This window comes from Klebsiella sp. PL-2018, assembly GCF_019048985.1.
Lineage (GTDB): Bacteria > Pseudomonadota > Gammaproteobacteria > Enterobacterales > Enterobacteriaceae > Klebsiella > Klebsiella michiganensis.
On record NZ_CP077673.1, the window covers coordinates 3,157,566 to 3,388,251 of the forward strand.

The 230,686-nt window shown below is 56.0% G+C and carries 211 protein-coding genes, 11 pseudogenes and 1 other annotated feature (2 of these 223 only partly in view); of the genes and pseudogenes, 107 read left to right on the top strand and 115 right to left on the bottom strand.

What is annotated here, in order from left to right; genetic code table 11:
- The 4 genes in view from MKleb_RS14665 to MKleb_RS14680 are tightly spaced (at most 22 nt apart) and all read left to right on the top strand, a layout consistent with a single transcriptional unit that may run on beyond the window.
- A protein-coding gene (locus MKleb_RS14665; RefSeq protein WP_025107913.1) for an MFS transporter crosses the window boundary here: on the top strand, positions 1-52 show its 3' portion. 1,601 nt of this gene lie to the left of the window's left edge; only the last 52 of its 1,653 coding nucleotides appear in the window; its start codon lies off the left edge, out of view; it ends in the stop codon at positions 50-52.
- 22 nt (positions 53-74) lie between these two features.
- Positions 75-1,160: an HlyD family secretion protein gene (locus tag MKleb_RS14670; protein WP_025107914.1), complete on the top strand. Its 1,086-nt coding sequence runs from the start codon at positions 75-77 to the stop codon at positions 1,158-1,160.
- The gene (locus MKleb_RS14675) at positions 1,157-2,536 is read left to right on the top strand and encodes an efflux transporter outer membrane subunit (protein WP_025107915.1); all 1,380 of its coding nucleotides are present in this window, start codon (positions 1,157-1,159) and stop codon (positions 2,534-2,536) included. Before MKleb_RS14670 ends, MKleb_RS14675 begins: the two co-directional genes overlap by 4 nt.
- A 15-nt stretch (positions 2,537-2,551) precedes the next feature.
- Positions 2,552-3,211, top strand: a complete 660-nt coding sequence (locus MKleb_RS14680) for an O-methyltransferase (RefSeq protein WP_014229195.1) — start codon at positions 2,552-2,554, stop codon at positions 3,209-3,211.
- A gap of 48 nt (positions 3,212-3,259) precedes the next feature.
- Here MKleb_RS14680 and hrpA read toward each other — a convergent pair whose 3' ends face one another.
- Positions 3,260-7,162 carry an ATP-dependent RNA helicase HrpA gene (hrpA, locus tag MKleb_RS14685; RefSeq protein ID WP_025107916.1) on the bottom strand — a complete coding sequence of 1,301 codons (3,903 nt, stop codon included), beginning with the start codon at positions 7,160-7,162 and terminating at the stop codon, positions 3,260-3,262.
- Positions 7,163-7,366: 204 nt separating this feature from the next.
- Between hrpA and azoR the strand changes: the two genes are divergently transcribed.
- A complete protein-coding gene (gene azoR / locus MKleb_RS14690; RefSeq protein ID WP_014229193.1) occupies positions 7,367-7,972 on the top strand; it encodes an FMN-dependent NADH-azoreductase in 606 nt (201 codons plus the stop codon).
- A gap of 37 nt (positions 7,973-8,009) precedes the next feature.
- Here azoR and MKleb_RS14695 read toward each other — a convergent pair whose 3' ends face one another.
- The 14 genes from MKleb_RS14695 to paaA form a co-directional block, all read right to left on the bottom strand.
- Positions 8,010-8,420 (bottom strand): GFA family protein, encoded by a 411-nt coding sequence (locus tag MKleb_RS14695; protein WP_025107917.1) that lies wholly within the window; start codon positions 8,418-8,420, stop codon positions 8,010-8,012.
- 7 nt (positions 8,421-8,427) lie between these two features.
- Positions 8,428-9,024 carry a phenylacetic acid degradation protein PaaY gene (gene paaY, locus MKleb_RS14700; protein ID WP_014229191.1) on the bottom strand — a complete coding sequence of 199 codons (597 nt, stop codon included), beginning with the start codon at positions 9,022-9,024 and terminating at the stop codon, positions 8,428-8,430.
- 9 nt (positions 9,025-9,033) lie between these two features.
- On the bottom strand, positions 9,034-9,960 hold the full coding sequence (paaX, locus tag MKleb_RS14705; RefSeq protein ID WP_025107918.1) for a phenylacetic acid degradation operon negative regulatory protein PaaX: 927 nt from the start codon (positions 9,958-9,960) through the stop codon (positions 9,034-9,036).
- A 1,396-nt stretch (positions 9,961-11,356) separates the two neighbouring features.
- Positions 11,357-12,673 (bottom strand): phenylacetate--CoA ligase PaaK, encoded by a 1,317-nt coding sequence (paaK, locus tag MKleb_RS14710; RefSeq protein ID WP_004850513.1) that lies wholly within the window; start codon positions 12,671-12,673, stop codon positions 11,357-11,359.
- Between the two features lie 28 nt (positions 12,674-12,701).
- Positions 12,702-13,907: a 3-oxoadipyl-CoA thiolase gene (gene pcaF / locus MKleb_RS14715; protein ID WP_025107919.1), complete on the bottom strand. Its 1,206-nt coding sequence runs from the start codon at positions 13,905-13,907 to the stop codon at positions 12,702-12,704.
- The gene (gene paaI / locus MKleb_RS14720) at positions 13,907-14,329 is read right to left on the bottom strand and encodes a hydroxyphenylacetyl-CoA thioesterase PaaI (protein ID WP_025107920.1); all 423 of its coding nucleotides are present in this window, start codon (positions 14,327-14,329) and stop codon (positions 13,907-13,909) included. Before paaI ends, pcaF begins: the two co-directional genes overlap by 1 nt.
- Positions 14,319-15,740 (bottom strand): 3-hydroxyacyl-CoA dehydrogenase, encoded by a 1,422-nt coding sequence (locus MKleb_RS14725; protein WP_025107921.1) that lies wholly within the window; start codon positions 15,738-15,740, stop codon positions 14,319-14,321. Before MKleb_RS14725 ends, paaI begins: the two co-directional genes overlap by 11 nt.
- Before the next feature lie 3 nt (positions 15,741-15,743).
- Positions 15,744-16,532 (bottom strand): 2-(1,2-epoxy-1,2-dihydrophenyl)acetyl-CoA isomerase PaaG, encoded by a 789-nt coding sequence (gene paaG / locus MKleb_RS14730; protein ID WP_025107922.1) that lies wholly within the window; start codon positions 16,530-16,532, stop codon positions 15,744-15,746.
- A gap of 2 nt (positions 16,533-16,534) precedes the next feature.
- Positions 16,535-17,302 (bottom strand): 2,3-dehydroadipyl-CoA hydratase PaaF, encoded by a 768-nt coding sequence (gene paaF / locus MKleb_RS14735; protein WP_025107923.1) that lies wholly within the window; start codon positions 17,300-17,302, stop codon positions 16,535-16,537.
- Positions 17,299-18,369, bottom strand: coding sequence for a 1,2-phenylacetyl-CoA epoxidase subunit PaaE (gene paaE / locus MKleb_RS14740; protein WP_046877271.1), 1,071 nt, complete (start codon positions 18,367-18,369; stop codon positions 17,299-17,301). The genes paaF and paaE overlap by 4 nt, the downstream gene beginning before the upstream one ends.
- Before the next feature lie 7 nt (positions 18,370-18,376).
- A complete protein-coding gene (paaD, locus tag MKleb_RS14745; protein WP_014229182.1) occupies positions 18,377-18,874 on the bottom strand; it encodes a 1,2-phenylacetyl-CoA epoxidase subunit PaaD in 498 nt (165 codons plus the stop codon).
- A gap of 12 nt (positions 18,875-18,886) precedes the next feature.
- A complete protein-coding gene (paaC, locus tag MKleb_RS14750; protein WP_025107925.1) occupies positions 18,887-19,642 on the bottom strand; it encodes a 1,2-phenylacetyl-CoA epoxidase subunit PaaC in 756 nt (251 codons plus the stop codon).
- Positions 19,643-19,649: 7 nt separating this feature from the next.
- The gene (gene paaB / locus MKleb_RS14755) at positions 19,650-19,937 is read right to left on the bottom strand and encodes a 1,2-phenylacetyl-CoA epoxidase subunit PaaB (RefSeq protein ID WP_004850493.1); all 288 of its coding nucleotides are present in this window, start codon (positions 19,935-19,937) and stop codon (positions 19,650-19,652) included.
- An 11-nt stretch (positions 19,938-19,948) separates the two neighbouring features.
- Entirely contained in the window at positions 19,949-20,878 is a 930-nt protein-coding gene (gene paaA / locus MKleb_RS14760; RefSeq protein ID WP_025107926.1) for a 1,2-phenylacetyl-CoA epoxidase subunit PaaA, read from the bottom strand.
- Positions 20,879-21,164: 286 nt separating this feature from the next.
- Here paaA and paaZ point away from each other — a divergent pair, with 286 nt between their 5' ends.
- The 3 genes from paaZ (at position 21,165) to MKleb_RS14775 (ending at position 26,168) form a co-directional block, all read left to right on the top strand.
- Positions 21,165-23,210, top strand: a complete 2,046-nt coding sequence (gene paaZ / locus MKleb_RS14765; protein ID WP_025107927.1) for a phenylacetic acid degradation bifunctional protein PaaZ — start codon at positions 21,165-21,167, stop codon at positions 23,208-23,210.
- 190 nt (positions 23,211-23,400) lie between these two features.
- On the top strand, positions 23,401-25,659 hold the full coding sequence (gene tynA / locus MKleb_RS14770; protein WP_025107928.1) for a primary-amine oxidase: 2,259 nt from the start codon (positions 23,401-23,403) through the stop codon (positions 25,657-25,659).
- A gap of 176 nt (positions 25,660-25,835) precedes the next feature.
- A complete protein-coding gene (locus tag MKleb_RS14775; protein ID WP_025107929.1) occupies positions 25,836-26,168 on the top strand; it encodes a cupin domain-containing protein in 333 nt (110 codons plus the stop codon).
- A gap of 55 nt (positions 26,169-26,223) precedes the next feature.
- Here the strand turns inward: MKleb_RS14775 and gcvA are convergent, their stop codons facing one another.
- Positions 26,224-27,126: a transcriptional regulator GcvA gene (gcvA, locus tag MKleb_RS14780; RefSeq protein ID WP_224225651.1), complete on the bottom strand. Its 903-nt coding sequence runs from the start codon at positions 27,124-27,126 to the stop codon at positions 26,224-26,226.
- A 116-nt stretch (positions 27,127-27,242) separates the two neighbouring features.
- On the opposite strand from gcvA, the gene MKleb_RS14785 reads away from it, so the two are divergent.
- Together MKleb_RS14785 and MKleb_RS14790 are read left to right on the top strand one after the other, a co-directional pair.
- Positions 27,243-27,569, top strand: coding sequence for a gamma-glutamylcyclotransferase family protein (locus tag MKleb_RS14785; protein WP_025107931.1), 327 nt, complete (start codon positions 27,243-27,245; stop codon positions 27,567-27,569).
- Positions 27,570-27,885: 316 nt separating this feature from the next.
- A protein-coding gene (locus tag MKleb_RS14790; RefSeq protein ID WP_217075955.1) for an IS3 family transposase occupies positions 27,886-29,051 on the top strand; the annotation gives its coding sequence in 2 pieces (ribosomal slippage) (positions 27,886-28,141 and positions 28,141-29,051; 1,167 coding nt in all).
- On the opposite strand, the gene MKleb_RS14795 is transcribed toward MKleb_RS14790, so the two are convergent.
- On the bottom strand, positions 29,044-29,313 hold the full coding sequence (locus MKleb_RS14795; RefSeq protein ID WP_228740739.1) for a VOC family protein: 270 nt from the start codon (positions 29,311-29,313) through the stop codon (positions 29,044-29,046). The genes MKleb_RS14790 and MKleb_RS14795 overlap by 8 nt on opposite strands.
- A 170-nt stretch (positions 29,314-29,483) precedes the next feature.
- Positions 29,484-30,347, bottom strand: a complete 864-nt coding sequence (locus MKleb_RS14800) for an alpha/beta hydrolase family protein (protein ID WP_025107934.1) — start codon at positions 30,345-30,347, stop codon at positions 29,484-29,486.
- Between the two features lie 308 nt (positions 30,348-30,655).
- On the opposite strand from MKleb_RS14800, the gene MKleb_RS14805 reads away from it, so the two are divergent.
- Complete coding sequence (locus tag MKleb_RS14805; protein ID WP_071846104.1) at positions 30,656-30,883, top strand: DUF1272 domain-containing protein; 228 nt, start codon at positions 30,656-30,658, stop codon at positions 30,881-30,883.
- A gap of 47 nt (positions 30,884-30,930) precedes the next feature.
- Here MKleb_RS14805 and MKleb_RS14810 read toward each other — a convergent pair whose 3' ends face one another.
- Positions 30,931-31,806, bottom strand: coding sequence for a LysR family transcriptional regulator (locus tag MKleb_RS14810; protein ID WP_025107935.1), 876 nt, complete (start codon positions 31,804-31,806; stop codon positions 30,931-30,933).
- Positions 31,807-31,926: 120 nt separating this feature from the next.
- Between MKleb_RS14810 and gstA the strand changes: the two genes are divergently transcribed.
- Both gstA and MKleb_RS14820 read left to right on the top strand, forming a co-directional pair.
- On the top strand, positions 31,927-32,532 hold the full coding sequence (gstA, locus tag MKleb_RS14815) for a glutathione transferase GstA (protein WP_025107936.1): 606 nt from the start codon (positions 31,927-31,929) through the stop codon (positions 32,530-32,532).
- A gap of 227 nt (positions 32,533-32,759) precedes the next feature.
- Entirely contained in the window at positions 32,760-33,587 is an 828-nt protein-coding gene (locus MKleb_RS14820) for an aminoglycoside phosphotransferase family protein (RefSeq protein ID WP_025107937.1), read from the top strand.
- 114 nt (positions 33,588-33,701) lie between these two features.
- Here MKleb_RS14820 and MKleb_RS14825 read toward each other — a convergent pair whose 3' ends face one another.
- Positions 33,702-34,691, bottom strand: a complete 990-nt coding sequence (locus MKleb_RS14825) for an NAD-dependent epimerase/dehydratase family protein (RefSeq protein ID WP_025107938.1) — start codon at positions 34,689-34,691, stop codon at positions 33,702-33,704.
- A gap of 96 nt (positions 34,692-34,787) precedes the next feature.
- Here MKleb_RS14825 and MKleb_RS14830 point away from each other — a divergent pair.
- Positions 34,788-35,699, top strand: a pseudogene (locus MKleb_RS14830) (LysR family transcriptional regulator).
- Here MKleb_RS14830 and MKleb_RS14835 read toward each other — a convergent pair.
- Positions 35,664-35,849: a hypothetical protein gene (locus MKleb_RS14835; protein ID WP_176678764.1), complete on the bottom strand. Its 186-nt coding sequence runs from the start codon at positions 35,847-35,849 to the stop codon at positions 35,664-35,666. The pseudogene MKleb_RS14830 and the gene MKleb_RS14835 sit on opposite strands and share 36 nt — an antisense overlap.
- Before the next feature lie 137 nt (positions 35,850-35,986).
- A complete protein-coding gene (locus tag MKleb_RS14840; protein ID WP_014229171.1) occupies positions 35,987-36,439 on the bottom strand; it encodes a GNAT family N-acetyltransferase in 453 nt (150 codons plus the stop codon).
- A gap of 200 nt (positions 36,440-36,639) precedes the next feature.
- On the opposite strand from MKleb_RS14840, the pseudogene MKleb_RS14845 reads away from it, so the two are divergent.
- The 3 genes and pseudogenes from MKleb_RS14845 (at position 36,640) to gap (ending at position 39,154) form a co-directional block, all read left to right on the top strand.
- Positions 36,640-36,851: pseudogene (locus MKleb_RS14845) on the top strand (hypothetical protein).
- Positions 36,852-37,084: 233 nt separating this feature from the next.
- Positions 37,085-38,065: a GlxA family transcriptional regulator gene (locus tag MKleb_RS14850; protein WP_217075956.1), complete on the top strand. Its 981-nt coding sequence runs from the start codon at positions 37,085-37,087 to the stop codon at positions 38,063-38,065.
- Between the two features lie 78 nt (positions 38,066-38,143).
- Positions 38,144-39,154, top strand: a complete 1,011-nt coding sequence (gene gap, locus MKleb_RS14855; RefSeq protein WP_025107940.1) for a type I glyceraldehyde-3-phosphate dehydrogenase — start codon at positions 38,144-38,146, stop codon at positions 39,152-39,154.
- A 291-nt stretch (positions 39,155-39,445) separates the two neighbouring features.
- Here gap and MKleb_RS14860 read toward each other — a convergent pair whose 3' ends face one another.
- On the bottom strand, positions 39,446-40,417 hold the full coding sequence (locus MKleb_RS14860) for a hypothetical protein (RefSeq protein ID WP_014229168.1): 972 nt from the start codon (positions 40,415-40,417) through the stop codon (positions 39,446-39,448).
- Between the two features lie 621 nt (positions 40,418-41,038).
- Positions 41,039-41,806 (bottom strand): arylamine N-acetyltransferase family protein, encoded by a 768-nt coding sequence (locus MKleb_RS14865; protein WP_014229167.1) that lies wholly within the window; start codon positions 41,804-41,806, stop codon positions 41,039-41,041.
- A gap of 38 nt (positions 41,807-41,844) precedes the next feature.
- Here MKleb_RS14865 and MKleb_RS14870 point away from each other — a divergent pair, with 38 nt between their 5' ends.
- Positions 41,845-43,341: an aminotransferase-like domain-containing protein gene (locus MKleb_RS14870; RefSeq protein WP_025107941.1), complete on the top strand. Its 1,497-nt coding sequence runs from the start codon at positions 41,845-41,847 to the stop codon at positions 43,339-43,341.
- A gap of 69 nt (positions 43,342-43,410) precedes the next feature.
- On the opposite strand, the pseudogene MKleb_RS29920 reads toward MKleb_RS14870, so the two are convergent.
- From MKleb_RS29920 to MKleb_RS14885, 5 genes and pseudogenes are all read right to left on the bottom strand, one after another.
- Positions 43,411-43,566, bottom strand: a pseudogene (locus MKleb_RS29920) (RNA polymerase sigma factor); the annotation flags it as partial.
- A 22-nt stretch (positions 43,567-43,588) separates the two neighbouring features.
- Entirely contained in the window at positions 43,589-44,137 is a 549-nt protein-coding gene (locus MKleb_RS14875; protein ID WP_014838337.1) for a tetratricopeptide repeat protein, read from the bottom strand.
- A 111-nt stretch (positions 44,138-44,248) separates the two neighbouring features.
- A pseudogene (locus MKleb_RS29925) lies at positions 44,249-44,395 on the bottom strand (cytochrome b); the annotation flags it as partial.
- Between the two features lie 298 nt (positions 44,396-44,693).
- Positions 44,694-45,440, bottom strand: coding sequence for an SDR family NAD(P)-dependent oxidoreductase (locus MKleb_RS14880; RefSeq protein ID WP_025107943.1), 747 nt, complete (start codon positions 45,438-45,440; stop codon positions 44,694-44,696).
- A 70-nt stretch (positions 45,441-45,510) separates the two neighbouring features.
- Complete coding sequence (locus MKleb_RS14885; RefSeq protein WP_025107944.1) at positions 45,511-46,200, bottom strand: helix-turn-helix transcriptional regulator; 690 nt, start codon at positions 46,198-46,200, stop codon at positions 45,511-45,513.
- Positions 46,201-46,483: 283 nt separating this feature from the next.
- On the opposite strand from MKleb_RS14885, the gene MKleb_RS14890 reads away from it, so the two are divergent.
- Both MKleb_RS14890 and MKleb_RS14895 read left to right on the top strand, forming a co-directional pair.
- Entirely contained in the window at positions 46,484-47,104 is a 621-nt protein-coding gene (locus tag MKleb_RS14890) for a histidine phosphatase family protein (RefSeq protein ID WP_025107945.1), read from the top strand.
- Positions 47,105-47,352: 248 nt separating this feature from the next.
- Positions 47,353-47,832 (top strand): RrF2 family transcriptional regulator, encoded by a 480-nt coding sequence (locus MKleb_RS14895; protein ID WP_004121015.1) that lies wholly within the window; start codon positions 47,353-47,355, stop codon positions 47,830-47,832.
- Positions 47,833-47,895: 63 nt separating this feature from the next.
- Here the strand turns inward: MKleb_RS14895 and oqxB are convergent, their stop codons facing one another.
- Both oqxB and MKleb_RS14905 read right to left on the bottom strand, forming a co-directional pair.
- On the bottom strand, positions 47,896-51,048 hold the full coding sequence (gene oqxB / locus MKleb_RS14900; RefSeq protein WP_217075957.1) for a multidrug efflux RND transporter permease subunit OqxB: 3,153 nt from the start codon (positions 51,046-51,048) through the stop codon (positions 47,896-47,898).
- A 24-nt stretch (positions 51,049-51,072) separates the two neighbouring features.
- Positions 51,073-52,248 carry an efflux RND transporter periplasmic adaptor subunit gene (locus MKleb_RS14905; protein ID WP_025107947.1) on the bottom strand — a complete coding sequence of 392 codons (1,176 nt, stop codon included), beginning with the start codon at positions 52,246-52,248 and terminating at the stop codon, positions 51,073-51,075.
- A 335-nt stretch (positions 52,249-52,583) separates the two neighbouring features.
- Between MKleb_RS14905 and MKleb_RS14910 the strand changes: the two genes are divergently transcribed.
- Positions 52,584-52,958 carry a helix-turn-helix domain-containing protein gene (locus tag MKleb_RS14910; RefSeq protein ID WP_025107948.1) on the top strand — a complete coding sequence of 125 codons (375 nt, stop codon included), beginning with the start codon at positions 52,584-52,586 and terminating at the stop codon, positions 52,956-52,958.
- Between the two features lie 74 nt (positions 52,959-53,032).
- On the opposite strand, the gene MKleb_RS14915 is transcribed toward MKleb_RS14910, so the two are convergent.
- Positions 53,033-53,827 carry an AraC family transcriptional regulator gene (locus MKleb_RS14915; protein ID WP_217075958.1) on the bottom strand — a complete coding sequence of 265 codons (795 nt, stop codon included), beginning with the start codon at positions 53,825-53,827 and terminating at the stop codon, positions 53,033-53,035.
- Between the two features lie 77 nt (positions 53,828-53,904).
- Between MKleb_RS14915 and MKleb_RS14920 the strand changes: the two genes are divergently transcribed.
- The 6 genes from MKleb_RS14920 (at position 53,905) to MKleb_RS14945 (ending at position 60,081) form a co-directional block, all read left to right on the top strand.
- On the top strand, positions 53,905-55,944 hold the full coding sequence (locus MKleb_RS14920; RefSeq protein WP_025107950.1) for an FUSC family protein: 2,040 nt from the start codon (positions 53,905-53,907) through the stop codon (positions 55,942-55,944).
- On the top strand, positions 55,934-56,149 hold the full coding sequence (locus MKleb_RS14925) for a DUF1656 domain-containing protein (protein ID WP_014229155.1): 216 nt from the start codon (positions 55,934-55,936) through the stop codon (positions 56,147-56,149). The genes MKleb_RS14920 and MKleb_RS14925 overlap by 11 nt, the downstream gene beginning before the upstream one ends.
- On the top strand, positions 56,146-57,069 hold the full coding sequence (locus MKleb_RS14930) for an efflux RND transporter periplasmic adaptor subunit (RefSeq protein ID WP_025107951.1): 924 nt from the start codon (positions 56,146-56,148) through the stop codon (positions 57,067-57,069). Before MKleb_RS14925 ends, MKleb_RS14930 begins: the two co-directional genes overlap by 4 nt.
- Before the next feature lie 110 nt (positions 57,070-57,179).
- The gene (locus MKleb_RS14935) at positions 57,180-57,980 is read left to right on the top strand and encodes a hypothetical protein (RefSeq protein ID WP_025107952.1); all 801 of its coding nucleotides are present in this window, start codon (positions 57,180-57,182) and stop codon (positions 57,978-57,980) included.
- A gap of 373 nt (positions 57,981-58,353) precedes the next feature.
- A complete protein-coding gene (asd, locus tag MKleb_RS14940; protein WP_025107953.1) occupies positions 58,354-59,472 on the top strand; it encodes an aspartate-semialdehyde dehydrogenase in 1,119 nt (372 codons plus the stop codon).
- Positions 59,473-59,544: 72 nt separating this feature from the next.
- Positions 59,545-60,081 (top strand): dihydrofolate reductase family protein, encoded by a 537-nt coding sequence (locus MKleb_RS14945; RefSeq protein WP_009652973.1) that lies wholly within the window; start codon positions 59,545-59,547, stop codon positions 60,079-60,081.
- A gap of 347 nt (positions 60,082-60,428) precedes the next feature.
- Here MKleb_RS14945 and MKleb_RS14950 read toward each other — a convergent pair whose 3' ends face one another.
- On the bottom strand, positions 60,429-61,226 hold the full coding sequence (locus MKleb_RS14950) for a hypothetical protein (RefSeq protein ID WP_051586042.1): 798 nt from the start codon (positions 61,224-61,226) through the stop codon (positions 60,429-60,431).
- Between the two features lie 378 nt (positions 61,227-61,604).
- On the opposite strand from MKleb_RS14950, the pseudogene MKleb_RS29930 reads away from it, so the two are divergent.
- Positions 61,605-61,919 (top strand): annotated as a pseudogene (locus MKleb_RS29930) (DUF4158 domain-containing protein); the annotation flags it as partial.
- 109 nt (positions 61,920-62,028) lie between these two features.
- On the opposite strand, the gene MKleb_RS14955 reads toward MKleb_RS29930, so the two are convergent.
- The 6 genes from MKleb_RS14955 to MKleb_RS14980 all read right to left on the bottom strand — a co-directional run bounded on the left by MKleb_RS14955 (position 62,029) and on the right by MKleb_RS14980 (position 67,506).
- Positions 62,029-62,844, bottom strand: coding sequence for a phytanoyl-CoA dioxygenase family protein (locus MKleb_RS14955; RefSeq protein ID WP_025107955.1), 816 nt, complete (start codon positions 62,842-62,844; stop codon positions 62,029-62,031).
- A gap of 23 nt (positions 62,845-62,867) precedes the next feature.
- Positions 62,868-64,037 carry an acetylornithine deacetylase gene (gene argE / locus MKleb_RS14960; RefSeq protein ID WP_025107956.1) on the bottom strand — a complete coding sequence of 390 codons (1,170 nt, stop codon included), beginning with the start codon at positions 64,035-64,037 and terminating at the stop codon, positions 62,868-62,870.
- The gene (locus MKleb_RS14965) at positions 64,030-64,704 is read right to left on the bottom strand and encodes a DUF1028 domain-containing protein (RefSeq protein WP_014229145.1); all 675 of its coding nucleotides are present in this window, start codon (positions 64,702-64,704) and stop codon (positions 64,030-64,032) included. Before MKleb_RS14965 ends, argE begins: the two co-directional genes overlap by 8 nt.
- A complete protein-coding gene (locus tag MKleb_RS14970; protein ID WP_004139129.1) occupies positions 64,701-65,135 on the bottom strand; it encodes a RidA family protein in 435 nt (144 codons plus the stop codon). Before MKleb_RS14970 ends, MKleb_RS14965 begins: the two co-directional genes overlap by 4 nt.
- Before the next feature lie 23 nt (positions 65,136-65,158).
- The gene (locus MKleb_RS14975; RefSeq protein ID WP_025107957.1) at positions 65,159-66,418 is read right to left on the bottom strand and encodes a flavin-containing monooxygenase; all 1,260 of its coding nucleotides are present in this window, start codon (positions 66,416-66,418) and stop codon (positions 65,159-65,161) included.
- 170 nt (positions 66,419-66,588) lie between these two features.
- Positions 66,589-67,506, bottom strand: coding sequence for a LysR substrate-binding domain-containing protein (locus tag MKleb_RS14980; RefSeq protein ID WP_009653045.1), 918 nt, complete (start codon positions 67,504-67,506; stop codon positions 66,589-66,591).
- A 487-nt stretch (positions 67,507-67,993) separates the two neighbouring features.
- Here MKleb_RS14980 and MKleb_RS14985 point away from each other — a divergent pair, with 487 nt between their 5' ends.
- From MKleb_RS14985 to MKleb_RS15000, 4 genes are read left to right on the top strand one after another with little or no spacing between them, the layout of a single operon-like run.
- A complete protein-coding gene (locus tag MKleb_RS14985) occupies positions 67,994-69,514 on the top strand; it encodes an amino acid ABC transporter permease/ATP-binding protein (RefSeq protein WP_014229143.1) in 1,521 nt (506 codons plus the stop codon).
- 27 nt (positions 69,515-69,541) lie between these two features.
- Positions 69,542-70,414, top strand: a complete 873-nt coding sequence (locus MKleb_RS14990) for a phytanoyl-CoA dioxygenase family protein (RefSeq protein ID WP_217075959.1) — start codon at positions 69,542-69,544, stop codon at positions 70,412-70,414.
- A 23-nt stretch (positions 70,415-70,437) separates the two neighbouring features.
- Positions 70,438-71,268: a transporter substrate-binding domain-containing protein gene (locus tag MKleb_RS14995; protein WP_217075961.1), complete on the top strand. Its 831-nt coding sequence runs from the start codon at positions 70,438-70,440 to the stop codon at positions 71,266-71,268.
- Between the two features lie 4 nt (positions 71,269-71,272).
- Positions 71,273-72,004 (top strand): class II aldolase and adducin N-terminal domain-containing protein, encoded by a 732-nt coding sequence (locus MKleb_RS15000; protein WP_025107959.1) that lies wholly within the window; start codon positions 71,273-71,275, stop codon positions 72,002-72,004.
- Positions 72,005-72,160: 156 nt separating this feature from the next.
- On the opposite strand, the gene MKleb_RS15005 is transcribed toward MKleb_RS15000, so the two are convergent.
- Positions 72,161-73,660 carry an aldehyde dehydrogenase family protein gene (locus MKleb_RS15005; RefSeq protein ID WP_025107960.1) on the bottom strand — a complete coding sequence of 500 codons (1,500 nt, stop codon included), beginning with the start codon at positions 73,658-73,660 and terminating at the stop codon, positions 72,161-72,163.
- 235 nt (positions 73,661-73,895) lie between these two features.
- Here MKleb_RS15005 and feaR point away from each other — a divergent pair, with 235 nt between their 5' ends.
- A complete protein-coding gene (gene feaR / locus MKleb_RS15010) occupies positions 73,896-74,804 on the top strand; it encodes a transcriptional regulator FeaR (RefSeq protein WP_217075962.1) in 909 nt (302 codons plus the stop codon).
- Here feaR and MKleb_RS15015 read toward each other — a convergent pair whose 3' ends face one another.
- Genes MKleb_RS15015 through MKleb_RS15025 form a run of 3 tightly spaced genes read right to left on the bottom strand, consistent with a single transcriptional unit; the run spans position 74,805 to position 77,960 of the window.
- Positions 74,805-75,128: a YdbL family probable chaperone protein gene (locus MKleb_RS15015; RefSeq protein WP_014838317.1), complete on the bottom strand. Its 324-nt coding sequence runs from the start codon at positions 75,126-75,128 to the stop codon at positions 74,805-74,807.
- A 7-nt stretch (positions 75,129-75,135) separates the two neighbouring features.
- Positions 75,136-75,321 carry a YnbE family lipoprotein gene (locus tag MKleb_RS15020; protein WP_004121063.1) on the bottom strand — a complete coding sequence of 62 codons (186 nt, stop codon included), beginning with the start codon at positions 75,319-75,321 and terminating at the stop codon, positions 75,136-75,138.
- A complete protein-coding gene (locus MKleb_RS15025; protein ID WP_025107962.1) occupies positions 75,321-77,960 on the bottom strand; it encodes a YdbH family protein in 2,640 nt (879 codons plus the stop codon). Before MKleb_RS15025 ends, MKleb_RS15020 begins: the two co-directional genes overlap by 1 nt.
- Before the next feature lie 195 nt (positions 77,961-78,155).
- Here MKleb_RS15025 and MKleb_RS15030 point away from each other — a divergent pair, with 195 nt between their 5' ends.
- From MKleb_RS15030 to hslJ, 3 genes are all read left to right on the top strand, one after another.
- Positions 78,156-78,653 (top strand): DedA family protein, encoded by a 498-nt coding sequence (locus tag MKleb_RS15030; RefSeq protein ID WP_025107963.1) that lies wholly within the window; start codon positions 78,156-78,158, stop codon positions 78,651-78,653.
- Between the two features lie 149 nt (positions 78,654-78,802).
- Entirely contained in the window at positions 78,803-79,792 is a 990-nt protein-coding gene (locus tag MKleb_RS15035) for a 2-hydroxyacid dehydrogenase (protein WP_004112629.1), read from the top strand.
- A gap of 125 nt (positions 79,793-79,917) precedes the next feature.
- Positions 79,918-80,358 carry a heat shock protein HslJ gene (gene hslJ, locus MKleb_RS15040; protein WP_014229134.1) on the top strand — a complete coding sequence of 147 codons (441 nt, stop codon included), beginning with the start codon at positions 79,918-79,920 and terminating at the stop codon, positions 80,356-80,358.
- Here the strand turns inward: hslJ and MKleb_RS15045 are convergent.
- The 16 genes from MKleb_RS15045 to MKleb_RS15120 all read right to left on the bottom strand — a co-directional run bounded on the left by MKleb_RS15045 (position 80,355) and on the right by MKleb_RS15120 (position 99,882).
- Positions 80,355-80,627, bottom strand: a complete 273-nt coding sequence (locus MKleb_RS15045; RefSeq protein WP_004101621.1) for a putative hemolysin — start codon at positions 80,625-80,627, stop codon at positions 80,355-80,357. The two genes, hslJ and MKleb_RS15045, sit on opposite strands and share 4 nt — an antisense overlap.
- 283 nt (positions 80,628-80,910) lie before the next feature.
- Positions 80,911-91,230 carry a TipJ family phage tail tip protein gene (locus MKleb_RS15050; protein WP_217076758.1) on the bottom strand — a complete coding sequence of 3,440 codons (10,320 nt, stop codon included), beginning with the start codon at positions 91,228-91,230 and terminating at the stop codon, positions 80,911-80,913.
- A gap of 62 nt (positions 91,231-91,292) precedes the next feature.
- Complete coding sequence (locus MKleb_RS15055; RefSeq protein ID WP_004850357.1) at positions 91,293-91,907, bottom strand: tail assembly protein; 615 nt, start codon at positions 91,905-91,907, stop codon at positions 91,293-91,295.
- Between the two features lie 167 nt (positions 91,908-92,074).
- Entirely contained in the window at positions 92,075-92,809 is a 735-nt protein-coding gene (locus MKleb_RS15060; RefSeq protein ID WP_004850353.1) for a C40 family peptidase, read from the bottom strand.
- Between the two features lies 1 nt (position 92,810).
- Positions 92,811-93,563, bottom strand: a complete 753-nt coding sequence (locus MKleb_RS15065; protein WP_025107965.1) for a phage minor tail protein L — start codon at positions 93,561-93,563, stop codon at positions 92,811-92,813.
- A complete protein-coding gene (locus MKleb_RS15070; protein WP_025107966.1) occupies positions 93,560-93,907 on the bottom strand; it encodes a phage tail protein in 348 nt (115 codons plus the stop codon). Before MKleb_RS15070 ends, MKleb_RS15065 begins: the two co-directional genes overlap by 4 nt.
- A 22-nt stretch (positions 93,908-93,929) precedes the next feature.
- The gene (locus MKleb_RS15075) at positions 93,930-95,039 is read right to left on the bottom strand and encodes a phage tail tape measure protein (protein ID WP_025107967.1); all 1,110 of its coding nucleotides are present in this window, start codon (positions 95,037-95,039) and stop codon (positions 93,930-93,932) included.
- Positions 95,040-95,123: 84 nt separating this feature from the next.
- The gene (locus MKleb_RS15080; RefSeq protein WP_032749343.1) at positions 95,124-95,435 is read right to left on the bottom strand and encodes a DUF1799 domain-containing protein; all 312 of its coding nucleotides are present in this window, start codon (positions 95,433-95,435) and stop codon (positions 95,124-95,126) included.
- Positions 95,432-95,743 carry a phage tail assembly chaperone gene (locus MKleb_RS15085; RefSeq protein WP_004850345.1) on the bottom strand — a complete coding sequence of 104 codons (312 nt, stop codon included), beginning with the start codon at positions 95,741-95,743 and terminating at the stop codon, positions 95,432-95,434. The genes MKleb_RS15080 and MKleb_RS15085 overlap by 4 nt, the downstream gene beginning before the upstream one ends.
- 72 nt (positions 95,744-95,815) lie before the next feature.
- Positions 95,816-96,478: a phage tail protein gene (locus tag MKleb_RS15090; protein WP_014229127.1), complete on the bottom strand. Its 663-nt coding sequence runs from the start codon at positions 96,476-96,478 to the stop codon at positions 95,816-95,818.
- A gap of 119 nt (positions 96,479-96,597) precedes the next feature.
- The gene (locus MKleb_RS15095) at positions 96,598-97,017 is read right to left on the bottom strand and encodes a hypothetical protein (RefSeq protein ID WP_025107968.1); all 420 of its coding nucleotides are present in this window, start codon (positions 97,015-97,017) and stop codon (positions 96,598-96,600) included.
- Positions 97,018-97,072: 55 nt separating this feature from the next.
- On the bottom strand, positions 97,073-97,615 hold the full coding sequence (locus MKleb_RS15100) for a glycoside hydrolase family 108 protein (RefSeq protein ID WP_025107969.1): 543 nt from the start codon (positions 97,613-97,615) through the stop codon (positions 97,073-97,075).
- Positions 97,616-97,622: 7 nt separating this feature from the next.
- Complete coding sequence (locus MKleb_RS15105) at positions 97,623-97,895, bottom strand: phage holin family protein (RefSeq protein ID WP_032749344.1); 273 nt, start codon at positions 97,893-97,895, stop codon at positions 97,623-97,625.
- A complete protein-coding gene (locus tag MKleb_RS15110; RefSeq protein ID WP_025107970.1) occupies positions 97,885-98,277 on the bottom strand; it encodes a phage holin family protein in 393 nt (130 codons plus the stop codon). The genes MKleb_RS15105 and MKleb_RS15110 overlap by 11 nt, the downstream gene beginning before the upstream one ends.
- 76 nt (positions 98,278-98,353) lie before the next feature.
- Positions 98,354-98,716 carry a transcriptional antitermination N peptide gene (locus tag MKleb_RS15115; RefSeq protein WP_014229124.1) on the bottom strand — a complete coding sequence of 121 codons (363 nt, stop codon included), beginning with the start codon at positions 98,714-98,716 and terminating at the stop codon, positions 98,354-98,356.
- 464 nt (positions 98,717-99,180) lie between these two features.
- Positions 99,181-99,882: a S24 family peptidase gene (locus MKleb_RS15120; RefSeq protein WP_183129365.1), complete on the bottom strand. Its 702-nt coding sequence runs from the start codon at positions 99,880-99,882 to the stop codon at positions 99,181-99,183.
- A gap of 480 nt (positions 99,883-100,362) precedes the next feature.
- On the opposite strand from MKleb_RS15120, the gene nifJ reads away from it, so the two are divergent.
- The 5 genes from nifJ (at position 100,363) to MKleb_RS15145 (ending at position 106,716) form a co-directional block, all read left to right on the top strand.
- The gene (gene nifJ, locus MKleb_RS15125; RefSeq protein WP_025107972.1) at positions 100,363-103,890 is read left to right on the top strand and encodes a pyruvate:ferredoxin (flavodoxin) oxidoreductase; all 3,528 of its coding nucleotides are present in this window, start codon (positions 100,363-100,365) and stop codon (positions 103,888-103,890) included.
- A gap of 357 nt (positions 103,891-104,247) precedes the next feature.
- Positions 104,248-105,354, top strand: coding sequence for a porin OmpC (gene ompC / locus MKleb_RS15130; protein WP_025107973.1), 1,107 nt, complete (start codon positions 104,248-104,250; stop codon positions 105,352-105,354).
- A gap of 153 nt (positions 105,355-105,507) precedes the next feature.
- Positions 105,508-105,720: a KTSC domain-containing protein gene (locus MKleb_RS15135; protein WP_025107974.1), complete on the top strand. Its 213-nt coding sequence runs from the start codon at positions 105,508-105,510 to the stop codon at positions 105,718-105,720.
- An 82-nt stretch (positions 105,721-105,802) separates the two neighbouring features.
- Positions 105,803-106,237, top strand: a complete 435-nt coding sequence (gene uspF, locus MKleb_RS15140; RefSeq protein WP_217075964.1) for a universal stress protein UspF — start codon at positions 105,803-105,805, stop codon at positions 106,235-106,237.
- Between the two features lie 188 nt (positions 106,238-106,425).
- Positions 106,426-106,716 carry a Bor family protein gene (locus tag MKleb_RS15145; protein WP_014229121.1) on the top strand — a complete coding sequence of 97 codons (291 nt, stop codon included), beginning with the start codon at positions 106,426-106,428 and terminating at the stop codon, positions 106,714-106,716.
- 399 nt (positions 106,717-107,115) lie between these two features.
- On the opposite strand, the gene MKleb_RS15150 is transcribed toward MKleb_RS15145, so the two are convergent.
- Both MKleb_RS15150 and MKleb_RS15155 read right to left on the bottom strand, forming a co-directional pair.
- A complete protein-coding gene (locus MKleb_RS15150; RefSeq protein ID WP_025107976.1) occupies positions 107,116-108,054 on the bottom strand; it encodes an omptin family outer membrane protease in 939 nt (312 codons plus the stop codon).
- Positions 108,055-108,318: 264 nt separating this feature from the next.
- On the bottom strand, positions 108,319-108,663 hold the full coding sequence (locus MKleb_RS15155; protein WP_129896955.1) for a hypothetical protein: 345 nt from the start codon (positions 108,661-108,663) through the stop codon (positions 108,319-108,321).
- Positions 108,664-108,866: 203 nt separating this feature from the next.
- On the opposite strand from MKleb_RS15155, the gene ttcA reads away from it, so the two are divergent.
- Positions 108,867-109,802: a tRNA 2-thiocytidine(32) synthetase TtcA gene (gene ttcA, locus MKleb_RS15160; protein WP_217075965.1), complete on the top strand. Its 936-nt coding sequence runs from the start codon at positions 108,867-108,869 to the stop codon at positions 109,800-109,802.
- Between the two features lie 44 nt (positions 109,803-109,846).
- On the opposite strand, the gene dbpA is transcribed toward ttcA, so the two are convergent.
- The 4 genes and pseudogenes from dbpA to MKleb_RS15175 all read right to left on the bottom strand — a co-directional run bounded on the left by dbpA (position 109,847) and on the right by MKleb_RS15175 (position 113,649).
- Entirely contained in the window at positions 109,847-111,220 is a 1,374-nt protein-coding gene (gene dbpA, locus MKleb_RS15165) for an ATP-dependent RNA helicase DbpA (protein WP_217075966.1), read from the bottom strand.
- A gap of 40 nt (positions 111,221-111,260) precedes the next feature.
- Positions 111,261-111,425, bottom strand: a pseudogene (locus tag MKleb_RS30215) (hypothetical protein); the annotation flags it as partial.
- 277 nt (positions 111,426-111,702) lie between these two features.
- The gene (gene zntB, locus MKleb_RS15170) at positions 111,703-112,686 is read right to left on the bottom strand and encodes a zinc transporter ZntB (RefSeq protein ID WP_004850311.1); all 984 of its coding nucleotides are present in this window, start codon (positions 112,684-112,686) and stop codon (positions 111,703-111,705) included.
- Between the two features lie 342 nt (positions 112,687-113,028).
- Positions 113,029-113,649: a helix-turn-helix transcriptional regulator gene (locus MKleb_RS15175; protein WP_025107979.1), complete on the bottom strand. Its 621-nt coding sequence runs from the start codon at positions 113,647-113,649 to the stop codon at positions 113,029-113,031.
- A gap of 616 nt (positions 113,650-114,265) precedes the next feature.
- Here MKleb_RS15175 and MKleb_RS15180 point away from each other — a divergent pair.
- Complete coding sequence (locus tag MKleb_RS15180) at positions 114,266-115,009, top strand: DeoR/GlpR family DNA-binding transcription regulator (RefSeq protein ID WP_025107980.1); 744 nt, start codon at positions 114,266-114,268, stop codon at positions 115,007-115,009.
- Positions 115,002-116,093, top strand: coding sequence for an oxidoreductase (locus MKleb_RS15185; RefSeq protein ID WP_170873315.1), 1,092 nt, complete (start codon positions 115,002-115,004; stop codon positions 116,091-116,093). The genes MKleb_RS15180 and MKleb_RS15185 overlap by 8 nt, the downstream gene beginning before the upstream one ends.
- Before the next feature lie 72 nt (positions 116,094-116,165).
- On the opposite strand, the gene umuC is transcribed toward MKleb_RS15185, so the two are convergent.
- Complete coding sequence (gene umuC, locus MKleb_RS15190) at positions 116,166-117,431, bottom strand: translesion error-prone DNA polymerase V subunit UmuC (RefSeq protein ID WP_025107982.1); 1,266 nt, start codon at positions 117,429-117,431, stop codon at positions 116,166-116,168.
- A complete protein-coding gene (gene umuD / locus MKleb_RS15195) occupies positions 117,431-117,853 on the bottom strand; it encodes a translesion error-prone DNA polymerase V autoproteolytic subunit (RefSeq protein ID WP_025107983.1) in 423 nt (140 codons plus the stop codon). The genes umuC and umuD overlap by 1 nt, the downstream gene beginning before the upstream one ends.
- A 287-nt stretch (positions 117,854-118,140) precedes the next feature.
- On the opposite strand from umuD, the gene MKleb_RS15200 reads away from it, so the two are divergent.
- The 3 genes from MKleb_RS15200 (at position 118,141) to MKleb_RS15210 (ending at position 119,175) form a co-directional block, all read left to right on the top strand.
- On the top strand, positions 118,141-118,335 hold the full coding sequence (locus MKleb_RS15200) for a hypothetical protein (protein ID WP_014229113.1): 195 nt from the start codon (positions 118,141-118,143) through the stop codon (positions 118,333-118,335).
- 156 nt (positions 118,336-118,491) lie between these two features.
- Positions 118,492-118,683 (top strand): hypothetical protein, encoded by a 192-nt coding sequence (locus MKleb_RS15205; RefSeq protein WP_004850297.1) that lies wholly within the window; start codon positions 118,492-118,494, stop codon positions 118,681-118,683.
- A 177-nt stretch (positions 118,684-118,860) separates the two neighbouring features.
- Entirely contained in the window at positions 118,861-119,175 is a 315-nt protein-coding gene (locus tag MKleb_RS15210) for a PTS sugar transporter subunit IIB (protein WP_004850294.1), read from the top strand.
- A 54-nt stretch (positions 119,176-119,229) separates the two neighbouring features.
- On the opposite strand, the gene MKleb_RS15215 is transcribed toward MKleb_RS15210, so the two are convergent.
- The 4 genes from MKleb_RS15215 to MKleb_RS15230 all read right to left on the bottom strand — a co-directional run bounded on the left by MKleb_RS15215 (position 119,230) and on the right by MKleb_RS15230 (position 121,876).
- The gene (locus MKleb_RS15215; protein ID WP_014229112.1) at positions 119,230-119,793 is read right to left on the bottom strand and encodes a YagU family protein; all 564 of its coding nucleotides are present in this window, start codon (positions 119,791-119,793) and stop codon (positions 119,230-119,232) included.
- 196 nt (positions 119,794-119,989) lie between these two features.
- Positions 119,990-120,571: an outer membrane beta-barrel protein gene (locus tag MKleb_RS15220; protein WP_025107984.1), complete on the bottom strand. Its 582-nt coding sequence runs from the start codon at positions 120,569-120,571 to the stop codon at positions 119,990-119,992.
- Between the two features lie 125 nt (positions 120,572-120,696).
- Positions 120,697-121,326 carry a winged helix-turn-helix transcriptional regulator gene (locus tag MKleb_RS15225; protein ID WP_025107985.1) on the bottom strand — a complete coding sequence of 210 codons (630 nt, stop codon included), beginning with the start codon at positions 121,324-121,326 and terminating at the stop codon, positions 120,697-120,699.
- Between the two features lie 361 nt (positions 121,327-121,687).
- The gene (locus MKleb_RS15230) at positions 121,688-121,876 is read right to left on the bottom strand and encodes a cold shock small protein YmcF (RefSeq protein WP_071532263.1); all 189 of its coding nucleotides are present in this window, start codon (positions 121,874-121,876) and stop codon (positions 121,688-121,690) included.
- Between the two features lie 838 nt (positions 121,877-122,714).
- On the opposite strand from MKleb_RS15230, the gene MKleb_RS15235 reads away from it, so the two are divergent.
- The gene (locus MKleb_RS15235) at positions 122,715-123,740 is read left to right on the top strand and encodes an AraC family transcriptional regulator (protein WP_025107986.1); all 1,026 of its coding nucleotides are present in this window, start codon (positions 122,715-122,717) and stop codon (positions 123,738-123,740) included.
- Positions 123,741-123,934: 194 nt separating this feature from the next.
- Positions 123,935-124,765 (top strand): oxidoreductase, encoded by an 831-nt coding sequence (locus tag MKleb_RS15240; RefSeq protein ID WP_217075967.1) that lies wholly within the window; start codon positions 123,935-123,937, stop codon positions 124,763-124,765.
- A gap of 44 nt (positions 124,766-124,809) precedes the next feature.
- On the opposite strand, the gene MKleb_RS15245 is transcribed toward MKleb_RS15240, so the two are convergent.
- A complete protein-coding gene (locus tag MKleb_RS15245; RefSeq protein ID WP_217075968.1) occupies positions 124,810-125,790 on the bottom strand; it encodes an NAD(P)H-dependent flavin oxidoreductase in 981 nt (326 codons plus the stop codon).
- 158 nt (positions 125,791-125,948) lie between these two features.
- On the opposite strand from MKleb_RS15245, the gene MKleb_RS15250 reads away from it, so the two are divergent.
- Positions 125,949-126,845: a LysR family transcriptional regulator gene (locus MKleb_RS15250; RefSeq protein WP_033837165.1), complete on the top strand. Its 897-nt coding sequence runs from the start codon at positions 125,949-125,951 to the stop codon at positions 126,843-126,845.
- A 100-nt stretch (positions 126,846-126,945) separates the two neighbouring features.
- Here MKleb_RS15250 and MKleb_RS15255 read toward each other — a convergent pair whose 3' ends face one another.
- Positions 126,946-127,830, bottom strand: coding sequence for a LysR family transcriptional regulator (locus MKleb_RS15255; protein ID WP_014838299.1), 885 nt, complete (start codon positions 127,828-127,830; stop codon positions 126,946-126,948).
- 171 nt (positions 127,831-128,001) lie between these two features.
- Here MKleb_RS15255 and MKleb_RS15260 point away from each other — a divergent pair, with 171 nt between their 5' ends.
- The 11 genes from MKleb_RS15260 (at position 128,002) to MKleb_RS15310 (ending at position 137,838) form a co-directional block, all read left to right on the top strand.
- Positions 128,002-129,138, top strand: a complete 1,137-nt coding sequence (locus MKleb_RS15260) for an alpha/beta hydrolase (protein ID WP_014229103.1) — start codon at positions 128,002-128,004, stop codon at positions 129,136-129,138.
- Positions 129,139-129,281: 143 nt separating this feature from the next.
- Positions 129,282-130,469, top strand: a complete 1,188-nt coding sequence (locus tag MKleb_RS15265; RefSeq protein WP_162557312.1) for an MFS transporter — start codon at positions 129,282-129,284, stop codon at positions 130,467-130,469.
- A gap of 97 nt (positions 130,470-130,566) precedes the next feature.
- Positions 130,567-130,911 (top strand): DUF1294 domain-containing protein, encoded by a 345-nt coding sequence (locus MKleb_RS15270; RefSeq protein WP_025107991.1) that lies wholly within the window; start codon positions 130,567-130,569, stop codon positions 130,909-130,911.
- 101 nt (positions 130,912-131,012) lie between these two features.
- The gene (locus MKleb_RS15275; protein WP_014229100.1) at positions 131,013-131,741 is read left to right on the top strand and encodes a MerR family transcriptional regulator; all 729 of its coding nucleotides are present in this window, start codon (positions 131,013-131,015) and stop codon (positions 131,739-131,741) included.
- Between the two features lie 242 nt (positions 131,742-131,983).
- Positions 131,984-132,418 (top strand): nuclear transport factor 2 family protein, encoded by a 435-nt coding sequence (locus tag MKleb_RS15280; protein WP_025107992.1) that lies wholly within the window; start codon positions 131,984-131,986, stop codon positions 132,416-132,418.
- A complete protein-coding gene (locus MKleb_RS15285; protein ID WP_025107993.1) occupies positions 132,415-133,134 on the top strand; it encodes an SDR family NAD(P)-dependent oxidoreductase in 720 nt (239 codons plus the stop codon). Before MKleb_RS15280 ends, MKleb_RS15285 begins: the two co-directional genes overlap by 4 nt.
- Positions 133,131-134,390 (top strand): NAD(P)/FAD-dependent oxidoreductase, encoded by a 1,260-nt coding sequence (locus MKleb_RS15290; RefSeq protein ID WP_025107994.1) that lies wholly within the window; start codon positions 133,131-133,133, stop codon positions 134,388-134,390. The genes MKleb_RS15285 and MKleb_RS15290 overlap by 4 nt, the downstream gene beginning before the upstream one ends.
- A gap of 1 nt (position 134,391) precedes the next feature.
- On the top strand, positions 134,392-135,114 hold the full coding sequence (locus MKleb_RS15295) for a DUF1365 domain-containing protein (protein WP_047723943.1): 723 nt from the start codon (positions 134,392-134,394) through the stop codon (positions 135,112-135,114).
- Positions 135,111-136,334 (top strand): SAM-dependent methyltransferase, encoded by a 1,224-nt coding sequence (locus MKleb_RS15300; protein WP_102803593.1) that lies wholly within the window; start codon positions 135,111-135,113, stop codon positions 136,332-136,334. Before MKleb_RS15295 ends, MKleb_RS15300 begins: the two co-directional genes overlap by 4 nt.
- Positions 136,331-136,864 carry a DUF3833 domain-containing protein gene (locus tag MKleb_RS15305; RefSeq protein ID WP_102803594.1) on the top strand — a complete coding sequence of 178 codons (534 nt, stop codon included), beginning with the start codon at positions 136,331-136,333 and terminating at the stop codon, positions 136,862-136,864. The genes MKleb_RS15300 and MKleb_RS15305 overlap by 4 nt, the downstream gene beginning before the upstream one ends.
- A 14-nt stretch (positions 136,865-136,878) precedes the next feature.
- Positions 136,879-137,838: a YbgA family protein gene (locus MKleb_RS15310; protein ID WP_217075970.1), complete on the top strand. Its 960-nt coding sequence runs from the start codon at positions 136,879-136,881 to the stop codon at positions 137,836-137,838.
- 82 nt (positions 137,839-137,920) lie between these two features.
- Here the strand turns inward: MKleb_RS15310 and MKleb_RS15315 are convergent.
- A pseudogene (locus MKleb_RS15315) lies at positions 137,921-138,348 on the bottom strand (carbohydrate porin); the annotation flags it as partial.
- A 462-nt stretch (positions 138,349-138,810) separates the two neighbouring features.
- On the opposite strand from MKleb_RS15315, the pseudogene MKleb_RS15320 reads away from it, so the two are divergent.
- Positions 138,811-139,089 (top strand): annotated as a pseudogene (locus MKleb_RS15320) (MFS transporter); the annotation flags it as partial.
- Between the two features lie 16 nt (positions 139,090-139,105).
- On the opposite strand, the gene MKleb_RS15325 reads toward MKleb_RS15320, so the two are convergent.
- Together MKleb_RS15325 and MKleb_RS15330 are read right to left on the bottom strand one after the other, a co-directional pair.
- Positions 139,106-139,803 (bottom strand): IS1 family transposase gene (locus tag MKleb_RS15325; protein WP_223274117.1). Its coding sequence is split into 2 segments (ribosomal slippage): positions 139,106-139,554 and positions 139,554-139,803, totalling 699 coding nucleotides; the frame shifts between segments, so codons are not numbered across the junction.
- A 33-nt stretch (positions 139,804-139,836) separates the two neighbouring features.
- On the bottom strand, positions 139,837-140,577 hold the full coding sequence (locus MKleb_RS15330; RefSeq protein WP_228740743.1) for a serine O-acetyltransferase: 741 nt from the start codon (positions 140,575-140,577) through the stop codon (positions 139,837-139,839).
- A gap of 407 nt (positions 140,578-140,984) precedes the next feature.
- On the opposite strand from MKleb_RS15330, the gene MKleb_RS15335 reads away from it, so the two are divergent.
- From MKleb_RS15335 to MKleb_RS15355, 5 genes are all read left to right on the top strand, one after another.
- Positions 140,985-141,770: an HAD-IIB family hydrolase gene (locus MKleb_RS15335; protein WP_014229050.1), complete on the top strand. Its 786-nt coding sequence runs from the start codon at positions 140,985-140,987 to the stop codon at positions 141,768-141,770.
- 551 nt (positions 141,771-142,321) lie between these two features.
- Positions 142,322-143,017 carry an amino acid ABC transporter permease gene (locus tag MKleb_RS15340; protein WP_014229048.1) on the top strand — a complete coding sequence of 232 codons (696 nt, stop codon included), beginning with the start codon at positions 142,322-142,324 and terminating at the stop codon, positions 143,015-143,017.
- Positions 142,995-143,747, top strand: a complete 753-nt coding sequence (locus MKleb_RS15345) for an amino acid ABC transporter ATP-binding protein (protein ID WP_025107019.1) — start codon at positions 142,995-142,997, stop codon at positions 143,745-143,747. Before MKleb_RS15340 ends, MKleb_RS15345 begins: the two co-directional genes overlap by 23 nt.
- A gap of 39 nt (positions 143,748-143,786) precedes the next feature.
- Positions 143,787-144,557, top strand: coding sequence for an amino acid ABC transporter substrate-binding protein (locus MKleb_RS15350; RefSeq protein ID WP_014229046.1), 771 nt, complete (start codon positions 143,787-143,789; stop codon positions 144,555-144,557).
- Between the two features lie 163 nt (positions 144,558-144,720).
- Positions 144,721-145,266 (top strand): chorismate mutase, encoded by a 546-nt coding sequence (locus tag MKleb_RS15355; RefSeq protein WP_170873306.1) that lies wholly within the window; start codon positions 144,721-144,723, stop codon positions 145,264-145,266.
- A 151-nt stretch (positions 145,267-145,417) separates the two neighbouring features.
- Here the strand turns inward: MKleb_RS15355 and MKleb_RS15360 are convergent, their stop codons facing one another.
- On the bottom strand, positions 145,418-146,134 hold the full coding sequence (locus tag MKleb_RS15360) for a GntR family transcriptional regulator (RefSeq protein WP_217075973.1): 717 nt from the start codon (positions 146,132-146,134) through the stop codon (positions 145,418-145,420).
- A gap of 118 nt (positions 146,135-146,252) precedes the next feature.
- Between MKleb_RS15360 and MKleb_RS15365 the strand changes: the two genes are divergently transcribed.
- The 13 genes from MKleb_RS15365 to MKleb_RS15425 all read left to right on the top strand — a co-directional run bounded on the left by MKleb_RS15365 (position 146,253) and on the right by MKleb_RS15425 (position 161,115).
- On the top strand, positions 146,253-147,047 hold the full coding sequence (locus MKleb_RS15365; protein ID WP_025107016.1) for an ABC transporter ATP-binding protein: 795 nt from the start codon (positions 146,253-146,255) through the stop codon (positions 147,045-147,047).
- A 20-nt stretch (positions 147,048-147,067) separates the two neighbouring features.
- Positions 147,068-148,063, top strand: a complete 996-nt coding sequence (locus MKleb_RS15370) for an ABC transporter substrate-binding protein (protein ID WP_025107015.1) — start codon at positions 147,068-147,070, stop codon at positions 148,061-148,063.
- Entirely contained in the window at positions 148,060-148,806 is a 747-nt protein-coding gene (locus MKleb_RS15375) for an ABC transporter permease (protein WP_025107014.1), read from the top strand. Before MKleb_RS15370 ends, MKleb_RS15375 begins: the two co-directional genes overlap by 4 nt.
- Positions 148,807-148,819: 13 nt before the next feature.
- Positions 148,820-151,183: a CehA/McbA family metallohydrolase domain-containing protein gene (locus MKleb_RS15380; protein ID WP_025107013.1), complete on the top strand. Its 2,364-nt coding sequence runs from the start codon at positions 148,820-148,822 to the stop codon at positions 151,181-151,183.
- 154 nt (positions 151,184-151,337) lie between these two features.
- Positions 151,338-151,604, top strand: coding sequence for a hypothetical protein (locus MKleb_RS15385; protein WP_025107012.1), 267 nt, complete (start codon positions 151,338-151,340; stop codon positions 151,602-151,604).
- A gap of 555 nt (positions 151,605-152,159) precedes the next feature.
- Entirely contained in the window at positions 152,160-153,335 is a 1,176-nt protein-coding gene (locus tag MKleb_RS15390) for an acyl-CoA dehydrogenase family protein (protein WP_217075975.1), read from the top strand.
- Positions 153,332-154,717, top strand: coding sequence for an NtaA/DmoA family FMN-dependent monooxygenase (locus MKleb_RS15395; protein ID WP_025107010.1), 1,386 nt, complete (start codon positions 153,332-153,334; stop codon positions 154,715-154,717). The genes MKleb_RS15390 and MKleb_RS15395 overlap by 4 nt, the downstream gene beginning before the upstream one ends.
- Positions 154,718-154,743: 26 nt before the next feature.
- Positions 154,744-156,048 (top strand): extracellular solute-binding protein, encoded by a 1,305-nt coding sequence (locus MKleb_RS15400; RefSeq protein ID WP_025107009.1) that lies wholly within the window; start codon positions 154,744-154,746, stop codon positions 156,046-156,048.
- A complete protein-coding gene (locus MKleb_RS15405; RefSeq protein WP_025107008.1) occupies positions 156,045-156,929 on the top strand; it encodes a carbohydrate ABC transporter permease in 885 nt (294 codons plus the stop codon). The genes MKleb_RS15400 and MKleb_RS15405 overlap by 4 nt, the downstream gene beginning before the upstream one ends.
- The gene (locus MKleb_RS15410) at positions 156,884-157,771 is read left to right on the top strand and encodes a carbohydrate ABC transporter permease (protein WP_025107007.1); all 888 of its coding nucleotides are present in this window, start codon (positions 156,884-156,886) and stop codon (positions 157,769-157,771) included. The genes MKleb_RS15405 and MKleb_RS15410 overlap by 46 nt, the downstream gene beginning before the upstream one ends.
- Positions 157,772-157,791: 20 nt before the next feature.
- Complete coding sequence (locus tag MKleb_RS15415) at positions 157,792-158,868, top strand: aldo/keto reductase (protein WP_224226515.1); 1,077 nt, start codon at positions 157,792-157,794, stop codon at positions 158,866-158,868.
- Positions 158,869-158,881: 13 nt separating this feature from the next.
- Positions 158,882-160,012: an N-methyl-L-tryptophan oxidase gene (gene solA / locus MKleb_RS15420; protein ID WP_025107005.1), complete on the top strand. Its 1,131-nt coding sequence runs from the start codon at positions 158,882-158,884 to the stop codon at positions 160,010-160,012.
- Positions 160,013-160,023: 11 nt separating this feature from the next.
- Positions 160,024-161,115 carry an ABC transporter ATP-binding protein gene (locus MKleb_RS15425; protein ID WP_025107004.1) on the top strand — a complete coding sequence of 364 codons (1,092 nt, stop codon included), beginning with the start codon at positions 160,024-160,026 and terminating at the stop codon, positions 161,113-161,115.
- Between the two features lie 191 nt (positions 161,116-161,306).
- Here MKleb_RS15425 and MKleb_RS15430 read toward each other — a convergent pair whose 3' ends face one another.
- The 8 genes and pseudogenes from MKleb_RS15430 to MKleb_RS15465 all read right to left on the bottom strand — a co-directional run bounded on the left by MKleb_RS15430 (position 161,307) and on the right by MKleb_RS15465 (position 170,545).
- The gene (locus tag MKleb_RS15430) at positions 161,307-162,530 is read right to left on the bottom strand and encodes an acyl-CoA dehydrogenase family protein (protein WP_025107003.1); all 1,224 of its coding nucleotides are present in this window, start codon (positions 162,528-162,530) and stop codon (positions 161,307-161,309) included.
- Between the two features lie 10 nt (positions 162,531-162,540).
- The gene (locus MKleb_RS15435; protein ID WP_025107002.1) at positions 162,541-163,962 is read right to left on the bottom strand and encodes an MFS transporter; all 1,422 of its coding nucleotides are present in this window, start codon (positions 163,960-163,962) and stop codon (positions 162,541-162,543) included.
- A gap of 174 nt (positions 163,963-164,136) precedes the next feature.
- Positions 164,137-165,015: a MetQ/NlpA family ABC transporter substrate-binding protein gene (locus tag MKleb_RS15440; RefSeq protein WP_025107001.1), complete on the bottom strand. Its 879-nt coding sequence runs from the start codon at positions 165,013-165,015 to the stop codon at positions 164,137-164,139.
- Complete coding sequence (locus tag MKleb_RS15445) at positions 165,012-165,710, bottom strand: methionine ABC transporter permease (protein WP_025107000.1); 699 nt, start codon at positions 165,708-165,710, stop codon at positions 165,012-165,014. Before MKleb_RS15445 ends, MKleb_RS15440 begins: the two co-directional genes overlap by 4 nt.
- Positions 165,707-166,726: a methionine ABC transporter ATP-binding protein gene (locus tag MKleb_RS15450; RefSeq protein WP_025106999.1), complete on the bottom strand. Its 1,020-nt coding sequence runs from the start codon at positions 166,724-166,726 to the stop codon at positions 165,707-165,709. The genes MKleb_RS15445 and MKleb_RS15450 overlap by 4 nt, the downstream gene beginning before the upstream one ends.
- Positions 166,723-168,129, bottom strand: a complete 1,407-nt coding sequence (locus MKleb_RS15455) for an LLM class flavin-dependent oxidoreductase (RefSeq protein WP_217075976.1) — start codon at positions 168,127-168,129, stop codon at positions 166,723-166,725. Before MKleb_RS15455 ends, MKleb_RS15450 begins: the two co-directional genes overlap by 4 nt.
- A 143-nt stretch (positions 168,130-168,272) precedes the next feature.
- Positions 168,273-168,443: pseudogene (locus MKleb_RS29935) on the bottom strand (FAD-dependent oxidoreductase); the annotation flags it as partial.
- A 485-nt stretch (positions 168,444-168,928) separates the two neighbouring features.
- A complete protein-coding gene (locus tag MKleb_RS15465) occupies positions 168,929-170,545 on the bottom strand; it encodes a peptide ABC transporter substrate-binding protein (RefSeq protein ID WP_009653393.1) in 1,617 nt (538 codons plus the stop codon).
- A 189-nt stretch (positions 170,546-170,734) separates the two neighbouring features.
- On the opposite strand from MKleb_RS15465, the gene mpaA reads away from it, so the two are divergent.
- Entirely contained in the window at positions 170,735-171,448 is a 714-nt protein-coding gene (gene mpaA, locus MKleb_RS15470; RefSeq protein ID WP_025106996.1) for a murein tripeptide amidase MpaA, read from the top strand.
- Here the strand turns inward: mpaA and ycjG are convergent.
- A complete protein-coding gene (gene ycjG, locus MKleb_RS15475; protein ID WP_004850227.1) occupies positions 171,439-172,404 on the bottom strand; it encodes an L-Ala-D/L-Glu epimerase in 966 nt (321 codons plus the stop codon). The two genes, mpaA and ycjG, sit on opposite strands and share 10 nt — an antisense overlap.
- Positions 172,405-172,505: 101 nt before the next feature.
- Here ycjG and tpx point away from each other — a divergent pair, with 101 nt between their 5' ends.
- The gene (gene tpx / locus MKleb_RS15480; RefSeq protein ID WP_004850226.1) at positions 172,506-173,012 is read left to right on the top strand and encodes a thiol peroxidase; all 507 of its coding nucleotides are present in this window, start codon (positions 172,506-172,508) and stop codon (positions 173,010-173,012) included.
- A 45-nt stretch (positions 173,013-173,057) separates the two neighbouring features.
- Here tpx and MKleb_RS15485 read toward each other — a convergent pair whose 3' ends face one another.
- The 9 genes from MKleb_RS15485 to pspA form a co-directional block, all read right to left on the bottom strand.
- Positions 173,058-174,113, bottom strand: coding sequence for an AbrB family transcriptional regulator (locus MKleb_RS15485; protein ID WP_025106995.1), 1,056 nt, complete (start codon positions 174,111-174,113; stop codon positions 173,058-173,060).
- 116 nt (positions 174,114-174,229) lie between these two features.
- Positions 174,230-175,771, bottom strand: a complete 1,542-nt coding sequence (gene tyrR, locus MKleb_RS15490) for a transcriptional regulator TyrR (protein ID WP_217075977.1) — start codon at positions 175,769-175,771, stop codon at positions 174,230-174,232.
- Between the two features lie 285 nt (positions 175,772-176,056).
- Entirely contained in the window at positions 176,057-177,118 is a 1,062-nt protein-coding gene (locus MKleb_RS15495; protein ID WP_025106994.1) for a YcjF family protein, read from the bottom strand.
- Positions 177,115-178,512 carry a YcjX family GTP-binding protein gene (locus MKleb_RS15500; protein WP_014229029.1) on the bottom strand — a complete coding sequence of 466 codons (1,398 nt, stop codon included), beginning with the start codon at positions 178,510-178,512 and terminating at the stop codon, positions 177,115-177,117. Before MKleb_RS15500 ends, MKleb_RS15495 begins: the two co-directional genes overlap by 4 nt.
- Before the next feature lie 88 nt (positions 178,513-178,600).
- Positions 178,601-178,915, bottom strand: a complete 315-nt coding sequence (pspE, locus tag MKleb_RS15505; protein WP_014229028.1) for a thiosulfate sulfurtransferase PspE — start codon at positions 178,913-178,915, stop codon at positions 178,601-178,603.
- 33 nt (positions 178,916-178,948) lie between these two features.
- A complete protein-coding gene (gene pspD, locus MKleb_RS15510; protein ID WP_004101464.1) occupies positions 178,949-179,179 on the bottom strand; it encodes a phage shock protein PspD in 231 nt (76 codons plus the stop codon).
- 19 nt (positions 179,180-179,198) lie between these two features.
- Positions 179,199-179,558 carry an envelope stress response membrane protein PspC gene (pspC, locus tag MKleb_RS15515; protein WP_025106993.1) on the bottom strand — a complete coding sequence of 120 codons (360 nt, stop codon included), beginning with the start codon at positions 179,556-179,558 and terminating at the stop codon, positions 179,199-179,201.
- Positions 179,558-179,782 carry an envelope stress response membrane protein PspB gene (gene pspB, locus MKleb_RS15520; protein WP_004101459.1) on the bottom strand — a complete coding sequence of 75 codons (225 nt, stop codon included), beginning with the start codon at positions 179,780-179,782 and terminating at the stop codon, positions 179,558-179,560. The genes pspC and pspB overlap by 1 nt, the downstream gene beginning before the upstream one ends.
- 50 nt (positions 179,783-179,832) lie before the next feature.
- Positions 179,833-180,501, bottom strand: a complete 669-nt coding sequence (gene pspA / locus MKleb_RS15525) for a phage shock protein PspA (RefSeq protein ID WP_004121203.1) — start codon at positions 180,499-180,501, stop codon at positions 179,833-179,835.
- A 152-nt stretch (positions 180,502-180,653) separates the two neighbouring features.
- On the opposite strand from pspA, the gene pspF reads away from it, so the two are divergent.
- On the top strand, positions 180,654-181,643 hold the full coding sequence (pspF, locus tag MKleb_RS15530) for a phage shock protein operon transcriptional activator (protein ID WP_014838225.1): 990 nt from the start codon (positions 180,654-180,656) through the stop codon (positions 181,641-181,643).
- On the opposite strand, the gene MKleb_RS15535 is transcribed toward pspF, so the two are convergent.
- Together MKleb_RS15535 and MKleb_RS15540 are read right to left on the bottom strand one after the other, a co-directional pair.
- Positions 181,634-183,025 carry an MFS transporter gene (locus MKleb_RS15535; protein ID WP_004850201.1) on the bottom strand — a complete coding sequence of 464 codons (1,392 nt, stop codon included), beginning with the start codon at positions 183,023-183,025 and terminating at the stop codon, positions 181,634-181,636. The two genes, pspF and MKleb_RS15535, sit on opposite strands and share 10 nt — an antisense overlap.
- 25 nt (positions 183,026-183,050) lie before the next feature.
- Positions 183,051-184,220, bottom strand: coding sequence for a M20 aminoacylase family protein (locus MKleb_RS15540; RefSeq protein ID WP_025106992.1), 1,170 nt, complete (start codon positions 184,218-184,220; stop codon positions 183,051-183,053).
- 169 nt (positions 184,221-184,389) lie between these two features.
- Here MKleb_RS15540 and MKleb_RS15545 point away from each other — a divergent pair, with 169 nt between their 5' ends.
- The 13 genes from MKleb_RS15545 (at position 184,390) to osmB (ending at position 198,851) form a co-directional block, all read left to right on the top strand.
- Positions 184,390-186,696 carry a helix-turn-helix domain-containing protein gene (locus MKleb_RS15545; RefSeq protein ID WP_217075979.1) on the top strand — a complete coding sequence of 769 codons (2,307 nt, stop codon included), beginning with the start codon at positions 184,390-184,392 and terminating at the stop codon, positions 186,694-186,696.
- Between the two features lie 170 nt (positions 186,697-186,866).
- Positions 186,867-187,151 (top strand): hypothetical protein, encoded by a 285-nt coding sequence (locus MKleb_RS15550; protein WP_004850195.1) that lies wholly within the window; start codon positions 186,867-186,869, stop codon positions 187,149-187,151.
- Between the two features lie 358 nt (positions 187,152-187,509).
- Positions 187,510-189,153 carry an ABC transporter substrate-binding protein SapA gene (gene sapA, locus MKleb_RS15555; RefSeq protein WP_004850192.1) on the top strand — a complete coding sequence of 548 codons (1,644 nt, stop codon included), beginning with the start codon at positions 187,510-187,512 and terminating at the stop codon, positions 189,151-189,153.
- Positions 189,150-190,115, top strand: coding sequence for a putrescine export ABC transporter permease SapB (sapB, locus tag MKleb_RS15560; protein WP_004850191.1), 966 nt, complete (start codon positions 189,150-189,152; stop codon positions 190,113-190,115). Before sapA ends, sapB begins: the two co-directional genes overlap by 4 nt.
- Positions 190,102-190,992, top strand: a complete 891-nt coding sequence (gene sapC, locus MKleb_RS15565; RefSeq protein WP_004139490.1) for a putrescine export ABC transporter permease SapC — start codon at positions 190,102-190,104, stop codon at positions 190,990-190,992. The genes sapB and sapC overlap by 14 nt, the downstream gene beginning before the upstream one ends.
- Positions 190,992-191,984 carry a putrescine export ABC transporter ATP-binding protein SapD gene (gene sapD / locus MKleb_RS15570; protein ID WP_004850183.1) on the top strand — a complete coding sequence of 331 codons (993 nt, stop codon included), beginning with the start codon at positions 190,992-190,994 and terminating at the stop codon, positions 191,982-191,984. Before sapC ends, sapD begins: the two co-directional genes overlap by 1 nt.
- 1 nt (position 191,985) lies before the next feature.
- The gene (gene sapF / locus MKleb_RS15575; protein ID WP_004850180.1) at positions 191,986-192,795 is read left to right on the top strand and encodes a putrescine export ABC transporter ATP-binding protein SapF; all 810 of its coding nucleotides are present in this window, start codon (positions 191,986-191,988) and stop codon (positions 192,793-192,795) included.
- A 237-nt stretch (positions 192,796-193,032) separates the two neighbouring features.
- Entirely contained in the window at positions 193,033-193,821 is a 789-nt protein-coding gene (fabI, locus tag MKleb_RS15580; protein ID WP_004121225.1) for an enoyl-ACP reductase FabI, read from the top strand.
- A 182-nt stretch (positions 193,822-194,003) separates the two neighbouring features.
- The gene (locus MKleb_RS15585) at positions 194,004-195,161 is read left to right on the top strand and encodes a carboxymuconolactone decarboxylase family protein (protein WP_025106990.1); all 1,158 of its coding nucleotides are present in this window, start codon (positions 194,004-194,006) and stop codon (positions 195,159-195,161) included.
- Positions 195,162-195,242: 81 nt separating this feature from the next.
- The gene (locus tag MKleb_RS15590) at positions 195,243-197,177 is read left to right on the top strand and encodes an exoribonuclease II (protein WP_032749434.1); all 1,935 of its coding nucleotides are present in this window, start codon (positions 195,243-195,245) and stop codon (positions 197,175-197,177) included.
- Between the two features lie 176 nt (positions 197,178-197,353).
- A complete protein-coding gene (locus tag MKleb_RS15595; RefSeq protein WP_004121231.1) occupies positions 197,354-197,536 on the top strand; it encodes a YciZ family protein in 183 nt (60 codons plus the stop codon).
- Between the two features lie 70 nt (positions 197,537-197,606).
- Positions 197,607-198,356 (top strand): DNA-binding transcriptional regulator YciT, encoded by a 750-nt coding sequence (locus MKleb_RS15600; protein ID WP_014229018.1) that lies wholly within the window; start codon positions 197,607-197,609, stop codon positions 198,354-198,356.
- 276 nt (positions 198,357-198,632) lie between these two features.
- Complete coding sequence (gene osmB, locus MKleb_RS15605) at positions 198,633-198,851, top strand: osmotically-inducible lipoprotein OsmB (protein ID WP_004139496.1); 219 nt, start codon at positions 198,633-198,635, stop codon at positions 198,849-198,851.
- A 97-nt stretch (positions 198,852-198,948) separates the two neighbouring features.
- Here osmB and yciH read toward each other — a convergent pair whose 3' ends face one another.
- From yciH to pgpB, 5 genes are all read right to left on the bottom strand, one after another.
- On the bottom strand, positions 198,949-199,275 hold the full coding sequence (yciH, locus tag MKleb_RS15610; protein WP_014229017.1) for a stress response translation initiation inhibitor YciH: 327 nt from the start codon (positions 199,273-199,275) through the stop codon (positions 198,949-198,951).
- Positions 199,275-200,012 carry an orotidine-5'-phosphate decarboxylase gene (gene pyrF, locus MKleb_RS15615; RefSeq protein WP_217075981.1) on the bottom strand — a complete coding sequence of 246 codons (738 nt, stop codon included), beginning with the start codon at positions 200,010-200,012 and terminating at the stop codon, positions 199,275-199,277. Before pyrF ends, yciH begins: the two co-directional genes overlap by 1 nt.
- 192 nt (positions 200,013-200,204) lie before the next feature.
- A complete protein-coding gene (gene lapB, locus MKleb_RS15620; RefSeq protein ID WP_004850164.1) occupies positions 200,205-201,374 on the bottom strand; it encodes a lipopolysaccharide assembly protein LapB in 1,170 nt (389 codons plus the stop codon).
- A 6-nt stretch (positions 201,375-201,380) separates the two neighbouring features.
- Positions 201,381-201,689 carry a LapA family protein gene (locus MKleb_RS15625; RefSeq protein WP_217075983.1) on the bottom strand — a complete coding sequence of 103 codons (309 nt, stop codon included), beginning with the start codon at positions 201,687-201,689 and terminating at the stop codon, positions 201,381-201,383.
- A gap of 135 nt (positions 201,690-201,824) precedes the next feature.
- Positions 201,825-202,592, bottom strand: coding sequence for a phosphatidylglycerophosphatase B (gene pgpB, locus MKleb_RS15630; protein WP_025106988.1), 768 nt, complete (start codon positions 202,590-202,592; stop codon positions 201,825-201,827).
- Between the two features lie 162 nt (positions 202,593-202,754).
- On the opposite strand from pgpB, the gene ribA reads away from it, so the two are divergent.
- A complete protein-coding gene (gene ribA / locus MKleb_RS15635; protein WP_004121245.1) occupies positions 202,755-203,345 on the top strand; it encodes a GTP cyclohydrolase II in 591 nt (196 codons plus the stop codon).
- Between the two features lie 57 nt (positions 203,346-203,402).
- On the opposite strand, the gene acnA is transcribed toward ribA, so the two are convergent.
- From acnA to topA, 4 genes are all read right to left on the bottom strand, one after another.
- Positions 203,403-206,075: an aconitate hydratase AcnA gene (acnA, locus tag MKleb_RS15640; protein WP_217075985.1), complete on the bottom strand. Its 2,673-nt coding sequence runs from the start codon at positions 206,073-206,075 to the stop codon at positions 203,403-203,405.
- 395 nt (positions 206,076-206,470) lie between these two features.
- The gene (locus MKleb_RS15645) at positions 206,471-206,638 is read right to left on the bottom strand and encodes a YmiA family putative membrane protein (RefSeq protein ID WP_004121247.1); all 168 of its coding nucleotides are present in this window, start codon (positions 206,636-206,638) and stop codon (positions 206,471-206,473) included.
- A 245-nt stretch (positions 206,639-206,883) separates the two neighbouring features.
- On the bottom strand, positions 206,884-207,858 hold the full coding sequence (gene cysB, locus MKleb_RS15650) for an HTH-type transcriptional regulator CysB (RefSeq protein WP_004121248.1): 975 nt from the start codon (positions 207,856-207,858) through the stop codon (positions 206,884-206,886).
- Positions 207,859-208,189: 331 nt separating this feature from the next.
- A complete protein-coding gene (topA, locus tag MKleb_RS15655) occupies positions 208,190-210,787 on the bottom strand; it encodes a type I DNA topoisomerase (RefSeq protein WP_014229012.1) in 2,598 nt (865 codons plus the stop codon).
- 410 nt (positions 210,788-211,197) lie between these two features.
- Here topA and MKleb_RS15660 point away from each other — a divergent pair, with 410 nt between their 5' ends.
- Positions 211,198-211,449 carry a YciN family protein gene (locus MKleb_RS15660; RefSeq protein ID WP_004101388.1) on the top strand — a complete coding sequence of 84 codons (252 nt, stop codon included), beginning with the start codon at positions 211,198-211,200 and terminating at the stop codon, positions 211,447-211,449.
- A 55-nt stretch (positions 211,450-211,504) separates the two neighbouring features.
- Here the strand turns inward: MKleb_RS15660 and sohB are convergent, their stop codons facing one another.
- Complete coding sequence (gene sohB, locus MKleb_RS15665) at positions 211,505-212,551, bottom strand: protease SohB (protein ID WP_025106986.1); 1,047 nt, start codon at positions 212,549-212,551, stop codon at positions 211,505-211,507.
- A gap of 254 nt (positions 212,552-212,805) precedes the next feature.
- Between sohB and MKleb_RS15670 the strand changes: the two genes are divergently transcribed.
- Together MKleb_RS15670 and cobO are read left to right on the top strand one after the other, a co-directional pair.
- Complete coding sequence (locus MKleb_RS15670) at positions 212,806-213,567, top strand: YciK family oxidoreductase (RefSeq protein ID WP_014229011.1); 762 nt, start codon at positions 212,806-212,808, stop codon at positions 213,565-213,567.
- Positions 213,564-214,154, top strand: a complete 591-nt coding sequence (gene cobO, locus MKleb_RS15675) for a cob(I)yrinic acid a,c-diamide adenosyltransferase (RefSeq protein ID WP_004850148.1) — start codon at positions 213,564-213,566, stop codon at positions 214,152-214,154. Before MKleb_RS15670 ends, cobO begins: the two co-directional genes overlap by 4 nt.
- Here cobO and MKleb_RS15680 read toward each other — a convergent pair.
- The 6 genes from MKleb_RS15680 to rnm form a co-directional block, all read right to left on the bottom strand.
- Entirely contained in the window at positions 214,126-215,100 is a 975-nt protein-coding gene (locus tag MKleb_RS15680; protein WP_217075986.1) for a helix-turn-helix transcriptional regulator, read from the bottom strand. The two genes, cobO and MKleb_RS15680, sit on opposite strands and share 29 nt — an antisense overlap.
- Positions 215,101-215,113: 13 nt before the next feature.
- Positions 215,114-217,474 carry a beta-glucosidase family protein gene (locus MKleb_RS15685; RefSeq protein WP_025106984.1) on the bottom strand — a complete coding sequence of 787 codons (2,361 nt, stop codon included), beginning with the start codon at positions 217,472-217,474 and terminating at the stop codon, positions 215,114-215,116.
- A gap of 18 nt (positions 217,475-217,492) precedes the next feature.
- On the bottom strand, positions 217,493-218,857 hold the full coding sequence (locus MKleb_RS15690; RefSeq protein ID WP_217075987.1) for an MFS transporter: 1,365 nt from the start codon (positions 218,855-218,857) through the stop codon (positions 217,493-217,495).
- Between the two features lie 165 nt (positions 218,858-219,022).
- Positions 219,023-219,910: a 23S rRNA pseudouridine(2605) synthase RluB gene (rluB, locus tag MKleb_RS15695; protein WP_004121268.1), complete on the bottom strand. Its 888-nt coding sequence runs from the start codon at positions 219,908-219,910 to the stop codon at positions 219,023-219,025.
- A gap of 410 nt (positions 219,911-220,320) precedes the next feature.
- Complete coding sequence (locus tag MKleb_RS15700) at positions 220,321-220,941, bottom strand: L-threonylcarbamoyladenylate synthase (RefSeq protein ID WP_004850139.1); 621 nt, start codon at positions 220,939-220,941, stop codon at positions 220,321-220,323.
- 9 nt (positions 220,942-220,950) lie between these two features.
- Positions 220,951-221,820, bottom strand: a complete 870-nt coding sequence (gene rnm, locus MKleb_RS15705; protein ID WP_025106982.1) for an RNase RNM — start codon at positions 221,818-221,820, stop codon at positions 220,951-220,953.
- Positions 221,821-222,047: 227 nt separating this feature from the next.
- Positions 222,048-222,143: a sequence feature (Trp leader region), on the top strand.
- A 35-nt stretch (positions 222,144-222,178) separates the two neighbouring features.
- Between rnm and MKleb_RS15710 the strand changes: the two genes are divergently transcribed.
- Genes MKleb_RS15710 through trpA form a run of 5 tightly spaced genes read left to right on the top strand, consistent with a single transcriptional unit; the run spans position 222,179 to position 228,710 of the window.
- Positions 222,179-223,741, top strand: a complete 1,563-nt coding sequence (locus MKleb_RS15710; RefSeq protein WP_014838210.1) for an anthranilate synthase component 1 — start codon at positions 222,179-222,181, stop codon at positions 223,739-223,741.
- Complete coding sequence (trpD, locus tag MKleb_RS15715; protein ID WP_004850135.1) at positions 223,741-225,336, top strand: bifunctional anthranilate synthase glutamate amidotransferase component TrpG/anthranilate phosphoribosyltransferase TrpD; 1,596 nt, start codon at positions 223,741-223,743, stop codon at positions 225,334-225,336. The genes MKleb_RS15710 and trpD overlap by 1 nt, the downstream gene beginning before the upstream one ends.
- A gap of 3 nt (positions 225,337-225,339) precedes the next feature.
- Positions 225,340-226,698, top strand: a complete 1,359-nt coding sequence (gene trpCF / locus MKleb_RS15720; protein WP_025106981.1) for a bifunctional indole-3-glycerol-phosphate synthase TrpC/phosphoribosylanthranilate isomerase TrpF — start codon at positions 225,340-225,342, stop codon at positions 226,696-226,698.
- Positions 226,699-226,707: 9 nt separating this feature from the next.
- Positions 226,708-227,901 carry a tryptophan synthase subunit beta gene (gene trpB / locus MKleb_RS15725; RefSeq protein ID WP_004850131.1) on the top strand — a complete coding sequence of 398 codons (1,194 nt, stop codon included), beginning with the start codon at positions 226,708-226,710 and terminating at the stop codon, positions 227,899-227,901.
- On the top strand, positions 227,901-228,710 hold the full coding sequence (gene trpA, locus MKleb_RS15730) for a tryptophan synthase subunit alpha (protein ID WP_014229003.1): 810 nt from the start codon (positions 227,901-227,903) through the stop codon (positions 228,708-228,710). The genes trpB and trpA overlap by 1 nt, the downstream gene beginning before the upstream one ends.
- 31 nt (positions 228,711-228,741) lie before the next feature.
- On the opposite strand, the pseudogene MKleb_RS15735 reads toward trpA, so the two are convergent.
- Positions 228,742-228,969: pseudogene (locus MKleb_RS15735) on the bottom strand (MarR family winged helix-turn-helix transcriptional regulator); the annotation flags it as partial.
- Between MKleb_RS15735 and MKleb_RS15740 the strand changes: the two are divergent.
- Positions 228,936-229,103, top strand: a pseudogene (locus MKleb_RS15740) (zinc-binding alcohol dehydrogenase family protein); the annotation flags it as partial. The pseudogenes MKleb_RS15735 and MKleb_RS15740 sit on opposite strands and share 34 nt — an antisense overlap.
- 194 nt (positions 229,104-229,297) lie before the next feature.
- Here the strand turns inward: MKleb_RS15740 and MKleb_RS15745 are convergent.
- On the bottom strand, positions 229,298-230,197 hold the full coding sequence (locus tag MKleb_RS15745) for a LysR family transcriptional regulator (protein ID WP_217075988.1): 900 nt from the start codon (positions 230,195-230,197) through the stop codon (positions 229,298-229,300).
- A 121-nt stretch (positions 230,198-230,318) separates the two neighbouring features.
- Here MKleb_RS15745 and MKleb_RS15750 point away from each other — a divergent pair, with 121 nt between their 5' ends.
- On the top strand, positions 230,319-230,686 hold the 5' portion of the coding sequence (locus MKleb_RS15750) for an SDR family NAD(P)-dependent oxidoreductase (RefSeq protein WP_025106979.1). 337 nt of this gene lie beyond the right edge of the window; the window shows 368 of its 705 coding nt (coding positions 1-368); the start codon lies at positions 230,319-230,321; its stop codon lies beyond the right edge, outside the window.

Below are 230,686 nucleotides of genomic sequence, written 5' to 3' on the forward strand. Positions count from 1 at the left end.
ATTACGTATTACCGCTCGTATCGCGCTGAAGCGCGCGACGGGAAGCAAATAAAAATTTTCACTCTGGAGTTATTATGAGTCAGCAGGATGCGGCCAAACAGCAGGCCAATACCCGAAATAATATTCGCATCGTCTCTATTTTTACCGCCGCCGCCATTGGCATCGTTGGCGTACTGGTTATTCTCTACGCCTGGCAGCTGCCGCCGTTTACCCGAGAAAGCCAGTTTACCGATAACGCCTACGTTCGCGGGCAAACCACGTTTATCAGCCCACAGGTCAACGGCTATATCACCGAGGTTAAGGTCCAGGATTTTAATCAGGTGAAAGCCGGCGACGTGCTGTTTCAAATCGACGACCGCATCTATAAGCAGCGCGTCCATCAGGCGGAAGCTCAGCTGGCGATGAAAGAGGCGGCGCTGAAGAACAATCAGCAGCAGCGTAAAAGCGCCGAAGCGGTCATCACCCGTAACGAAGCGGCGCTGCAAAACGCCCGCGCGCAGAATCTGAAAACCCAGGCGGATTTAAAACGCGTTCAGGAGCTGACCGTCGACGGCTCGCTATCGATTCGCGAACGCGATTCCGCCCGCGCCAGCGCGGCGCAGGGCACCGCGGATATCGAGCAGGCCAAAGCAACGCTGGAGATGTCGCGTCAGGATTTGCAATCAACCATCGTTAATCGTGACTCGCTGCTCGCCGACGTCGCCAATGCGAAAGCCGCGCTGGAGCTGGCGCAGATAGACCTGCAAAACACCCGTATTATCGCGCCGACGGACGGTCAGCTTGGGCAAATCTCCGTTCGCCTTGGCGCATACGTGACCGCCGGGACGCATTTGACCTCGCTGGTGCCGCCGCAGCACTGGCTGATCGCTAACCTGAAAGAGACCCAGCTGGCCCAGGTGCGCGTCGGACAGCCGGTGACCTTTACCGTGGATGCGCTGAACAGCGAGAAATTCACCGGTACGGTGCAGAGCATCTCCCCGGCGACCGGCGTGGAGTTCAGCGCTATTTCGCCGGATAACGCCACCGGTAACTTTGTCAAAATCGCCCAGCGCATTCCGGTACGCATCGCCGTTGATGAGGGGCAGAAAAACGGCCAGCGCCTGCGGCCGGGCATGTCGGTGCAGGTCACCATCGATACCCGTGCGGAGGAGCAGCAATGATCCGTCCGCTCGCTCTCGCCGTTATGCTTGCGCTGGCCGGCTGCCAGTCCGCCGACGTTCAACGGGCCGCGCCCGGGCTGCAGATCCCCGCCGCCTGGCGGGCGGATGTCGGCCCCTCCAGCCCGGTTGAGGGCGTGTGGTGGCGCAACTTCCACGACAGTACGCTCAATCTCTACGTTGACCAGGCGCTGCGCTACAACAGCGACGTGCTGATAGCCCGCGAACGGGTCAACGAGTACCAGGCGCGGGCTTACGCCGCCGATAGCAGCCTGTTTCCCTCCCTTGACGCCGGATTGACCGGCACCCGCGCGCGGTCACAGTCGGCCGCTACCGGCCTGCCGGTCCACAGTACGGTGTATAAAGGCGCGCTAACCGCCAGCTACGATGTTGATCTCTGGGGAGTAAACCGCAGCGCCGCCAGCGCGGCGCAAGCCAGCCTGGAGGCGCAAAAGGCGGCTGCCGCAGCGGCGAATCTGACCGTCGCCTCTTCGGTAGCGGCCGGCTATATCACCCTGCTCTCGCTGGATGAACAGCTGCGGGTGACGCAGCAAACGTTAAAATCGCGCGAAGATGCCTTCAACCTGGCGAAGCGCCAGTTTGAGACGGGCTATACCTCACGCCTGGAGCTGATGCAGGCGGACTCCGAACTGCGCTCCACGCGCGCGCAAATTCCGCCGCTGCGCCACCAAATCGCCCAGCAGGAAAATGCGCTCAGCCTTCTGCTCGGCGCCAATCCGGACGCCGTTAAGCGCAACGCGTTCGCGCAGCTGTCGCCGCTATCGCTACCTTCCCAGCTGCCGTCAACCCTGCTCAACCGCCGACCGGATATCGTTCAGGCCCAGCGTCAGCTGGTGGCCGCCGACGCCACCCTGGCGTCATCGCAGGCGCAGCTGCTGCCGTCCATTAACCTTACCGCCACCGGCAGCCTGCAGGATCGCACCCTGCCCGACCTGCTGGATAATCCGCTACGCTTATGGAGCCTCGGCGGCAGCATTCTGGCGCCGCTGCTCAACCGCCAGGCGCTGAATGCCCAGGTGGACGTTTCGATGGCCCAGCGCAATCAGGCGCTGTTTAGCTATGAGAAAACGGTACGCGGCGCGTTTAAAGAGGTGAATGACAGTCTCGATGCCATCGGCCGCTACGGCGAGCAGCTGGCGGAGCTGCAGGCGCAGGAGAAGGTGGCCCAGGAGACGCTGCGCATCGCGCAAAACCGCTATCGCAACGGCTACTCCTCCTATCTGGACGTGCTGGACGCCCAGCGCACGCTGTTTTCCACCCAGCTCAGCGTGGTACAGGTGAAAAACAACCTGCTGCTGGCGCAAGTTGATTTGTACCGGTCGCTGGGAGGCGGCTGGTCTGATTCATCAGGGATGTAATACGGGAAACCTGACATGCAACAACAGTGGTCGGCAGTAGATAATTATCTCGTGACAGCGTTAATCCCCACCGATCCGCTACTCAGCCAGGTTCTGGAGAATAACCAGCGCGCCGGGCTTCCGGCTATTGACGTTGCCGCTAATCAGGGGCAGTTTCTGGCCCTGCTGGTGCGCATGACGGGCGCCAGACGCATCCTCGAGATTGGCACGCTCGGCGGCTACAGCACCATCTGGATGGCCCGAGAATTGCCCGCCGATGGCGAATTACTTACCCTGGAGGCCGACGCGCATCATGCCGCCGTCGCCCGCGAGAACCTGCGCCTGGCGGGCGTGGACGATCGCGTTGCGGTGCTGGAAGGCCCGGCGCTGGCCAGCCTCGAAACGCTGGGAGAGCGCCCGCCGTTCGATCTCATTTTTATCGATGCGGATAAGCCCAATAATCCCCACTATCTGCGCTGGGCGTTACGCTATTCCCGTCCGGGGACAGTGATTGTGGGCGATAACGTGGTGCGCGATGGCGAAGTGACGAATCCGGATAGCGCGGATGAGCGGGTGCAGGGCGTCAGAGCGTTTATCGACATGATGGGCAGCGACCCGCGACTGACGGTCACGGCCCTGCAAACCGTGGGCAGCAAAGGCTGGGATGGGTTCACCCTCGCGTGGGTGAACGCCTGACGCTATCCGCCTTCCCCGGCAGCCTGCGCCACCGGGGAAAGCTTCGGCCTAGGCCGTAATCTGCTCCATTGCCTGCAGTACCCGCTTGTCGGAAATCGGATACGGCGTGCCGAGCTGCTGGGCGAACAGGCTGACGCGCAGCTCTTCAATCATCCAGCGGATCTCCTGCACGTCGTCATCCTGACGGCGCTGAGGCGGCAGCTTATTCAGCCACTGCTGCCACGCCTGCTGGATGCTCTCCACTTTAAGCATCTGCGCGCGGTCGCGGTGCGGATCGATGGCCATTTTCTCCAGCCGTTTTTCAATCGCCTGCAGATAGCGCAGCGTGTCTCCAAGGCGGCGGAAGCCGTTACCGGTGACGAAACCGCGATACACCAGCCCGCTCATCTGCGATTTGATATCCGACAGCCCCAGCGCCATGGTCATATCCACGCGCCCTTTCAGGCGTTTGTTGACGTTAAAGACCGCGGTCAGGATCTGTTCGACCTGTTTGGCAATGTCCACAACCGTCTCGTTCAGCTCGGCGCGCACCTTTTCATGCAGCGCGGCAAAGCCCTCTTCGCTCCATACCGGGCCGCCCGCTTCGTCAATCAGCTTATCCACGCCGCAGGCGATGCAGTCATCGATCAGATCCAGCACTTTACCGTAGGGGTTGAAATAGAGCCCCAGCTTGGCTTTATTCGGCAGCTTTTCGTGCAGATACTTTATCGGCGACGGGATATTCAGCAGCAGCAGGCGGCGCAGGCCGCGCCACATCTCCTGCTGCTGCTCCAGCGGATTATCAAACAGCTTGATGGCCACGCTGTCGCGTTCGTCCACCAGCGCCGGCCAGGCCTTAACTTTGTAGTTGCCGCGCTTCTGCTCGTAGCTCTCCGGAAGCCGGCCAAAGCTCCAGATATGCAGCCCGCTCTGCTCGATACCGTCATCGGCGACCGCGGACAGCGTCTCCTGCACCTTACCTTTCAGCGCTTCTTTCAGATCCTGCAGCGAACGCCCTTCCTGCAGCTTCTTGTTTTTCTCGTCCACCACCCGGAAAGTGATTTTCAGGTGATCGGGCACCTGATCCCATTGCCAGGCCTCGCGGTCGATAGTCACGCCGGTCATCCGCCGCAGCTCGCGCTCCAGTGAATCCAGCAGCGGCAGCTCCAGCGGCGTCGCGCGACCGAGAAACGCTTCCGCGTAGTTTGGCGCCGGGACAAAATTGCGGCGCACCGGCTTCGGCAGCGATTTAATCAGGGCGATAACCAGCTCCCGGCGCAGCCCCGGGATCTGCCACTCAAACCCGGCCTCTTCCACCTGGTTGAGCAGCGGCAGCGGAATATGCACCGTCACGCCGTCGGCGTCGGCGCCCGGCTCGAACTGATAGGTCAGACGCAGCTTGAGGTTGCCCTGATGCCAGAAGTTCGGATAGTCGAGCTTGCTGACCTGCTCCGCGCCTTCCTTAATCAGCATGCTCTTTTCAAAGTTGAGCAGATCCGGCGTCTCGCGGCTGGCCTGCTTCCACCATTTATCAAAGTGGCGCGCGGAGATGACGTCATGGCTGATGCGCTGGTCGTAGAACTCAAACAGCGTTTCGTCATCGACGAGAATGTCGCGACGGCGCGATTTATGCTCCAGCTCTTCAATTTCGTTGCGCAGCTTCAGGTTTTCGCGGAAGAAAGCGTGGCGAGTCTGCCAGTCGCCCTCCACCAGCGCGTGACGAATAAACAGCTCGCGGCATAGCGCCGGGTCAATCTGGCTGTAGTTGACCTTGCGGGCAGCGACAATCGGCAGGCCGTAAACGGTCACCTTCTCCGTCGCCATCACCGCGCCCTGCCCGCGCTCCCAGTGGGGTTCGCTGTACGAGCGTTTGATCAGATGCTGCGCCACCGGCTCGACCCACTCCGGCTCAATGCGCGCGGCGATGCGCCCCCACAGGCGGCTGGTTTCCACCAGTTCGGCGACCATCGTCCATTTCGGCGGCTTTTTAAACAGCCCCGATCCGGGGAAGATGGAGAAGCGGGCGTTGCGCGCGCCGGTAAACTCCTGCTTGTCGGCGTCTTTCATACCGATGTGCGACAGCAGACCGGTCAGCAGCGCGGTGTGAATTTCGCGATACTCCGCCGGCTCGCTATTGACCGGCAGGCCGAGCTCTTTGACCACCTGACGCAGCTGGGTGTAGATATCCTGCCACTCGCGCACGCGCAGGTAGTTGAGAAAATCGACCCGGCACTGGCGGCGGAACTGGTTCGAGGAGAGCGCTTTTTGCTGCTCGCCCAGGTAGTTCCACAGGTTGACGAACGCCAGGAAGTCGGACTCTTTGTCGTGGAAGCGGCGGTGTTTCTCGTCGGACGCCTGCTGCTTGTCCATTGGCCGCTCGCGCGGATCCTGAATAGAGAGCGCCGAGGTGATAATCATCGCCTCGCGCACGCAGCCGTGTTTTTGCGCTTCCAGCACCATGCGCGCCAGACGCGGGTCCACCGGTAGCTGGCTCAGCTGGCGGCCCATCGGCGTCAGCTTATAGGCGGTCTGCTGTTCGTCAGTGGTAATCGCTCCCAGCTCTTCCAGCAGGCGCACGCCGTCCTGAATATTGCGTTTGTCCGGCGCTTCAACGAACGGGAACGCGGCAATATCGCCGAGCCCGAGCGCGGTCATTTGCAGAATAACCGACGCCAGGTTGGTGCGCAGAATCTCCGGGTCGGTAAACTCCGGACGCGACAGGAAGTCGTCTTCAGAATAAAGACGAATACAGATCCCTTCGGAGACGCGGCCGCAGCGGCCCTTGCGCTGGTTAGCCGACGCCTGGGAAACCGGCTCAATCGGCAGGCGCTGTACTTTGGTCCGGAAGCTGTAGCGGCTGATACGCGCGGTGCCTGGATCGATAACGTACTTGATGCCCGGCACGGTCAGCGAGGTTTCCGCGACGTTGGTGGCCAGCACTATCCGCCGCCCGCTGTGGGCCTGGAACACGCGATTCTGTTCGCTGTTGGACAGTCGCGCATACAGCGGCAGCACTTCGGTATGGCGCAGATTCAGCTTATTGAGCGCATCGGCGGTATCGCGAATTTCGCGCTCGCCGCTCATAAAAATGAGGATATCGCCGGGGCTTTCACGCCCGAGCTCATCAACGGCGTCGAAAATCGCCTGCAGCTGATCGCGCTCGGTGTCGTCGGCGTCTTCAACGATGGGTCGATAGCGCACTTCTACCGGGTAAGTGCGCCCGGACACTTCGATAATCGGGGCGTTGTTAAAGTGGCGCGAGAAGCGTTCCGGATCGATGGTCGCCGAGGTGATAATAATTTTCAGATCCGGGCGACGGGGCAGCAGTTCCCGCAAATAACCGAGCAGGAAGTCGATATTGAGGCTGCGTTCGTGCGCTTCATCGATAATGATGGTGTCATACTGCATCAGCAGCCGGTCCTGCTGGATTTCCGCCAGCAGAATACCGTCGGTCATCAGCTTAACCATGGTGTTATCGCTGACGTGGTCGCTAAAGCGGACTTTATAGCCGATGCAGCCGCCGGGCTCCGTTTGCAGCTCTTCGGCGATACGGTTGGCGACGGTACGCGCGGCCAGGCGACGCGGCTGCGTATGGCCAATTAAGCCTTTAACGCCGCGCCCCAGCTCCATACAAATTTTTGGCAGCTGGGTGGTTTTCCCCGACCCGGTTTCCCCCGCCACAATTACCACCTGGTGATCGCGAACGGCTTCGAGAATCTCCTGTTTTTTCTGGCTAACCGGCAGGTTTTCCGGATAAGCGATCGCCGGCCGCGCGGCTTCGCGCAGCAGGACTCTCCCTGCCGCCTGTTCAATTTCTTGCGCCATCTCCTGAAGAATGGCCTGTTGGGCATCAGGATTTTTAACCTTCTTCACGCCGTGCAGGCGACGGGCGAAGCGCGACTTATCGCGCAGCATCAGGCCATCAAGCCGTTCAAAGAGCGATGAGAAGGTCATTTTTTGTTGTTCTGTCATAGCGTTATCGGGCAGCGCACTGCCGGGAAAAATCTCTTTTGAAGTATTGCGTTAGAGTACCACATCCGCGCATTTCGTGCCTTGTTCAAAAAAACTGAATACAGAGTTCGATTTATTGCGCTTTCTCTGTGGCATGATTGTGAATAGAGTGTCAACAAGCACCAGGGCATCGGCCCGTCAATCACATTAAAAAAGGAAACACCCATGAGCAAAGTATTAGTTCTGAAATCCAGTATTCTGGCAGGGTACTCGCAATCTGGTCAGCTGTCCGACTATTTTGTTGAACAATGGCGTGAAAAGCACGCGGAAGACGTTATCACCGTGCGCGACCTGGCTGCAAACCCAATTCCGGTACTGGACGGCGAGCTGGTTGGCGCTCTGCGTCCGAGCGACGCGCCGCTGACGCCGCGTCAGCAGGAAGCGCTGGCGCTTTCTGACGAACTGATCGCTGAACTGCAGGCGAACGACGTGATTGTTATCGCGGCGCCGATGTACAACTTCAACATCCCGACCCAGCTGAAAAACTACTTCGACCTGGTGGCGCGCGCTGGCGTGACCTTCCGCTACACCGAGAAAGGGCCGGAAGGTCTGGTGAAAGGTAAACGTGCGGTTGTCGTCACCAGCCGCGGCGGTATCCATAAAGATACCCCGACCGATCTGGTGACCCCTTACCTCTCCACCTTCCTCGGCTTTATCGGCATTACCGATGTGAACTTCGTGTTTGCTGAAGGCATCGCCTACGGCCCGGAAGTCGCAGCGAAAGCGCAGTCTGATGCGAAAGCCGCTATCGACAGCGTTGTAGCCGCATAAGAGTTGACTCCTCCCGCTTCCCGGCGGGAGGAGAGTTTCACTTTTTCTCGTAGCGCAAATACCCCACCACGCCACCGCCGCCATCTTGCGGATGATTCACGCCGTCGTTGACCTCCACGCAGGGAAAATCGAAGGGCGACACGCCGTCAATGCAGGCCACATTCACGCCGTACTGCTGCGGGTTTGAACGCCGCTGATGAAAGGTGTAGATCCCGCATACCGAGCAGAAAAAGTGCACGGCTTGACCGGTATTAAAACGATACTCCGTGAGGTTATCCCGTCCGCGCACCACCTCTATTCCTGAAAGCGGCGCGGAGACCGCAACCGCCCCACGCATCCGGCAATATGAACAGTTACAGCGGCGAACGGTGTTGAAACCATCGCTAAGCTCAACGGTAAACGCCACCGCGCCGCAGTGGCACTGAGCGGATAATTTCTCTGCCATGATTTTCCCCTCAGGATGATGATTTCGGCCGCAAATTCTCGTCAAAGATCAGCCGCTTTCTGTCCGGCTCTGCTTCTTTGAGCGGTTCCACCTGATGCAGCGTCTGTTTGCAGCGCTCCACCAGCACCTGATACTCCCGCGTCCCCTGCTTCTTCCAGGCCAGCTCCTGTTCGCTTAATGTACGAATGGCTTTTGCCGGACTGCCGACAATCAGATGGTTGGCGGGCATTTCGGCGTTGGCTTTCACAAAGGCCGAAGCGCCGACGATGCTGTTTTCCCCAATCCTGGCCCCGTCAATAATCACCGCGCTCATCCCCACCAGCGCGTTGCGGCCGATGGTGCAGCCGTGCAGAATCGCGCCGTGGCCGATATGCCCCTCTTCTTCCACCACCGTATCCTGGCCGGGAAAGCCGTGCATCACGCAGTTATCCTGGATGTTAGCGCCATCTTTCACCACGATACGGCCAAAATCGCCGCGCAGGCTGGCGTTAGGGCCGACGTAGACCCCTTTGCCGAGGATCACGTCGCCAATCAGCACGGCGGTGGGATGAACATAGCTTTCGTCCGGTACAACCGGCGTCATACCGTCAATCTGATAAATGGGCATGGTGCCTCCTTATACGCCCGACAGCCCGCCGAAGCGCTGGAAATAGAGCGGCCCCGGCGCGGGAAGTTCCCCCACCGAGCTTTCGCCCTTCTCGCCGACAAACGCCAGCGCGCCGGGCGCAACGCGTTGATAAATATTGATGCACAGCTGGCGCGCGGTTTGTCCGGCCCAGTGCGCGGGGAGCAGTTCTTCGGGCAGCAGCGGATCTTTCAGCACCACCCGGCGATAGAAGTGAATCAGCAGGAGCTGAATTTGAAAGCAGCGTTCAGGCGTCAGCTCCGCGGGCTCGCAGTCGCGAAGCAGCGGCAGCAGCGGTCGAAACAGGGTGATAAACGCGTCATACATCGCGTTCTGCTCGGTGAGATGCCAACACTCTTCAACGCGATCGCGCAGCGCCGCCCGGGAGAGCGCCAGCGGGGAATGCGCTTCGAAGCAGATAACATTCTCCGCTACGCCCGCTTCGTGCAGCAGAGATTGCACGTCCGCCAGCTTCTGCGATGGCGAAGCCAGCAGGCTCGGCGCCAGCGCGCCAAATCCCTGCCACAGCAGCTGTTTTTTGACTTCCGCCAGAGTGCTCTTCTCCAGCCCTTCCGACAGCAGCAGCAGCCAGGTACCGTCCCACTCCGGGGCGCTGGCGCGATAGATTTTATGCTCCGCCCGGCGGGTCAGGCGCAGGCCTTTGTCGCTGAGGCGGTAGAAGCTGCGGCGGCCAATGCGCACCACATTGAGCCACTCTTCTTTATTCAGGCGGAACAGCGCGGTACGCACGAATCGTTCGCCGAATCCGAGCCCTTCCAGCAGCGCCGCCACGCTGCCGAGCCAGACCTCTCCGCCGCGCTGGAGCAAGGCGTCGCCGTATAAAGAAGCAATAAGCGAGGTCCCGCTAATGGGCATCGCGGCGACGGCCTGTTGAATAAAGGTGTCGAGTTTACTCATCTGATTCATTCTGTTGTGATTTTTGTCCTTTTTGAATCATAGCACAGGAAATCCCGGAGGCGGTGCTGGCGCACCTGTCCGGGCTACCGGCCCGCAGACGACGGTGAATACGTAGCCCGGCTAAGCGCAGCGCGAGCCGGGAAGAAGCAGAGCTGATACATCAGCCCCGGCACACTCCCCGGGTCGCGGCGTAAACGCCTTACCCGGGCTACCGACCCGCAGACGACGGTGAACACGTAGCCCGGCTAAGCGCAGCGCGAGCCGGGAAGAAGCTGAGCTGATACATCAACCCCGGCACACTCCCCGGGTCGCGGCGTAAACGCCTTACCCGGGCTACCGGACCGCAGACGACGGTGAATACGTAGCCCGGCTAAGCGCAGCGCGAGCCGGGAAGAGGCCGAGCTGATACATCAGCCCCGGCACACTCCCCGGGTCGCGGCGTAAACGCCTTACCCGGGCTACCGGCCCACAGAAGACGGTGAATTTGTAGCCCGGCTAAGCGCAGCGCGAGCCGGGAAGAAGCTGAGCTGATACATCAACCCCGGCACACTCCCCGGGTCGCGGCGTAAACGCCTTACCCGGGCTACCGGCCCGCAGACGACGGTGAATACGTAGCCCGGCTAAGCGCAGCGCGAGCCGGGAAGAGGCCGAGCTGATACATCAGCCCCGGCACACTCCCCGGGTCGCGGCGTAAACGCCTTACCCGGGCTACCGACCCGCAGACGACGGTGAACACGTAGCCCGGCTAAGCGCAGCGCGAGCCGGGAAGAGGCAGAGCTGATTCATCAACCCCGGCACACTCCCCGGGTCGCGGCGTAAACGCCTTACCCGGGCTACCGCCCCGCAGACGGCGGTGAATTCGTAGCCCGGCTAAGCGCAGCGCGAGCCGGGAACAGGCCGAGCTGATACATCAGCCCCGGCACATTCCCCGGGTCGCGGCGTAAACGCCTTACCCGGGCTACCGGCCCACAGAAGACGGTGAATTTGTAGCCCGGCTAAGCGCAGCGCGAGCCGGGAAGAAGCTGAGCTGATACATCAACCCCGGCACACTCCCCGGGTCGCGGCGTAAACGCCTTACCCGGGCTACCCGCCCGCAGACAACGGTGAATTCGTAGCCCGGCTAAGCGCAGCGCGAGCCGGGAAGAGGCCGAGCTGATACATCAGCCCCGGCACACTCCCCGGGTCGCGGCGTAAACGCCTTACCCGGGCTACCCGCCCGCAGACGACGGTGAATTCGTAGCCCGGCTAAGCGCAGCGCGAGCCGGGAAGAAGCTGAGCTGATATATCAGCCCCGGCACACTCTCCGGGTCGCGGCGTAAACGCCTTACCCGGGCTACGGGAGTTACGGCATCGGGTAGCCCGGACAGGTGCGCAGCACCGCCTCCGGGAGAATGCGTTATCCGTTAGCAGCCACCTTGCGCAGATCGAACACGCGGCAGGCCTTACCCTCGGAGCGCGGAATGCTGCCGCAGTTAACAATGCTGATATCGGTCGAAATCCCCACCATCGACTTGATCCGGTGGCGCAGCTGGTGGCAAATCTGACAGCGCTGCTCGTGGTTCAGCGCCAGACCGCTCTCTTTTAGCTCCACGCGCACCGAAAGTGAATCAAGATGGCCCCGGCGGTTGACTTCCAGCTGATAGTGCGGCGCCAGATGTTCGAACTTGAGGATCTCCTCTTCCAGCTGCGACGGGAAGACGTTCACGCCGCGGATAATCAGCATATCGTCGCTGCGCCCGCTGATGCGATCCATCCGGCGCATGGTGCGGGCGGTGCCCGGCAGCAGTCGCGTCAGGTCGCGGGTGCGGTAGCGGATCACCGGCAGCGCTTCTTTGGTCAGGGTGGTGAACAGCAGCTCGCCGTGTTCGCCGTCCGCCAGCGGCGTACCGGTGTCCGGATTCACCACTTCAGGGTAGAAGTGATCCTCCCAGATCGTCGGACCGTCGGCGGTTTCCAGACACTCCATCGCCACCCCCGGCCCCATCACCTCCGACAGGCCATAGATATCCAGCGCCGAAATCCCCAGACGACGCTCGATTTCCGCCCGCATCGCATGGGTCCACGGCTCCGCGCCGAACACGCCCACCCGCAGGGAGCAGCCGCTGGCGTCGCCGCCCATCTGGCGCTCCAGCTCTTCAATCAGGTTCAGACAGTAGGACGGCGTCACCATAATCATATCCGGCTTAAAATCGCGGATCAGCTGCGCCTGTTTTTCAGTCTGCCCGCCGGACATGGGAATGACCGTCGCGCCTAAACGTTCCGCACCGTAGTGGGCGCCCAGCCCGCCGGTAAACAGACCATAGCCGTAGGCGACATGAATTTTGTCTTTTGCCGTCCCGCCCGCCGCGCGCAGGGAGCGGGCGACAATATTGGCCCAGTTATCAATATCGTTTTGCGTATAGCCCACCACCGTCGGTTTGCCGGTGGTGCCCGAAGACGCGTGGATACGCACCACCTGCTCCATCGGCACCGCAAAGGTATCAAAGGGGTAGTTGTCGCGCAGATCCTGCTTGGTGGTGCAGGGAAACTTGCTCAGATCGCTCAGTTCGTGAAAATCGTCAGGATGAATGCCCGCCGCGTCAAATTTACGGCGATACATCGGCACGTTCTCATACGCATGCTTAAGGGTCCACTTCAGACGCTGGGTTTGCAGGGCCTGTAGCTCGTCGCGCGATGCGGTTTCAATCGGGTCTAATTGAGTTATCGTTGTCATTTTGTAGGGTACTCGCAGGTAGATTCGCTCACACTCGCTCAAGGATCATGGCAATGCCCTGACCCACGCCAATACACATCGTACACAGCGCATAGCGCCCGCCGCGGCGCTGCAGCTCCAGGCTGGCGCTTAATGCCAGCCGGGCGCCGCTCATTCCCAACGGATGGCCTAAGGCGATGGCGCCGCCGTTGGGGTTAACATGCGGGGCATCATCCGCCAGCCCCAGCTGTCTGAGCACGCCCAGCGCCTGGGCGGCGAAGGCTTCATTCAGCTCAATCAGATCCATATCGTTTATACTCAGCCCGGCGCGCTCCAGCGCTTTACGTACCGCCGGTACCGGTCCAAGCCCCATCAGCTTCGGCTCGACGCCCGCCGTCGCCATCGCCACAATACGCGCCCGGGGCGTCAGCCCCTGGACGATGGCCTGCTGCGAGCTGGCGATAATCAGCGCCGCGGCGCCGTCGTTGACGCCGGAGGCATTTCCCGCGGTCACTACGCCACCCTGACGGAACGGCGTTTTTAGCCGCGAAAGCTGTTCAATGGTGGTGTCCGCCCGCGGATGCTCGTCGTCGCGCACGACGTTTACCGCTCCTTTCCTGTCGACAACGTTTACCGGTACGATCTCCTGCGCCAGAATACCGTCGCGCTGGGCCTGAGCCGTCCGCTGCTGGCTGCGGAAAGCGAAAGCGTCCTGATCGGCGCGGCTGATATTTAACAATTCAGCTACATTCTCCGCCGTTTCCGGCATGCTGTCAGTGCCAAATCGCTGCTGCATGAGCGGGTTCACAAAACGCCAGCCGATGGTGGTATCAAACAGCTCGGCCTGGCGCTGCCAGGGGGCGCTGGCTTTGGCCATCACAAACGGTGCGCGCGACATGGACTCGACGCCGCCGGCGATCATCAGATCCGCCTCTCCGGCTTTGATGGCGCGTGCGGCGAAGCCGATAGCGTCGAGACCGGAGCCGCACAGACGGTTAATGGTGGTGCCGGGTACGGTGTGCGGATAGCCCGCCAGTAGCGTCGCCATATGGGCCACGTTGCGGTTGTCTTCGCCGGCCTGGTTGGCGCAGCCGAGAATCACATCATCAATCGATGCCGGATCGAACTTCGGGTTACGGCTCAGCAGTTCGCGCAGCGGGATGGCGGCGAGGTCGTCGGCGCGCACGCTGGCCAGCGCCCCGCCGTAGCGGCCAATCGGCGTGCGGATCCCGTCACAAATAAAGGCGTCGCGCATCAGACTTCTCCTGTGATTGTGCCGCCGATGCGGTGCGATTTACCGCGGAACAGAGCGACAACTTTTTGCTGTTGGTTAACAATTTCTATGTCATAGACCCCGGTCAGCTTGCCCTGATGCTTAACTCTCGCCGTCGCGGTCAGCAGCTCGCCGACAAAGGCCGGACGCAGAAAATCGATGCTCGCCGCCGACGCGACCGCCGCCAGCCCCTGGCTGTTGCAGGCGTAGGCGAATGCGGTATCGGCGAGCGAAAACAGCTGTCCGCCGTGGCAGGTATGGTGGCCGTTGAGCATGTTCGGGGTGATCGCCATGGTCATCTGCGCGTAGCCCTGGTCCATCTCGATAATTTCAATTCCCAGCGCTTTCGCACAGTTATCGTTCTCGTACATCGCGCGGGCGTTGTGCCAGGCTTCATTGCTCATGATGTCTCTCCATCAGCGCCTTCTGGCGCAGCAGGGAACAGGGGCGATAGCGCTCTTCGCCGTAGTGCTGCTGCAGGTTTTCCAGCAGCCGCAGCACCCGGCCCCAGCCAAGTGATTCACCCCACGCCAGCGGGCCGCGCGGGTAGTTGACGCCCAGACGCATGGCGGTATCGATATCCTCCGCGCTGGCGACGCCCTTCTGCAGCGCGTCCAGCGCTTCGTTAACCAGCATCGCCACCGTCCGCCACACCAGCAGGCCGGGATAGTCGGCGATCTGCAGCACCTTTTTGCCCTGCTGCTGAAAATAGAAAGTCGCTTTATCGATCGCCGCCTGAGAGGTGGTTTCCGCGCTGGCCAGCACCACCGTATCGCCTGCGCTATGGTCGTAGACCACCACCGGGCGGCCGTGCTGAAGGCTTAACGCCAGGGCGGTTTCACCGGTCGTTTCCAGCAGCAGCACCTCGTCCAGATCGGTGACAACGTCACGTTTTATGCGCTTTGCTGCGCGTTCTGCCGATACGGCGGCCAAGGCCAGCTCAGGCTGCGCTTCGCCAGGCCAGCAGTAGACCCCCTGCCCGCTCTTTTTACCCAGCCGTCCGGCCAGCGCCAGCTCCTGCTGCAGCAGCGACGGCAGATAGCGGCGGTCCTGCCAGAAGGCGTTAAATACCGAACAGGTCACCGCAAAGTTGACGTCCTGGCCAATCAGGTCGGTCAGCGCCAGCGGCCCCATGGGAAAACCGCCGCCGTCGCGCAAGGCGGCGTCAATCACCTCCGGCGCGGCGACCTGCTCCTCCAGCGCTCGCCACGCTTCGGCATAAAAAGGCCGCGCCACGCGGTTGACGATAAAGCCGGGCGTTGAGCGGCAGCGAACCGGCTGCTTTCCCCAGTCGCTGACCCGCTGGCAGAGCTGTGCGACGACTTCCGCCGAGGTGGCCAGGCCGCTGACCACTTCCACCAGCTTCATTACCGGGGCCGGGTTAAAGAAGTGCAGCCCGGCGACCCGCTCCGGGTGTTTTATTCCCGCGGCGATGGCGGTGATCGATATCGACGACGTGTTGCTGACCAGCAGCGCTGACGGGGAGCAGATTTCGGCCAGCTGTTTGAACAGCGCTTTTTTCACGTCCAGGCGCTCGGAGGCGGCTTCAATAACCAACTCCGCACGGGCTAAAGCGCTCAGATCCTCAGCCGGTGCCAGACGCGACAGCAGCGCCCCGGCCTTTTCCGCCGCCAGCTTGCCGCGGCTGACGCGGGAGGCCAGCCGCTGGCGAATCCCGTCGATGGCGCGAACCACCGCCTCAGGGGCGATGTCGTAAATCAGTACCGGATGCCCGGCGGCGGCGGCCACTTCGGCAATGCCGGCGCCCATGGTGCCGCTGCCTATCACCGCGACGGTAGGTAACGTTGTGCTCATCGGCTATTTCCCGCTGAAGTGAGGTGGACGCTTCGCCAGAAAAGCGCTGACGCCTTCGCGATAGTCCGCGCTGCGTCCGGCCAGGCGCTGGTAGTCGCGCTCCAGGTCAAGCTGCTGGTCCAGGGTCTGGGTTTCCGCCAGCCGCAGCGCGTTTTTAATCAGCCCGAGGCCATAGGTCGGCTGGGCGGCCAGGTGCCGGGCCAGCGCCAGGCTGGTGTCTTTCAGCTCGGCGTCATCCACCACCTGCCAGATCATCCCCCACTGCGCCGCCTGCTCCGCGCTCAGGCTATCGCCCAGCAGCGCCAGCCCCATCGCGCGCGCCCGCCCCGCCACGCGCGGCAGAAACCAGCTGCCGCCGCAGTCCGGCACCAGACCAAGCTTGCTGAACGCCATAACGAACTTCGCTGAACGCGCCGCCAGCACGATATCGCAGCCCATCGCCAGCGTAGCCCCCGCGCCCGCCGCGACGCCGTTCACCGCGCAAATCACCGGTTTCGGCAGCGCCGCCAGACGGCGCACCAGGGGGTTGTAGAAACGCTCAACCGAGAGCCCGAGATCCGGAGCCGGCCCGCTGGGGTCGACGTTACGGTCATTTAAATCCTGCCCGGCGCAAAAACCGCGCCCCGCGCCGGTCACCAGCAGGCAGCGTATGCTGTCGTCGCGTTCGGCCTGTTTCAGGCACGCCGCCAGCTGCTGGTGCATCAGGTCGTTAAAACTGTTCAGACGGTCCGGGCGATTAAGGGTAATCGTCATCACGCCCTGTTCCACTTCGCTGAGAATGAAAGCTTCCACGATTAGCGTCCTTTAAATTCCGCAGTACGTTTATGTAAAAAGGCGTCGATGCCTTCGCGGCGATCTTCGGTCGCGCTCAGCAAAGTAAACAGCTGGCGCTCCTGCTGAAGCCCGGCCTGCAGGCTCACCTCCTGCGACAGCCGCAAAGCCTGCTTAGCCGCGCGCAGCGCCAGCGGCGAGTGGCGAGCCACGGTTGCCGCCAGGCCGAGCGCGTATTCATCGGTGAGCGCTGGCGGATAAACCTCGCATACCAGCCCCGCCCGCTGCGCCTGATGGGCATCAATGCTTTCGCCGCTCAAGACCATCCGGCTGGCCAGCGCCTTACCGACGGAGCGGATCAGGCGCTGGGTCCCGCCCGCGCCCGGCATCATGCCGAGGGTGATTTCCGGCAGGCCGAAGCGGGCGTTATCGCCGGCGACAATCAGATCGCAGAGCAGCGCCAGCTCGCATCCGGCGCCGAGGGCATAGCCGTTAACCGAAGCGATCAGCGGTTTACTGAAGGCGTCGATACGCGCCCACAGCCGCGGGCGAATATCATCGAGCGTGGCGGGCAGATCTTTTTCCGCCATTTCGTTCAGGTCAGCCCCTGCGGCAAAGAAGCGTTCGTTACCGCTGATGACGCAGACGCCGACCGACGGGTCCAGCGCCGCCGCGTCGAGCACGTCGGCGATCTGCGTCAGCAGCGCGTTATTCAAAGCGTTGCGCGCCTGCGGGCGATTTAGCGTCAGCTGCAGTACGCGCGCGTGACGAGCAATGAACAGTTCGCTCATGCCATCCCCCGCGCGTCAAAGTCGACAACCACATCGTCGCTGGTGGGCAGCGCCTGACAGCTCAGCACGTAGCCCGCCGCCAGTTCGTCGGCTTCAAGGCTGTAGTTAGCGGCCATCGCCACCTCGCCGCGCAGCACTTTGCATTTACAGGTGGCGCAGACGCCCCCCTTGCAGGCAAACGGCAGGTCCGCCCCCTGGCGCAGCGCGGCGTCAAGAATGCTGTCATCCTCCGCGCTCAGGGCAATGATTCGGTCGCGGCCGTCCTGACGAATCGTGACCGCGCGGCCCTCCGCCTGGACGCCGGTAGCCCGCCTGGCGCGGCTGTCCGGGGTATTAAAACGTTCCAGATGAATCGCGTCCTCCGGTACGCCCAGCTCGCGCAGGGCGATCTCCGCTTCATCCATCATCGCCGCCGGGCCGCAGATAAAGGCGTGCTCGAAGCGGCTGAAGTCCAGCAGATGGGCGGCCAGTTCGCGCAGCTTGTCGCCGTTGATGCGCCCCTGCAGCAGATCGCTGTCCATCGACTCCTGGCTGAACAGGTGTACCACCTGCAGACGCTGCGGATAGCGGTCTTTCAGGTCGGCCAGCGCCTGACGGAACATCATGCTGTGGCTGCTGCGGTTGCCGTAAACCAGCGTGAAGCGGCTGTCGACTTCGGTGGCGAGGGTGGCGTCGATAATCGCCATCATCGGCGTAATGCCGGAGCCGGCGGCAATCGCCAGGTAGTCAGCGCAACGCCCGGCCTGCGGCTGGTAGCCGAAATGTCCCTGCGGCACCATCACGTCCAGCGCCATGCCTTGCTGAATGTCGCTCTGGGCATAGCGCGAGAAGCGCCCGCCGTCGATGGCCTTCACCGCCACGCTGATTTCACCCGGCGAGCGGCTGCGGCAAATGGAGTAGCAGCGCCTGAGCTCTTCCCCGCCAAGGCGCGCTTTCAGGGTCAGATGCTGGCCCGGACGGAAGGCGTATGCATTACGCAGCGCGTCGGGAATGGCAAAGGTGATGGTGACCGCATCGCGGGTTTCCGGCTCCACTTTCGCCACGGTAAGCGAATGAAATGTCGTCATCGCAACCTCAAATACATTTAAAGTAATCAAAGGGTTCCCGGCAGCTGTCGCAGCGATACAGCGCTTTGCAGGCCGTGGAACCGAATTCGCTAATCAGCGAGGTGTGGCGGCTGCCGCAGCGCGGGCAGACCACGTCCTCCGGCATGTGGGCATGGCAGGCATGGCCCTGCGGCGGACTGATGCCGTACTGGCGCAGGCGTTCACGCGCGTCCGGCCCCATCCAGTCGGTGGTCCACGGCGGGTCAAGCTGCAGCACGATATGCACCGGCGCGTAGCCGTTTTCCGTCATTGCCGCGCGGATTTCTCCCAGCAGATGTTCGGTGGCCGGGCAGCCCGAATAGGTTGGCGTGAAGCCAATCACCCAGCCATCGCCGCGGCGCTCCACGCTGCGCACCAGGCCGAGGTCGGTAATGGTCAGCACCGGCACTTCCGGATCGGCAATGGCGCCTAACAGATCCCAGACGGCGTGGACCTCCGGGGGCGCGATATCAACCAGACGTTGCATAATTCCCCCCTGCTACCACTGCTGGCCGGGATAGGCGCGCTGTAAATACTGCATCTCCGCCAGCAGCGGCCCGAGATGTTCGCTGTGCAGCCCCTGCTTACCGCCGCTGCGGAAAGCCGCTTCTTGCGGGATCTGCAAACCGGCGTCGATCAGCGCCGTGTGCACCGCGTTCTGCCATTCGGCCTGCAGTTCGCGCGGGTCGACGGCGATGCCCTGCGCACTCAGCTCAATTTCCAGCTCATCGGCCTGGAACAGCTCGCCGGTAAAGCGCCACAGGTTATCCACCGCGCTCTGCATTCTCTGGGCGGAAAGCGCCGTGCCGTTGCCCAGGCGCTCCAGCCAGCCGCGGCTAAAGCGCTGGTGGTAGCGCACCTCTTTCAGCGCCCTGGCGGCGATGGCGGCAAGCTGCGCATCGCGACTGCCGACCAGGCGGCTGAACAGCGCCACGTGCCAGACATCGATGAAAAACTGGCGAGCGAGGGTGTCGGCGAAGTTGCCGTTTGGCTGCTCCACCAGCAGTAAATTGCAAAACTGGCGCTCGTCGCGGCCAAAGGCCAGGGTATCTTCATCGCCGCTGCCGGTCAGTTCGGCGGCGTAGCTGAGGAAATGGCGCGCCTGCCCCAGCAGGTCGAGGCCGATATTGGCCAGCGCCAGATCGATCTCCAGCTCCGGCGCATGGCCGCACCACTCGCCCAGACGCTGGGCCAGCACCAGGCCGTTATCGCCGAGGCGCAGGGCATAAGCGGCAACGGGGTTATCGTTTTTCATCGTGGCCTCACATATGTTCCATGCCGTCGGGCACGGTGTAGAAGGTGGGATGACGATAGACTTTGCTCTCCGCCGGGTCGAAAAATGCGCCGCGCTCTTCGGGCTGCGAGGCGACGATTTCGCTGGCCTTCACCACCCAAATCGAACAGCCTTCGCTGCGGCGGGTATAGGCATCGCGGGCGTTTTCCAGCGCCATCTGGTCATCGGCGGCGTGCAGACTGCCGACGTGGCGGTGCGACAGTCCCTGTTTGCTGCGAACGAACACTTCATATAACGGCCAGTAGTTTTTGCTCATCTTCATTCTCCTTACGCGGCGTCGCGAGCCTGCTGTTTTTGCGCATGCGCCAGCGCGGCTTCCCGCACCCACGCGCCCTCTTCCCATGCCTTGCGTTTAGCGCCCAGGCGTTCGTGGTTGCAGATCCCGCGTCCGGCAATCACTTCGTTAAATTCGTGCCAGTCGATGGCGCCAAAGCGGTAGTGGCCGCTGGTTTCATCCAGCCGCAAATCCGGGTCGGGTACGGTCATGCCGAGGATTTCCACCTGCGGAATGGTGTTATCGACAAAGCGCTGGCGCAGTTCGTCGTTCGAGTGGAGCTTGATTTTCCACGCCATGCTGCGGGCGCTGTTTGGCGAGTTATCGTCACCCGGGCCGAACATCATCAGCGCCGGCCACCAGAAACGGTTGATGGCGTCCTGCAGCATCTGCCGCTGCGCGTCGCTGCCCTGCGCCAGCGCCATGCAGGCTTCAAACCCCTGGCGCTGGTGAAAGCTCTCCTCTTTGCAGATCTTGACCATTGCCCGGGCGTAGGGTCCGTAGGAGGTGCGACACAGCGCCACCTGATTGACGATGGCCGCGCCGTCCACCAGCCAGCCAATCACGCCGATATCCGCCCAGCTCAGGGTCGGGTAGTTAAAAATGGAGGAGTACTTCATCTTGCCGTCGAGCATCTTCTGATACAGGTCTTCGCGGGCGCAGCCGAGGGTTTCCGCCGCGCTGTAGAGGTACAGGCCATGCCCGGCTTCATCCTGCACTTTCGCCAGCAGAATCGCTTTGCGCCTAAGGGTCGGCGCGCGAGTGATCCAGTTGCCTTCCGGCAACATGCCGACGATTTCCGAGTGCGCGTGCTGACCAATCTGGCGGATCAGCGTTTTGCGGTAGGCTTCCGGCATCCAGTCCTGCGGTTCGATGGCCGTCTCCTGCGCGATGCGCTGGTCAAAGCGTTGTTCTTCTGTCACGTCATCACCTTTATGATTCCAATAAATTCGATTAAAAATAATTTTCGAATCACTTTGTTTTATAAAAGTTACATTCAGGTTAAATAAAACCACAAATTTTGTTTGTTCTTTTTGTGATAGCGACCGCAAAAGCTTTTGTAAAAACCCTTATTAACAGGGTATTAAGTGAATAACGCAGAACATCACCGATCACAATGTTAATAAATTATTAAATGTGAGCTTGATTTTTATGATTCACCAAAGAACTATTTATAGATATTTCACGTAACACATCTGGAGATAAACCATGCAGCAGTTAGCCAGCTACTTGTCCGGCGCGTGGCAGACCGGCCGGGGCCACGCGCGTACCATCCATCACGCCATCAGCGGCGAAGCGCTATGGGAAGTCACCAGCGCGGGTCTGGATATGGCGCAGGCGCGACGCTTCGCGATTGAGCGCGGCGGCAAAGCGCTGGGGGCGATGAGCTTTATTGAGCGCAGCGCGATGCTGAAGGCGCTCGCCAGATATTTGCTGGAGCAGAAGGCAGAGCTGTACGCGATCTCCGCCGAAACCGGCGCCACCCGCGCCGATAGCTGGGTAGATATCGAAGGGGGCATTGGCACCCTTTTCACCTACGCCGGTCTCGGCAGCCGCGAGCTGCCGGACGATATCCTGTGGCCGGAAGATGAGCCGATCCCGCTGTCAAAACAGGGAGGCTTCGCCGCCCGCCACGTGCTCACGTCAAAATCCGGCGTGGCGGTGCATATCAACGCCTTTAACTTCCCCTGCTGGGGCATGCTGGAAAAGCTGGCGCCCACCTGGCTTGCCGGTATGCCCGCCATCATCAAACCGGCTACCGCCACCGCGCAGCTGACGCAGGCGATGGTCAAAATGATTGTTGATAGTGGGCTGGTGCCGGAGGGGGCAATCAGCCTGATCTGCGGCGGCGCGGGCGATCTGCTCGACCATCTCGATAGCCAGGACGTTGTCACCTTTACCGGCTCGGCCCGTACCGGACAGCAGCTGCGGGTGCATCCCAACCTGGTCGCGAAGTCCATTCCCTTCACCATGGAAGCTGATTCGCTGAACTGCTGCGTACTCGGTGACGACGTCACGCCGGCGCAGCCGGAGTTCGCGCTATTTATTCGCGAAGTGGTACGAGAGATGACGGCGAAGGCCGGGCAAAAGTGCACCGCCATCCGGCGTATTATTGTGCCGCAGGAGCAGGTGAAAGCGGTGAGCGACGCGCTGATTGCGCGCCTGCAAAAAGTGGTGGTCGGCGACCCGGCGCAGGAAGGCGTGAAGATGGGCGCGCTGGTCAACCACGAACAGCGTCAGGACGTGCAGGATAACGTCAACCGTCTGGTGGGCGCTGGATGTGACGTGCTGCTGGGCGGCCAGGCCGATTTCAGCGCCGCCGGCGCCTTCTTCCCGCCAACGCTGCTGTACTGCCCGCAGCCGGACGAGACCCCGGCGGTACACGCTATTGAAGCGTTTGGTCCCGTCGCCACCCTGATGCCGTATCAGAACGTTGAGCACGCCATGACCCTGGCGCGGGCCGGCGAAGGTAGCCTGGCCGGAACCCTGGTGACCGCCAGCGGCGAACTGGCGCGGGCGTTTATTCTCGGCGCCGCCCGCGCCCACGGGCGTATTCAGATACTGAACGAAGAGTCTTCCGCAGAGTCCACCGGCCACGGCTCCCCGCTGCCGCAGCTGGTACACGGCGGCCCGGGGCGCGCCGGCGGCGGCGAAGAGCTGGGCGGCCTGCGGGCGGTGAAGCACTATATGCAGCGCACCGCGGTTCAGGGCAGCCCGACGATGCTCGCCGCCATTGGCCAGCAGTGGGTGCGCGGCGCGCAGGTGGTGGAAGACCGCATTCACCCGTTCCGTAAATATTTCGAGGAGATCCAGCCGGGCGACAGCCTGCTGACGCCGCGCCGCACCCTGACCGAGGCGGATATCGTCAACTTCGCCTGCCTGAGCGGCGATCACTTTTACGCTCATATGGATAAGATTGCCGCCGCGGAGTCGATTTTCGGCGAGCGCGTGGTGCACGGCTATTTCCTGATTTCCGCCGCTGCCGGGCTATTTGTTGACGCCGGGGTCGGCCCGGTGATCGCCAACTACGGAATGGAAAATCTGCGCTTTATCGAGCCGGTGAAGCCGGGCGATACCATCCAGGTACGCCTGACCTGCAAACGCAAAACGGTGAAACGTCAGCGCAGCGCGGAGGAGAAAGCGACCGGCGTCGTCGAGTGGGCGGTAGAGATTTTTAACCAGCACCAGCAGGCGGTCGCGCTCTACTCCATCCTGACCCTGGTGGCCCGCCAGCAGGGGGATTTTGCGGAGTAAATATTAGAAACTCGCCCATCTTTATCGCCATCTTCATGCCTCTGCGGAGGCATTTTTTGTAACTGGCAAAACTGACAAACAACCTGGCAAAAGCAGGCAAACGCCTCGGCGCTGACCGCTGTTAGGTTAACGATACACAAGCCGACATTCGCAGCGGCACTGCACAACACAACAATAAGGTGAGGTCTCAATGGCGATTCTTTCTCCCCGCAAAACGGCTCTGGCGTTGGCTGTCGCTCTGTTTTGCGCCTGGCAAAGCCCGGCGTTCGCCCACGGTGGCGAAGCCCATATGGTCCCGATGGACAAAACCCTTCAGGATTTTGGCGCGGACGTTCAGTGGGATGACTACGCGCAGATGTTTACCCTGATTAAAGACGGCGCTTACGTAAAGGTAAAACCGGGGGCGAAAACGGTCATCGTCAATGGTAAAACCCTGGAGCTGCAGGTGCCGGTAGTGATGAAAGACGGCAAAGCGTGGGTTTCTGACACTTTTATCAACGACGTGTTTCAGTCCGGTCTTGACCAGACCTTCCAGGTGGAAAAACGCCCGCATCCGCTGAACTCGCTGTCAGCGGCGGAAATCAGCGCAGCGGTCGCTATCGTTAAAGCCGCGGCGGATTTCAAACCCAATACCCGATTCACCGAGATCTCCCTGCGCGAGCCGGATAAAAAAGCGGTGTGGGATTTTGCCCTCAACGGTACGCCGGTCAACGCCCCGCGCGCTGCCGACGTGATCATGCTCGACGGCAAACACGTTATTGAGGCGGTGGTGGATTTACAGAATAAAAAAGTGCTTTCATGGACACCGATTAAAGACGCCCACGGCATGGTGCTGCTGGATGATTTCGCCAGCGTGCAGAACATCATCAACGCCAGCAGCGAATTTGCCGAAGTGTTAAAAAAGCACGGCATCGACGACCCGAGCAAGGTGATTACCACCCCGCTGACCGTCGGCTACTTCGACGGCAAAGATGGCCTCAAGCAGGACGCGCGGCTGCTGAAAGTGGTCAGCTATCTTGACGTTGGCGACGGTAACTACTGGGCGCATCCGATTGAAAACCTGGTAGCGGTGGTCGACCTTGAGCAGAAGAAGATCATCAAAATCGAAGAGGGGCCGACGATCCCGGTACCTATGGCGGCCCGCCCCTATGACGGGCGCGACCGCGTTGCGCCAAAGGTTAAACCGCTGGATATCATTGAGCCAGAGGGCAAAAACTACACCATTACCGGCGATATGATCCACTGGCAAAACTGGGATTTCCACCTGCGCATGAACTCCCGCGTTGGGCCGATTCTCTCCACCGTGACATATAACGATAACGGCAAGAAACGTCAGGTGATGTATGAAGGTTCGCTGGGCGGGATGATCGTCCCCTACGGCGACCCGGACGTGGGCTGGTACTTTAAGGCCTATCTCGATTCCGGCGACTACGGTATGGGCGCCCTGACCTCACCTATCGTCCGCGGTAAAGACGCGCCGTCTAACGCGGTCCTGCTGGATGAAACCATCGCCGACTATACCGGCACGCCCACGACCATCCCGCGCGCAATTGCCATCTTCGAACGCTACGCCGGGCCGGAGTATAAGCATCAGGAGATGGGCAAGCCGAACGTCAGTACCGAGCGTCGCGAGCTGGTGGTGCGCTGGATCAGCACCGTCGGCAACTACGACTATATTTTTGACTGGGTATTCCACGAAAACGGCACCATCGGCATTGATGCCGGGGCGACCGGCATCGAAGCGGTGAAAGGCGTGCAGGCGAAGACCATGCATGACCCGAGCGCCAAAGAGGACACCCGCTACGGCACGCTGATTGACCATAATATTGTCGGCACCACCCACCAGCATATTTATAACTTCCGCCTCGATCTAGACGTTGACGGCGAGAACAACACGCTGGTGGCCATGGACCCGGAAGTGAAGCCGAATACCGCCGGCGGTCCGCGTACCAGCACTATGCAGATCAATCAGTACACGATTGATAGCGAGCAGAAAGCGGCGCAGAAATTTGACCCGGGCACCATTCGTCTGCTGAGCAATACCACGAAAGAAAACCGGATGGGTAACCCGGTGTCGTATCAGATTATCCCCTACGCGGGCGGCACGCATCCGGTCGCCACCGGGGCAAAATTCGCGCCTGATGAGTGGATTTACCATCGTCTGAGCTTTATGGATAAGCAGCTGTGGGTCACCCGCTATCATCCCACCGAGCGCTTCCCGGAAGGCAAGTACCCTAACCGTTCGATTCACGACACCGGCCTCGGCCAGTACGCGAAAGATGACGAGTCGCTGGACAACCATGATGACGTGGTGTGGATCACCACCGGCACCACCCACGTGGCCCGCGCCGAGGAGTGGCCGATTATGCCGACCGAGTGGGCGCACGCGCTGCTGAAACCGTGGAACTTCTTTGACGAGACGCCGACGCTGGGCGAGAAGAAACAATAGGCACGTCACGGCCTCAGCGATGGGGCCGTTTTTATTTATCCGCGGTCAATGCACATGCAGCGGGCAGCAGGACCGGTATAGCCTGTTTTTCAACTTCTTTTGCCATATATGTTAGATGTCGGCGATTAACTTATATGGCATAAAAGCAGGCAACGAATATCAATGAGAATGGCTTTATGTCGCTTTACGATCTCAGAACCGAAGCGCAGGCATTGCCGGCGTCCTGGCGCTCCCGGATCTTAGGCCGCGTTGGGGCAACGAATCTCAAAGTCCTGCGCATAGATGCCCACTCTGTCGCTGAGGAGGTACATGAATATGACGAGGGATTACTGGTTATAGACGGACGTCTGGAACTGAGCGTGCAGGAGAAAAAAATTTCCGTCGCGCCCGGCCAGCTTTATATAGCCAAAGCGGGAATTCCTCATACGGTAGAAGCAGGCAGCTTTGGCACCCTGGTGATTATAGATTTACCAGACAGCGGTTTCAGCGGCGCATCCCCTGCTGATTAAGTGAAATGTGCGATAGACAGCGTTGTGCCAAAAGCGGATTTTTTTAGACAGCCATTCAATCTTTCAACGAGCTCAATTCTTCAGCGAGCCATTGTCTTAGAATGCTTATTTTAAAAGAGTCCTGATTATCTGAACGGTAGACTAAATCGTACCCCCGCTCAGCCTTAAGTTTGAACTGTGGAAACGGAACAACAAGCCTTCCAGCAGCGACATCATCTGCAATCAGAACGCTGCGTCCCAGAGCAACGCCTTCGCCACGTATAGCCGCCTCAGTCGCCATGCTGCCAAGAGTCCATAAGGGCCCCTGCTGGCAGCTAAAATTTTTTTCTCCGGCCATCTCAAACCATGCCTTCCAGTTCGCCTGCATTCTGTACTCATGCAGAAGAACGCAATTTAAAAGTCCCTTAATCTCTGTCAGACCATTATGTTTCTCAAGAAAATCTGGGCTACAGACAGGAGTGACTGTTTCATCGAACATACGTTCAGACGAAACATCTCGATAATTGCCAAGGCCGTAACGAATGGCAGCATCTACCTGACCATCATTAAGGTCCACATTAACGTCAGTAACATCCAGCTCAATTTCAAATTCAGGATATCTCTGCCTGAACCGACTTAAACGCGGTGCTAACCACTTACTGGCAAATGAAACCGTTGTACTTATACGTAAACTTTTTATCAGGTTTCTTCCTCGCAGACGCTCGGACTCCCGCATTAAATCACTCAAAAGACGGGTAACCAGTTGGTGAAATTCAGCCCCTTGCTCCGTCAGAATTATCTGCCGCGTCAGCCTGAAAAATAGCTTTAACCCCAGATGCTCTTCGAGCTTCCGGATTTGCCGGCTTATCGCGCCATGCGTAACGTGCAACTCCGCTGCCGCCAGCGTCATGCTTGAGAGGCGGGCTGTGGCTTCAAAAGCGCGCAGAGTTTGCAATGGGGGAAGGCGATCGAACATCATACGCGTGATAATAATTCACGCGTGTTGTGAGAACAAATGATTTGTCAGGCCAGAGTCCAAAAATCAAAATTAACAAAAAGAACATTATTATTTTCATAGCGATACCTGGAGGAATAATGGAAAGTTTATTTGTTTACGGGACACTCGGACCTGGCCGGCCTAATGCTCATATTCTTGAAAATATCGGGGGGACATGGCAGGAAGGCCACGTTGGGGGTTCTTTATTAGAGAAAGGCTGGGGTGCAGAGATGGGTTATCCGGGAATTGTACTGGATGACTCAGGTCATCGTGTACCGGGTTTTCTTTTCAAGTCAGAGAATTTACATAATTACTGGCACCTACTCGATGAGTTCGAAGGTTCTGAGTATGAACGGGTTCCTGTAGAGGTAACCACATCGAACGGTCAGACAGTGCAATCATATCTCTATATGCTCAAAGCATAAACTGTTAGCGGCTGGTCCTGGTTCAGGTCGAGATTTATAACTGTGTCTGTTAACAAATAAAGGTGACTGTCGGCCGGTTACAGGTAATCTGACGATGTCAGCAAGCCAGTTCATATATGGCTGATTGAACGACCAATGATGCTAAAACGCTCTACAGGTTCTAATACAGAGAATAAATCATCCTTGAATGCATCATGCACAAATCTTTAGCCCTATCTATGTCCGCTTCTCACTCATAGCGGACTGTAGTGGCACACTGAATTTGGCCACCTGAGTAGAGGTGATATGCTCACCTCAACATCTTACAGGTGAACCAATGAGCAAAATATTTACTGCTGAATTTAAAGCCGAAGCGGCAAAACTGGTCCTTGATCAGAACTACACTCACGGTGAAGCGGCTAAAGCGATGAACGTCAGCCTCTCCGCCATCAACCGCTGGGTTAAATCGTTACGTATGGAGCACCAGGGGAAAACGCCACCGGGGCTGCCTCTGACGCCTGAGCAGACGGAACTCAGGGAAATAAGAAAACAAATACAACGCCTTGAAATGGAAAATGAAATCCTAAAAAAGGCTACCGCGCTCTTGATGTCGGACTCCCTGAAAAGTTCACGATAATCGACAGTCTTAGGGCGCACTACCCGGTAGCGCCATTGTGCCGGCTGTTCGGTGTTCACCGAAGCAGTTATCGTTACATTCGTAAAAATGGCAGGGATTCTGACGCTGAGCGGGCCGTCAAACGGAGTCTCGTCAGTGAAGTCTGGAATGCCAGTGGTGGCTCTGCTGGCGCGAGAAGTATCGCCACGATGGTCAGCGGCCGGGGCGTCAGACTCGGGCGATGGCTTGCAGGTAAGCTGATGAAAGAGCTGGATATCGCCAGTTGTCAGGCCCCGGCGCATAAATACAAACGCGGCGGGAACGAACACGTTGAAATACCTAACCATCTCGACCGGCAGTTCGCGGTAACAGCGCCGGATCAGATCTGGTGCGGCGATGTGACCTATATCTGGACGGGAAAATGCTGGGCTTATCTGGCCGTCGTGCTGGATCTGTTCGCCCGTAAACCTGTGGGCTGGGCGATGTCGACGTCGCCGGACTCGGCCCTCACGGTCAAAGCGTTGCAGATGGCCTGGGAGCATCGGGGGAAGCCAACAGGAGTGATGTTCCACAGTGACCAGGGCAGTCACTATACCAGCCGCCAGTACCGGCAGGCTCTGTGGCGCTGTCGAATAAAGCAGAGCATGAGTCGACGCGGTAACTGCTGGGATAATGCCCCTATGGAACTGTTCTTCCGGAGCCTGAAGACCGAATGGGTGCCGACGAAGGGCTATAACAGCTTCAAAGAAGCTCAGAGCGCGATAATCCGCTACATCACGGGCTATTACAGTGCCATCCGGCCCCACTGGTATAACGGTGGGTTAACGCCAAATGAATCAGAGCGGCTGTTCCACGAACAGTCAGGTCGTGTGGCCAAAATTAGTTGACCACTACAAACCGCCTGACAAGGTCAGCGCTGTCTGCATGGAATGCGAACATTGTCCCGTTTCCCGCCGTTGCGGGATGCCGGTCAAAAGGAGGACAAATACAGAAGTTGAATACCTCATGTGGGTTATTTTCATCCCCCCACATTGCCCAGCTTTCTGTCCAGGCTGGCAGTCGTGAGTAGCCAAGAACTTTAAAAATAGCCTCATAAAAGTCCACGGAGCGCTGAAAGTCATTTGTACCTATAGTGATATAAGCCAGCATCTTAGTGCATCCTCTTCGCCCTTTTTTGAACAGACATGATATCTCTCTGAGTCGCGATGAACTATTTCCCCGGATGCGCCTGTTGCCGCTTTGAAACCTGAGCACCGACGGTTACGGCATAGCATGCCCTGTTAATCTCTTCGACTATAAGAGAAATAGCCGGAAAGACATTATCCCCGGGGTTGACACTGGCTTGCCAGCCAGCGACCTACTTCAGGCCATATTTTTTCCGCACATCGGGTACGGAAAAAGCCCATGTGGCCGATGACCGGAATACCATAATCCGCGTGCCGGATCTCGCGGCGTTCAATTTTTGCGTTTTCCACCGGCGCCATCAGGCGCGTAATCGCTGCAGAATTAGCCCAGGGATCGTCATCAAAACCGAGTACCAGAAGGGGTAACGTGACTTCGCTTGCCCGTCGGCGCGCATCCCAGGCGCGATCGTCATAAAAATAGTCGGGCATGGCACTCCAGCGCCCCCATTGCAGCATGACGGGCGCGGGTAAATCTTCCCCCAGCCCGAGGCGTCTGGCAGGCATATAGCCAAAGGTACGACACAGAACCGGCGCCAGAATACGTAATAAAAACCAGACTCTGAGCTTTTCCTGCGTTTGTTGAATTGTGCGGGTGACGCCAGCGTGCGAAGCAACAAGAACCGCCGCATGCAGCGACCGGGTGGCCGTTGAAAGCAGAATAGCGTGCCCGCCAACGCTGTGCCCTACCGCCATCAGCAGAAGATTGGGGAAACGCAGCTTTGCCCAGGCGGTAACGCAGCCGACATCCTGCTCGATCCAGTCAGACATTGAGACATGACAGTGTTGCAGCGTGCCTGACCTGGAATGACCTATCCCCCGATAGTCGTAGGTCAGAACATTGAATCCCATTGCGTAAAGGTACTCAGCGAAGTCCTTGTAAAACGCCTGTGATACCGCGGTGGCAGGATGGAGGATCACCAGCGCTTTAGCATCGTTTCTCTCCCATACTGTGGCAGCCAGAACATCCCCCTGCTTTACAGGGATTGTTATCAGGTTCATAAAAGATATCCGCCCACGTGGTCATACCAGTTAAATAATTTTAACTGTAGCCGCCACGGGCAAATCTGGCGATGTTTTTATTCCTCTATTAACGTCCTCTTCTCGCGCTGCACAGGCTCAGCGGTCTTTTCCCCCAACCACCAGCGCCAGAAGCGGTTGGTACTGATAAGCCACTCAATCTCTTGCTTTTTTTCGACCTGTCGATCATGCTCATCTCGTGCAGATTAAGCGCAGCGGTTCGAATACGGGACAGGCAGATGCCCCTCGCGCGCTCATGACGCCCCTTTATTTAATAGCAGGAGATCACCATGCTTGAACTTCGCCCTAATTGTGAATGCTGTGATAACGATCTGCCGCCAGAATCAACAAGCGCGTACATCTGTTCATTCGAATGCACCTTTTGCGTTGACTGCGTGACTCAGCGGCTGCAAGGCCGGTGCCCGAACTGTGGGGGAGAGCTGGTGCGCCGCCCAATACGCCCCGAATCAGCCCTCCTTCGGCATCCCGCCTCCAGCCTGCGCCGATATAAACAATAAGCCGGTTTGTCACTTATCGCTGACGATCCGGTTCGCCGCGTGCCCGCTCATCCTCGTTTACGTAGCGCGTTAAGTAGCGCCTGTGTTGCGCCGGAAGACGTTCCGGATGACGAACAGACCAGCCGAAACTCACGGTGTATGGCAGGCGTCACTGGCACCACGCACAGATTGCGCAACGCCTCTGGCAGGGCTGATTCAGGCACAATGGCGACTCCCATCCCTTCCGCGACCAGCTTACAGGCGCTAATCCAGTCGCGTACCGTCACGCGTATATCAACAAGTTGCAGACCCGCCTTTTCCATCAGGCTTTTACCATTAACGGCGCATCCGCCTGTCGCCAGAATAAAGGGCTGGTCTGCCAGCGCCTTTAGCGTTATGCCACACGTCCTGGCATGATGTGCCAGCCGATGAGTGGCTGGCAGTACCGCTACCCATGCATCCTGCCCTAATACAACGTCAGCACGGCCGGGTTCGGGATTCATGACTACCCCCAGCTCAACGGTATCTGCGGCCAGCCACTCCTCGACCTCCTCGTCCGAGCCTTCCAGGATGACGACGTCAATACCCGGATGCAGGCGCTTAAAGTCCCGCAGCAGTCCAGGCAACAAGGTGGACGTCACTGATGGAAAGCTGGCCAGGCGAATGCGCCCGCGATTTAAACCCCGTCTCTCATCGGCCAGTTCGCGGATGGCATTCAGCTGCGAAAGCATGTTTCTTGCGTGTTCAACAACCTGCCCGCCCAGCGCGGTCACGCCGATATATCGTCGCTCACGTATAAATACCGAAAATCCCAGTGAAGACTCTAGCTGGGCGATTGCCTGGCTGGCGCCGGACTGAGTCATTCCTATCTCCTCTGCGGCGCGCGAGATGTTGCCGGCATCCGCCACCGCCACCAGTAAGCGCCAATGTAAAAGGTTCATCATGATTATCAGTAGCTCAGCTAATAGTTATTTTCTTTATCATTAATTTTACAGCGCATTCCGCGTCAAATACAGTGAGCTCAGGACGTCCCCCGACCGCTTTTTACCTTTAACGGAGACAAAATGAAACTCTATTACGCCCCGGATACCTGTTCGTTATCGCCGCACATTGTGCTGCGCGAACTGCAACTTGAGTTTGAACTGGTTAGAGTCAACAACAGAAGCAAGATCACCGCTGATGGTCGCGACTTCCGCGCCATTAACCCTAAAGGTTATGTCGCGGCCCTTGAGCTCGATGATGGTCAGATACTCACTGAGGGCCCGGCCATCGTGCAGTACCTCGCCGATCTAAAACCAGAACACGGCCTGGCGCCGCGTGCGGACAGCTGGGCTCGGGTGCGTCTGCAGGAATGGCTTAACTTTATCACCAGTGAAATACACGCTGGCTCGGCACCGTTGTTCAATCCCGCGCTGCCCGAAGAGGTCAGAGCGATTTTTCGTGAGAAGCTGTTCCGACAGTTCGATTTCCTTCAGGCGACTCTCAACGAAAAAACCTATCTGACTGGCCCATCCTTCAGCGTGGCTGATGCCTACCTTTTCACTGTGCTGGGCTGGTGTAAATTCTTCTCAATCTCACTGGAGCGCTGGCCTGCGCTATTGGCGTACAGGGAAACGATCAATGCCCGTCCTGCGGTACAGGCCGCATTACTGGCCGAGGCGTCGCTTTAAGGTTGGTAATCGCTGATTGCGGGACACCGCTTTTGAGTATCTGCAAAATGGAAAGTCCGCTCCTCGTCCATGGCGGATTGCGCGTCCGATGGCCGTCTGCTGCGTGCCAGGAGCGGACATTGTCTTACCAGAAGACAGCATGCAGGAAAGCGCTTCACCTATGGGGTAAAATGCCTGAATGCATACCTGTTTACCACTTTGATTGTAAGGATTTCAAAGAAAGCTTTATGGATACGTTCAAGTTAAAACCCTGGCTAAGTCGCTGGAACCTCATTCCTGATGGCACTCCATTTATAACTCATACATCACAGTTGTATCCGGTCAAAACAGCAGCACATGGTATTAAAGCCATGCTAAAAGTTACGGATGACCTTGATGAACAAGCCGGTAATGCACTAATGGCATGGTGGGAAGGGAATGGTGCGGCACAGGTGATTGCACATGAAAATGAAGCAATTCTTCTCTCAAGAGCCACAGGTTCCTCCTCTTTATCAGCAATGTCCCGTGGAGATAAGGATGACGTAGCCTGTCATATTTTGTGTATGACTGCGAACCAAATTCATTCATGCGCAAAAAGACCGTTTCCCCAGCTTACGCCTTTACATGAATGGTTTAATCCTCTAAAACCAGCAGCCTTGAAATATGGCGGTATCCTGACACGTTGCGCAGAAATTTCAGAGGAATTGCTTTCTTCTCCTCGAGATGTGGTCGTATTGCATGGCGATTTACATCACGGAAATGTGCTTGATTTTGAAACATCTGGCTGGCTTGCCATTGACCCCAAAGGGCTAATAGGTGAACGGGGATTCGACTTTGCTAATATTTTTACTAATCCGGATCTTGGTAATCCAGTACCTCCTGTTGCGGCTGTACCGGAGACATTTAAACAGCGTCTAAGCATCGTCACCAGAATGGCTGACCTGGACAGAGAACGCCTGCTCAAATGGATAATTGCATGGTGTGGTCTTTCAACCGCCTGGTCCCTCTCAAGTAACGATACTGTTTCAACAACAATAAAAGTTGCCGAGTTGGCGATGACTGAACTGGAACGGTGAGTGGGAAGTCGACAATGGGGGTAATGGTTTCCTGTACGTCCGTTCCTCGCTCATAGCGGACCTTTGGCCCAGTTAGCCTGTCCGCTTCATGCCAGATGCAACCCTGGAGCGTCTCTATATTGTTATACGAGCCATCTCGGTACGATCAATGCAGCCCAGGCCCTGTAATGTCGCATGGACAGCTTCATCAAGAGGGGTGTGAGGCTCGGCACCTAAAAAATTCACCAGTTTCGTATTGTCCAGGCGAACCGGCTGGCGCCACAGGTACCGCATCTCCAGAAGTTCGCGTAAGGTTGCGTTGAAAGGTGCTACCAGGTACATCAACCACCACGGAAATGATTGTATTTTGGCCATGCCGCCATAGCGTGCCGCTGTGCGTTGAATCGCGCTGACCATTTCGCTGCCGTCGGCATCCCAGTGACCTTGCATATGAAAACGTGCAAAGGGCTCAAGTTCCTCGCGTCGTGCCAGCAGCGCAGCTATCGTTTCCGCGACATCAGGTAAGTAAGCCCACTGGTGACCGGTTGCAAACGAAGCTGGATTGGCAATGACGCCAGGCAGCTTGCCGGGCTTAATCAGACCTTGAGAAAACCAGTTATTACCGGCGCGTGGACCAAAAAAATCCCCCGCGCGGACGATCAATACCCGCCCGCCACGCTGCGAATAGGCCGCCAGTTCTTTCTCCATTTGTACCCTGATAGCTCCCTTCCTGGTGACCGGCGTCTGCTGAGCGTCTTCCCGTAATAGCGGAAAAGCGTCAGGTCCATAGTTGTAAACGGTCCCGGGAAGCACGATCAAGGCGCCGGTTCGTTCTGCTGCGCCAATCGTGTTGCGCAGCATAGGCAGCACCAGATGCTTCCAGTTTCTGTAGCCGGGCGGATTGACGGCGTGAACGATCGCGCTACAGTCTGCTGCCGCAGCGGCGACCTGCTCCGGGTCGAGAGCGTCGCCCCCTATCCACTGGATGTCACCACGTCGTTCACTGCCATGAAGTCCTCGTTTTAGGGCACGAACGTCCCATTTTTTCTGAATAAGCCGGCGCGCCGTTTCACCACCGATTCCGCCGGTTGCGCCAAGTATCAGGACCTTGCCTCGGGTTTCCATATTGTCTGCCTCTTTGCTGATTTGACCTTGACAGCGTACGTACAGGCAGAGCTAAATGGAATTGCATATCTTTATAGGGCAGCTATACAAATTTGTATGAATACATCTATCCCATGGGAGTGGTACCGAACATTTCTGGCTGTGCTCAGGGAAGGCTCGCTTTCCGGCGCATCACGCAGGCTTTCGATTACGCAGCCTACGGCGGGACGGCATATCGCTGCGCTCGAGTCCGCTCTGGGCCAGGTGTTGTTCACGCGGTCGCAGACGGGCTTGCTGGCGACTGAAACGGCGCTGGCGCTGAGGGTGCATGCCGAAGCGATGGAGAGCACCGCGAATACGCTAGCGCGCACAGCCTCCAACTTTATTCATAACAGCGCGTCCATTCATGGCGTCGTCCGCGTCTCCGCGAGTGACGTTATCGGCGTTGAAGTTCTGCCGCCGCTTATTGCCAGGCTCAGGGAGTCTCACCCACAAATAACGATTGAATTAGTTCTGTCGAACCGGGTTCAGGATTTACTGCACAGGGAAGCCGATATTGCTGTACGCATGACGACGCCAGTACAGGAACAGCTTATTGCGCGTCGCGTTGGCCGCATTGAACTCGGTCTCCACGCATCGACGTCCTATCTTGCACGACATGGCACGCCTGAAAATAGCGATGATCTGCTGAAACATGCGCTGGTTGGCTTTGATCAGGATACGCCTTTCATCCGTAAGGCCCTGGAAAAATTCCCTCAGCTAAGCCGGAATGCATTTTCCATGCGCACCGACAGCGACGTGGCTCAGCTGAATCTTATTCGTGCCGGTGCCGGCATTGGCATATGCTAGGTGCAGTTGGCCAATGGCTATGTTCCACTGCGGAGATTACTGCCGAATTTCTTTTCTATCTATCTTGATACCTGGATCGTCATGCACGAAGACCTGCGTAATAGTCTGTGCTGCAAATTGGTTTTCGATGTTCTTACAAAGGGATTAGAGGAATATATCGGCCAGAAACAGGCGCAGTGAATCGCCATGGAGAAATGGCCCCTTTAAAGTGCCTGTATACTCCGCGCGTTTTCTCCGGGAGGAATCCCGCTCCTCGGTCATGCCGGCCGCTACGCCCTCCTCCGGCAGCTCCGCGTCGATGCAGAAACCGCGATGACCATGGTTCTGCATGAGCGCAACACACGATCCTGCGCATTATCATTATCTGTCTTTACTCTCACAGCCTTAACGCTATAGCTAAATGGGCATTGGTGGAGTTTGGTAGACAGCGTTGTGCCTGGAGCGGAAAGCGGGTCCAATTAATACAATCAGCGCAATGCTTTTGAGAAACACACTGCTTCTGTCCTACCGACATAGGGGCCGTAATTTTCAATACGAATATATCCATTTTTCTCGTAGAAATTTACTGCCCGATGGTTGATGTGTCGGGTTTCCAGTCTGAGTTCGCTATATCCCATATCTTTTGCAGATGTTTCCAGAAAAGTGAGTAAAGCTCCCCCAACTCCAGGCACGCTTCGGTCTGAAAACATTCTTTTAAGCTCGGCTATATTTTGCGTTATCGGCCGAATAGCGCCGCATCCTATTGCTTCGCCATGAGTATTCTTTGCCAATACCCATAAGGCTTTGTCATCATTCATTGCTTCAACGGTGAAATTGCTTTTGCCACTATCCCCCGTAATAGCGGCAAGTTCAGCTGATAGCATTTCGATTAAGCGATGGGACTCTGAAGAAAATGGATCGGATTTCTCTACAGTTATCATGGTCGTATCCTATAAATGAGAGTAACCAGCATAAAGTATCCTGCCTCAGAAAGCATGAACCGAAACTGATGCTGGAAGAGTATCCTTTCCCAAACTATCCCGGGGATGTTATGTCTGCTATTAGCTCATAGCGGAGATTCAACTCAGTTAGTTCGTCCGCTCCGTGCCAGGATCAGACGTTGTCTTCTCCCTGGTTCGCTATTAAACAGTATACGTGTGACCGGGTTGTCCCCCCGGATTTCGAACTGACAGGGTTAGATACGTTTATAGATAGCCCATCAAAAATGGGGAACGTTTAATGAAGGGGCGCTCGATCTGGGAAACCATTCGTTTTTTGTTAGGTCAACCGCGTAGTTGCCATATAAGTAGCATCAACTTTGAAGGTCCCACTCGCGAAAAACTGGGAGATTAAGGCTCCATTTGGCGACGTTGAGCAGAGTGTTCAACTTCCATTCCTCGCTCATAGCAGACATTCGGTACTATTTTTCCAGTCCAGTTTGTGCGAGACCAGCCTCATCAGGCAACCCCATCCCGTCGACGTCACACCATCAGCGAGCGAGACGAGAGCGTCGCTGCGGTGGCAAAAATTTCCCCTTCCCCGTCTGTTCTGTTGACTTATTCTGTAAAAAGATTACTTTTCAGGACATGAAGAAGATACTTATTATTGTCCCGGATGGCGGCATGCTTTTTGAATCCGCCGGTATTGCCGACATTCTGATGCAGGCCAACCGTCTGCACCCGGAAGGCGCCGGGGAGCTTTGCTACCAGGTCCAGCTAGCGACCACCCAGCCGCATCAGGTGATCCATGGTCAGTCCGGTTTAAATCTGCTGGCCGATCATCGCCTTCATGAGATAGACCCTCGCGAGCCGCTCGATACCATCATGATTACCGGCAGAGGTCAAAACCCGCAGGAAGGGGTTGCGGTGGTTGACTGGCTGCGCCTTGCGGCTCCCCATGCCCGCCGCATTGCCTCCATATGCGGCGGAGCCCTGCTGCTGGCGCAAACCGGGCTGCTGGACGGCAGGCGAGCCACTACCCACTGGAAGCTACTGGATACCCTGCAGGCGGAATTTCCTCAGGTACGCGTCGAAGGCGGTCCGCTCTACATTCAGGACGAACACATATGGACCTCTGGCGGGGTCAGTTCCGGCTTCGACCTCACCCTGGCGCTGGTTGAAGAGGACTACGGCTTCAGCCTGGCGCGCGATATTGCCCAGGATTTCGTCATGTACCTGCGTCGTCCCGGCGGCCAGCTGCAGTTTAGCCGCTACAACCTTCAGCAGACCAGCGCCCTGGGCCCCATTAACGATCTGCTGGCGTGGTTGCTCGCAAACCTCACCGCCGATCTCAGCGTGGATAAACTGGCGGAAAGGGTCGCCATGAGTCCAAGGAATTTCACCCGCGTATTTACCCGGGAAACCGGTGCTTCGCCGGCGCGCTACGTCGCCGAAGCCCGTCTGGCCGCCGCGCGGCAGCGTCTGGAGCAAACTAACGAGACGCTGGATCGTATCGCCGAACAAACTGGATTTGGCAGCAGCATTAACCTGCGACGGCTGTTTGAAAAACAGCTTCACCTCACACCCGGGGAATATCGCCAGCGATTTCACTGTCGCAAAATGGCGTAAAGTGATCCTTTTTTGTCATTTACGCCAAAGCCTGCCCGGCCTACTCTGACGCCAGAGACAATGGATAAGGAGTTAATCATGGTAAAGGTCGGTATTAACGGTTTTGGCCGTATTGGACGCAACGTACTGCGCGCTGCACTGGGCAATTCGGATATTCAGATTGTGGCGATCAACGATTTGACGGACAGCAAAACGCTGGCGCATCTGCTAAAATACGATTCGCTGCTCGGTAAGCTCGACGCGGACGTTACCGCCGGTGAAGGGCAGCTTGTGGTTGACGGTAAACCCATAACCGTATTCAGCGAACGCGACCCGGCCAATATCCCGTGGCATCAGCGTGAAGTCGATATCGTCATTGAAGCCACCGGATTCTTCACCGATCGCGACAAGGCGGCGGTGCATATCCACAGCGGTGGCGCAAAGCGCGTGATTATCTCCGCCCCCGGCAAAAACGATGATTTAACCATCGTGATGGGCGTTAACGATGGCCTCTACTCCCCGGATAAACACTACGTGGTCAGCAACGGTAGCTGCACCACCAACGGTCTGGCGCCTGCCGCGCAGGTTCTGCACCAGCATTTCGGTATTAAGCACGGTTTGATGAACACCACCCACGCCTACACCAACAGCCAGGCCCTGCACGATCAGCCGGAAAAAGATCTGCGCGGCGCTCGCGCCGCCGCGCTGTCGATAGTGCCTTACTCCAGCGGCGCAGCGAAGGCGCTGGGCAAAGTTATTCCTGAGCTGGATGGCCGCTTAACGGGATACTCGCTGCGCGTCCCCGTGCCGGTGGTGTCCATTGTCGACCTGACCGTGACGCTGGCGCGAGAGGTGACGGCCGAAGAGGTGAACAATGCCTTTCGCGAAGCCGCCGCGGCGGGGCCGCTAAAAGGGATCCTCGGCTATAGCGATGAACCGCTCGTCTCCAGCGATTATCAGGGTGACCCGCGCTCGTCGATTATCGACGGTCTGTCAACACTGGTGATTGGCGGCAATATGGTTAAAATTCTGGCGTGGTACGACAATGAATGGGGCTTCTCTAACCGCCTCGTTGACCTGGCGCTAATGATGGCAAGGCGTGAGCGTTAATTCACTGCGGGTGTTATTGCTAGTTGACATCACTCTGTCGCGGAGAGCTTCCCTGGTGACGCGCAGCAGGCTCCTCTGAGCGCCTGATAAAAAGCATAAATGCCCTCGAAGGGCATTTATGCTTTAGCGGTAATGTGCGAGGGTCAGTATTTACTTAACCACTATTCCTGCGGGGCCGGAAAATAGTCAGTGCACAAATAGCGCGATTAAAATAATGATAGGGATTGGCACACCCAGAAAGAAAAGCAATATTGAACGCATAGGTTCCTCCCGTATAATGAGTATTAGACGTTATAAATCACGCTGACGGCCGCCATAGGTGGCACAGAGACTGGCAACAAAAGCGCCAATTAACAGAGAAATAAATGACCACAGAGTGACGTAGCTGGTGGTTTTTCTGGCAGCGTCTGCGGCCTGCTGCGCTTTATCTTTTGCCTCTTTCAAATTAGCCTGGGCTTTATCATAAACCGCCTGTACCCGCTGCTCGGCCTCTTGCTGACTGATGCCGGTATTCTGAGAAACCAGCTGCGCCACATAGGTCAGATCATCCTTGGGAAGCGCGCCAGAATAAATACTGTTAGCAAAAATGCCCGTCACCTCGGCTAATTGAGCGGGTGACTCCGCCTTTGGCGGCGCCGGCTGATTCATGGCCATAACATCATTGCCCGATGCGTTGCTGTTACCTGCCGGAGTGGAGCCGCTAGCCCTGAACAGCGAGCGGGTAAAATATTCCATCGATGACTTCGATAACATCGATGATCCCTCCCCCGCGTTATTCACGGCGGTTGCCGTCGCGCCCCCGGCAACGGAACCAATGACTTTTGCGCTGCCGCCGATGAGTGAACTGATGGTGGTGGTTAAAAGGACGGCTGATACCAGCAGCGCCACCGCCCACGTCAGAAAGCCATGCGCCGTATCGCGGAAATAGATTTCATTGGTATGCGTATCAACCCATTTAGTCCGAAGCCGTCCGGCCAGATATCCCCCCATTCCTGACGCCACAATTTGGGTAAACGTCAGCCAGGCGATGGCGGCAATACCGACGGTACCCGCCGCAAGACCTTGATTTTCCCAGGGAGAGATTGAGGTGAGGCCTAATCCGGCGCCAAGCATGAGCAGCATAAGCGCCAGCGAGGCGGCAGCGGCGGCGCCTGCAAATATCGCCCCCCATGAAACCGCGCTCGCGCTGTTTACAGCAGCCGCAGGCAAGTGCCTGGCCGCTTCCTGACTGCTTATATTGGTAGAGTCGTAGATATTCGTCATTTACGTTGTCCTTTGAAATAACTCAATTAGCCCGGTGTCGTTTTACACAAACGTCCAGAGCAGGAATTTACCTGCCAGACCCAGGGCAATATCGAGCGGGATAATTATCGTCAGCAGCTATCACCCGCTGCTTAAATTTTGGGCATTCGACACAGAGCCAATTATCTAAATTAATACGAACGAGCAGTGTATGAATTTAATCAACAATTTGATTTTAGTAGATGATTTTATTTTAACCATTCTTTATCGCCAAAAATATTGCCGCATAGCTGTAACTACTTGTTAGCAATGAATTTCCAGACGCAGGGGATTATGAGGCGAAAATATGTACTACGGATACGGATTGGCCAGCTCAGATAGAATTATCTTATTTTTGTAGTGGTAATTAACTGAATAGCCTTGTTTATTAAAAGTGGCGTTAGTTTTTTATTTGCATTATCTGCTATTTCATATACCCGCCGGCAACGTAAATAATCGCCCGCTGCTGATATCGCAGCAGATGAACAGATTGAGAGAGGCACGGGGAAGCGGTCACTCCCGCCTCATGGCGATCGCGATGGCTCCCCCGGCATCCCTGCTTCATGCCCGTTCCGCCCCGGACTCATTGGCCCTTTTGATTAATTAGCGGGCAGATAACGCAAAGCGCTGCTCAAGTACATGCGCAATCTCATCGTCTTCCAGCCGCTGCTTTTCTACCCGATCCGCGGTAATGCTCTTGAGCGTATTGCCCAGCAGAATAAAGCGCCCCTCGGGCTGATGCTGTATAACCAGCAGCTTTTGTACAAAGACCGCGTCGGGGTGCGTGGAGTTAAGGAAATTGGCCGGAGCAAAATCAATCCATTCCTGAGGTGACAGGTCAAAACCGTATTGGTTGGCCCAGCTTCCCTCAACTTTTGCCTGCAGCAGATAGTCGCCGTGCGCATCGCGGCTAAGCCGGAACGTATCGAAATCCTGGATAATGTCCGTATCAAGTTCATCCAGGGCCAGCGGCGCGCGAATACCGTAGCTCCCAAAGCCAAGGTCGCAAAGCCACTGACGGCCCTCGACTTCCGCGACGACCGCCATATGGGTTTTAGGCCGGCGCGCGGGATAAAACATGGGCCGCGCCGCGACAAACCGCCAGGCAATGCCCAGCGCTTCCAGCGCCATGGTAAACAGCCCGTTGAGTTCATAGCAGTAGCCGCCCCGTCTCTGCCGTAAGAGCTTGTTGGCAATATCATCGGGCTCCATCGACACGATTTTACCTGCCTGTACGTCCAGATTTTCGAAGGGGATGGCAAAGAGCTGGTGACGCATGAGCGCGTGTAGCGTTGCGGTATCCGCTGCCGCAGGCCCGCTATAGCCTATGCGGCGGAAGTAAAGTGAAAGGTCAAAACTGTCGCTGTGCATGTGATTTCCCCGGCTGGTTGGTGTGGAACACACTATAGATGGCGCCCCGCTTCGCCTGTATAGTCAGATTTATCAAAAAGCAGACTATACAGATGACGATGTCCGAAATATCCCCGCCGACGCCCCACTACCGCCGTATAGCCGATATGCTGCGGCTGACGCTTGCTTCAGGCGCTTTACGGGCAGGAGATCGCATTATCTCCGCGCGTAAACTGGCCGAACGCGAGCAGGTCAGCCTCCCCACGGCCCTGGAAGCGCTGCGTTATCTTGAGGCGGAGGGTCTGATTATCGCGCGACCGCGTTCAGGCTATTTTGTCCGCCAGCCAGCCGCCTCCGGAAATGAACAGCGCGCTGCCTCTTTGCCCGGTCCGGTGCCGGTGACTATGTCCGCCATTGCCCGGTCGCTGTTCGGTAGCGCTGAAGCGCGTCTGGTGCCGCTTGGCGCCGCGCTACCCGATCCCGCCTGGCTTCCCGTGGATGCACTACAGCGGGCACTGCACACCGCCGGTCGTCGGCTTGATGCGCGCGGGCAGAGCTACAGCCTGCCCCCGGGAAGAGCGGACCTGCGCAGAAAGATTGCCGCACGCGCTGCGCAGTGGGGCGCTCTTTTTGGCGCGGATGACCTTATCATTACGGCAGGCGCAACCCAGGCGCTACGTCTGGCGCTCCGCGCGGTATGCCAGCCGGGTGATGCTGTCGCGATTGAGCAGCCCGCCTACTTCGGCACGCTTCTGCTGCTGGAAGATCTGGGTCTGAAGGCGTTACAGATCCCCACAGACCCGATTGAAGGCTTATTGTTGGCGCCCCTTGAAGAGGCTGTCCAGCGCCACCGCCCTGCGGCCGTGCTCGCCTCACCCACGGTGCAAAATCCGCTGGGTGCCAGCATGCCCGTGGCGCGCAAACAGGCGCTGGTGGCGCTGCTAGCCGATAAGGGCATCCCGCTCATTGAGGACGATGTGTATGGCGATCTTGCCGGTGGCGCCCAGCGTCCGCCCGCGTGTAAAGCCTTCGACAGGGACGGAAATGTGATTTATTGCAGTTCGCTGTCGAAAACCCTGGCGCCGGGCTGGCGAATTGGCTGGATTGCTGCCGGACGCTATCACTCCGCGGTATTGCAGGCCCGCATGGCCGGAGAATGGGCAGGCGCGCCGCTGATTGAAGCCGCGGCAAACGAGATCCTCGCCAGCGGCGATTACGACAGGCACCTGCGGCATCTGAAGCTGCGGATTGCGGAAGGTATGCGCGCTATCATCACCCGAGTTGAAGCCTGCTTCCCACCGGGCACGCGCGTCGCGGCTCCGGAAGCCGGCTTTTTGATTTGGGTTCAACTCCCCTCCAGGATAGATGCGCTGGAGGTACATCGTCGCGCACTCGCCCTGGGCATTGGCGTCAGTCCGGGGCCGCTGTTTTCCCCGGGCGCGGCGGAACTGCAAAACTACCTGCGCCTGAACGGTGCGAATGAACCCACCCCCGCGCTTTTGCATGCCGTGGAACAGCTCGGTATCGTATGCCACGAATTGGCCAGGGAACATTGACAGCGGCTATTGCCCGGGGCCGGTCAATTGGAGATAAAACCAGGATAGGGTAACCAATCGGGACGGGCAACGTGTCGGCCGCCTCCTCGGGGTGAACCGCGCGCTTTTTTCAAGCGCGCGGACACAGGCAGACTGAACCAGCTCTTCGACAACCAGAACCAGCCCATAGCGCCACAGGCGTGTCAGATGTGCAGCAAGATGCTGACGGTCGCCGCTGGTCGTAATTTTTTTATCCTCATACTCTTATTCAGGACTCAGGATGACCGTCGATCGCTGCCTGAAGATCCCGGTACTCCTCGCAGCTATGGCCGCACAGCGTGGCGATAGTTTTCAATTGCTCTTTTGCCAGGTCAGGACGGCCTTTCGCCAGCCATGCTTCACCAAGGTATTCACGTACTTTGGCATAGGTCGGATCGAGCGCGATTGAACGCTGATAGTAGCCGATGCCCTCATCGGTACGGCCCAGCTTACGCGTGGCATAGCCCCGGTAATTCCAGGCTTCCGCGGTATCGCCATTTTTCAGGGTGTTGAGCAGGTCCAGGGCCGCCTGGTACTCCCCTTTTTTGGCCAGATGATAGGCATAACGCGTTTTATCTTCATCGCTGAGCTGGCTTGTTTTTTCAGGGACGCACTGTTTTTTCGTGCTGTCATACACCTGACCGCTGGGGCAGTCCGGCGTTTTGCTATTGGTACTATTGTCACCTGCGGCCAAAACCGGCGTGGTCAGCAGAGCAAACACCACGGGCAGCAGCAGACGTTGATTAATGGCGGAATGTAAAAACGACAACGTGTTCATAGTGAACTCCGGGTTAACGAAAAGAACGGCAAGGCAGCATACGACGCGGTATGCTGTCCCGTAGCAGATAGTGAGGGAAAAGCGCGCAGCAAATATGACCGGCCCGCCGCTTTTTTTCAGGGGCGTTCCCCGCTCCAGCGGCTCCCGGATATGTGCGCTTGCAAACAGGAAAATGACATTGGCTGCGGTGACCCAATGTCGTGCCAGGGTAAAACTATCGCGGCACTGTTGTGTTAGCGGTTGCGTTGTTGCAGTCATAAATGATGACTCCATCAGTACGTTGATGATGAGTTAACGCCACAACCTTTTAATCTATTCGATAAAAAATACGTTTTTTCGTTTTTTATCGCCGGGCTCAGGTACGATCCTTCTTCGCGCCCTCGTATGAGTATATATCCCCGTTTATTCCTTCACATTTCTGGCGACGCAGCGAAGAGGAGTATCTGGTCGCCAAATATCAGTGATAGCCAGCGCCGGGCTGACGCTGACGGAACGGCCCGGCATGCCCCTGGCCTCTGACGCGGTAAAACGGAGGCTTAAAAACCTAACGGGAATGTCACTCAGCTAAAAAACCACCATCAATGGGATAAACGCCTCCGGTACAGAACGCTGATTTATCTGACAACAAAAACAATATGAAGTCTGCGATTTCCTGCATTTTTGCCATCCTTTTCATAGGGTGGCTATTTGCGAAACTGCGTACGATATTTTCAGGGAATTCGCTTATTCGTGGGGTTTGGACATAGCCCGGAGCGACGGCATTGATGCGAATGCCTTGACATGCAAACTCCAGCGCTGCGGTTTGGGTTAAACCAATTATACCATGCTTAGCGGCGGTGTAAGGCGCCAGCCCAGGAATGCCAACCAGACCATTTACTGCAGATAAATTAACGATAGCGCCCCCCATCTTCATCATCTGAGGTATCTCGTATTTTAGGCAGTAAAAAACGCTGCTCAATGAGGTGGCAATGACCTTATCCCAGTTTTCAACTGTCTGCTCTGTTATCTTTTTACCATGCTCACCTGTTATGCCTGCATTATTGACAGCATAATCAAGCCTGCCAAAATAGTTGATAACGTCATCTATCATTTGCCGTACTTGTTCGGGCTGTGACACATCGCATCCGATCCCCATTGCTGGTTGTCCCTGTGAAGACAATTGTTTCGCTTTTTGTTTCGCCTCCTCTGACGAGCGGGATACAATGACGACCTTCGCGCCATGTTTGTGTAACTGCTCTGCGACTGCCTCGCCTATACCTGCAGTGCTGCCGGTGATAACAGCCACTTTATTTTGAAAATTCATAATCCCCCCTATGACGTAGCATTGAGTCTTACATCTGAGGAAGTATACAATTTCGCAGTGACAGTTTTTGTCAGTACTCTTTCTCCGGGCCGATCCCCTCTTTCATTCTCCATTTATTCAATAAAACTAACCTGCTTTCACTATACCTGGAATCCAGCGGCACAATGCCTTGTATTTTGTCCGTTCTAAAATGACGGAAATCCTTTCTCATTTCACACCATGCAACCAAAAGCCAGCATGACTCCATATATACCAATGCGATGGGCCATATGACTCGAGAAGAGTTAACATTGCTCTTATCACAATACTTTATTTTGATCCTCTTTCGTTTTTTAATCGCATTACGCAAGTCTTCAAAAAACACCTCATTCTTTTCTGTGGGACCGGTCAGATAGGATTGACTCTCAATAAGATTTTTTAATTCGCCGGGAATAACGGCATGTATTTTGGCAAGCGCATTCCTTGCGTTTTTTTTGAAATCATTATCCGTATTATGAGAAACCCAATTAAGCCCAAGTATAATAGCATTGATTTCTTCATGAGAAAGATTTAAGGGCGGCAAATGAAAGTCAGACTTAACGATATAACCAATTCCAGCCCCCCCTTCAATGCACACGCCTTGCTGCTGTAGCGTTTTTATATCTCTGTAAAGGGAACGCACGCTTATTTCTAATCTTTCTGAGAGAGCGGATGCCGTGATCGGATATCTTTGCGCCCTTAATATCTGTAGTAATTCGAGAAGCCTTTCTGTTCTGGTCATGCTGATAAATCCATCTTGATCCTGAGACGATATCTTAACGCCTCTGTTGGATAAATATCTTAGTATAAAGCAAACGTACATGCTTAAGCTGAGTGGCTCCCCGTTGTTTAATACACCGCGACAGGACATAGGGTGAGTTTGGTAGGCAGTGCTTTGTGCCAGAAGCGGACATTATCGCTGGATAATATCCAGAAACCGGCTTCAAACGTTCACCATGCTACACTTTCGCCCTGAATCAGATAAACAAACGGGTAGTCACGTTGGATAACGGATCTCAAATACGATGAAAGTGATATGGGTGAGGCACGCAGAAACCGAGTGGAATCATAGAGGGATTATTCAGGGGCGTCGCGACAGCTTCGTAACCCACCGCGGTATGCAAGAAACAGCGGCGTTACTGACAGCGCTGACGAAAGAGGCATATCCGATAGAATGTGTTTACAGCTCCCCGCTTGGGCGCGCCTTGCACATGGGGCTGAAGCTGTCTGAAGGTCTTGGCTGCCCGTTAAAAGTTGAAGAATCTCTTAAGGAACAGTCGTTTGGTTGCTTTGAAGGGATATCTTTCGAGCACTTCAGGCGAGACAATCCGCGTGATGCAGATGCGTTGCTCGCCCTTGATGCAGCCTATTGTCCCCCGGAGGGAGAGTCGTTAGCCCAGGCGACTCGACGCGTGATAAATTTCTTACGACACCTGCAAAATACCAATGAACATCAGATCGTCGGTGTTGTTTCTCACGGGCATGTCAGTCAGGGCGTGCTGGCGTTACTTAAAGAGGGGACTCTCGATAACTTCTCTCGCTATGCTCACCCCAATGCGAGTTACTCTGTTTTCGATTTTACGGACGGCAAATGCGCCGCGCTCAGATGGGGGATGGCTACCCACCTCATTCAACTTCAACGATAAACGCCCATTAAGACCCCGGGGGTCCTGTGTGCCCGAGCGGGTATTAAATGCTGATACATTTTTCATCAGTGCCTCACGCCATGGCGTGAAGCGTCGGCTGGTCCCGCTCTCACTCACGCTTTTTTACCTGGTGGGAAAAGCGCAGATTGCTTCAAAAAAATTACCGTATTTGGTATATTGTTGTTTATTGCTTACTCACCTCTGCGGTGCCAAAAAGAACAAGATTCACCGCTACCCAGGATAAGAAAATGTTAGATTACCGCTTCCCGACAGCTTTGCAGATGGTTCTCAGCGTAGCAATGGCGGAGCAGTTGGGTGAACGTTCGACGAGCGCGATTCTGGCCTACGGCCTGGAAGCGAACCCGAGCTTTATCCGCAAACTCATGGTTCCTCTCACCCGTGACGGCATTATTGTCTCAACGCTTGGCCGCAACGGCTCTATTCATCTTGGCCGCCCGGCGGAAGAGATCACCCTGCGCGATATCTACGTCTCCGTTATCGAAGATAAAAAACTGTGGGCGTCGCGCCCTGACGTCCCCGCCCGCTGCGTGGTCAGCGCAAACGCGTGCTGGTACTTCAAATCTATCGCCGATGAAGCGGAGCAGGCTTCGCTACAGGTACTGGCACGCCACACCGTGGCAAGCGCGCTGGAAGAAGTGAAAAAAGCCGATACCAGCGGGTGCGATCCGGTGCCTGAACTTATCGCCAAATATAAAGAAGCCCATTAATTTTCCTTGAGCGAAAAAAAACCGCCTTCACAGTGAAGGCGGTTTTTTGTTATCTGCCGCACCCTACGCCGGCGAAACGTCCTCGACTGGTTTACCGCGCGTCACGAATTTACGCAGCGTCACGTAAAACACCGGGGTCAGGAACAGACCAAACAGCGTCACCCCCAGCATCCCGGAGAACACCGTGATCCCGGTAACGCCGCGCACTTCCGCGCCCGCGCCGTGACCGAGGATCAGCGGGATGGTCCCGGCAATAAAGGCGATAGAGGTCATCACAATCGGGCGTAAACGCAGGCGACACGCCTCCAGCGCCGCTTCCATGATCCCTTTCCCCTGGATTTCCAGCTCGCGGGCAAACTCCACGATTAGAATCGCGTTTTTACAGGCCAGCCCCATCAGCACCACCAGCCCCACCTGTACGAACACGTTGTTATCGCCGCCGGTCAGCCAGACGCCAAACAGCGCGGAGAGCATCGTCATCGGCACGATAAGAATCACCGCCAGCGGCAGCGTCCAGCTTTCATACAGCGCCGCCAGCACCAGGAACGCCAGCAGCACCGCCACCGGGAAGACGATCAGCGCCGTATTGCCCTGCGTGGCCTGCTGGAAGCTCAGATCCGTCCATTCGATATTCATCCCGTTCGGCAATATCTGGCCGGACATCTTCTCCAGCTGCGTCATCGCCTGCGAGGAAGAGAGTACGCGCGGATCGGCATCGCCAATCAAATCCGCCGCCGGATAGCCATTGTAGCGAATCACCGGGTCCGGCCCGTAGGTTGTGCTGATATTCACCATACTGCCGATTGGCACCATTTCGCCCTGATTATTCCGCGTGCGCAAATTGGCAATATCCTCCACGCTTTCGCGGAACGGGCCGTCAGCCTGCGCCATCACGCGCCAGGTCCGCCCGAACTGGTTAAAATCATTGACGTAAGACGATCCCAGATAGGTTTGCAGCGTACCAAACAGATCGGTGAGCGACACACCCTGCGCTTTCGCCTTATCACGATCGACCTGGACATCCAGCTGCGGCACGTTCGCCTGGTAGGTGGAGATCGGGAAGTGCATCCCCGGCGTCTGCATAATGGTACCGGACATCGCGTTTACCGCGCTTTGCAGCGCACCATAGCCAAGACCTGCCCGGTCCTGAATATAGAGCGAATAGCCGGAACCCTGGCCGAGCCCTAAAATCGGCGGAGGCAAAATAGAGAAGCCAAAGCCCTGCTGGATTTGCGCGATTTTCGCGTTGATCTCAGCGTTAATTTCCGCCGCCGAATGTTTACGCTGGTCGAACGGCTTCAGGCCAAAGAAGACCGTTCCGGTATTCGGCGTATTGGTGAACTGCAGCGCGTTAAGCCCCGGAAACGCGACCGCGTAATCCACGCCTTCGGTATTCATCCCGATTTCGCTCATTTTACGGATCACCGCATCGGTGCGCGCCAGCGAAGAACCTTCCGGCATTTTCACGCCGCCGATTAAATACAGTTTATCCTGCGTCGGTATAAATCCGCCGGGTACCGCTTTAAACATGACGCCCGCCGCGCAGAGCAGCAGCACATAGACCACAAACACCGCCCCGCGTCGTCCGAGCGTTTTTCCCACCAGCCCCTGATAGCCGTTCGAGCTGCGGTGGAAAAAGCGGTTAAACGGACGAAAAATCCAGCCGAAAAGACGGTCGATAAGCCGGGTCGGGAAGTCTTTCGGCGCGCCGTGCGGTTTTAGCAGCAGCGCGGCCAGCGCGGGAGAGAGCGTCAGCGAGTTGATGGCGGAGATCACCGTGGAGATGGCGATCGTCACCGCAAACTGCTTGTAGAACTGGCCGGTCACGCCCGAGAGAAACGCCATCGGCACAAACACCGCGCACAGCACCAGCGCAATGGCGATAATCGGGCCGGACACCTCACGCATCGCCTGATGCGCCGCGGCGAGCGGAGCCAGCCCTTCCTCGATATTTCGCTCGACGTTTTCCACCACCACGATGGCATCATCCACCACGATGCCGATGGCCAGCACCAGCCCGAACAAGCTCAGGGTATTCAGCGAGAAGCCCAGCAGGTAGAGAATGCTGAAGGTACCCACAACCGAAACCGGCACCGCGATCAGCGGAATAATCGACGCGCGCCAGGTTTGCAGGAACAGGATCACCACCAGCACCACCAGCACCACCGCTTCCAGCAGCGTTTGCACCACCGCGCGAATGGAATCGCGGACAAAAACCCTCGGGTCGTAAGGCGCCGCCCATTTCATATCCTGCGGGAAACGCTTCGACAGCTCGTCCATTTTGGCGCGCACCGCGTTAGACAAATCGATGGCGTTCGCCCCCGGCGACTGGAAGATACCAATCCCGACCGCGTCTTTATTGTTCAGCTGGGAACGCAGCGCATAGCTGCCGGAGCCCATTTCGATACGCGCCACGTCGCGCAGGCGGACGACCGTACCGTCCTGCGTTGTTTTCAGGACAATATTGCCAAACTCTTCTTCGGTATGCAGGCGCCCCTGGGCGTTAATGGAGATCAGAAAGTCGCTCTCTTTCGGCAGCGGCTCGGCGCCAAGCTGCCCGGCGGAAACCTGGACGTTCTGCTCCTGCATCGCCGTGACCACATCCGACGCGGTTAATCCGCGCGCCGCCACCTTGTTGGGATCGAGCCAGACGCGCATCGCGTATTCGCCCGAGCCAAAAATCTGAATTTGGCCGACGCCGGGCAGGCGCGCCAGTTCATCCTTCACCTTCAGCGTGGCGTAGTTACGCATATACAGGGAGTCGTATTTACCGTTTGGCGAAAACAGATGCACCACCAGCGTCAGCGTCGGCGACTGCTTCTGGGTGGTGATCCCCAAACGCCGCACATCTTCCGGCAGACGCGCTTCGGCCTGCGATACCCGGTTTTGCACCTGAACCTGCGCCTGATCGGGATCGGTACCCGGACGGAAGGTTACGGTGGTCACCAGTACGCCGTCAGAACCGGCGACGGATTTCATGTACATCATATTTTCAACGCCGTTGATCGCCTCTTCCAGCGGCGTCGCCACGGTCTCGGCAATCACTTTCGGGTTGGCGCCCGGATACTCCGCGCGCACCTGCACGCTGGGCGGCACGACGTCAGGATATTCGCTCACCGGCAGCAGCGGGATGGCGATTAATCCGGTGATAAAAATCAGAATCGACAGAACGGCGGCAAAAATCGGCCTGTCGATGAAAAAACGGGAAAAGTCCATGGGTTGGATTCTCAGGTCAAGGGATCAGTTGATGGCGGTGCTGGCGGTCATGGCCACGGTTTTCGCGTTAACCGGCATGCCCGGCATAAACACTTTCTGTAGACCATCGACGATGACTCTGTCGCCCGGCTTCAGCCCCTGCTGCACGATGCGCAAACCGTCGGCCAGACGGCCCGGCGTAATATCACGGCGCTGCGCTTTACCCTCTTTATCAACGACATAAACATATTTGCGATCCTGATCGGTCAACACCGCTTTATCATCGATAAGCGTGGCGTTGAATTCCGCGCTGCCCGGCAGGCGGACGCGGGCAAAGAGACCCGGCGTGAACTGACGCTGCGCGTTATCCAGCAGCGCGCGCATCCGGATGGTGCCGGTGCTCGGCGTTAACTGATTATCCAGAAAATCCACTTTGCCCTGATGGGGGTAGCCCTCTTCGCCAACCAGGCCAATCTCCACCGGCAGCGCCAGGTGATTGCTGGACGCGCCCTGCCCGCTGCGGGCGAGATTTTGATAATGGAGGTAGGTCGACTCGTCCACGTCAAAGTAGACGTAAACCGTCTTCTGCGACACCAGCGTGGTGAGCACGCTGGCGCTGTCGCCGGCGGTGACGAGGTTACCGCTGGTGATCAACGCCCGGCTGGCGCGGCCATCGATAGGCGCGGTCACTTTGGTGAAGTCCAGGTTAAGCTGCGCGGCGTCGACTGCCGCCTGGGCGGCGCGAATGTCGGCCTGCGCCTGGGTGGCCGCGGCGCGGCGCTGCTCCCACTCTTCGCGGGAGACCAGGTTGGTATTGACTAATTTATCGGTACGGTTAGCCTCGCTTCGCGCCAGGCTGGCCTGTGTTTTGGCTCGCGCCAGCGTCGCCTGCGCCTGTTCCAGCGCGGCGCGGTAGGTTCTGTCATCGATAGTGAACAGCACCTCCCCCTTTTTCACCTCCTGGCCGTCGGTGTAATTCACTTTGTCAATGTAGCCGGAGACGCGGGGTCGCAGCTGGACGCTTTCCACCGCTTCAATCCGACCGTTAAAGCTGTCCCACTGACTAATGGATTTGACGACCACATCAGCGGCGCTGACGGCGGGCGCCTGCGGCGCGGCGTTTTGCGCGACGCCCTCATCGCATCCAACGAGGAGCGCCGAGAGCAGCATCACGCCCGGCACAGTCAGATGAAAGTTACCCCAGTATTTTTGCAGGCTCATTATTTTTATTCCGGTATTGGTAGCCGCCGGGCAAGACGCAGCGGAAGACACCGCGCCACTTCCTTTGTCCGGGCTGGCTTAAGGCCATTTGTGTCGTTCATCGCCACAAAACTGTAACAGTTGCGAATACACTATCGCGGCGATTGTAGGAAGGCGCTAAATTTAGTGCAAGAATAATTGTTGCACTTTATGTGCTATTCCTGGCGCCTAAAAATGGCGCGTTTCCGGCATGGATTTAAATGCAACAATAAAACTTGCAATTAGTGCAAAAACGGGCCACCTTTAAATGCAACAGATAAAGATGCTTTTTTAGACGCTGCGTAGAGGTACATCAGATGAACACTGGCGCATTCATTCACGATTTACTCGACTGGATCGACAACAATCTTGATAGCCGTCTGGATATTGGCACCGTCGCCAGGCGAGCCGGCTATTCGAAATGGCATCTGCAGCGGCTATTTAAGGAGCATACCGGTTATCCTCTCGCCGAGTATATTCGCGCGCAAAAACTACAAAAATCGGTCGAGCGCTTAGCCCACAGCGACGAACCGATTTTGAATGTGGCGATCGCCCTGGGCTTTGACTCCCAGCAGTCCTTCAACCGCAGCTTCAAGCGTCAGTTCGGCCAGGCCCCCGGCGCATGGCGCCGCAGCATCGGCAACCCGGATACGACGGGATTACGCCAGCCGCCCCCGCCCTTCTCTGACTAAATTTTGCGCTCGCCGCGGCGCTGTGGCCGCGGCGGATATTAAGCGCCTCACTCCGCATCCAACCTGCGCGCCGCTCAGGGATCTGCCGTTCTTCGACCGGCAAAATAGTGTGCGGGGGTGCTCCCCATCGTTTTTCTGAACATGGTGATAAACGCGTTGACCGACTCATACCCCAGATTAGCCGCCACGTTTTGCACCGATACCCCGCTTGCCAGCTCCCGCAGGGCAATAATCAAATGCAGCTGCTGACGCCATCGCCCGAAGGTCAGACCGGTTTCGCGCAGCATCAGGCGTGCTAATGAGCGCTCGCTGAGCGCCAGCCGTTTCGCCCAAACTTTAAAGGTGCTGCGATCCTCCGGGTGGCTGACCAGCGCATCCGCCATGGCGCGGATCTTAGGATGCGCCGAAACCGGCAGACTCAGCTTCTGCTGCGGCATGGTGGCCAGCTCATCGAGCGTCACTCTGGTCAGCCTGCCGACATGGCTCTCCGCGGTGTAATCGACGTCCGCATTCGTTAAGCGGTCAACTAACGCTTGAATCAGCGGCGAAATCGCCAGCGTGCAGCATTTCTCCGGCAGCGCGGCGGCGCCGGGTTCAATAAACAAATAGTTGAGATGCGCATTCCAGGTCGCTTTGGCGCTGTGCGGGATCCCACCGGGGATCCACACCGCGCAGTCTGGCGGCACTATCCAGATATCGTTTTCCGCACGACAAATCACCGCCCCATAGAGGGCAACGATCAGTTGTCCCTTGCGGTGGGTATGAACCGGCACTTCTGCCGCGTAATCAACGAAATCAATATGCCGCGCGACGGCAGGGCTCGGCGTGCTATCGGGATCAAACAGGGTATGGGCAAGTCTGGATGGCATCTCATTGGCAACATTTAGGTATTTTTTGACAGAATAGAGTATTTAAGGAGACGCGCAAAGCGGGAATAATTCCCGGCATGAGCACATTAACTTCCCATCACAGCCGTTTTTTACACGCGATAAGCCGTTGGTCAGGCCGCATAGCCTCTCCCTCGCTGCTGAGCGACGCCCATGCCCTGCTCTATTCCGTCAGGAGTTTTGCCGCCGCGATGCTCGCCTATTACGTTGCCCTGGCGATTGGCCTTGAACGGCCCTCATGGGCCATCATCACCGTCTACATCGTGTCGCAAACCTCGGTGGGCGCGTCCCTGAGCAGAAGCCTTTATCGCCTGGCCGGTACCGTGGCCGGCGCGGGGGCCACGGTATTGATTGTGCCGACGTTTGTGAATACGCCAATTCTATGTAGCGTGATTCTGGCAGGCTGGATCACCTTCTGCCTCTATTTATCCCTGCTTGAACGCACGCCCCGCGCCTATGCCTTTGTGCTGGCCGGTTATACCGCAAGCCTGATTGGTTTTCCCGCCGTCGCCGATCCCGGCACGGTGTTTAACATCGCCCTCATCCGGGTACAGGAAATCGCGATCGGTATCGTCTGCGCCGCGCTGATTCACCGCTACATTTTACCTGCCCGGATATCAGGGCTGTTCAACAGCAAATTAGCCCAGACGCTGCACGCCGCGCGCCAGCGGATTGCCGACACCCTGGCAGGCAAGGCCGACGCGCAGTCAGAGCCGCTGCATCTGGCGCTGGCGCTACAGTTTCTGCAGGGTATCAGCCACCATATCCCGTATGATTTTGCCCTTTCGGTTCCGGCCCGCCAGGCCAGGAAAGCGCTCCATGACAGGCTGGCGCGGTTAGTGATTGTCAACGGCGAAGTGCGCGATCGTTTGCAGATCATCGCCGAGATGCCCGCCGCGATGCAGGCTCTACTGAATGACGTGCAGGTCTGGCTGACCTGCGACGATACCGGCCAACGCAAAAACGCCGCAGAAGCGCTGCACCAGCGCAGCGCGCAGTTAGCGCAGCGGCTCGCGGCGCAGGCGCTGACCTTTGAAGATGCGCTGCGGGTAAATTTCTTACGCTACATCGCTGAGTTGATTACCCTCCTGCAACAGTGTGAGCGGCTTTCGGAGGCCATTCATCACGCCAGGCCTGCGCCAGCGCAGGCGGAAGATCGTGCGGCGACAGGATACGTTTTCCATCGCGATCCCCTCAGCGCCGCCCGCACGGCGTTGGGCGCTTTTGTCATCATTCTGAGCGGCTGTCTGCTATGGATTTACTCTGCCTGGCCCGATGGCGGCACGGCGGTGTCAATTCTTGGTGTTTGCTGCACGCTGTTTGGCAGTTTCGACACGCCGGCCCCGCATATTGTGAAATATATTATCGGCTCTGTCTGGGGCGTAGTGATAAGCCTTATCTATAGCTTCGCCCTGCTTCCTCCGCTCAGCGATTTCCCCGTGCTGGTGGCGGTGCTTGCCCCGGTCTATCTGCTTGCCGGATCGCTGCAGGCGCGGCCCCCCACGACCTTTATGGCCATGGGGATCACCCTGACGCTGCCGGTACTGTGCGAGCTGGGCGCGCGCTACAGCGGCGACTTCGCCGACGCGGCCAACACCGCGATCGCCCTGTTTTTCGCGACTGGCTTTGCGGTTATCGGCATGAGTCTGCTGCAAACCGTACAGGCGGACGCGGCGATAAAGCGTCTGCTGAAACTGTGCCAACGCGATATTCGCCGCAGCGTGAGCGGCGTATTTAAAGGCGATGAAACGCACTGGACCAATCTGATGATCGACCGGGCCGCCCTGCTGCTACCACGCTTGCCGCGCAGCGGGCAGTCCTCCGCCCGGGCGCTCGATCGCCTGGTGCACTTTCTGCGCATAGGCCTCTGCGTGATGCGCCTGCGCCGTTGCGAAACGCCCGCCGGCAGCGATATCCACGAGGTGCTTTCTCGTCTTACCCGCACAACGGAGACCGAAGCCTTACGCGAGCGCATTGCCGCCATGGCGAACCGCTGCTTGCCCGCGAGGGATGAACAATCATGCCAGTTTGTCGACCGACTGGTCGATCTGCACTGCGCGTTACGGACGCAGAACGAGGAACCCACCCATGATAAATGACATCAATATCGGGGGCGTTTTTATCCCCGGATTGCTGCTGACCGCGCTCATTGCCCTGGTCTGTACGCTGTTACTCGTACCGCTTTTCTCCTGCAGCAGGCTTTACCGCCGCTTGCCCTTACGCCCGCTGCTTGATGTTTCAACCTATATCGTGACCTTTTTCCTGCTTTTGCAGGGCCTGACCACACTGGGGTTATTCGCATGAAATCTTTTTTCTCTTTGCTGGGCCGTTACGCGCTGACGTTAATCGCAGTAGCGGTAGCGGCCTGCGTGGCGTTTATTTTCTGGAAACAGTATACGCAGACGCCCTGGACGCGCGATGGCCGGGTTCGGGCAGATGTGGTGCAGATTGCGCCGGATGTTTCCGGGCCGGTGAGCAGCGTGGCGGTGCGGGATAATCAGTGGGTTAACCGCGGCGATGTGCTTTATGCCATCGACCCGCGCTGGCTGAAGCTGGCGGTGCTCAGCGCGCAGGCCGACGTCGAAGCAAAACGTCATGAAATGCTGATGCGCCAGGATGCCGCCCGGCGACGCGCGCTCATCAAAGGGGTCATTTCCGGCGAGGATATCCAGCAAACAGGCAGCGCAGCGCGCGTCGCGGCGGCCAATTATCAGGGGGCGCTGGCTGCGCTGGAACTGGCGCAGCTGAATTTATCCCATGCAACGGTGCGCGCCCCGGTTACCGGCTACGTGACGCATCTTCGGCTCCGCCCCGGCGACTACGCCGCGGCGGGAGAGACAAAGATCGCCGTGATCGATGCGCACAGTTTCTGGGTGGTGGGCTATTTTGAAGAGACTAAGCTGCGTCATATTCGCGTCGGAAGCGCCGCACACATTTCTCTGATGGGGTTTGACCCGCTCATCACCGGGCACGTGGAGAGTATCGGCCGGGGGATCGATGATAGCAATGACGAGACGGGCGGACTGGGGCTGCCGGATGTCAATCCCACCTTCAGCTGGGTGCGACTTGCGCAGCGAGTCCCCGTTCGTATTCAGTTAGATAAGATACCGGAAGGGATTGAACTGGTGGCGGGACTATCCGCCAGCGTTTCCATCCTGCCTGAAAACCCTGACGGCGGGCGTAGCGGAGGATCGGGCTACGTGGCTCAGGCTATCCACCCATAGTGGACCCGAGACTCAATGAGGAAACGACGCTTCCTGCAAAAATATCTGGCCCGAATATACCGAACTCGATATTCTGTAATGCTTTGTATTTTTTGTGAACAGGAAAAAGTATGCTTAGTACGTTACCCGATTTACACAGAAGTTTTGCAGAGCAACTCAAGCTTAACGTTCAGTCTGACGCCCGGATTCACTCCCTGCTCGGGGGCGGATCGCTTATTCATGGCGGATTTGATAAATACTCCGATTTGGATTTTGTCGTTGTGGTAGACCCTCTCTACTACGATGAAATCATGGAGCAGCGTGTGGCGTTCGCCGGAACAGCAGGCAACCTGCTGCATGCGTTCACCGGGGAACATGTCGGAGAGCCTCGCCTGCTGATATGCCTGTATGGCCCTGAACTCCTCCATGTCGATCTGAAATTTGTCACCCTGGACATGCTCACTCAACGCGTTGAGGAGCCGGTAGTGTTATTTTCTCGCGATCGCCATGCCCTGGAGCGACATCTGGCACAATTTCGTGCCCAGTGGCCTGACATGACGCCGGAGTGGTTTGAGTCCCGAGCCTGGATCTGGCTTCATTATGCGGTGGTTAAACTGGGAAGGGGCGAACTTTTCGAAGCGATGGGTATGCTGTCATTCTTCCGGGAGCAAGTGCTGGGACCGATGCTGTACCGCCGCGCCAATCTACCGCAGCGTGGGGTTCGTCGCATTGAATGCCACAATATCGATCCTGAGGGCCTGCTGACCTCCACGCTGGCCACGCACGATCGTGACTCCGTCAGCATCGCCATCAGCAAGGCGGTTGACGCTTATATCAATCTGCGCGCTGATGCGCTGCCTGAAAATATCGCGGACGATGCGGCACGACGGGCGCTCCTTGCCATGCTGAAAGCGTATTCTGAACGGGTTTAAACGATACTTCCGGCCGCTTAAGTGGCCGGAATGTAAAAGAGAGTCTGATACACATCATTGAAGGCCCGCTCCTCCTCATTGCAAACCCTGGCTTTGTTGAGTCTGGCAGCTATATGCCAGAAGCGGATGTCTTAAGCCTGTTCTTTCCTTTAAACGCGAATACCGCAGGATATCGACCTGAATATTATTGATTTCATATCAAATACTTGCAATGGATTTTTAGCTATGGAAGAGATAAAAATCGCTGATGCTATATGAAACATTTTAATAATGACGGAATCGGATGTTGTTCGTAATGACCTTTAATTTGGAATGAGATATAACGTGCCTCGAAGAAAATTAACATTCTCATAACGTAATTAGGGTTAAGCAAATGAAGCAGGTTGGCATTGTTGGTTGGCGAGGAATGGTCGGTTCTGTTTTGCTACAGCGAATGATCGAAGAGAACGACTTCGACAATATATCGGCGCATTTTTTCAGCACCTCCAGTGCAGGAGCCGCCGGTCCTGTCATTGATGGCGTCAGCTACACACTTAAAGATGCTAATTCCGTAAGTGCGCTGGCCGAAATGGACATCATCATAACCTGCCAGGGCGGGGATTATACCAAAGCAATATACCCTGCTTTGCTTAACCATGGCTGGGAAGGCTACTGGATTGACGCGGCCTCAGCGCTACGGATGGATGAGAAAGCCTGCATTATTCTCGACCCCGTCAACCGCAACAATATCGATCGTGCAATTAAAGAAGGTATTAAACTTTTTGTCGGCGGCAACTGTTCCATTACGCTGAGTCTTATGGGGCTGGCTGGGTTGATAAAGGCTGACTTGATCGAATGGATGAGTGTGATGACCTACCAGTCCGCATCGGGTGCTGGTGCACAGTATGTACGGGAACTCATTGCGCAAAGTGCCTACATAAGCCGCCATTTATCTCCGGATGAGCTGGCATCCTCAGGTTCAGTGCTTCCGTTAGTTAATAAGGTCAGTGAATTGATTAACAGCGCTGATATGCCGACCCAAAACTTCGGTGCACCTTTGATGGGCAGCATCATTCCCTGGATTGACAGCGATTTAGGCGATGGCAATAGCCGTGAAGAATGGAAAGGTGAGGCGGAAACCAACAAAATTTTAGGCCTGTCTCCCGGTACGATCCCGGTAAACGGCTTATGCATACGCGTCGGCGTGATCCGCTGCCACAGCGCTGCTATAACCCTTAAGCTCAAGCGTGAAGTCAACGAAGAGGAATTTGCCGAATTAGTGATGAATTCCCACCCCTGGGTTAACTATGTGCCCAATAACAAGGAAGAGAGTGTCCGTACCCTGACACCGGCCTGTATCAGCGGTTCGCTTAAGGTTGGTATTGGTCGTTACAAGAAAATGTCGCTAAACAATGAACCGATCTACTCGGTCCTGACGGTCGGCGATCAGCTATTGTGGGGAGCAGCGGAACCATTACGCCGCATGTTGAATATTTTGGCTGGCAAAGCGTGAATCATATTATGTGGACAAAACACCTCCCCCTAAACTCAACGGCATAGATACAAGCTGAATACGGAGCACTTGATGGTCACCACACATGTTTTTATCGCGGTCAGTCTTGATGGTTATATCGCCCGACAGGATGGCGATATCGACTGGCTGTTGCAGCGCGATGACCCGACAGAAGATCATGGCTATGCCGCATTCATCGCGGACAAAGATTGGATCGTTATGGGCCGGGGGAGCTATGAGAAGGCGCTGACTTTTGACCAATGGCCTTACGATCGACCCGTACTGGTTCTCTCCCGACAGCTAACCGATACCGCCATTCCCGAGGCGCTGAAGGGCAAAGTGCAGCTCTCAAGCCGCACGCCGGGCGAAGTGCTTGCTGACCTGGCGGCGCAAAACGCGCATCGCGTCTATCTGGATGGCGGGCAGGTAATACAGTCGTTCCTGCGCGAAGGTCTGGTCGCCGATATCGTTATCACGACCGTTCCTGTCCTGCTCGGTTCGGGAAAACCATTGTTCGGATCCCTGACCAGGGATATCGATTTGACGCTGTTATCAAGCCGCAGCTTCCCTTCGGGACTGGTGCAGTCGCACTATCGGCTGACGTCATAAACGGCATATAAACCTGACGGTGGCCTACGCTAAAGCAACAGTGCCGCCCTGCCAGCGGTACTTACCTTGTTCTTGCGATACCTATGGCAACTCCCTTTGCATTGAACAGCGCGAATTAGCTTTAACAGAAGCAGAGCCGGTAACTAAACAGATCGTAAACTTCCATGACATCTCCTCAGTTCTGCCTCACTATTTCCGGGCGACCATAACCATATTGTTTTCCACGTAATTCGTTTCTGAACTACTTAATATTTTTCACCCTGACGCAGGGGATCTGTTAAACCCGTGGCGATTCAGTATCATTATAGACTGTTGACTCACAGCCTATCGTTGATTTCTGTGTTGACTTATTTAATCAATTCTTTAAAGCGACCGATTAAGTTCGTATATTCCTCCGGTTTCTCAGTGAATAGTTTGGCGTATTTAGCTATAGCGTCCGGTGATACAAACAGGAACGTATTGCACTCCTGCAATTGTTCAAAGGTTGTAGTGACAGATTTGTGGCACGGCGATTGTATGATCGCACTGTGCGATTTTTTTGACGCAAAGAACAAGCGTACGGTCACGCTTGGAGCGCCGAAGAACTCTTCACAGATGAAAAGGATGTGGCCAAGTTTGGCATTTTCATCGCGCTCAACCGCCTGAAACTCACCATTTACTGCACTCAGTACACCTTTTGCAATCTCCATAGCGCTGCCGCCACTTAAATCAGGAAGGAGCTGCTGAATAATCTGAGTGTTAACGGTAACGCCGCTGTTTTTAATGGTCATCATGTTTCTGCTCTTTTGCACTTCAACAAAAAATCCAGATCCACCGATTAAATTCCTCCATGCTTCATAATCGAATAATGATTTTTTTGTCTCATGAAGCGCAGCGGTCATGGCAGCGAACAATACTGTGACACTATCAAATAGATCTTTAGTTCTGTAAGTAAGTTCCGTTGTAGTAGATACATAAAATATATTTCCCGTTTGGTTTATTCGGAATTGTACTTCCCTCGCAGTATCACCGTTACTCGCAGCCATAAAATCACCACCTGCATTTTTGGTGAGTGCAGATGATGAGAAAGTATATGAATCCAGCGGGACGGACCCTGCATTAACAGTTTTACAAATATCAGCCCCAACTAATTTTTCAATAATCATAATCCCCCTCATTAATAGATATATGATAGAAGTCATGGAAACGCCATAAATATGTAATATGCTACATATCCTTATGATTCGTGTACGGCCTTCATTAATAATGATACCCGTAAAAGAACGTTTAAAATGTGATAAGCATCTTAGATTTAGTGTATATATTATAAAAACCAATCAATTCTTAATGATTAATAGTTTACGTGAATATAATTTCACTGAAATATAAGTCACAATGATTTTTTAGGGGCATTCAAGATTATGATAGTGGTCTACAGCAAGCTATTTATTGAATGGGTTTACCTATCGCAATTAGGCCTACCCTGATGCGATAACCATTTTTGTTAAAAATAAGAAATCGAATAATTTATTAGGAATAACTATATGGCAAGGAGGCATATTTTTTCTCTGTCGGAAGAGAATCATTACTCGCATTGCCAGACGATGAATTAACGCAGTCCAAGTGGGCCATTCAGTAAGCATGATCTGGCCTTATAAGTGGTCAACGTAAACCCGCCAGCCGTTTTGGTTTTGCCGTCCTTCTTTGCTATCTGAAAAATTTCGGCTTTGCCCCGGATATCCCCCCCCTCTGATGCGCTACTGAAGCATATCGCCAACAGGTTAAAACTCACAGGGAACCTCTGGCCCGCTTACCTTTGCGGCAGGGATACGACCCATTGTGAGCATTCAATCGAACTTATGACAAAGCTGGTTGGCAACTGGAACAACCAGAAAAAGAAGAGGGAATGGGCTTTGGATCCCCTCAGTCGTAGAGTAAAAACATCTATCCGCAACGTGGTTGGGCACGCTACCGCGGCCAGACCTGCGGAAACTCATCGGCGACAAGCGGCTCTCCGTCGCGAAGCTTAAGCCCCGGAAACGGCGGCGACGTCACGCCGCCGCGGTCGGCGAATGTCGCATCATCCCCTACCCAACGGGCGGAAAATACCCGCCGCGCGCGGGCGGTTGAATTGCCCTTTGCCCCATGCAGCGTGCGGAAATGAAAAGCGACCGCATCGCCTGGCTCCAGCGCCCAGCTGACGATATCGTAATCCTCCTGATGGGCATCAATGTCCGGCAGCTCTTTAAAGCGCGAATGGGAATAGAGCTTTGAACCGTTAAACCGCGTTGGGCTGAACTCATCGTCCCAGCGATGGGAACCGCGAATACAGCGCAGCGAAATCGCCTCCGCTACCGGATCGAGCGGGATCCACAGGCTGACATTCTGCCGCCCCTCCACGCAGTAATAGGGCTGATCGTGGTGCCATGGCGTTACCGTACTGCCGCCGGGCTGTTTCACCAGCGTGTGCTCGTGGAAAAACTTCGCCGTCTGCGACCCCATCAGCGCCGCGGCGATCTCCGCCGCCGGCGACTGAAAAACAAAATCGCGAAATTCCGGGATTCGTTGCCAGTTGCAATAGTCCTGAAAAAACGGCGCCGAGCCGTCCTCGGGGATCACCGTTCGCGCGTGACCGTACTCGCTGGGGTTCGCCATCAGCGCGGCGACGCCGCGCGACAGGCTCTCGATCCACGGCGTGAACACGCCTTTAAGTAGCACGACGCCGTCGGCCTGCCAGCGGTCGATGGTCTGTTGATCAATAAGCGGGGAGTTCGGGTTTTGCATAGTCGCCATCCTGTGTTGATAAATCAGCGAAGAGAATCGGAGGGATCGGCGCGCATCCAGGCGCAAAGGTTTTCCAGCATCGCCATACAGCGTTCGGTCTGGGGGATACTGATATATTCGTCCGCCTTGTGGCCCTGAGCCATGCTGCCCGGCCCGCAGATCAGCGTCGCGACGCCCGCCTCGTCAAACAGGCCGCCTTCGGTGCCGTAGGCGACGGTGGTGAAATCGTCGCTGCCGCACCACTGCGCCAGCCAGCGGGCGAACTCTGACTGCGGGTCGCTCAGCAGCCCCGGATAGTGGCTCAGCGTCTGGAAATGAATATCGCTGCGCTGCGCCACCTTGCGCATCGCCGGAAGCAGCTGCTCGCGGGCATAATCGCCCAGGGCGTCGGTCACGGCCTGCGGGCGCGTGCCGGGTAAATAGCGAATCTCAAAGTCGAACCAGCAGGATTGCGGAACGATATTCAGCGCCGCGCCGCCGTGAATCGTCCCCACCTGCAGCGTGCCCGAGGGCGGCGAAAACCGGCTATCCTGCTGCTGCGCAAGGCTTTCACCCAGCGCGTCCAGCCGGGAAATCAGCCTGGCCGCGTAGCTGATCGCGTTAACCCCTTCCGGGGCGTAGGCCGAGTGGCAGGAGTGCCCTTCCACACGGCAGCGCACCGCGAGCTTGCCTTTATGGCCGTAGACCGGGCGCATGTCGGTCGGCTCGCCGATAATGCACAGCGCCGGTTTCCCGGCGGAGGCGCGGAGAAAATCCACCAGGCTGCGCACGCCCAGGCAGCCAACCTCCTCATCATAAGAGAATCCCAGGTGCAGCGGCATCCGCAGCGGCGCGGCAAGAAACGCCTCCAGCGACGCCAGCACGCAGGCGATAAACCCTTTCATATCCGCGCTGCCGCGACCGTAGTAGCGCCCGTCGCGTTCGGTAAGGGCGAACGGCGGCACCGTCCACGCCTGACCATCCACCGGCACCACGTCTGTATGGCCGGAGAGCATCACCCCGCCGGGGCCGGTTGGCCCAAGGCGGGCATAGAGGTTTGCCTTGCGCCCTTCGTCGTCATAAAACAGCTGCGACGTCACGCCGCGCGCGCGCAGAAAGTCGCCGATCCAGGCAATCAGCGCCAGATTCGACTCGCGGCTGGTGGTATCAAACGCCAGCAGCGCGCCGAGGATCTCACGCACGCGGTTATTCATCGCCCGGCACCCCGTAGGTCGGCGCTTCGCGCGGGTCAAGCGCGCGGGTGATGTACGCTTCCATCTGCGGCTCGTAGGCCAGCCACAGCGCTTCCAGCGCCGCTACCGGGCGTTCTTCCGCCCAGTCGACGCGTAAATCCACCACCGGCCAGGCGTAATCCTCCACGACTTTAAGCGCCGCCGAGTGCTCCGGCCCGGCTTCGCCGCCCGCATCGATACCCGCCTGCAAAGCCGCGATCAGGCGACTGGCCAGTTCGCCGCTGGCGGCTTCGAACGCCGCCGTCATGGCGGTAATCACCTGCGGGTTGGCCAGCATATTCCCCGCCGCCACGCAGTTCTCGCCCTGCGCCAGCTGCCAGATGCCGAGCGTATGCTCGCCGCTGAACACGGCGCTCTCGCCGCTGGCGTCGATGACCGCCACCTGGCGATAATCGCTAAACCGGTCTTCGCCCAGCGCCTGCGTCAGGGCCTGCTGCGGCGTGAGTCCCGCCTCAAGCCCGGCAAGGATCTGCGGTCCGAGCGCGGGCAGCGTGATGTTCTGGCTGGACACCGCGCCAACGCCCGCCAGCAGCCACGGGCAGCGGGCGCCGACGGCAATGCTGGATGAGCTAATCGCAATGCCCAGTTGACCTGACTCCGGGCACAGGGCGGAAATAGAGAGGGTCATGGTGCCTCCTGCGCATGCCAGTCGTCAGGGATCACCGCCGTAACGTCAATTTCCATCAGCCACTGCGGCTGCGCGAGAGCCGATACCACCACGCCGGTCGAAATGGGAAACACGCCTTTGAGCCATTTCCCCACTTCCTGGTACACCGGTTCGCGGTAGCGCGGGTCGATCAGATAGGTCGTCGTTTTCACAATATGCGTCAGATCGCTGCCGGCCTCTTCCAGCAGCTGTTTAACGTTCTTCATCGCCTGTTCTGCCTGGGCGCGCGGGTCGCCCAGGCCGATCAAATTGCCGTCAAAATCGGTACCCACCTGACCGCGAACGTACACGGTGTTTCCCGCGCGCACCGCCTGGCACAGATCGTTATTGAGCGTCTGATTGGGATAGGTTTCTTTGGTGTTAAACATCCGAATACGGGTATGGGTTGGCATAGGTTGCGTCCTCAAATCAGGCATTAGCAGGAAGGTTGATAGCGTTGATACTGGCGCTGAATGGCAATCTGATCGGCGATATATTTCGCATCGTGCCAGACGCCCCAGATAAAGGTTGAGCCACGGCGGGAGAGCCACGGCAGACCGAGGAAATAGACGCCCGGTTCGCTGGAAACGCCGCGATGATGCTGCGGGCGCTGCTGTTCATTAAAGGCGTTGACCTTCAGCCAGCGGTAATCGGTGGTATAGCCGGTAGCCCAGATAATGCAGCTCACCCCCGCGGCTGCCAGGTCGAGCTCGGTGAGGGGCTGGGTCAGGCAATCGGGGTCGGGCAGGAAAAAGCGCGCTTCCGGCTCTTCCGGCAGCGACAGCCCGTTGCGAGCGATATACTCATCCGCGGCGTCGAGCAGCGCCAGATAGGAGGCGTCGCCGAGACGAATGTTGTCCGCCAGATCGGCACGGAAAACGGCTTTGCCCTCGGTAAAGCCGTGCGTCTGTCCGACCAGGGTAATTCCCTGGTGCGCCAGCTGGCGAAAATCAACGGTATGACCGCCGCGCGCGCCGCTGACCGCAATCGTCACGTGCTCTTTGCCGGGCTGATTGGCCGCCGCATCCCACAGCCCTAACACCCCCAGCCACCAGCAAAAATCGCGCTGGCGGTAGCGGCGCGGCGGGCGATCGTGCGCGCCGACGGAGAGCCATACCGCGCGCCCCGCCCGGCGGAGCTCATCGGCGATTTGCACGCCGGACGACCCCGCGCCAACCACCAGCACGCCGCCTTCCGGAAGCTGCTGCGGGTTGAAATAGTGCGCAGAATGAATCTGCTGTACAGCGCTATCCTGCGGCGCGATGGCCGGTATCACCGGGCGCTGGAACGGCCCGGTAGCGGCGACGATACGCTGCGCCTCAATCACGCCCAGTGACGTTTCCACGCGAAACCCCGGACGGCCGTTTAAGCGCTCGGCGCTAAAGACCTCAACGCCGGTTTTGATCGGTGCATTAAAGGTTTTGGCATACGCGGCGAAATAGTCGGCGATTTGCTCTTTGGCGACAAAGCTGTCGGCGTCGCAGCCGGGAAAGGTCATGCCGGGAAACCGATCGTGCCAGGCCGGGCCGTTGGCCACCAGCGAATCCCAGCGGCCGCTGCGCCAGGCCTCAGCGATGCGCTTTTTTTCCAGCACCAGATGCGGAATGCCGTGATGCGTCAGATGCTCGCTCATGGCGACGCCCGCCTGCCCCGCACCTACCACCAGGGTATCGATCTCTGTAATCTGCTCTGTCATATCTGTGTCCTTCAAGCACGGTTGTCCGGCTTATCCGCCGGGATTGACAGAACTCAGGTTAAGTAAGTGTGATGAAATGGTAAATTATTATAAAACGATCGTCTGAATAGAAATTTACGAGGCTGAATGACGCGACAAAAAAAATAACGCTTTCGGCCGCGTTAATTAAATTACGCGTGCTGATGCGGCGTTAATTCTATGCTGCGGCAATAATCCATAAATAGCTGCGTCGGACGCGTGGGTTCATTATTGGCAAGATGCGCCATAATTAATGTCGATGCGGGCATTTCGTCGGCAATATCCAGCTGCACCAGCTTTTCGCCGTCATAGGTCATATCGCACAGCGGACGGGTAACCAGTACCGAAAAGCCTAATCCCTGCCCGACCATACAGCGCACCATTTCTATGGACGGCGAACTGTAGGCCACTTCCGGGTGATAACCTTTCTCTTTAAATATCGAGACAAAATAGTTTTTGCTGGGGACCGCATCGAGCAAAATCATCGGTTCCCGGCTTAATTCCTGGAGCGTGACGCATTTTTTCTGCGCCAGCGGATGAGAAGCGGGCAGCAAAGCATAGGGTTTATGCGGGGCGTTCAGCAGCTCTTTATGAATGGAGTGACCCAGCTCCAGGTCGTAGACCAGCGCCAGATCGAAGCGCCCGCGGTGCAGACCGTGCATCAGTTCATGCTGTTCGCCGTCGTAGAGCTGGAGAGTGATTTCGGGATACATTTTTTTAAATCCCGCCACCAGTTTTGGCATATACAGCGGCGCGACGGATTCAAAGCAGCCGACGGAAATAGTCCCGGATACCAGCTCTTTATCCGCCCGCGAGTTCTGCTCAAACTCATACGACAGCCGCAGCAGCTCTTTGGCTTTATCGTAGAAGCGCCGCCCGCTTGAGGTCAGGGATACGCCCTGCGCATGGTGACGAATAAACAGCTGCTGGTCGAAGGTACTTTCGAGGTTTTTAATCGCAATAGAGATCGACGGCTGGGCAATGTGCAGCTGACGGGAAGCCTCAGCGATACTCTCCGTTTCCACCACCGTCACGAAATATTTAAGCTGTTTGAGGGTAAATCGGTTCATCGCTTCACCATTGATAAAATATTGTCTTATTACGAACGGGCTTAGTTTTACGATAAGCAGCCTGCAAGCATCGTGCCATGCCGTTTGCGCTTTACCTCGTCGGTAAATAACCGCCGTTTCTATTTAATAACCCGCCCTCTTTTTTTGCCGGATTTCGCCTATTGCACCATAAAGCATCGCCCTGCACCTTATTCGCCCGCGGCGCGCCCCAATATTGCACAAATTGTCATTTTACGAAAAATCAGGTTTAAAAATAAGGGTGATTGTTTTTAAGTTGTTTCAATGCTGTTTCTCATTAATTGCGTTAAATTCCCTGAGGTTAATATAGCTGTATAGTTTTTTTAAACTTAAAGGCCAAAAATTTACTAATTGCCACCGGTCGAAGAGTGCCAGCATAGTGTCATGGCAAGATGAACGCCGGCGGCTCCCCATTTTAGAACAGGGGAATCGCCTTAATTTCCGTTAATTATGGCGAGTGAAATAGCCCATGACGTTTAACTGGAACTATATGTTAAGCCTGCTCAGCGATGTCGATTTCTGGCAGGCCACCTGGACCGTCATCAAATTAAGTTTGCTGACCTGGGCTTTCAGTATTGTGCTGGGGTTTATTCTGGCGCTGGCCAAACAGTCGCCGCGCAAGCTGTTTAACGCGCCTGCCCGCCTCTATATCTGGCTGTTTCGCAGCATGCCGCTGCTGGTACTGCTGATTTTTGTCTACAACATGCCGCAGGCGCTGCCCTCCTTCGCCCCGGTGCTGAACGACCCGTTCTGGGCCGGACTGCTGGCGATGGTGCTGAGCGAAGCCGCCTATATTGCTGAAATTCATCGCGGCGGACTGCTGTCGATTCCGAAAGGACAGAGCGAAGCCGCCCGCGCGCTCGGGCTGCGCTATGCTGGCACCCAGTGGCGTGTGGTGATCCCGCAGGCGCTGCGCGTCGCCCTGCCGGCGCTGGCTAATGAGTATATCGCCATCGTCAAGCTCAGCTCGCTGGTGTCGGTTATCTCCCTGACCGAGATCTTAATGGTCGGCCAGCGCCTCTATTCGCAGAATTTCCTCGTCATGGAAACCATGGCGGCGGTGGCGTTTTACTACATCCTGATCGTCACGGTGTTTGATTTCCTGCTTAAGCGCCTCGAGACCTGGCTCGACGTCACCCAGCGTAAGACCACGCGACCGGTGGATGAAGAAATGCAGCAGCTGGCCACCGCGCGGCGTCCGGCAATGGCCCGCAGCGTTAGCGTCGCGCAGGAACCGGCGCTGCAGGCGTCAAAGCTGCATAAAGCCTATAACAATGTCGAAGTGCTGGGCGCCGTCAGCCTGCAAATTCAGCCCGGCGAAGTGGTCTCCGTCATCGGCCCGTCCGGCTCCGGTAAAACCACGCTGATCCGCCTGCTGAACGGCCTTGAGCAGATTGATAACGGCGAGATCAAAATCAACGGCCAGCCTTTTATTCACCTTGACCGCCAGGGGCAGCAGAAGCCGCGTTTTATGGAGAACAGCGAGCATCGCCAGAATATCGGCATGGTTTTCCAGAGCTTCAACCTGTTCCCCCACCTGACCGTACTCGGCAACCTGCTGCTGGCGCCGCGCTATCACCATCTGGCCAGCGAAGGCGAGCTGAAGCAGCACGCCTGCGAACTGCTGCATAAAGTCGGCATGCTGGAACACGCGTGGAAATATCCGCATCAGCTTTCCGGCGGCCAGCAGCAGCGGGTAGCGATTGCCCGCGCCCTGATGATGCGCCCACAAATTATGCTGTTCGATGAGCCCACCTCGGCGCTGGATCCGGAAAAAGTTAACGAGGTTCTGCAGGTTATCGAATCGCTGGCCCATGAAGGCATCACCATGGTGATCGTCACCCATGAAATGAACTTCGCCTTTAAGGTTTCCGATCGAATTGTGTTTATGGAAAAAGGACGCGTGGTCTGCGACGACACGCCTCAGGCAATGCGCGACGGCCAGCATCCGCGCGTGGATGCCTTCCTGAAAGATGTCTCTTTGGCTTAACGCCTCCGTTCCCGAAAGGAGAAAAATATGATCGCGCAGTGGCAAATCGAACAGTTTCATCAGCAGGGTTTTCTGGTTGTCGAAGAGGTGCTTTCCGCCGAGGAAGTCGCGCTGCTGCAGGCCGATTTCGACGCCTGGGTCGAAGAGAGCCGACAGCATAGCGAGGTGTGGGGCGAACCCCTGGACGGTCGGCCGCGTTTCGACCTCGAAAGCGACCATGCGCCCCATCATCCGTCGCTGCGCCGTGTGAGTTCCCCCACGGAGATTTCCGCCGCCTACCGCCACGCCGCGCTTGATTCGAGAATGGCGGCGATTGCCGGCCAGCTGATCGGCGGCAGCGGGACCCGCTTCCATCACAGCAAAATCAACTCCAAGCTGCCGCACACCGCCACGCAGGTGAAATGGCACCAGGATTTTCTGTTTACCCCCCACAGCAATGACGACATCATCACCGCCCTGCTGATGGTCAGCGAAGTGACGCCGGAGAACGGCCCGCTCAACGTGGTGCCAGGAAGCCATCGGGGACCGCTGTGGTCCCACTGGCAAAACGATCGTTTTACCGGCGCCGTGGATCGGGAGGTTGAAGCGACCCACTGCCAGCAGCCGCAGGCCTGTTTTGGCCCGGCGGGATCGGTGTGCTTTATGCATACTCGTCTGCTCCACGCCTCCAGCCCCAATGAAACCGACCTGCCGCGGACGCTGTTTATCAGCGTCTACGCGGCGGAAGATGCCCTGCCGTACGGCGAAAATCCGCTGCCCAGCGCGCACGCCGGGCAGATGGTTGCCGGGGAAGAGAGCGGCCTGGTGCGCAGTACCGTGAATCATTTACGCCTGCCGCAAAAACCGCGCGGCGCATCCTTTTTCGTCCAGCAGGCCGGTACCGATCGCGCCAGCATGTAATTTGCCCACTCTCTGGAGGTTGTATGAAACGTTTTAAAGCTTTCCGCCCTGCTGCCCTGCTCCTTTGCACCGCCGGCGCCCTGTCGTCCTTTAGCGCCCAGGCCTTCCAGCAGCTGGGGAAAATCACCGCCGGTTCGGATATGACCTTTTTCCCGTATGAATATATGGAAAACAACAAGCCCGCCGGGTTCGATATCGAGTTTCTTGCCGGGCTGGCGAAAACCATGGGCCGCGAGGCGGTGAATATTGATACCCGGTTTCCGAATTTGATTCCGGGCTTGCAGGGCGGACGCTTCGATATCACCAACTCGTCAATGTACATCACCGCCGAGCGTCTGAAGGTTATCGATATGGTGCCCTATCTGAAAAGCGGCGAAGCGATCCTCGCGCTGAAAGGCAGCGACTATCAGCCGAAAACGCAGGAAGAGTTTTGCGGCCACAAAATTGGTTCAATGGGGGCGACGTCATGGCTGGCGCAGCTGCAAAAGCTCTCCGCCGACTACTGCGTGAAAAAGGGCCTGAAGCCGATAGCGCTCAGTGAATACACCACAGACCCGCAAACCACCCAGGCGCTGCTCTCGCGGGCGGTTGAGGCGCAAATCACCGATGCGGCGGTGGCGCGCGGCGTGATTGATAAGCTTGGCGATCGGGTGACCATCTCTTCCGAAACCTTAATTTATCCGGTGCTCAATGGCTTTGGGGTGAAAAAAGGCAATAGCGAAGTGAAAACCGCGCTGGAGGAAGGGCTGAAGAAATACAGCGCGACGCCGGAATACGCCGCGCTGCTGAAGAAATATAACTTCCAGGCCCCGACGCCAGAGGATCTGCAGACCCTGATGCCGAAAGCGGAGTAATCATATGGCCCGCTCTTATGAAGAACAGACGCGTATCGACCTGGCGGCGACCTTTCGCATCATCGCCCATCTCGGGATGCACGAAGCGGTGGCCAACCACTTTAGCGCGGCCATCTCGGCGGACGGCAAAAAATTCCTGCTGAATCCGAAGTGGAAACACTTTTCGCGCATCCGCGCCAGCGACCTGCTGCTGCTGGACGCCGATGATGAAGCCTGCGCCCGGCGAGCGGACGTGGACGCCACGGCGTGGGCGATTCACGGGCAGATCCACCAGCGCCTGCCGGAGGTGCGGGTGGTACTGCACCTGCATCCGGTGTATACCACCAGCGTTGCTTGCCTCGAGACGCCGCATATCCCGCCGATCGATCAGAACACGGCGCGCTATTTCAATCGGGTAGCCGTCGATAGGTTGTACGGCGGCATGGCGGACACCACGGCGGAAGGCGCGCGTCTGGCGTCGCTGCTGGCCGACAAGCGCCGGCTGCTGATGGGCAACCACGGCGTACTGGTGACCGCACCGTCGATTGGCGAGGCTTTCGATGATATCTGGACTCTGGAGCGCGCCTGCCAGATTCTGGTGACCGCCTGGTCAACGGGGCAGCCGCTGAAAGTGCTCTCCGCTGCGGTGGCGGAGAAAACCGCGCAGGACTGGGAGGGGATCGCCGACTTTTCACGCCAGCATTTTGCAGAGATGAAGCAGATGATGATCGACGCCGACCCGTCCTTGCTGGAGTGACGGTTTACTCCCGGAGAAAGGCGCCACCGGGCATACGGAGATAAGCCGGATTTGAGGTATCGAGGCGCGGATTTTGCCGCAGGACTGGCGACAGAATCCGCAAGTTACGCGCTTGTAGCCCCGGTAAGGCGCCAGCCGCCACCGGGGAAAAGGCGGCTAGTAGCGCACGCAGACCGACTTTGTTTCGCACCAGTCGTCCAGCCAGTCGGGGCCGAAATCGCGGCCGGTACCGGACTGCTTCATGCCGCCGAACGGCAGGTTGGCGTCGATCAGCGTATGGCTGTTGACCCACACCGTCCCCGCCTGCAGGCGATCGGTATAGCTCAGCGCCTGGCTCAGGTCGCGGGTCCAGACGCTGGCGGTCAGGCCAAAATCGCTGTCGTTGGCCAGGCGCAGCGCCTCTTCCCCGTCGGCCACGCGTACCAGGTTCACCACCGGACCGAAAACCTCTTCCCGGCTAAGGCGCAGCCCGGCGTCGGGATTAATCACCAGCGTTGGCGCAATATAGTAGCCCTGCGCATTCGGCCCCACGTTACCGCTAATCAGCTCTGCCTTCTGCTGACGGGCTTCATCAAGATAGGCCGCCACTTTTGCGCAATGCACCTGCGATACCACCGGGTTAATCTGGCTGCTCTCGAGCATACCGGGCCCGACCTGTAGCGACTTCACCGCCTGCTCGAAGCCGCTCACCAGCGTATCGAACAGCGGCGCTTCGATATAAATTCGCGAACTGGCGGCGCACACCTGCCCCTGATTCAGAAAGCTACCGGTCATTAATCCCTCAATAACCCACTGCGGATCGGCATCTTTCAGCACGATGGCCGGGTTCTTGCCGCCCAGCTCCAGCGTGACCCGGGTAAGGCGGTCAGCGGCCACGCGGGCAATCTGTTTACCGGTAGCGGTCGATCCGGTAAAGCTCACCTTGGCGACCTGAGGGTGAGAGGTCAGCGCCGCGCCGCACCCGGCGCCGCTGCCGGTCACCACGTTAAAAACGCCGTCCGGCACGCCGGCCTCGGTTGCCAGTTCCGCTACCCGCAGCAGGGTCAGCGGCGTGGTTTCCGACGGCTTAATGACGATCGAGCAGCCAGCCGCCAGCGCGGGCATCACTTTCCACATGCCGATCATCAACGGGAAATTCCACGGCACGATCCCGGCCACCACGCCCACCGGCTCTTTTTTGGTCCACGCCTGATAGCGTGCGCCCTGCGGGAAGGGGATCGATACGTCGAGGGTGCGGCCGCTGATTTTAGTGGTCAGTCCGGCGGTATAGCGCATCCAGTTCAGCGTGCAGCCCACTTCAAAGGCGCGGGAAATGTTAATCGATTTCCCCTGTTCAAGGGTCTCCAGCTGCGCCAGCTCCTCGCCGTGCTGCTCCACCAGATCGGCGAAGCGCAGCAGGATCCGTTCGCGGTCGGCGGGCGTCCGCCCTGCCCAACTGCGGGAAACGAAAGCGCGCCAGGCGGACATCACCGCCCGATCGACATCCGCGGCGTTAGCATCCGCGGTGCTGGCGATAGCCTGACCGGTGGCCGGATCCCAGACGGTTAAGCGCTTTTCGCTCTCTGCCGCCTGCTGCGCACCGTCGAGATACAACCCATGCTGTCTGTCTAAAAACTGCTGCACGCTGGCGAGTAGCGCGACCTGTGATGTGGACATACCCCTTCCTTATTGTTCACGGATAGTGGTTTCAGTTTATGCCGGGGTCGCGATTCACGCTTTTTTCTCTGTGACATTCGCTGTTGCCGCTGTGACAGGCGCCGCAATTAAGTTGATGAGGCGGACAGAAAATGTGCAGCAGGTAATAGTTCTTTCATATACTCCGCCGTTGCCCCTTGCCTCCGGCATCATAAGTGCAACAATGCAAAAACATTATTATTACAAGGGATGCGCGATGAGTACGGCAAATCGTGAGCAGAACTACCAGCATTGGTTAGCAAAAATCAATCAGGTCTGCGGGCAGTTTGCCGCCCGTCCGCTGGCTGATAATTTCCACGGTGAGATCGACGCCAGCTATGCCGGCGACCTGAAAGTCAGCACGGTGACCGCCTGCGGCATTAATCTTTATCGCACCCGACAAGAGATCCAGCGCGATAACGACGCCTGGTTTTATACCGTCTTCCAGCTCGCGGGCCAGGCAACGATCGAGCAGGATGGCCGCCAGGCGATGCTGGAAAGCGGCGATATCACCCTGATCGACGCGTCTCGTCCCTGTTCAATTATCTGGCAGCAAACCTCGCGTCAGGCCTCCCTGCTGCTGCCAAGATCGCTGCTGGAGCAACAGCTGCGCGGCAGTGAAATCAGCATCGCTACCCGGCTGGCGAAAAGCCTGCCGATGGTCCAGCTCAGCCAGCGCCTGCTGCATGAAAGCATGAACAGCCCTGAACTCTCGGCCAGCGAAAGCAAAGCGGCGCTGGAGGCCATCGTCTGCCTGCTGCGCCCGATGCTGCATCATCAGGAGGCCCAGCCGTCCCGGCGCGATAAGCAGTTTCAGAAAATCATGGCGTTAATCGATGAGTCGATTCAGGCGGAACATCTGCGCCCGGAGTGGCTGGCCAGCGAAACCGGCATGTCGGTGCGCAGCCTCTATCGGCTGTTTGCGGAAAAGGGGCTGGTGGTGGCGCAATATATCAAGAATCGTCGGCTCGATTTGTGCGCCCGCGCGCTGCAAAGCGCCCATGATGACGAAAAGCTGGCGGGGATCGGCTACAGCTGGGGCTTCAGCGATCATAGCCATTTTTCCACCGCCTTTAAGCAGCGCTTCGGCGTCTCGCCGGGGGAGTATCGCAAGCGCTGCCGATAGCTATTTTTTCAGCCATTTGCCGTTAAGGCCCTTCACGTACTCGCCCGGCTGCGCCCTGGCGACCAGCTTCTGACCGGCCATTTTCGCCACCTGATCCACCGGTAGATTATTGTCATCCGCCAGCTGCTGATAGCTGTCGCTGCGGGCGGCGTTGATCTGTTTCACCAGCTCAAGGGTTTCTTTATCCTGACGCAGCGGTTCAAGATAGCCGTTGAGGGTTTCGCCAACCCGCCCCTGCTGGCGAGCCTCATTCAGGGTCAGGGCCTGCGCCTGAGCGCTGAACAGCACCAGCGCCAGCGCGGCGGTTATCAGTCGTATTCTCATCATCGCCTCAGAACAGATCGCTACGCGATTTGAGCAGATTCTCAACGTCTTTATCCAGCTTGATATGAATTTCATGCTCAATTTTGACGTTCATATTGATGGTGATCGGCTCTTTCGATGCCGCGATTTCAATACGCGGCGTACAGCCCGCCAGCAGCGCGGTGGCCAGAAAGGCGGCGAATAGTTTGATCATTATTGTTGTTCCTTACAGGTATGACTGTCCTGACAGCGCGGCGCGGGCAGCCTGGCGTTCTGCTCCAGCCACGCCTGCAGATTGTCGCCGAAACGCAAGCTGCGCCACAGGTCAAAAATATTCTCTTCATGGGAGTAGTTTAAGTGCACCGTATTGCTTTTGCCTTCTACCCGGCTGGTGCCGCTAATCGTCGCCTTCAGCGTCAGTACGCCGAGGTTATCGAGGTTGATCCGCGTCCACGAGGTGGCCACTTCCATATAGCGCAGCCAGTTAATGGCCGCCCCGGCGGAGACGTTGTCGGCCACCAGCGCGTCAGCGGTGTCTTTATCAAGACGCATCGTCATCGGCCCCGGATTGCTGAACCAGCCGTCCTTGATAATCCATTTATCGTTATCCAGCCACAGCGGCAGCGCGCCGTTAAACGGGCCGGACACGGCGAACTGCTTCACTTTAATCGCGCTAATTAACTCGCTGCTGGAGATGTTTTGCAGACGCAGCAGCGCCGGATCGTGCTGCGGCATCCGCAGCTGCTGCATGGTCAGCTTGCCGCCGAGAATATCGACGCTGACGTTGCTTAACTGTAAAGGTGCGTCTTCACTCCAGGGCCAGGCGCCCTGGAGATCCGCCGTCAGATTGCGCGCGGTGAACTGGTTGACGACTTCGCCGATGCGCAGCGATACCGGATGGCGGGTGCCAAGCTGCCAGGTGGCGTCGCTAAAGCGGAACGGCAGCACAAAATCGACGCCGTTGATCTGGTTATCCGGCATCCAGGCGCTGCCGTCTTTGAGCACACCGTGACCGCCCGCCACGAAGCCCTGTTCGGCGGCGGCAGAGAATGCCACCTGCGCGTAGAGCGTTCCCTCACGCAGGTTCATCTTCCACTCCGGCGGCACCAACGGCTGGAAAACGGTCAGCGACTGTTTTGGCCACCACGCCTCGCCGCGCAGACGTTCGCCGTCCCAGCGCCCGGTCACGCGCACGGGGCCAATTTTTTGCGCATGCAGGGAGCCGCTGAACCGGAACCGGGTCGGATCGCGGCCATCAATGTTGAACTTAAGCGTTGACGGCGGCAGTTCGCTGCCGCCGCTGAAGGTGGTTTTCCCGGCATCCAGCGACAGCGCGCCGGTCAGTTTAGGATGCTGCTCATCGCGCAGCCAGTGGATCGGTTTTTCCAGCGTCAGGCGCGGGGTACTCACCAGCATGGATCCATACTGCAGCTTATCGAAGCCGGTCGACAGGCTGTTGAGCACAATGGCGCTATCAACCCATTCGCCCGCGCCTTTAACATCCCAGCGCGCCTGCATCGGGGTGAAATGGCCATCGCCCCAGTAGCGCCACTGCCAGCGGCCGCGGTCGGGCATAAAGTTGTCGGCCTGGCCATCAAGATGCAGGATAAAATCCCCCATCTCCTGCTCATGGGCGCGCAGAATAGCCTGCAGGCGGCCATCAACGCCCTGTTGCGTCACTTTAACGCCCGCCAGCGGCCAGCGGATTTCATCGATATTCAACGAATCGATGACCCGCCCGCGCGAACGCAGCAGCGCGCCGGGGTGAAAATTGAGCACCGGCGCGGTAAGCGGCCCGCTCAGCTGCGCGGGCAGTCGGGCATAAAAAATCAGATCGCCGAGCTTGGCCTCGCCGGTCAGCTGTAGCGGCATGTCGCTGCTGTCCATGCTCAGCTTACCGGGGCCGATATTCAGCACGGCGTTGCCCTTCCCGGCCTGGCCCTGAGTGAGCACGTTAAGACGCCCGCTGACCTGCATCTGCTCGGTGCCCTGCTGCCAGTTGCCCAGCGAAAGCGCAACCCGGCCGCTCAAGGCGTTGCCCGCGTATTCGGTGTGCCAGCGGCCATCGCTGATGACGATACGATCCGGGGTGATTTCCCACGGCAGGTCAAGCATCGGCTCCACTTCACCGCGCGGCGTGACCAGCAGCTGCCCGCGGTTCTTCTGCCACTCCAGCTCGGCATCGACAAGACCGGGGGTTTGTGGAAATTCAAAGGTGCTGAACAGGTGGCCGTCGACCGGCAAACCGTCCGGCACCAGCGGCATCTGAAACTCGCCCACCAGCTTCACCGGCGCCTGGTCTTCCACCAGACGCGCGGAAAAATCGCTGACCGTCAGCACCTGGCCGCGCAGCCGCGCCTGGAGGGTAACCTCTTTACCGGCATAGCCGATATCCTGCTGCTGCGGCGTTAGCGACATCACCAGCCGCCCCTGCCATTTCTCCCACGGCGACAGGCGCAGATTGTCAATCGTCAGCCAGCTGTAAGGGAGCATTGATTGCCATTCGGCGAGGGTTTTCGGCGCCCCCGGCGCGGCTTCGCTTTCCGGGAGCTTGTTCAGGCAGGCGCTGTTTATATCCAGCTCGCTGATATGTAAACGCCAGCGGCTGGGACGCGAGAGCGAGGCATTGGCGACGCGCGCGATTTCGCAGTCGCCGACCAGGTAGCGCAGATCCGGAATACGCAGCGCGGAGCGCGTCAGTCGCGGGCTTTCATTAAGTGAGATTCGGGTTCCCGCCGGTAGCCAGATACCTGCCAGCGTGGGCACCCAGTGGGTGAGCGTTAATAGCAAAGCCAGCGGTAGCAGCACGAGGGCTAATAATAGCGCGATGGCGGCTTTATATTTACCCTTCATGGGCAGCTAATATCCTGATTCGAAATAAGTAAAAGCCGAGAGGCCGCTATTGTGGCACGTTCGACCTGTGAGTTAAAGTTTCCATCCCGTTTAAGCGTAGTCGCCGCTATGTGATTCACCAGCCGGCTATTTAACCGGGGTTTAGTTTTCGCCTGCGACACTGGTCCACACCTGCGAACGTAAACGGATGGTGCTGTGGACTTAATTATCTCGCTGATGGAATACGCTCTGAGCCGCTATTCATTGGTATTGCTGATGGTTTTCCTGCTGACATTCACGAAATCTTGCGCCGTTATCTCGCTGCTGATCCCCGGCACCTCCGGACTGCTGCTGTTCGGCACCCTGGCATCGGCCAGCGTCGGCCATTTTTTGTTAATGTGGATGAGCGCCAGCCTCGGCGCCATCGGCGGATTCTGGCTCTCGTGGCTGACGGGCTACCGCTACCGGCACCATCTGCATCGTATCCGCTGGCTTAATGCCGAACGCCTCGCTCGCGGCCAGCTGTTCCTGCGCCGCCACGGCGCGTGGGCGGTCTTTTTTAGCCGCTTTCTCTCTCCGCTGCGCGCCACCGTACCGCTGGTCACCGGCGCCAGCGGGACCTCTCTCTGGCAGTTTCAGCTCGCTAACGTCAGTTCAGGTTTACTCTGGCCGCTGGTCCTGCTGGCGCCAGGGGCGCTGAGCCTCAACTTTTAATGAAACGTATTGTCTTTTAAAGAGATTTCTTAACTCTACGATATGCTCTAGAATTAATACTATAACCTGCTGATTAAACTAGTTTTTAACATTTGTAAGATTATTTTAATTATGCTACCGTGACGGTATTATCACTGGAGAAAAGTCTTATGAAAATCGCTGTATACAGTACGAAACAGTACGACAAGAAGTATCTGCAGCACGTCAATGATGCATACGGCTTTGAACTGGAATTTTTTGACTTCCTGCTAACCGAAAAGACCGCCAAAACCGCCAACGGCTGTGAAGCGGTGTGCATCTTCGTAAACGATGACGGTAGCCGCCCGGTACTCGAAGAACTGAAAGCCCACGGCGTGAAGTACATCGCGCTGCGCTGCGCGGGGTTCAACAACGTTGATCTCGATGCCGCGAAAGAGCTGGGCCTGCGCGTGGTGCGCGTCCCCGCCTACTCACCGGAAGCGGTCGCAGAGCACGCGATCGGCATGATGATGTCGCTAAACCGCCGCATTCATCGCGCCTATCAGCGCACCCGCGATGCGAACTTCTCCCTTGAAGGACTAACCGGTTTCACCATGCACGGTAAAACCGCCGGCGTTATCGGTACCGGTAAAATCGGCGTCGCCGCGCTGCGCATTCTGAAAGGCTTCGGTATGCGTCTGCTGGCATTTGATCCCTACCCAAGCGCCGCCGCGCTGGATATGGGCGTGGAGTATGTCGATCTTGAAACCCTGTACCGGGAGTCTGACGTTATTTCCCTGCACTGCCCGCTGACCGATGAAAACTACCATTTGCTGAACCATGCCGCGTTTGATCGCATGAAAGACGGGGTGATGATCATCAACACCAGCCGCGGCGCGCTCATCGATTCTCAGGCAGCGATCGACGCCCTGAAGCATCAGAAAATTGGCGCGCTGGGGATGGACGTATATGAGAACGAACGCGATCTGTTCTTTGAAGATAAGTCTAATGACGTGATTCAGGATGATGTGTTCCGCCGTCTCTCCGCCTGCCATAACGTCCTTTTTACCGGTCACCAGGCGTTTCTGACCGCGGAAGCGCTGATCAGCATTTCACAAACCACCCTCGACAACCTGCGTCAGGTGGATGCTGGCGAAACCTGCCCTAACGCGCTGGTCTGATATTCCTTTCCCTTTTGTGCTCCTCCTCTGCGGGGGGCACATTCAGATAATCCCCACAGTAATCGCCTGCGATAAAGTTACAATTCCCTTCATTTATTAATACGATAAATATTTATGGAGACTAAATGAACAAGTTTGCTGCGCTGCTGGCGGCGGGAATGTTGCTATCGGGCTGCGTTTATAACAGCAAGGTGTCAACCAGAGCGGAACAGCTTCAGCATCACCGTTTTGTGCTGACCAGCGTTAACGGGCAGCCGCTGAATGCCGCGGATAAGCCGCAGGAGCTGAGCTTCGGCGAAAAAATGCCCATTACGGGCAAGATGTCTGTTTCAGGTAATATGTGCAACCGCTTCAGCGGCACGGGCAAAGTCTCGGACGGCGAGCTGAAGGTTGAAGAGCTGGCGATGACCCGCATGCTCTGCACGGACTCGCAGCTGAACGCGCTGGACGCCACGCTGAGCAAAATGCTGCGCGAAGGCGCGCAGGTCGACCTGACGGAAACGCAGCTAACGCTGGCGACCGCCGACCAGACGCTGGTGTATAAGCTCGCCGACCTGATGAATTAATAGTTACCGCAGCTTCCGCCTGCCAGCGCCTGCTCGCTGCAGCGCTTGCCGTTCGGCAATGCGCACATGCCGATAGCGGAGCCATCAAGCTGGCGGGCGACCGATAACGAGCCGCCAACCATGGCGCAGTTTGCCTGGCCGGAGCTGCTCATCGCGGCACGCATTCCGGGCGACACGTGCGCCGCCGTTGCCTGCTGAACAGGTTCATCATTGCTACTACACGCCGACAGTAACAGCGCAGCACATCCCACTAAAAACGCAGCTCGCATCTTCTCTCCCCTCAGATACATCTTAAAATGAACAAGCCTAAGGATAATAGGCAGCTCAGCGCGCCGCGTCGAGAGGCGAAGTACGTATTTATGCGTTGTATTAACATTTATTAGCAAATTTTTTGGTCGCTTTTATTCATCCTCAGTTTCAGAACGCAAAGCGCCCTCACTATGTCATCCATGATGAGGGCGCCGTTTCGGTTTGTATTTCAGGCTATTAAATTTAACTCACTGCGCAATCCGTGGTCTGGTAAATCATCACCTTAGAACAGAGCTTAGCCTTTTAATCACTTGAAACGCCTCGAATAATATTTGAATTACGCATAACAAACGCGTGAAAACGTGACAAGATTACGCCCGTCATACCACCGTTTCTGTCCAGATAGTACCCATAACGCACAACAGTCTGGCCGGTACCTGGCGGAACGATGAAGTCCATTGACTGAATTTCCATACTCCCATTTTCCTGCTTATATAAAACGCCATCAATAGAGAGCGCACAGGTCATGGGACCACCACCTGAAGTATCACCGGTACCCAGCATGAGAATACAGTACCCTAGTTTACCCATACTCAACGAGCCACCTTCATAACTCTTGTACTCCATACCTGCCGTTAATTTACCTCCACCCGTAATATTAATTGAGTCGTCCTGGCGAAGCGCGCCTAAAAGCTGCACTCGTTGCTCGAACGGCTGGCGATCAACAGCAAGCAAATCGAACCAGGCCCATTGTGCTTTCGCAATTCGACGGGAGCGGTGCTGAGCAATATTGATTGCCCACGAGCCGACGTCTCCAATAATCTTATTAGCCCTTACGGTGCCCAGGATATTACAACTCTCATTAATAACTACATTATTTAAAGTACCTGTATCAGCCTGTATTTCACCGCGAACAACAACGTTATTGAATTCACTACTTCCGCTCTTGGTAATACTCCAGCCTCTCCATCCGGCCACATAATTAGTAGAGGAAAGTCGATCTGTGATTTTGGCAATATCAATCGTGCCGTTTTTAATTCGCGCCGAATCAATATACAACTCGTTACCTTCCGCAATCATCACCGGCACGGCGGTTTTGCTGATGGCATTAAAAATAGAGAAACGATCAGCATTAAAAATGATGTCACTTGTCGAACCATCACTGGCTAATACCATCCCTGCGCCAACTCTCTTATCACCTTTTGTCTCAACTTTAATTGAGTACATCGAGTTAATTTTGCCTTCCGAATCCGCTATCGTCTCTCCCTGGGTCTTAACTTTACCCTTCAGTTCTCCGACCGTTATATCCAGGCCATCTACCTTCTCTACGCTAGCCTTTAATGTACCGTCGATTTCCTGCACATTGGCGTTCAGATCGCTCACTGCACTGGCCGTCGCTTTGGTCCCTAAATCAGCTTTCAGGCTTTTAAGCTCCCGGGTATTAGCCTCAATATTTCCTCCGTCAATTTTGACCTGTGTATTCAGGGCAGTAAGTGCCGAAGCGTTCGCTGTATTTGCCACTTGATCGCTGACATCAATGCAAAATACATCATCTGCATACAGATAACCGGCCGACAGGCTGGAACGCAGGGAAATAGTCAGTGCAGCATCGGAGGACGGTTTATAGTCCCCAAAGATCTCCGTCCAGCCGGTTCCGATGCTGGTTGTTATCGGAATATCTTTCAGCGGCCCTGAGCTATTACGGATGCTGATTTTAGTATTACTGGCATTGCTGACCGCAAAGTCACCCGACTTGCGCACCCACGCGCCAATGCGGTATGTATGCCCCGCAATCAGGTTTACGTTCTGATCGCAGGCCGTAGAGCCGCTGGATGTCTTTGTCGCCTGGATAATGTACTTTCCGGACTTAGGGTTCTGCGCCGCCAGTATGCTCCAGCCTGAGTTCACCCATCCGTCAAAACTGCGCTCGAATGAGTTATTCGCCAGCATATTTCCCGGAATCGCTTTTGCTGCGTCGGCATCCGACTGAGTGGCCGCAATACTGTTATTCAGCGACGTGACGCTGCTGCTCTGGCTCTCCAGCTTTCCTTCAGCACTCGTCACCCGGTTGGTCAGAGCAGCCAACGCGGCGGCATCCGCTTTGTGATTAACGTTGTTAATGGTGGTAGTCAGGTCGTTCGTCAACTCCGTGATACTGCTACCCTGGCTAGTCAGCTTCCCTTCAGCGCTCGTCACACGCGTGGTCAGGCTACTGATGGCCCCGGCATTGGCTGCGATATTTACTTCATCTGTAACATCAACAAAATAGAAGTCGTCAAAATACTGCGCGCCAGACTTCAGGGAGGAGTAGATCGCCACATCGACCATCCCGTCTACCGTCGCCTTCCATGTTCCGGTCAATTCAATCCATGATGAACTGGTTGGAAGGTTCGCGGTGTTGAACTGGCGATCGTACAACAGGGACGACTGACCAATACGCAGTTTGTTATTACCCTGGTCACTCATGACCGAACCGCCCTGCGCACGGGCAAACACACCGATTTTATATGTGTTGCCTTTGACGACCGGTACTTTCTGAGAGATCCCGGCCAGGCCCACACCACACATCGCTATTTTGCTGCCGTAGTTGGGCGATTGTGCACTGATAACGGACCCGACGCTTCCCCATCCTGTGAAAGCCTCCTGGCCGCGTTCAAATGAACCGTTGGAAATCAGGTTGCCGGGAATTTTACCATCAGCAGCCAGGCTGGCCGTGGCATCATTCAGGGAGTTATTCAACTGCGTCAGGCTGCTACCCTGACTGGCCATCGTTTTGCCCTGTTCCGTCACGGTATTCTGGAGCGTCTGCAGAGCGGTAGCATCGGCTTTTTTGTTGACGTTGCCGTTTGTCGTATTCAGCCCGTTTTCCAGCATGGTGGTCCGGCTTCCGACACTCGTCAGGATATCACCCTGCTGAGAGACTTGTGTCGTCAGGGAATCAACAGCTGAGGCGGTCGCGTCTGCCGTGCTCTGCGCATTGTAAGCGTCGGTTACATCTGTAATAACCATGTCGTCGATAAACAGATTATAACCCGGCGTGTTGCTGCCGTTCGCCCCGCGCGTAGAGATCCAAACAACGGCACGGGTTGCACCTTTCGCGGTGGCTTTTGCATACCCGGAAAATTTAACCCATTTGTCACGACCGGCCAGCGCTGTTTCGCTGACATTAGCAGCTCCCAGCCATGAGTTTGCGCCCGCATCATTTTGCACGTTGAGGCCGACCACGGTGACCCAGCCGCCTGAGGGGGTTTCACCGGATGGCATCATCGCCCAGAACTCAACCCTGAATACTGCCGCGTCGCGAATGGCAAGGCGTGAACCGATTAGGTCGTCGCTGTTACCGGTAGTGTTCGGTGCACGCGTCACGCGCATGCATTTGCCGCCCGAGTAGCTGACTCCGCTAATAACTCGCGCAGACCCACCCAGGTTCTGATTAACGTCATAAGTTTCAAACGTTCCGTCCAGCCACGGGTTTGAGCCTTTGCGGGCGTTAATATTCAGCGTGCTGTTCAGGCTGGTAATGCTGTCAGCCTGGCTGTTGATATCCTTTTCAGTCTGCGTTACACGATTAGATAACGCGTTTAATGCAGTAGCATCAGCCTTCTTATTAACATTCGCATTGGTGGTTGACAGATCATTCTGCAGCTTTGTAATAGCCGTCCCCTGAGAAGTCATTCCCGCCTCAGCACTGGTCACGCGTGTTGTCAAATCACTGACTGCGCTGGCGTTGGCCGAACCCACGGTTTCATCGGTAACGTCATAAACGGCAATGCTGTCGACGGCAACAACTGTCGCGGACGGATATACATAAAAAGCAATCCTTGCGTCTGTGGTGGTGGCCGGCAACGCGGGTATATCTACCGTCAGCGTTTCAAAACCATCTTTTCTGGTTACAACAGCCTGCGTCTGGGTGTAAGTACCAGCGGTCTTCGAATTAAAGATGCGGCATAAAATCCCACCTGAACCTGAGATTAATTTTGCACGTACCTTAAAACGGAACCGGCGTGATGAACTTACCGGGAACCATTTAGCGTTATTCGACATTAATCCAGGATTACTTGCGTCACCCGTATGCGTGATTATCACACCGGGAGCACCCTCCCCGTTTGATGCTCCCCACACAATGCGCCCGGCATTCTGCAGATTCCACGCATTTAATTGGTTTCTGAAATCATAGTTTTCAACCAGATTCTCACCGGTATCGCGAGCGCTATCGAGTGAAGCTTCTAGCTGGGTAATACTGTCACTTTGACTCGTCAGCTTCTCTTCAGCTTCAGTAACCCGGTTGCCTAACGAAGCGACGGCTGAAGCATCGGCTTTTTTCGCGATATTCTGGTCGGCAGTGGCAAGTCCGTTTTGCAGTTTTGTGATGGACTGACTCTGGCTCTCAAGCTTTCCTTCAGCGCTACTGGCCCGGTTTGTCAGATTGCTGATGGCGGTGGCGCTGACCGCAATATTGGTTTCATCAGTCACGTCTACCAGATAGAAATCATCAAAATACTGCTCTCCCGTCGCCAGCAGCACCATGAGCGAGACGTCAAGGACTGCGGTTTTCGTGGCTTTCCATGTGCCCGAAATTTCCTGCCAGACAGAACTCGTTGGCAGCGTCGCGGGGTTAAACTGAACCTCCTTCAGTGGCCCGTCAGAATCGCCAATACGCAGCTTATTATTGCCAGCGGTGCCTGACGGCATTGTTGTTCCACCTGAAACACGCGTGAAGATACCTATTTTGTAGGTGCGATCTTTGGTAAACGAAATCTTCTGAAGCAACGAGACGACACTGCTGCCTGGAACCACTTTAAGAATTTGGGTGCCACTATGCGGCGAAGAAGCTGTGAGTATTGACGTCGCTGATTGCCAGCCGTTGTAACCATCTTTACCTCGTTCAAAAGACGGATTTGTTAACAGATTTCCGACTATCGCCCGGGAAGCATCGGCATCAGCTTTTGTGGCATCAACAGCCGCGACAGTTTCCTTCAGGCTGTTATCCAGCTTCGTCAGACTGCTGCCCTGGCTGGTCAGCGTCTTGCCCTGTTCGGTGACTGTGTTCTGCAACAATTGCAGCGCGCTCGCATCCGCTTTTTTACTGACGCTGGCATTCGTCGTTGACAGACCGTTTTCCAGCGCCGTGGTCCGGCTACCGATGCTGCTCAGCGTATCGCCCTGCACAGAGACTGTTGTCGTCAGGGAGTCCACCGCTTTTGCTGTTGCATCAGCGGTTTTCTGTGCACTCTGCGCTGCAGTAACGTTGCGCAGATGCCAGTCTGCCGCATACCAGACCGTACCAAAGGGTGAACTCTGATTAACCTGCAGGAAGGGACGCATAAAATTCGTATCGGCCGGCACCGTAAAGCGCCATGTCACGCGTTTCCACGCTGCGGTGACTTTGGTATTCCCGCCGGAAAGTCTCGCTTTGATACCACCTGTCGCTGAAGTGGCATTAGCGATATAGAGATTAAAATCCGCCTGTCCGGTTCCGCAAGCAACCACCGCCGACATCTCGAAAACATCACCCGGAGTCACCGCAACATTGTTGATTTTAGGTACATGGTCGCGACCGGCCAGGCGAACCACATACGCAAACGGGCAATCTACAGGTACACCCGCAGCAGTGGCTGAAACGACGTCATAACCCATGCGGTCGTAGGAAGGTTCAAGCGCCGGGTTAGGAATATAATCATCCCCTGCAGCTTTTGCAGCACCAATCGCGCTGGTCAGGGAAGTAATATTACCATTCGCTGCAGTCAGGCCGCTTTCCGTCTTCTCCACTCGTCCGGTCAGTGACGTCAGGGCGCTTTGATCCGCCTTTTTACTTACGGTGGCGTTGGTCGTTGTCAGATCATTCTGTAGCTTTGCGATCGCCTGGCTCTGGCTGACCAGTTTCCCTTCCGCCGAGTCGACCCGGCTGGTCAGGTCTGTTACCGCCGATGCATTCGCTTTCTTTGACACCCCGGTCGATGAAAAGACGTCGACTTTACGGATATACAGACGTGCACTGTTTGACGGTGTCCAGCCCCCGGCGGCAAATCGCAGATAAACGTAACGCCCGGTAAAATTGGCCGGAATGGTCAGTTCCACGGTTTTCGTCTGCCAGCTGGTCGTTACCCCACTCAGCCACGGTGATATAGACGATAACCAGGCGATCGGATTGCCTAAATCCGCTATCACACCGACGGTGTCAGACGATACGCTGTTAACCGTTTCCGAAGTCCGGTACTCAAAAGAGACCGTGAGAGTCAGTCCGGCCTCAACGGGGATACGCGTGACGTTGGCGACGCGAATGGAGCCAGTCGTGGTTTTCAGGGCTTTTTCACCCGAATCATAAGTGAACGCCGAACCGGTACCGGAGTTTTCCCAGAAGGATAAATCAACATTCATTCCGCCATTGCTGACCAGGCTCCCCTCAGCCAGGGAGTTTTTCAGCATTGTCAATTGGCCAGACTGCGTGGCCAGGTTTCCTTCCGTCCCGGTCACTTGATTGGTTAAGGCAGTGACCGCACTGGCATCAGCCTTTTTACTGACGCTGGCATTCGTCGTGGTCAGGTCGTTCTGCAACTTTGCGATGGCGCTGCTCTGGCTGGTCAGCGTTTTATCCTGCTGGCTGACGCTGGACTGCAGGCCCGTAATGGCATTGCTGTTTGCGGCCACGCCCGATTCCGTTTTCCCGACGCGGTTAGACAGCGAGGTCAGCGTATTTCCCTGGCTGGTTAACGTGGTGCCCTGCTGTTCGACCTTTTGCGTCAGCGTCTGGAGCGCGGTTGCGTCGGCTTTTTTACCCAGACTGGTTTCCAGACCGCTAATTTTGCTGGCCTGCGCGCTCTGCGCTGTCGTCAGGGAGCTCAGTTCCTCCGCCACCGAGGATTTATTGTCGTTGAACTGCGCCTGCAGCGATTCTCTGGCCGTCACCTCTGCTTTATCGGCGGTGATACGCGCGTTCATCTCCTGATACAGCAGGCCGGAACGCAGGTCTGCAAGGCTGTTACTGTCAGAGGTTCCCCTGATCTGAGCCGCCAGCGTGGAACGTTTCAGCGCCTCTACCTCATCCGCTTGCGTCCGCGCCATCTCCTCATTACGCAGGGCCGCCGTACTTGCTGCCGGCGCCGGGCGCCCAACGGATATCCAGTGGATCAGAAAATAGTTGTCGGCATTCTGCCCCTGGGCCAGATCGAGACGAAAACGGCGAACCGTGCCGGACGCGTTCCAGTTCACGTCGGAAATGGCCACCACGCTGATACCCTCGCCATCAAACTCCTGCTCGGCGATAGTCACCGAGCGGGCATCACTCCAGCCGGTTTCCTCTGTACCAATCCAGTAAAGCCGCCCTTTCCATGCCGGATTACCCACGCGCTTAATACGCAGCATGACGGTGCGATAGGGGGAACCCGGGATTTTTTGCCCGTTTGGCGAACGGCAGGAGGCGGTGCTGTTCGATGATTTCAGCCAGCCTTCGTCCGTGATTTGCATCGGCACCTGACCGGCATCGTCCTCGGTCCACCCTTCATTGTCTTTATCGAAGTACCAGATACTGAACGAATCAAACTGCTGCCCACTACCGGCAGAGATTTCAGCGATCTGACGGGCCAGTGACTCGTCGCCATCCTGAATAATTGTCTGCAGATTATCGATGGCGGCCACCCGCTCATTTTTTTCATTGAGCAGCTGGTCTGCCGCCTGCGCCGCTTTCGCGTTGACGTCCGCAATGCGGTCAGCGGTCTCCTGTTTTACCGCTTTATCCCAGCCCGTATTTGCCTGAGCAATGGACTGTTTCAGGCCGTTTTCAACCGTCTGCAGCTGGGATTTTAACGCCGAGTCCCCCGCAGTCAGGGCTTTATTGACATCTGCTATCTGCTGGTCGACGGAAGTATTAATATCACTCACAGCATCGTTGATGCTTTTGTTTACTGTCGAGATGGTGTCATTGAGGGTCTGATTAACGAGGTCAATATTCTCTGTTATCGACTTATTGACCGTCGCTATCTGCCCATCAACCTGCTTACGGATCCCCCCGGCGGTCTCATTAATGCTCTGGTTTATTTCGTTAACCTGCTGCTCGACCTCTTCACGGATGGCATCAGCGGTTTCCGTCAGCGTTTTGTGGGTTTCCTCCATATCCCGCTGAGATTCTTGCCAGGCTTCGGTGTCCTTAATTGCATCGGTCAGCTTGTCGTAATACTCCCCGATATCGTCGCTGGCCATCCCCTGCACCCAGACGGTCCACGGACTTTCGTTACCAAGGCGATCGACAATGCGTGCCCGGTACCAGAACGTCGCCGCAATCTGCAGGCCCATCTGCTGATACGAGTTTCCCGGATACGTTACGTCAGAAAGCGCCATCGCGCCGTTGCCGGTTGGATTTGGGCTGTACTGCAGCTCGGTTTTTTGCGTATCGCCACTTCCCTCCGGGAACGCCCAGTTTAGTTGAACGCCATGCAGAAGGGATGTTGTGGTCAGCGAAACAGGTGCCGAAGGCAGGCCGATTTTGCCGGTCAGCGTTTTCTCTTGCGAATATGCCCAGCCGCTCGACACTTCCGCGGCATTGATAGCGCGCACCCTTACGATGTATCGGCCGGCATAAATTCCGCTGACATCAAACGAGGCAACGGAACTCCGGGGCACGTTTATCCAGTTGCCTTCATTGCGGCGCCACTGGGCTTCATAAGCAATGGCATTCTGTACTGCCGTCCAGTGAACCTGCAGCGTTTCAACGCTAATCCCCTGATTAACCACGGAATAAGACTCAACAACGATATTAGCTGGCGCGCTTTGCTTCCCTGGAGGAATAACGCTGATTGGCCGACTATCAATAATCGCACCGGAATCAATCCTGGCGTATTTATCCGGATCGTGAGCGGCTGCGGAAATTGTAAAGGTGCTATCGTTATTATCTTTAACACCCACAACACGATATTGCTGGACCCTCAGAGAGTCAGACTCAATGGCCCATACGCATTCCGGTTCTGGTCTTTCGGCATATTCAGCGGTGACGGTGACGACGTGTCCATCGACGCTCTCAATGGTTCGGCCTTGCGTCCCCCCCGATGGCAGGTTCAATAACAGACGGTCCCCGGCTTTCGCTTCCGTTTTACGATCGAGCGTAATAACGCAGCCATCCACTTCGCGGGTACGGCCACCGTTGACTTTTCCCGCCAGCATTTCGTCCGCCACCGCAATGATATAGCCGGGTTGTGGAATATTACCGTCCAGTCCGACTGAAAAAGTCACTACGCGATCTTTATTGTTGGTCAGAATTCCCCAACGCCCTTTACGGTTGGCCTCCGACTGACGGGTACAGCCAATCGCCGTAAGTTCTAGCTGATTAAATCCATAGCGGGCGACCAGCGGCTGCTCAAAAACCGGCTCCATCGCATCCGCATACTCATTCTCTGGATCAGACCATGAGACGAGCGCGTTGGTATAGCGCGTTTTGCTACTGCTGCTGGCATAGTGAAAACGACCATTGATGACGTTAGCCCTGGTGTAGGTGTAATCAATATCACGAGGCATATCCGCCAGAGCAATCACCCGATCGCCACTCCAGCAGGTCATGCCACGGAAAATGGCCGCAAAATCGCGTAACACCGTATAGGCATCGTTGCGATCCTGAACATAGACGTTACATAAATAGCGCGGCTCGGTACCCTCCCCACCTTTACCATCGGGGACGGGTTCATCGCAATATCGTGCTACCTGATACAACGTCCATTTATCAATATTTTCTGAGGTAAGACGATTCCCCAGGCCAAAACGATCGCTGACGATCAGATCGTAAAAAATCCAGGCCGGGTTATCCGTCCACGCCCATTTGAATGCTCCGGTCCAGATGCCTGAATATTGGCGGGTCTCCGGGTCATAGTTATCAGGAACGCGGATCACCCGCCCGCGAGGACTGCAGGCAATTTTTGGAATAGAGCCATTAAACTGACGAGAGTCAAATTCAACGTAAAGCAGGGCCGTGTTGGGATAGCGTAGTTTTGCATCAAGCACCTCAGCATAACTTTGCAGCATCATAACATCGCCAGTTTTTGAGGTATTTGCGTCTTCCGTGACCTTACGCAGGCGCAAAACCCAACCCGTCGTCGCCCGGGGGAGATCAATGCGGTGGCATCGTTCATAGCCGGAAGTGGTCTTTCCGCTTACCGCACTCTCCAGCACCGTCTGCCAGCTACCACCATCGGTTTGCAAATCAACGGCATAGCTGACGGCGTTCCCTACCAGATCGCCATTATCTTCCTGTTTCAGTAAAGATGGCCATTTTAAGCGCAGGCGGACGGCGGAAAGCTGGGTATTACTAAAAGAGCGGGACCAGGCCGTTTTGCTGGAGACTTCCACTCCTACGTTAATTTCATTTTCTGAACCGGGGATCCCCTGGATGTAATTCTGTGCCTGAGTTCCCGGTCGAAACTCCCAGGCGACACCGCTAAAATTTTGCGAGCCGTCGGAATTTTCCAGTGGCGTACCATCAAGGTAAATATCTTTTGCGGTAAGCGCACCGGCAAATTCACCCTCGCCCAGCGCAATGAGAATTTTTGCTTTCGCAACAGACTGTAAATCATCAGGCTGTTCCGTTGGGGTACGCGGGCTTGAACTCCCGCCCTTACAACCTTTAATGAGATGCTGTGTCATAGATATTTTGTCCATAAAAAAACCACCTCAAAGGTGGTCTGAAATGAGAGAAGCCGGATATTTTACTGCTGGTCTTCTACATAAATTCCCGCTGAAATAATTGCCCCGCCGATAAGCCGCTTGCCGTATAACAACGGTACCGGATATCCCTGAGCGGTGGTGTTCGTGACCCCGCCAAATGCGTAGGAGGCTTTATTTTCAGGAGATTGTTGACTGGCTAAACCTGGAACCTGAGGAGAAAGCATCTGAAGAACACCACCAAGTACCATTGAGGCCCCCAGCATTGCGGCACTTCCCCACCCGGAGCCGGCAGCAATCGCGGCGAATATCCCTCCAGTGCCCATAGTGGCGATTGAAGCGACCGCGATCAATGCAACACCTAATATCGTCTGTAGCACGCCAGCTTTTTTACTACCAATAACGACAGGAACAATTCGTATTACTTTATCGTTGATGGGGAAAGGAATATCATCCTCGCTAATGTTTTTCTTTCCTTTAAAAACAGCATAGGTTAATCCCATAGCTTTGCTGTTGTTCATGAATTTTTCAAATCCATTGATAGTACAACATAAAGCCCTTATCGCTTCAGATGCCGTTGCCACCATCCGACAATGAGATTTGCCAAATTTCTTACCAAGAATACCGCCCAACTCTATTCTGACCATATGTTCTTGCATAAATACTCCATCTGCAGCAGACATTATGAATAAATCATAAGCATCTATTCCGCCATTGATAATATCGTACGCTGAGTTGACTCGAGAGCAAGTCCAGCCCTCTGATGTTGAATCACATTCACTTGCTAACGCATTTCATATCGGGTGATTTAAAATCCCAACGTCTTTCAGATTTTTTCATTAGTCAACGCATTATCATTAATATGATAGCGCAAAACTTTCACCGTTCTTTCCTGCCAGTATCCCCCATACGGCACTCGCTGGCTTAAATGACCATACAGGTGATGCAGCAGCATATTTCCCTCAAGGAGAATACCCGCATGATTCCACTTATTTGCCTGTACCTGCATGATAATCATATCTCCCGGCTGCGGCGGGCCATCAAACTCGCGAAAGCCACATTCATACCAACAATCATGATAAAAGTTATCAGGGTAGCCATCTTCCCACCACGGATAATCCACACGATAATCCGTCAACTCAACATTATGCTGCTGGCGAAAATAGCTCATTACCAGTCCCCAGCAATCATAATGGCCAAGCACGAACGGACGTTCCAGCAGCGGCAATTCTCCTCGCGGATAAATGGTACGAAAATCGCCTTCCGGCCAGCTGAAAATATGCCAGGGTAACAACATCGCGTCACACTGAGCCTTATCCAACTCGCTTGGCTGGGTCGTCGCGTCGGGGTGACTGTGGACGATCCCCGTTACGGTGCCCCAATCCTCTACCCGTGCATAATCCTCCGGCGCAAGAACAAAATGCTCCTGTGGGGCATCGGCAATATTACGACAGGGGAAATAGCGCTCTACCCGCCCCCTTTGGGCAATCGCACCGCAGCATTCTCGAGGATATTGCTCCTGAGCATGCACCTGAATAGCCCTGATAACTTTCTGGCGCATGTTAGCTCCGAATTAAAGATGTGCCGGGAAAACCACCAAAAGGCAGCTCATTGTCTTCGCCAAAGCGTAATTTACAGGCCGACAAAGTGCCGTTACAAACATCCAGCGCCGGATCGGTAACAGGTGTATTATTGTTATCAAAATATCGCTGACCTGTATAATCACAACCATCGCCGCTGCGGTATTTATTCCTGATACACCAGGTACAGATAGAATGCAGCTGACGCGTTGGGATCATTATTCCTTGCAAATCCATTGGACTGGCAAGAGTGAACTCAATCGCTTCATTGGTCTCCTCACTTTTGGCATCAATAAAGAAGACTTTTCGTTTTTCCTGCGTGGGGTCGGCTCTCGCATTACCTTCAGGGAAATTACGTGCGTCGAGATATTTTGCCAGCGTATCGTGAATGGTGACTTTCGCCTGAACCAGGTCATCGTAATACAAGCACAGCGCGGTAATCGAAGCATCAATATTTGCCACCTTCAGCGATGGTTGCGCGTCCCGACCGCTGGTAGAGGATTCAATCCCGTCAATAATACAAGGCCATGGCATATATTCATTGCCCTGCCACCAAATGGATTTTGCAGGCAAACGCGTTTCGTCCCCTCCAGCAGCCTGGATTTCAGCTTCGCTATGGGCGATACTGTGCCCGTGGAAATATAAGACATCATCCATGCCAAAGACGCTGCCATCAATTTCCAGTAAACGTATTTCACTCCCGGGTTCAAGTTTTTGATAATCAGCTGTAATCATGGTGCATATGCCTGGTTAAATGTGGCGGTTACCGTCATTATCTGACTCGATAATGGCGAAAGTTTTAGTGAATCGGCGCTAACACGATAAAGCCCGGATTCCCCCGCAGGGGTATCCCAGATAAACGACTTCGTTACATGACGCCGCATAAATTCAAGCACGGCTAATATCTCTTCCTTTTCTCCGGTCAAGGTCACTGGCCAGCTTTGTTTTTCAAAATGTAGACCATCGCCGACGATCTGCTGATATCCGTCGCCAAAACGAGCCTCGCGAACGGTGAAATTAAAATCCCCCTGCAAACCCGCTTGTATTTGCGTTCGCCAGGTAAAGGTTTCTATTGCCATATCTTCTCCGGGAATCAAAAAATTAACGTGCGTGGTTTGCATTCCAGATAAGGCCACCAGGCCTCAATTCATTTGCCACGCCAGCGCGAACGGAACGGTCTATCGTCTGCTGCCAGGCGCGATTTAACGCGCCGTTATTGTCGGCCGCCTGCGGTTCTGAGCCCTGATTCTGAATAAGTACTGAGGTCTGAATGGTCAGTGGCCCTGCGCCTGAAGAACCCAGTCCCTGCATTGATGCCGTTCCCACATAGCCGCCGCCCGCATACCCCTGCGCACCGCGCATCATGGCGTAAAGGTTGCCAATCCCTATCGCCGAGGTCGCCTCTTTGGTAAAAACAAATTCGCCGCCATGAACAATCCCTCTCGGCTCATATTTACCCCCGTCTCCGGTATAGCCTCCATCGGAGTGGCCCGTGAAAACTTTACCGATGGATACTACCCAGCCAATGCCGGAATTCGACATCGCGTTAAAGGAAGCCTGCATGGCTTTTACCAACAATAATTGGCTAAGCATCTTCAGCGTCCCTTTCAGAAAGGTCATCAGGAAATCACTAAAATTCGCCTTTCCTGTGGTTATATATTCCACCAGCGAGTTTCCCATTGAGCTGAAGGCGTCTTTAGCTAAATCCTTAAGCTTGCCATGAACGTTTTCTCCATCCTTAAGGAATTTATCCCACGCTTCTTTGGCTCCTGCCATTAAACCGCCGAGCCAATCGCTCTTCCCCCCTTTTTCCGTATCATCGTCAGAACGCTCTTCCATATTTGCGCCTGGGCGAAAAACTTTTGGCGTATTACCCAGTTCTTCTTTTGGAGGGCTACCTATTCCTGCCAGTGAATCCCAGTAACTTTTAGAGCCTGACGTTATATTGTAGGTCTCATCCTCAGATTTCTTTACCATATCCTGAAGTATGGGTCCCATTCTGGCTGGAGGAAGGGGTAACGTCTGTATTAACCTTTTCAGGCCATCCGTATGCTTTTTCTGGATATCTGTTGCAGCACGAAAAGTCTTATTAAACTCTTCACTTTTACGGCTGGCGACAGTTACTTTCTGTTGATATTTATCCAGAAGCTGATTGCTTTTTTCCAGTTCACTGTTATTCATGCGCAGTGTTATTGTTGTATCACCCGCCATTGATTATCTCCTGAAAGAATAAACCAACTACTTATCTGGTTTACATTGATTAATAATGTGAACATACTTCTGCTAAAACCCAGGCTAGTTCTGTAGTTTATTCAGGATATTCAAGGCCACCCGTTCCATTACCTGAATATCGTTTATTGCGGTTACCTCATCAGCTATATCATAAACCCTCATGAGCCATGCGAGGACACTGTAGTCCAGACCGATAACCCCTCCTGGACTGGTGCGCCACTGCGTGCTGGCCGTGCGAAAGACCACAAACGCAGGCCAGATATCGGGCCAGACGTTGATGACAATATCGTCATAGTCTTCGGCTGTCAGACCGAATGCGCTTAGCTCATCCGCTGATGGTTCAGGCGTATAGAATGCAGAGGCAACCGCAATCAGTTTTTTTCGCGATTTCCCGTCAGCTCCTGATAATAAGTAGCCATTATTGCTTTAACGGCCCCCGGATAGTTATCTACCAGCACGCCCATATTTTCTCGCGTACAGGGTTCAGATAATGCCCAGCCGTCGACGATCTCCAGTAAGAAATCACAGACCGTTTTTTCGTCAATATCTTCTAGCTCTGCCAGTTCTTTTATTGGCCGATGCTTAAACGTAAAATTCAGCACTCCGTCTTCTTCACCGGCACGAGGAATAGCAACATCAGCTTTAAAAACAGGGTTAGGTTGTAATTTGAAAATAGCGCTCATAAATACCCTTAAAAAAGGCTCCCGCAGGAGCCCAGTTGAATTTAATTTATGTTCCACAGATAAGGAGAACGATTAATCTTCCGATTTATAGAAAGTAATATCCCGAGAGTGAATGGAAAACGCGACTTGTACAGTTTCAACGCTATTCACCGCGGTCACTGGTTGCGGATCAAATGACGGAACGCCGGACCAATAGCGATACTCCTTCGCATTAGGCACAAACATGCGTAGCGGTAACACCTGGCCGTAGCGATCCGCCATGCCCAATACTTTATAGATCGGTAAAGAAGCATCATGCGCTAAGGTAAAGGTTTGGCTTTTAGCCGCCTTAAAGGTGCCAATATTACGCTGGCGATCGTCTGCCAGAAACTGTACCTGTGCATACTGCTGTTCACCACCCGACTGCGCGACTTCCGTAATCTGTGGAATCTCAGTCCACTCCGTGATTTTCTGTAATTTCCCGCCACCGGCATGAGCCGGGAAAAAATTCCGGTCGCTGGAGTTAATGACCGAAATGGTTACGCTATTTGTTGTTTGTGCGGTGATTCTGGCAACTAAACCATCGATTACACCCCAACCCGAAGAAATCAGCACGACATCATCAACCTTAAGGTTATGATTTTCAGCAACGGTAAATACCGCACCTTCAGCATTGGAAACCGTACTCACAGATACGGGAGAACCAAGACCGGAACCAACAAAAACGGTTGAGCCATTAGGCAGAGCAAAACCCATAATAATATCTCCATTATTGATATTTAAATATTTGAATGCATTTTATCAATGCGAATAGCTTGTTTAATTATGACTTATTGTTGCGCCATAGTGATTACGCTTTCACACCACATCACTTTTCAGAAATTTGTGTGGCTGCCGTTCTGTAATACGCTATCAGGGATACGTTTTGCGACCGGCTCATTTTCAAAAATTTTCATACCATACTGGCCGATCCAGGTTGCATTTTGGTTAACATTACTCAAAATAAAATCCATAACTTCAATCATTAACTCTTCAATGAGAGCCGCAGAATTATCACGCCACCAGGTTTCAATAGCGGCGAGAAGAGAGTCGGAGCCATTAGCAATAAACTGCTCGCCAATACTATAACGTTTCGCTTTATTTTCATCAGTAATACAGTGCAACTTACTGATTTGTAAAATTTCCGCTGATGGCCCCATGGTTTGAACGGTGAGCGTTGCGACTTTATTACCAGTTTCCTCAGCAATGGCAGATGAGTAAAACATTGAGAGGGTTAAATCATTAGATGTATACATATTCACTTTCTCCAGATTTCAGTTACTGAACGAATTAGATTAATAAAACAGAAAATTACATAGCTATCCGAGCCCTTAACCAACCATATATAAATGATTTATTAGCCTCACTTTTTTCTGTTAACTCCAGATAATACTGCCCCTGGCTACAGTTTAATGCCCGTAGCAGTACAAGCTCCCCTTCACTGCCTCTTCGAATAACATAATGGCTCAAGGCATTTAAGGTCCTGGGGCCAATAACACCATCGGTTATAAGATCCGGATAAAGTACCCCACGATGATTAAAAGCATTTAACCAGCGTTGAAGCCACTTACCCGGCAGAACAGGCCCTATATTGACCCCGGCGTCACACAGTTTTTCAGCGATCGCGGTAGATATTTCAGCAACATGATCGAACCGGGGCGCAATCCAATAGTCAGCGTTGAGAATATCCAGCGCCTGTTGGCGCGTCAGTTTTTGCATATCGCCATCATAACCATGAGCCCGTGCGGTGACTTGAGTAATCCCCCAGTTTGTCGGACCTCCTTTATCATCAGGATGATTTACATAACCGCCCTCCTTTTCCAGAATGGCATTAAAAATCTCATCTTTATTCATTTATTCCTCATTTATCGATTAAATGCGCAATATTCCCCCTCACCAGGAACACGGCAATAAAGACAAAAAAATTCACGGTAACAACCAACCAGTGGGTCGACGTATACAAGCCGAAGAGATAACGAAACGGTATGCTGGCATAGGTGATTACCAGTAAATAAGCCGTATACGATATCCATGGTCGATACCTTCTGTACCGGGCGCGCCGATAAAACATTAAGGTTAGGGTAATCAAAGCGCAGAGAACGGCATTAAGCAGCGCGGGAAGTTCATTTCCCATTCGGGCGCCCACTATTGTTGCGGGTTAGTATTTTGTAGAGGTCGGTTAGTTCTTGATTATTCAGGAACGTAAGTATCTTAATAATCAGCGCGGATATCAGCACGGCGCCTAACGCGTCTAAAGGTCGTTCATTGTATCCGGTCCAGATAGCCAGCTTCGTACCAATTAACCCGGAACCCAAAACGCCGACAATAAAAGAAGTCATAAAATAGGCGACGAGTCTAAAGCGCGTGATATTAACCGCCGTCGCAACATAAAATACCGCGCCAGCAAAAGCCCCAAAAACAACGCCATAATCAATACCTGTCACCAGGCCAAACATACCAGCGCCCATTAATCCACCAGCAACAATTATCGACGTACCGGAAACAGGATCGGACATATACCCTCCCTTCTTTCACTATGAGTTATGATGGTAAATAACGAAGCGCAGGGTCATTTTTCCTGGCACTAAGGCGTTACCTCGCCGTTACTTTCTTTCTTTTTTGCAAACCAAGCGCATAAATTGCCCTCTGGAAGAGCCAGGTTCCTGGCTGCGCATACTGGTGTGCAAATTCTTGCTGATAAATGATGGTCGCTCGCTCAATTTGCCGTTTATATTCCTCGCGCTGCCAAAAAATATCCTGTGCCACAAATTTAATCGGCAATGCGTCCTCAATACGTTCAGGCGTATGGTGCTTCCCTTTTGCCTGAATCTGAGCGCGGGACGGAGTGGGCCGATGGATAAGATCTGAACTGAGCGTTTGCGGATTTTGTAAGTGGGAGCGCTGCGCGCGACGTCGGCCCGCAGCGGAGCCATTAAACGCGGTTTTACGGGACATTGCGGTCTCCTTTAATGGGCTTTGGCGGAATGCCTTCGGCAATCGGATCCTTGCCAATGGCTTCACCCCAAAGCGCACTGCGCCATGGCGCTGGCTTTTCAGCCACGTAGATTCAGTTATGAATCGTTGTATTTCATCATCCGGATAGTGCTGTCTATCAAGCTGATGACAAAAGAATACCTCAGGGTTATTTAAAAATAAATACCCATAGGTATACTTTATGGAAAAAAACAAATTAACCAATTGAAAATATTGAAAATATTTTTGAAAAAATAGTGGCCTGACGCGTAAAAACAGCTGAAAAGGTCCGAGGCGGGTAGTGTTGAACAGCGGGTCACAGGATTGGGGGGTGAGAAGCCGCAGGTATGCCCGGCGTACAGGTGGCATACCCGGGTAATGCTTATGGCTGAGCTCAGGGTTTATGACAGAAACAGGATGGCGAAGCTGCGTGGCAATGAACGCCTTTAAACAAAGCGTTTAACGCTGTGGCTATAAATCACGCGACCAATGATCTTCAGATACTGTTCATGGCTTTCGCCAATCGTCCAGTCCGCATATTTGCTGTTATCCGAGTGAACGAGCAGCCCATCCGCCGTGAACTGAAGACGTTTCACCAGCACCGCGCCTTTAAAAGAAAAGACATAAATGCCGTCACCTTCAAAGTAGTCTTTCGAGACATCGACAAAAATGTAGTCACCGGTCTCAATGGTGCCGGACATGCTATCGCCGGAGACCGTGATCACCTTGATATGCTCTGCGGGCCGGTTACCAAAAAGCCGCAGCGCGCCGGCAGAGTCATAGGTGATGCTATTCACCGTTTCATCAACCTCACTGGAGACAATGCAGCCCGGCCCTGCGCTGGCCTGGGCATCCAGAACCTCAATGACATATGGCATCTGCGGCGAATCCTCTACCGGTTCTCGCTCGATATCAACATTACCGGTGATACCGTCCATCCATCCACGGGGCAGATTGAACGAAGATTCAATAAGTTCGACCATCTCGTCAGCTATCCTTTTCTTTTGCTTTTTGCCTTCGGGGTAGAGCATCCTTGAGACGTAAGAAGGCTCCCGTCCAAGGGTTCGGGCCACATCAACAGCCTTACCGCCGCATAAATTATCACGGATATAGAGCAAGCGCTGTCGTCTGATTTCGTATTTATCCATCGCAATGATTCTAACGCCATTTACCATCAGGTATCTAAAATATAGCAAAACTCGAATAAATTACCTACAGGTAATTAAGGCAGTATTGTCGGTCAGGAGGCTTTGACTGGCGAAATTCGCCACACTGCTACTTATGGAAAAATGACGCCACTGATTTTGGTGTAGGGTGTCGTTCATACGTAGGCACCTATGTAATACCTTGAATTAATTTATCTGAACTATGGATTTTGTCGCTACTGGAGATCAAAAAATCATGTTCCTCTGGGGTCTATACTTAAACAGTGATTCACAAACCCGGTCACCCTGCCCGTAGCGATGCAGGTAACGCAACCCCGTTACCAGGCAGGTGAGATACGAACTTATCCGCTACCGGTGGAATCGCGCCGATAGCGGTTTCGCAGAAGAGCTCAGCGAGTGCTCAGCGTGTATCAATGGGCATAAAAACTTTTTTATCAAAAATTTAGCAATGTGAGTATTGATATGATCACTATCGACGGTAATGGCGCGGTTGCTTCAGTCGCGTTTCGCACCAGTGAAGTTATCGCCATCTACCCGATCACGCCCAGCTCCACGATGGCGGAGCAGGCGGACGCCTGGGCGGGCAACGGGCTGAAAAACGTCTGGGGCGATGTCCCCCGCGTCGTCGAAATGCAGTCGGAAGCCGGGGCAATCGGCGCCGTACACGGCGCGCTGCAAACCGGCGCCCTCTCGACCTCTTTTACTTCATCGCAGGGTTTACTGCTGATGATCCCGACGCTGTACAAACTGGCCGGCCAGCTGATGCCGTTTGTTCTGCACGTCGCCGCCCGCACCGTGGCAACCCACGCGCTCTCCATATTCGGCGATCACTCGGACGTCATGGCCGTGCGTCAGACCGGCTGCGCGATGCTCTGCGCCAGCAGCGTCCAGGAAGCCCAGGACTTTGCGCTGATTTCGCATATCGCCACGCTGCAAAGCCGGGTGCCATTTATTCATTTCTTTGATGGTTTCCGCACCTCGCACGAAATCAACAAAATCGCCCCGCTGGCGGACGATACCCTTCTCAGCCTGCTGCCGCAGGATAAAATCGATGAACATCGCCAGCGCGCCCTGAACCCCGAACATCCGGTAATCCGCGGCACCTCAGCGAATCCGGATACCTACTTCCAGTCACGTGAAGCAACTAACCCGTGGTACGACGCGGTTTACGCGCACGTTGAAACGGCGATGAACGATTTTGCCGCCGCCACCGGGCGTCAGTACAAACCGTTTGAGTTCTACGGCCATCCACAAGCCGAGCGCGTTATCGTGATTATGGGCTCCGCAATCGGCACCTGTGAGGAAGTGGTTGATGAACTGCTGAGCCGCGGTGAAAAAGTCGGTGTACTGAAAGTTCGTCTTTACCGCCCCTTCTCCGCAGCCCACCTGCTGGAAGCGCTGCCGGTAAGCGCCCGCGCCGTAGCGGTGCTTGACCGCACCAAGGAACCGGGCGCCCAGGCTGAGCCGCTGTATCTCGACGTGATGACCGCGCTGGCGGAAGCCTTCAACCGCGGCGAGCGAGAAACCCTGCCGCGTACCATTGGCGGCCGCTACGGTCTCTCTTCAAAAGAGTTCGGGCCGGAGTGCGTCCTGGCGATATTCAACGAACTGAGCGCCGCTAAACCCAAGCCGCGCTTTACCGTCGGCATCTACGATGACGTCACCAATCTTTCGCTGCCGCTGGTAGAAAACACGCTGCCGTCGGAGGCGAAGCTGGAAGCCCTGTTTTACGGGCTCGGCAGCGACGGTAGCGTCTCGGCCACCAAAAACAATATCAAGATTATCGGTAACTCGACGCCGTGGTTCTCGCAGGGCTATTTCGTCTATGATTCGAAAAAGGCCGGCGGCCTGACGGTTTCCCATCTGCGCGTTAGCGAGAAGCCGATTCGTTCTTCCTATCTGATTTCACAGGCGGATTTCGTCGGCTGCCACCAGCTGCAGTTTATCGACAAGTATCAGATGGTTGAACGCCTGAAGCCCGGCGGTATTTTCCTGCTCAACACGCCTTACGGCGCCGAAGAGGTCTGGTCGCGTCTGCCGCAGGAAGTCCAGGCTACGCTGAATCAGAAAAAAGCGCGGTTTTATATCGTTAACGCGGCAAAAATCGCCCGCGAGTGTAGCCTTGGAGCGCGTATCAACACCGTCATGCAGATGGCCTTTTTCCATCTGACGCAGATCCTGCCGGGCGATAGCGCGCTGTCGGAGCTGCAGGGGGCGATTGCTAAAAGCTACAGCAGCAAAGGTCAGGAGCTGGTCGAACGCAACTGGCAGGCGCTGGCCCTGGCCCGCGAGTCGCTGGCGGAAGTGCCGCTGCAGCAGGTCGACGCCAACAGCCCGAACCGCCCGCCGGTCGTCTCCGACGCCGCGCCGGATTTCGTCAAAACCGTGACCGCCGCCATGCTGGCCGGGCTCGGCGATGCGCTTCCGGTCTCCGCCCTGCCGCCGGACGGTACCTGGCCGATGGGTACCACCCGCTGGGAAAAACGCAATATCGCCGAAGAGATCCCTATCTGGAAGGAAGAACTTTGCACCCAGTGTAACCACTGCGTGGCCGCCTGCCCGCACTCGGCAATCCGCGCGAAAGTGGTCTCCCCGGACGCGATGGAAAATGCCCCGGCCAGCCTGCATTCTCTGGACGTTAAATCCCGCGATATGCGCGGCCAGAAGTACGTTCTGCAGGTCGCGCCTGAAGATTGCACCGGCTGTAATCTCTGCGTCGAGGTTTGTCCGGCCAAAGACAGGCAGAACCCGGAAATCAAGGCCATCAATATGATGTCGCGCCTTGAACATGTTGAAGAAGAGAAAGTGAATTATGACTACTTCCTCAATCTGCCGGAAATGGACCGCAGCAAGCTGGAGCGTATCGATATCCGCACCTCGCAGCTGATCAGCCCGCTGTTCGAATACTCCGGCGCCTGCTCCGGCTGCGGCGAAACGCCGTATATCAAGCTGCTGACTCAGCTCTACGGCGACCGGATGCTGATTGCCAACGCCACCGGTTGTTCATCGATTTACGGCGGCAACCTGCCTTCCACGCCCTACACCACCGATGCCAACGGCCGCGGGCCGGCGTGGGCTAACTCGCTGTTCGAGGATAACGCCGAGTTTGGTCTCGGTTTCCGCCTCACCGTCGATCAGCACCGTCAGCGCGTAATGCGTCTGCTGTCGCAGTTCGCCGATAAACTTCCGCCCGCGCTTAACGACGCGCTGCACGCGGAAGCAACGCCTGAAGTACGCCGCGAACAGGTGGCCGAGCTGCGTAAGGTTCTGGCAAATGAAGCCGACGCGAAAGAGCTGCTAACCGACGCCGACGCGCTGGTCGAGAAATCGATCTGGCTAATCGGCGGCGATGGCTGGGCCTACGATATCGGCTTCGGCGGTCTTGACCACGTGCTGAGCCTGACCGAAAACGTCAATATTCTGGTGCTCGATACCCAATGCTATTCCAACACCGGCGGCCAGGCATCAAAAGCCACCCCGCTGGGGGCGGTCACCAAGTTTGGCGAACACGGTAAGCGCAAGGCGCGCAAAGACCTCGGCGTCAGCATGATGATGTACGGCCACGTTTACGTCGCGCAGATTTCCCTTGGCGCGCAGCTGAACCAGACGGTAAAAGCGATTCAGGAAGCGGAAGCGTATCCGGGCCCGTCGCTGATTATTGCCTACAGCCCTTGCGAAGAACACGGTTACGATCTGGCGCTGAGCCACGATCAGATGCGTCAGCTGACCGCGACCGGATTCTGGCCGCTGTATCGCTTTGACCCACGTCGCGCCGATGAAGGTAAACTTCCGCTGGCGCTGGACTCCCGTCCGCCGTCAGACGCGCTGGCAGAAACGCTCCTGAACGAGCAGCGCTTCCGCCGCCTTAACGCGCAGCAGCCGGAAGTCGCGGAACAGCTGTGGAAGGATGCGACGGCGGATTTACAAAAACGCTATGACTTCCTTGCCCAGCTGGCCGGTAAGGTGGAAAAACCGGCAACCGAAAGCTAATTTACTGACGCTTTTTTAGCCACCCATAAAAAAAGCCCGAATATTCATTCGGGCTTGTCATTTTACCGCTCAATAAAAACCATTCTCAGGAACGGAGGGCAACATAAATTCTTAGATGACAATAAAAGGCATATAACGGGCGGATAATACGATATTAAAATCACCGTGTATAATTTTTATTTTGTATGTATTTCACAAAATCATTCATTATAATTATCACCATTTCAGTTGAATTATTTATTTTAGATTTTACTCATATCGTAACAATTGATATTTACCATATCTTAATTTGCTCATTTAGCATGAGTTCACTTCCCAGGAGGAAGCTAAAACAAAAACCGTTAAAGGATTGTCTAAATGAAAAGAAAAGTACTGGCCCTCGTTATCCCGGCATTGTTAGCTGCTGGCGCTGCTCACTCTGCTGAGATTTATAATAAAGACGGAAATAAACTGGACCTCTATGGCAAGGTAGATGGTCTGCATTATTTCTCCGATGATTCATCTAAAGATGGCGATCAATCCTACGTCCGTCTTGGCTTCAAAGGCGAAACTCAGATTAACGATCAGCTGACCGGCTACGGTCAGTGGGAATATAACGTTCAGGCGAACAACACCGAAGGCGCCGACAACCAGTCCTGGACCCGTCTGGCGTTTGCGGGTCTGAAATTCGCTAACTACGGTTCATTCGACTATGGCCGTAACTACGGCGTACTGTACGACGTAGAAGGCTGGACCGATATGCTGCCAGAGTTCGGCGGCGACTCCTACACCCAGGCCGACAACTTTATGACCGGCCGCGCTAACGGCGTAGCGACCTACCGTAACAATGACTTCTTCGGTCTGGTTAACGGCCTGAACTTCGCCCTGCAGTATCAGGGTAAAAATGAAAACGCCGGCAGCGGCGAAGGCACCAACAACGGCGATCGCAGCGTACGTAACGCCAACGGCGACGGTTTTGGTCTGTCAACTTCTTATGATTTCGGTATGGGTATCAGCGCTGCCGCCGCCTACACCTCTTCTGACCGTACCAACGATCAGATGACCCAAACTACCGCACAGGGCGATAAAGCGGAAGCCTGGACTACCGGCCTGAAATACGATGCCAACAATATTTACCTGGCAACCATGTATTCCGAAACCCGCAACATGACGCCATACGGTAACGGCAACGGCGTCGCCAATAAAACCCAGAACTTTGAAGTAACTGCGCAGTATCAGTTCGACTTTGGTCTGCGTCCGGCGGTCTCTTTCCTGATGTCTAAAGGTAAAGATTTGAGCAAAACCGATGGCGACAAAGATCTGGTTAAATATGCTGACATTGGTGCGACTTATTACTTCAACCGTAATATGTCCACCTACGTTGATTACAAAATCAACCTGCTGGACGAAGACGATAGCTTCTATTCCAACAACGGCATCTCTACCGATGACGTGGTTGCTTTAGGCCTGGTTTACCAGTTCTAATCAGCGGGCCCGCTGGCAACGGCGGGCTTTCTCTTCCCCTCCCGGCCATCGACTGCATTCAAAGCAAAACAATATATCAATTGCTTTAAAATAATCGACCGATGAATGTTATATTGCTACCAGGAACCGCCGTAGCCGTAGAGGACGCCCGCCATGTACCATCATCCCGTGAAATCATCCCGTATCCATTCCATCGCCTACGATGAGTCCTCCGGTATTCTTGAAATTCGTTTTCGCGATAACAAAACCCTACAGTATCTCGGCGTCCCGCCGCGCATTTTCCGCGACTTTCTCCAGGTGGTTTCTAAAGGCCGTTTTTACGACGGCGTGATCAAAGGAAAATTTACTGAACGCCGCCGTGCCTGATGGCGAAAGTGTGATTGCGCTCAATGTACAATAATCAACTGGATGGCCTACACTTTAAGTGGTTACTTAAACAGGAGGTTTTATGAACAGAATGATTCTTGTGCCCATCGATATTTCCGATACAGAATTAACCGATCGCGTTATCAAGCATGTTGAAGCTGAAGCCAGAATCGATGATGCCGAGGTGCATTTCCTGACCGTCATTCCCTCCCTTCCCTATTACGCTTCGCTGGGAATGGCTTACACCGCAGAGCTGCCGGCGATGGATGACCTCAAAGCCGAATCGGAATCGCGGCTGAAAGAGATTGTGAAAAAGTTTACTATTCTCGAAGACCGTATCCATTTTCACGTTTCGGAAGGCTCGCCAAAAGATAAAATCCTTGCTATGGCGAAGTCTCTCCCCGCGGATCTGGTGATTATCTCTTCGCACCGTCCCGATATCACCACCTATCTGCTGGGCTCTAACGCCGCCGCCGTTGTCCGCCATGCGGAATGTTCGGTGCTGGTCGTGCGGTAAACCTACTCTGCCCGCCGCTGTGCGGGCTTTTTTTCCGCAATCTGAGCACTGGGCCGTACCCGCAGCATCGCAGATAGGGGAATCATTTACCTGGTACTATAAAAATTAGTACGTTGTGTCTTTTTCATTTTGCTGTATAAAACCTTTGCCCGAACATGGGTATGTTTTACAACAATTATAGGGATGAAATGAAAAAGTTAATTATGGTAGTTTTCGCCGCAGCCGCTATTTCTGGTTGCGCCCAGCAGAGCTTCTCGGTAAATCCTGGCGTCACCGTTCAACCTCAGCAGGTCACCACTCACCACTTCTTTGTCAGCGGCATTGGCCAGTCGAAGCAAATTGATGCTGCCAAAGTCTGCGGCGGCGCCGACAAAGTAGTCCGTACTGAAGTGCAGCAGACTTTTGTCAACGGCCTGCTGGGTTTTGTCACCCTGGGTATTTATACTCCGCGTGAAGCGCGCGTCTATTGCGCTAAATAATTGCCGGCGGCAGGCATCATCATTGCCTGCCCATTTCCCTTTCGGTTCAATTGCCTTCTCTTTGCCCGGACAAACTCATCTTTTCGCGCCCCTACCTGAAGGTTACCTGATGCATTCGTGAATCGTATCTTTGTTCGTGGCAGATTTTGCGCCACAGGTAGAGCATACGAGGAGATAAATGAAATGCCGGCACACGAGGATAAGCGCCTTGCATTTACCTTCGGTTTTTAGCAATTCCTGGGCGATCCCTTTGCGCTTGCCACAATCCATCCTCTGAAGCATTCGGGTGATATGGCCGTGGATAATGGAGTGCCCTCAGAGCGGGAGACACTCCATACTGATTATCGCGCGCTCCGGGATTAGCGAGTTTTGCTTGCTATATCCACGGGCGGTAATGATTTAGAATCGATATTGAAGTCCGGCTGTGATGGTATAGTTTTTATTTGCAATGCCGGCAGCATCTCCTCCAATTGAAGCTGATTCACCGCTATAGGTATCAATAATCTGAGTGCCTCCCTTACCCTCTTCATATTTACTATAGGTGAATTCAGTAAAAACCTTGGCATGAGGCGTGATGTAATACCCGGCATCAACCGATGTACCATAATAACGCGAATTAGTTGATTTCTCGCGAAAGGTCAACTCACGCATATAGTGTTCGTCGTTATCATGAGCTCTGACCCAATCACTGAATTTAAACAAGGCATTAAACTCAAAGTCATTGATACGATATTGACCCGCGAGACCGATATAGGGCATGGAGAATCTCTGGCTGTATCCTATCCCACGCTCACCGGTCGGAAAATTGCCAGTCGTCGCACCGTTATCATAATTGTAAGAACCTCCGGTAGCCGTCCAGCTGAAACGCGTTTCCTGATAACCCGCAATTACGCCCGCTTTATAATTGTCGTCCTGGAAAAGCCAGCCCTGCACGCTGAGATCGTATTCATTGGCATAATTGACATTGGTGCTGGGATGAGATGAATGATCTGTCCAACCGGACTGGTTATCGTTCATCCAGTCATAGTCATCCATATGTCCTGAACCTGAAGCCAACGACGTCCAGCCGCGGGCGGTCAGCGTCAAAAAGGAGTAGGCATCCCATGAGATATCACCTTTCACAATGGCGACATTCTTTATTTTCCAGTCAAGTTGACTGACCTTTCGCCCCGTATCCGCGTCATAAACTCTCTCCTGTGATTTCCCACTCAGCATCCCTGCAGACGTCGATACAGTAAAACTTTCCGCAGAAAAATTTGGGCTTAACTGCATTGACTCGGCATAAGCTGATCCTGAAAGAGTCGCTATCATCATTACTGCAACGGTACTTTTTTTCATTTTTATTCCCATAATCAAAGTTAATCCATAAGTTGCAGTGAAAGTTTAAATCTCATAAAAATATCAGGCAACTGTCAATTTTTGTAATTGCCTTATTCATAATCCGAGAAATACGAATGTGGGCTGGATAAGCGCTTCGTTTTGCAAGGAAAAACCCCATTGAGCAGGCACATATTCAGATTATTATCAGGAAAAAATCTAACTGCTCTGGCGTTGTAGGGAATCAGTGTGCATCAGGTTATTTTTACTCAAACTTTACCGCTGTTATTCACCTGCGCCAAATACCTTCGCTGTGTAATTATCAGGATGCAAATAATTATATCGCGATCCTGGCGGATTATGGCAAAAGCAGGAACAAGGCCCCTGCTTTAAAAAAAGCGAGGTACCTTGCCAACGCTTTTTGATTATCGCGAACAATAAATTCTCGCACCCTTTTACCAGATACACTCCATCACCGGGCGTGTGACGCTGGCGAGCCTGAAAACGACGTTTGTCTTTCTGCCCGGAGGGGGGATTGAGGCCAAAACTCGCCGCACTATCGTTAGCAGATGGAAAGCCGCCGTAAAACGCGCTGGCATTCGTCGTCGGAATCCGTACCATACGCGACATACTTTTGCCTGCTGGCTGCTGTAAGCCGGTGCTAACCATTGTTAACCAGATGGGGCATGAAAACGCAATAAATGGTGTTCAAAGTCGACAGTACAGGGATGGATGAAATGAACGGCGATCGGCTATCAATGCCTGACGCCGGGCTTGCACCGTGAAGTTAACTTTGCCCCTTACATGCCTTTTCGTTTCAGAGAACGTTTATAATGCTTGATAATCAGCAAGTTACAAAGAAAGAAAAATACAATATCGACAAATTGCAGAAGCGCCTGCGCCGTAACGTCGGCGAGGCGATCGCTGATTTTAATATGATTGAAGAAGGCGACCGCATCATGGTTTGCCTCTCCGGCGGTAAAGACAGCTACACCATGCTGGAGATTTTGCGCAACTTGCAGAAAAGCGCGCCAATTTCCTTCTCCCTGGTGGCGGTCAACCTCGATCAAAAACAGCCGGGCTTCCCCGAACATATCCTGCCGGAATATCTTGAGCAGTTGGGCGTTGAATACAAGATTGTTGAAGAAAATACCTACGGCATTGTTAAAGAAAAAATCCCGGAAGGTAAAACCACCTGTTCGCTCTGCTCACGTCTGCGCCGCGGCATTCTTTACCGCACCGCTTCTGAGCTGGGCGCGACCAAAATCGCCCTCGGCCACCACCGCGACGACATCCTGCAGACTCTGTTTCTGAATATGTTCTACGGCGGGAAGATGAAAGGGATGCCGCCGAAGCTGATGAGCGATGACGGTAAACATATCGTGATTCGCCCGCTGACCTACTGCAGGGAAAAAGATATTGAGCGTTTCTCCCAGGCGAAAGGTTTTCCGATTATTCCGTGCAACCTGTGCGGCTCGCAGCCCAACCTCCAGCGCCAGGTCATTGCCGACATGCTGCGTGACTGGGACAAACGCTATCCAGGGCGCATCGAAACGATGTTTAGCGCGATGCAGAACGTGGTGCCTTCCCATCTCAGCGACGTCAACCTGTTCGACTTTAAAGGCATTCAGCACGGCTCTGCGGTCGTTGACGGCGGCGATCTGGCGTTCGATCGTGAAGAGATTCCGATGCAGCCGGCCGGCTGGCAGCCGGATGAAGATGACGCGCAGCTGGATGAGCTGCGCCTGAACGTTGTGGAAGTAAAATAACGTCTTTGCGTCTCAGGCACGCGCCTGAGACGCCTTTTCCGCGCTTATTTCAGCAAACGAACCCGGCAGGCTTTACCTTTAATTTTCCCGTTTTGTAGCTGCTTAAACGCTTTATGCGCGACGCCCTGACGCACGGCAACGTAGACATGCGCCGGATGAACGGCGATCTTACCGATATCTGCGCCCTCAAGACCGATATCACCGGTCAACGCCCCCAGCACATCGCCCGCGCGCATCTTCGCTTTTTTGCCGCCATCAATGCATAGCGTGGCCATCTCTGCCTGCAGTGGCACAACGTTGCTATTCGTCGGCCCACTCATCCAGTTGAGCTTCATTTGCAGCATTTCGGCAAGGATATTTGCACGCTGCGCCTCTTCCGGCGCGCAGAGGCTAATCGCCAGGCCGCTTTCACCGGCGCGGGCGGTACGACCAATGCGGTGTACGTGAACCTCCGGATCCCAGGCCAGTTCATAGTTCACCACCAGCTCAAGCGACTTGATATCTAACCCGCGCGCAGCAACATCGGTCGCCACCAGCACGCGCGCGCTCCCGTTAGCAAAGCGCACCAGCGTCTGGTCGCGATCGCGCTGTTCAAGGTCACCATGCAGCGACAGCGCGCTTTGCCCGGCGGCGTTTAGCGAGTCGCAGACGGCCTGACAATCTTTTTTGGTGTTGCAGAACACCACGCAGGAGGCGGGCTGATGCTGGCTCAACAGCTTTTGCAGCAGCGCGATTTTGCCGTGTTGCGAGGTTTCAAAAAACTGCTGCTCGATAGCCGGCAGTGCATCAACGGCGTCAATTTCAATAGTCTGCGGGTTGTTTTGTACGCGGCCGCTGATTGCCGCTATCGCTTCCGGCCATGTAGCGGAAAACAGCAGCGTCTGGCGCGAAGCCGGCGCAAAGCGGATCACTTCATCAATGGCATCGCTAAAGCCCATAGCCAGCATGCGGTCCGCTTCGTCCATCACCAGCGTTTGTAGGGCATCTAACGATACGGTACCCTTTTGCAGGTGATCGAGCAACCGCCCCGGCGTGGCGACGATAATATGCGGCGCATGCTGTAGCGAGTCGCGCTGGGCGCCAAAGGGCTGGCCGCCGCAGAGGGTTAAAATTTTGATATTCGCCATGAAGCGCGCCAGCCGACGCAGCTCGCCGGCGACCTGATCCGCCAGCTCGCGGGTCGGGCACAGCACCAGCGACTGCGTCTGGAACAGCGAGGCGTCAACGTGCTGAAGTAGCCCGAGGCCGAATGCCGCCGTTTTACCGCTGCCGGTTTTTGCCTGCACGCGGACATCTTTACCCGCAAGAATCGCCGGCAAAGCCGCGGCCTGAACCGGGGTCATCGAAAGATACCCCAGTTCATTCAGGTTAGTTAGCTGGGCGGCGGGCAAAACATTCAGAGTTGAAAAAGCGGTCACAATTATTTCTCGCATTACATTTAGGGGCGGACAATCTGCTGGCGCGTATCGTCGCAGATCTCCGCTCCCGATGCGACAATTTAATCGGCTCATCGTCAGGCGGCGGGTCGGGTAACGGGCGTGGGCGAGGTTTGGGATCGTGGACCGGTACCGGATCGTTGGGTTCCGGCGGAATGGGAATTGAGTTCAGCTGTTTATTACGCATATTGACTCCCGGTTGTGGGCGGGTACACCCGTTAAGCGTAGAAGCTGAGAAACAGAGCGCAAAAAAAAGCCGACTCATTAAAGTCGGCGTCGTACGAATCAATTGTGCTATGCAGTAATTCAAAAAAGGAAGTAAGACAATATGGAGCGCAACGCCCATCGCTTGACGTTGCATTCACCTGCGAGAGAGATATTGCCCTGAATGGGTAGATGGTTTATTGATTTCGCTCAAACATTGCCGGGTTTTCACCATCATCATCGCGACAAAAGACGATTCTTTACAGCCATTTACTACGATGCAACCACCATGTAACACCCCCAATGAGAACGACTAACATTAGGCAGAAAATGGCAAAACCCATATGCCAGCTATTGCCGGGAATGCCGCCGAGGTTGACGCCAAAGAGACCGGTTAAAAAGGTACTGGGCAGAAAAACCATGGCCATCAACGACATCGTATAGGTTCTTCGCGATAGCGACTCCTGCATAATCTGCGCGATCTCATCGCTCATAATCGCCGTGCGGGCGATGCAGCTATCAATCTCATCCAGACCTCGCCCCAGACGTTCGGCAATGTCCTGCATCCGGCGCCGATGATCGTCCGTCATCCACGGCAGACGCTCGCTGGCTAATCTGGCATACACATCGCGCTGCGGCGCCATATAGCGGCGCATGACGATAAGCTGTTTACGCAACAGCGCCAGGAAACCGCGCGGCGGAACCTGCTGATCCAATAAATCATCTTCCAGATCGATAATCCGGTCGTGAAGCTGCTCAATAAACTCGCTGGCGTGATCGGTCAGCGCATCGCAGACCTCCACCAGCCAGCCGCCGCCGTCAACCGGACCGTTACCCTCGCGCAAATCGCCGAGTACATCGTCGAGCGCCAGGACTTTGCGCTGCCGGGTGGAGACAATCAAGCGCTCATCCATATAAAGACGCATCGCGACCAGCTGGTCCGGTCGCTCATCGGTACTGCCATTGATGCAGCGCAGCGTGATTAACGCCCCATCGCCAATCCTCGTCACTCGCGGACGAGTGCTCTCCCCGGCCAGCGCGTCACGCACGTTATTGGGCAGCAGCGGCGTCGATGCCAGCCATTCCGCGCTATCCACATGGGTATAGTTGAGATGCAGCCAACAAGGATGCTCTTTATCAATGGTGTCACTGTCGACCAACGGCTTTACACCGCCCTGCCCGTCGAACACCCATGCAAAAACGGCATCCGGCACATTCAGTTCCGATCCCTTAATGGCGTCCACTGGACCTCCGTTAACTCATGCACATTTCCGTAGTCTAGCCTTACGCGACGGTTACGCAAGAGCTATTCAGGGCATGCTGCTGAATTCACTGGCGAAAAGCGGGAGGGCTGAAAAAAAGAACCCGCCGGCGGCGGGTTGCTGATGAACTTTGCAATACGGTGTCTAGCCTGCATTATCACCTGCCGCCAGACGCTGGGCTGACGGGAAGGCAGGCTAGCAGGAGCCGTTCATTTTTTCTCTTCTGCGTATTGACGAGCGTTGTCATGCAAATTAGTACACATTGCTTTTTCCTCCATTTTAGTAAGCAAAATAAGAATAGAGCGATCTTGCCGGTTTGCAAGGTTAAGAATTATCTTTCGCAACCCGGCGTGCGTTATCCAGATGACGCAGCAATAGTACGAGGTCTAAATCATTGCGTAGATCAAATTTAGACATAATAAGACGCTTGTGGGCAAAAACCGTTTTATTGCAAAGCGATAGCTTTCTGGCAATCGTGTTCACCGTTAACCCCTGATAAATTGCCGCCGCGATGATTCTCTGCTGCGGGGAAAGCGTCCTCTGCGGGCAACTATCGCACCGGAGCGCCAGCTTTTCTTTTGCTGACGGAGGCGTCAGAACCCATGAAAGTTTAATTTTCGCAATAACCTGAGAGAGCTTCTCATCGCGCCCAACAAAAACTATCTCCTTCAAGCAGAGCGGCAAAGCGCCTCTCCCTCGATGATTTAGCCTGGCAACCACGCCGATCAGCAATCCCGGTTTACGATTTAACAACTCTGGATGACATACGAACTCTTCTCCGCGACATAAATCCAGTACGACGACGTCTGCATCACGCACGAGCTCTTCGTTAAGCGATGCGGTGACCTGTGTAGAGAACGAGTATTCCGGGAAGAGCGCTTGCAATAAAAAATGAAATCCCAAATTAAAGAACTGGTTATTATTTTTAATAACAATATTCAACATCGATTTAGCCTGCTGACGAAAGTAAATCAAGTATTATCCAGATAGCTAACGATACGCACAGTACAGCTATCGTCGTTTTAAAAAACACGATATAAATAAACATTATTTTTTGACCTGAGAACGGGCACTCAACGAACTTTAAGTAAAATAGCTATCTGGCGTGACGGGCATTCCCCTCACCAATTAACTTCGAGGTGCCCATCCGGGATTAATATTTTCAGCATTCAACCCAAACGGAAATAGTGAGAAAACGTCATGCCATCCATATGAATTATATTTCTGCCAACCGGACCGTCGCCAGCAAGTCCAGCTCACGACGAAGCGCTAGCAAAAACCAGCGCTATCGCTGCTGATAGTGAATTTTGATATAAACACACTCATTAACTCAAGTTATTTCTCGGTATCATTTTAGACTATTCATCTCTTGTCTTTTTCTGCAATCCCGACTTATCGCCTCGACGTCACGTGGATTCAAACGGTGATTTCAGCCCTTGATCTAGCCATCCCGTATAAAAGTCTTCATTAACTCATCCCCGCGGCCGCGCGTTGTGAAGATTTCTTTTTCCGCAAAATGCTGTATTATGCAAGTTATTGCAGCATTTTGCGGGTTCAAACGATGCATAAAACGGCCAGGCAAAAATATCTCATTGAGATCCTTAGTGAAAAAGGCCAGATCACGATCAGTGAGCTGGTAGACAGACTGCAGGTTTCTGCAGATACGCTGCGCCGCGATCTTAGCGACCTCGAAAAACAGGGGCTCGCCCAGAAAAACCACGGCGGCGCTATCGCGCTCAATCTCTCCGCCATGAATCGGCAGAACAGGAACACCCTGCTACCGGATACCAAGAAGCGCTTAGGTAAAATGGTGGCGGAGAAGATCCCCGGCGGATCCACGCTGTTTCTTGACGCCGGGAGCACCGTGCTGGCTGTCGCCACCCAGATACAGGGTCCAATGACGGTCATCACCCCCTCTTTAGATATTGCCCAGCACTTCAGCACCCGTGCGGATATTCAGCTTATTTTGCTGGGGGGGAAATGGGATATGCAGCAGCGCCTGTTTGCCGGTAGCGCTACGGTTTCGCTGCTGGAACGCTATCGGGCGGATATCGCTGTTCTCGGCACCTGCGCGCTCCACGCCGACCTCGGCCTCAGCGCCAGTCAGGAGGCGGATGCTGAAGTCAAGCGCGCCATGCTGGCGGCCAGCGCGGAACATTGGCTGGTGGCCGATCATATGAAACTGAATCACTGCGAACCCTGGCTGGTTGCCGGACTCGCCGACATCCATCAGCTCTTCCTCGATCGCCCCTGGGACGAACTGAAGGATAACGACTCAATACAGCTCCATATCGCTGATGCTTAATAACGCGGAGATGCTTATGACTACCGGTAAGAACATTAATATTGCCCTGATTGGCTACGGCTTCGTCGGCAAAACTTTTCACGCCCCGCTGATCCAGTCCGTCGACGGCCTGAATCTGGCGATTGTCGCCTCGCGTGATGAAGAGAAAGTGAAACGTGACCTGCCAGACGTCACCGTCATCGCATCGCCTGAAGAGGCCATCCAGCATCCGGATGTCGATCTGGTGGTTATCGCCTCTCCTAACGCAACCCATGCTCCGCTTGCCCGTCTGGCTTTACACGCCGGCAAGCACGTCGTCGTCGACAAACCCTTTACCCTCGATATGCAGGAGGCTCGCGAACTGATTGCCCTCGCGGAAGAGAAACAGCGGGTGCTGTCGGTATTCCATAACCGCCGCTGGGACAGCGATTATCTGGGCGTGAAGCAGGTTATCGAACAGGGGCTCATCGGCAAAGTTAAACATTTTGAATCCCATTTCGACCGATTCCGCCCGGAAGTACGCGTCCGCTGGCGGGAGCAGAACGTACCGGGCAGCGGCCTGTGGTTTGATTTAGGTCCGCATCTGATCGACCAGACGCTGCAGCTGTTCGGCCTGCCGCAGTCGGTGCAGGGAAATATCGCCACCCTGCGTGAAGGCGCGGAAATCAACGACTGGGCGCACGTGGTGCTGAACTATCCGCAGCACAAAGTGGTTCTTCACTGCAGCATGCTGGTCGCGGGCGGCGTATCCCGCTTTACCGTCCATGGTGATAAAGGTAGCGTCGTCAAACAACGCGCTGACCAGCAGGAGAGCCAGCTGCTGGCGGGCGTGGTCCCGGGCAGCGAAAGCTGGGGCGAAGATGACGATAGCCTGGCGGTGTTTGATGCCAACCTGCGCGCCAGTGAAATCAGCGCGCCACGAGGCGATCAGCGGCAGTACTATATTCACGTCCGCGATGCGCTGACCGGCAAAATCAGCAACCCGGTATCGCCCTTAGAAGCGCTCGCCGTCATGGCGGTACTGGAAGCCGCAGCGCAGTCTGCCGAAAGCGGAACAACGCAAACTTTAGCGCTGACCGCCGATGAACTGGCGGGCCTGCAATAAGCGCTGCGCGATATGTTTGACGGTTTGTCGTCCGGAGCGCCGCTCCGGATAACCACTCCCTTTCATACCAGCCTACAGTTTCACCCGCAGCAAATCGCTGAATCGGGTGGTGTAGGCTGGCGACAGCATATGCCGTTTCATCTCCCAGCTGCGCTCGATTCCCTGCCCGGCAAACCAGAGCTGGCCTTTTTCACGTCGGTTAACTAAATCAAGCACCGTCATCAGCTGTTCGCTATTCGCTCGCGGCTGATAGTCGTCAAACAGGCCTAACTGCGCCACCCCCTGGCTAAAGAAATCGCCCAGCATCACGCCGCACTTTTGATATCGGCATCCCTCCCGCCAGATAGTATCCAGGCATTTTAGCGCCGCAGCGACGATATCCCGGCTATCCTGCGTCGGGATGTGGATTTTCGTGCCGGCGTCTTTGCTGTAATAGACTTCATGACCGGCGAACGGACTGGTCTTCACAAAGACCGAAACATAGCGGCAGTACTGGTGCTCCGCGCGCAGCTTCTCGGCGGCGCGGACCGCATGGCTGCAGACGGCTTCGCGCATCGCCCCGTATTCAATCACCTTCTGACTAAAGGAACGCGAGCAGATAATTTGCTGTTTAGTCGGCATATACTCTTCCAGTTCAAGACACGGCTCGCCTCTCAGCTCCCGCACGGTGCGCTCCATTACAACGCTGAAATGTTTTCTGATCAGCGGAGCGGGCGTCTCGGCCAGCTGAAGAGCCGTCGTAATCCCCATATCATTGAGCTTTTTCGCAATGCGTCGCCCCACTCCCCAGATTTCACCGACGGCAACCTTCTCCAGCAGTTTTCTCTGCCTGGCCGGCAATGAGAGATCGACAACGCCCTCGAATTTTGGCCACCTTTTGGCCGCATAATTCGCCAGCTTGGCCAGGGTTTTCGTCGGCCCGATCCCGACCCCTACCGTCAAGCCGGTACTCTGGAGTAATGTACTACGCACGTGGCGACCAAACGCCTCAAGCTCCTCAGAACGATGGATCCCGGTCAAATTTACGAACGCTTCATCAATGGAATATTGATACACCGCGGGCGCCAGTTCTTCGAGAATCGTCATGACGCGATGGGACATATCGCCATAAAGGGCATAGTTGCTGCTAAACACCGCTACCTGATGACGTTCAAACTGTGATTTCACTTTGAAATACGGCGCGCCCATTGGAATTTCCAGCAGTTTCGCCTCGTGGTTTCTGGCGATGACGCAGCCATCGTTATTGCTTAACACCACCACCGGATGCCCGCGTAAGTCAGGGCGAAAGGCTATTTCACAGCTGGCGTAAAATGAATTCACATCGACCAGGGCAAACATCAGCGGAGCCTGTTGATGCTGAAAGTGACAACGCCAAAAATCTCCAGCGCTTCACCGTCGTTGCGCAGCACAATTGGCGGAAAATCCGGGTTCATCGGCAAGAGCTGCATGATGGGGTGCGTACAAAGACGCTTAACCGTGTATTCACCGTCGACTGAGGCAATGATGATATCCCCATGTTTCGCTTTCAGGCCGCGATCCACCACCAGCAGCGTACCTTCATAAATGCCGGCATCCACCATTGAGGTGCCTGTCGCCATAACAAAATAGGTTGCCGCGGGATGGCTGATACAAAGCTCATTGAGATCGATCCCCTTCTCAATATAATCCTGCGCAGGGCTGGGAAAACCGCATGGGACAAGGTCGCTAAACAGCGGAATCGACACAATCTGACGCAACTCAACCGGTTCATAGAACAACATAATAGATTCACCCGTTATAATACTGTGTTTTTATACAGTATCGATAGTTCATCTGAGTTTTTCAAGTCGCCTGTCGGAGATTGGCGTGAAGCCGTTGAAGTTGCGCTGAATTTTGCGTAAGGCGTTGCATAGCACGGGGCTGGAGAATGCCTCTCCCTACGTATTCCAGATGGTTTTGTACGGCATGCTGGAAATTTCCGCAAATTGGGAGGAGGATAGAATCCGTTGATGCGTGCTTTGCTCATCGCTTGTTGTTGTCCACCCGACATACTGAACCGGAGATTCATATGTATTACACGTTAGGAGACAAAACTCTCCACTTTTATCGTTATCAGTGCCGTTTTTATGTCGCTCATTGGGACGGAGGTCATGTGATGACGGAGAAGTTCAAACCGTTTATTGCCTCAATCACCGAGAAAACGGGCATTGAGGCAAAGAACGTTGAGGCGGCGGCACGGGACTACTTCAATAACGTCGACTGAGATTGAACCCCGGACCATCGCTATCGGCTTATCCATAGCGATGGCAACGGCTGGCGAACGGCAGAAAGCGCAAATAATAAGCCGTGTCACGCGATCGTAAAACAAAGCCTGTAGGATAGCCCCCGGACGCCACCAGCGCTAAAACGAGGTGAAGAGATGGGAACAGTAAAAGCCAGCAATCTGGAACAGGCAAAGCAGCTTCTGCAGTCCGGCGACGCCATTAAACTCGAACTGGATTTCGAGCTCGACTCTGATGAGTTTTTTAATTTTGCTATCGAGTACTGTACAAATGGAACGAAGCTCACGCGAGCCGGCGATCGCTTCCTGATTTCACGTAAAAAAAGGTAGCCTGAGAGTCATCCCTGCCATTCACAGCATCACAGAGGCATACGTTTTTCGCATCTGTGATGCTCTCCGTCATAATAAAAATATCCGCAGAAATTAACCTCAAATATTGATACATCGCGCATTTTCGTGAGTAAAGGAGGAATAGTGTAGCTTCGCTATCTCACCGAGGGTTAAATCGTGAAAAAACTATTAATATGCTGTCTGTTTGGCGAAACGGCAGGGATTATTGCCCGCAAAATGCAAAAAATTGCTGACGATCGGCAATTAGATTTATTAATCAGCGCCGTTGGGGTTGAAAATTTCTTTAGCGTCGCGCCTGCCTATGATGGCGTACTGGTTGCACCGCATATCCAGTATAAGGTTGAACAATTTATTAGCGCACTGCATTTACCACAAGAAATTGCCGTGATTGAAAGCTTGCCCTATGCCTCATTTGATGGCGAGAAGATCCTCAACTTCGCGCTGAATACAATGCCTTCATCTCTGTCCTGATCTCTACGTCCCGCCCCACACAACCCGCGAGATCGCGGGCTCTGTGGGGATTAATTATCTGAACGGCGCGTCAAGAGGCACTTCAGCGTCCGGTTCGTGGGTGATGCGGTTGCGAAGATCGCGACGAATCATCTCAATGGCCCAGAACCAAAAAATATGCCCCACCAGTTCCGAAATATATTCATCGGCAGGAATATTCAATAAAGAGGGGGTCAGGCCCAGTAACGGAAAGGAAATCCAGTGTACGGCGATAGTTGCGACAATCCCGGCCCATACCCCCTGCCATAATTTAACTTTCGGAAAGACCTCCGCGACGACACAATAGCCAACGGCAAATACCAATGAGAATATAATATGCGTAACCATCACCGGATTGATGATGTGTTCGGAAAAAGTATAAACCGTATGCGTCGGGTCAATGCCCAGATAGTCGCGTAAGAAAAGATAAGGTGGGTTAAATTCATCTCTGCCACCGGAGAAAGTACGCGGCGGTAAAGGAACTTCAGCGCCCCATTTAACAAATGCCGACATAATCCCTGCCACTACCCCGACAAATAATGCTACGCCATAACGACGGCGTCCAGGTGTGGTCTGTTTAAAAAAATCCTTAATTGCCATAAAATCACCATTAATATATTACATTTATTTTCCCTGTATCATATTTAAAGGCATTGGCGATTATCAATGTTGATCACGATCACACTTTATCGGGTCCTGTGGCTACCAGTTCTATACTGTAATTATGACCATAGGTATACCATTAGCAGATAAAGAGCCCCTTTTATTCAAAGGAGACTCTTCCCGTACGATGCGTTTATTGCCCAAAGCGGTAGCTAATGCCGGCCATCACGGAGCTCACATCGCTGCTCACGCCAATTTGGTTTTCGTTACCCACATTGTTGACCCACTGGTACTCCAGGCGCCCCGACCATCTGTCATTAAAGGCATATTCGGTACCGAAAGCCAGCACCGGACGCACGCCCGTATCAAATCGATTTTTTCCATTCACATCGGATTCCGCACGGTAGCCCATCAGGCCGGCCCGGCCGTACAGATCCCAGTCGCTGGTCAGGCTGTAGCTGGCCTTCAACGAAAGCTGTAGCCCCTGACTTTTCATTTGCGAACCGGCTGCGCCATGGCGACCATTGATGCCCATATTCCCTAAATAGTCATATCCACCTTCAATCGCCAGCCAGGGGTTAATCTGATAGCCGGTAAACACACCGCCGCCGACGTTATCACGGTCAACATCGACTTGCCGATCGGTGCTGGAGTCGCCGTAGTGCGACCAGCCAAATTTAGACCCCGCGTACCAGGTTCCAGTCTCCGCAGCAGCAAAAGCGGCAGTCGCCGTAAAAGTATGAGCAATAATTAACGTAATAAGCGTCTTCTTCATAATCATCCCATTGTCGACCCGTTGTCGAATAAATGTCATCGTCAAAAGTTAAGTGGGCCTACAATAGAATATTAGCGTCGCGCTGATAATCGTTTTATTATTTAATTTTGGACAAACTGCCAGCGCTAAAAACGCTCGGGTAATTTATTCACCCCCGTCAAATACCCTCCCCGTTTAAAAGCAATATAATTACCACTTTTTAACGCCGACAACACGTTTAATACACTGCTGCGAGATAAGTGCGTACGTTCCTGGATATAATCCAGGATAGATACCCGCATCCGGGTCTCTTCGGGTAGCTGGCCCATTTCCTGCAAATGATTGCGGATAACGGCGTAGGTTCGCTGCTGTACGACGAGCGCGTCGCGATAGAAAAGATAAGCCGTGTGGTACGACAACAGTGAGGCGACGTCTTCCCAAACGCCGTGCTGGCGAAAGGCTTCCATCGCTTTTTGCGCATCAACGCGCAGTATTGTCGATTCGGTTTCCGCACGCAGCTGATGGCCGCGTACCGGCTGGATCATCTCGGCAATACCAAACAGGTGTGGGTGGTAAACCGTGACAATCAACAGACCGTCCGAGGCCCGGAGTATGGAGAGCTCGCCGTCAAGGAAAAGGAACAACTGCGGTTGATTTTTATGCGTCCAGGTCATGCGTTTCCGCGGCACAACGACCATTTTTTCAGCAATTGGCATCAGGAGCGCCGTTAAGCGCTGGATACTCTCTTCCGGACGGACGGGCGGTAGGATATGCATAGAAATACCTGATTAGTTCTGGTTTAAGAATTATAGAACGCAACAAGATTTCCGTAAGAATTGCGTAGCTGCGCATTGACGCACATCGGCAAAGAGAAGAAAAGTACGGCGTGATTTAAATTTAAACAAACTAAAAAGCTGCCCGCAGGCAGCCCGATCAAAATGGTAATAATGCTTACTATACCCGTCATACTTCAAGCGGCTTATGTGTTTACTCGGTTCATCCATGAGCCTCGCCCTTACGGGCCGCCGGGATAAGGCGTTATCTATGCTTCTTGAAGCTCACGCCCTGGCCGCCTTTAAGCAACTCGAATTATTTAGGGTATTTGCAGATATCAAAGGCCCTTTTCGGGGCCTTTTCTTACTTCCGTAACGCCAGCGATGCCGAGTTTCTGGAAATATGCGGTGCGATGTTATCAAATGTAATCATTGCGGATTTACAAAAAATGCATTTCGCGCCAAACGGATTTTTTTCAGAAACATCGTAGGTGGATGTTCTGTACTGTGACCCATGACAGCATGGGCATCTGAAATGAATGTGGTCAATCATGATGTTAGCCTCTTTTTGCTACAACATTCTCTACCGCAGGGACATTTAGCCATATTTCACAGAAAACGCCTTCCCGGCTTTTCTGTCACAGCGTAAAAACGCTGCTCTGAATGGTTGAGAATAACAATGACATCATTGTCATTACTTCTTATAGAAACATCTGAAGCGCACTTCAGACTGAACTCTATTACTGCACCAGCGATTTTTTAATGTTGTTAATTTCTTAGTTTGCCCGAGGGCACGTAATGTTCGGTAGATTTCAATAAAATAATCGTGTGCTTTGGGATAACGCTATCTCTTATGCACTTTTCACGCTAAACGGGAGATACAAGGACTTTCCTTCACTATCACCGTTTGCGCCAGCTTCTGAGCCTGTCTACTCGGGTTTAGACCGTCATCGTTGTCGCAGGTTCAAAAAACTTTAACATTATTCGCGTCACAGAGCTTAATTAATCACGATAAGGAGAGTCTAAAGAAGGATTATCTGTGGATAACGCTTGAGATGAGAACTGCTTCGCTAAACCGTTTATTACCGCATCTGTGTAGTAAATCAACTTGCTATTTATCACACAGATGGCGATTGATAGCAAGCTTTATTTTCACGCCACGATGTTCGCCAGCTGGCGAGCTGGTAACGCGAATGAATCCAGGGCCCAGGCTGGAGAGGCCGCCCAGGGATGACCCGATGACCCCGGGAAGGTGTACAGCCGCCTCTCATTTGGCGTGATTTGCCACAATTGTGGCGCTTTATGAATGTTACCGCCAGGATTGAAACGTTATGCTCTTCTCCGGGAAAAGATTCGCTCCCTGACAACACTCATCCTGCGGAAACCTGACAATGGCACATAACCGTACTTTCTCTCTCAATATCGGCTGGAAAGCGCTGCTAAAAGATGCGGGTTTAGAGCCTCAACATCTACTACGCAAAGCAGGATTGCCCGACGACACGTTTTCGAGGACAGAGCGCGGCCTTAATATCGAGGAGTATATTCGTTTCTGGCGCGCCCTTGAGGTAGAAACAAACGATCCTGCTTTTCCCTTACCACTGGTAGAAAGAGTCTCTGCTGAAATCTTTGATCCCCCGCTTTTCGCCGCACTATGCAGCACCAACATGATGCAGGCAGTTCAGCGACTGGCCAGATATAAGCAACTCATTGCCCCAATGGTTCTGGAAATAGTTGTAGAACACAGCGGCATCCTTACCGTTTCACCGCGCTGGCTGTCAGCGACAAACATTCCTCCGTCCCTGCAGATAGCAGAACTTGCTTTCTTACTGCGGCTGCTAAAACTTGCCACTCGCGAACCGGTCACAGCAGTGAAAGTCACGCTCCCTCAGCTTCCCGCCAGAATACAGGACGGCCACCTTACCCGCTTTTTCGGTACCGCCGTAGCGTATGGAGAAAAACCGGCCATCAGCTTTTCCGCCGCTGATGCTCTCCGCCCGTTTTTAACGGTGAACGAAGGAATGTGGCAAATATTTGAACCAGAGCTGCGCCGCCGTCTCAGCACGTTAGATGAAACGGCCTCAACAACTGAACGCGTACAGGCGGTACTTCTTGAGCTTCTTCCCGGTAACGAAGCCACTATTGAGAAAACGGCGGAGCGTCTCGGTATGAGCAAACGTACGCTTCAGCGCAGACTTGAAAGTGAGGGAGGAAATTTTCGTACATTGGTCAATATTTGCCGGGAGAATCTGGCGCGGCACTATCTGAGTCATACCCATCTCTCCGGCTATGAGATTGCATTCCTGCTTGGCTTTGAAGATCCAAACTCCTTCTATCGCGCATTTATGGCCTGGACCGGACAGACGCCGGAAACCGTCAGAGGGAGCATGCGTCTTAATGGAAAGAACTCCTCAGGTTAAACAAACGAGATGACGCAGTTGTTAAGCACCGACTTGCCATAAGAATCGCGTTACCTCCTGTCGTTTCCACAGAAGGCGGCTTCCTTTCTGATCTGAAGCGAATGGCGCCGTTAGCAAGCGTACTGGCGCATAAGGCCAGATGAAAAGAGTCTGTCTGCAGGCAAACTGTAGCCAGTCCATGAAACGAGGTCCTTATGTTCGCTCCGGAAAAGAAAACCGCGCTGGTCACCGGCGCATCGTCAGGGATGGGCAAAGCTATTGCCCGTCGCCTGATTCAGGATGGTTACCAGGTATATGTTGCCGCCCGTAGCATCGATAAAATGGCCGATCTGGCCGAACTTGGCGCACAGCCGTTACGGATGGATATAGCCAGGGATGAGGAGATTGTCTCCTGTGTAAACGCCATTCTGTCGCAAACCGGGGGAGTGGATGTCCTGATCAATAATGCAGGCTTTGGCCTGTATGGACCCGTAGAAGAGATCGGTATTGATGAAGCACGCTATCAATTTGAGGTTAACCTCTTTGGTGCCGCACGGCTGACGCAGCTACTGCTCCCTGCAATGCGGGCCAGACGTAGCGGGCATATTGTCAACATCTCCTCGATGGGAGGGAAGATGTACAGCATCCTTGGTGCCTGGTACCACGCCACAAAACACGCGCTCGAAGGATGGTCAGACTGCCTGCGCCTGGAGGTCGCCGGATTTGGGATTAAGGTCACGATCGTCGAGCCGGGGGTGATAGAGACAGGCTTCGGTGATGCTGCCAGCGAAAGCATCGTCAAACGTTCACACAGTGGCCCCTATGGCCAACTGGTGAAAATGGTGGCCGCGTCGATCAAAAAAACTTACGGGCACGGGACAGGCAGCGATCCGAAGGGTATCGCGGATGTCGTTTCAAGCGCCATTAACAGTAAGAACCCACGTACGCGCTATGCCGCGGGTAGGTTTGCAAAAATGCTTATCTGTCTGCGCGTCTGGCTGGGCGACCGTATATTCGACCGTATTATTCTCAGTCAGACACGCTAACAAGCGGATGATTTAGCTGAACGGCCTGCGTCTCTTGGGGAGCACTAACTCACGGTTAACGCGTCGACCACTTCCGCTACGCTTTTGACGCTGCGGATGCTGCCGATACCCGTGCCGAGCGCGATATAGCCCTCATCGGCATTGCCTTCCAGCATGCCGACGCGCAGGCCGCGTAATCCCCCCATTGCTTCACCGAGCGCCTCGTTGCTGGCGCCGGCTTTATCCATCGCCACCAGTTTTTCGGCCAGTCTGCCCGGCAGAGAGCGATAGTAATGGGGCAGCGTGCGGAAAAGCAGCAAATCCAGGCCACTGGCGGCAATAATTATATTTTTGACCGACCGCGGCACTCTGCTTTCTTCCGTCGCGATAAAAACCGAACCGGCAAATATCCCTTCAGCGCCGAGCGCGTGCGCCGCTCTGGCGGTGCGCTTGTCGGTAATACCGCCTGCGGCCATCACCGGAACACGCTTCACCGCATCGGCGATCAGCGGCACGATAGAAAAGGTTCCCAGCACGGTCCCCGGCAATGTACCTCCCTCATCAAAGCCGGTCGCGACGATGATATCGGCGCCCGCATCTTCAGCAAGGCGGGTATTTTCAGGCGTCGGGTTAATATCGCGATAGATGATAGCAATGCCCGCCTCTTTTAATTCGTTGAACAGCGCCGGTATGAGCGCCCCTTCACCGTAGCCGGTATACACCACGGCCCTGACGCCCTCTTCTTTTATCACCTGCAAAATAGGCGGGGTCCAGATATCGTTTTCAGCCGCGGGGATCAGGTTCACGCCGAAAGGTTTTTCGGTCAGCCGTTTGGTTTTGCGGATCTCTTCACGCATTTTTTCGGCGGTTTCTTCCGGCGTGGACACCGCGGTCTCAGCGGTTAAACCGGCATTCGGCCCCAGCACACCAAGCCCGCCGGCATTGCTGACAGCGGCGACTAAACGGGCATCGGTCAACCACGATAACGGCCCCTGAATAACAGGTTTTTCTATATTCAGGATCTGGCAGATTCGGTTATTTTTCATGGGGTAATATCCTTCACAATAGCGCTATGGAGCGGTTCAGTTTCATGATGGAAGGAGTGTAGGACGTTATATTATTTAGAAAAATAGCCGAAAAAGTGCATCACTATTATAAAATCAATAACAATATGATATCCCGATCCCGGTAAAAGAAGCCCGCTATGCAAATAAACCTCTTTGAATCGATACGCATTTTTATTGAAATTATCGAGTCCGGTAGCTTTACTCAGGCAGCGGAGAACCTGCAAATTCATCGTCCTGCCGTCACTAAGGCATTGCAGCTGCTTGAGCAGCACTGCGGCACGCGTTTGATGCAGCGAACAACGCGGCGCATCAACCTGACGCCTGACGGCGAAGCGTTTTATCGGCAGAGTAAACCTTTACTGGCCCAGGCAGATGCGCTGCTGGAGTCGTTTGGGAGCGATAGCGTATTGCACGGCCAGCTTCACGTGGATATGCCCGTCGCTTTTGCGACGTTATTGGTCGTCCCCCATCTGCCTGATTTTTATCGCCAGCACCCTGGCGTCGAAATCATCCTCAGTAGCTCAGACCTCCGCCGGGATATGCTGCGCGATGGTCTTGATTGCTTACTGCGGGTGGGGGAACTGGACGACGGGGACTATATCGCCCGTAAGTTAGGCAATATTAAAATGACGACCTGCGCCAGCCCGTCCTATATTGCCAGCCACGGTGTGCCGCAAACGCTGGAGGATCTACAGCAGCATCAGGCCATCAACTGGATTAACAGCAGCAGCCGACAAATTATGCCGTGGACGTTTTCTACGCCAGAAGGAACAGTTGAAATGACGCTTCCCGGCAAGCTGGTCATCGATAACTCTGAAACCTATTTATCGGCAGGCCTGGCAGGGCTGGGATTAGTCCAGGGAATGAACGTTTTTTTACAGCCTTATCTCGATCGCGGCCTGTTAGTGGAAGTCTTACCTGACAACCCCACCCCCGATCGCAAATTGTCACTTCTGTATCCGCACCGCCATCTCTCACGCAAAGTGCGGGTGTTTACCGAGTGGTTAGAAAGCTTATTGGAAAAACGGGATTAAGGCACTCATCCCCGTGAAAAACCACAATGATTGATAAATGCTTGCGGTTACTGCCTTAAACCCAGTCAACGATCCGCGCCCCACTCTGGGTCCTGCTTGCTCAGATTCTCAGCGTGTCTATCACCGCCCGCAGCGCGGGCGACACATTACGATGGGGATAATAGAGAAAAGAGCCTTCCAGCCGCTGGCTGTAACGCTGCAGGACTCTGATAAGCGCGCCTCGCTCTAAGTCATCGGCAACCAGTTCCTGCGGGACATAGGCCAGCCCCAACCCCAGCCGGGCGGCCTTCGCTTCCATATAGCTGTCGGCAAAGGCCCACTGTCCCTGCGGCCGGTGGGTGATTTTTTTACCGTCCTGATTGAGTTCCCAGGCATAAATAGTCCCGTCGCCAAACTGGTACGCGATACAGGGATGAACCACCAGGTCCGCCGGCGTTTGCGGAAAACCGTAGCGGCGAAAATGCTCGGGCGTGCCGACAACGACCATCTCCATATCGGGTGAAATGCGCACCGCGACCATACCGCCGCCGACTTCCGGCCCCAGACGCACCCCGGCATCAAATCGCTCCGCGATAATATCGACAAACCGGCTTTCACTGATGAGTTCCAGCCGGATATCGGGATAGCGTTGTTTGAACACCGAAAGCTTTGGCAGAAGCACTTTATCAATGGCGTGCTGGCTGGCATTGATGCGGACGGTACCGGTGGGGGTGTTGCGATAATACGCCAGAGTGGAAAGCCCCGAATCTAACGCATCAAAGCCGGATTCAACGGTTCGATAGAGCTGCTCGCCGGCCTGGGTGAGCGAGAGTTTACGGGTGGTACGCACCAGAAGCTGTACCCCCAGCCTTTCTTCAAGTTCACGTACCGCACGGCTGACGCCGGATTGCGCCAACCCAAGCCGCTGCGCCGCGGCGGTAAAACTGCCCTCCCGCACCACCAGCATAAACAGGTACAGATCGTTATAGTTTTCCCGTTTTGCCATGATTCCTCCCGCGCCTGCGCCGTAATTTATAACAATATGATATGAATCTTAGCACTTTTCACCCGCTAATCAGCACTCTGACTGCTAACTATAATCAGCGCATTGCAACAAAGCACAGCAGCGTTGTCCGTATGAAACCTGTATCTGGAACCTGTTTTAGGGGAATGATTAATGAAAGCGTTTACCAGAAAATTGACGGCCGCCATGCCTGCCATGCTGCTATGCGCGTCACTAAGTGGAGTCACCACCATGAGCTATGCCGGGACAACCAATCCAAACGCGCCCGTTTCGCTGGTCGAAAAATGGGACAAAACCTTCGCGGAAAGCGCGAAAGTCACTCACCGTAAGGTGACCTTCCAGAACCGCTATGGGATCACCCTGGTCGGCGATCTCTACATTCCGAAAGATCGCGGCGAGCGCAAGCTGGCGGCGATTGCCGTCAGCGGCCCCTTCGGCGCGGTGAAAGAGCAGTCCAGCGGTCTGTATGCGCAGACCCTGGCGGAACAGGGCTTTGTCACCCTCGCCTTCGATCCTTCTTATACGGGGGAAAGCGGCGGCCATCCGCGTAACGTCGCCTCTCCGGATATCAACACCGAGGATTTCAGCGCGGCGGTAGATTTCTTAGGATTGCAAAACGAGGTGGACCGCAACCGAATTGGCCTGCTCGGCATCTGCGGCTGGGGCGGCATGGCGCTGAACGACGCCGCGATGGATACCCGGGTGAAAGCGGTGGCCACCAGCGTCATGTACGACATGAGCCGCGCGATGGGCCACGGCGTTGGCGACGGTAAAGACCGCTATACCACCGCCGATCGCCGCGCCGTCTTGCAGTATCTGAACGCGCAGCGCTGGAAGGATGCGGAAAGCGGCACCTTCGCGCCGGGCGGGCATGATATTTATGTCGATCAGAAAGGTCACGTCAGCGCAGGCGATCGTATTCTGCCGGAAACCTTGCCGGCCAACCCGAACCCGGTTTTGAAAGAGTTTTTTGACTATTATCGGATGCCGCGCGGTTTCCACGCCCGCTCCGTGAACTCAACCGGCGCGTGGAATGCAACCATGCCGCTGTCGTTTATGAATATGCCGCTGCTGAGCTATGCCAGTGAAGTCACTATCCCGACGCTGATCGTGACCGGAGAAAAAGCCCACTCACGCTATTTTGCCGAAGACGCCTTTAAGGCCATCGGCAGCAAAGAGAAAGAGCTGGTGATTGTCCCCGGCGCGAACCATGTCGATCTCTATGACAATGCGGCCGGTAAAATCCCGTTTGCCAGATTTGAACAGTTTTTCAAAACCAACCTGAGATAACGGCCGGAAGCCGCCCGATCGTCGCGGGCGGCTTGCCCTCGCCCGCGCATGACGTTTACCCACGTTTTAGTCGTTATTCAATGAATAGCGTCCGCTCCGGCCGCCCCCGAATCTGGCCGGAAAAATAAAGAGATCCCCCTATCATGTCCACACTGAGTCGTCGTACACCACACCCTCAACCGCACGCCCATTGGGGCGGCGTCTTTGCCATGACGCTGTGCGTTTTTGTCCTCATCGCTTCCGAGTTTCTGCCGGTCAGCCTGCTGACGCCGATCGCCGGAGAGCTAAACATCACCGAGGGGCTGGCAGGCCAGGGCATTGCCATTTCCGGCGCCCTGGCGGTGCTGACCAGCCTGACTATCTCTAACCTTGCCGGAAGTCTGAATCGTAAACACCTTCTGCTGGGGCTGACGGTGCTGATGGCGGTCTCGGGAATGATTGTCGCGCTGGCCCACAGCTATGCGATCTATATGGCGGGAAGAGCCCTGATTGGCATCGTTATCGGGGGATTCTGGTCGATGTCGGCGGCCACCGCCATCAGGCTGGTCCCCGCGCACCAGGTTCCCCGCGCGCTGGCGATTTTCAACGGCGGCAACGCGCTGGCGACCGTCGTGGCCGCGCCGCTTGGCAGCTATCTGGGGGCCACCGTCGGCTGGCGCGGCGCCTTTTTCTGCCTCGTGCCGCTGGCGATAGTTGCGTTCATCTGGCAATGCTTCAGCCTGCCTGCGATGAAAAGCGATAAAGCGAGCCGGCCGCGCGGCTCCGTGCTTCGCCTGCTCAGACACTCCATTGTCGCGATCGGTCTGCTGGCCTGCGGACTCTTCTTTATGGGGCAGTTTGCCTTATTTACCTACGTGCGGCCGTTTCTGGAAGCGGTGACCGGCGTCAGCGCCTCTGGCCTGTCCCTGATTTTGCTCGCTATCGGCGTCGCGGGTTTTATCGGCACCCTGGGCGTTTCAACACTCCTCAACGCCCGGTTTTATCAGACCTTAATGACCATCCCTTTATTGATGGCCCTCATCGCCGGCACGTTGCTTCTGGTAGGACACCACGCCTGGACCGTTGCCGTGCTGTTAAGCCTGTGGGGGATGCTGGCGACCGCGGCGCCAACCGGCTGGTGGACATGGATCGCGCGGACGCTGCCCGACGACGCCGAAGCGGGAGGCGGTCTGATGGTTGCCGTTATTCAGCTGTCGATCGCGCTGGGTTCGACGACGGGCGGTTTGGTATTTGACCGCCTGGGGTGGCAAAGCGCGTTTGGCTTAAGCGGCATACTGCTTCTTGCCGCGGTCGGGATGACGTTGTACACCAGCCGGCAAATGACGCAATAAGCTCACGCCATCCGAAGCGGGTAGCGGATTTTTCTCGCCGCGGGTAATGCGTATAATGCGGCTTCGATACACGCTAAAAATAACCGCGGCTCATATGATAAATCTCAATCGATGTTGTTATTTGCTCCTGATCTTCGCAGCGGTCGGCAGCATTTTTACCGCCTGGCCCTTTGCTACCTGGCTCCTGCTGGTCAACGCGCTGACCCTGGCGATCTACGGCGTGGATAAAATGGCGGCGCGCAGGGCCTGGCGCAGAGTACCGGAAGCCACATTGCTGGCGTTCGGGGTGCTGGGCGGCTGGGCTGGCGCGATAGCCGGCCAACAGCTGTTCCGCCACAAAACGCAAAAGCAGCCGTTCAGAACCCGATTCATCATCAGCACGATCGTCAGCCTCTCAGGGATGGTGGCGATTTATTTGTTCTCTCCTTTTTCTTTTCACTAAGTTCCGGCGAGGCTAACGGTTTGCAAACGCGTGGAATGCACTCAACCCGCAGCTATTCGTAGTATATTATTGAGAGTATTGTTGATTATCAGGTGTACCTTATGACCTACTCCATCGGAGAATTTGCGCAGCTTTGCGGCATAAACGCGACGACGCTCCGCGCCTGGCAGCGTCGCTACGGCCTGCTTAAACCACAGCGTACCGATGGCGGCCATCGCCTGTATAACGATGACGATATCCAGCAGGCGCTTAAAATCCTCGACTGGGTAAAAAAAGGGGTACCTGTCAGCCAGGTAAAGCCCCTGCTGGCGCGCCCTGGCGCACGGCGGACGAATAACTGGATCACCTTGCAGGAGAACATGCTCCAGCGGCTTAAAGAGGGGAAAATCGAATCCCTGCGCCAGCTGATTTACGACGCCGGTCGTGAATCCCCCCGCCCCGAGCTGGTCACCGAAGTGCTGCGCCCGCTGCGTAGCCAGGTTTCCGCCAACGTACCGGCCATCATGACGCTGCGCGAAATCCTCGACGGCATCATTATCGCCTACACCTCTTTTTGCCTCGAAGGGGACAAAAAGGCGCCCGGCGATAACTATCTGATCACCGGCTGGCACCTGACGGACGCCTGCGAAATCTGGCTCGAAGCGCTCAAACGCACCGGTCAGGGCCACCGCATCGACATCCTTCCCTCGCCCCCCGCGACCCTGGCGCCGGAGATCCTGCCGGATCGCAAATGGCTGCTGGTGACGACCGGTAAACTCTCTGCAGCCCGGCAGAAACAGGTTGAACGCTGGCAGCAACAGGTTGTCTCTCTGGAGATTGTTGCGCTGTAACTGCGTGCGCCACCGCTCCGTGGCGCAACGAGCAGGTCCCTCAGAATTGTCCCTCTTCTTTTTTCGCACAAGCCCGCTGACTCTTCTTTTCTCTCCAACACCCACAAAATCATGCACCAAATGAACATTGATAACCAACTGATATTAAATAAAAATAAAAAATATTTTAGCCAAAACTTGGACAAATAACATTAATTGTGTAAGTTTTAACTATGCCATATTGTTTACTCAGGAAGTGACCTATGAGTCCCTCGTCGTCCGCCATCAGTCGTTTTAGCGCGTACTACGCCACGCTGGATACCCAGCCGCCTTCGGCGCTGGCCGCGCTGTACCACACGAATGCGGTGCTGATCGATCCTTTTGGCCAACACCAGGGGCTGTCCGCAATCCAGGATTATCTTTCGCACCTGCTGGCCAACGTCGATCATTGCCGTTTCACCCTCGATGCCCCGCTCTGCGAAGGTCAACGTTTTGCCGTCGCCTGGACCATGCACTGGTCGCATCCGCGACTTGCCGGGGGAAAGGTGCTACAGCTTGCGGGCTGCTCGGTGGCCACCGTTGAAGACGAACGAATTATTCACCAGCGTGACTACTACGACGCCGGGGAGATGCTGTACGAACACCTTCCCCTGCTGGGCTGGGCGGTGCGCGGCGCTAAACGGAGGGTGCGGTCATGATGACGGTGCTCATCACCGGCGCCAGCTCCGGCATTGGCGCCGGACTCGCCAGGTCCTTCGCTGCGGACGGCCACCGGGTTATCGCCTGCGGCCGCGATCCGTCGCGTCTGTCGGCGCTACAGCAGCACAGCCCCCACATCAGCGTCCGCTCTTTCGATATGACGGACAGGGATGCCTGTCGCCAGACGCTCTCTGACTGCCGCGCCGATCTGATCATTCTCTGCGCCGGGACCTGCGAATATCTCGATCACGGAACGGTGGATGCCGGGCTGGTTGAAAGGGTCATCACCACTAATTTTCTCGGGCCGGTGAACTGCCTGGCGGCGCTTCAATCGCAGCTGTCAGCCGGGAATCGCGTGGTGCTGGTGAGCTCGATGGCGCACTGGCTACCCTTTCCTCGGGCCGAAGCCTATGGCGCCTCGAAAGCGGCGCTGACCTGGTTTGCCAACAGTCTGCGCCTGGACTGGGAGCCAAGAGGGATCGCCGTCACGGTCGTTTCGCCGGGGTTTGTTGACACTCCGCTGACGCGTAAAAACGATTTTTCTATGCCCGGCCAGGTGAGCGTGGAGCAGGCGGTTAAAGCGATTCGCCGCGGTCTGGCGAAAGGGCACGATCGTATCACCTTCCCGACGGGCTTTTGCCTGATTCTGCGCCTGCTGGCCGGGCTTCCTGAAGGACTTCAGCGCAGGCTATTGCGCAGGATGGTGCGCTCATGAAAATCGCGATTATTGGCAGCGGCATTGCCGGGCTGACCTGCGCCTGGCGCCTTGCCGGGCAACACGAAGTGACCCTGTTCGAAGCGGCGTCCACGCCGGGGGGACATACCGCCACGGTGGATATCGCCACGCCGCAGGGTACCTGGGCCATCGATACCGGATTCATCGTGTATAACGATCGCACCTATCCGCGCTTTATGGGCCTGCTTAACGAGCTTGGGCTGAGCGGTCAAAAAACGCAGATGAGCTTTTCGGTCCACAATCCGCAGAGCGGGATGGAGTATAACGGCCACAGCCTGAGCTCGCTTTTCGCCCAGCGGCGCAATCTGTTAAAGCCGGCCTTCTGGAGGTTGCTGACGGAGATCGTCCGCTTTAATCGCCTGGCGAAGCAGGCTCTGGCGGGAGCGTTCGACCCGGGCGCCACGCTGCAGACCTTCCTTGAGCGGCACCGTTTTAGCCCCTTTTTCGCACGCCACTATATCCTGCCGATGGGGGCCGCTATCTGGTCTTCGTCGCTGCAGGAGATGCGCCGCTTCCCGCTGGCGCTGTTCTTGCGCTTCTTTGATAATCACGGCCTGCTGGATATCCGCCAGCGCCCGCAGTGGTACGTGGTGCCCGGCGGCTCGCGCGAATACGTGCGCGCCCTGCTTGCCCGGTCCGGCGATCGCCTGCGCCTGCGCCTCAATGCGCCGGTGCAGAACGTGATCCGTCATCAGGATGGCGTCACGCTCCAGCTGGCAGCGGAGGAGCAGCACTTCGATCAGGCGATCTTCGCCTGCCACTCTGCCGAAGCGCTGGCCATGCTGGCGGACCCGACGCTCGCCGAACGCGAAATACTGGGGGATATCGGCTGGCAGCGAAACGAGGTGGTCCTGCACAGCGATCCCCGCTGGCTGCCGGTGCGCAAGCGCGCCTGGGCCAGCTGGAACTATCGCCTGAGCGAACAGGATCAGGCCAGCGCCTGCGTCACCTATAACATGAATATTCTCCAGGGCCTGCCTGCCGACGCCCCGCTGTTCTGCGTCACCCTCAATCCGCCAACGCCGGTGGACCCGCGCTTCGTCTGGAAGCGTATGGTCTATGAACACCCGCTATTTAATCCCCAAAGCTGGTCCGCCCAGATGCGGCGCGAGGAGATTAACGGCCGCCAGCGAAGCTGGTTCTGCGGCGCGTACTGGTACAACGGTTTTCATGAAGATGGCGTGCGCAGCGCCCTCGATGTGGTCAACGGCATTATCGCGGCGGAGAACCTCTGACATGAACAGCTGCCTCTATCAGGGCGTATTACGCCACCGCCGTCTTCAGCCGAAAGCGCACCACTTTCGCTATCGCATCTTTATGGCCTGGCTCGATCTGGATGAGCTGGATCGGCTCGGCGAAGCGGGTATCCGCCGCAATCGCTTTGCTGCCGCCTCTTTTTATGATGCGGATTATCCGCTGGGCACGCCGCTGAAAGCGCAGGTTCTGAACCGGCTGGAAAACCTGACCGGCGCGCGCCCGGATGGCCGCGTCATGCTGCTGACCCAACTGCGCTACCTGGGCTTTCATTTTAACCCGGTCAACTTTTACTACTGCTACGACGGCGCCGGTACCCTGCGCTGGGTGCTGGCCGAAGTGCGCAACACGCCGTGGAATGAGCGCCATTACTACGCGGTAGACGGTCAACGGGCGCGCCCGCTGGCGAAAGCCTTTCACGTCTCGCCGTTTAACCCGATGGATATGGTCTACCTCTGGCGCTTTAACAGTCCCGGTAAAACGCTGCACATGCATATCGAGAACCATCAGGCCGCGAAAGTCTTCGACGCCACGCTGGCCCTGAGCCGCGCGCCTTTAACGCGGGCCAGCCTGCGCGGGCTGCTGCTGCGCATTCCGCTGATGACGCTGAAAACCGTCCTCGCGATCTACTGGCAGGCGCTGCGGCTATGGCTCAAGCGCGTGCCGCTGTACAACCATCCTGTCAGCAGGAGTGAACGCTCATGACCGATCCAGTCTTTGCGCTTGAACCCGATATCCCGCGCAACGTGCGTATCGCGCGCTGGTTGCTCTTTCGTCTGTTGAGCGGCATTCGCGAAGGGGCGCTCACCGTACGCGAAGGGGCGCAGACCTTTCATTTTGGCGACCCCGCCGCCGCGCTGCGCGCCGAGGTGCACGTGCTCTCCTCGGGCGTCTACCGGCGTTTACTGACCGGCGGCAGCCTCGCCGCCGCGGAGGCCTGGATGGACGGCGAATGGGAGAGCCAGCAGTTGACGCCGCTGCTGCAGATCCTGGCGCGTAACGGCCAGGTACTGGGGCGGCTGGAGCGCGGCTTCCGGCTGCTGGGCAAGCCCGTCGAGCGGCTGCGCCACTGGACGCGCCGCAACTCGCGCGCGCAGGCGAAGGCGAATATCGCCGCCCATTACGATCTGGGCAACGACTTTTACGCCCACTTCCTTGACGACGAGCTGCTTTACTCCAGCGCGCTGTTTACCGACGACGGCCAGGATCTCACCCAGGCCCAGCGGGCCAAAATGGCGCGCCTGTGCGAGCGTCTGGCGCTTACGCCCGGCGATCATCTCCTGGAGATTGGTACCGGCTGGGGGGCGATGGCCGAATACGCCGCCCGCCACTACGGCTGCCGGGTCACCACCACCACCCTGTCGCAGGAACAGTTCCAGTGGACCAACGCGCGAATTGCCCGCGCCGGGCTGCAGGATCGCGTCGAGGTACTGCTCTGCGATTACCGCGATCTGACCGGCCAGTACGACAAGCTGCTGTCGGTGGAGATGATTGAAGCCGTGGGGCAACGCTATCTGCCGGCTTTCTTTCGCACCTGCCAGGCGCGACTGCGCCCGGGCGGCAGAATGGCGATCCAGGCAATTACCATCCAGGATCAGCGCTATCGCGGCTACAGCAAAAACGTGGATTTTATTCAGCGCTACATCTTCCCCGGCGGATTTTTGCCCAGCATCACGGCGATGAACGAGCTGATGACGCGGCACACCGATTTTGTGGTGCGCGATCTGTTCGATATGGGGCCGGACTATGCCCGCACCCTGGCCCACTGGCGGCAGCGATTTATCCACGCCTGGCAGGATATTGAGAAGCTCGGCTTTGACGATCGCTTCCGCCGCATGTGGCTCTACTACTTCGGCTACTGCGAAGCCGGGTTTAACGCCCGCACCATCAGCGTTGTGCAGCTTACCGCGGAGCGAACATCGTGAAACGCATTCTGACCCTTGGCCTCGCGCTGCTGATGCTGGCGCTGGCGGGCTGCAGCGCCGAAGTGGCCGACTACCGGCAGCAGCAGCCGGCGCTGGACATTTTCCACTACTTTCAGGGCAAAACGGAAGCCTGGGGGATGGTTCAGGATCGCAACGGCAAACAGCTGCGCCGCTTCCATGTCGCCATTGACGGCGACGTTGTTGGCGACACGCTGACGCTCCACGAACGCTTTATTTACGATGATGGCGAAAAGCAGCAGCGGGTATGGCGCATTCGCCGCGCCGGCGACCACCGTTATGAAGGCACCGCGGGCGACATTGCCGGCGTGGCGACCGGCCAGGCGGCGGGCAACGCTTTTCACTGGCGCTACAGCATGAACGTGACGGCCAGCGGTAGCACCTGGCTACTGCACTTCGACGACTGGATGTTCCTGCAGGACGACGCGCACCTGTTCAACAAAACCGAGATGAAGAAATTTGGCATTACCGTCGCCACCGTGACCCTTTTCTTCACCCGAACCGCACAATAAAAGAGGACTACGCCATGAACACACAACCTGTCATTGGGATCAGCGGATGTTTGACCGGTTCTGCCGTACGATTCGACGGCGGGCATAAGCGCATGGGCTTTGTGATGGACGAGCTGGCGCAGTGGGTGGCGTTTAAACCCGTCTGCCCGGAGATGGCTATCGGCCTCCCCGTCCCGCGCCCGGCGCTGCGGCTGGTGCAAACGACCGAAGGGGAAATCCGCATGCGCTTCACGCATGCACCGCACGACGACGTGACGGAGAAGATGGCCGATTTCGCCAGCGCCCACCTCTCGACCCTGGGCGAACTATCGGGATTTATCGTCTGCGCCAAATCGCCCAGCTGCGGCATGGAGCGCGTGCGGCTGTACGATGAAAAGGGCAATCGCGGGCGAAAAGAAGGCACAGGGTTGTTTACCGCCGCGCTGATGGAGAAATATCCGTGGCTGCCGGTGGAAGAAGATGGCCGCCTGCACGATCCGGTGCTGCGTGAGAATTTTGTCGAACGGGTCTTCGCCCTGCACGAGCTTAACTGTCTGCACAAAAATGGCCTGACGAGCCGCGCGCTGCTGGATTTCCATAGCCGCTATAAACTGCAGCTGCTGGCCCACCATCAGGCGGGATACCGCGAGATTGGCCCGTTCGTTGCCTCGCTCCACGAATGGCAGGATCTGGAGGCTTTCTTTGCGATCTACCGCGAAAAACTGATGACGATCCTGAAACAGCCCGCCTCGCGTAAAAACCACACCAACGTGCTGATGCATATTCAGGGCTACTTTCGTAACCAGCTAAACAGCCGCCAGCGCGGCGAGCTGCGGGAGGTGATCCTTAACTATCGCTCCGGGCTGCTGCCTATCCTTGCGCCGTTAACGCTGCTTAAGCACTATCTGGCCGAATACCCGGATCGCTATCTGCAGGCGCAGAACTACTTTGATCCCTACCCGCAGGACCTGGCCCTGCGCCTGACGGTGCATTGAGATAGCTGAACGCGCGAAGAGGCTGGCGCACGCCAGCCTCTTCGTTGTTGGATCCATCGGCTTCTAGAACCATGCCTCACCCCATCCGGAAGTCGTTGTTGATCCCCTGTTGCGGACGCTGATGGAAGTCACGGCCGGCTCCGATTTGGCATTGGGGTTAGACTCCAGCACGTTGGTGACGCCGACGTAGGCTTTTTTCAGGTTAACTTCATCGCTCCGGTGGGCAAACATGACGTTGATATCCCAGATAGCTCCTTTACAGCTGTTGAAGGCTTTGGTTATCTGGAATTCGCCGCCATTGCCTTCATTGCCTAAACGGCCGATCGCCGGTCTGGAACTGCGCGCCGTAGCGGGCCTTCAGACCGAAGGGGATCGCCATATCCGGCGTGGCCGCGGTGGTCTGCGGGTTGGTAATAACATCCACTTTTTTATCAGCACGGCGTCGATCTGTTCTTGAGTAAATTCTCGCGCGAATACGAAAATTGGGCACAGCGTGGCCACGACCGCCATCGGTAATGGAAGTTTTTTATCATTGTCATAATTATCTCAATATAGGTTAGCTTTATTCGGATAATAACAATCCCATTCTGGGCAATCAGAATATATTACGTTATTTCGCTTCGCTATTAAGAAAACACCCAAACGTGAGCCCACCCGCAGATATTATCGCCATTTACTCAGCGCGCGGACAACCCTGTAGAGTACATTTCCTGGAGTGGCCAGAGTAAAAAAAACAATAAAACAAAATGCCGGTTTTGCGGTGTTTTAAATCTACCGGGGTATAGCTTGTAACGCGTTAATCAACAAGTGAAATGGAGGGTCTGGAGGAGGCTTTGCTTCGATGATCACAGAAGTAAAAAAACATAATAAATTAATTTAAAAACGTAATAGATTCTTCGAGATCATTTATGTCAGAAATTGTTACACATCCACACAACACACCGGAGTCTGCTCAGAATGAGTAAAAACATAATGCAAAGCCGCCATGATGAATATCATAAATTAACGCGTGGAGAACGTATTGGTTATGGTATGGGCGACTTCGCTCAAAACCTGGTTTTTGGCACAATAGGCGGCTTTCTGGCTCTTCACATGCTGACGGTTAATACCATCAGCACGGCAACGGCAGGGTTTATATTTCTTTTTGTCCGAATCATCAATGTCTTTTGGGATCCGATGGTCGGCACGTATGTTGACAAAAGAACGTCAAAAGCAGGTAAATACCGCCCCTGGCTGTTAAGAGCCGGCGTACGGTAATGACTCCAACTTACTGATAGTGTTTTATGTTCAGATAATGCCCGATGACTTTGTCATGCAGCTCCACCGATTTTGAGAACGACAGTGACTTCCTGCCCAGCCTTGCCAGATGCTGCCTCAGATTCAGGTTATGCCGCTCAATGCGCTGCGTATATCGCTTGCTGATAACGTGCAGTTCTCCCTTCAGGCGTGATTCATAAAGCGGCCAGCCATCCGTCATCCATACCACGACCTCAAAGGCCGACAGCAGGCCAAGAAGACGCTCCAGCGTGGCCAACGTGCGTTCACCGAATACGTGCGCCACAACCGTCCTCCGTATCCTGTCATACGCGTAAAACAACCAGCGCTGGCGTGATTTAGCGCCGACGTAACCCCACTGTTCGTCCATTTCCGCGCAAACAATGACGTCACTGCCCGGTTGTATGCGTGAGTTTACCGACTGCGGCCTGAGTTTTTTAAGTGTCGTAAAATCGTGTTGAGGCCAACGCCCATAATGCGTGCACTGGCGCGACATCCGACGCCATTCATGGCCATATCAATAATTTTCTGGTGTGTACCGGGCTGAGAGGCGGTGTAAGTGAACTGTAGCTGCCATGTTTTACGGCAGTGAGAGCAGAGATAGCGCTGATGTCCGGCAGTGCTTTTACCGTTACGCACCACGCCTTCAGTAGCTGAACAGGAGGGACAGCTGATAGAAACAGAAGCCACTGGAGCACCTCAAAAACACCATCATACACTAAATCAGTAAGTTGGCACCATTACCTCATCGCCGGCAATAAATCGTTTGGCCCCAAGGGTAACCGCCTGGTAAATACGCACGCGTTTACCGACGATGGCCGTTTCACCAATCACCACGCCGGTTCCGTGATCGATAAAGAATCCGTCATCAATCTGCGCGCCGGGATGAATATCTATTCCGGTCTGGCTGTGCGCTTTTTCAGATATCATTCGCGCCAGCAGAGGCAGACCGAGCTGATGCAGCTCGTGGGCAAGACGATAGTGCATCACGGCATGAATTCCCGGATAGCAGAGCAGCACCTCATCCATGCTGCGCGCGGAAGGATCTCCCTGATACGCCGCGAGGATATCGCGATCGAGACGCTGGCGGATGACCGGCAAACGGTTGGCAAACTGCTGAACCCGCCTGACCGCCTCCTGCGACAGCGTGTGACTCGCATCCTGCTCATCTGACTGATAATAAAGTTCCAGGACCGCTTCTTCGGTCAATCGGTCTAGCGAGGTGCCTAGCAAATGACCGACGTAATAATCTTCGCCCTCTTTGCGTAATTCAATATCACCTAATCGCATCGGATAAAGCACTTTTATCAAGGTATCGGTGACTGAATTAACGCTTTCCCGGGAAGGTAAACTACGTTTATTACGATAATTATTTTTCGCATGTTCATCGCGCCACGCCTGACGAACGCGACGGAGTTCATCGACGACATTATTTAAATGCCAGTTATTTTCTCTTTTCGGCATGAGATACAATTCACCCGCTTCCGGCATAATAATATCCTTCTTAAAATCGCATCGATAAATCTTTTTTTTGCGTCACCTCACTTTTATGCATTACCCACATTAAAAACAAATAACCATATAGACTTTGAATAGCTAAAAAGAGTAAATACTTTTAAATCAACACATTCGACAATCAACCACACCCGGCGAATACGATCGATGCGTCCCTCCTTCGCCAGAGCGACTCGTTCGCGATGGTACGAAAATGTGGCGGGGTGAAAAATGGAGTCATTAACGCCACCGTTCAGTTGGACAATGAGGGAAAAGTTATAGCGAATTTATTGCAAAGCATAACTGATTTTTAGCTATTGATTATGAGGAATTAACGTAACATTTCCGTTATTAAATCATGATGTTTAAGGTTCCCTATGCGCGCTTTATCCGATGCTCCCGCTAATGAATTCGAGCCAGTACGTTTTGTCCTCACCGATATGGATGAAACGCTCACCTGGCAGGGCCGTTTGTCGGCCGCCGCCTATACCTCGCTTGAACAATTGCAGTCCGCCGGGATACGGGTGATCCCGGTCACCGCCGCGCCGGCGGGCTGGTGCGATCAGATGGCGCGGATGTGGCCTGTTGACGGCGTCATTGGCGAAAACGGCGGGCTTTTTTTCCGCCGCACCGCGGACGGGCATGGCATCGAGCATCATTACTGGCACGCGGACGACGCCACGGCATCCGTCGCCGCCCGGCTGCGGACCATCGCCGACCGGGTCCTGGCAGCGCTACCGGAAGCCCGTCTGGCGGACGATCAGCCCTTCCGCCTGACCAGCCTGGCCTTCGCGCGGCCTGCCGACCCGGTACTGGAGCGCCGCATCGTCAACACGCTGCGGCAGGCGGGTGCCGACGCTACCGTCAACAACTTGTGGGTGCTGGGCTGGCTGGGTGGCTACGACAAGCTGACCATGACGCGCCGTACTCTGGCTCAGCACTACGGCGTCGATATCGATCGGGAGCGGGAAGCTATTCTCTACAGCGGCGATTCAACCAACGACGCGCCGATGTTCGCTTTTTTCAAACACACGGTAGGCGTCAGCACCGTCCGGCAGTATCTGGATCACCTCCCCGTAGCCCCCCGCTGGGTAACGCTCGGCCCCGGCGGCGCGGGGTTCGTGGAGATGGCGCAGGCGGTATTCGGCCAAAAATCCCTCTGAAAGCAGCAATTTACCCACCAGCTTAACGATTCCCCGGCGCCCTGGTTTTTCTCTCTGGCTTTCAGAAAATGTTGCAGCGGTTGCCTGACGTTCGCAGGCAGCCGGTTCCCATCAGTGCTTCGTTATGTACACATCTCATAACACCATGTCTTATATTAGTTTTTTCTTACTGATAAAAACCAATACCGTCATTTTTACCGTATGCAAAAAAGTTTTCCGTTTGGTGATCTCCCGACGTTTCCAACGAAACACTATTGTTCATATAAATAGCGTCTGGAGGTTTCCATTTCCGGACAAATCGATTAAAAATGGTGCATTAATGGCGAAATTTCACGCAAATGATGCCATAAAACGGCAGGTAACGACGGCGGGTTTGCATCAAAAAAGAATGGCTTAGCTTTTTTCTATATAACGTTATTCGTATATATTTGTTTTCGCACACGGCGCAAAGAATATAATTCTCACTAATCCGGCCCCCAAATAATTAAGCCGGGCTAATAAAATATTCCGCCAGCAATTTCTGGCAAGATGCTATGTCCGGAAGGTGTGCAGTGCCAACATGGTTACCCTTAGCGATTGATTCTTTCTGGCCAATGCTTTCCGCGGGGCTGAAATTCACCATTCCCTTAACGCTGATCTCTTTTATTCTTGGGCTGTCGCTCGGGTTTGCGGTGGCACTTTTGCGTCTGTACGGCCCGGCCTTTTTAAAGCCGGTGATACGGTTTTACGTCTGGCTGATTCGCGGTACACCGCTGCTGGTGCAGCTATTTTTGATTTTCTACGCGTTGCCGAGCGCTGGGCTAACCATTGATGCCTTCCCTGCGGCGGTGATTGGCTTTACCGTCAATATTGGTGCGTATACCTCAGAAGTGATCAGGGCAACGCTGCTGGCCGTGCCGAAAGGGCAATGGGAAGCCGCCCATTCCATCAGCATGACATGGGCGCAGTCGCTGCGTCGTATTATTCTGCCGCAGGCCGCGCGCATCGCCGTGCCGCCGCTCTCTAACACCTTTATTTCGCTGGTAAAAGACACTTCGCTGGCGTCGGTGATCACCGTACCGGAGATGTTTCTTGCCGCGCAGCAAATTGCGGCAGTGACCTATGAACCGCTGATTCTGTACAGCGAAGCGGCGATTATTTATCTGTTCTTCAGTTCGGTGTTATCGCATTTGCAAGAGAAGCTGGAGCGGAAATTAGCGGGTACGACAGTAAAAGGTCAGGTCAATGATAACGCTCTCCAGCATTGAAAAAAGTTTCGACGGCAGCCGGGTGCTGAAGAACATCAATTTAACGATTGAAGAAGGCACGGTAACCACGCTGATTGGCCCTTCAGGCAGCGGGAAAAGCACCTTATTGCGCTGCATTAATTTGCTGGAAATTCCTCAGTCCGGGGAGCTGACCATCGGCAAAGAGCGCATCACATTCGCGCCGGACACTCGGATAAAAGGCCAGGATATTCGTCGCATCAGCCGCCAGACCGGCATGGTGTTTCAGAACTTCGCGCTGTTTCCGCATATGACCGCCCTCGACAACATCACCGAAGGGCTGATTACGGTGCATAAATGGGATCGCGAACGCGCCCGCCGCCGTGGTGAAGAACTGCTGGATAAAGTCGGCATGCTGCACAAATGCAACGCCCTGCCGAATACGCTCTCTGGCGGCCAGCAGCAGCGCGTGGCGATTGCCCGCGCGCTGGCGCCGTCACCGGCGGTGCTGCTGTGCGATGAACCGACTTCCGCACTCGATCCTGAGCTCTCCGGCGAAGTGGTGGCCGTGCTGCGCCAGCTGGCGCTGGAAGGAACAACCATGATCATGGCGACCCATGATTTACGTCTGGCGGCGAATATCGCCAGCCAGGTGGTGTTTCTGGAAGCCGGGGAAATTGTTGAGTCCGGCTCCGCTAACGATTTGTTTTTACACGCGAAGAGACCCCGAACTGCGGAGTTTATCGCCTCTTTAAGCACCGCGCTCCCGTAATCCGGGGCGAGTTAATAAAAACAACATAGGGTAATGCAGATGAAAGCACTCGCAACATTAGTCGTCGCCGGGATTATGCAGCTTGGTTTTGCCCACGCAGCGCTGGCGCAGGATGATTTGGCAAAGATTCAGTCCGCTGGCGTACTGAAAATCGGTACTGAAGGCACCTATCCGCCATTCACTTTCCACAATGCTTCCGGCACGCTGGAGGGTTTTGACGTAGAGATTGGCCGTGAAATCGCCAAACGCCTGAAAGTGAGCCCGCAGTTCGTAGAAGGGAAATGGGACGGCCTGATCGCCGGTGTCGATGCGAGCCGTTACGACGTGGTGATTAACCAGGTCGGCATTACGCCAGAACGCCAGAAGAAATTCGACTTCTCCGAGCCGTATATCGCGTCTAAAGCGGTGCTGATCGTCAATGACAAAAGCAGCATTAAAAGTTTTGAAGATCTGAAAGGCAAAAAATCGGCCCACACGCTGACCAGTAATTATGCGCAGATCGCGCGTAAATACGGGGCGGATATTGTGCCGACCGATGGCTTTAACCAATCTGTGGATTTAGTGGTGCAGGGCCGTGCCGATGCGACCATCAACGACAACCTGTCGTTCCTCGACTTCAAAAAACATAAACCGGATGCGCCAGTGAAAATTGTCGCAACCCAGTCTGACGCGGAGAAATCCGGCGTGTTGCTGCGCAAAAACAACCCGCAGCTGAAAGCGGCGATTGATAAAGCGCTGGAAGAGATCAAGGCCGACGGCACCTACGAACGTATTTCCCAGAAATACTTCGGTGCGGACGTATCGAAGTAATTTTTAACCCCGCGGTAAAAGAGAACCGTAAGCCCGGATCGGGTTTACGGTTTTTTTATCATCACAAGACTGTAAAATGCGCTAGCTACGCTTTCTGCGAAATGTTTCTTCAACTGACCGGGAACGCTTTTACAGACTTCCTGTTTATCGACGTCGGAGATTTATGATGCCGTACAAGCTCTATACAGCCGTGTTGCTTCTCGCTGCCGCAAGTTTCTCTGCAACGGCAATTTCTGCTTCAACCCCTTCGATTGGCAATTTGATCAATGAACGTTTGTCCTTGATGAAAGACGTTGCCGGATATAAAGCGCAACATCACCAGGCGATTGAAGATCTACAGCAAGAGAAGAAGGTTCTGGAGAGCGCCACTGCTGATGCTGATTCGCTGGGATTAAAAGGCGAGAGCGTAAGGCCATTTATTCAGGCGCAGATGGACGCCGCCAAGGCGATTCAGTACCGCTATCGCGCCGACTGGTTGGCGGCGCCGGAAACTGACTGGCAGCCTCGCCCGCTTCAGGATGTCCGGACGCAAATCGGCCAACTTAGCCATCGTATTCTACAAAGTGTGGCGGCACGATTAAAGTCCGGGCAACCTCTGACGGAACAGGGCCAGGAGGCATTTATGCACGCCGTGCAGCAGAAGAATTTACACGAGCAGGATAAGCATAGAATCTGGGAAACAATGAAAGGGATTTCGTTGAAAGATTAAGTAAAAAGCCCCGCTGAAGCACTGAGGAATCCCCATTCATGGGCAGGTGAAAAAGACAAGCATAGCGTTTTGTGATCTACTGATTGTGCAACCAATTCAATGAGATCACCCCTATGCTTGCAGTATCAGGGGGAAGAGAGCCCAGCCTGATTCAGCTGTTGCTCAAAATAAACTCGTAGCGTTCCGGACGAATGAAAAAGCGAGAGTTCTCAGCGCACTGCCCGTTTTCAAACCAGGATGTTCGCTCCAGTAGAAAAAGCGGCGCGTTTTTATCGGTTCCCAGCACGTCAACGAGTCCCTTATCCGCGAAGGCCAGCCGGATGGCAATATCGGAGCGACTGATGTGATGTTGCGTGGCTTTTTCTAACAGGACCCAGGTCGGTTCCTTCTCGGTCTCTTCCCAGCTCAGCTCATGAGGAAATGCCGGGAAATGACTGTAACCCACCGCAATGGGATCATTATCCACCAGATGCAGCCGTGAAATAAACGTCAGCGACCGGGACATTTGAAACAGCGATTGCAGCGACTCTGGCGTTGGCACCTCCTCTTTGACCAGCAAACGCATTGTGGTATTCAGCCCCTGCTGCTTTAGCGACTCATGAAAGCTACGCATGACGTTGATGCCATGTGCAACCTTCTTGCCCGATATGTAGGTTCCCTTTCCCTGCTTGCGCTCGACAATCCCCTGCTCTGTCAGATGCTTCAGCGCGAGCCGTACCGTCACCCTGCTGACCGCAAATCGCTGTTCAAGCGCAGCTTCAGAGGGCAGTTTTCCGCCAGGTTGAAAATGCCCGGCGGCAATTTCCTGCCGCAGGGTATCGGCAATCTGCCGGTAGAGCGATGTAATGTTTTCACGCACCAGTGTCATTCAGGTTCCGTCTCTCGTATTCCGTTCGGATCTAGTTTAGTCAGAAGCGATCTTAGATCAACTTGTATTAATACGTATTATAACCACATCTCATTATTTCTTATACGTGACGCTCAGCATGACGAATTCTCAACCATACGCACTGGCGGTAGACAATATCACTTTTCGCTATCCCGGCGGCGCGCCGGTATTCAGCCATTTCAGTTTTCATGCCCGCCAGGGAGAGTTTGTGGTGTTGCTGGGCCCCTCGGGGTGCGGTAAGAGCACGTTACTCAATCTGCTGGCCGGTTTCACAGAGCCAGAGCGGGGAGCCGTGCGGATTGGCGGTGAGCGTACCACGCCGGAAAACCATCGGCTTGGCTATGTTTTTCAGCAGCCACAGCTCTTTGGCTGGCTGACCGCGCTGGAGAATGTCCGGTTCGGATTGCGGATGCAAAGGCGCGAGGACGTGGCCTCTCAGCGCCGACGCGCTATGACATATCTGCAACGTGTGGGCCTGGTACATGCCGCACATCAGTTGCCGCACCAGATGTCCGGGGGCATGCAGCAGCGCGTGTCACTGGCTCGCGCGCTGGCGCTGGAGCCGGATGTTCTGTTAATGGACGAACCATTTGCTGCGCTCGATGCCATCACCCGTGGGGACATGAACGAGGAGACACTACGTCTCTGGTCCGCCATTGGGCAGACAACGGTCTTCATCACCCACGATATTGAAGAGGCTGTGTTTCTTGCTGACCGCGTCATCGTTCTGAATCGTGCACCCGGCGGCGTACACAGCGAATTGTCCATCGCCTTACCGCGCCCGCGAAGCAATCTGGAGACGCGACAGCTTCCGGCTTTTGCCATGTACCGTAATGAATTACTGAAGCGCATTACCGATGTGATGCAGCAGTCCGACAACCACTCACTCTAACAAAACGGAACATCAATCAAATGGGTAAATCATTTCTTGCTGTGCTGATATCAGGGGTTTTATTCAATGCTACTGACGCTGCGGATTCCCAGCCGCTGCGTATTGGCTGGGTCTATGCGCTGGCCAACGCGCCTGCACTTATCGCCGAGAAAGAGGGTTTTTATCAGCAGGAAGGGCTGACCGTCGAGCTTAAATCCTTTGGTGATGGTCCCGTCATCAGTCAGGCGCTGGCGGCGCATGAACTTGATGCAGCCTATATGGGTGCGACACCGGTATTCCAGTGGTTTTCGCGCGGGCTCAAGGGGCAAATTATCGCTAAGGTGAACAGCGGACAGGCCGCGCTGATCGTTCCCGCACAGAGTGCTATTTCCCGGTTGGCTGACCTAAAAGGCAAACGCATCGCTGGCGTCAAAAAAGGGAGCGGAATGGATGTTCTGCTGCGCGGTGTGGTGCTGCAACAGCAGGCAGGTCTGGTTGCTGACAAAGATGCTCAGATCCTGAGTATGCCCGCCGGTAACATGCCCGCTGCGCTGCAGCAGGGCGTTGTGGATGCAGCCTTCACCTGGGAGCCCTTTGTCAGCGAAGCACTGCTGCGCGGCGACGCCAGACTGCTGCTCGATGTAAACAAAGTCCAACCGGGTTATCCGTGGTATGTACTGATGGCGTTACCGGAGACCCTGAAGGACCGCCCGGACGATGTAGTGAAGCTTATCCGTGCGCATCAGAAAGCAGTGGATTTTATCAATCAGCATCCTGCAGAAGCCGATCGGATCATGGCCGATGCGTTTAAGCTGCGGGCCATTAAAACCGCTGACGGTAAAACGCTGCCGCCGGAGGCGCTGGTTCAGGAAGCCCGTAAACGTATTGAGTGGTCTGTGTCACTGACGAAGAAAGATGGCGCCTTTTTTGAGCAGCTGATGAAGGACTCACAGACGCTGGGCTACATGCAAAAGGCGCCAGAGCTGAATGAATTTGTTGATACGCAGTGGCTGACAAAAGCAGGGATAACGCAGTGAAGTTCAAACCAAACTGGGGCTGGGCTTCCCTGCCCGCGTTACTCATGGTCTGGGTTATCGTTGCGAGTCACTATCCCTCTTATGTGTTGCCGCAACCCTGGGACGTATGGCGGGAAGCCATACGCTGGTTCAGTGATGGTTCCATCTGGGGTCAGCTACAGGCCAGCCTGCTGGAAGAATTCACCGGCTTTATGACTGCCGTGCTGCTGGCACTGATTCTTGGCGTCAGCGCCGGACTTTCCGATCGCGTCAGGGAGTTCCTTACGCCACTGAACAGCCTGTTTATGGCTATCCCGCCCATCGCATGGGCACCGCTGATGCTGCTGATCTTCGGCCTGGGATTCGTTTCCATCGTGGTGGTGATTGTCATCGCTGCGCTGTTCCCGATGTGTCTGGCCATTCAGGAGGGGATCCGCGGCATCCGTGGCGGTGAAGTGCGTGCAGCACGCACGCTGGGAGCTCGACCGTTTCAACTGCTTCTTCATGTCTATCTGCCCAGTTCCCTGCCATTTATCACCGCCGCACTGCGCATCGGATTCAGCCAGGCGTGGCGTGCGCTGGTGGCAGCGGAAATGCTCGGCGCCTCTCAGGGCATAGGCTGGATGGTTGCCATGGGCGGACAGACGGGTAACAGCAGTCAGGTACTACTGGGAATTTGCCTTATCGGGCTTATCGCCTGGTTAATGGAAAATCTTGTTTTTCGCCGCATTGAACAGCGCTATCAGCGCTGGCGCGCCCAATAATTGTGAGGTTAATGTGAGTCAGTTCGATATCCGTGATGCAGGCGATTACATCGCTCCGAAGGGCTTGTATGAGCAGAATAAAGCCCGGCCGTTTCTGGGCAGTGTGGCCTGCTCGCATACTCAGTTGACTGCTGGTGCGTGGGAAGAGATCCAACTGGTATATACCGTGGGCGCCAGCGGGCTTGCTGACGGCGCATGGCTGAAGCTCGCCTTTAAATTTTACTCGGACTGGGCGCTGTTTCAGACCAGCGATCCCTCGGCAGCCAACTATGTCAGCGCCGAGTATCAGGCAGGCCCGCTAGTGCCAGGACAGAGCCCTGCCACGGTCCAGCATTTGAAGGTGCGTTTTGATCAGAAGGGGCACGAGCGTCCGTTCCAGAAAGCCATTCTGATCGACATTATTGATGGCTACATCAATCCGGGAGACAAAATCATTATCCGCCTGGGCGATCGGCGCCATGGCGGGGGCGGTACGCGTGTACAGAGTTTCGTTGAGAAAGATTTCCGCTTCCGCCTGTTTGTTGATCCGCTGGGGAGCTCAAAATTTGCTGAGGTACCCGGCGATACGCTGCTGGATATCGTGCCCGGTGAGCCCGCTTCTCTTGCCGCGATCGCGCCAAGGTTACTGGCACCTGAAACGCCTTTCTCCGTTATCGTCCGGCTGGATGACCGCTGGGGGAATACCTGCCGGAGCCTGCCGCTGGCAGGATGCCTGACGCTGACCTCATCGGGAGGTGAAACACAGCATCATGATTTCCGGCTGGCCGAAGAGGGCTGGGCGATTGCGCGTATCAGCGATTTGCATCTCTGCGCAGGAGAATGGTCGTTCAGCGCCGCACTGGGCACGCTGCCCTTGCTGGAAGGCAAAGGATGGATAACGGTGGAGGAAACCGCCACAGGTCTGCGCCCGCTCTATGCCGATCTTCATGTGCATTCTGATGACACGGTTGGTACCAACGACACGCTGTATAACCTCAGCTATGGGCGTGATGTCGCCGGTCTCGATATTCTTGGCTATACCGCCAACGATTTTAATGTGACTGAAGCGCGCTGGAAGCAGGCGGTAAAGCTGATTAATGCGCTGAACCAGCCAGACAGTTTTGTCTGCTATTCCGGTACCGAGTGGTGCGGTAATACCTGCGCCGGTGGCGATCATAATGTGGTGTTCCTTGAAGATGATGAACCTCAGTTCCCGTTTGATAATCAGGGGCGGCTGGTGCGTTCATTCGAGTGGAATGAGTTCACTGCCGGAACCATCAAACCGGGTGCATGGCCACTTGATGAACTTTATGCGGCCTACGCACGCGAACCGCACAAACATCTGTTAATCCCGCATGTTGGCGGGCGCCGCTGCAACCTGGACTGGCATCACCCGGAGCTGGAGCGCTTGATAGAAGTCGGTTCCGCCTGGGGGCAGTTTCACTGGGTCTATGCCGAGGCGCTCGAACGGGGCTATCGTCTGGGCGCGACCGCCAACAGCGATGAACATCAGGGGCGATGTGGTGGTGGCGTGCCTGCGACAGCCGTCTTCGGATCCCGTGGAGGCCTGACTGGCGTACTTGCTGAACAATTCGACAGAAAAGGTGTGGCTGCAGCGCTTCGTGCCCGCCACACCTATGCCACAACAGGTGAACGAAGCTATGCCGAGTTGCGTGCGGGCGATGCGCTGATGGGAGATGTAGCGGAATTCAGTTCAGCAGATGTACTGCGTTATCGTCTGTTAGGCGATGCGGGCTGGGAAGCGGTAACGCTTTACGATGGAGAAAGAGAGGTATGGCATCGCGATTTGCACGCGGAATTTGGGCGCTCTAAATATCAGTTCCGGGTGCGTCTGGGGGGGGCACGCATTAAGGACCGCTATCGGGGTGCTTACTGGACTGGACATATTGAGGTCACAGGGACACCAATCAATGCGTTTTCCCTCTCGGGCGCAGATCACCCGGAGCAGACCGTCTGGCGTAAAAGTCATACACAGATTGGCTTGCGGACCGACACCAATGGTGACAGCGACACAGTTACTGTCAGTACCGGTGGGCTGGCCGGAGCAAAAATACACGTTCATCTGGACATCAGTAGCTATATCAAAGTGGGCGATCCGCTTTTGCCACAACCACATGCCTGGGCGCCGGTTTTTGAAACGGATATTGATGGTCAAACGCTTCTGATTGCAGGCAAAGAGACTTTTACGCTTCCAGGCACCGAACTTCAGGTAGATATTGAACTGGTTACCGAACAGCCGCTTCCACGTGATATCAGCGGCGAAATTCCACTTTCTGAACTTATCCTGTCAGAAAAACGGGAACATCCGTTCTTCATCAGTGCCAGGCAAAAGGACCAGTCCCGGATTTGGACCTCAGCCATCTTCTTAACGCGTTAAAGAGTGACATGCGGCAGTTTCTTGCCGCATTTTCGGTAGCTATTTGTTGTTTAAGAGTCAGACCGTATTGCAATATCTGCGAAAAAGATAAGGATTGAGGGGAAGACTCTTCCGGAGTCTTCAATAATCCGATATATCTCAGTAAGGGAACACGATGAGAAAATTAATGTATCTGCAGATCCTGCTTCCGGTAATAACTGCCCTGCTCTTTCTGTTAGCAACAAACCATCTCATCGTCGCATATCAAATGGAGCACCAGGAACAGGTTGCAGGACGGTTACTGCATAATGCTGAGGAGGTCTCCGGGCAACTGGCTGGAGCCCTAAGCAAAGCGATAAGCGCAGGAAATGTGAGTTGTTCACCAGAAGGAATAAATGAACTAATAACGTGCAGAGATAAAAAAGACCAGCGTCGCCATTAATCAAACCACCACACACGCCTGCATCAGGCGCTTATTATCAGATTCAATAAAGGTAATACCTTTCCGGCTCACTAAATAGAGGGGGCAGGAGGCGTTCTACCGCACTCGGCTGAAGCTTGTTGCTTGCAAAAAAAAATGGAACCAGAAAATACTACCAATGTAGACAATATTCTCGAAGTGCAAAAAACAGAAAATAACAGTATTATTTCAGAAATAAAACGCCCCCCTGCCACCCTCAAAATAGTACTTTCTTTTCATTTCAATTGAAAAAAACATCTGGTCATACTCGCCCCCAGGACATGAATTATTTACCCCCCATACCCCTAATAGTTAAACCAGGAATGTAAAGCTAAAAAACGAATATAATGAGCAGTCAAAAAATGTTTTAAACCTGTCCGCAATTGAATATCTAAAATACGCATAACTGGCAGGATTGATTTTATTAACAGTTAATATAACGTCATTAACACTTCATTTTCACACATGCAATTAATAACCAGATGATTTAGCAGTCAGTAACTTTTGGTCGTTATGTGTATTTTTATCAGGGTAATTATGAGTAAACAAAGAGTGGCTGAGCCAGACGTAGCAGTCGCAGCTTATGCATTAAAAGCAGAGCTGGACAGGCTGGCCGTTACAGCGGATCTCCACAGCGATTATCAACTGGCGCGAGAGGCATTGTGCCGCTCGGGCCTGCTGGCACTACGTGTTCCACAGGCTGCAGGGGGATGGAGTGGCAGTCAGGCGCAGGTTATTGCTGTCAGCCGAATCCTGGCGCAGGCCGATGCCGGTATCGCGCAATTGCTACAGCCGCACTACGGCTTTACCGACACCATTCCCCTGCTCCCTTCAGTGGATGCACAACAGGTGCTGTATCAGGATGTGCTGAAGGGTGAACGTATCGCCAATGCAGCCAGCGAACGCGGCGGTAAACATTCAGCCGATTTTGCTACCACGCTGGTGCCCGAAGGTGATATTTACCGCATTAACGGGCGCAAATATTACGCCACGGGCTCCATCGGCGCCCGCTGGGTCACGGTAATAGGCAAAGCCGATCACGGCGGTCAGGCGCTGGCATATATCCGCACCGACTCTCCAGGTGTCACGCTGCTTGATGACTGGAATGGCCTCGGTCAGCGCGGCAGTTCCAGTGGGACACTTATCCTCGAAAACGTCACGGTACCCGCAGATTACGTCATTCCGGTATGGGACGAAGCGCATCGCGGCATTGCCTGGCATGAAAGCGGACGGCTGATCCATGCCGCCATCGACCTCGGTATCGCCGAAGGCATCGTGACGTGGGGGGTGCAAAGTGTGGCGACGGATAAGCGCATTCCCTTTGAATCACCTTATCAGACGCTGGCGGAAGATCCTGTTCTGCAATACCAAATCGGCCTGTTGAGCGCGCGGATTTTGTCCGTTGCGGCGCTACTGGAAAACACCGCGCATTTGCTCGATGAAGTGCAACAGGCCGATGCCAGCCAACAAACGCAACTTTATCCACAGCTCCGGGCACAGCTCTCCGCTGCCAAAGCACTGGCTGCGGAAGTCAGCCTGGCCGCCAGCAGCGATGTTTTTTCCTGGAGCGGTGCCCGTGCCGCTGACCGTGCCCTGCGTATTGACCGTTACTGGCGCAACGCCCGCACTCACACCCTGCATGACCCGGTTCGACTGCGCTATCAGGAACTTGGCCGCAGCCAGATTGCCCAGTTTAAGGAGCCTCAGCCATGAGCGAACCGCGCTCGCTGATTTTTAACGCATTTGAAATGAACGGCGTGGGCTACTACGCCCAGGGGAGCTGGACGCACCTGGATAGCCAGCGTCACCGCTACAAAGACCTCGACTACTGGGTGGAGCGCGCACGATTCCTCGACGAAGCCGGGTTTACCGCACTGTTTTTTGCCGATGTTCTGGGAGTGTATGACGTCTATCGTCAATCTCCCGATCCGGCCATCGAAGGGGCGGTGGATTTCCCGCTCAATGATCCGTTTATGGTGATCCCGGCAATGCTGGCGGCCAGCAAAAACCTCAGCTTTGCGGTTACAGCGTCCACGACCTATGAACATCCCTTCACCTTCGCCCGCCGTTTCGGCACCCTGGATCATCTGTCGAAAGGGCGAATCGGCTGGAACGTGGTGACATCTTACCTGCCGAATGCTGCGCGCAACTACGGCCTGCCGGATCAGTTGCCTCATGAAGTGCGCTATGCACGGGCGGAAGAGTTTCTGACGGTGTTCTACAAGCTGCTGGAAGGAAGCTGGGAAGAGGATGCCGTACTGTACGACAAAACCGCCAAACGCTATGCCGATGCCAGCAAAGTCCATCGTATCAACCACCAGGGCGAACATTTTTCCGTACAGGGGCCAGCGCTGACGGAGCCGAGTGTGCAACGCACGCCGGTGATTTTCCAGGCGGGGGCGTCTGCCCGTGGGCTGGCCTTTGCTGCACGCCACGCCGAAGTGGTGTTCGTCAACGGCATGAACCTGGATGCCCTGCGCATCAATGTCGATAAGCTGCACGCCGCCGCAGTGGAGGCCGGGCGCTCGCCAGAGGCAATTAAAGTGGTGACCGATCTCTCGGTGGTGACTGGACGCACTCAGGCGCAAGCGGAAGAAAAAGCCAATGCCATTCGTGCCGCTCAGTCACCGGAAGCACAGTATGCCGCGTTTGGTGGTGCCAGCGGCTTTGACCTCTCCCGCTATCACGATGACGACACGCTAACTTCGGAACCGCACAACTTCTCCCGTTCTGAATCGGCCCGATTCACCAGTGAAAAAGCACGCCCGGACAGCATCGCCGCCATCAAACAGCGGCTGGTGAACTTAAGCCCCTACGCCAGCACGCTGGTGGGTACGCCGGAGCGCATCGCCGATGACATTGAAGAAATCGTGCGTATCACCGGTGTGGATGGCTTCAACCTGCACGAATTCGTCAGCCCCCGCGACTTTAGCGAATTCGCCGAACAGGTATTGCCAGTGCTGACGGCGCGCGGCCTGTTCCAGCCGCCGCAACCCGCCTCCTCCCTGCGAAACCGGCTATTTGGCCAGGGCGACCGTCTGGCCGCTCCGCATCCGGCAGCCGGTTATCGCGGGCGTTTTACAAAGCAACAATAACAACAAATATAATTTAGGGGTAATACATGACAGCATCTGCAAAAACATCTATCAGCCTGGTGGCAGGCCTGATTTTCATTACGACAACGGTATCCGCCGCCACCATTCCGGCGGTGGAAAGCCTGAAAGCACCGGAGAAAAGTATCACCCTCAATTACTTCGGTGGTGCGATTCCGGCTGAGCGAGCCAACAAGATTATCGCGGCGTTTGAAAAACAGTACCCGACGATCAAAATCAGCTACCACGCAGTGCCATTCAACAGTTACAACGAAACTCTAGGCGCCCGTTTCGCCCAGAGGGAGGTGGATATTTTCGATATCGACCAACCCCAGAGTGCCAGCTACGCCGTACGCGGCTGGGAAGCCGATCTGACGGACGCCTTCGCCGCGAAACGTAACCTGATTGATCCACCGGCGCTGAAAGAGTCCACCATCAACGGCAAACTGCTCAATTTGCCGTACCAGATAGGTACCACCTTCCTCTATTACAACAAAAAAGTGCTGAAGCAGATTGGTGTGGCATTCCCGTCAAACAAAGCCGGGGAAGCGCCGACATGGGAGTGGGTGGAAGCGACAGCACGTAAAGCGGTGGCAGCGAAAGCCGCGCCTTACGGCATCACCTTCTCCACGCCGGATATGTATTACTACCTGCAACCACTGGCAGAATCCCTCGGCGCTGGCACGGGGGTGAAAGGTGACAATCAGCTGACCCCGGACATCAACAACGCCGGATGGGTCAAAGCCCTGAGCTGGTACGGCAAACTGTATGCCGATGGTCTGGCGCCGCGCGGCGTGCGTGAAACCGCGCTGGCCTTCGCCAACGGAGACAGCGCTTTCTTCTATGGCGGCATCTGGAATTCGCCAACCATCACCAAAAATGCCAGCCTCGATTTCGGCATCACCACCGCCCCGAAATTTGACGGTGGTCAGGATGCAACCACCAGCGGCGGCTGGGCGTTGGGTATCAGCGCACTGTCCAGCCCGGAAAAACAACAGGCCGCCGCGCTGTTCCTCAACTGGTATCTGTTTGGTGAAAACGGCGGTTTTGTCTCTGCTGACCCGGAAACGGAAAACGTACCGACCACCGACACCACCCGCGCGGTGTTCTGGAAAAACCCGATTTACGCTGATCCGCGCCTTAACGGTTTGCAGGATATCCTGACCTGGCAGGCGCAGCACTCGGCGCGGATCCGCCCGCAAACCGTTGGCGGTGCGGAGTTTACGCAACTGGTGAGTGCAGCTATTGCCGACATCACCAACGGCGCCGATGCAAAGAAAACGCTGGATACCACTAATGCGAAACTGAACGCTGCGTGGAGAAAATATCAGTGACCAGCCGTGCCTCCCGCCACGAATCACGCACCGCGCTGTTGTTGCTGGCTCCGGCGTTAGCACTGTTGTTGTTGTTGCGTATTATTCCGGCAGGCATGGCGGTGGTGGAATCGTTCTACACCTCGGTGCCGGGTAGCGTGATCCCGCCGAAATGGGTTGGCTGGCAGAACTATCTCGACCTGTTTGACGATCCCGGTTTCTGGGATTCGGTGTGGCGCACGCTGCTGTTCGCCGGGCTGGTCAATCCGCTAACGATGGTGTTCGCCCTGCTTCTTGCCTGGCTGCTGACGCGCAATGTGGCATTCACTGGCGTGTGGCGCACACTGGCCTTCTTGCCCACGGCTCTGCCGCTGATGGGCACGACCGTGGTGTTCGGCGTGTTGCTGCGTCCCGAAGGGGTGGTGAACAGCCTGCTGACGCTGGCACATCTGCCAGCCAGCGGCTGGTTTACCGATGTCAATGGCGCACTGGCCGCGCTGGTGATCCTCTCCACCTGGACAGCGGTGGGCTACTGGATGATTTTCCTGATTGCCGCTATTCGTGATGTGCCGCAGGACTATTACGACGCAGCGATGCTGGATGGCGCCGGGGAGTGGCGGCAGTTTATTAACGTCACGCTGCCGTTAATTCAACGCCAGTTGCTGTTTGTCCTGACCGCCAGCACCGTGTGGAACTTCATCCTCTACGCGCCAATCAGCGCCCTGACCAAAGGCGGGCCGCAGGGCTCCAGCAACTTTTTAATGTACGACATCATCACCCGCTATTACGCCCTCAGTTCACCGGGCGCGGCGCTGGCGGAGATGACGATGCTTTTCGTTTTAATGGGAGCAACGGTATGGCTGCAGTTTCGGCTGTTGAACCGCATGCGCAGCGCGCCATGACGCGGCGTGTTGTTTTGCGCCGTCGTCAGTGGCGACGAGTGCTGGCAACCAGCGTGGCTTTACTGATTTCACTGCTGTTTGCCGTGCCGTTTATCTGGCTGGTGGCCTCGGCCTTTCGCCCGGTAACGCAAACCTTTCAGGCCAGTGTGGATATATGGACCTTTATCCCGCGCACTTGGACGCTGGAAAATTTCACCTCCGCTTTCAACCGGGGATTCATCACCAATCTGTTCAACTCGTTATGGGTGACCGGAGTATCCGCGGCGATCGGCACGCTACTGGCGATTCTCGCCGCGTTTCCGCTGGCGGTTATGCGTTTCCCAGGACGTGACTGGCTGTTTGTGGTGGTGGTGTTCGCCTTCATGATCCCGTTTGAAGTGGTGGCGTTACCGCTGACCACGGTGTTCACGCAACTCGGGCTGGCGAACACCCTGACGGCGCTGATTGTGCCGGGGCTGGTACATGGCCTGGCCATCTTCAACCTGCGCCAGTTCTTTTTAAGTATACCGCGCGAGCAACTGGAAGCGGCACTGCTGGATGGCGCCTCCTGGTGGCGCATTTTGTTTCAGATTTACCTGCCCCTGGTACGCCCGGCGGTGATCGGCTCGGCGATGATTCTGGCAATGGCACAGTGGAACGCCTGGCTGTGGCCGTCGCTGATTATCACCGACAACAGTAAACAGACCGGCGCGGTGGCGATTGGTCTGTCGGATTCCGCCTACACCCAGGACTACGGCCTCGCTTTTGCCGAAGTATTTATTCTGGCGCTGATCCCGGCGCTGCTGATCTTCTTTGGTCAACGCTCTTTTACCCATTCGCTGAGTCATACCGGCGGCAAATAACATGAATTATGCAGGAGAATATGATGACACAACGCGTTGAATTTCTCGATGAACGCCCGGACCCGAATAACCCGTGGGCCGCGCCGGAGAACCGCTTTAAACGTTATGGCTACAATCGCGTCGGCAACAGCGGCCTGATTGTCTCGCCGATTGGTCTTGGAACCTGGTACAACTTTGGCGACACCACGCCGTTCCAGCAGCAGCGTGACATTCTCCGTTTCGCCTTTGAAAACGGCATCAACCATCTTGATATTGCCAACCAGTATGGCCCGCCGCTGGGTGCCGCTGAAGAAAATATCGGCCGCATTCTGCGCAAAGATTTTCACCCGTACCGTAATGAGCTGGTGATCGCCACCAAAGCGGGCTGGCCGCAGTGGCTGGGACCGAACGGGCGTCTGGGCGGCAAAAAGCACCTGCTGGGCAGCATTGATGAGTCGCTGGAACGTCTCGATCTCGACTACGTGGATATTTTCTATTCACACCGTTTTGACCCGGACACACCGTTGTATGAAACCATTGAAGCGCTGGATACTATCGTGCGTTCCGGCAAGGCGCTGTATGTCGGCATCTCTTCGTATTCTGCGCAGCGATCCCATGAGGCTTTCGCCATTGCCCGCGAACTGGGTACACCACTGCTGGTCAATCAGTCCTCTTATTCGCTGATCAACCGCTGGATTGAAGATGAGCTGCTGGACGACCTCGGCGAATCTGGCGGCGCAGCGGTGGCCTTTACGCCGCTGGCGCAGGGGCTGCTGGCGGATCGTTATCTCCAGGGCTTTGATAAGGTGCAGCGCGCGCAGCATCGTCCTTACATTTCCGCCGAGGCGCAGTCCGAAGACAACCTGAACCGTCTGCGTGGGCTGGCCGCGATTGCTGCTGAACGTGGACAGAGCCTGTCACAACTGGCGATAGCCTGGACGCTGCGGGACCCGCGCGTAGCCTCAACGCTGGTGGGCGTTTCCAGTAAGGAACAGCTGGCGGAGAACCTGAAAGCGCTGGACAACCTGGCATTCACCGCCGATGAGTTGGCACGGATTGATCGGTTCGCGGTGCATGATGGAGGTGTTAATCCGTGGAAAATTTCCTCCGAACTGTAAAAGGATGAGTGACGTGGCAGAGCAACAGTTTGATGTGGCGGTCATCGGCCTTGGCGCACTGGGCGCAGCGACGTTGTGGCGGCTGGCGGAACAAGGTGTCAAGGCAATCGGCATCGATCAGTTTACCCCGCCCCATGATCTCGGCGCGACGCACGGTAAAACCCGCTTGTTTCGTACTTTCTGCCTCGAACATCCGGTGCTCGGCGACTACGCCCGTTTATCGCGCCGCCTGTTTCAGTCACTGGAACAGAGCAGCGGTGGATCGCTGTTGTCGATCACCGGCGGCACCATTATCGGCCGCCCGGACTCACAGGCGGTGAGCGGCACTTTACAGGCAGCACAGCGCCTTGGAGTGCAATTGCCGGTGTGGTCGTCCACGGAGCTGGCAGCCCGTCAGCCGCAGCATATTGGGTTACGGTCTGATGAAGTGGCAGTGGTGGATAGCGAAGCAGGCGTGGCGAACCCGGAGTGCTTTATTCGCGCGGCATTGCAACGGGCGCAGCAGTTATCGGCGCAGGTGCTGACGCCGGTACGGGTGGATGCGGTGCAGGATCACGGCGCTGCGGTGCGTATTGTCACTTCCGCAGGTGAGATTCGCGCCAGTCAGGTGGTGATTGCTGGCGGCGCCTGGCTCACGCGTTTCGCACCGGATCTGCCGCTTGACCCTGTTCGCACAATAATGACCTGGTTTGATCCCGTCGCGGGCTACAGCCTGGACGCCTTCCCGGTATTTGTGCGTGAAATCAGCCCGCAGCTGACGCTGTGGGGCCACGGTGCGCAAGCTGGCGGCTTAGTGAAACTTGGGCTTGGCGATGTCGGAGTTCCACGTACCGCGCTGAATCTGGAGAACCCTGACAGGCATATTGCCCGCGAAGATACCGCTGAACTGCGCGCGGCCGTTCGTCAATGGCTGGAAGATATCAGCCCTGAACCGGCAAGTGCGCATCCGTGCATGATCACCCGAACGCCGGATGCGCAATTTATTGTCGGACGTTACCGGGGCAACATTCTGGTTGCGGGCGGTGACAACGGCCATGCTTTCAAACACGCACCTGCCATCGGCGAGGTGCTGGCCCGCCAGGCGCAGGGCAGTACCGTGGAGCTGGAAACGGCATTTATTGATCCGCGACGATTTGCACATTAACAGGAATAAAGATGGGACGTTTAGTTTTACAGAATGCAGGAAAAACTTATCACGACCTGAATGTGGTACAGGATATTAACCTCGATATTGAAGACGGGGAATTTGTGGTGATAGTCGGCCCATCCGGCAGTGGTAAATCCACCTTATTACGCATGATTGCCGGGCTGGAAGATATTAGCGCCGGGGAAATGTTTCTTGATGGCCAGTTAATTAATGACACCCTGCCGCAGGAGCGCAGCATCGGCATGGTGTTTCAGTCGTACGCCCTTTATCCTCACATGACGGTTGAAGAAAATATGGCATACGGCCTGACGCTGGCGAAATGCCCGAAAAAGGAAATTACCCGGCGTGTGCATGAGGCGGCAAATATTTTGCAACTTACATTGCTGCTGGAACGTAAACCGGCGATGCTCTCAGGTGGGCAACGACAGCGAGTAGCGATTGGCCGGGCACTGGTCAAGGAGCCCGCTTTATTGCTGTTCGACGAACCCCTCTCTAACCTTGATGCTGCCCTGCGTGTGGAAATGCGTGTGCAGATCGCCCGCCTTCATCAGAGACTGAGATCCACCATGATCTACGTCACCCACGACCAGGTGGAAGCGATGACGCTGGCCGACAGGATTGTCATGATGTCCTCAGGCCGCATCGCCCAGGTGGGCACACCGCTGGAATTGTACCATCGCCCGGCCACGCTGGAGGTGGCGACGTTTATTGGTTCTCCGCGTATGAACATCCTGCCAGTGACGATTGAGTACGGGGATAAGCAGCGCGTGCAGGTACGCCTGCCAGATGGCGTGCATTTAATCGTGGAGGTGGATGGCAGTAATGCTGCCGCGGGTGAACAGGCCTGGCTGGGCGTACGCCCGGAACACCTGGTGGTGGGAGAGCAAGCCGATGCACTGCTGTCTGCCACTGTAGTGCTCAGGGAAAACCTCGGTCATGAAACACTGGCGTATTATCAGGTGGAAGGTAGTGAAGAAACCCTGACTCAGCGCATTGCCGGAGATTCAGCGCCGGAAACCGGTAGCGCGGTGCAACTGGGGGTTAATGGTCGTCACAGCCATTTATTTACCACTGACGGCAGAGCGTATTGCCGATTGTGAATGCCGGAGGTCGGGCTCGAAGTACAGCGGTTCGGCGGTACCAATGGATGAGGGTTTCTCACCTGGGTGTTAGCCAGCCAGACCCGGCACGATCGCTGCCCCCAGTCGTCCATGATCCGGGGGATGCTCCCCCGCTCAATCGTGATGGGGGTGCCAACGATCCTTACGGAGAGGCTCCTTCGCCGTGTTTCTCAGCCCTGTGATTTCTCGCCGTCGCCAATCTGCCAGATAAAGGTTGGCGCTTCGCCGTTAACCAGCCAGTTACCGATATTTCGCGCCTTATAAATCACCGGATTGTGCGATGCCACGGTGCGCGCGTTGCGCCAGTGCCGATCCAGGGCCTTACTCACTCGCGTATCCGACGCGCCGAGGGCGTTGAACAGCTCGGTGGCCGCACGCGGGATCCAGTCGCTGGCAATCACCTGCGCCTGCGCCGCTTCGACTTCAGCCAGGCGATTGCGCTGTTCAATGAGCGCTTCGTCGCCGCTGGCATGCGCAAGGTAGGCCTGATGCAACGATTCCGCCGCCTGCAATACCGCCGCCCGCGTCGCCCAACTCCAGCTACTGATTTGTCCCACAACCTGGAGTACCTGCGCATCGTCGCGCGGCACGGCGGCATTGCCGTGGCTGTACATCCGGGTCCGCTTTTTCACGCCTTCGGCGACGTCACGCTCAACTGCCAGGCCAATTCCCGCCAGCGTCGCCAGCAGGATATGCTGATAAAACGCGGTCTGATAACGAAAGCGCTGCGCAAAGTCGTAGACGTGATCCTGCTCCACCTGCGCCTGTTTGAAGCGGGTCGTGCCGCTGCCGGTCAGACGCTGACCGAAGCCGTCCCAGTCATCCTCACGTTCAACGCCGGCCTGGCTCGTGCTGACCAGCGCAATCACATCGCCCTGGTTGTCGCTGCGCCGGGCGAAAACATCTATCCAGTCGGCAAACAGCGTACCTGTGCTATAGAATTTCTCACCGTCCAGCCGCCAGCCGCCTTCAACGGGCGTTACGCGGGTGAAAACCTCCCCCAGCCTGACCGCGCCGATTTCGGTCCAGCCGCTGCCCACCAGCTCGCCGTCGAGGAAGCGACGGAACCAGCGATCGCGCGCCGGCGAGTCAGGTTGATTGAGGCGGTCTTCAACGAAGGCGAAATGCGCCCGCAGCGCCTGCGGCAGGTTGGAGTCGGCCTGAGCCAGCTCAATAAGCAGCGCAATTAATTGCGGCAACGACGCGCCCCAGCCGCCCTTTTCCCGCGGAATGCGTACCGTGCCAAATCCGGCCTCTTTCAGCCAGCGGATCTGCTCATCGGGCAGGATGCGGTTTTGTTCGCGCCCCGCTGCCCCCTGCGCGATACGAGCAAAAATCGGTCGGAAGGTCGCCGCCAGCTGTTCATAGTCGGTGCCGGTAGAGAGTAAAGTCATTTTCTGTTCCTCAATGGTGGCTGTCGTCAATGTCATATTGGGTAGGCTCATGGCGTACCGCGAGCAGGAAGAAAATTGGGATAATGGCGGCCAGCGATACGACCCAGAACATTTGCGTACCGAGCGATGCCTGCAGCAGCGGCAGCACAAACAGCGCCAGCGCGCTGCCAATACCGGAAAGCGCGCGGCTGAAGCCAACCCCGGTGGCGCGAATCGCGGTTGGGTATGAAAGCGCCGGATAGATCATCAACTGCGCGCCGGGACCAAAGCCCTCGGCAAACAGCCACAGCCCCAGCATCGCAATCGCCAGCGCTACACCCAGCGCGGCCTGCGGCTGCCCCACCAGCGCGAGGACGATCAGGGCGATAAACTGCAGTGCGAACCCGGCGATCGCGACGTGTCGCGACGGGTATTTCCATGCCAGGTGCATCCCCAGCAGCCCACCGGTAAAGGCGAACAGCGCATTGAGTCCCAGCGAAGCGGAGATGGTTTCGAACACGCCAGCACCAAGGAATTGGGCGAGAATGGACGGCAGGAAAAAGGCGATCGCCGTATACTCAAATGAGATACAGACGTTCATCACCCCGGCGACAATAGTGCGTTCGCGGTACGGTTTTGCAAATAGCACGCGAAAGCTCACTTTAAGCGGTGGAGCAGGACGTTCTGGCGGTGCTTCGTGAGCGTTGATCCCGTAAGAGTCGCGCAGAATACGAACAGCCGAGGTCAAATCGCCCTGGTTGGCCGCCCATAACGGCGATTCATTCATGAATTTGCTGCGCACGGCAATAATCAGCAGCGCCGGAACCGCGCCGAACAGCAGCGATGCGCGCCACAGCCAGTCCAGATGTTCTTTTGGCAACAGGAAATAGAGCCCAAAGATGATTAAAAAACAGACCGTCGAGGCGGCGTACCACATCGGACACCAGGCCGCGAGCCGCGCGGCCTTATTACCCTTCCCGCTAAAGCGGGAAAACTCGGCCAGATAAGACATGGCGACCGGGAGATCGATCCCGACGCCAATCCCCATCAGAAACCGCGCGCCGATTAATACCCAGACATTCGGCGCCAGTCCCGCCGCAATCGCCGATACCACAAAAAATAGCATATCGGCCATAAACACCGAATAACGGCCATATTTATCCGTCAGCCAGCCGCCGATTAAATTACCGATAATCGTGCCGACCATTATTGACGAGGTGACAATGCCGGTTAAAAGCGGCGAAAGCTGGAATTCCCGCACCACATCATCAATACCGTAAGAGAGCGTGGTTAAATCATAAGCGTCGAGGAATACACCGCCGAGCGCGAGGAATACAATCATCCGCGCATATTTACTCTGCTCCCTGCCGGAATTAATTAATCGCGCCACATCTCCTACGCTACTCACCGGTGCCGAAACGGCGCCAGCATTATCAACAGACAGAGTACTCATATTATTTACCTTATATAATTGTGCAGGTGACTCTGGTTATAAGCCGGGATTTAGCATATTAAAAACAATAAATAATTATATAATTATCAATATATTCAATAAGTTAATAAATAAAGACGCCAGTAACCGGGCGAGCAAAGCCCGTCCGGTTATTATCGTTTCATCAATGATGTCTTAGTTTGCTGAGACCGGAACCAGTACGTCTTTGACCAGCGGATCGTCAGTGGTCTTTAACCACGTCTGAATACGCGGATCGGAAAAAGCCTGTTTTAATTTGACAATATTCTCCTGCGATAAATACGGTGTACCGATGACTAACTGCGAGGCAAACGTTTTAGGCGCAGGCGGGAATAATATGCCTTTTTCCCGCGGGACTTTTCCGGCATCAAATTGTGAGACATAACCAATAGCGGCATCCACCGAATTCAGCGCACGCGGCATGGTTAATAAATCCAGCTCTTTAAAATTGAACTTGTGCGGGTTGCCGACAATATTTTTCAGTTTCGCCGTGCGCGGCTCAACCGCCGGATCGAGTGAGATTAACCCTATCCTTTGCAGCAACCATAATGCCTGCCCCTGGTTAGCGCCATCATCCGGTACGACGAGGGTCGCCCCGACGGGCAAATCCTGTACCGATTTATAGCGGTCGGAATAGATCCCGAAGGCCCACTGAAAAACCGGCACGGTCGTCGAAAGCGCAAAGCCGTTGGCGTCCACCACCTGCTTAAGCCACCACTGATGTTGATAGATAGTGCCGGCATACTGCCCCTCCGCCACGGCTCTGTCCGCCTGTACCGGATCCTGTACGCCCACCGCCTCCAGCTTCAGGCCATAATCGGGCGCAATATGCTGACTGATGTACTCAATAATTCGCTGCTCGCCCGCCATCGCCGGTTCGTAGTGAATTTTTAACGTCGTACCGAAAACGACCTGCGGCGGCTGCGCGTATCCGCGCCACCACCAGAACGCGACGGCCAGCGCCGCGATCGCTGCCAGCGCCGCCAGCCATGGCCAGCGGCGGGCTTTACGGAGTTCAAACTGTTCTGTTGTCATGAAGAAATCCCCTGAGTGTGGCGAAGCTTATTGACCAGACGGTCGCCAAAGAATTGAATGATCTGAATCGTGGCGATCAGCACGACAATGGTGGCGATCATGATGTGATTGTCGAAACGCTGATAGCCGTACACGACCGCCAGATAGCCGATCCCGCCCGCACCGATAGTGCCGGCAATCGCCGAATATTCGATCATCGACACCAGGTTAAGCGTGACCGCCGCCACCAGCGCAGGCAGCGCCTCGCTGAGCTGCGCGTGGCGGATTATCTGCCAGCGCGAACCGCCGCACACCAGCCCCACCGCGGTAACCTCCGCCGGGAGTTCGCGCAGGGCGTTTTCCACCAGACGGCCAAAAAATGGCACGCCAGCGGCAATCATCGGCACCACCGCGGCAGGGATGCCGATAGTGGTGCCCGTAAGCCAGAACGTAAACGGGATAATCGCCGCCATTAACACCAGAAAGGGCAGAGAGCGCCCCATGTTGACGCCCCAGTTAAGCACCTGGTAAAGCGCGGGATGCGGAAATAATCCTCGCGGCGAGGCGTTGAATAACACCACGCCCACTACGCCGCCAAGAGTCACCACAAACAGCATCACAATGGCAACCATCAGCCAGGTTTCCCCATAAGCAGGCAGCAGCAATGTATGGATTTCATGCCACGGCGTATCCTGGCTTATCACTGTCGGTTTCATACCGCCTCCTGTAGCTCGGGGGCGTGTGCAAGGATTTCCGCCGCAATGCCCAGCTGCGCTAAAAGCACGATCGTTCGATCCGCTGACAGTCGTTGTCCCTGAAATCGGACGCCGACCTGTAAACGCCCCGCCAGTTGACCGTTGATCACTTCCACATGGCCGCCGAGCAAATCTATCTGTAGCGCATGCTGGTGGCTCAGACGGCTGATCCAGTCAGTCGCCACCGGCACATCCCAGCGATAACTCAGGCGCAGCAGCAGATCGCTGTTAACAGCGATGGGCGACAGCGGCAATAGCTGCTGACCAAGCAGGGAATCCGGACGGGCCAGCAGCTCTTTCACCTGCCCGTACTGGACTATCGCGCCATCGCGGATTTCCGCCACCGCATCCGCCGCGGCGCGTACCGCATCCATTTCATGAGTAATCAGGACTATCGCCAGCCGGTACTCATCACGTAGCTGTCGGAGCAAACCCAGCACCGTGGCGGTCGCCTGGGGATCCAGCCCAGATGTGGCCTCGTCCGCCAGCAGTACCGACGGACGTAATGCCAGCGCGCGAGCGATACCAATGCGCTGACGCTGTCCGCCGGAAAGCTGGGACGGATAGGCCTCCGCTTTGTGACTCAGCCCTACGCTCTCCAGTAGTTCACCGACCCGCGCCTTAATGTCGCGTTCCACCACGCCCAGATACTCCAGCGGCACCGCGATGTTTTGCCACGCCGTTTTGCGATTCAGCAGCGCTGAGGATTGAAAAACGGTGCCGATCGCGCGCCGTTCACGCCGCAGCGCCTCCCCTGACAGTAATGACAAGTCTTTGCCGTTAACCTTGATACTGCCGCTATCGGGGCGTTCCAGCAGGCTGATGCAGCGCGCCAGGGTCGATTTCCCCGCACCGCTCGGCCCTACCACCGCAGTGATGGAGCTGGCGGGCACCCTGAGCGATAATCCCTTCAGAACCTCGCTGACGCGGCCATCCGCCGTGCGGTAGCGTTTATGCAGATTATCGATATCAATCATGCCGCCGTCTCCTTCGCCCCGACATCGTTTCGCACGCCGCGACGGTAGTCTGCCCCCGGATGCGGCGCGGTCAGGCGCGGCCCGGCGCCGAACAGTTTTTCGCGCAGCGTGCCTTGCCGGTACTCCTGCTTAAAGACGCCGCGTTTTTGCAGCTCTGGTATTAATAGCTCCACCACGTCGCGGAAGGTTTCATGCGTCACGGCGTAGGCCAGATTGAAGCCATCGACATCGGTTTCCTCGACCCAGGATTGCAGTTCATCGGCCACCGTTTCCGCACTGCCGACGAGCAGCGGGCCAAAGCCGCCGATACCCACCCAGTCCGCCAGCGCTTCCACCGTCCATTGACGATTCGGGTCGGCGGTGGAAAACGCCTCAACCGCCGACTGGATGGCGTTGGTATGCAGGTATTTCAGCACCTGGTCCGGCCGATACTGACCGAAGTCAATACCGGTCCAGCCGGAGATCAGCGCCAGCGCGCCCTCATAGCTAACGTATGATTTGTATTCCTGCCATTTGGCCTGCGCCTCGCGATCGGTTTCGCCCACGATCGCCGTTTGCAGATTGAAAATCAGAATGCTGCGCGGATCGCGCCCGGCTTCCGCGGCGCGACGACGAATATCCGCGACCGTCTTCTTCAACAGAACTTTCGACGGCGCAGCGACAAAAACGCACTCGGCATGCGTGGCGGCAAACTGTTTTCCGCGGCTGGAGGCCCCCGCCTGATAGAGAACCGGCGTGCGCTGCGGCGACGGCTCGCACAGATGGATGCCCGGAACGGAGAAAAAGTTGCCCTGATGGTTAATCGGATGGATTTTCTGCGGATCGCTAAAAATTCCCCGTTCACGATCGCGCAAAACCGCGCCGTCTTCCCAACTGCCTTCCAGCAGTTTATACACGACGTCGAGGTATTCATCGGCGTAGTCGTAGCGCGCATCATGGTCGGTCTGCGCCTGATACCCAATATTGCGCGCGCCGCTTTCCAGATACGAGGTAACAATATTCCAGCCCACCCGTCCTTTGGTCAGATGATCGAGCGTCGACAGCCGACGGGCAAATGGATAGGGATGCTCAAATGACAGCGATGCGGTCAGACCAAAGCCAAGGTGTTCCGTCACCAGCGCCATCGGGGTTATCAGCGCCAGCGGATCGTTCACCGGCACCTGCGTCGCCTGACGAATCGCCGCATCGCCGTTGCCGTTAAATACATCGTAAACGCCAAGCACATCGGCAATAAACAAGCCGTCAAATTTGCCGCGCTCCAGAAGGCGCGCCAGATCGACCCAATATTCCAGATCTTTATATTGCCAGGAGCGGTCGCGCGGATGGGCCCACAGGCCCGGCGACTGGTGACCGACACAGTTCATATCAAACGCGTTAAGGCGAATTTCTCGTTGCGATGGCATAGCGCTCTCCACGGTGTGTCCAGGTACTGGCACACGCTTATTAATGAAAAGGATAAAAGGGGAAAAAATCAGGACTCAGGACATCGGGCGGACAGGCTGAAACCCAGCGTCGCCAGCGTTTCTCCGGCAATGGCGGCAGCACGATCGGCCACCTGCGGCGCTTTCCAATAACGATGCACATCCCAGTAGCTACGTAGATGATGCAGGAAGCGCTGGCGCAGCGTTCCCTGCCGATAGTCGCCCGGCCATTCCTCGCTTTCTCCGCTAAGGTTGCTCTGCGAGAACAACCTACGGTGAGAGAACGCCAATATGTTGATATTATCGTCAGCTTTCTGCGTCATTATCCATTTCCTATATAACCATATTCGATATTTATCGAAGAGTTATTTTAATTTTGTTATATGGGTGTTAGCGATAATCATGCCAAAGGCTGCGCATTATTTAATTCATGTTAATCAATGGTTTTAAAAAATAGGCTTGCGCAAGAGCTGTTGCGAATGCGCCAACTGATGCACACAGCCTGTTGTATTAGCAACAGCCGGGCAAGGCGTGCCTCTGGTTGCTGGTGCCAGTACTATTACGTTGCGGCGCCTGCAACGCGTGCGAGCTAAAGTTGTTCACTGAGTTGACGGGCTCTGCTTTAATCCCGAACGAATAGCAGCATCGGAAAGTGGGAGTTTGGGGCTGAAACGACCTGGATGAAGATACTCAGAATGCGAAAGGAGACACTGGCGCTGTAAGCCGCGCCAGCTGTGGGTTTAGCGATGGTTGCCTGATGTTGGCAGGAGGTCAGTACGCATCAGTGCTTCACGATATACATTGTGCGGCTATAGGCCACGTCCTCCGGATTGGCTATCGGATACCCTTTCAGCCACGGTTTAATCAGACGTCCGTTGGTGTACTGATAAATCGGCGCGATGGGCGCTTTCGCCATAATGATTTTTTCCGCCGCGTTGTAATCGTCATTGCGCGCCTTTTCCGATGTTTCCAGCGCCGCCTGGGTCAGAATTTTGTCGTAGGCCGGATCGTTGAAACGGGAGATATTACCGCTGTGGGTCGAGGTGAGCAGCGACAGGAACGTCGACGGCTCGTTGTAATCCCCGACCCATGAGGCGCGAATCACATCGAAGTTGCCGGTATTGCGGCTGTCGATATAGGTTTTCCACTCCTGATTTTGCAGCTTCACGTCGACGCCCAGATTTTTCTTCCACATGGAAGCTACCGCAATCGCGATTTTCTGGTGGTTCTCCGAGGTGTTGTACAGCAGCGTCAGCTTCAGCGGACGGTTCGGACCGTAGCCCGCCGCCTGCAGCAGCGCTTTGGCCTGGGCATTCAGCTCGGCCTGGCTCATGCTCTCGATTTGCGTCGGCTGCGGGGTAAAGCCTGCGGTCACGTCCGGGGTGAAGCGCCAGGCCGGTTTCTCGCCGGTACCCAGAATTTTCTCCGCCATCAGACGGCGATCGATTGTCATGCTGAGCGCCAGGCGGACGCGCTCATCGGCGGTTGGCCCTTTCTGCGTGTTAAACGCGTAATAATAAGTACCCAGCTGCGGCGGGGTATAGACCTGCCCCGGAATATCCTTCAGCAGCTTCTGGTACAGATTTTTCGGGAACGACTCGGTGATATCGATATCGCCGGCCAGATAGCGTTTGGTGGCCGCCGATTCCTGGTTAATGGGCGTAAATGTGACCTGCTGGATCACCGTTTTGCCGTTATCCCAGTAGTGCGTATTGGGAACCACCACCAGCTTTTCATTCACCACGCGATCTTTTAAGACATACGCGCCGTTGCCAATCAGGCTTCCCGGACGCGTCCAGTTGTCGCCGCTCTCCACGTTAGCCTTCTGTACCGGATAGAAAGCAAAGCTCGCCGTCAGATTGCTGAACCACGGCAGCGGTTTATCCAGCTGCACGCGCAAGGTACGCGCGTCCACGGCGGTGACGCCGAGGGTATCCGGCGCGGCTTTACCATCAATAATATTTTGCGCATTGGCGATTCCGGCCAGCGCAGCAAACCAGGCAAACGGGGAGGTGGTTTTAGGATCAACCAGCCGCCGCCAGCTATAGACGAAATCCTCCGCCGTTACCGGCGTTCCGTCGGACCAGCGGGCGTTATCGCGCAGGGTAAATGTCCAGACGCGATTATCATTGCTCTGCCAGCGAGTCGCCACGCCTGGGATCAGATTGCCTTTCTCGTCCTGATTGACTAAACCTTCAAAAAGATCGCGGATAACCTGAATTTCAGGCAGACCGACGGCTTTGGCGGGATCTAAGGAGGCGGGTTCATCTTTAATGTGCCGCACCAGCACCTGTTTTTCGGCTAATACGGTGCCCGGCGGGACATCGGCCGCCCAGGCAAGAGAAGAGACGCTGGCTAACCACAGCGCGCCGCATGTCAATGTGACAGGATACTTCATAAGATCCCCTTTAAAATAAAAAAACCAGAGCTGGCAGTGCGATAATTATTTGTTTCATCACCTGAAATTGCAAACGGCTTGTGAAAGAAAGTTGACATATATGCTGATTTCGTCCTCGCTGGAAACTATTTGATTCCGGGACGGTTTTACACAACACTGCTGAAAAATAACCTGACAACAGGATGCCCTATGCCCGTTTCTCGTCCTCGCCCTCAGCGCGGTGATTTTCCGCCCGGCACACAACGCTATGGCCAGTCTCACCTCGGCGCACCGCTGCTGTGGTTCCCTGCACCGCTGGCCGATAGCCGCAGCGGCCTGATCCTTGCCGGTACCCACGGCGATGAAAACGCATCGATTGTCACCCTCTCCTGCGCGCTACGTACGCTCAAACCCGAGCTGCGCCGCCATCATGTCGTGCTGGCGGTCAACCCGGACGGTTGCCAGCTGGGGCTGCGCGCCAACGCGCGCGGCATCGACCTGAACCGGAATTTTCCGGCGGCAAACTGGAAAGAAGGCGAAACGGTCTATCGCTGGAACAGCGCGGCGGAACAGCGCGATGTGGTTCTGCTCACCGGCGAAAAACCCGGTTCAGAACCGGAAACCCAGGCGCTGTGCCAGCTGATCCACCAGATCCATCCCGCATGGGTGGTCTCGTTTCACGATCCGCTGGCCTGTATTGAAGACCCCGGCCACAGCGCGCTGGGGCTGTGGCTTGCCGGGGCGTTCAGCCTGCCGCTGGTGGGCAGCGTCGGCTATGAAACGCCCGGCTCCTTCGGCAGCTGGTGCGCGGATATCGGCCTGCCCTGCATCACCGCCGAATTCCCGCCGATATCCGCCGACGAGGCGACGGATAAATACCTTCAGGCGATGACGGACCTGCTGCACTGGCATCCTCAAAGATGAAGCACGCCGGTGCTAAAATGCAGCGCCGGCTCAACGTCCACCGCCAGCCAGGTCGGGCCATCGAGGTCGGCAAAACGGGCCAGCGGCGCCAGCGGCAGCGCCGCGCTGATCGCTCTTGAGGTACACAGCATGCAGCCCAGCATCCGCGCAAATCCCAGGCGCTCCGCCTCCTCAGCCAATAGCAGCGCTTCGGTCAGACCGCCGGTCTTATCCAGTTTGATATTGACCATCTCATAGCGGCCGCGCAGCGCCGCCAGGCTGTCGCGCGTATGACAGCTCTCATCGGCGCAAATGGGCAGCGGGTGGATAAAATTCTCCAGCGCTTCATCGGCCCCAGCCGGAAGCGGCTGTTCCAGCATCGCCACGCCGATATCCGCCAGCAGCTGACAGCGCTCGGCCAGGCCATCGCTGCGCCAGGCTTCGTTGGCATCCACGATGAGCGTTGCCTGCGGAACCGCTTCACGAATGGCAATCAACCGCTCGCTAATCAGATGATCGTCGAGCTTCACTTTCAGCAACGTGGCCCCTTTTTCCCACAGCGCCGCCGCGCTCGCCGCCATCTGGTCCGGCGTGCCGATAACCACCGTTTGCGCCGTAACCACCCGGTTGGGCAGCGTCACGCCCAACAGCTGCGCGATGCTCTTACCCGCGCTGCGCGCCTGACAGTCCCAGAGCGCGCAGTCCACGGCGTTACGCGCGGCCCCGGGGGGCAGCAGGTGCTGAATCTGCTCACGAGAGACGCCGCGTTCAATCTGTTCGCCAATCGCCATAATCTGCGCCATCACCGAGGCTATACTCTCTCCGTAACGAGGATAGGGCGTGCACTCACCTGTCCCCTTGACGCCATTCTCTTCAATCTCCACCACCACGACTTTTGCCTCGCTGCGGCTGCCGCGGGCGATCACAAACGGAGTATGTAACGGCCAGGCTTCTTCATAGACTCGCAGATTTCGCATTCCCTGAACCTCGCAGGTAAGTATTAAAAGGATTTGCCGTGCTGATGACGGATGTCATACACTAGCCGCGACGTTAACTATATGTAAACAGGAAGATAACCATGTCACAAACCGTGCATTTCCAGGGCAACCCCGTTTCTGTTCAAGGCACCATTCCGCAGGCAGGCGCTAAAGCGCAGCCGTTTACGCTGGTGGCCAAAGATCTCTCTGACGTCGCGCTGAGCCAGTTCGCCGGCTCCCGTAAAGTGCTGAACATTTTCCCAAGCATCGATACCGGCGTTTGCGCGGCATCGGTACGTAAATTTAACCAGCTGGCGTCTGAACTGGACAACACCGTCGTGCTGTGCATTTCCGCTGACCTGCCGTTCGCGCAGTCTCGCTTCTGCGGCGCTGAAGGCCTGAACAACGTTGTCACTCTGTCTACCCTGCGCGGCGCGCAGTTCCTGGCCGACTACGGCGTCGCTATCTCCGCGGGCCCGCTGGCCGGTCTGGCGGCGCGTGCTGTGGTCGTCATTGATGAAAATGACCAGGTTGTTTACAGCCAGCTGGTGAATGAAATCACCGAAGAGCCGGACTACGACGCAGCCCTGGCCGCGCTGAAAGCGTAATATCCTCGCTGAGTTATGTAAGCCCTCGTTAAACGGGGGCTTTTTTTATTCCCGCGCCGCATAGCGGGAGATGAAGCGCGCAATCGCCGGGCCGGTCAATAAGATGGTGAACAGGCGCAGCGTCTGCATTGCCATAATAAACGACATATCCGCCCGCGTACCGGCGGCGATAATCGCCACCGTGTCCAGTCCGCCCGGACTGGTTGCCAGATAGGCGGTCATAAAGTCCAGCGGCAAAATCTGCGTCAGCCCATAAGCCATCAGCGCGCACAGCAGGATCAGGCCGATAATCGATGCCAGGATCTGCGGCAGGGTTTTCAGCGCCAGCAGGAAAATCTGTTTATTAAACTTTAGACCAACGCTCCAGCCGACGGCGGCATAGGCCAGCGCCAGCAGCCATTCGGGAAGTTCGAGCAGCAGCCAGCCTTCTCCCTGCACCAGCGCGCCAATCAGCATCGGGAAGAGCATCGCCCCGGAAGGAAAGCGCAGCCGCAGCCCAAGCCACCCCGCCGCCGCCGTCAACAGCAGCGTAAGCGGCAGCTGCCGGCTGACCGGCGGAAACCAGGCGACCTGCTGAGTCATCTCCTGCGCTTCACCGCCGAGCGCGACGCGCACCACCAGCGCCGCGGCGCCGGCAACAAACAGCACCCGCAGATACTGCATCAGCGCGACCAGCCGGACATCGGCGCCGTACTCCTGGGCCATAATCACCATCGCCGAGGCGCCGCCCGGCGAACTCCCCCACGCTCCGGTGGCGCCGGGCAGATCGCTGTAGCGCACCAGCAGCCATCCCGCCAGCGCGCTGATAGCGAGCGTGGAAAAGAGAATCAGCAGCACCAGCGCCCAGTTTGCCAGCAGAACGCCGAAAATGGAGGGCGTCAGGCTGCGGGCAATCATGCAGCCGATAATCGCCTGGGCGGCAATAAAAAAGGGACGGGGTACGCGAATTTCCGCACCGCGCAGGCTCAGGCTGATGCCGGCAATCATCGGCCCCAGCAGCAGCGCGGCGGGAAGGTGAAACCAGAACAGCACAAAAGAGATCGCGCTGGAGAGCGCCAGCAGTTTCATCCATTGAAAAAAATGACTACGCCAGATCCACATGCGTATACCTGCCATAAAGAGGGTAAAAACGCAGTATATACCGATTCATTTGACGCCAGCCCCCCTCCCTTTTCTGGAAATGCCGGCCGGCGGCGCAGGCAGCCGGCCGACGGGCATTACTCATCGCCCTTTTTCTGGCTCAGGCCATATTCACGCAGCTTGTTGGCGATAGCGGTATGCGAGACGCCAAGACGCTTGGCCAGCTTACGCGTGCTGGGGAAGCTGCGATAAAGCTGGGTGAGCACCGAGCGTTCGAAACGGCGGGTAATATCATCCAGCGAGCCTTCCATCGCTTCTTCGCCTACCGCCAGCGAGGAGACGTCGTGATCCGGCAGCAGAATATCCTGAGGGCGCAGCTCGAAACCGTCAAGCTGCGTCAGCGCGCGATAGATCGCATTTTTGAGCTGGCGCACGTTGCCCGGCCAGCTGTAGCGCATCAAAACGCTGTTCAAATCAGCGGAGAGTTTCGGCCGCGGGATGCCCTGCTCATCGGCAAAACGCGCCACGAACAGCTCGGTCAGCGGCATGATGTCCTGCGGGCAATCGCGCAGCGGCGGCAGATACAGGGTCAGGACGTTAAGACGGTAGTAGAGGTCCTCGCGGAACAGCCCTTTTTGCACCAGCTCCACCAGGTTTTTCTGGGTAGCGCAGATCACCCGGACATCAACGTGGACTTCATGATCTTCACCAACGCGGCGGAAAGTTCCATCGTTGAGGAAGCGCAGCAGCTTGGTCTGCATGCGCGGCGACATTTCGCCAATTTCATCCAGCAAAACCGAGCCGCCGTTAGCCTGCTCGAAGAAGCCTTTCTTACCCTGAACGGCGTCGCCGAACAGCTCGCTTTCCACCGCGTCTTCCGGGATGGAGCCGCAATTCAGCGCCAGATAAGGTTTCCCCGCGCGCGGGCTGGCCAGATGGCAGGCGTGGGCCAGCAAATCTTTCCCTGTGCCGGTATCACCGACGATCAGCAGCGGCGCGCTGAGCATGGCCAGCTTACGGGCCTGCTCGACAACGTGGCGCATTTTCGGGCCTACGGCGAGGATCTGGCTAAAGGCGCTGGTGTCCTGAATGGTCATCGTTTGCAGCTGGCGCCCCATACGGACCGTCGAACGCAGCATCGCTACCGCGCCGGTTAGTACCTTCTCGCCGTGTTCGCCTTCGAGATAAACCGGGGTGATCTCCAGCAGGAAGTTCTGCCCGTTAACCACCACGTGCTCGACGTGGGACTCCTGCGGACTGTTTTCCAGCCAGCGCTGGACGTTAAAATCGGTAATCAGCTGCGCGACCGGGTGGCTGCGCAGCTTCTCCTGACTCTGGCCAAACAGCTGGCAGCTGGCCGGGTTAGCCAGTTCGACTTTTCCTTTGGTGTCGAGAGACAGCACCGGCTCAGGCATCGCCACCAGCAGCGCGCTGAGCGCCAGATGTTCGCGCTCTGACGGCATCCACGCCACGGTGCGCACGTCGGTGACGCCGGCGATACGACGAATTTCCGCCATCAGGCTGCTGAAGCTGGCGAAATCCAGCTCGGCGAAGTTGAGATAAATTCGGCCAATAGGGTCAATATCGATGCCCCGCAGGTCGATACCGCGCAGCACCAGTAAATCGAGCAATTCACGAGTCAGACCAAGACGGTCTTCACAAAAGACTTCAAGACGCATAGGCGTTTTCACCCTAAAGAGGCCAATAACCGATGAATGATAGGACAGTTATTTGCTGGCGTGAAGATAGCTGTCAACAATTATTGACAGTATGGCGGAAAAATGGCCTTTCTGCCGTAAAGTTATGCGCTCAGAGGAAAAATGACGATGAGATGAGCGGCTATCATCGCTTCTGCTTTTCTCCCCGACTTGCGCTGCGCGTAGCCGGGCTACAGGTTACAGCCTTCTGTGAAACGGTAGCCCGGCTAAAGCGTTCACGCCGCAAGCCGGGAATGCTTTAGCGACTTATTTTTCCGCGCTGCTTTTGCTCTTTTGCAACGTCTCTTTTAGCTGGCCGATCAGCTCGCGGCGAAAATCCCCCAGCCGCGGTTTATCGTCGGCGATCCACGGCAGCGGACGGCACAGCTCCATCGCCTTAATACCCAGCCGCGCCGTCAGCAGACCGGCGCCAATTCCCTGCGCCGCGCGCGCCGATAGCCTGGCCGCGAGATCCTGCGACATCCAGTCCATCCCGACTTCCCGCACCAGCTCGCTGGCGCCGGCAAAAGCGATATTCAGCAGCACCATGCGGAACAGGCGCAGGCGGCTGTAGTAGCCCAGTTCAATACCGTACAGAGTGGCGATGCGGTTGATCAGACGTAAATTACGCCAGGCGATAAACGCCATATCCACCAGCGCCAGCGGGCTGACGGCAATCATCAGCGTCGATTCCGCCGCCGAACGGCTAATCTCACGCCGCGCCTGCGCATCCAGTACCGGCTGCACGATCTGCGCGTACAGGCTCACCACTTCACGATCGTTCTGCGTTTCATGGATCGCCGCATACCAGCGCTGCAGCGCCGGGTGCGAGTGATCCAGCCCCGCCTGCCGGGCCAGCTTTTCGCAAAAGGCGCGCCCTTTGCCGACCGCATGGCTGTGCATCAGGTCCCGCGCCTCATCGCGCTCGTGGGCGCGCTGGCGTAGCCGCCACAGCCGGCGCCATTCGGTCGCCACCGAACCGACGCCCGCCCCGACGATCAGCGCGCCGGCAGCGCAGCCGCCGAGGGCGATCCAGTCCTGCGTTTGCCAGGCGGTCATCGTCCACTGCACGCCCTGCGCCACGACGCTGACGCCAAAAATAGCCAGCCCGGCGCTGACCATCTTTCGCCACAGGCTGCGCTTAGGTCGCAGCACCGATTCCACTGCCGCTTCCGCCGCGCCCTCTTCTTCTTCCGGCGCGTCGAGCCGCGCTGGAGCGAACTTCTCCGCATCGGCGCCGTCAAAAGCGCGCGCGGATTTCAGAATTTGCGCCTTTTCCACCTCCAGCGGGCCATCGAAATCGATACGCGGTTTTAAAGGTTCGGTCATCGCAATTTATCTCCGATCAAAAATTCCAGCGCCGCGTCGAGGCGAATATGCGGCAGCGGTTTATCAACGTCCATTACCTGCGGGCGAAAGTTTTCAAACTGAAAGCCCTGCTGCTCCCAGAAGGCCTGACCCGGCAGGCGCGCGGGCACTTCGCCGGGATAGACGGTCAGCGGCTGTCCGTCGCTTAGCCGATGCCCCCGCAATGCAGGGATCTTCTCGCCGTTCACCTCGATAAGGCCGCTCTGCGTCGCCTGAATCGACGCCAGCCCCAGACAATCCATGCTGATGCCTTCAAACGCCGCGTTCTGCCAGGCATCCTGAATCAGCTGCTGCAGCAGCGACACCATGTTGCTGTGCTGATCGACGGTGACGTGATCGGCTTTGGTCGCGGCGAACAGCAGCTTATCGATAACCGGTGAGAACAGGCGACGAAACAGCGTGCGCTGCCCGTAGTGGAAGCTTTGCATCAGCTGCGTCAGCGCGAGACGCATGTCGTTAAACGCCTGCGGCCCGCTATTAAGCGGCTGCAGGCAATCTACCAGCACGATCTGCCGATCGAAGCGCAGGAAATGATCTTTGTAGAAGCCCTTAACCACTTTCTCGCAGTAGTATTTAAAACGCTCGCGCAGCATTCCGGCATTGGTCTGTTTGTCCGCCTGCGCCAGCTTAGCTTCACCGGCGGCATCAACGTCCGGCCAGGGGAAGAACTGCAGCGCCGGCGCGCCGGCCATTTCGCCGGGCAGCACAAAGCGCCCCGGCTGAATGAAGTGCATCCCTTCGCGCTTACAGGTATGCAGATAGTCGGTCCACGCCGCGGCGATCTCCGCCAGACGGGTTTCATCAGCGGGCGCCAGCGGATCCAGTCCTTCGCATAGCTGCCGCCAGCGCGCTGACCACTCCGCCCTCTGCCCCTGCAGTAATCCGGTCATCTGCCGTGACCAGGTCAGATAGTCCTGGGCCAGCATCGGCAGATCCAGCAGCCACTCGCCGGGATAGTCGACAATCTCCAGGTAGAGGGTCGAGGTCTCTTTAAAATGGCGCAGCAGCGAATCGTTGGAGCGGTAGCGCAGAGCGAGGCGGATTTCGCTGACGCCGCGGGTGGGCGTCGGCCAGACCGGCGGCTGACCGTACAGCTGGGCCAGCCCTTCGTCATAGGTAAAACGCGGAATGCCGAAATCCCGCTGCGGGACGCGCTTGACGCCCAGCAGGCGTTCTTCACGCGCTGCGCTGAGCAGCGGCAGCCGCGCCCCGGCGTGAATATTGAGCAGTTGATTTACCAGCGCGGTGATAAAGGCGGTCTTGCCGCTGCGGCTAAGGCCGGTGACGGCCAGGCGAAGATGCCGGTCAACCCCACGATTCACCAGCGCATTAAATTCTGTTTTGAGTCGCTTCATCGCCATCCTGTTGAGCCTGAAGAACGAGGGAAATAGACATGAGGGCTAATCATAAAGTGCAATAGCCCCGCTGCGACGGGGCTGAAGATTATTTGCTGGCGCTTTTCGGCCTGGCGATCTGACTGAGGCCGCCGGCATTCACCACCTGCGTGTAGCCCATTTCGCTCAGCATCTGCTGAGCCTGGCCAGATTGCCGGCCAACGTTGCAATAGACGTGAATGGTATCGTTTTTATCCGGTACTTCAGCCGCAATCCGCGTTTTTAAATCCGCCAGCGGGATATTCACCGCCCCGTCGACGTGTTCTTTTTGATACTGCTGCGGAACGCGGACGTCAATCCAGTGCTCCGCCGCGAAGACGGGTAAGGCCATGGCCAGCGCTAAACCCAGAAGCAGTTTTCGCATTTTATCATCCTGATAGAGTGAGTTTTTAGGCACTCATAACATACGCCATCCGCGACGTTTAGAAAACCGCTGCGCCGCCCGGCTGAGCATCGGTTCCAGAACAAGCATCAGCAGCATTTTCAGCGGCCGACGCGCGACGGATTTTACCGCCCAGCCTGCGACGCCCGCCGGGCCGTAGCGCAGCGCGGTGAGCAGCACCAGCTTGCCTGCGATTTTCAGACCCGGTTTGACTTTTTGCCCGGCCTGCTGCCATTTCATGTTCATTATTAACCTCAACTTTCAGTTATAGCTGGCGAAAACGACTGCGTAGCGAAAAGGTGTCGGAAGTGACGTAGCGTTCCATTTCACGCAGACGACGCTCCCCTGTTGCCAGCTCCTTATCCGCGGCGGCCAATAGCTCTCCGCTGCTCGGCGTTTTTTCACCATACAGCTCGCTTTCCGGCATAGGATCCAGCGCAAACGAGAGAATGATGTAGGCCACCACCACAAACAGGAACAGGCCAAAAATCATTGCCAGTACGGTAATCAGGCGCACCAGCTTAACCGGCACGTCCAGATACTGCGCGATGCCGGCGCAAACCCCTTTCACCATGCCCTGCTGCGGAATGCGCCACAGTTTTTTACTCAGATCCAGTCCGCTCATTATTTCTCTCTCCAGTTCGGATGCTCAGCGTCAAGAATCGCCTCCAGCGCCTGAATACGCTCGCGCATACGCTTCGCGTCATCGGTCAGCTGCAGCAGGCGCTGCTGTTCGTTCTGCGATAGGCTGCCGCTGGCGGTGCGGTTGTTGTAATGCAGCCAGAGCCAGACCGGCAAAACAAACAGCACAAACAACGTCAAAGGGATGGCGAGAAAAAGCATGCTCATGTGAACTCCTTGCTGATGGCGGCGGCACGTCTTGGTGCCGCCCGAAGATATTACTGGTTATTTTGATTCATTTTGGCTTTCAACGCCGCCAGCTGCTCGCTGATTTCATCGTCCGCTTTCAGATCGGCGAACTGCTGATCCAGCGATTTATCTTTACCGAAGCGGTGGCTTTCGGCTTCGGCTTCCATATGATCGATGCGGCGTTCAAACGATTCAAAACGCGCCATCGCCTCGTCAATCTTACCGCTGTCCAGCTGACGGCGAACGTCGCGGGAGGAGCTTGCAGCCTGATGACGCAGCATCAGCGCCTGCTGACGGGCGCGGGTTTCGCTGAGTTTGTTTTCCAGCTCGCCAATCTCTTTTTTCATCCGCGCCAGCGTTTCATCAACCAGCTGCGCTTCGTTTTCCAGGCTGCCGATAAGGTCGGTCAGCTTCTGCTTTTCGATCAGCGCCGCACGGGCCAGATCCTCTTTCTCTTTACGCAGCGCCAGTTCGGCTTTTTCCTGCCATTCCGCCTGCTGGGCAACGGCCTGTTCAATACGACGGCTCAGCTGTTTCTTTTCAGCCAACGCCCGCGCCGAGGTCGAACGGACTTCAACCAGCGTGTCTTCCATCTCCTGGATCATCAGCCGAACCAGCTTCTGCGGATCTTCCGCTTTCTCCAGCAGAGAGTTAATGTTGGCGTTCACGATGTCGGCAAAACGAGAAAAAATACCCATAATTTCAATCCTCATAGTTCTGGTATCAGGCACCGGCCTGTGCCATGACTAATACAAATGCCGTGCCAAGTTTTTATCTTATTGATTTTAATGGAAGTGGTTGTTATCCGGCCAGCGCATTGCTAAAGTGACCTGGTGAATCACACTACTAAATGGCGAAATTCATCATGGCGGATTACAAGGACAACCTGCTCGGCGAGGCCAATAGCTTTCTTGAGGTGCTGGAGCAGGTCTCAAGACTGGCGCCGCTCGATAAACCGGTGCTGGTGATTGGCGAGCGCGGAACCGGCAAGGAGCTGATTGCCAGCCGTCTGCACTTCCTCTCTTCCCGCTGGCAGGGGCCGTTTATCTCCCTGAACTGCGCGGCGCTCAATGAAAATCTGCTCGATTCGGAGCTGTTCGGGCATGAGGCCGGCGCCTTTACGGGGGCCAGTAAACGTCACCCGGGGCGCTTCGAGCGCGCCGACGGCGGTACCCTGTTTCTCGATGAGCTGGCCACCGCGCCGATGCTGGTACAGGAAAAACTGCTGCGCGTGATTGAGTATGGCGAACTGGAGCGCGTCGGCGGCAGCCAACCGCTGCAGGTTAACGTCCGCCTGGTGTGCGCGACCAACGCCGACCTGCCGCAAATGGTGGAAGACGGACTTTTTCGCGCCGACCTTCTCGACCGTCTGGCCTTTGATGTGGTGCAGCTGCCGCCGCTGCGCGAGCGCCAGAGCGACATCATGCTGCTCGCCACCCAGTTTGCTATCCAGATGTGCCGCGAGCTCGGACTGCCGCTGTTTCCCGGCTTTAGCGAACGCGCCGCCATGACGCTGCAGAACTACCGCTGGCCGGGGAATATCCGTGAATTAAAAAACGTGGTTGAACGCTCGGTCTACCGCCACGGCAGCAGCGAGCGCGAGCTGGATAATATTATTATTAACCCCTTCCGCCAGCAGCACGCGGCAACGCCCGTCGAAGTGGAGAAGACGCCTGGCCCCACGCTGCCGCTCGATTTACGCGCTTTCCAGCAGGAGCAAGAAAAAAGCCTGCTCGAGAGAAGCCTCGAACAGGCGAAGTACAATCAAAAGCAGGCGGCCGAACTGCTGGGGCTAACCTACCACCAGCTGCGGGCGCTGCTGAAAAAACATCAGCTTTGACCTGTACGCGGAAGCAGCAGCGCGCTCACCGCCATTGAACCCAGGCAGAGCGCGGCGTTAAACCACAGCGCATACTGCGCCGCGCTGGCCATGCCGAGCGGTAAAAACAGCGCAAAAAGTGACGCCGTCACCGCAATGCCCATCGCCCCGCCGAGCGAACTGCCCATCTTATAGATCCCCGAGGCCACGCCTACCTTATTCTCGGGAGCGTTAACCACCGCGGTGTCCGTTGACGGGGTGGCGTAGCAGCCCAGGCCGAAGCCAAACAGCACGTTGCTGAAAAAGACCGTGACGATATAGGTCGATTTATCGAGGAAGGTGCAGGAGATAAGAAGAATACCGACCGCGGTAAAGACCGGGCCGCTCATCATCGGCAAACGCGCGCCGTAGCGTTGCAGCAGCTTCTCGCCCACCCGAATCATCGCCAGCACGGTAACCAGATAGCCGAGCGTCATCATTCCGCTCTCCAGCGGGCTCAGATGATGCCCCTGCTGGAGCCAGATGCTGGCAATCATCATCGTACCGATGGCGCCGTTGAGCATAAAGTTCGACAATACCGCGGCGCTGTAGGCCCGGTTGCGAAACAGCGCGAAATCAATCAGCGCCGCGTCGCCCTTACGCTGGCCGCTGCGGATAAAAAACAGCCCCGATGCCAGCGCGCCGGCCAGCATCGCCAGCGAGGTTGCGCTGGTCCAGCCCCAGCCGTGGCCTTTGCTGATAAACAGATTTAGCAGCACCAGCGCAAGGATCAGGCTGAGCAGGCCGCTGATGTCCAGCTTATGCTGCTGCGCGCTGGCGCTGCGGCTTTCCGGCGTACCGCGCAGCAAAAACAGCGCCGCCAGCGCTACCGCGATGGAGAAAACAAAGATCCAGCGCCAGCCCAGACCGGTGGCGATCGCGCCGCCGACAAACGAACACAGACCGCTGCCGCCCCACGAGCCGATGACCCAGAAGCTGACCGCCCGCTGGCGCGCTTTGCCTTCATACCAGGTTTTAATTAACGCCAGCGTCGCCGGCATGATGCAGGCGGCCGACAGCCCCTGTAAAACGCGCCCGGCGAGGAACAGCGCGGGTCCCTGAGAGAGCACCAGCATTGCGCTACCGACAATGCTGAGGATCAGGCCCAGGGTAGTCATGCGCATGCGGCCGAATTTATCCGCCAGCCCGCCGCTGGCGACCACGAAGCAGCCGCTGAATAACGCGCTCAGGCTCACCGCCAGGGTCAGGGTTTCCAGCGAAATATCGAGGCTGCTCTTCATCGCCGGAACCACGTTAATCACCGACTGGGCAAACAGCCAGAAGGTCAGAACGCTCAATACAATACCCGCCAGCAGACGATCGGTGCCGACGAACTGCGCTTCGCTTAGCGATACAGAACTCATAGCAGGGTCCTCTTCGTTGCGGACATTAACGCAAATAGTGTTCCGTCAGGGCGCACCACAGCGCGGCACCTTTCAGCAACAGCGCATCGTTGAAGTCGTATCCCGGGTTATGCACCATGCAGCGATCCGCTTCGTCCCCGGCCCCGATGGTGAAATAGCTGCCGTTCGGATTGCGCTCGAGCATAAAAGCAAAATCTTCGCTGCCCATAAACGGCTTCACCTCGCCGACCTGCGCCTCGCCAAACAGCGCGGTCGCCACCGTGCGGACCATCTCATTGGCAGCCGGATCGTTCCTTAAAACCGGGCTGCCGTTAACGTGGGTTAAGGCGGCGCTGGCGTTAAAGCTCTCGGCCTGAGCAACGGCGATATCGTGAATGCGCTGCAGGACGGTCTCGCGAACCTGTTCGTTTAAGGTGCGCACCGTGAGCTTCATTAACACCTTGTCGTTGATAATGTTCGGGGCGTGCCCGGCCTGAATGCTGCCCACGGTCACGACCGCTGGTTCAAACGGCGTGATGTTTCGGGAAACAATGGATTGCAGCGCCAGGGTGATATGACAGGCAACCAGCGTGGCGTCGACGGTATGCTCCGGTACCGCGCCGTGTCCGCCCACCCCTTTGACTTCAATATGGAGAGTATCCGAGGAGGCCATCATCGCCCCATCGCGCAGGCCGATTCTGCCTAACGGCTGCCCCGGCATATTATGCAGGCCAAAAATGGCATCGCAGGGGAACTGGTCAAACAGGCCGTCTTCCAGCATGACCCGACCGCCGTAGAGTAATTCCTCAGCAGGCTGAAAAATAAGCTGCAGGGTGCCGTTAAACTGCCGGGTGCGCGCCAGATATTCCGCGGCGTACAATAGCGTGGTGGTATGGCCATCGTGGCCGCAGCCGTGAAACCGACCGTCGACCCGGCTGGCCCACGCTTTGCCGCTCATCTCCTGCATCGGCAGGGCGTCCATATCCGCCCGTAGCCCCAACCGTTTTTTACCCTCGCCGACGCGTAAAGTACCGACCACGCCGGTGCCCGCCAGACCGCGGTGAACCTGATAGCCCCATTCGCCGAGCAGGCGGGCAACCTCTTCGCTGGTTTTATGCTCTTCAAAACCAATTTCCGGCTGCTGATGGAAACGGCGGCGAAGCGCGACAAACTGCGCCTCGTTAACCTGTAATGCCTCAATAATCGGGTGTGTCATTTTTATTATTCCTGTGTTGTGTTTGCACGACACTTTCGAGTTTATGCATCCCTGTTGGCTTTAAAATGCGCTTTTTTGTTTTATAGTGACGGATTATTAATGAGTGTTTTTCATACAAAACGGTTATGACAAAAAATGAGGTGCTGTTTTTTGTCTTCAGGAGGCGACGGTGGAGCATCATTCAGGCGACTTTCAGGTTGTGGTTCGCGATATCCGGCAGCTGAGCCAGCAGGAAAACGATGCTCTGACGCTGCTATGGCTGCTTGAGGGCAGCGTCGAACTCCGCGATGGCGAGACGGGTCGGTACCTGCAGGCCGATGAACTGGCGATAGTGAATCGTCATCGCCGCTGGAGCCTGCACAGCAAGACGGCGAACGTCGTGATGGTGCTGTCGCTGAACGCCGGATGGCTGACCCGCCTCGACTGCGATTTTTTTGCCTCCGCCTACCAGAGCAGCAGCGAAACCCGCGATGCCGAAGACACCCTGCGCTACCTGATGCGCCAGCTGCTGGTCCTCGGTCTGGTCAATCCGCAGGCCCACTACCGGCTGGAGGCCAACCGCTGGCTTAGCGAAATTGCTCTCCTGCTGGCGTCACGCTTCAGCCGTCCCCTCACCGCCCAGGCGTCTCGCGGAGCCGAACGCTGGAGCCAGCGAATTAACAGAGTGGTGGCGCGAATCGACGCCAACTATCAACGGCGCCTGTCGCTGCAGGAGATAGCCGCCGCGGAGTTTGTTTCTGAGGCCTGGCTCTCGCGTCTGTTCCGCAAAGAGGTGGGCGTCAGCTTTATGCAGTACATCACCGGGCTGCGCCTGCGCAAAGCCGCGGAGCAGCTGACGACGACGCGTCAATCGATACAGCAGATCGCTCAGCAGCAGGGCTTTGCCAGCAGCCGGGTGATGAGCGACCTGTTTCAACGCGAGCACGGCCTGACGCCGCGCCAGTTCCGCCAGCAGCACCCGCAGACGGCGGTCGAATCTCTCCGCCCGCACCTACAGCAGACCGAGCGATGGCAGCCGGTGTCAATCGATCGGCTGTACGCCCGGCTCAACGCGCCGCAAACCTACGGTCTGGATAGCCCGCCGCTGCGGCTCAGCCCCCAACAAACCCGCCATCTCGATGTTCGCGAACTCCCGGCGCGCGGCGCGCCGCTGCGTCACACCCGAATGGTGATTACCGTTCGTGAACTGGACGATCTGCTGCGCGAGGATGTCCGCCGCGAACTGGAACAGCTGCACGACGCGCTGCCGATATTCGCCATCGATATTCACGATCCGTTTCTCAGCAGCCGCCTGTTCGGCACCGGCTGGGACGATCCGCAAATGGCCGGGTATGCCTGCTGGTATAACCTGCAGCGCATTTTTAGCTGGCTGGCGACCCAGGGCTTGGCGGTGATACTGCATACCGGGCTCACCACCCGCGGCGACCTGCTGCAACGTTTCCTCTCTCTGTCCGCTAACCATTTTCCGCCGGCAACCCTCGCCAGCTGGCACTTCGTCTGGCACTGGTCCCCTCAGGCCAGCGACGAGGCCCGCCAGCACGCCTGGCGGCAACAAAAGGCGATCCTGCAGAGGCTATCGCCGCAGTCGGCGCTGGGGATCTGGCACCGTTTCCCTCAACAGGTGGAGGACGATCCCCTTCTGCGTTCACCGCTGCTGGTCGAGGCGGATTTTCTGGCCTGCCAGGCCGATGCTAATGAACTGCTGGATCTCGCGCAGGTGGATAGCCAGAAACTGGCCGCCAGCGAAAACTATCCGGTACACAAATTGCGCAAACTTCATAGCGCGCTGCGCCAGCGGCAGCTCCTGCTGCCGCTTTGGCTGCTCTCGTGGAATACCCTCACCGGCGATACCCGCGATACCAACGGCCGTTTCTTTCGCGGCGCGCTGCTGATGGATAATCTGCTGGGACTGGCGGATCAGGTTTGGCTCGCGGGGTTCTGGCTGAATTCAGGGCTGCAGGGGGAAGCCCGCGCCAACGGCAAGCTGGATACTTCCAGCCTGGCGCTGCACTATCTCCACGGTCTGCCGCGACCGGTCTACTGGGTGCTATGGCTGTGGCGCAGGCTGCGGGGCGAGGTGGTGATCAACGACAAGAACTTGCTGCTGCTGCGCCATAACGGCCATTATCAGCTACTGCTGCGCAACACGGTAGTTTTCAATCCCTGGCTTTCCAGCGAGGAGGCGTTTATCCAGCGCTTTAGTCAGCCCTGGAGCGTGCGCCTGCTCGGCCTTGAAGGACGCTGGCGAATCAAACATCACCTGTTCGATCGGCACCATGGCGCGCTCTTCCCGCTGTTTGAGGCCTTTCGCAGCCAAAGCGGACCGGACGATGAGGACTATCGCTGGCTGATGCACAGAGCGCGTCCGGCGCTGCGCGTCAGTGAAGAGACGCCCGATAGCGACCGCTGGCAGCTTGTCGATTCGCTGGAGAGCAATGCGCTGGCGCTTTATGAATTCACGCCGCTCGGCGATTGAAAAGTGACAGCGTCACTACCCTGTTTCTTTCTGCAAGCGGCCTGTGCCGTGAAAAATAGCTTTTGCTTGCGCGGCAGCCCGTTCGCATGGGGTTATAAAATTGTAACTAGCAAGATATCCTCATGTGAACTATCATCAGCGCATCATGACTCAATGGACTGAAAATAAAGATGATTCCGGTTAATCCTTCAACGCTCGGCCGCTATGCGGCGCACGTCAGCCTGGTCCATACCATGAAAAGCCACCGCGCGCCGGCGCTCTCGGTCATGATGATCTTTTCGGACCTGCTTATCCGCTCAACCGAAGATGCATATCGTCAACAGGGCTGGACAATTACGCCGCAAAACAGCGGCCTGGTACTGCGTACTTATGTTGCCCACCATCACGATGGCGAAAAGCTGGAAATTAATCCCAAAGATTACATCGCCCGCTATAACCGACTCCTTCCCCTGTAGCGCCTCGACCGCCAGCCAGCCGTACAGCCACGGCTGGCTGGAGAAACCGCCAATAAAAAGATACCATGTGGCGGATATCGGGGCTTCGACGCAAATACATGCTCAATACCCATAGCTTCCTCAAGCCGTGCGGCAGATGAATCGAAAATACGCTTTGCTCAACCCCTCGCTTGCCTGATGACAAACGTCGGATGATTTACGAGGTATACTCGAAGTTAATAAGCAGTATGAATTTGAATCAGTTGGTCAAATAACCGACGCAGCCCTCGCTTATATTATCTCCATGAGCAATAAGGTGGTGGTAAATGTTATTTAATATTAATAAGATAGAGCCTTGCTCTATAATCAAAAAGAAACTATGCGCCTGAAATTGTCTTCTCTCCTGGCAGCGGTATGTATGCTGTACGGGCAAGCTTTTGCCGCGCCAGCGCTGCCTGCGCACGCGGATATTCGCGATAGCGGCTTCGTTTATTGCGTGAGCGGACAGGTCAACACCTTCAACCCGCAAAAGGTCAGCAGCGGCCTGATTGTCGATACCCTGGCCGCCCAGCTCTATGACCGGTTGCTTGACGTCGACCCCTATACTTATCGCCTGGTTCCCGAACTGGCAGAAAGCTGGGAGGTGCTGGACAACGGCGCAACCTACCGCTTCCACCTGCGCAACAACGTGCCTTTTCAGACCACCGCCTGGTTCAAACCGACCCGTAATTTTAATGCCGATGACGTCATTTTCACCTTTGGCCGCATTTTTAATCGCGACCACCCGTGGCACAACGTTAACGGCAGCAGCTTTCCCTATTTCGATAGCTTACAGTTTGCCGACAGCGTGGAAAGCGTGCGTAAGCTGGATAGTCATACCGTCGAGTTTCGCCTCAAACGCCCGGACGCCTCGTTCCTGTGGCATCTGGCCACCCACTACGCCTCGGTGATGTCGGCAGAGTATGCCGCGAAGCTGGCGCAGAACGATCGCCAGGAACTGATCGACCGGCAACCGGTCGGCACCGGTCCGTTCCAGTTGGAGGAGTATCGCAGCGGTCAGTACATTCGCCTGCAGCGCCATCCGGCCTACTGGCGCGGTAAACCGCTGATGCCGCAGGTGGTGGTCGATCTCGGCTCCGGCGGCACCGGCCGCTTGTCAAAACTGCTGACCGGCGAGTGCGACGTGCTGGCCTGGCCCGCCGCAAGCCAGCTCTCTATTCTGCGTGACGACCCGCGTCTGCGCCTGACCCTGCGCCCGGGAATGAACATCGCCTGGCTGGCGTTTAACACCGCTAAGCCGCCGCTCGATAATCCTGAGGTGCGCCATGCGCTGGCGCTGGCCATCAATAATCAGCGCCTGATGCAGTCTATCTACTACGGCACGGCGGAAACCGCCGCGTCTATGCTGCCTCGCGCCTCCTGGGCCTACGATAACGACGCCAGGATCACCGAATATAACCCCACGGAAGCCCGCGCCCGGCTGAAAGCCCTGGGGCTGGAAAATCTAACGCTTAAGCTGTGGGTGCCAACCAGCTCGCAGGCCTGGAACCCCAGCCCGCTGAAAACCGCCGAGCTTATTCAGGCGGATATGGCGCAAATTGGCGTGAAGGTGATTATTGTGCCGGTCGAAGGCCGCTTCCAGGAGGCCAGATTAATGGATATGAGTCATGACCTGACGCTGTCCGGCTGGGCAACGGACAGTAACGATCCGGACAGCTTTTTCCGTCCGCTTTTGAGCTGCGCGGCGATTACCTCACAAACCAACTATGCTCACTGGTGTCATCGCGAATTCGACGAGGTGCTGCAAAAGGCGCTCACTTCGCAGCAGCTGGCCTCGCGCATTGAGGCCTATAAAGAGGCGCAGCGCATTCTTGCCAATGAACTGCCGGTGCTGCCGCTGGCCTCCTCCCTGCGCTTGCAGGCCTATCGTTACGACATGAAAGGCCTGGTGCTGAGCCCGTTTGGCAACGCCTCTTTCGCAGGCGTCTCGCGGGAAAAAGAAGACGAGGTGAAAAAACCATGATTATTTTTACTCTGCGTCGCCTGCTGCTGTTGCTGATTACCCTCTTCCTGCTGACCTTTGTCGGTTTTAGCCTGAGCTATTTTACGCCCCACGCGCCGCTGCAGGGCGCCTCGCTGTGGAACGCCTGGCTATTCTGGTTTGAGGGCGTGCTGCACTGGGATTTCGGCGTTTCCAGCATCAACGGTCAGCTGATTTCCGAGCAGCTTAAAGAGGTCTTTCCCGCCACCATGGAGCTCTGTATCCTCGCCTTCGGCTTCGCGCTGGTGGTCGGGATCCCCGTCGGTATGCTGGCGGGCATTATGCGCAACAAATGGCAAGATACCCTGATCAGCGCCCTCGCGCTGCTGGGCTTTTCGATTCCCGTCTTCTGGCTGGCGCTGCTGCTGACCCTGTTTTTCTCCCTTACCCTGGGCTGGTTTCCGGTCTCCGGGCGCTTCGATCTGCTGTATGAAGTGAAATCGGTCACCGGCTTTGCGCTGATCGACGCATGGCTATCCGACTCTCCGTGGCGCCATGAAATGATCGTCAGCGCGGCGCGCCACATGGTGCTGCCGGTGCTAACCCTGGCGGTAGCGCCGACGACGGAAGTGATCCGTTTGATGCGTATCAGCACCAGCGAAGTATACGACACCAACTATGTCAAAGCCGCCGCCACCCGCGGCGTATCGCGGCGGACGATTTTACACCGCCACGTCCTGCACAACGCCCTGCCGCCGGTGATCCCGCGCCTGGGGCTGCAGTTTTCCACCATGCTAACGCTGGCGATGATTACCGAAATGGTCTTTAGCTGGCCGGGGCTGGGCCGCTGGCTGATTAACGCGATTCGCCAACAGGACTACGCCGCGATCTCAGCGGGCGTGATGGTCATCGGCGCGCTGGTGATCATTGTGAACGTGATATCCGATATTCTGGGTGCTATGGCTAACCCACTGAAACATAAGGAATGGTATGCCCTACGATAGCGTCTATCTGGAGAAGCGCCCGCCGGGTGCGCTGCGCACCGTATGGCGAAAATTCTACGGCGATACGACCGCCATGATCGGCCTGTACGGCTGTGCGGCGCTGGCGCTGCTGTGCGTTTTCGGCGGCTGGTTCGCTCCTTACGGCATCGACCAGCAGTTTCTCGGCTACCAGCTGCTGCCGCCGTCCTGGTCGCGGTACGGCGAAGTGTCGTTCTTTCTCGGTACCGACGATCTCGGTCGCGACGTCCTGAGCCGCCTGCTGAGCGGCGCGGCGCCGACGGTCGGCGGCGCGTTTGTGGTGACGCTGGGCGCCGCCCTGCTGGGACTGGTGCTTGGCGTGATTGCCGGTTCTACCCACGGCCTGCGGTCGGCGGTGATGAACCATATTCTTGACACGCTGCTGTCGATCCCGTCCCTGCTGCTGGCCATTATCGTGGTCGCCTTCGCCGGGCCGCACCTCAGCCACGCGATGTTCGCCGTCTGGCTGGCGCTTCTGCCGCGGATGGTGCGTTCGGTCTACAGCATGGTGCATGACGAACTGGAAAAAGAGTACGTTATCGCCGCCCGCCTTGACGGGGCCTCGACGCTGAATATTTTATGGTTCGCGGTGCTGCCGAATATTACCTCAGGCCTGGTCACCGAGATCACCCGCGCGCTGTCGATGGCGATCCTGGATATCGCTGCGCTGGGCTTCCTCGATCTCGGCGCTCAACTGCCTTCCCCCGAATGGGGAGCGATGCTCGGCGACGCGCTGGAGCTGATTTACGTGGCGCCGTGGACGGTGATGCTGCCGGGTGCGGCAATCATGATAAGCGTCCTGCTGGTTAATCTGCTGGGCGACGGGATCCGCCGCGCCATCATCGCCGGGGTGGAATAATGCCGTTACTCGACATCCGTAATTTAACCATTGAATTCAAGACCAACGAAGGCTGGGTGAAAGCCGTCGATCGCGTCAGCCTGACTCTCGCCGAGGGGGAAATACGCGGCCTCGTCGGGGAGTCCGGCTCCGGCAAAAGCTTAATAGCTAAAGCGATATGCGGCGTCACCAAGGACAACTGGCGGGTAACCGCCGACCGCATGCGCTTCGACGACATCGATCTGCTGCGTCTCTCGGTGCGCGAGCGGCGTAAGCTGGTGGGCCACAACGTCTCAATGATTTTTCAGGAGCCGCAATCCTGTCTCGACCCTTCCGAACGGATCGGCCAGCAATTAACGCAGAATATTCCCGGCTGGACCTTTAAAGGCCGCTGGTGGCAGCGCCTGGGCTGGCGCAAGCGGCGCGCCATTGAGCTCCTGCACCGCGTGGGGATCAAAGACCATAAAGATGCGATGCGCAGCTTCCCCTACGAGCTGACTGACGGAGAGTGCCAGAAGGTCATGATCGCCATCGCGCTGGCTAACCAGCCGCGGCTGCTGATCGCCGATGAGCCGACCAACGCCATGGAGGCCACGACGCAGGCGCAAATCATCCGCCTGCTGACGCGGTTAAACCAAAACAATAACACCACCATTTTGCTGATCAGTCACGATATGCAGATGCTCAGTAAATGGGCGGACAAAATCAACGTGATGTACTGCGGGCAGACGGTGGAAACCGCGCCGAGCGAAGAGCTGGTGACAATTCCGCACCATCCCTATACCCAGGCGCTGATTCGGGCGATTCCCGATTTCGGCAGCGCCATGCCGCACAAGAGTCGGCTCAACACCTTGCCGGGGGCGATCCCCTTGCTCGAACAGCTGCCCATCGGCTGCCGGCTCGGGCCGCGCTGCCCCTATGCCCAGCGCGAATGTATCGAAACGCCCCGGCTGGTGGGCGCCCGTAACCACCTCTATGCCTGTCATTTCCCGCTGAACATGGAGAAAGAGTGAAATGGTCGAAACATTGCTTGAAGTGCGCAATCTGAGTAAGACCTTTCGCTACCGCACCGGCTGGTTTCATCGGCAAACGGTGGAGGCGGTTAAGCCGTTAAGCTTTACCCTGCGCGAGCGCCAGACGCTGGCGATTATCGGCGAGAACGGCTCCGGCAAGTCAACGCTGGCAAAAATGCTCGCCGGAATGGTCGAACCCAGCACCGGCGAACTGCTGATTGACGATCGCCCGCTGGCGTTTGGCGATTACTCTTTCCGCAGCCAGAAGATTCGCATGATCTTTCAGGATCCGTCGACCTCGCTCAATCCGCGGCAGCGTATTTCGCAAATCCTCGATTTTCCGCTGCGTCTGAACACTGACCTTGAACCCGAGGCGCGGCAGAAGCAGATTATCGAAACGTTGCGAATGGTTGGCCTGCTGCCGGACCACGTCAGCTACTACCCGCATATGCTGGCGCCGGGACAGAAACAGCGTCTGGGCCTGGCGCGCGCGCTGATCCTGCGTCCGAAGGTCATCGTCTGCGATGAAGCGCTGGCGTCGCTGGATATGTCAATGCGCTCGCAGCTGATAAACCTGATGCTGGAGCTGCAGGAAAAACAGGGTATCTCCTACATTTACGTGACTCAGCATCTGGGCATGATGAAGCACATCAGCGATCAGGTGCTGGTGATGCATCAGGGCGAAGTGGTCGAACGCGGCAGCACCGCCGACGTTCTGGCGTCTCCGCTGCACGAGCTGACAAAACGCCTGATTGCCGGTCATTTCGGCGAGGCGCTGACTGCCGATGCCTGGCGTAAAGACGGTAAATAAACCGAGGCGTAATTTGCACGGCGCTAGCGCCAGGTCGCCGTCATATCCGATGGTATACTCTTGTATACACGGTAGCCAAAGCGCGATATGACGTGGCGAATGGCAGAAAAATATCGTGACACAAGGGGTCGTCAGTGGGATATAATTCCCGGCTAAATTTGAGTTATTTTGAAATAACAATGCTAACCAAATGATTGTTAAAGTAAAAATACGCAATAACGATAAGGATTAAAAGCTATGGGTTTTCTTTCCGGTAAGCGCATTCTGTTGACTGGCCTTGCCAGCAAACTGTCCATCGCCTACGGCATCGCGCAAGCCATGCACCGTGAAGGGGCTGAACTGGCGTTCACCTATCAGAACGAAAAACTGAAAGGTCGTGTGGAAGAATTTGCCGCCGCGCTGGGCTCTAATATCGTCCTGCCGTGCGATGTCGCGGAAGATGAGAGCATCGAGTCTCTGTTCACCGAGCTGGCAAAAGTGTGGCCGAAGTTCGACGGTTTCGTCCACTCTATCGGCTTTGCGCCGGCAGACCAGCTGGACGGCGACTACGTTAACGCGGTGACTCGTGAAGGTTTCAAAATCGCTCACGATATCAGCGCCTACAGCTTTGTGGCGATGGCGAAAGCCTGCCGCGGTATGCTGAACCCGGGCTCCGCCCTGCTGACGCTCTCCTACCTGGGCGCAGAGCGCGCCATCCCGAACTACAACGTGATGGGTCTGGCGAAAGCCTCTCTTGAAGCTAACGTGCGCTACATGGCGAACGCCATGGGCCCGGAAGGCGTTCGCGTTAACGCCATCTCTGCCGGTCCGATCCGTACCCTGGCGGCTTCCGGTATTAAAGATTTCCGTAAGATGCTGGCGCACTGCGAAGCGGTCACCCCGATCCGTCGCACCGTCACCACTGAAGACGTGGGCAACAGCGCAGCATTCCTGTGCTCCGACCTGTCTGCCGGCATCTCCGGCGAAGTCGTTCACGTTGACGGCGGCTTCAGCATCGCCGCCATGAACGAGCTGGAACTGAAATAAGTTCGTTACCCTCCTCGCGCCCGCGAGGAGGGGTATTTCCCCCGCGCTTTCCTTCTGTTATTCCAATCCGCTATTTGTTAGCACGGATCAATATTTTCTCCCGCTCCAGGGTTAAGCCAGGATAGTTCCGCATAGCATGACCGCGAAACGGCGGTTTGCCACATACCGAACAAGGAACGCCCATGGAGCAACGCCGCGTTAACGGCAAAAACCACTGGTATCATGAGACCCAGTCAACAATCTGCCCGGTGGATGTATTGCCGCTCGTCCCTGAAGCCGCCCATGTCGAAGATCGTTTTCTACTCGATCTGACTCTCCCCCGGGAGCTGCTAGAGGCGCATGCGCGCTGGCTTACGCCGGCCCGTCGGCTGGCAGATACCCTCTTTCCCGCGTCAGTGACGGTTAACCGTCTACAGACATTTAGCGCCTATGACCGGCTAAGTACGGCGCTGACCGTCGCCCAGGTTTATGGCGTACAGCGCCTGTGTAATCACTACGCCGCTCGCCTGGCGCCGCTTCCCGGCCCGGACTCCTCGCGTGAGAGCAACCGTCGTCTGGCGCAAATTACCCAGTACGCGCGTCAGCTCGCGAGCTCTCCTTCGCTGATCAACGCGCTCGCCCGCAGCCAGCTGGACGAAGTCGGCCTGACCAGTCGCGATATTATCCTTATCAATCAGATTATTGGCTTTATCAGCTTCCAGGCCCGCGCTATCGCCGCCTTCCATGCCGCGCTGGGTTACCCGGTGCGCTGGATCCCCGGCATGCCGCAGCAGGAAGATGCCCCGGAAGCGCTTTTCGTCACGAGGGAGAGTGACTGGCAGCCAGGACTTGACGACGCGGACTTACGCTATGCCGACGATGAGCGCCAGTCTCTTTTAGCGAACTGGCGAAAACATCCGGGCCTGTTTGAACTTGCCCCGCTGCTGGCGGCTCAGGAACCTCCTCTGGCTCTGCAGGAACAGCTTCTGACCCACCTCAGCGATCGGCAACCGTTCGCCGCGCAGGTGGCGCTGATCGCTGCGCGGATTAATGGCAGCATCAGCTGCTTTAACGCGTGGGCCTCGCGATGTCCAGATTTAGCCGATCTCACGGACGCTTTGCGTGGTAATGAATCCGGCGTCCAGCCATGGGGAGACAACCCGTCAATGGAACGCCAGCTTCTACAATCCGTACAGCTTTTGACCCGCGCGCCCGACCGCTTCAGCGCCGCCCAGCTAACTCCCCTCACTGATTACGGGCTTTCCCGTAGCGCGGCTATCGATCTACTCGCCTGGTGCGGGCTGTGCGGTTGGATGAATCGGCTGAAAATCGCCCTCGGGAATGTACGTCAGGAGACGTAAAATGCTGAAACAGCGCTTGCTGCGGCAGGCATATTCGCGTAAAAATGTCAGCCGCTCTTTTAGCCACGAAAATACGAAATTATGTTTCAGGACAACCCGCTGCTAGCGCAGCTTAAACAGCAACTGCATTCCCAGACTCCGCGCGTTGAAGGGGTCGTTAAGGGGACGGAAAAAGGATTTGGCTTCCTCGAAGTCGACTCGCAGAAAAGCTATTTCATTCCGCCGCCGCAAATGAAAAAAGTGATGCATGGCGATCGTATTATCGCCGTGGTCAATACTGAAAAGGAACGCGAAAGCGCTGAGCCTGAAGAACTGGTTGAGCCGTTCCTGACGCGTTTTGTCGGCAAAGTTCATAAGAAAGACGATCGTCTTTCCATCGTTCCTGACCATCCGCTGCTGAAAGATGCCATTCCTTGCCGCGCCGCGCGCGGCGTAGAGCATGATTTTAAAGAGGGTGACTGGGCCGTTGCCGAAATGCGCCGTCATCCGCTGAAAGGCGACCGCGGTTTCTACGCTGAGCTCACCCAGTACATTACCTACGGCGACGATCATTTCGTTCCATGGTGGGTCACCCTGGCGCGTCATAATCTGGAAAAAGAAGCGCCGGACGGCGTGGCGACCGAGATGCTTGATGAAGGTCTGGAACGCCGTGATTTAACGGCCCTGGCTTTCGTGACCATCGACAGCGCCAGCACCGAAGATATGGACGATGCGCTGTACGTTGAGCAAACCGCTGACGGCAAGCTGCATCTGACCGTCGCTATCGCCGATCCGACCGCGTGGATTGCCGAAGGCAGCAAGCTGGACAACACGGCGAAAATTCGCGCCTTTACCAACTATCTGCCGGGCTTCAACATTCCGATGCTGCCGCGCGAGCTCTCGGACGACCTCTGCTCTCTGCGCCCCAACGAGGTTCGCCCGGTTCTGGCCTGCCGCATGATCCTCGCGGATGACGGCACCATCGAAGATGATATTCAGTTCTTCGCGGCGACCATCGAGTCGAAAGCGAAGCTGGCCTACGATGATGTTTCCGACTGGCTGGAAAATAACGGTGGCTGGCAGCCGGGAAGCGAGACTATCGCCCAGCAAATTAAGCTGCTGCAGGAGGCCTGCCTGCGTCGTAGCGAATGGCGTAAAAACCACGCGTTGGTATTCAAGGACCGCCCGGATTACCGCTTTGTGCTTGGCGACAAGGGCGAAGTGCTGGATATCGTCGCCGAACCGCGTCGTATCGCCAATCGCATCGTTGAAGAGTCAATGATTGCCGCCAACATCTGTGCCGCCCGCGTGCTGCGCGACAAACTCGGTTTCGGCGTTTATAACGTCCACACCGGTTTCGATCCGGCCAACACCGAGCAGCTCGCGGCCTTACTGAAGACTCACGATGTGCACGTTGACCCGGTGGAAGTGCTGACGCTGGAAGGCTTCTGCAAGCTGCGTCGCGAGCTGGACGCGCAGCCGTCTGGTTTCCTCGATAGCCGTATTCGTCGCTTCCAGTCGTTTGCGGAAATCAGCACCGAGCCGGGTCCGCACTTCGGCCTGGGTCTTGAGGCCTATGCGACCTGGACTTCCCCGATCCGTAAGTACGGCGATATGATTAACCATCGTCTGCTGAAAGCAATTATCAAAGGGGAAGCGATCTCCCGTCCGCAGGATGACGTTGCGATCCAAATGGCTGAACGCCGTCGCCTCAACCGCATGGCGGAGCGCGATGTTGGAGACTGGCTGTACGCCCGCTATCTGAATCCGCAGGCCGGCACCACTACCCGGTTTGCAGCTGAGATTATCGATGTCAGCCGCGGCGGCATGCGCGTGCGTCTGGTTGATAACGGCGCGGTTGCCTTTATCCCGGCGCCGTTCCTTCACGCCGTGCGCGATGAACTGGTGTGCAGCCAGGAAAACGGCACCGTGCAGATCAAAGGCGAAGTCGTCTACAAAGTCACGGATGTTATCGACGTCACGATTGCCGAAGTGCGCATGGAAACCCGTAGCGTGATTGCGCGTCCAGCCGCCTGATAGTTCACCTGTGCGGCTCCCTTATATGGAGCCGCATTTTAGCCCTTCCCGTTGTTTTTCTGCGCGTTGCCCACGAATCATTGTAGATGAGTTAGTTTGTGCGTTTTTTTCGCTTCTCTTTTTCATCCGTTTTTAGCATCATTGATTTTATTCACATTTGTAACCAGGATAACGCCATGTCAGATCTGAATGCCCGCCTGCTCGCCCAACGAATCGATACCGTGCTGGATATTCTGGTTGCCGGGGATTATCACTCCGCAATCCATAATCTGGAAATTCTGAAAGCTGAACTGCAGGCGCTTTCCAGCGACGAGCAGGAAAATAAACCCGGTCAGCCTAAAGCGCCGTGGGAAATTTGATAATCTTCATCGTCGCCATCGGCCATCCAGGGCCGATCGCGCCCAAATAGCCCTTAACTGCGAAGTTGCTATGAACGCCCGACAACAAAGTATTTTGCAAATGGTCATCGATAAAGGCCGTATGAGCGTGGCCGATCTCGCGAAGATGACCGGTGTCTCTGAAGTCACCATTCGCCAGGATCTGAATTCACTCGAGAAACAGAGCTACCTGCGGCGTACCCACGGCTTCGCCGTTCCGCTGGATAGTGAAGATGTGGAAACCCGCATGATGACCAACTTCGCCATTAAGCGAGAGCTGGCTGCGCGGGCCGCTACGCTCGTTTCGTCCGGGGAAACGGTGTTTATCGAAAACGGGAGCTGCAACGCCCTGCTCGCCCGTACGCTTGCCGAACGCGGCGATATCACTATCATCACCGTCAGCAGCTATATTGCGCATCTGCTGAAAGAGACGCCCGGAGAAGTCATCCTGCTGGGCGGAATCTATCAAAAGCGCAGTGAAAGCATGGTGGGTCCGCTAACCCGCCAGTTTATTCAGCAGGTCCACTTCAGCAAGGCCTTTATTGGCATTGACGGCTGGCAGGCTGAAACCGGATTTACCGGACGGGATATGATGCGTGCTGACGTGGTCAACGCGGTGCTTGAAAAGGGCTGTGAAGCGATTGTGCTGAGCGATAGCTCGAAATTCAACGTGGTTCATCCCTATCCGCTCGGCCCGATAGGGCGCTTCAACCGCATTATCACCGATGATAATCTCAATGATGCCGTGCGCAACCAGTTAACCCAGTGCGGTTTAGCCGTCGATATCGTTAACCATCCCTGATCCTTATTTCTGCCTTACCGCCGCTTTGCCGGGCTCTCCCCGGCATCGCCCTGGTCTGAGACTTTTCTGACACCTGAATTCAGACTTTTTACCTGCCTGAAAAATTTATAGAAAGTAGAATTAATGTTAGCGATATAACAGGAAGTAACTATCACCTGCGTGAATAGAGCAACACCTGCGCAACTAAAGCTTCATGGAATACTCCCCGGGCTGGCGTAACAAGCTATGCTTAAGGGAAGTTGTATCCATGAATAGATTATTCAGGAGAAAAAAATGATGACTTCAATGAACAAAAAAATGGCCGCTGTGGTTCTGGCCGTCACTGTTGCAATGTCTCTGAGCGCTTGTTCTAACTGGTCTAAACGCGACCGTAACACCGCTATCGGCGCAGGTGCCGGTGCACTGGGCGGTGCGGTATTAACGGACGGCAGCACCCTGGGTACCCTCGGCGGCGCGGCAGTCGGCGGGATTATCGGCCACCAGGTGGGTAAATAATATTAACCACGAACAATAAAATGAAAGTTTATATTTGCTGACCAGTACACCAGCACAAAAATAAAGGCCACGATATTTATCGTGGCCTTATTATTAATCAACCGCCAGCCAGCTTAACCTTCATGCCTTTGGCTTCCAGAAGCGATTTGAGCAAGTCACGCTTATCGCCCTGAATCTCAATCACGCCATCCTTTACCGCCCCGCCGCAGCCGCATTTCTTTTTCAACTCGGCAGCCAGCTTAGCCAGCGCGTCGTCACTTTCATCTATTCCGCTAATCAGACACACGCCCTTCCCCTTGCGCCCGCTGGTCTGGCGCTGGATACGTACGATACCGTCCCCTTTCGGACGCGCCTGTACCGCTTTGGGCTCATCAATACGACCGCTGTCCGTTGAATAAACCAGACGACTGTTGGAATCGCTCATCATACCCCCTTATTCAACGATGCGTTGATACCGCGCAGGGTGGCGGCCGGATCGGCAGACTGCGTTACCGGACGACCGATCACCATGTAATCTACCCCCGCCGCCTGCGCCTGTTCCGGCGTCATAATGCGCCGCTGGTCACCCGCGTCGCTACCTTGCGGACGAATGCCAGGCGTCACCAGCTTGAACGCCTGGCCCAGCTCTTGTTTAAAGCGAACCGCCTCCTGCGCCGAACAGACAACGCCATCCAGCCCGCAGCGCTGGGTCAGCGCCGCCAGCTTCGCGGCGTGGTCTGCCGGAGATAGCGTAATGCCCAGATCCTGCAGATCGCTTGCTTCCATGCTGGTTAACACCGTTACCGCAATTAATAGCGGCGCATCTTTTCCGAAAGGCAGCAAGGCCTCACGTGCGGCGGTCATCATACGCGCGCCGCCGGAGGCATGAACGTTAACCATCCAGACGCCAAGCTCTGCCGCTGCGGCGACCGCACGCGCCGTGGTATTCGGGATATCGTGAAACTTTAGATCGAGGAACATCTCAAAACCGCGCTGGTGCAGGTCGCGAACAAACTGCGGCCCCAGCAGGGTAAACATCTCTTTACCAACCTTGAGCCGGCAGTCGCGCGGGTCGATACGGTCGACAAACGCCAGCGCTTTATCACGGTTATCATAATCGAGAGCAACGACGATGGGAGAGGATGTGACAACGCGGGAAGAAGATGTTGCAGTAGACGTCATGACCGGACCTTAATTGTTGATGAGCGCCGGTTCGGCGCAAAAAAGGTAAACGGGCAGCATTCTACCTGCGATAAGCCGAAAATAACAGGCTGCATTTCCCTCCCTGCCGGACGCCTTAATAGCCGTAGCCGGAGGAGACGGACATAATAATCCATAAGTATGTTGTAACTAAAGTGCGGCTTTTTTTTAAAATTACTGCCCGTCGAGTCCGCGAATGGGCTTAATGGTTGACCACGACCGGCAGGATGGACAGTGCCAGTACAGCGTATGGGCGGTAAAGCCGCATTTCTGGCAGCGGTAGCGCGGCTTGCTGCGGACCTGCTCGCCCACCATGTGGCGCAGCACGCCCAGGCTCTCCTTCGCACGCCCCTCTTCGGCTTCATTGATGTGGTAATCGATGAGCTTATGGAAAACGCGCATCGTCGGATGACGCTCCAGCTGGCGAGTCACGTAGTTTTGCGCGGCGTCAACCCCTTCCCGCTGTTCGAGGATCTGCGCCAGCATCAGATCGGCCGTAGCGCCGGTATTTTCCTCCGCGCAGCGGCGCAAAAATGCTTCCCACTCGTCGGTTTTCCCTAACTGCTGGTAACAGGTTTGCAGCATCTCCAGGGTTTCACCCACCAGTTCTTTATCCTGCTCAATCACCCGCTCCAGGCTCTCTACCGCTTTGGCATAGTCGCCCTTCTCCATCCATACCCGACCCATCATGATGGAGACGCGAGCGCTGTTGCGATCCGCCGCGGCGCCTTTTTTCAGCAGCGCCATCGCCTTATCCAGATCGTTGCCCGCCATTTGCTGCAGCGCCAGTTCACACCAGAAATTGGCGATTTCGCCGCGATGTTTCTCTTTCCCCAGCTTAACCAGACGCTCGGCCACTTCTATCGCCGACTGCCAGTCGCTGGTTGCCTGATAAATTTGCAGCAGCTGCTGCAGGGCGCTCAGGCGAAAATCCGTTTCATCCACCAGCTGTTTGAACATCCCCTCCGCCCGATCGTAGAGCCCGGCGGCCATATAATCGCGCCCCAGCTGCTGAACCGCCAGCAGGCGCTGGTCGTAAGTCAGCGAGGCGCTTTCCATTAAGCTCTGGTGGATGCGGATAGCGCGGTCAACTTCACCGCGCGAGCGGAACAGGTTGCCCAGCGTCAGATGGGCTTCGACGGTGCCGGTATCCTCTTTCAGCATATCGAGGAACAGATCGACGGCTTTATCCTGCTGATTGCTCAGCAGGAAGTTGACCCCTGTAACGTAGTCACGCGACAGACGGCTCGCATCGTCCTGTTTGGACTGTTGTGCACTTCTGCGCCCCATGTACCAGCCATACGCTGCGGCAACGGGCAAAAGCAGAAACAACAACTCCAGCATAAATGATTATTCCTTCACCGCAGGAACACCGGCTTCCGCAGGCGTAGCGCTGGCTGGCGCGATCTGATGCTCCAGACGCTTAATTTTACGCTCAGCGCGCGCCAAAGAGACGCGAACGCTTAGCCAGAAAAGACCGCAGATCAGCCAGCCGATAGCAAAACCGGCAGCAAAAAGCACGGCCAGCAGCGTCGAAATACGGAACTCACCCTGCGCGAGGAGATAGTTGAACGTGACCACCTGGTCATTCTGCGCGCCCAGCGTCACTGAAATGACGAAGATGGCTAACACCAGTAAGAAAATAAGAAAATATTTCACATGACTTCCCGTTCTGTGGGTTGCGCGAAAAAATCCCGCGTTCAGCCCTATAAAGTACCATTTTCGCCGCAGCGGTGAAATGGAAATGCATGACACCAGTACAGGATATGCGGCCTGACAGGGGTAATATCAACATTATTCCGGCGCTGCCGCCCTTTTTTTAATATCCTGCGCCTCTTCTCCCGGCGGCGATAGCGGGCCGCAGAACCGCTGGGCAAGCCAGGTCGCCAGGGTCACCAGCAGCCAGGAAATCAGCGTTGCGACGATCAGATCCTGCGGCCAGTGCATGCCCAGCGCCAGGCGGCTGCCCATCACCGCCGTCGCCCACGTTAGCAGCAGCGCCAGGGTGACCCAGCGACGCCGCGGCCACAGCAAACCAACGCCGAGCAGCGCCCAGCTGGCAGCGAACATCGTATGGCCAGATGGGAAAGCGAAGCCGGTCTCTTTTTGCCAGTGCTTGCGCAAAAATCCGGGGATTTGCTGCTCTTGCGCCAGCTGCTCATGCACCAGTTTAGCGCGTTCTTTGCGTTTCAACGCGTAGAATTGCGTGACCGGCACCTGCTGCGTCTGCTCCAGCCAGATGACAAAGGGACGAGGCTCCTGAACGCGGCCTTTAATCCACGTCTTCATTCCCTGCCCAACCAGTATCGCTGCGGCCAGAATGAGAAACAGCATTATCGCCGCTCGCAGACGAAAACGCAGGCACCACAGAAACCAGGCGCATAAGATAACGTGCGTAATGATGCCCCATGGCTGCGTCACCGTTTCGGTCACCCAGTACAGCAGCTTCATCGTCCCTGCCGACAGCCCGGGATGCCATTTCCAGCCCGAAATCCAGATCGCAGCAGGCATGATTAATAACAGGGCCGCGCCAACGGCGGTTCGTCTGGCAATCAACAGCATCTCGTCTCCTTATTCATTAACCTCAATATCATAACGGAAAGTAGTTCGTTTGTGCGCTTTGCGCGCAGCTAACCCTACGCAATTAGGAGAACGTCGCGCCATTGTGGCAAAATAGCGGCAAACAGAAGCACAGTCAGGTGCTGATAGAATCTGGAGAATCACATGCAGCTTAAACGTGTGGCAGAAGCCAAACTGCCAACCCCATGGGGCGATTTTCTCATGGTGGGTTTTGAAGAACTGGCAACCGGGCAGGATCACGTCGCGCTGGTATTTGGCGATATTTCGGGGCAATCCCCGGTTCTGGCTCGCGTACACTCTGAGTGTTTAACGGGCGACGCCCTTTTTAGCCTGCGCTGTGATTGCGGATTTCAACTGGAAGCGGCGTTGTCGCATATTGCCGAAGAGGGGCGCGGCATTCTGCTGTATCACCGCCAGGAAGGGCGCAATATCGGTCTGCTGAACAAAATCCGCGCCTACGCGTTACAGGATCAAGGCTATGACACCGTGGAAGCCAACCATCAGCTGGGCTTTGCCGCCGATGAACGCGACTTCACGCTGTGCGCAGATATGTTTAAGCTGCTCAACGTCGACCAGGTACGCCTGTTGACCAACAACCCGAAGAAGGTCGAAATTCTGACTGAAGCGGGAATTAACATTGTGGAACGCGTGCCGCTGATTGTGGGACGCAACCCGAAAAATGCCCACTATCTGGATACTAAGGCTGCCAAAATGGGGCACCTGCTGAGCAAGTAATTCCGTTGAAAAATGAAGGGCCAGCCTGTGCTGGCCCCTTTTATATCAGACGCGGGTTTACAGCATATTGCGGATCACATAGTGCAAAATACCGTCGTTCTGATAGTAGGTCTTCTCAGTCGCGGTATCGATGCGGCAGCGGCATTCAATCACTTCCTGCCGGCCATCCGCACGCGTCAGCGTGACCGGCACCGTCATACCGGGCTGCAGAGCCTGCAGGTTGCTGATATCTATCCGCTCCTCGCCGCTCAGTCCCAGCGTTTTACGCGTCACCCCCTGCGGGAATTCCAGCGGTAAAATCCCCATTCCAATCAGGTTGGAGCGGTGGATACGCTCGAAAGACTCGGCAATCACCACCCTAACGCCGAGCAAACGCGGTCCTTTAGCCGCCCAGTCGCGGCTGGAGCCGGAACCGTACTCTTTGCCTGCGATCACCGCCAGCGGCGTGCCCTCCGCTTTGTAGAGCATAGCGGCATCGTAAATAGCGATAGGTTGGCTATCAGGAAGATGACGGGTCATCCCCCCTTCCACGCCGGGGACCATTTCGTTACGAATACGAATATTGGCAAACGTCCCGCGCATCATCACCTCATGGTTGCCGCGACGGGAGCCGTAGGAGTTAAAATCAATGCGTTCGACGCCGTGATTTTGCAGATAACGGCCCGCGGGGCTGTCGGCTTTAATGCTGCCCGCCGGGGAGATATGGTCGGTGGTAACCGAGTCGCCCAACATGGCCAGAATGCGCGCGCCGTGAATATCCTCTACCGGTTTAGGCTCAACGCCCATCTCATCAAAGAACGGCGACAGGCGAATGTAGGTGGAATCATCCTGCCAGTCGTAGGTATCAGAGCGATCCACTTTAATCGCCTTCCACTCGGCTGTCCCTTCAAACACTTCGGCGTACTCTTTACGGAACATCTCCGTTGAGACTTGCTCTACCGCCTGCGCGACTTCGATTCCGCTCGGCCAGATATCCTTCAGATACACCGGCTGACCATCTTTACCCGTCCCTAACGGCTCACGGGTCAGGTCGAGATTCATATTCCCCGCCAGGGCGTAGGCAACCACCAGCGGCGGCGACGCCAGCCAGTTGGTTTTTACTAGCGGATGAATACGTCCTTCAAAGTTGCGGTTGCCGGAGAGCACAGCCCCGACGGTCAGATCGCCCTGCTTGATTGCGCGCTCGATCGGGTCCGGCAGCGGTCCGGAGTTACCGATACAGGTGGTACAGCCATAGCCGACCAGGTTGAAGCCCAGTTCATCAAGATACGGCGTCAGCTTTGCGTGGGCCAGATAGTCGGAAACGACCTTCGACCCGGGAGCCAGCGACGCTTTAACCCACGGCTGCGGCTTCAGCCCCCGCTCAACGGCTTTTTTGGCCAGCAAGCCGGCGGCCATCAGGACGCTGGGGTTCGACGTGTTAGTACAGGAGGTAATGGCGGCAATCACCACCGCGCCGTCAGGCAGCGAATACTGCTGTCCGTTCAGCGTGTAGTCAATTGGCCGTTTATCTTTCGGCGCGTGATTAACTTCCAGCTCGGTGCTGGCGGCAAAGGCCTGGGGCACATCGCCGAGCGCTACGCGGTCCTGCGGGCGTTTCGGCCCGGCCAGGCTGGCTTCAACGGTTCCCATATCCAGCGCCAGCGTGCTGGTGAATACCGGTTCATCTCCGGGCTGACGCCACATACCCTGCGCTTTCGCATAGGCCTCTACCAGCGCCACCTGCTCTTCGCTGCGGCCGGTCAGACGCATATAGTCAAGCGTTACCGCATCGATCGGGAAAAAGCCGCAGGTCGCGCCATACTCCGGCGACATATTGGCAATCGTCGCGCGGTCCGCCAGCGGCAGAGAATCGAGGCCATCGCCGTAGAATTCAACAAACTTACCCACAACGCCGTGTTTACGCAGCATTTGGGTGACCGTCAGGACCAGGTCCGTCGCGGTAATGCCTTCACGCAGCTTGCCGCTCAGCTTGAAGCCAACAACGTCCGGGATCAGCATGGAAACCGGCTGACCGAGCATGGCGGCTTCCGCTTCGATACCGCCGACGCCCCAGCCCAGAACGCCTAAACCGTTAATCATCGTGGTATGGGAATCGGTGCCGACCAGGGTGTCGGGGAAAGCCACCCACTCGCCGTTTTGCTGTTCGCTCCACACCGCCCGGCCAAGGTATTCGAGGTTTACCTGGTGGCAAATACCGGTACCCGGCGGTACTACGCTGAAGCGGCTGAAAGCCTGTTGTCCCCAACGTAAGAAGACATAGCGCTCATGGTTACGCTCCATCTCAAGCCGTACGTTCTCTTCAAAAGCATCATCGTCACCAAAACGGTCTACGGTGACCGAGTGGTCAATCACCAGGTCGACGGGCGAAAGCGGGTTCACTTTGGCGGTATCGCCGCCCAGGCGTTTGACCGCTTCGCGCATCGCCGCCAGGTCCACCACGGCAGGAACCCCGGTAAAGTCCTGCATCAGGACGCGCGCCGGACGGTAGGCAATCTCCCTGTCGGCATGGGCATGCTTCAGCCATCCGGCCAGGGCATGAATATCTTCAGCGGTCACGGAATCGCCGTCCTGCCAGCGCAGCAGGTTTTCCAGTAGCACTTTGAGCGATTTGGGCAAGCGCGAGAGATCGCCCAGTTGTTTAGCGGCCAGCGGTAAGCTGTAGTAATGCCAGGTTTTATCTTTAACCTGGAGCGTATCCTTACTGGCTGCTCGTAGGGTTGACGACATAGCTCCTCCTTTACCTTAGGGATAGCATCCCCTGATCCTCCTCAGGGTCATTATTAAAGATAACACATCTTTGATGTAACATTTTGATAACAACCCAAATTGCTAAAATAGGCGTAACGCATTAAGACAGGAAATTTGAATAATGAGGGCGGATATATTGAGAAGGATTGAAGAAGTCAGTTTTGCGTCGGCGAGCGCGTCGTATTAGTACACGAGTACAAAGAAAGACTAATCGCCATTATTCTGGCGATTAGTCCAATAGAGAAAATTTATCGAGCGAGTCTAAAAAGGGAAAAATTATATCCTCCTTATTACCGCTATTTTATCAGATACAAATAATTCTCAATAATTCACTTGTCATAAAACTGACATAACCGCTGTGACTGGAAGGTGCTCTAGCTTAGTAACCAAACGTTGCAGACAACCAGAGCAATGACGCTCCAGAACATCGCAAGCCCAAGGATAACGGCGCTCCAGGCCTTACTTCTCAAAACTGGATCTATCTCAGTCTTGTCACGTTCCTGTGACATCGCAAACTTCATATAATCGATATCACTAATCATTTTTTCACCACCAATCGCTAAGAATTACTAACCACAGATAAATCTTAATTATGGATTGGCTATTAATCCAGTGAATTCGCTTTTCAGCAGATATCTTTCATCATTAATTTGATCGCGGCAGGTATATTTGCAAATGTGGTACGAGGAGTTAACGAAAATTGTGATTCAGACGAGGTTTAGATATTCCATTTCAGGCCATTATAGGCTTTGGCATCCCCGAGAGGATGCCATTATTTTTTCTGTGGTTATTTTTCCGGTAATTTAATATCTTTGAACATCGCTTCAATATCTTCATTTGAGCGCAAAGCAACGGCGGTATCGACCACATCCCGGGTCAGATGCGGCGCAAATCGCTGAATAAAATCATACATATAGCTTCGCAAGAAGGTACTGCGACGGAAACCTATTTTCGTGGTGCTGTGGCTGAAAATACCATTGGCGTCCAGCTTCACCAGGTCCGGGTCGGAAACCGGATCCACCGCCATGCTGGCAATTACCCCTACCCCAAGGCCCAGACGCACATAGGTTTTAATCACATCGGCGTCGGTGGCGGTGAAAACGATGCGCGGCGTTAAGCCGGCGCGATTAAAGGCGGTATCCAGTTCGGAGCGGCCGGTGAAGCCGAAGGTATAAGTCACCAGCGGATATTGCGCCAGCTCCTCAATCGATACCGACTCTCGCGACGCCAGCGGATGCTCTGGCGTGACGACCACGGAGCGGTTCCAGTGGTAGCACGGCAGCATCACCAAATCATCATAAAGATGAAGCGCTTCGGTCGCGATAGCGAAGTCAGCATTGCCTTTCGACACCGCCTCGGCGATTTGCGTTGGCGACCCCTGATGCATGTGCAAGGAGACGCGGGGATAGCGTTCGATAAAGCCTTTGATAACGCCCGGTAGCGCGTAGCGGGCCTGGGTGTGGGTAGTTGCTACGTACAGCGACCCCTTATCAGGCCAGGTATGCTCACCCGCTACCGATTTGATCGCATCGACCTTCGACAGGACCTCGCGAGCGATGCGTATGATCTCCTGGCCTGCGGGCGTGACCTGGGTCAAATGTTTGCCGCTGCGGGCGAAAATCTGAATTCCCAGCTCATCCTCCAGCATGCGAACCTGCTTGCTGATGCCCGGCTGTGAGGTGTACAGGCCTTCGGCCGTGGAGGAGACGTTCAGATTATGGTTAACAACCTCAACGATATAGCGGAGCTGCTGTAGTTTCATGGCTGATATCCGATAGCACGTAAAATAAACCCGCTTAATACATTTTACGCTCAGGTCACTTGGCGGTGGACGGGCTAGCCCGAACCTCCCTGCGACTCGCCGTGTTGGCGCCACAACGTATCCTGATGACGGTGATGTATAAGACGATAAGATAATAAAAAAGGGATTAGCTATAACCACTATATCATTTATATCTACAGTGTATAGATACTAACAAAAAATAATAAGGCGGTTATAAGGCGAGAGGAGGAACAGAGTAATATCTTGGATATCAACAACATGTGATGTCAAAAAAGGGCCGCGGCGCGGCCCTTTTATCAGATGATAGCAGTTACTTCTTTGCTTCAGTCCATTTGCCATCTATATAGAAAGCTGACCAGCCGGTGGCTTTGCCATCTTTCTCTGAGGCAACGTACTGCTGCTTAGTTTTACGGCTAAAACGCACCATCGTTTTGTTGCCTTCCGGATCCTGCTGCGGCGCATCGGCCAGATAGCGCAGCTTCTCTGCCAGACGGTCGCGGAAGCGGTACAGTTCTTCCACCAGCGGCGCGCGGGTTTCGCGCGATTTCGGGAAGGTGTTGGCGGCCAGGAAGACGCCCGCCGCGCCATCGCGCAGAACAAAGTAAGCGTCCGATTTCTCGCACGGCAGCTCCGGCAGCGGCACCGGATCTTCTTTCGGCGGCGCCACTTCCCCGTTACGCAGGATCTTACGGGTGTTTTTACACTCGTCGTTGGTGCAGGCCATATACTTACCAAAACGCCCCATCTTCAGGTGCATTTCGGAGCCACATTTTTCACACTCAACGATAGGGCCGTCATAGCCCTTGATGCGGAACTCGCCCTCTTCGATCTCGTAGCCATCGCAGGTCGGGTTATTACCGCAGACGTGCAGCTTGCGCTTCGGATCGATGAGGTAGCTGTCCATCGCCGTGCCGCATTTTTTACAGCGGCGTTTAGCGCGCAGCGCGTTGGTTTCAGCGTCATCGCCTTCCAGCACGTTGAGCACTTCGTTTTCCGGCACCAGGTTAATGGTGGTTTTACAGCGCTCTTTTGGCGACAGCGCGTAGCCCGAGCAGCCGAGGAATACGCCGGTGCTGGCGGTACGGATCCCCATCTTGCGCCCGCAGGTTGGGCAGTCGATGGTGGTCAGCACCATTGGGTTCGGCTGCATGCCGCCCTCTTCCGGATCTTTCTCTGCCGTCTGCAGCTGCGAGGTAAAGTCTCCGAAGAAGCTGTCGAGGACCTGCTTCCACTCGGCCTGATGGTTAGCCACCTGGTCGAGGCGGTCTTCCATCTGCGCGGTGAAATCATAGTTCATCAGATCGCGGAAGTTCTCTTCCAGACGATCGGTGACGATTTCGCCCATCTTTTCCGCATAGAAGCGGCGGTTTTCCACCCGCACGTAGCCGCGATCCTGAATGGTCGAAATGATCGACGCATAGGTGGACGGACGACCGATGCCGCGTTTTTCCAGCTCTTTAACCAGCGAAGCTTCGCTAAAACGCGCCGGCGGCTTGGTAAAGTGCTGCGCAGGGGTCAGCTCGACCAGGCTCAGGCTGTCGCCCTTATTGACCATCGGTAACGTACGGTCTTCATCGCCTTTACGCAGGGCTGGCATTACTTTGGTCCAGCCGTCAAAGCGCAGCGTACGGCCGCGGGCTTTCAGTTTGAAATCGCCGGCTTTCACCGTCAGCGTGGTGGAGTCGTACTGCGCAGGCGTCATCTGACAGGCGACAAACTGGCGCCAGATCAGCTGATACAGTTTCTGCGCATCAGATTCCATATCTTTTAACGTTTCGGCCAGCACGTTGACGTCGGATGGACGAATCGCCTCGTGCGCTTCCTGCGAGTTTTCTTTGCTGGCGTACTGATTCGCGCTCTCCGGCAGATATTTCTTACCGAAGTTGTCGCCAATGTAGCCGCGCACCATGCTCAGCGCGTCCTGGCTCAGGTTCGTCGAGTCGGTACGCATATAGGTAATGTGGCCCGCTTCGTAGAGACGCTGCGCCATCATCATGGTTTTCTTCACGCCGAAGCCAAGACGCGTGCTGGCGGCCTGCTGCAGCGTGGAGGTGATAAACGGCGCGCCCGGCTTGCTGCTGGTCGGCTTATCTTCACGCTCCAGCACGCTGTAGCTGGCTTTCTCAAGCAGCGCGACCGCCGCCATGGTTTCATCACGGTTTACCGGACGGAACGGCTTATCGCCGTTATGCGTGACCTGCAGCGGTAACGCATCGCCGCCAGGGGTCGTGGTGCTGGCGTCAACTTCCCAGTACTCTTCCGGAACGAACGCTTTAATTTCGCGCTCGCGCTCGACCACCAGACGCACCGCAACCGACTGGACGCGGCCTGCTGACAGACCGCGGGCAATTTTTTTCCACAGCAGTGGAGAGACCATGTAGCCCACCACGCGATCCATAAAACGGCGCGCCTGCTGAGCGTTGACACGGTCAATATTCAGTTCGCCCGGCTTTTCGAAAGCCTGACGAATCGCATTCTTCGTGATCTCGTTGAACACCACGCGGCTATAGCGCTGTTCATCACCGCCGATAACTTCCCGCAGGTGCCATGCGATGGCTTCCCCTTCGCGGTCAAGGTCGGTTGCGAGATAGATGTGGTCAGCTTTTTCCGCCAACTGTTTGAGTTCAGAAACGACCTTTTCTTTACCCGGGAGTATTTCATAGTGCGCATTCCAGTCATGCCACGGGTCCACGCCCATACGGTTGACCAGAGCGCCGCGTTCATCCTTCTTAGGCTTTTTAGCCCCTTTGGTGGAGGTAGAGTCGGCGCTCTTTTTGGAAGCTGAGCCACTGGTCGGCAAATCGCGGATATGACCGACGCTGGACTTAACCACGTAGTCATTACCCAGATACTTATTGATCGTTTTGGCTTTTGCCGGGGACTCAACGATAACGAGAGCTTTACCCATATTCACCTTTACCTAATTTGATTCATCCAGGAATACATCGCACATTGATTCACCATCCACTGGCGACACGTCACAACCTATGTTGCGTCGTTATCGATGGATATCAACCCCTTGCACCGGTTTCGCATCCATAAAACCAGATAGCTGAGTTTGCTGGCTTTTTCTCGCCAGGCGACATAGCACGAATAATTTTTGGCCGAATGTCAAGCAAATCTGTTGCCAGATCGCTGAAAGCGTCACACTGTACCTGATAAAATTCGTTACGCAACTTTATTAGCATGCAAAAGCAAATCCCGCCACTAAACTGATGTTTATTAGGCTTCTGCGATTACCCCTGCAAGAACAATGGAAAATTTGCCCCTCGCCGCCGCGCGGCGTAGACTAGCCGCGAAGAAACACAGGAGGCATTTATGCAAGGTACAACCCAACCCATCGATCGCCAGACGCTTCTGGAAAAAGCCAACAAACTCATTCGCGAACATGAAGATACGTTAGCCGGGATCGAGGCCACCGACGTCGTTCAGCGTAACGGCGTGCTGGTGTTCAGCGGCGAGTTCTATCTTGACGAGCAGGGTCTGCCAACGGCGAAGAGTACGGCGGTATTTAATATGTTTAAATACCTCGCACACGAGCTGTCTGATAAGTACCACCTGGCGGATTAACCGCTGCCTGCAGGGCCATGACAACAACGCGAGGCCGAAGCCTCGCGTTGTTTGTTTACATCAGCGGCTTTTGCCCGCGCTGCCACCAGCGCAGCAGAAGTTTATCGGCGCTTTCCGCCGCGCTGCCGGTAAACCGCTCGAGCATTTTCTTACGCTGCTGATAGCGCACGCTGATAACCTCGTGCTTATCCATCAGCCCCAGCAGAAGTTCATCGCTGGTTTCCACCGCGTCCACAAGGCCTTTTTCCAGCGCCTGAACGCCGTACCAGTGTTCACCCGTCGCTACCTGCTCGATATCCAGCCCGGGGCGCATCTGGTGGACAAAATCTTTGAATAGCCGATGAGTATCGTTGAGGTCTTCGCGAAATTTCTGCCGCCCTTCTTCGGTATTTTCACCCAGCATCGTCAGGGTGCGTTTGTACTGCCCGGCCGTATGCAGCTCAATGTCGATATCTTTATTTTTCAGGAAGCGATTGATGTTGGGAATTTGCGCCACAACGCCAATAGAGCCCAGGATAGCAAAGGGTGCACTGACGATTTTGTTCGCCACGCAGGCCATCATATAGCCGCCGCTGGCCGCGACTTTATCGACCGCGACCGTTAACGGGATCTGCTTGTCGCGCAGGCGCTGCAGCTGTGAAGCCGCCAGGCCGTAACCGTGAACCACGCCGCCTGGGCTTTCAAGGCGAATAACGACCTGGTCGCGCGCTTTTGCCGCCGCCAGAACGGCGGTGATTTCTTCGCGCAGGCTGCTGACTTCATGGGCATCCATACTGCCTTTAAAATCCAGCACCCAGACGCGCGGTTTGACGTCCGGCTCCGGTGTGCCGAGCTTCGCCCGCGCCTTTGACGCCTTTGCTTCCTGCTTGAGCTTTTTCTTTTGCGCTTTATGCCACAGCTTCTGCTGCGGCCCATCGAGCAACGAAACCGCCAGCTCTTCCTTCATCTCCTTATATTGCTCGCTAAGATTGGTGACCCGCAGCTCGCCGCGCTGTTTTTTGCGCTGAGTCAGGTTAACAATAATGGCGACGATAACCGCAATTGCGACAACGATGGTCGCGATTTTGGCCAAAAACAGGCCATATTGAGCAAGTAATTCCACGTTTTCACCTTGTGTAAACCGCTGACGTTGGCGCACAGTGTACATCAGCCGTCGGCGAGAAGTCTTTGTGCTTTGTGTCGCACGCGAGGCGCCTTCCTGTTTTTTTCAGCGACGATTAAATCGTTGCAAGATATTAATTCCGCGAAGAGTTTCCGCTTCGCCGATTGCAATAGCGGGCGCTTTCAGGCATAAAGCGCAAAAGTGAGATACCGAACAGCAAGCGCGATCGTCAGCAGATCGCCCGAGGAGTCGCCGTGCACTATCAACCGCAACGTCACCTGTTACAGGACCGCATCATCCTGGTTACCGGCGCCAGCGACGGCATTGGCCGTGAAGCCGCCCTGACCTATTCCCGCTATAGCGCCAGCGTTATCCTGGTCGGCCGCAACGAAGAAAAGCTGCGCAGCGTCGCGCACGAAATTCAGCAGGCGGGCGGCATTCCCGCCCGCTGGTTTACTCTCGACCTGTTAACCTGCACGCCGCAGGAGTGCCAGCAGCTGGCGCAGAAAATAGCCATCCACTACCCGCGCCTCGACGGGGTGCTGCACAACGCGGGTCTGTTGGGCGACGTGTGCCCGATGGATCAACAAAAGCCGGAAGTATGGCAGCAGGTGATGCAGGTGAACGTGAACGGCACCTTTATGCTCACCCAGGCGCTGCTTCCTTTATTACTTAAATCCGAATCGGGTTCGCTGGTCTTTACCTCTTCCAGCGTCGGCCGCCAGGGACGCGCGAACTGGGGCGCGTACGCCGCGTCGAAATTCGCCACCGAGGGCATGATGCAGGTGCTGGCCGAGGAGTATCAGAACCGTCATCTGCGGGTCAACTGCATTAACCCAGGCGGCACCCGAACCAAAATGCGCGCCAATGCGTTCCCGACGGAAGATCCGCAAAAATTGAAAACCCCCGCTGATATCATGCCGGTTTACCTGTGGCTGATGGGCGACGACAGTCGTCGCAAAACGGGAATGACCTTTGACGCCCAGCCGGGCCGCAAACCAGGAATCGCACAATGAGTGATGAACGCCACCGCGAACGCCAGCAGCGGGTAAAAGATAAAGTTGACGCTCGCGTCGCCGCCGCGCAGGAAGAGCGCGGCATCGTGATCGTCTTTACCGGCAACGGTAAAGGCAAAACCACCGCCGCTTTTGGCACCGTCACCCGCGCCGTCGGGCACGGTAAAAAAGCCGCCGTCGTGCAGTTTATTAAAGGTACCTGGCCAAACGGCGAGCGCAACCTGCTTGAGCCGCACGGCGTTGAGTTTCAGGTGATGGCGACCGGTTTTACCTGGAATACGCAGGATCGCGAAAGCGACACCGCCGCCTGCCTCGCGGTCTGGGAGCACGGGCGCCGCATGCTGGCTGATGAAAGCCTCGACCTCGTTTTGCTGGACGAGCTAACCTACATGGTGGCTTATGATTACCTGCCGCTGGAAGAGGTGCTTACCGCGCTGCGCAACCGCCCGGCGCACCAGACGGTGATTATTACCGGCCGCGGCTGCCACCGTGAGATTACCGAACTGGCCGATACCGTCAGCGAGCTGCGCCCGGTGAAGCACGCTTTTGACGCCGGAATCAAAGCGCAGATGGGGATCGACTACTAGCCGCCAGCCGCTTGAGCAGCGCATGATTCAGCGGCAGGCACAGGCAATCCTCCCCCAGCGCCAGTTCGCTTTCGCGCATATTTTGCCGCGAGACGAAGCGCTTGCGGTATTCGGTTGGCGTGACGCCGCAGTATTTATTAAAGGCGGCGATCAGATACTTGTGTTCCTGAAAGCCGCAGCTGTGGCTAATCTCCGTGATCGGGGTGCGGGTATCGCGCAGCAGGGTGCGGGCTTTATTTAGCCGCACCAGCGTCAGATACTCTTTAAAATTATACCGGCTCACCTTTTTGAACAGCCGCGAGAACCAGGAGTAGCTCATCCCGCTATGGCAGGCGACCTCGCTCAGCGTCAGCGGCTGATCAAAGTGTTGATTGATAAAATCAATGCCTTTTTTGATCATCGCCTCGTCGCGCAGCGAGCTTTCGGCGCGCCGCGTCGGCTTTCCGGCGGAGACGACGGCATCCAGCAGCAGATAAATCGCCGCGATACGCTGAAACGGCGCGTGGTTATCGATCAGCTGTTCCAGTAGCTTCGCCAGCCGCTGGCGTACCTCGCTGTCTGCCGGAGAGTAAGGTCGTCCGCAGGTACTCCAGTCCAGCTGCGGCGAGGGCTGAAGTTCATCAAACAGGCCGGGTGAAAACTGTACGGTGAGCAGCTGGCTGCCCGCCTCCTCGGCGCTCAGCGAATGGACCTCTTCGGCATTGATATACAGCATGTCTTCCTGCGCCAGCTCCAGGCTTTGCTGGCCGACGACGAGGGTAAATCGCCCCGCCAGCACGGTAATCAGCTCCGGAGCCGGATGCCAGTGAGGCTCGCAGTAGCGAACCTCCGCGGCAAACACGTTCAGCTTCTCCGCGTCAAAGGCAATCAGCTCGTAGCCGCTGTTCGCCGTTTGCCGTCCGCTCTGGGTGACCGAGCGAGGGTGAGTCACTGAAAAAGGAAACATGCGCACTCTCCTGTCATTGGCAATGATGAGCGCCGGCCAGTACGGCGTTAAGCTCGTCGCGTTCGATATCCAGCGCCAGGAATTCGGTCAGCGCAATCAGCAGCCCGCAGAACAGATCCGGCGCCAGGCGAATCAGTTTTTCACGCACCTGCTCCGCCGGCATCTGGCTCTTATCGGCAATCAGCTTCACTACGCGGGCAAAGGCCTCCGGCTGCTGGATCAGCTGTTGTAGAGAGTTATCATCGCGCAGCGGGACGTACCGCTGCGGACAATCTACCTCAATCTCCGCGATCAACGGCAGATCCCGTGATGAGGCGCCGACGCGAACCTGCCAGATGCCCGGCGTCACAACCCAATCACCCAGGCCCGGATGATAGCAGGCCAGCTCGCCAATGGGCAGCTGCAGGCTCACGCGACGGGTCTCTCCGGCGGCCAGCGCCACTTTGCTGAACGCTTTTAATGACTGCACTTCGCGAATCAGCTCCCCCTTCGGCGCGCTAACGTACAGCTGGACGATCTCTTTGCCCGCATACTCTCCGCAGTTGGTCAGGTCGAACGACACGGTAAGCGTCTCGCCTGCGCCTGCACGGCGGGCTGACAGCGCGATATTATCGTACGCAAACCGGGTATAGCTTAAGCCAAAGCCAAACGGAAACTGCGGCGTCATACGACGTTTATCATAATAGCGATAGCCGACAAAAAGCCCTTCTCCGTAATGATGACGCAGGTTTTCGCCAGGATAGTGCAGCCAGGCCGGCGTTTCCTCCAGGGAATTAGGTACCGTTACCGTCAGTTTGCCGCAGGGGTTACGCTGGCCGAAGAGGATTTCCGCCACCGCGCGCCCCATCCCTTGCCCGGCAAAGAACGTTTCCAGCAGCGCTTTGCACTCGCCGAGCCACGGCATCACCACCGCATCGCTATTCGCCAGCACCACCACGATATTCGGCTGGACCGTCGCCACTTCACGAATTAACCGTTCGTGCACCGGCAGAATATGCAGATCCTGACGATCGCCGTTTTCGCCATCTTCGCCTACGGCGGTGCTGACGAAGATCACCGCCACGTCGGCCTCCTGCGCGACGCGGCAGGCCTGCGCCAGCGCCTGTTCATCGCAGCGCAGATCGTCCGGCGCGCCCACGGCCCAGGAGACGCTGAAGTCGTCGCCGGCGAGGTCGAAAATTTCATCCAGCGGCCGATCGAGCAGATACGGCACCGTGGTCGCGCATCCGGACCCCTGGATCACCGGCTCCTGAGCCGGTTTACCCAGCACCGCAACGCGCGGCGTTCTCTCCGGACGCAGCGGCAGCAGATTATCTTCATTTTTCAGCAAGACAATGGATTCACCGGCAAGCCGCTGCGCCAGCGCGTGGTGCGCCGTAAAATCGGCTCGCGTTTGCGGGCGGCGATGGCGCTGGACCTTGTCGAGCAGTTCCAGCATGCGGAGACAGGCACGGTCCACCACCGCCATCGGCACCTCTCCGGCTTCAATCGCCGCCAGCAGGGTTTGTTTATCGCGGCGGGTTTCGGGCATCGCCAGATCGTTACCCGCCATCAGCGATGCGGGACGATCTTTAATACCGTACCAGTCGGACATCACCAGCCCTTCATATCCCCACTCATCGCGCAAAACCTGAGTGAGCAAAAACGGATCCTGGGAGGTTTGCACGCCGTTAAGACGATTGTAGGAAGACATCACCGTCCACGGCCGGGATTTCGCAATCGCGCGCTGGAAACCCGCCAGATAGATTTCCCGCAGCGCCCGTTCTTCAATAATCGAATCCATTTCCGTGCGGCGGTACTCCGAGTTGTTCGCCGCAAAGTGTTTCAGGCTGGCGCCAACCCCCTCCTGCTGCAGGCCGTTGATCAGCGCAGCGGCAATATCGCCGCTGACCACCGGGTCTTCGGCGTAATATTCATAGCCTCGCCCGGCCAGCGGCGTACGGCGAATGTTAATTCCCGGCCCGAGCAGGATCCCGACGCCCATTTGCTGACACTCCCGCCCCAGCGCTTCCCCCATCTGATGCACCAGCTCCACGTCCCAGCTGCAGGCCAGGCTGGAACCATTAGGAAAGCAGGTCGCCGGTAGCGAAGTGCTGAATAGCGCTTCACTCCCCCCTTTCGCGGCGGGCTCTTCCGCGCTGGCCTGATCTGCGGTTTGGGTGATGACCGAGATAAAATCATCCATGCTCCACTTTTCCCGGCCATCAATCTGCGCGCTGCTGTAGCGCACGCCGTAGGTGCCGTCGGTCATAATGATATCTTCGATACCGTGCTGCGGCAGCGAGGCCGTCCGCCACAGGCCGCTGCCGGTCAGCAGCGCCACTTTTTCTTCCGCGCTCATCGCGGCGAGGGTGGTGTTAAAATCGTTATTCATCTCTCTGGCTCCCTGAGGTTAAAGCGCGTTCTGTTTGCGCAGGCTGATTTTTTGCACAATATCGCGATAGGTTTTTTCATCCAGCGAATAGCAGGCGACAAACAGTGCGCTGAGCGCAAACATCGCGCCGGGAAATAGCGTCATCAGTACGTTAATGCCGTTAATCGCGCTGGCAGTAATGTTGCCCGCGTCATAGTGGTAATAGTCCAGCATCCAGCCCGCGCAGCCGCCGCCGATGGCCATCGCTATTTTGGTGATGAAATTAAAGAAACCGTAAATTGCGCCTTCGGTGCGCACCCCATGGTGCCACTCGGCATATTCCACGGTATCGGCAATCATTGACCTCATTGAAACAAAACCCATCCCCAGCGTAATACTGTACAGACACACGCCGGTCATGATCAGCCAGATATTGTCGCCAGCGATAAAATATTGCATCAGTACGCCCGCAATGCCGATCAACAGCGCCACCAGCGTCATTTTCTTTTTACCTATCAACGCAATGATTTTTTCCGAAATAACGGTACCGACAATATAAGCTGCCGACTGAATCATAAAGAAGGTGGAAGTAAAACTTTCGCTACCAATTATATATTTGATAAAGTAAATAGCGATCGCCATCCACACGGTATAGGCAATATAAAAAAAGACGGTGAACATAGAGAGGTTAATTAGCGGCGCGTTGCCTGCCACCGCCTTCAACATTTCCCGCAGCGTTGGCGCCGGGGTCTCTTCCTCTTCTTCACCAACGCGCTCTTTGGTCATCCCGAAGCAGGCAAGGAACAAAAACGTCGCCAGCAGCGCAAAGCATGAGACGGCGAAGACGTACCCCAGCTGTTTATCGCTAAACGGGGAAATCAGCCTGTCCGCGGTAGTGGACACAATCAGATAGCCAACAATCGCCAGGACAAACCGGTATACCGACAGCGATGAACGGGAGGCTTCATGCTGGGTTAAACGGTTGGTCAGCGCCGAATAAGGCGTATTTACCGCCGTATAGGCCAGGCAATAAATAGTATAGGAAATCAGTGCGAAGTAGAATTTGGCCTCACCGCCGAAAGGCACAAAGCAGAGCACCGTTAAGAAGCCGAGAGGAATTGAACCATACAACAACCAGGGTCGAAGCTTACCGTAGCGGCTGTGGGTTTTATCGATGGCAAAACCAATAAGAATATTAAAGGCCGCATCAACCACGCGGGCAATAACAAAGATCAGGCTTGCCTGTACGGCGCTAATGCCGTAAATATTGGTATAGAAAAAAAGTAAAAACAGAGAAACGAAGCCGAAGGATAAATTAGAGGCGAAATCGCCAAAACCATATCCTATTTTTTCTTTAACGCCGATAACCACATAGCTTGCCGATAGTTTTCCTGCTGTTTCCATTTTAGGCTACCTGTTAATGTAATCAGTGGCCTCAGTATATGGCGTCGCCTGGCGCACCGCTTTGCGTTATTTGTCCGGGCATTTCCTGTTTTTTGTCTTTATGCAGAAGTGTGAAAGGAGTCACAGGAGGGAGAATTCCGGCGGTGACCGCCGGAACTGGAATAATTAACCGTTACCGTTATTACGGCTGCTGGAACGACGGTTGTTATTATTATTGCTCACCTGGCTGTGGCGCTTAACCGCGCGGCGAATCTGATTCGCCTTCATGCGACGGCGATCTTTTTCGACGGCGACCTTAGAGGTGGTTTCCGGCGTAAGCTCAACCAGTTCGCGCAGGTAGTTGGTTTGCGCCAGGTCCAGCTCGGTGTAGCCGCCGCGCGGCAGGCCTTTCGGCAGCAGAATATCGCCGTAGCGCACGCGGATCAGGCGGCTGACCTGTACGCCAACGGCTTCCCACAGGCGGCGAACTTCGCGGTTACGGCCTTCGGTCAGCGTGACGTTGTACCACTGGTTAATCCCTTCGCCACCGGTAAACTTGATGGTTTTGAACGCCGCCGGGCCGTCTTCCAGCTGCACGCCGCGAGAGAGCTGGCGCAGCTTGTCATCATCTATCTGGCCAAATACGCGCACCGCGTATTCACGTTCCACTTCGCGGCTCGGGTGCATCAGGCGGTTCGCCAGTTCACCGTCGGTGGTAAACAGCAGCAGGCCGCAGGTGTTGACGTCAAGACGACCGACGGCAATCCAGCGCGCGCCGCGCAGCTTTGGCAGACGATCGAACACCGTCGGTCGCCCTTCCGGGTCGTTACGGGTACAGAGTTCGCCTTCCGGCTTGTAGTAAGCCAGCACGCGACAAATCTGTTCCGCAGACTCTTTCACCGAAATCAGATGACCGTCGATGCGAATTTTTAAACCCGGGACAATTTCAACGCGATCGCCAAGCGTGGCGATTTTGCCATCGACGCTGACGCGGCCAGCTTCGATTTTGGCTTCGATTTCACGGCGGGAGCCGTGGCCAGCGCGGGCCAGCACTTTTTGTAATTTCTCGCTCATTGAGCTTCCTTAAGGTGTCGCCTTCCCAGGCGTCTGGTATACTTCGAAAAACAGGGCGTGAGGCAAAATGAAACCTAACACCCTGTTCTGTAAAATTTTTTTGCATCAGCGCGTGCCGTTATCTATGTTGCTACAGCAGACATAACAGAGACACGCCTTCTCGCGTGGGCGAACATGGTACACGAACTTTAAGATGAATGCTTCTTTGCGTTACGAGCATAGCACAACTTACCGCGCACCTCCGTCCGGGCGCATGGCGCGCTGATGGAAGTCAGGTAGCACAATGGGGTCTTTTGCAGAGGATGCACCATCAAAAGGCGCGCGGCATTGCGCCGCGTTGAACGGCGGCAAATAAAAGCGGCGAGCGGGGATTCATTACATGACGATTCCTTCCATGGAAACGGGCGTCATTACAGGAACGGCGTTACGTCCCCCACGCCTTCACGCACCACAACCGGCGCATCTTCAGTGAGGTCGATAACCGTGGTCGGCTGCTGGCCCAGATAGCCGCCGTGAATAATCAGGTCAACCTGCTTCTCCAGACGATCTTTGATCTCTTCCGGGTCGGATTCGGTAAAGTCGCTTCCCGGCAGCATCAACGAAGTGGAGAGCATCGGCTCGCCCAACGTTTCCAGCAGCATTTGCGCAATCGGGTTGGACGGCACGCGCATACCGATGGTCTTACGCTTATCCTGCAGCAGACGGCGCGGAACTTCTTTGGTGCCCTTGAGGATAAACGTGTAGTTACCCGGGGTATTGTTTTTAATCAGACGAAAGGCCACGTTATCAACGAATGAATAGGTCGACAGTTCGGACAAATCGCGGCACATCAGGGTGAAGTTGTGGCCGTTTGGCAGATTACGGATCCGGCAAATCCGCTCCATCGCGCCTTTATCTTCAATTTTGCAGCCTAACGCGTAGCCGGAGTCGGTCGGATAGACGATGACCCCGCCTTTACGCACAATGTCCACCGCCTGGTTAATTAACCGCGCCTGTGGATTTTCCGGATGGATATAAAAAAACTGGCTCATACTTCCCTCTCAATTTTGTTCTACGGCCACTTCCCAACTGCGCCAGATCCCTTCCACGCCCGCGGGTAGCCAAAGTTTGCGGCCCAGTTCGATCCACGGGCAGGGCTGATGAAAATCAGACCCCTGCGAGGCATCCAGACCATACTGCACGGCGTAAGCGGCAAGCTGTGCGCGCTCGTGAGGCGCCTGCTGACACTGCGCCACCTCCATCGCATCGCCCCCCTGCTCGCTAAAATGGGCCAACAGCCGTTTTAACCACTTGGCGGAGAGATCGTAGCGCCCGGGATGGGCAATGACCGCTTTACCGCCAGAATGATGAATGACATCAATCGCTTGTTTTATTGTACACCACTGAGGCGGAACGTAACCGGTTTTCCCGCGCGCCAGATACTTCTTAAATACATCAGCCATATTGTTGGCATAGCCGGCCTCCACCAGAAAACGGGCAAAATGGCCGCGCGTCACCGCACCGCCGTCCGCCAGCTTCAGCGCCCCTTCCCAGGCGCCCGGGATCCGCGCTTTTTCCAGCCGCTCGGCGATCTGCTGACCCCGCATCTGGCGACGCGATTTCTGTTCATCGAGCAGCGCGGTCATCGCCGGATGGTCGATATCGATATTCAGCCCGACAATATGAATTTCATGATTTTCCCACAGCGTGGAAATTTCCACCCCGGTAATCAGCGCCAACGGTAAACCGGCACGTTCAATTTCACGCTGAGCCGCGGGAATTGCCGCCACGGTATCGTGGTCGGTAATCGCCAGGGTGCCGACGCGCATCTGGTGGGCGCGATGGACAAGTTCTTCTGGAGTCAGACGCCCGTCAGAGGCGATGGTATGGCTGTGCAGGTCGTAAATCACTGCGTAATTGGTGTTGCTCAAGATGACTCCTGCTGGACATGAACCGGTACCCGTCATACTTTAAGTCACAGGCAGATTGACTGTGGTTCTGCAGCTTAAGTGATTAAGGATAGTAATAAGCGCATCATCATACCGACTGATAGAGAAAATCTGCAAACAGGGGTTGACTTTAATCCCTCGGACTAGTTAACTAGTACGCAAGTTCACATGAAGGGGTATCAACAATGAAAACGCAATTCATCACTCTGCACGGCTGGTGGCGCACCTCCTGTTATCGGGCGGCGTGATCGCGTTTTGCACTCAGCATACAGATACCCGGCCCGCCAATGAGCGGGCTTTTTATTGGACAAATTATTATAGCGAACAGGCGACAACAATAATGCAAACATCAAAACCGGCACTCGAGCTTCTCACCAGCGACGCCATCTATCGGGAAAACCCCACGGCGCTGTTCCACCAGCTATGCGGCGCGCGTCCAGCCACCCTGCTGCTGGAATCCGCGGATATCGACAGTAAGGATGATTTAAAAAGCCTGCTGCTGGTGGATAGCGCGCTGCGCATTACCGCGCTAGGTGACACTGTCACTATTCACGCATTTTCCGCCAACGGTACGGCGTTACTCGAACTGCTGGATAGCGCGCTGCCATCCGGCATCGATAACCAGCGTCAGCCAAATAGCCGGGTATTAACCTTCCCGCCGGTCAGCGCGCTGTTGGATGAAGATGCCCGCCTGTGTTCACTCTCGGTATTCGACGCTTTTCGCCTGCTGCAGGATCTGATTACCGTCCCGCAGGAGGAGCGCGAAGCGATGTTCTTCGGCGGCCTGTTCGCCTATGACCTTGTCGCTGGCTTTGAAGACCTGCCGCCGCTGGAGAGCGACACCGCCTGCCCGGATTACTGCTTCTATCTGGCGGAAACGCTGCTGGTTATCGACCATCAAACCAAAAATACCCGTATCCAGGCGAGCCTGTTCACGCCGCTGGAAAGCGAAAAACAGCGTCTGCTACAGCGGCTCGCTCAGCTTCGTCAGCAGCTAAACGAGCCGCCGGCGCCGCTGCCGGTGACCACGGTTGCCGAAATGAGCTGCGACTGCGATCAGAGCGACGAAGAGTACGGCGCCGTCGTGCGTAAAATGCAGCGCGCCATCCGCGCTGGCGAGATTTTTCAGGTCGTGCCGTCACGCCGCTTCTCGCTGCCCTGCCCGTCGCCGCTGGCCGCTTATGATGTGCTGAAGAAGAGCAACCCGAGCCCGTACATGTTCTTTATGCAGGACAACGATTTCACCCTCTTCGGCGCGTCGCCGGAGAGTTCTCTCAAGTACGATGCCACCAATCGCCAGATTGAAATCTATCCCATTGCCGGTACCCGCCCGCGCGGCCGCCGCGCGGATGGTTCGCTGGATCGCGATCTCGACAGCCGCATTGAGCTGGAGATGCGCACCGACCATAAAGAGCTCTCCGAGCATCTGATGCTGGTCGACCTTGCGCGTAACGACCTCGCGCGCATCTGTACGCCGGGTAGCCGCTACGTCGCCGACCTGACCAAAGTCGACCGCTACTCCTTTGTGATGCACCTCGTCTCCCGCGTGGTTGGCGAGCTGCGCCGCGACCTTGACGTGCTGCATGCCTACCGCGCCTGTATGAATATGGGCACCCTCAGCGGGGCGCCGAAAGTGCGCGCCATGCAGCTAATCGCCGCCGCTGAAGGCAAACGCCGCGGCAGCTACGGCGGCGCGGTGGGCTACTTTACCGCCCACGGCGACCTCGATACCTGCATCGTGATCCGTTCCGCCTACGTGCAGGATGGCGTCGCCACGGTGCAGGCCGGCGCCGGTATCGTGCTCGACTCCGTTCCCCAGTCAGAAGCGGATGAAACCCGTAATAAAGCTCGCGCGGTGCTGCGCGCTATCGCCCAGGCCCACCACGCGAAGGAGATTTTCTAATGGCCGACATTCTGCTGCTCGATAATATCGACTCTTTTACCTATAACCTGGCAGACCAGCTGCGTTCGAACGGCCATAACGTGGTGATTTACCGCAACTCCGTCCCGGCGCAGGCGCTGATTGAGCGCATCGGCACCATGAAAAACCCGGTGCTGATGCTTTCTCCGGGGCCGGGGACGCCGAGCGAAGCAGGCTGCATGCCGGAGCTGCTGACCCGCATGCGCGGCAAGCTGCCGATTATCGGTATCTGCCTCGGCCATCAGGCGATTGTCGAAGCCTATGGCGGCTACGTCGGTCAGGCCGGTGAAATTCTTCACGGCAAGGCGTCAAGCATTGAGCACGATGGCCAGGCGATGTTTGCCGGACTGAGCAATCCGCTGCCGGTCGCCCGCTATCACTCGCTGGTGGGCAGCAATATCCCGGCCGGACTCACCATCAACGCCCACTTCAACGGTATGGTGATGGCGGTGCGTCACGACGCGGATCGCGTTTGTGGCTTCCAGTTCCACCCTGAGTCAATTCTGACCACCCAGGGGGCACGCCTGCTGGAGCAAACCCTGGCCTGGGCGCTGCAGAAGCTGGAGCAGACCAACACCCTCCAGCCGATTCTGGAAAAACTGTACCAGGCCGAAACCCTGAGCCAGCAGGAGAGCCATCAGCTGTTCTCTGCGGTGGTTCGCGGTGAAGTCAAACCCGAGCAGCTGGCCGCCGCGCTGGTGAGTATGAAAGTACGCGGTGAGCATCCGCAGGAAATCGCCGGCGCCGCCACCGCGCTGCTGGAAAACGCCGCGCCGTTCCCGCGTCCGGATTATCCGTTTGCCGATATCGTCGGTACCGGCGGCGACGGCAGCAACAGTATCAATATTTCGACCGCCAGCGCGTTTGTAGCCGCCGCCTGCGGCCTGAAGGTCGCGAAGCACGGCAACCGCAGCGTATCGAGTAAATCCGGTTCCTCCGACCTGCTGGCGGCGTTCGGTATCAACCTGGATATGAATGCCGATAAATCTCGCCAGGCGCTGGATGAACTGGGCGTTTGCTTCCTGTTCGCACCGAAGTACCACACCGGTTTCCGCCACGCGATGCCGGTCCGTCAGCAGCTTAAAACCCGCACCCTGTTTAACGTGCTTGGGCCGCTGATCAACCCGGCTCATCCGCCGCTGGCGCTGATTGGCGTCTATAGCCCAGAACTGGTGCTGCCGATTGCGGAAACCCTGCGCGTGCTGGGCTACCAGCGCGCTGCGGTGGTGCATAGCGGCGGTATGGATGAAGTGTCGCTGCACGCGCCGACGGTGGTCGCGGAACTGAACCATGGCGAAATCAAGAGCTACCAGCTCACCGCCGCCGACTTTGGCCTGACGCCTTACCATCAGGAGCAGCTGGCAGGCGGCACGCCGGAAGAAAACCGTGACATTCTTACGCGCTTGCTACAAGGTAAAGGTGAAGCCGCTCACGAAGCCGCCGTTGCCGCCAACGTCGCCATGTTGATGCGTTTACATGGACACGAAGACCTGAAGGCCAACGCGCAGCAAGTCATCGATGTGCTGCATAGCGGAGCGGCCTATGACAGAGTGACCGCATTAGCGGCAAGAGGGTAAAAAATGCAGACCGTTTTAGCAAAAATCGTGGCCGACAAAGCGATTTGGGTAGAAGCCCGCAAACAACAACAACCGTTAGCCAGTTTTCAAAATGAAGTGGTACCGACGCAGCGCAATTTTTACGATGCCCTCGCCGGAACCCGCACCGCGTTTATTCTCGAGTGCAAAAAGGCCTCACCATCAAAAGGCCTGATTCGCGAAGATTTTGACCCGGCTGCCATCGCCGGCGTCTACAAGCACTACGCCTCGGCTATCTCGGTGCTGTGCGATGAGAAATATTTCCAGGGCAGCTTCGATTTCCTGCCGATGGTCAGTAAGGTCGCGCCGCAGCCGATTCTCTGTAAGGACTTCACCATCGATCCTTATCAGATTTACCTGGCGCGCTACTACCAGGCCGACGCCTGTCTGCTGATGCTTTCAGTGCTGGATGATGAGCAGTATCGCCAGCTCTCCGCCGTCGCGCACAGCCTGAACATGGGCGTGCTGACCGAAGTGAGTAATGAAGAGGAGCTGGAGCGCGCGATTGCGCTGAAGGCGAAAGTGGTCGGCATCAACAACCGCGATCTGCGCGATATGTCGATTGATCTCAACCGTACCCGTACCCTGGCGCCTAAGCTCGGTCACGATGTCACGGTGATCAGCGAGTCCGGCATCCATACCTACGCGGAAGTGCGCGAACTGAGCCACTTCGCCAACGGTTTCCTGATTGGCTCAGCGCTGATGGAGCACGCCGATCTCAACGCCGCCGTGAAGCGCGTGCTGCTCGGCGAGAATAAGGTCTGCGGCCTGACCCGCCCCCAGGATGCCCAGGTGGCGTATGAATCCGGCGCGGTCTACGGCGGCCTGATTTTTGTCCCGACGTCGCCGCGCGCGGTGAACGAGGCGCAGGCGCAAGCGGTGATCGCCAGCGCGCCTCTGAGCTATGTCGGCGTATTCCGCAATACCCCGGTGGCGGAAGTGATCGCCCGGGCGGAAAACCTCGACTTAGCCGCCGTACAGCTGCACGGCAGCGAAGACCAGACCTATATTGATACCCTGCGCGCCGAACTTCCGCCGAAGGTGCAAATCTGGAAAGCCCTCAGCGTAGGTGAAACGCTACCGCCGCGCGATCTGCGCCATGTCGATAAATACGTTCTCGACAACGGTCAGGGCGGCACCGGCCAGCGTTTCGACTGGTCCCTGCTGCAGGGCCAGGACCTGCATAACGTCATGCTGGCAGGCGGCCTCGGCGCCGATAACTGCGTAGAAGCCGCCAAAAGCGGCTGTGCCGGACTCGATTTTAATTCAGGCGTAGAGTCGCAGCCGGGTATTAAAGATGCCGACAAGCTGTCCTCTGTGTTTCAAACGCTGCGCGCATATTAAGGAGCAATAATGAGTACTTTACTGAACCCCTACTTTGGCGAATTCGGCGGAATGTACGTTCCGCAGATCCTGATGCCCGCCCTGCGCCAGCTGGAAGACGCGTTCGTCAGCGCGCAAAAAGATCCGGCATTCCAGGCCGAATTTACCGACCTGCTGAAAAACTACGCCGGTCGTCCGACGGCGCTGACCAAATGCCGCAACCTCACTGAAGGCACCCGCACGACGCTGTATCTGAAACGTGAAGACCTGCTGCACGGCGGCGCGCATAAAACTAACCAGGTGCTCGGCCAGGCTCTGCTGGCGAAACGGATGGGCAAAACGGAAATTATCGCCGAAACCGGCGCCGGTCAGCACGGCGTGGCCTCAGCCCTCGCCAGCGCCCTGCTCGGCCTGAAGTGCCGCATCTACATGGGCGCGAAGGATATCGAACGCCAGTCGCCGAACGTTTTCCGCATGCGCCTGATGGGAGCGGAAGTGATCCCGGTTCATAGCGGCTCTTCTACGCTGAAAGATGCCTGCAACGAGGCCCTGCGCGACTGGTCCGGCAGCTACGAAAAAGCCCACTATATGCTCGGCACCGCCGCGGGCCCGCACCCGTTCCCGACCATCGTGCGTGAATTCCAGCGCATGATTGGCGAAGAGACCAAAGCGCAGATCCTCGAGAAAGAAGGTCGCCTGCCTGATGCGGTTATCGCCTGCGTCGGCGGCGGATCGAACGCCATCGGCATGTTCGCCGATTTTATCGACGAAACCGCTGTTGGCCTGATTGGCGTGGAGCCGGCAGGTCACGGTATTGAGTCCGGCGAGCACGGCGCGCCGCTTAAGCACGGTCGTGTGGGCATCTATTTCGGTATGAAATCGCCGATGATGCAAACCGAAGAAGGCCAGATTGAGGAGTCCTACTCCATCTCCGCCGGGTTGGATTTCCCGTCAGTCGGCCCGCAGCATGCTTATTTAAACAGCATTGGCCGCGCCGATTACGTGTCGATTACCGATGACGAAGCGCTGGAGGCCTTTAAAGAGCTATCACGCCATGAAGGGATTATCCCGGCGCTGGAATCCTCCCACGCCCTGGCGCACGCGCTGAAAATGATGCGTGAAAACCCGGAAAAAGAGCAGCTGCTGGTGGTTAACCTCTCCGGCCGCGGCGATAAAGACATCTTCACCGTACATGATATTTTAAAAGCGCGAGGGGAAATCTGATGGAACGTTATGAGACGCTGTTTGCACAACTGAAAGCTCGCCGGGAAGGCGCGTTTGTTCCCTTCGTCACCCTCGGCGATCCGAATCCGGAACAGTCGCTGAAAATTATCGATACGCTGATTGAAGCCGGTGCCGACGCGCTGGAGCTGGGTATTCCTTTCTCCGACCCGCTGGCGGATGGCCCGACCATTCAGGACGCCACCCTGCGCGCTTTTGCCGCCGGGGTGACCCCCGCGCAGTGCTTCGAAATGCTGACGGCGATTCGCCAGAAACACCCTACCATTCCTATCGGCCTGCTGATGTACGCCAACCTGGTGTTCAGCCCCGGCATCGATGAATTCTACGCCGCGTGCGAACGCGCGGGCGTCGATTCCGTGCTGGTTGCCGATGTCCCCGTGGAAGAGTCCGCGCCGTTCCGCCAGGCCGCGCTGCGCCACAATATCGCGCCGATTTTCATCTGCCCGCCCAATGCCGATGACGATCTGCTGCGCCAGATAGCCTCTTACGGTCGCGGTTATACCTACCTGCTGTCGCGGGCGGGCGTGACCGGCGCGGAAAACCGCGCCGCGCTGCCGCTGCATCATCTGATTGAAAAGCTGGCCGAGTACCACGCCGCGCCGCCGCTGCAGGGCTTTGGCATCTCGGCGCCGGAGCAGGTTACCGCCGCGATTGAGGCCGGCGCGGCCGGCGCAATTTCCGGCTCCGCCATCGTCAAAATCATCGAGCGGAACGTGAATGACCCGCAGGCCATGCTGGCGGAACTCAAGGCTTTCGCCCGAAGCCTGAAAGCCGCCACTAAAGCGGCTTAACGTGCCTGCCGTCCGGCCCCGGGCCGGGCGGTTATTTCAGCTGTAAGCTGTCGGCGTATTTACGCGTCAGGCGAAACAGCGCCATCACCTCTTCTTGCGTCCATCCGGCCAGCACCTCATTCATCAGCCGCGTTCTTGCTCCCGCGATACGATCGATCATCGCCTGCCCCGCTTCGCTGAGCGTCACCTCGCTAATCCGGCGATCTTTTGCATTGGGCTGCTTGAGTACCAGCTGCTGCGCTTCCAGCTTCTTCACCTGCCCTTTCCGCCGCCGATATCTCTCTCAATGGCGCGGTGCTACGCTCCTCGCCGCTGCAGCTGATGGGCAGCGGAATTGGCAGCCTTTCTGTGCCCCAGCTGCTGGCCGCCACCGGGGAAATGCTGCAGGCCGCTGGACGACAGCCAGAAACGCACCGTCTTTGTCGTCGATTAAAAAAATCGCTTCTGCACAAAAGTTGGGGTTGATATCTTAAATGAGAAATATTATCTTTCTCATTACTGAATAGTTGAGCAAACAGCTCAGGTATTCGGTACGACATTGCTCACATTGCTTCCAGTATTTTTGCCCGCACTTGTGCGGGCTTTTTTTATGGTTGTCGACACACTCTACGCACCAGCTGCCTTAGCCAGCGATGTGCCAATTCATGCTCGTGGCGAGGATGCCACATTTGTGACACCGTTATCTCCGGCGTACTCACCGGGAGAGGAAAAGCGACCATCTCTTTTCCCGCCGCGCTCTGCAGGCAGGAGGCCGGGACAACGGCGATGAACTGAGAATCCCGGGCCACGGCCAGCGCGGCGGAAAAACCAGGCACCACCGCGGCAATCCTGCGGCGCATGCCACACGCCGCCAGCGCGTCATCAACCGGCCCGCGTATCAACCCGCGACGGGAGGTAATGACGTGCCCCACGGAAACAAATTGTTCCCGCGACATGTCGGCAAAGGCGGCCAGCGGATGGTTTTTGGCCAGCGCGACGACAAAACGATCGCGAAACAGCGCCTGCAGGCGGATCTCCGGCCCCATATTTTTCAGTACGCCAATTTCCAGGTCCACCCGCCCCTCGCGTAAAAATCGGGCATCTTTCTCCGGCTTAGCGACAAATTCCAGCGTCACGCCCGGTGCTTCCCGCGCGGCGGCGTTCACCAGCGCCGGGCCAAAAGCGTCTATAAATCCCTCATTGGTACGCAAAGTAAATCGCTTCTCGAGGGTCGATAAACTCAGCGGCGCAGGCGAAGCGTTGAGCACCGCGCGCATCTCGGAGACAACGTTTTTTGCCCGCGCCTGCAGACTTTCTGCGTGCGGAGTCAGCACCATGTTTCGCCCGGCTCTGACCAGTAGCGGGTCGCCGGTGACCTGCCGTAGGCGCGTCAGCGTGCGGCTCATCGCCGAAGCGCTGAGCTTAAGCCGTTTAGCCGCCCCGGCAACGCTTTTCTCGCTCAACAGTACATCCAGCGCCGCCAGTAAATTGAAATCAGGATCGGTCATCTTTTCTCCACTCCAGGATAAGGCGTCTGATGCACTTTATTATTGCAAATGCTGCGCCTTCCGCCTGCTACAGCACCAGCCTATATTTACCCCATCATGTATTTGCTCAGGAGTTATGCCCATGGTCACTTCCCCTAAAACAGTATTGATCGCAGGCGCGTCACGCGGGCTTGGGCACGCCATGGCTGAACAGTTTCTGCTGCATGGCTGGCAGGTCATCGGCACCGTACGCGATCTCTCACAAACGACGCCGCTGCACCATCTGGCCGAGGCTTATCCTGGACGGGTGCGCATTGAGGCGCTGGATATTTGTGATAGCGACGGGATCGCGGTGCTGCGCAATGCGCTTGCCGATAGCGTGCTGGATATGCTGTTCGTCAACGCGGGCACCACCAACCGCGATCCCACACAAACCATCGGCGAGATCGCGACGGAAGAGTTTATTCACGTCATGCTGACCAACGCGCTCGCGCCGATGCGGGTCATAGA

Coding starts and splice junctions, on each gene's coding strand:
- MKleb_RS15685 (WP_025106984.1), bottom strand. CDS start 217,474: ATGAATAACGATTTTAACACCACCCTCGCCGCGATGAGCGCGGAAGAA.
- MKleb_RS14945 (WP_009652973.1), top strand. CDS start 59,545: ATGGTCACCACACATGTTTTTATCGCGGTCAGTCTTGATGGTTATATC.
- MKleb_RS15105 (WP_032749344.1), bottom strand. CDS start 97,895: ATGGGAAATGAACTTCCCGCGCTGCTTAATGCCGTTCTCTGCGCTTTG.
- MKleb_RS14970 (WP_004139129.1), bottom strand. CDS start 65,135: ATGCCAACCCATACCCGTATTCGGATGTTTAACACCAAAGAAACCTAT.
- MKleb_RS14890 (WP_025107945.1), top strand. CDS start 46,484: ATGAAAGTGATATGGGTGAGGCACGCAGAAACCGAGTGGAATCATAGA.
- cobO (WP_004850148.1), top strand. CDS start 213,564: ATGAGTGATGAACGCCACCGCGAACGCCAGCAGCGGGTAAAAGATAAA.
- MKleb_RS14675 (WP_025107915.1), top strand. CDS start 1,157: ATGATCCGTCCGCTCGCTCTCGCCGTTATGCTTGCGCTGGCCGGCTGC.
- MKleb_RS14800 (WP_025107934.1), bottom strand. CDS start 30,347: ATGAACCTGATAACAATCCCTGTAAAGCAGGGGGATGTTCTGGCTGCC.
- umuC (WP_025107982.1), bottom strand. CDS start 117,431: ATGTTTGCCCTGGTCGATGTGAATTCATTTTACGCCAGCTGTGAAATA.
- MKleb_RS15150 (WP_025107976.1), bottom strand. CDS start 108,054: ATGAAAAAAAGTACCGTTGCAGTAATGATGATAGCGACTCTTTCAGGA.
- MKleb_RS15230 (WP_071532263.1), bottom strand. CDS start 121,876: ATGATTGACCACATTCATTTCAGATGCCCATGCTGTCATGGGTCACAG.
- MKleb_RS15045 (WP_004101621.1), bottom strand. CDS start 80,627: ATGCGAGCTGCGTTTTTAGTGGGATGTGCTGCGCTGTTACTGTCGGCG.
- sapD (WP_004850183.1), top strand. CDS start 190,992: ATGCCGTTACTCGACATCCGTAATTTAACCATTGAATTCAAGACCAAC.
- MKleb_RS15540 (WP_025106992.1), bottom strand. CDS start 184,220: ATGACACACCCGATTATTGAGGCATTACAGGTTAACGAGGCGCAGTTT.
- MKleb_RS15215 (WP_014229112.1), bottom strand. CDS start 119,793: ATGGCAATTAAGGATTTTTTTAAACAGACCACACCTGGACGCCGTCGT.
- paaK (WP_004850513.1), bottom strand. CDS start 12,673: ATGACAACGATAACTCAATTAGACCCGATTGAAACCGCATCGCGCGAC.
- MKleb_RS15495 (WP_025106994.1), bottom strand. CDS start 177,118: ATGACCGAACCTTTAAAACCGCGTATCGATTTCGATGGCCCGCTGGAG.
- trpA (WP_014229003.1), top strand. CDS start 227,901: ATGGAACGTTATGAGACGCTGTTTGCACAACTGAAAGCTCGCCGGGAA.
- MKleb_RS15155 (WP_129896955.1), bottom strand. CDS start 108,663: ATGTCGCGTATGGTACGGATTCCGACGACGAATGCCAGCGCGTTTTAC.
- MKleb_RS15145 (WP_014229121.1), top strand. CDS start 106,426: ATGAAAAAGTTAATTATGGTAGTTTTCGCCGCAGCCGCTATTTCTGGT.
- argE (WP_025107956.1), bottom strand. CDS start 64,037: ATGAATAACCGCGTGCGTGAGATCCTCGGCGCGCTGCTGGCGTTTGAT.
- MKleb_RS15355 (WP_170873306.1), top strand. CDS start 144,721: ATGATGCCGTACAAGCTCTATACAGCCGTGTTGCTTCTCGCTGCCGCA.
- MKleb_RS14985 (WP_014229143.1), top strand. CDS start 67,994: ATGACGTTTAACTGGAACTATATGTTAAGCCTGCTCAGCGATGTCGAT.
- MKleb_RS15440 (WP_025107001.1), bottom strand. CDS start 165,015: ATGACAACAGAACAGTTTGAACTCCGTAAAGCCCGCCGCTGGCCATGG.
- MKleb_RS15410 (WP_025107007.1), top strand. CDS start 156,884: ATGGCTGCAGTTTCGGCTGTTGAACCGCATGCGCAGCGCGCCATGACG.
- gstA (WP_025107936.1), top strand. CDS start 31,927: ATGAAACTCTATTACGCCCCGGATACCTGTTCGTTATCGCCGCACATT.
- tyrR (WP_217075977.1), bottom strand. CDS start 175,771: ATGCGTCTTGAAGTCTTTTGTGAAGACCGTCTTGGTCTGACTCGTGAA.
- MKleb_RS14795 (WP_228740739.1), bottom strand. CDS start 29,313: ATGCTGGCTTATATCACTATAGGTACAAATGACTTTCAGCGCTCCGTG.
- MKleb_RS15660 (WP_004101388.1), top strand. CDS start 211,198: ATGCAAGGTACAACCCAACCCATCGATCGCCAGACGCTTCTGGAAAAA.
- gap (WP_025107940.1), top strand. CDS start 38,144: ATGGTAAAGGTCGGTATTAACGGTTTTGGCCGTATTGGACGCAACGTA.
- azoR (WP_014229193.1), top strand. CDS start 7,367: ATGAGCAAAGTATTAGTTCTGAAATCCAGTATTCTGGCAGGGTACTCG.
- paaZ (WP_025107927.1), top strand. CDS start 21,165: ATGCAGCAGTTAGCCAGCTACTTGTCCGGCGCGTGGCAGACCGGCCGG.
- MKleb_RS14920 (WP_025107950.1), top strand. CDS start 53,905: ATGAGCACATTAACTTCCCATCACAGCCGTTTTTTACACGCGATAAGC.
- MKleb_RS14990 (WP_217075959.1), top strand. CDS start 69,542: ATGATCGCGCAGTGGCAAATCGAACAGTTTCATCAGCAGGGTTTTCTG.
- MKleb_RS15120 (WP_183129365.1), bottom strand. CDS start 99,882: ATGGATAAATACGAAATCAGACGACAGCGCTTGCTCTATATCCGTGAT.
- MKleb_RS15590 (WP_032749434.1), top strand. CDS start 195,243: ATGTTTCAGGACAACCCGCTGCTAGCGCAGCTTAAACAGCAACTGCAT.
- pspD (WP_004101464.1), bottom strand. CDS start 179,179: ATGAACATGAAATGGCAGCAGGCCGGGCAAAAAGTCAAACCGGGTCTG.
- ycjG (WP_004850227.1), bottom strand. CDS start 172,404: ATGCGAAATCTGCGAGTCTATGAAGAAGCCTGGCCGTTACATACTCCG.
- MKleb_RS15265 (WP_162557312.1), top strand. CDS start 129,282: ATGTCCACACTGAGTCGTCGTACACCACACCCTCAACCGCACGCCCAT.
- MKleb_RS15430 (WP_025107003.1), bottom strand. CDS start 162,530: ATGACTTTACTCTCTACCGGCACCGACTATGAACAGCTGGCGGCGACC.
- MKleb_RS14915 (WP_217075958.1), bottom strand. CDS start 53,827: ATGCCATCCAGACTTGCCCATACCCTGTTTGATCCCGATAGCACGCCG.
- MKleb_RS14885 (WP_025107944.1), bottom strand. CDS start 46,200: ATGACCAGAACAGAAAGGCTTCTCGAATTACTACAGATATTAAGGGCG.
- trpD (WP_004850135.1), top strand. CDS start 223,741: ATGGCCGACATTCTGCTGCTCGATAATATCGACTCTTTTACCTATAAC.
- MKleb_RS15075 (WP_025107967.1), bottom strand. CDS start 95,039: ATGGCGGGTGATACAACAATAACACTGCGCATGAATAACAGTGAACTG.
- MKleb_RS15330 (WP_228740743.1), bottom strand. CDS start 140,577: ATGCCGAAAAGAGAAAATAACTGGCATTTAAATAATGTCGTCGATGAA.
- pspC (WP_025106993.1), bottom strand. CDS start 179,558: ATGAGCGGACTGGATCTGAGTAAAAAACTGTGGCGCATTCCGCAGCAG.
- lapB (WP_004850164.1), bottom strand. CDS start 201,374: ATGCTGGAGTTGTTGTTTCTGCTTTTGCCCGTTGCCGCAGCGTATGGC.
- MKleb_RS15425 (WP_025107004.1), top strand. CDS start 160,024: ATGGGACGTTTAGTTTTACAGAATGCAGGAAAAACTTATCACGACCTG.
- tynA (WP_025107928.1), top strand. CDS start 23,401: ATGGCGATTCTTTCTCCCCGCAAAACGGCTCTGGCGTTGGCTGTCGCT.
- nifJ (WP_025107972.1), top strand. CDS start 100,363: ATGATCACTATCGACGGTAATGGCGCGGTTGCTTCAGTCGCGTTTCGC.
- MKleb_RS15370 (WP_025107015.1), top strand. CDS start 147,068: ATGGGTAAATCATTTCTTGCTGTGCTGATATCAGGGGTTTTATTCAAT.
- MKleb_RS15645 (WP_004121247.1), bottom strand. CDS start 206,638: ATGATTAGTGATATCGATTATATGAAGTTTGCGATGTCACAGGAACGT.
- pspF (WP_014838225.1), top strand. CDS start 180,654: ATGGCGAAATTCATCATGGCGGATTACAAGGACAACCTGCTCGGCGAG.
- MKleb_RS15055 (WP_004850357.1), bottom strand. CDS start 91,907: ATGCAAGAACATATGGTCAGAATAGAGTTGGGCGGTATTCTTGGTAAG.
- feaR (WP_217075962.1), top strand. CDS start 73,896: ATGAGTACGGCAAATCGTGAGCAGAACTACCAGCATTGGTTAGCAAAA.
- asd (WP_025107953.1), top strand. CDS start 58,354: ATGAAGCAGGTTGGCATTGTTGGTTGGCGAGGAATGGTCGGTTCTGTT.
- paaE (WP_046877271.1), bottom strand. CDS start 18,369: ATGACGACATTTCATTCGCTTACCGTGGCGAAAGTGGAGCCGGAAACC.
- trpCF (WP_025106981.1), top strand. CDS start 225,340: ATGCAGACCGTTTTAGCAAAAATCGTGGCCGACAAAGCGATTTGGGTA.
- hrpA (WP_025107916.1), bottom strand. CDS start 7,162: ATGACAGAACAACAAAAAATGACCTTCTCATCGCTCTTTGAACGGCTT.
- MKleb_RS15060 (WP_004850353.1), bottom strand. CDS start 92,809: ATGCGCCAGAAAGTTATCAGGGCTATTCAGGTGCATGCTCAGGAGCAA.
- MKleb_RS14860 (WP_014229168.1), bottom strand. CDS start 40,417: ATGACGAATATCTACGACTCTACCAATATAAGCAGTCAGGAAGCGGCC.
- MKleb_RS15395 (WP_025107010.1), top strand. CDS start 153,332: ATGAGCGAACCGCGCTCGCTGATTTTTAACGCATTTGAAATGAACGGC.
- MKleb_RS14950 (WP_051586042.1), bottom strand. CDS start 61,226: ATGATTATTGAAAAATTAGTTGGGGCTGATATTTGTAAAACTGTTAAT.
- paaX (WP_025107918.1), bottom strand. CDS start 9,960: ATGAGTAAACTCGACACCTTTATTCAACAGGCCGTCGCCGCGATGCCC.
- MKleb_RS15335 (WP_014229050.1), top strand. CDS start 140,985: ATGCGCGCTTTATCCGATGCTCCCGCTAATGAATTCGAGCCAGTACGT.
- MKleb_RS15255 (WP_014838299.1), bottom strand. CDS start 127,830: ATGGCAAAACGGGAAAACTATAACGATCTGTACCTGTTTATGCTGGTG.
- umuD (WP_025107983.1), bottom strand. CDS start 117,853: ATGTTGTTCTATGAACCGGTTGAGTTGCGTCAGATTGTGTCGATTCCG.
- MKleb_RS15700 (WP_004850139.1), bottom strand. CDS start 220,941: ATGAGCCAGTTTTTTTATATCCATCCGGAAAATCCACAGGCGCGGTTA.
- ompC (WP_025107973.1), top strand. CDS start 104,248: ATGAAAAGAAAAGTACTGGCCCTCGTTATCCCGGCATTGTTAGCTGCT.
- MKleb_RS14930 (WP_025107951.1), top strand. CDS start 56,146: ATGAAATCTTTTTTCTCTTTGCTGGGCCGTTACGCGCTGACGTTAATC.
- MKleb_RS15500 (WP_014229029.1), bottom strand. CDS start 178,512: ATGAAGCGACTCAAAACAGAATTTAATGCGCTGGTGAATCGTGGGGTT.
- MKleb_RS14680 (WP_014229195.1), top strand. CDS start 2,552: ATGCAACAACAGTGGTCGGCAGTAGATAATTATCTCGTGACAGCGTTA.
- MKleb_RS15295 (WP_047723943.1), top strand. CDS start 134,392: ATGAACAGCTGCCTCTATCAGGGCGTATTACGCCACCGCCGTCTTCAG.
- MKleb_RS14905 (WP_025107947.1), bottom strand. CDS start 52,248: ATGAGCCTGCAAAAATACTGGGGTAACTTTCATCTGACTGTGCCGGGC.
- MKleb_RS14975 (WP_025107957.1), bottom strand. CDS start 66,418: ATGACAGAGCAGATTACAGAGATCGATACCCTGGTGGTAGGTGCGGGG.
- MKleb_RS15205 (WP_004850297.1), top strand. CDS start 118,492: ATGGGAACAGTAAAAGCCAGCAATCTGGAACAGGCAAAGCAGCTTCTG.
- MKleb_RS14725 (WP_025107921.1), bottom strand. CDS start 15,740: ATGAGCACAACGTTACCTACCGTCGCGGTGATAGGCAGCGGCACCATG.
- oqxB (WP_217075957.1), bottom strand. CDS start 51,048: ATGGACTTTTCCCGTTTTTTCATCGACAGGCCGATTTTTGCCGCCGTT.
- MKleb_RS15235 (WP_025107986.1), top strand. CDS start 122,715: ATGGCACATAACCGTACTTTCTCTCTCAATATCGGCTGGAAAGCGCTG.
- MKleb_RS15000 (WP_025107959.1), top strand. CDS start 71,273: ATGGCCCGCTCTTATGAAGAACAGACGCGTATCGACCTGGCGGCGACC.
- MKleb_RS14865 (WP_014229167.1), bottom strand. CDS start 41,806: ATGCACAGCGACAGTTTTGACCTTTCACTTTACTTCCGCCGCATAGGC.
- MKleb_RS15090 (WP_014229127.1), bottom strand. CDS start 96,478: ATGGGTTTTGCTCTGCCTAATGGCTCAACCGTTTTTGTTGGTTCCGGT.
- MKleb_RS14850 (WP_217075956.1), top strand. CDS start 37,085: ATGAAGAAGATACTTATTATTGTCCCGGATGGCGGCATGCTTTTTGAA.
- MKleb_RS15050 (WP_217076758.1), bottom strand. CDS start 91,230: ATGACACAGCATCTCATTAAAGGTTGTAAGGGCGGGAGTTCAAGCCCG.
- topA (WP_014229012.1), bottom strand. CDS start 210,787: ATGGGTAAAGCTCTCGTTATCGTTGAGTCCCCGGCAAAAGCCAAAACG.
- MKleb_RS15710 (WP_014838210.1), top strand. CDS start 222,179: ATGCAAACATCAAAACCGGCACTCGAGCTTCTCACCAGCGACGCCATC.
- MKleb_RS15300 (WP_102803593.1), top strand. CDS start 135,111: ATGACCGATCCAGTCTTTGCGCTTGAACCCGATATCCCGCGCAACGTG.
- MKleb_RS15020 (WP_004121063.1), bottom strand. CDS start 75,321: ATGATCAAACTATTCGCCGCCTTTCTGGCCACCGCGCTGCTGGCGGGC.
- MKleb_RS14670 (WP_025107914.1), top strand. CDS start 75: ATGAGTCAGCAGGATGCGGCCAAACAGCAGGCCAATACCCGAAATAAT.
- acnA (WP_217075985.1), bottom strand. CDS start 206,075: ATGTCGTCAACCCTACGAGCAGCCAGTAAGGATACGCTCCAGGTTAAA.
- MKleb_RS14955 (WP_025107955.1), bottom strand. CDS start 62,844: ATGCAAAACCCGAACTCCCCGCTTATTGATCAACAGACCATCGACCGC.
- paaY (WP_014229191.1), bottom strand. CDS start 9,024: ATGCCCATTTATCAGATTGACGGTATGACGCCGGTTGTACCGGACGAA.
- MKleb_RS15680 (WP_217075986.1), bottom strand. CDS start 215,100: ATGTTTCCTTTTTCAGTGACTCACCCTCGCTCGGTCACCCAGAGCGGA.
- MKleb_RS14785 (WP_025107931.1), top strand. CDS start 27,243: ATGGAAAGTTTATTTGTTTACGGGACACTCGGACCTGGCCGGCCTAAT.
- MKleb_RS14835 (WP_176678764.1), bottom strand. CDS start 35,849: ATGCAGAACCATGGTCATCGCGGTTTCTGCATCGACGCGGAGCTGCCG.
- yciH (WP_014229017.1), bottom strand. CDS start 199,275: ATGAGCGATTCCAACAGTCGTCTGGTTTATTCAACGGACAGCGGTCGT.
- MKleb_RS15390 (WP_217075975.1), top strand. CDS start 152,160: ATGAGTAAACAAAGAGTGGCTGAGCCAGACGTAGCAGTCGCAGCTTAT.
- MKleb_RS15285 (WP_025107993.1), top strand. CDS start 132,415: ATGATGACGGTGCTCATCACCGGCGCCAGCTCCGGCATTGGCGCCGGA.
- paaD (WP_014229182.1), bottom strand. CDS start 18,874: ATGCAACGTCTGGTTGATATCGCGCCCCCGGAGGTCCACGCCGTCTGG.
- MKleb_RS15015 (WP_014838317.1), bottom strand. CDS start 75,128: ATGAGAATACGACTGATAACCGCCGCGCTGGCGCTGGTGCTGTTCAGC.
- pspA (WP_004121203.1), bottom strand. CDS start 180,501: ATGGGTATTTTTTCTCGTTTTGCCGACATCGTGAACGCCAACATTAAC.
- MKleb_RS15240 (WP_217075967.1), top strand. CDS start 123,935: ATGTTCGCTCCGGAAAAGAAAACCGCGCTGGTCACCGGCGCATCGTCA.
- MKleb_RS15095 (WP_025107968.1), bottom strand. CDS start 97,017: ATGTATACATCTAATGATTTAACCCTCTCAATGTTTTACTCATCTGCC.
- MKleb_RS15070 (WP_025107966.1), bottom strand. CDS start 93,907: ATGGCAATAGAAACCTTTACCTGGCGAACGCAAATACAAGCGGGTTTG.
- gcvA (WP_224225651.1), bottom strand. CDS start 27,126: ATGATGTTCGATCGCCTTCCCCCATTGCAAACTCTGCGCGCTTTTGAA.
- MKleb_RS14965 (WP_014229145.1), bottom strand. CDS start 64,704: ATGACCCTCTCTATTTCCGCCCTGTGCCCGGAGTCAGGTCAACTGGGC.
- sapA (WP_004850192.1), top strand. CDS start 187,510: ATGCGCCTGAAATTGTCTTCTCTCCTGGCAGCGGTATGTATGCTGTAC.
- MKleb_RS15085 (WP_004850345.1), bottom strand. CDS start 95,743: ATGAGCGCTATTTTCAAATTACAACCTAACCCTGTTTTTAAAGCTGAT.
- MKleb_RS14910 (WP_025107948.1), top strand. CDS start 52,584: ATGAACACTGGCGCATTCATTCACGATTTACTCGACTGGATCGACAAC.
- MKleb_RS14935 (WP_025107952.1), top strand. CDS start 57,180: ATGCTTAGTACGTTACCCGATTTACACAGAAGTTTTGCAGAGCAACTC.
- paaC (WP_025107925.1), bottom strand. CDS start 19,642: ATGAAAAACGATAACCCCGTTGCCGCTTATGCCCTGCGCCTCGGCGAT.
- MKleb_RS15465 (WP_009653393.1), bottom strand. CDS start 170,545: ATGAAGTATCCTGTCACATTGACATGCGGCGCGCTGTGGTTAGCCAGC.
- MKleb_RS15600 (WP_014229018.1), top strand. CDS start 197,607: ATGAACGCCCGACAACAAAGTATTTTGCAAATGGTCATCGATAAAGGC.
- MKleb_RS15450 (WP_025106999.1), bottom strand. CDS start 166,726: ATGATTGATATCGATAATCTGCATAAACGCTACCGCACGGCGGATGGC.
- pspB (WP_004101459.1), bottom strand. CDS start 179,782: ATGAGCATGCTTTTTCTCGCCATCCCTTTGACGTTGTTTGTGCTGTTT.
- MKleb_RS15280 (WP_025107992.1), top strand. CDS start 131,984: ATGAGTCCCTCGTCGTCCGCCATCAGTCGTTTTAGCGCGTACTACGCC.
- MKleb_RS14810 (WP_025107935.1), bottom strand. CDS start 31,806: ATGATGAACCTTTTACATTGGCGCTTACTGGTGGCGGTGGCGGATGCC.
- MKleb_RS15025 (WP_025107962.1), bottom strand. CDS start 77,960: ATGAAGGGTAAATATAAAGCCGCCATCGCGCTATTATTAGCCCTCGTG.
- pspE (WP_014229028.1), bottom strand. CDS start 178,915: ATGCGAAAACTGCTTCTGGGTTTAGCGCTGGCCATGGCCTTACCCGTC.
- ribA (WP_004121245.1), top strand. CDS start 202,755: ATGCAGCTTAAACGTGTGGCAGAAGCCAAACTGCCAACCCCATGGGGC.
- MKleb_RS14775 (WP_025107929.1), top strand. CDS start 25,836: ATGTCGCTTTACGATCTCAGAACCGAAGCGCAGGCATTGCCGGCGTCC.
- pyrF (WP_217075981.1), bottom strand. CDS start 200,012: ATGACGTCTACTGCAACATCTTCTTCCCGCGTTGTCACATCCTCTCCC.
- MKleb_RS15365 (WP_025107016.1), top strand. CDS start 146,253: ATGACGAATTCTCAACCATACGCACTGGCGGTAGACAATATCACTTTT.
- MKleb_RS15535 (WP_004850201.1), bottom strand. CDS start 183,025: ATGAGTTCTGTATCGCTAAGCGAAGCGCAGTTCGTCGGCACCGATCGT.
- MKleb_RS14805 (WP_071846104.1), top strand. CDS start 30,656: ATGCTTGAACTTCGCCCTAATTGTGAATGCTGTGATAACGATCTGCCG.
- MKleb_RS15005 (WP_025107960.1), bottom strand. CDS start 73,660: ATGTCCACATCACAGGTCGCGCTACTCGCCAGCGTGCAGCAGTTTTTA.
- MKleb_RS15445 (WP_025107000.1), bottom strand. CDS start 165,710: ATGAAACCGACAGTGATAAGCCAGGATACGCCGTGGCATGAAATCCAT.
- sapC (WP_004139490.1), top strand. CDS start 190,102: ATGCCCTACGATAGCGTCTATCTGGAGAAGCGCCCGCCGGGTGCGCTG.
- hslJ (WP_014229134.1), top strand. CDS start 79,918: ATGAACAAGTTTGCTGCGCTGCTGGCGGCGGGAATGTTGCTATCGGGC.
- MKleb_RS15455 (WP_217075976.1), bottom strand. CDS start 168,129: ATGCCATCGCAACGAGAAATTCGCCTTAACGCGTTTGATATGAACTGT.
- MKleb_RS15065 (WP_025107965.1), bottom strand. CDS start 93,563: ATGATTACAGCTGATTATCAAAAACTTGAACCCGGGAGTGAAATACGT.
- MKleb_RS15275 (WP_014229100.1), top strand. CDS start 131,013: ATGACCTACTCCATCGGAGAATTTGCGCAGCTTTGCGGCATAAACGCG.
- tpx (WP_004850226.1), top strand. CDS start 172,506: ATGTCACAAACCGTGCATTTCCAGGGCAACCCCGTTTCTGTTCAAGGC.
- MKleb_RS15595 (WP_004121231.1), top strand. CDS start 197,354: ATGTCAGATCTGAATGCCCGCCTGCTCGCCCAACGAATCGATACCGTG.
- sapB (WP_004850191.1), top strand. CDS start 189,150: ATGATTATTTTTACTCTGCGTCGCCTGCTGCTGTTGCTGATTACCCTC.
- MKleb_RS14870 (WP_025107941.1), top strand. CDS start 41,845: ATGGCGCCCCGCTTCGCCTGTATAGTCAGATTTATCAAAAAGCAGACT.
- MKleb_RS14840 (WP_014229171.1), bottom strand. CDS start 36,439: ATGATAACTGTAGAGAAATCCGATCCATTTTCTTCAGAGTCCCATCGC.
- MKleb_RS15200 (WP_014229113.1), top strand. CDS start 118,141: ATGTATTACACGTTAGGAGACAAAACTCTCCACTTTTATCGTTATCAG.
- MKleb_RS15745 (WP_217075988.1), bottom strand. CDS start 230,197: ATGACCGATCCTGATTTCAATTTACTGGCGGCGCTGGATGTACTGTTG.
- mpaA (WP_025106996.1), top strand. CDS start 170,735: ATGCCCGTTTCTCGTCCTCGCCCTCAGCGCGGTGATTTTCCGCCCGGC.
- pgpB (WP_025106988.1), bottom strand. CDS start 202,592: ATGCTGTTGATTGCCAGACGAACCGCCGTTGGCGCGGCCCTGTTATTA.
- MKleb_RS15415 (WP_224226515.1), top strand. CDS start 157,792: ATGATGACACAACGCGTTGAATTTCTCGATGAACGCCCGGACCCGAAT.
- MKleb_RS15360 (WP_217075973.1), bottom strand. CDS start 146,134: ATGACACTGGTGCGTGAAAACATTACATCGCTCTACCGGCAGATTGCC.
- MKleb_RS14980 (WP_009653045.1), bottom strand. CDS start 67,506: ATGAACCGATTTACCCTCAAACAGCTTAAATATTTCGTGACGGTGGTG.
- MKleb_RS15385 (WP_025107012.1), top strand. CDS start 151,338: ATGAGAAAATTAATGTATCTGCAGATCCTGCTTCCGGTAATAACTGCC.
- MKleb_RS15310 (WP_217075970.1), top strand. CDS start 136,879: ATGAACACACAACCTGTCATTGGGATCAGCGGATGTTTGACCGGTTCT.
- MKleb_RS14925 (WP_014229155.1), top strand. CDS start 55,934: ATGATAAATGACATCAATATCGGGGGCGTTTTTATCCCCGGATTGCTG.
- cysB (WP_004121248.1), bottom strand. CDS start 207,858: ATGAAACTACAGCAGCTCCGCTATATCGTTGAGGTTGTTAACCATAAT.
- MKleb_RS15110 (WP_025107970.1), bottom strand. CDS start 98,277: ATGTCCGATCCTGTTTCCGGTACGTCGATAATTGTTGCTGGTGGATTA.
- MKleb_RS15115 (WP_014229124.1), bottom strand. CDS start 98,716: ATGTCCCGTAAAACCGCGTTTAATGGCTCCGCTGCGGGCCGACGTCGC.
- MKleb_RS14880 (WP_025107943.1), bottom strand. CDS start 45,440: ATGAATTTTCAAAATAAAGTGGCTGTTATCACCGGCAGCACTGCAGGT.
- pcaF (WP_025107919.1), bottom strand. CDS start 13,907: ATGCGCGACGCCTTTATTTGTGACGGGATCCGCACGCCGATTGGCCGC.
- MKleb_RS15260 (WP_014229103.1), top strand. CDS start 128,002: ATGAAAGCGTTTACCAGAAAATTGACGGCCGCCATGCCTGCCATGCTG.
- MKleb_RS15435 (WP_025107002.1), bottom strand. CDS start 163,962: ATGAGTACTCTGTCTGTTGATAATGCTGGCGCCGTTTCGGCACCGGTG.
- MKleb_RS15180 (WP_025107980.1), top strand. CDS start 114,266: ATGCATAAAACGGCCAGGCAAAAATATCTCATTGAGATCCTTAGTGAA.
- paaI (WP_025107920.1), bottom strand. CDS start 14,329: ATGAGCAATGAAGCCTGGCACAACGCCCGCGCGATGTACGAGAACGAT.
- MKleb_RS15350 (WP_014229046.1), top strand. CDS start 143,787: ATGAAAGCACTCGCAACATTAGTCGTCGCCGGGATTATGCAGCTTGGT.
- MKleb_RS15290 (WP_025107994.1), top strand. CDS start 133,131: ATGAAAATCGCGATTATTGGCAGCGGCATTGCCGGGCTGACCTGCGCC.
- MKleb_RS15035 (WP_004112629.1), top strand. CDS start 78,803: ATGAAAATCGCTGTATACAGTACGAAACAGTACGACAAGAAGTATCTG.
- MKleb_RS15550 (WP_004850195.1), top strand. CDS start 186,867: ATGATTCCGGTTAATCCTTCAACGCTCGGCCGCTATGCGGCGCACGTC.
- MKleb_RS15585 (WP_025106990.1), top strand. CDS start 194,004: ATGGAGCAACGCCGCGTTAACGGCAAAAACCACTGGTATCATGAGACC.
- MKleb_RS15225 (WP_025107985.1), bottom strand. CDS start 121,326: ATGCATATCCTACCGCCCGTCCGTCCGGAAGAGAGTATCCAGCGCTTA.
- MKleb_RS14825 (WP_025107938.1), bottom strand. CDS start 34,691: ATGGAAACCCGAGGCAAGGTCCTGATACTTGGCGCAACCGGCGGAATC.
- MKleb_RS15485 (WP_025106995.1), bottom strand. CDS start 174,113: ATGTGGATCTGGCGTAGTCATTTTTTTCAATGGATGAAACTGCTGGCG.
- sapF (WP_004850180.1), top strand. CDS start 191,986: ATGGTCGAAACATTGCTTGAAGTGCGCAATCTGAGTAAGACCTTTCGC.
- MKleb_RS15690 (WP_217075987.1), bottom strand. CDS start 218,857: ATGGAAACAGCAGGAAAACTATCGGCAAGCTATGTGGTTATCGGCGTT.
- MKleb_RS15100 (WP_025107969.1), bottom strand. CDS start 97,615: ATGAATAAAGATGAGATTTTTAATGCCATTCTGGAAAAGGAGGGCGGT.
- MKleb_RS15185 (WP_170873315.1), top strand. CDS start 115,002: ATGCTTAATAACGCGGAGATGCTTATGACTACCGGTAAGAACATTAAT.
- MKleb_RS15345 (WP_025107019.1), top strand. CDS start 142,995: ATGATAACGCTCTCCAGCATTGAAAAAAGTTTCGACGGCAGCCGGGTG.
- MKleb_RS15250 (WP_033837165.1), top strand. CDS start 125,949: ATGCAAATAAACCTCTTTGAATCGATACGCATTTTTATTGAAATTATC.
- paaF (WP_025107923.1), bottom strand. CDS start 17,302: ATGAGCGAACTGTTCATTGCTCGTCACGCGCGCGTACTGCAGCTGACG.
- osmB (WP_004139496.1), top strand. CDS start 198,633: ATGACTTCAATGAACAAAAAAATGGCCGCTGTGGTTCTGGCCGTCACT.
- fabI (WP_004121225.1), top strand. CDS start 193,033: ATGGGTTTTCTTTCCGGTAAGCGCATTCTGTTGACTGGCCTTGCCAGC.
- MKleb_RS14820 (WP_025107937.1), top strand. CDS start 32,760: ATGGATACGTTCAAGTTAAAACCCTGGCTAAGTCGCTGGAACCTCATT.
- ttcA (WP_217075965.1), top strand. CDS start 108,867: ATGCTTGATAATCAGCAAGTTACAAAGAAAGAAAAATACAATATCGAC.
- MKleb_RS14895 (WP_004121015.1), top strand. CDS start 47,353: ATGTTAGATTACCGCTTCCCGACAGCTTTGCAGATGGTTCTCAGCGTA.
- rluB (WP_004121268.1), bottom strand. CDS start 219,910: ATGAGCGAGAAATTACAAAAAGTGCTGGCCCGCGCTGGCCACGGCTCC.
- MKleb_RS14995 (WP_217075961.1), top strand. CDS start 70,438: ATGAAACGTTTTAAAGCTTTCCGCCCTGCTGCCCTGCTCCTTTGCACC.
- MKleb_RS15220 (WP_025107984.1), bottom strand. CDS start 120,571: ATGAAGAAGACGCTTATTACGTTAATTATTGCTCATACTTTTACGGCG.
- uspF (WP_217075964.1), top strand. CDS start 105,803: ATGAACAGAATGATTCTTGTGCCCATCGATATTTCCGATACAGAATTA.
- paaB (WP_004850493.1), bottom strand. CDS start 19,937: ATGAGCAAAAACTACTGGCCGTTATATGAAGTGTTCGTTCGCAGCAAA.
- MKleb_RS15245 (WP_217075968.1), bottom strand. CDS start 125,790: ATGAAAAATAACCGAATCTGCCAGATCCTGAATATAGAAAAACCTGTT.
- MKleb_RS15400 (WP_025107009.1), top strand. CDS start 154,744: ATGACAGCATCTGCAAAAACATCTATCAGCCTGGTGGCAGGCCTGATT.
- MKleb_RS14875 (WP_014838337.1), bottom strand. CDS start 44,137: ATGAACACGTTGTCGTTTTTACATTCCGCCATTAATCAACGTCTGCTG.
- trpB (WP_004850131.1), top strand. CDS start 226,708: ATGAGTACTTTACTGAACCCCTACTTTGGCGAATTCGGCGGAATGTAC.
- MKleb_RS15175 (WP_025107979.1), bottom strand. CDS start 113,649: ATGTTGAATATTGTTATTAAAAATAATAACCAGTTCTTTAATTTGGGA.
- MKleb_RS15135 (WP_025107974.1), top strand. CDS start 105,508: ATGTACCATCATCCCGTGAAATCATCCCGTATCCATTCCATCGCCTAC.